Source organism: Pantoea sp. ABR1s, from assembly GCF_057812235.1.
The window spans coordinates 455039-684560 of record NZ_CM173823.1 but is presented as its reverse complement, the minus strand read 5'-3'; the positions used below and the strand labels follow the sequence as shown (position 1 = coordinate 684560).

Here is a 229522-nt window from a genome sequence, read left to right as displayed (position 1 = left end):
CATCATCGGCAACATCATCGCCAGCATCCCGATAAAGTGCATTGCCCAGACGCCAATCCCCATTGCGATGCCGCCCACCAACAGCCAGAACCGGGCGCTCCAGCCACGGGATACCGCCACTCGTCCGGCGGTATCCAGGGCTGTAAAAGAGGCAATGAACGCCACGATCAGCGAAACGCAGATCAGGACGCTATCCCAGGTGACAGGCAACATGTGCAACTCCTCACCACCCGCGGAGAAACGGGTGCTGTGTACAGTCTGATAAGTGATCTGAAAACACCCGATGGGTGAAAGTGATTAAATTTCGGTATTTTGTGGTCCTGAAGGCCAGGCAAAACGCGCCCGCCGACGCTGGCCATTTATAACCTGCATCTTATTAACCGCCCGCAGAGCAAGCTGGTAAACCGTTATTATGTCTGATTGGTACAGGAACATATCACCGAAGCAGAAAGCATGCCAGAGCCCGAAAAAACAAAGAATTTTGTTTTATCGCCTCGTCTTCGCGCCTTGCTGTTACTGGGTTATCGGCCGGAGTGACGTTTTGATTAATCAAAAATAAATAGCAAGGCTTCGCGTAACACTTTAACTGATCTATAGTAAGTAAAACTGATATAAATCAGCATTCTTAAGTCTAAGATTTTTCTTAAGATAGCGGCACTGCCTCCCTTGTTATTTTATTTCCTTTATTTTGGGTTGAATCGTTAATAAACACCGGGTGAAAAAGCACTGACTCTGGATAATCCGTAAGGAAATATTATGAAACTCAAGCTTTTTCTGTTTGCCGCTGCAGGATTAACTGTCGCTATTCCGTCATTAACCCAGGCGGCGACGACCTCGGGAACCATCAATGCCACGTTAACCCTGACCACCGGTTGTCTGGTGAACGGCCAGTCGGCTACGGCGGGCGTTAACTTCGGTACCCTGAACTTTGGTAGCAGCGCAGCCACGTTCGATACCCTGAACGCCACACTGGTCGGTGCGGCTGGTAACGGTATTTTTGTGCGCTGCACCACCGGTCAGGATTACAACGTGGTGGTCACCAGCAGCAATGCTGCGCCAGCGACCATCTACGGCACCGCCTCTGCATCGCCGCGTTATCTGGTACTGGGATCGGATAATGCGCAGGGCATCGCCTATACCCTCTACAGTGACGCCTCCTTTACCACGGCGATCGCCAACAATACGCCTATCGCCGCCAGCGGTACTACCGATCCGACGCTGGGGACCAACTACGCCATCTATGGCCGGGTGGTCGGCGGCGGCTTCAATCCCCTGATCCCTGCCGGAACCTATACCGACACGATTAACGTTGCCGTGAACTATTAACTGCTGTCGCAGGTAAATACGGGTGGTTCTCTGGCGATCCTGCCTGACGATCGCATGCGGTCTGCCCCTGCTGACAGGGAGTATCAGCGCCTGGAGTCTGCCAACCAGCACCTTCCAGGTTACCGCGTCGATTGTGGCAGGCTGCGTGATATCCGGTACCAATACCGGCGTCTTTGGCACGCTTAATTTCGGTACGCAGTCTGGCGTGGCGGCGAATACCGTCAACGCCAGCTATCTGCAGAGCACCTCGATTAATCTCGCCTGTACGCCGGGCACCACGCTGAGCATGAGCATTAATCAGGGCAACAATTTCACCACGACCCGTAACCTGAAGCTGCCCAATTTCAGCAACACCGTTCCCTATACGCTCTTTAGCAACGCCAGCCGCACCACGGTGATCCCCGTGAACCAGGCGGTGCCGCTGAGTTATAGCAATGCCAATAACATTACGCTGCCGATCTACGGTCAGCTACAACTGCCCGGCACTGCGCGCGCCGGCGTTTATACCGACACGCTGACCGTCACCCTGAGCTGGTGAGGTGATAGAAAACAAGGATATGATCATGAAGCCACTGCGCGCCCTGTTGCTGCTGCTAAGTTCCACCCTGCTCTCCCCGGCCTTCGCCGCGAATTCGGTCATGATCTGGCCCATCGATCCCGCCATTAATCCCGAAGAGAAAGCCAGTGAACTCTGGCTGGAGAATCGCGGTAACAGCACCACCATGATGCAGATCCGCGTCTTCAGCTGGCAGCAGAACAATGGCCAGGAGCAGTATCAGACTCAGCAGCAGGTGGTCGCCAGCCCGCCGATGGTGCGGATGGAGCCAGGCCAGAAACAGCTGGTCAGGCTGATTAAACAGACGCCGCCTGCGGCCGGTAAAGAGCTGGCCTATCGGGTGGTGCTGGATGAGATCCCAACCCCGCGAAATCCCGGCGAGAATCAGGCCGGGCTGACCTTCCAGATGCGCTATTCGGTGCCGCTGTTTGTTTACGGTACCGGGCTGAACACAGACAGCGCTCGCCCGGCTCTGCGCTGGCAACAGATCAGCGAGGGCGGCAGGCGCTGGCTCCAGTTAACCAACAGCGGCAGCGGTCACGCCCGGTTGAGCAATGTGGCGATTGGCGGTCGCAAACTGGGCGAAGGCTTATACGGCTATGTGCTGGCTGACAGCTATCACCGCTGGCCGCTCACCTCGCCGGTGAGCGGCGAACTCACCGCAGAGGTTAACAAGAGCCAGTGGCGTAGCGCTGCCCAGAAGTAAGCGCTGAATGAGACCGTTTTCCCTGCATCCCTGCGCGCTGGCCGTGGCCAGCGTTATTTACGCTTTTACGCCGGATCCTGTGCTGGCGGAGACTTACTCATCCCTGCCCCCGCCGCCCAGCCTGCAGACCAGCAGCAACGGTCAGCAATATATGCTGGAGCTGGTGATTAACCAGCAGGAGAACGGCAATATTGTGCCGGCAGAGCAGCGCGATGGTCATTTCTGGATTCGCAGTGGCGATCTGCAGCGTGCCGGCCTGCCAGCGGATAAGCTGGGCCAGCAGCCGCAGGTCGATGTCAGCAGCCTGCAACCCATCAAAGTAGAGTATGACGCTGCGCGACAGCGTCTGCTGCTGACCGTACCGCCTGAGTGGCTGCCCGGTCAGGTGATTGGCGAGGCGAAGAACGGACCGCGCTATCCGGGCCGTACCAGCAGCGGCGCGCTGATTAATTATGATCTTTACGCCAGCCGCACGGATAACAGTGGCTCCCGCCTGTCCGCCTGGAACGAACTAAGGCTGTTTGGTGATGCCGGTCATTTCTCCACTAACGGCGTCTGGCAACAGCAGCTGGAAGGCAGTACGACTTATCAGGATGATGGCTATATCCGCTACGACACCTGGTGGAGCAATGAAGATGAGAATGCGGCGGTAAGCTGGCGAGTCGGCGATCTGGTCACCGACTCGCTGGCCTGGAGCAGCAGCGTGCGGCTCGGTGGCATCCGCGTCGGTCGCGACTTCAGCGTCCGTCCCGATCTGGTGACCTATCCGCTGCCCGCCTTTTCCGGTCAGGCCGCCGTGCCTTCCACCGTCGATCTCTTTATCAACGGCTATCGCTCCAGCCAGGCGAACGTGCAGCCTGGCCCCTGGTCGATGACCAATGTGCCATTCGTTAACGGCGCAGGTGATGCCGTGATCACTACCACCGATGCGGTTGGCCGCCGTGTCACCACCACCATGCCGTTTTACGTCTCCAGTAACCTGCTGAAATCGGGGCTGTCGGACTACGCCTTCTCTGCCGGGGCAATCCGCGAAAACTATGGCATAAAGAACTTCGATTATGGTGAGGCAGCGGCCAGCGGCTCTTATCGTTACGGTATGACTGACTGGCTGACGCTGGAGAGCCACGCCGAAGGCAGCGAAACGCTGGCGATGGGCGGGCTGGGTGGTCAGCTGCGCGTCGGCAGCTGGGGCGTGGTCAACGGCGCGGTGGCGCAAAGTCAGCTCGATGGCGAGAGCGGCAGGCAATATAGCTGGGGATATCAGTACAACAACCGCTGGTTCAACATCGGCACTCAACAGACCCAGCGCAGCAGCGACTTCGGCAATCTGGCGCTGGTCGGCAGCCGTGCCGGTAGCCAGGCGGATAGCCGCTACGCACTCTCACGCCGCAGTGCTCAGTACAGCGCCAGCGTCTCGCTGAACCGCTTTGGCAGCGTCGGTGCCGCTTTCATCGACATCACTGACGGTCAGGGCGATCGCACCCGGCTGTGGAACCTCTCATGGAGTAAAAACCTGTGGGGTAACAGCAGTCTGTATGTCTCGGCCAGCCGCGATCAGCAGGAGAAAAGCTGGACCGGAGCGATTTCGCTGGTGATCCCGTTTGGCGAACAGGGCAGCGTGGCCCTCAGCAACGAACGCGACCAGCGTGGCCGCGACAGACAGCGCGTTTATGCCTCACGCGCCATGCCCAGCGACGGCGGGTTCGCCTGGGATGCCTCCTGGGCGAATCAGAGCGGAGACAGCGGCGATTATCGTCAGGGCAGTCTGCGCTATCGCAACAACCAGATTGACACCTCGGCGGGCTTCTATGGCGATGATGACAACCTCACCCAGTGGGCCGATCTCTCGGGTGCGCTGGTGTTAATGGACAACAGCGTCTTTGCCGCTAACGAGATCAACGACGCCTTTGTGCTGGTGAAGACCAACTATCCCGACGTTAACGTGCGCTACGAGAATCAGTCGATGGGACGCACCAATCAACAGGGCTATCTGCTGGTGCCTGCCATCAGCAGCTACTACCCGGCCAAATATGATATCGACACCCTCGACCTGCCGGCAGATATGACCACGCCACGGGTTGAGCAGCGCTTTGCGGTGAAACGCCAGAGCGGCTATCTGCTCAACTTCCCGGTGGAGAAACTGCGCTCAGCCAGCGTAATCCTGGTCGATGCGCAGGGCCAGCCGCTGCCGGTATCAAGCCTGGTGCAGCGTCCCGATCATCCCACCGGGTATGTCGGCTGGGATGGCATCGTCTGGATGGAAGATCTCACCGCCAGTAACCCGATGCAGGTGGTGACGCCCGATGGCCGCCAGTGCGAAACCGAACTGCGCATCGCCAGCGGTCAGCCGCAGGCGCTGAAAACTTACGGCCCCCTGACCTGTGCGCTGCCCGCCCCTGCCGCAGGCAGCGCCCCCTCTCCCGCTGAATCTTTTACGTCCGGAAACCGACCATGATGAAATCTGTGATACTGGCTGGCCTGCTGCTGTTACTGCCGTCGCTGGGCTACGCCGCCTGCGCCCTGCCCGCATCGACCGCCAGTTTCGGTTCAGTCACAACCTTTGTGGCTAACACCACCGTCAGTTCCACCACCACGAATGCCAACGTCAACTGTGGCGCGGGCGCCGGGCTGTCGCTGCTGGGCAATAACCAGATCACCTTTCAGCTGACGGGCGCGACCAATAGCAACGGCACGCGCGGTACGCTGAAACGCAGCGGTGATACCGGCAGCGATAATGTGCCGGTGCGGCTCTGCACCGACACGGCCTGCGCTACCGAACTGACGATTGGCGGCACGCCATTTGTCTATGGTTCGCAGACCCTGATCAACCTGGCGGGGTTGCTGGGCAGCCTTAACTTCGCCATCCCGGTCTATCTGCGCACCGTTCCTGGTCAGGTGGTCGCCGCCGGGACCTACCAGCTGACGCTGAATATGGCCGTGACTTATCGCATCTGCACCAGCGTTGCGATTGGCAATATCTGTTTAAGCGAGCAGAACGGCAGCGGTGTCATCCCGATTAATATCACCGCCATTCTTACCAATGACTGCACCACCATCACCGCGCCGAATATAAGCTTTGGCAGCGCGCCGCTGGTCGGCAGCTTCTCCGCCGTGTCACAGACCATCAATGTGTTGTGCAGCAAAGGCAGCACCTATACCGTCGGGCTGAGCAATGGCAGTTATCCGGTGGGCAGCGTCAGGAATATGGCGAGCGGCGCGAATCGGCTGAGCTATGAAATTTATAAAAGTACCACCAGCAATCGCTGGGGATCGGCAGGCACTGAACGCTGGAGCAGTACCACCTCGACGGCGGTATCCACGGATGGACTGACGCGCGGTTTTAACTACACCGCGCGCATCCTGACCACGCAGAACACGCCGCCAGCCGGAAACTACAGCGACAGCGTGGTGGTCGATTTGTCGTTTTAGAGTGAAGCACTGACCGGCGTGCCGCTGTGACGGGCCTGATACTGCTTCACCATCCGGCCAATCAGCAACGTGCCGATTAACCCACAGACTGCGGCAAAGGTCAGCCAGACGCCCGGCATTGCTTTGTCACCGGTGGCGTGAATCAGATAGCTGGAGATGGCAGGCGTAAAGCCGCCAAACAGCGCCGTCGCCAGGCTGTAAGCCATAGAGAAACCGGCGGCGCGCACTTCAGCAGGCATGATCTCCGCCAGATAGACCACCATCGCGCCGTTATAGCTGGCATAGAGAAACGACAGCCACAGTTCCGCTTCCAGCAGGTGAGCGAAGCTGGCCGATCCCACCAGCCAGTGCAGCACCGGCCAGGTGGTAACAATCATCAGCAGGGTAAAAATGATCAGCAGCGGACGGCGACCGACGCGGTCCGACAACGCCCCCATCAGCGGCAGCCAGATGAGGTTTGAGACACCGACACAGAGCGTCACCAGGAACGCCTGCTTGTCACTCATCATCAACACCGTTTTACCAAAGGTCGGGGTAAAGGCGGTGATCATGTAGAACATCACCGTGGTGGTGACCACCATCAGCATCCCCGCCAGCACCAGCGCCCAGTTGCTGGCGACAGACCGCATGATTTCCGTCATGCTCGGATGATGTTTACGTTTGCTGAACGCCTCGGTCTCTTCCAGCATCCGGCGGATATAGAACAGGAACGGCACAATCAGACAGCCGACCACAAACGGGATACGCCAGCCCCACTCCGTCACCGCCTCTTTCGCCAGCAGATGATTCAGCATCAGACCCAGCAGAGCAGCAAAGATCACCGCAATCTGCTGGCTGCCCGACTGCCAGCTGACGAAAAAGCCTTTGCGTCCTTTGGGCGCGACTTCGGCCAGATAGACCGACACGCCACCCAGCTCCACGCCCGCCGAGAAGCCCTGCAACAGCCGTCCCAGCAGGATCAGAATCGGCGCTGCCACGCCCAGGGTGGCATAGCCCGGCACCAGCGCGATGGTCAGGGTGCCCATCGCCATTAAGCCCAGCGTCAGCAACAGCCCTTTACGACGACCATGATGGTCGATGTAGGCACCGAGGATGATCGCCCCCAGCGGGCGCATCAGGAAGCCGGCACCGAAAGTCATCAGGGTCAGCATCAGGGAGGCAAACGGGTCATCGCCGGGAAAGAAGGTTTTTGAAATGGCAGTAGCGTAGTAGCCAAACACCATAAAATCGTACATCTCCAGGAAGTTACCACTGGTGACGGTGAAGATGGTTCGGGCGGCACTTTTCGGCGGCTTTTGTAAAGACGGGGTGTGACTCATAACGGCTTCCTGTTGTTTTTTAGCCGTTTTAGCCTGCCTGAGTCGGGATTAATGTGACCTGGCTCACCATTGCACTTTACAAATCTATGTACATAAGTAACAACTAATTAACAAGTCAGTTCGAGGAGCATAAGTGATTACCCTAGCCCTGATTTGCCTGATTTTATAGGGCTGGAGAGCAGCCATAAAAAAAGGCGACCTGAACAGTCGCCTTTTTTTTGAACCGGATAACCCGCTATTTCTTCACGGTTTCCATGCCCATCAGACCAATTTTCAGATAGCCCGCCGTGCGCAGCTTATCCATCACGCTCATCAGCGTTTCATAATCGACTGACTTGTCCGCCTGGAAGAAAATGGTGGTCTCTTTATTGCCCTGGGTCTGGTTAGTCAGCACGTTAACCAGCGACTCCGGCGTGACCTGATCGTTACCGACGTAAAGCTGCTTATCCGCTTTAATCGACAGGTAAACCGGCTTTTCCGGACGCGGCTGCGGCGCGCTGGTTGAGGCGGGCAGATTGACGCGTACGTCGACCGTGGCCAGCGGCGCGGCCACCATAAAGATGATCAGCAGAACCAGCATGACGTCGATAAACGGCGTCACGTTGATCTCATGCATTTCACCATCCGTTTCCAGATCGTCGTTTAATCGCATTGCCATAAGAACTTACCCTAAGCGCAGTTTCTGAGCCGTCGCAGGACGCGGAACATCAGTGGCGACCGTGCCCAGATCGATATCACGGCTCTGCAGCAGCATCACCTGAGCGGCGACATCACCCAGCGAGGCTTTGTAGTTGGCGATCATGCGGGCAAAGACGTTGTAGATCACCACCGCCGGAATCGCAGCGATCAGGCCAATCGCGGTTGCCAGCAGCGCTTCGGCGATACCCGGTGCAACAACCGCCAGGTTCGTTGTCTGGGTTTTAGCGATGCCGATAAAGCTGTTCATGATGCCCCATACGGTGCCGAACAGGCCGATAAACGGCGCAACCGAACCGATGGTGGCCAGGAAGCCATTGCCCCGGCCTGCATGGCGGCTGAACGCAGCGACGCGGCGCTCAAGGCGGAAACTGGTGCGATCTTTAATCCCGTTGGTATCTTCCACGCCAGCCGACAGTTCAAGCTCATTCTGCGCATCATTCAGCAGCACCACACTGTGGCTGTGACCGGTAAATGACTGGGCAATGCGGGCGGCGTCATTCAGATTGCGGGCTTCGCCCAGCGCCAGTTGCTCACGCTTCAGGCGGCGTTTAGCGGCGCTGAGTTCGGCATATTTACCGAAGAAGATCGCCCAGGTCACCACTGAGGCCAATAACAGGCCAATCATGACCACCTTTACCACGATATCGGCATGTTGATACATGCCCCAAACGGAGAGGTCCGTTTGCATCAAATCACTGGCTACCACGCTGCTTCTCCAACTTCTGATTCAGGGATGCGAGACAAGCGCGAATAATAGCAAAACGACGGCGAATTGATAGTAGTTCTCATTAGTATTTACAAAGCTGATCGCCGCCATTTACCCGCAATTGACCAGGTTTAAACACTTTTAAGAAGGATGTTTCGAAAATGTGAAGTTGCATGAAAATTTATTAAAACATCGTTTCAAAATGTGATGGCATTCATTCAATCAGCATTGCCGCATTTTACTGGCGCGCGTTTTCACTATGCTGGCTCCACACGGTTCTCTCCGGTTAGCCCCCGACGCCGGACGCCGTCCTACCTCAGCGGGAGACAAAATAATGAGAATGACGAAAACATGCCTGGCCAGTGCCCTGGCGGCGATGATGATGAGCGCCACCGCCACGGCACAGGTGATCAAAGTGGCTGAAGTCCAGCCTGCCGGTTATCCGACCGTGGTCGCCCTGCAGCACATGGGCGACAAACTCAAACAGGCCACCGATGGACGGCTGGAGATGAAGCTCTTCGCCGGTGGCGTGCTGGGGGACGAAGATCAGACGCTGCAACAGGTGCAGCTGGGCGCAATCGACATGATCCGTGTGTCGCTGGCGCCAGTCACCTCGATCGCCCCGGAAACCAGCGTGCTGACCCTGCCCTACATTTTCCGCGACATTGACCACATGCACAAAGTGCTGGATGGCGAGATAGGCCGCGAGATTGCCGACAAATTCGATAAAGATCCCAACGCCCGCATGGTGTTCCTGGGCTGGACCGATGCCGGTGAGCGCAACATGATCACCAAGAAGCCGCTGGCAAAACCGGAAGATCTGAAAGGCATGAAGATTCGGGTGCAGAACAGCGCCATCTCATTGGCGACCCTGAAAGCGATGGGCGCGAATCCGGTGGCGATGGGCGTCAGTGAAGTGTTCAGTGCGATGCAGACCGGCGTGGTCGATGGCACCGAGAACAACCCACCGACCTTTGTCGCCCATAACTATATGCCGGTGGCGAAGTACTACACCCTCAGCGGCCACTTTATCCAGCCAGAGATGATCCTGTTTTCAAAACGCGCCTGGGATCGCCTGAAACCTGAGGATCAGGCGCTACTGAAGAAGCTCGGCAAAGAGGCGCAGGATGAGGAGCGCCAGCTCTGGGCGACCTATACCGAAGAGTCGATCGCCAAAATGAAGGCGGGTGGCGTCACCTTCCAGCAGACCGACCGCGACTACTTCGTCAAAGCGACCCAGCCGGTGCGCGATCAGTTTGGCGGCAAATATCAGGATCTGATGACCCGGATCGCTGAGGTGAAATAACCCTTCCGCGCCACACTGCCGTGTGGCGTGCTTAATCAGGTATCAATTATGGCTGCTTATACACGTCTGATGGATGGGCTCTATCTGCTGTGCATGCTGATTGCCGCCGTGGCACTGATGATTATGGTGACGGTGATCCCGATCGGGATCTTCGCCCGCTACGTGATGAACGGCGCGCTCTCCTGGCCGGAACCGGTAGCCATTATCTGCATGATCATTTTTACGTTTATTGGCGCACCGGTCGGACTGCGGGCCGGAACGCATATCTGCGTTTCCATGGTCACCGATCGCCTGTCACCCGCCCGGCAACGCCTGATGCTGCGCGTCAGCGATCTGCTGATGATCATCACCTGTCTGGTGATCTTTCAGGCCAGTTACAGCCTGTGCGAAGCGATGTGGGTACAGACGCTCGCTTCATTACCGGCAGTGACTTACGGCGAGATGTATCTGCCGATTCCGATTGGCGCGATCTTCACCCTGCTGTTTGTTGTTGAGCGATTGCTGACCGGCGATCAGAGCCAGCGGCCGATTGTCACGCTGGGCGGCACCCACTAACGCGGAGCAGAAAAATGGATGCATTGATCTTGATAGGCAGTTTGCTGGTGTTGCTGATGGTGGGTTTTCCGGTCGCCTTTGCGGTGGGGCTGAGCGCCTTTATTGGCGCCTGGTGGATCGATCTGCCGCTGGAAGCGGTGGTGATTCAGGTGACCAACGGCATTAACAAATTTTCGCTGCTGACTATCCCGTTCTTTATTCTCGCGGGTGCGATTATGGCGGAGGGTGGGATTGCCCGGCGGCTGGTCAACTTCGCCTATATCTTTGTCGGCTTTATTCGCGGTGGCCTGTCGCTGGTGAACATTGTCGCCTCGACCTTCTTCGGCGCGATTTCCGGCTCATCGGTGGCGGATACCGCCTCGATTGGCTCGGTGATGATTCCGCAGATGGAGGAGAAAGGCTATCCGCGTGATTTCGCCGCCGCAGTAACCGCCAGCGGCTCAGTGCAGGCGGTGCTGACGCCACCCAGCCACAACTCGGTGATTTACTCGCTGGCGACCGGCGGCATGGTGACCATCTCCTCGCTGTTTGTTGCCGGTATCTTTCCCGGCCTGCTGCTGGGGGGCTGCCTGATGATAATGTGCCTGGGTTTTGCCCATAAACGCGGCTATCCCAAAGGAGAACGTATTCCGTTTCGTCAGGCGCTGAAAATCTTCTTCGACGCGTTCTGGGGCCTGTTTACCGTGGTGATCATTATGGGTGGCATTCTCTCCGGCATCTTTACCGCCTCGGAGTCCGCCGCGATCGCCTGTATCTGGGCCTTTTTCGTCACCATGTTTATCTACCGCGACTTTAAATGGAGCCAGCTGCATATCCTGCTGTTCCGCACCATTAAAACCGTCACCATCGTGATGGTGCTGATCGCCTTCGCGGCCGGGTTTGGCGCGGTGATGACCTTTATGCAACTGCCGACGATTATCACCGAGGCCTTTACCAGCCTCTCCGATAACAAATATGTGATCCTGATGTGTATCAACATCCTGCTACTGGTGGTGGGAACGCTGATGGATATGGCACCGCTGATCCTGATCCTGACGCCAGTGCTGTTGCCGGTCGCCACCGCGCTTGGCGTCGATCCGGTTCACTTCGGCATGATCATGCTGACCAACCTCGGGATCGGCCTGATCACCCCGCCGGTCGGTACGGTACTGTTTGTCGCCAGTGCGGTCAGTAAGCAGAAAATCGAGCAGGTGGTCAGAGCCATGCTGCCGTTTTACGGCATGCTGTTTATCGTGCTGATGCTGATTACCTATATTCCCGCCATCTCCCTCTGGTTACCGCGCCTGATGGGCGTGATGTAGCGTCGGCAAAATCGGGTCCGGTGGCGGACCCGATTTTCATCCTGCGAAGCACTCTGATAATCACCATTGAGTCTCAACCCTGCTGGTCGTTTCGTGGTAACGTGAGGGCTTAGTCAGAAGCGGCAAAGGCGACTCATGACCACCAGAAAAATTGATACCACGCTCGTCAGTGCAGGGCGCAGCAAGCGTTATACCCAGGGCTCGGTGAACAGTGTGATTCAACGGGCCTCCTCGCTGGTTTTTGATACGGTCGCGGAGAAGAAACGCGCCACCGCCGGTCGGGCAAAAGGCGAACTCTTTTATGGCCGTCGTGGCACTCTGACGCACTTTGCGCTGCAGGATGCGATGACGGAGCTGGAAGGCGGCGCAGGCTGTGTGCTCTACCCCTGCGGCGCGGCTGCCGTGGCGAACGCGATTCTGGCGTTTGTCGAGGCGGGCGACCACGTGCTGATGAGTGGCGCAGTCTATGAACCGACCCAGGATTTCTGTACTAAGATCCTGACTAAGCTGCAGGTTTCAACGGGCTGGTTCGATCACTGTATCGGCAGTGAAATCGGTGAGCTGGTGCAGCCCAATACCCGGGTCGTTTTCCTGGAATCACCGGCCTCTATCACGATGGAAGTTCAGGATATTCCGGCGATTGTGGCGGCGGTTCGCGCCAAAGCGCCCGAGGCGATCATTATGATCGACAACACCTGGGCGGCCGGTATTTTATTTGATGCGCTGGCGCACGGCATCGATATTTCGATTCAGGCGGGCACCAAATATCTGATTGGTCACAGCGATGCGATGATCGGCACGGCGGTCGCCAATGCGCGCTGTATCGATCAGCTGCGCGAGAACTCCTATCTGATGGGTCAGATGGTCGATGCCGACACAGCCTATATGGCGAGTCGGGGGCTGCGCACGCTGGGTACCCGTCTGCGTCAGCATGAAGAGAGCGCGATTCAGGTGGCAGAGTGGCTGGCAGCGCGTCCCGAAGTGGCGCGGGTTAATCACCCGGCGCTGGCGCAGAGCAAAGGTCATCAGTTCTGGCAGCGTGATTTTAACGGCAGCAGCGGCCTGTTCTCTTTTATCCTGCAGGAAAAACTCAGCGCGCCCCAGCTGGCGGAATATCTCGATCACTTCCATCATTTCAGCATGGCGTACTCCTGGGGCGGCTATGAATCGCTGATCCTGGCGAATCAGCCGGAAGAGCTGGCCGCGATTCGTCCGGCGGGTGGAGTCGACTTCACCGGTACGCTGGTGCGACTGCATATTGGTCTGGAGCACGTTGACGATCTGCTGGCTGACCTGGACGCCGGTTTTGCGCGCCTGACGCGTTAATAAACTCAGGCAAAAGATAAACAGACGCTAAACAGAAGATGAACCGGGTAGCGGCCACCCGCAGAGTTTGCCGGGCTGCTGCTCATTTATTGTTAAAATTTATCCCAGACCGTTCAGGTCATCAGTGAGGTCGCTGCATTTATTGCGCAGCGCCGCGACCGATTGCCTGAATGCAGACGGATAGTTCCTTGTGACGTGATGGAATAGCAAATGGGTGTTTTACACGAGATTGTCCACGCGCTCTGGCATCAGGATTTTGCCGCGCTGGCAAATCCGGATGTGGTGTGGGTGGTGTACGGCGTGATGTTCCTGACGCTGTTTCTGGAAAATGGGCTGTTACCCGCCTCTTTCCTGCCGGGCGACAGCCTGCTGCTGCTGGCGGGTGCGATGGTGGCAAAAGGGGTGATGGATTTTGTGCCGACGATGGTGATCCTCACCACCGCCGCCAGCCTGGGCTGCTGGCTGAGCTATCTGCAGGGTCGCTGGCTGGGGAATACCCGGCTGGTGAAGAGCTGGCTGATGCATCTGCCCGCGCAGTATCACCAGCGTGCCTGGAATATGTTTAACCGTCACGGCCTGATGGCGCTGCTGGTGGGCCGTTTTCTGGCTTTCATCCGGACGATCCTGCCGACCATGGCGGGCATTGCGGGCTTGCAGAATGGTCGCTTTCAACTGTTCAACTGGCTCAGCGGCGTGCTGTGGGTCGGCATCGTCGTGACGTTTGGCTATGGCATCAGCCAGGTGCCGTTCATCAAGCGTCATGAAGATCAGGTGATGGCGATCCTGATGATACTGCCGATGGTGTTGCTGTTTCTCGGGCTGTTTGGCAGCATTCTGGTTATCTGGAAAAAGCGTCGGCAGAAACAGGCCTGACGTCAGCGCGTAGCATCAGGATCCGCCGCCACTCAGGCGGACGGATCCGCTACCGTCTGCCGCACACGATTCACCTCTTCCCCTGGCGTCACGCCAAAATAGCGCTTAAATTCCCGCGAAAACTGTGAGGGACTTTCATAGCCAACCCGCACCGCCGCCGCACTCGCTTTCAGTCCATCGTGCAGCATCAGCAATCGCGCCTGATGCAGGCGATATCGCTTGAGATACTGCAGGGGCGACGTCTGCGTGACCGCTTTAAAGTTGTGATGAAAGGCTGAAACGCTCATGTTCACTTCCGCCGCCAGCGCATCGACGCTGAGGTTTTCCGCATAGTGATTCTCAATCCGTCGCAGGGCACGCGCGATCAGGCTGAATTGCGTCTGTCGGCTCACCAGTGAGAGCAGCGCACCACCAATCGGGCCAGTCAGCACGTAGTAGATAATCTCCCGCACGATGTGCGGCCCCAGCACCCGCGCATCGCGCGGCTGGGTCATCACATCAAGCAGCCGCTCAGCGGCACACAGCATCGGTTCCGTCAGCCACGCCGAGTGGATCCCCGAGGTCTGCGGCTGCGGCTGGAACTGATCGTCATCGCCGATTTCAATCAGCAGATCCTGCAGGCTGGCGGTATCGACATTAAGGCACAGCCCGGCAATCGGCACCTCTGGCGAGGCCCAGGTTTCGCACTCCACCGGCAGCGGCACAGTGAGCATCAGGTACTTGCTGGCGTCATACTGAAACACCGTGCTGCCGAGATAGCCGGTTTTGCTGCCCTGAAACAGGATCACAATGCCGGGCTGATACATCATCGGCGTACGGGGACGATATTGATTAGCGTAAATCAGCGACACATTTTCGACCGGACAAAGACGGTCGTGACCATGGGTCATTAATGTGACGACCTGCTGCGCCAGCCGGTGACACAGGGCATCGTGCGCCATAGCGACTCCTTTTACGGGCAAAAAACCAGTGTGCCGTGCGAATGCCTGAATCACCAGCAGCCTGGAGAATCAGGCAAGAAATTTACCGGATCGGGCATGGCGGCAGAACCGCTGTTGTTGCCTCAGCTAAGCAGGCTGAGAATTGTTGGCTAGACTTAAGCACAGTGAAATCTCACGGATTAACCGCAACGGAAAGGAGCAACTATGGCAGACCAACCCATTATCAAACTGCGCGATGGCAATATGATGCCGCAACTCGGACTCGGTGTGTGGCAGGCCAGCATTGAAGATGCACGTCATGCGGTGCTGAAAGCGCTGGAGGTCGGCTATCGCTCAATCGATACCGCCGCCGCCTATAAGAATGAAGAGGCGATTGGCCAGGCACTGCAGGAAACTGACGTGCCGCGAGAAGAGATTTTCGTGACCACCAAACTCTGGAACGACGATCAGCAGAACGTTCAGCAGGCGATGGAAACCAGCCTGGAGAAACTGAAACTGGAGCAGGTTGATCTCTATCTGATGCACTGGCCGTGCCCGGAAAAAGACAATTATGTCGATGCCTGGAAGAAGATGATTGAACTGCAGCAGCAGGGGCTGACTAAAAGTATCGGCGTCTGTAACTTCCATGAGGCGCATCTGAAGCGACTGCTGGATGAAACCGGTGTCACGCCGGTGGTGAACCAGATTGAGCTGCACCCGATGCTACAGCAGCGCACGCTGCATGCGTGGAACGCACTGCATCAGATCCAGACAGAATCCTGGAGTCCGCTGGCGCAGGGCGGCAAAGGGGTCTTCGATCAGGAGATCATCAAGTCGCTGGCTAAGAAATATGGCAAGACGCCGGCACAGATCGTGATCCGCTGGCATCTGGATAGCGGCCTGGTGGTGATTCCGAAGTCGGTGACACCAGCCCGCATTGAAGAGAACTTTAAGGTGTTCGACTTCCGTCTGGACAAGCATGAAGTGAGCGATATTGCGAAGCTGGACAGCGGCAATCGTCTGGGGCCGGATCCGGAAACCTTTAACTAAGGCTGGGCGTCACCAGGTGAGCTCACCTTATCTGCCCTGCGGCTGGGGCAGCTAACGATTAACGCGGTCAGGCGGGCTCTCCCTGCCTGACCGCGCTGTTATGCGCTGGGCTGCACCACCAGCTGACCGGCAGTACCGCGGTCGGCCAGTTCCAGCGTCTGACTGTAGTAGACGAACGGGAAGTGATCTGACGAACTTTGCGGGAAAGTGACCATCAGTTCCACGCTGCCATCCACCCACACCGTATCTTTCCAGCCACGATCTTCGCCCATCGGCTGTGCACCATTCACACTTTTAATCAGGAACATCACGCCCTGGATATGCAGCGACTGTGGCCGGTCAGCATGCAGGATCCAGCGCTCAAAGGTGCCCTGCTGTGCCGTGGTGTCAATGCGGCTCATATCCCAGATCGCGCCGTTAATGCCCGGCATGCTGTCACCGATGCGGAATTCACGGGTGCGAACCGCCACGCCATCCAGAATCTGATCGGCCAGCAGCCGCATCGGCAGATTATCCGTCACCAGCGGCAGCAAGCCGGTTGGCCGCAGCGTCAGGATCAGGGTTGACGTCAGAATGGAGGATGGCTCAAAGAAGCCGCGCAGCCGATCCATAATGCCCGCCGCCGTACCTGCGGTAATCGACACTTCATCGCCCTGCGACATATCCACCAGCACTTCGCGGCGTTCGCCCGGCGCCAGTGACAGGCGCTGCACCGCCACCGGCGCAGGCAGATAGCCCTGATCGCTGGCGATGACCATAAACGGGCGATTGTCGCTGAGCACCATCTCATAGCGGCGCGCATTCGAGGCGTTCAGCAGACGCAGACGCACCCAGCCGCGTGATACTTCCACAAACGGATTGCGTACGCCATTCACCAGCAGCGTGTCGCCCAGGAAACCACCATCCTGCGGCGGGTCATAGACCGGCGTGGCAAAGTTATCGAGCCGCTTGTCCTGAATGATAATCGGGAAGTCATCGACGCCGTAATGCTTCGGCAACGGCAGCTGCCTGCCAATATCATCTTCCACCAGCCACATCCCCGCCAGTCCGTTATAGATGTGCGGAGCCATGCGGTTCGGCGTGTTGGCGTGATACCAGCAGGTTGAGGCCGCCTGACGAATCGGCAGCACCGGCGACCAGTCGACACCGGCTGACATCATACGCGGCGCGCCACCCATCAGCGCGCCCGGCAACTGCAGGCCGCTGATAGTCATGGAGACCGGCTCGTTCAGACGGTTGCTGTAGATCAGCTTAACGTCATCGCCGCTGTAAACCCGGACGGTCGGGCCAAGATAGAGGCCATTAATGCCCCACACCGGCACTTTGTTGTTGTCGCCATTAAAAGACCAGTGGCTGCGCTGCATTGTCAGGAACAGCGGCTGGCCGCGACGGGATTCCAGCAACGGCGGAACCGGAAGTGGCGTGTCGCCATTAGCTGAAGAAGCGGCACGCGCCGCATGAGGTAGTACACTGGCGCTAAGCGCCGCTCCGGCAGAAAGCTGGATGAACTGACGTCTGCTGAAAGACATAAAACTTCTGACCCTTTACGCGTGGCGCTAAGCGCCGACCCTGTTTTTATTGATCTGTTTTTGCTGTGCTGCGTTCACGGCGGGCGGACGTGCCCCGCCGTGCGGCATCCCTGCAGGATAGTTCGGCGAATGGTTCGCCGGTCAGATATTTCCGTTTTTTTCGCGTTCTGCGACTTCGGCGTTCAGCTCTTCCAGCTTTGCCGCCATCAGTTCGCGACAGTGGGTCGCCAGCTTACGCACCGACGACGACTCGAAAGCCTTTACATCAATCGGTGGCAGCATCTCAACGATCACCAGCCCGTTTTTCCAGCGATTGAGGTTGATCTTGCCATGCGTGTTAGAGACCACAATCGGAATGATCGGCACACCCGCCGCCACTGCGGCGTGAAAGGCACCGGTTTTAAACGGCAGCAGGCCGCGGCCACGACTGCGCGTCCCTTCCGGGAACATCCAGATGGAGATGCGCTTACTGTTAAACTCATCCACCAGCTGACCGATCGTGCCGCGTGCTTTTGCACGGTCATCGCGATCGATCAACAAGTTCCCGGTCAGCCAGTAGAGCAGGCCAAAAAATGGCACCCACAACAGGCTCTTCTTGCCCACCGTCACCGTACAGGGCTGCACCATTTTAGCCGCGGTGACCATGTCGTAGTTGTTCTGATGGTTCGCGATGTAGATCGCATTACCATAATTCTCAGCACCTTCCGGTCTGCGCAGTTCTACTTTAAGGCCAAACACCGTCGACAGTTTGCCGAACAGATGGCCAAATGTGGCGACATGACGCGGATTGCGCGGTGAAAACAGACACCAGATACAGCCAGATATACAGACTAAGATCGAATAGATGACGACAATAATGGCACGCAGAATCAGTAACATAGTTCCCTCATTGAGCCACGGCTGACGCGGTGTCAGCCGGGTAGTTTACGCTTCGCTATCCGGGCTCGCCGGACGCGCAGGCGCATCCAGTTCAACACGATCAATTTTTTGCAGGCCGCGCGGTAACAGCGTGCCGCGACGTCCGCGATCGGCGCGGAATTTTTGTAGCTCTTCACTGCGCAGCAGCATTTTACGCTTGCCTACGTGCAGCGTGATAGCGCTGCCCGGCGGTAAAATCATCAGCCAGGCCAGTTTGTCCTGACCGGCGGCCGCTTCCGCGGATGGAATCGAGATGATTTTGTTGCCCTTGCCTTTCGACATCTGCGGCAGCTCCCCGACCGGGAACATCAGCATCCGTCCCGCCTGGGTGATCGCCAGCAGCATGTCATCTTCATGATGGACGGCCATCGGCGTCATCACACGGGCGTTTTCCGGCAGCGTCAGCAGCGCTTTACCGGCGCGGTTGCGCGACACCAGATCACTGAAGGTACAGATAAAGCCATAACCCGCATCAGAGGCCATCAGCAGGCGCTGGTCATCCGGCTCCATCAGCACCTGTTCAACTACCGCACCCGGCGGTGGCGTCAGCTTGCCGGTCAGCGGCTCGCCCTGCCCGCGCGCGGAAGGCAGCGACGTCGGATCCAGAGTGTAGCTGCGGCCGGTGGAGTCGATAAAGGCCACCGGCTGATTGCTCTTGCCGCGTGCCGCAGCCAGATAGCTGTCGCCGGCTTTGTAGCTGAGTCCGGCTGGATCGATATCGTGGCCTTTGGCGCTACGCACCCAGCCCATCTGCGACAGCACAATGGTCACCGGTTCAGACGGCACCAGCTCGGTTTCGCTCAGGGCTTTGGCTTCTTCACGCTCACGCAGCGGCGAGCGACGATCGTCGCCGTAACTGGCGCTGTCAGCCTGTAACTCTTTTTTCAGCAGGGTGTTCATCTTGCGTTCAGAGGCCAGCGTGGCTTGCAGCTGATCGCGCTCTTTTTCCAGCTCCGCCTGCTCGCCACGGATCTTCATCTCTTCCAGTTTTGCCAGGTGGCGCAACTTCAGTTCGAGGATCGATTCGGCCTGGGTTTCGCTGATGCCAAAGCGTGACATCAGGACCGGCTTAGGCTCATCCTCAGTACGGATGATCTCGATCACTTCATCGATGTTCAGGAACGCAACCAGCAAACCTTCAAGGATATGCAGGCGGCGCAGCACGCGATCCAGGCGGTGATTCAGACGACGTTTGACCGTATCGCGGCGGAACACCAGCCATTCGGTCAGGATCTCATGCAGATTTTTCACCGCCGGGCGGTTATCCAGCCCGATCATGTTGAGGTTAACGCGGTAGCTCTTTTCCAGATCGGTGGTGGCGAACAGATGGTTCATCACCTGATCGAGATCGACGCGGTTGGAGCGCGGAACGATCACCAAGCGGGTCGGGTTTTCGTGATCCGATTCATCACGCAGATCCTCCACCATCGGCAGTTTTTTATTGCGCATCTGGTTCGCAATCTGCTCCAGCACGCGCGCGCCCGACACCTGATGCGGCAGCGCGGTAATCACCGCCTCGCCCTCTTCCTTCTTCCAGACTGCACGCTGGCGAATCGAGCCGCGACCGGTCTGATAGATTTTGCGGATCTCGTCACGCGGCGTGATGATCTCCGCCTCTGTAGGATAATCAGGCCCCTGGACAATATCCAGCAGCTGTTCCAGCGTGGTTTTCGGCGAGTCGATCAGTGCGATGGCGGCCTGAGCCACTTCGCGCAGGTTGTGCGGCGGAATATCGGTCGCCATACCCACGGCAATCCCGGTGGTGCCGTTCAGCAGAATATTGGGCAGGCGCGCCGGTAACATCTTCGGCTCCTGCAGCGTGCCATCAAAGTTCGGCTGATAATCGACCGTCCCCTGACCCAGCTCACCCAGCAGCAGCTCGGCATATTTTGACAGGCGGGATTCGGTGTAACGCATCGCCGCGAACGACTTGGGATCATCCGGTGCACCCCAGTTACCCTGGCCATCGACCAGCGGATAACGGTAGGAGAACGGCTGCGCCATCAGCACCATCGCTTCATAACAGGCGCTGTCGCCGTGCGGATGGTATTTACCCAGCACGTCACCTACGGTACGCGCCGATTTTTTGAATTTTGCGCTGGCGCTAAGTCCCAGTTCGGACATGGCGTAGACGATACGTCGCTGAACCGGCTTTAATCCGTCGCCAATGTAAGGCAGGGCGCGGTCCATGATGACGTACATCGAATAGTTTAAGTACGCATTCTCGGTGAATGTGTGCAGGGCAAGACGCTCTGCACCATCCTGAGTCAGTTCACTCATTAATTTCTCATCCTCACATCGTGGCCCACAACGGCGGGACACCCGGCGGTGGTTTGGCGAGGATAGTACCTTATTCGCTGGTGTTAGTCACAGGGGAAGCGCGGGAGAGCAGGCGTCCCGCCGCGCGATTTTATGTGCCGGAGGCACGCCGGATTCAGACCGGCAAGTGTCTGACCTCTCTGTGGAAGTGGCTCAGGGCTTTGCGCCCATCCACTGGCGGGCAATGTCACGATATTCGCCGGTGGCTGTGCTGAGATGCAGCCACTGATCGACATAGAGCTTCCAGCTGATATCGTCGCGCGGAATCATGTAAGCCTTCTCGCCATACTGCAGCGGTTTGTCGGGATTGATCGCGCAGAGCGTCGGGTAATGTTGCTGCTGAAAACGCGCTTCAGAGGCATCGGTGATCATCACATCCGCATTGTTGTCCACCAGTTGCCGGAAGATGGTGACGTTATCGTGGAACAGCGTCAGTGAGGCCTTTGGCAGGTGGCTATGCACAAAGGCTTCGTTGGTGCCGCCTGCCGGTTCAATCAGCCGCACGTCAGGCCGGTTGAGCTGTTCGATGGTCTGGAAGCGATCTTTATCGCTGCAGCGCACCAGCGGGATTTTGCCATCCACATCCAGCGGCCGGGCGAACCAGGCGGTCTGCTGGCGTTTCAGCGTGACGGAGATGCCGCCGACGGCGATATCACACTGCTTTGCCAGAAAATCGGGCATCAGGTTTTTCCAGCTGGTTGGCACCCACTCCACTTTCGCGCCGAGCGAGGTAGCCAGCGCGTTCGCCATGCTGATATCCAGCCCTTCATACTGACCATCGGGTCGCAGGTAGCTGTAAGGCTTGTAATCCCCGGTGGTGCAGACCTTAAGCGTTTTAGAACTGAGGATGGTGTCGAGATGAGATTGTGCCTGGACAGCATTGCTGGCCAGCAGCAAAGCGAAGACTATTTTTTTCATTTTGCGTTTTTCTTTAATTGTTTTCATGGTGAGTTTGCCTGCCGATGGTGCCATAAACCGGCGCATTGTTGCTTCCACAGCAAAAGTGTTGTGATCAACCTCCCATTTTTCTGCGACCGTAGCGCGCGTAAGCTAAGCGCCATATTCAGGAAATGAGGCAAACTATTCATGAGCAAGATTTTAATTATCGATGGCGGCAAAACCTTTGCCCACTCTAAAGGCGAACTGAACCACACGCTGACCGACGTTGCGGCCAGCCAGTTGCGTGACATGGGGCATGAGGTGTCTGTGACCCTGGCTGACAGCGACTACGTGGTCGCAGATGAAGTGCAGAAATATGTCGACAGTGATGTGGTGATTTATCAGATGCCAGGCTGGTGGATGGGCGAGCCGTGGACCGTGAAGCGTTACATCGATGAAGTCTTTACCGAAGGCCACGGCTCGCTCTACGCCAGCGATGGCCGTACCCGTTCTGATGCGGCAAAGAAATATGGTTCCGGCGGTCTGCTGCAGGGCAAAAAATATATGCTGTCACTGACCTGGAACGCGCCGCTGCAGGCCTTTACCGACCCGGAGCAGTTCTTTGAAGGTGTCGGCGTTGACGGTCTTTATCTGCACTTCCACAAAGCCAACCAGTTCCTGGGCATGGAAGCGCTGCCGACCTTTATCTGCAACGATGTGATTAAAGCGCCGGACGTGCCACGCGATATTGCCGCTTATCGGACCCATCTTAGTCGCGTTTTTGCGTAAGATGGCTGGGGGATACCCCCTATTTTCCCATGAAAGAGGAATTCGCGAATGTTAACAGTCGTTGCTGAAATTTGTGTCAAACCCGGTCGTCGTCAGGCCGTGCTGGATGCGGTGAAAAAACTGATCCCGCTGGTTTTAGAAGAAGAAGGCTGCCATCAGTATGACGCGCTGCTGGACCATCAGGCGCAGGTGCCGTGGAAACAGAACTCGCCGGACTCCATTTTTATGCTGGAACAGTGGGAAACGCTGCGTCATCTGGAGCAGCATCAGCAGATGCCGCACATGGATGCGCATCGCGCCATCATTAAAGATGATGTGGTGGATGTGAAGATTCTGGTGCTGGAACCCAGCGCCTGATTCGTGCTGAAGGCTTAACCCCTTTTCGGTAAAAGGGGTCAGGCTGCTGACAACCTCAAACCTGAGTGCCTCTGGCAGCAATGAATTAGCTCAACGCGAAGGGAACACGGTCAGAAGAGGAAAGCGTCCCGCGCCAGGGATGGCGCGGGTAGAGCGACCAGGGACTGGCTTGAGCGTCTTTCCGATCTGACCGTGTTCCCTGTGCAAGCACAATCTCACAGCGAATCCGGCCAGACTTGCCAGCATCTCCAAACCCCTGCCCTATGACAGGGGTTTTTTATTATGCCAGGAGAGATCACAGCAGCTGACGCCGATCAATCTCGGTGCGGAGAAAATCCAGGAAGCAGCCGATGCGCGAAGAGAGCGTGGTGTTGCGGTAATAGACCGCATGCACCGGCAACCGCAGCTCGCGGGTTTCAGCGGGGAGAACCGGCACCAGCCGGCCTGCCGCGCAATCTTCCCGGCTGACAAAGTCGGAGAGGCGTGCGATCCCCTGTCCTGCCAGCGCCAGTTGCCGGATGGTTTCGCCGCTGGAGGCAGAGATTGTGGGCTTAATGCGCATGAAATCGCCATCAGGCTGCCAGATCGGCCAGACGTTGTGCGCCTCAAGATGGCTGAAGCCGATGATTTGATGCTGCGCGAGATCGGCCACGCTCTGCGGGGTGCCCGCTTTCGCCAGATAGGCCGGACTGGCCATCAGCCGGATCGCACTGCTGCCAAGCATCCGGGCGCGCAGCGTAGAGTCGCGCAGTTCGCCGATGCGAATAGCAATGTCCGTTTGCTGCTCCAGCAGATCGATCAGGATATCGTCGGTATTCAGTTCAAGCTGGATCAGGGGATAGCGGGCGCGGAAATCGTCCACCAGCGGCACAATCACATGCAGCATAAAAGGGGTGGCGGCGTTTACCCGCAGCCGCCCTGACGGCATCTCGCGCCGCAGGGCTATCTGCTCTTCGGCCTGCTCAACCGAGGCCAGGATCTGGCGCGCATGCTCCAGAAAAACCTGTCCCTCTTCGGTCAGCGCCAGCCGTCGGGTGGTGCGATGCAGCAGGGTGGTCTGCAGCTTGCTCTCCAGCCGGGACAACGCCCGGCTGATGCCCGAACTGGTCTGCGCCAGCTGGGATGCCGCCGAGGTAATGGAACCGCTGTCCACCACCGCCACCCAGGCGCGTAATTCTTCCAGGGTAATTTTCACAAGGATTACTGTCTCTGCTCTGAATCTGCCGGGTTCTCTGGGGATGTGCTGGCTGAAGCACAAAGAGAACAGGACGCTTTCGCGTCCTGTTTTTTTACACTTCGATATCGGCCTTGTCGCCTTTTTCCTGCAACCAGTTACGCCGGTCTTCGGAGCGTTTCTTCGCCAGCAGCATATCCATCATGCGCAGCGTCTGGTCGATATCCTCTTCACTGATGGTCAGCTGTACCAGACGGCGGGTATTCGGATCCAGCGTTGTTTCGCGCAGCTGCAAAGGGTTCATCTCACCCAGCCCTTTAAAGCGCTGAACGTTAGGTTTGCCCTTTTTGCGTTTCAGCTGCTCCAGCACGCCCTCTTTCTCATCTTCATCCAGCGCGTAGTAGACCTCTTTTCCGAGATCGATACGGTAGAGCGGCGGCATGGCAACGTAGACGTGTCCGTTTCTGACCAGTGAACGGAAATGTTTCACGAACAGGGCACACAGCAGCGTGGCGATGTGCAGACCATCCGAGTCCGCATCCGCCAGAATGCAGATCTTGCCGTAGCGCAGCTGTGAAAGATCTTCGCTGTCGGGATCGATGCCGATCGCCACGGAAATATCATGCACTTCCTGCGACGCCAGCACCTCATCGGAAGAGACTTCCCAGGTGTTAAGGATCTTGCCCTTAAGCGGCATGATCGCCTGATATTCACGATCGCGCGCCTGCTTGGCCGAGCCGCCTGCCGAGTCCCCTTCGACCAGGAACAGTTCTGTTTTATTCAGATCCTGCGCGGTGCAGTCCGCCAGTTTGCCCGGCAGAGCCGGACCGCTGGTGAGCTTTTTACGCACCACTTTTTTGGCTGCCCGCATACGTCGCTGGGCGCTGGAGATCGCCAGCTCAGCCAGCTGCTCTGCGATCTGGATATTCTGGTTCAGCCACAGGCTGAAGGCATCTTTTACCACGCCAGAGACAAAGGCTGCGCACTGACGTGAAGAGAGACGCTCTTTGGTCTGCCCGGCGAACTGCGGATCCTGCATTTTTACCGACAGCACATAGGCGCAGCGATCCCAGATATCTTCAGCGGAGAGCTTCACGCCACGCGGCAGAATGTTGCGGTATTCGCAGAACTCGCGCATCGCATCCAGCAGCCCCTGACGCAGGCCGTTGACGTGAGTCCCGCCTTGCATGGTCGGGATCAGGTTAACGTAGCTTTCAGTTAACAGCTCGCCGCCTTCCGGCAGCCACAACAGCGCCCAGTCAACCGCTTCCACATCGCCAGCAAAGCTGCCGACAAACGGTTTTTCCGGCAGCGTCGGTAAGCCATTCACCGCTTCGCACAGGTAGTCAGTCAGGCCATCTTCGTAGCACCAGGTCTGTTCGGTATTGTTCAGCTTGTCTTTAAAGACAATCTCAACGCCAGGGCAGAGCACCGCTTTGGCTTTCAGCAGATGTGATAAGCGTGACACCGAAAAACGTGGGCTGTCGAAAAAGCTTTCATCGGGCCAGAAATGGACGCGCGTGCCGGTGTTGCGTTTAGCCACCGTGCCGGTAACCGTGAGATCCTGGACTTTGTCGCCATTCTCAAACGCCATGTCATAGATTTCACCATTACGGCGCACCGTGACTTCGACGCGTTTTGACAGGGCGTTCACCACCGAGATGCCAACGCCGTGCAGGCCGCCCGAGAACTGATAGTTTTTATTGGAGAACTTGCCGCCCGCGTGCAGACGACACAGGATCAGCTCGACGGCAGGCACGCCCTCTTCCGGGTGAATATCCACCGGCATGCCGCGACCATCATCAATAACTTCCAGCGACTGGTCAGCGTGCAGAATCACTTCAACCCGCTTCGCGTGGCCGCCCAGCGCCTCATCGACGCTGTTATCAATCACTTCCTGACCCAAATGGTTGGGTCGCGTCGTATCGGTGTACATCCCCGGGCGACGGCGAACAGGCTCAAGGCCAGTCAGGACCTCAATGGCATCCGCGTTATAGTTAGATTGACTCATCGTAAATGTCTGATTAGAAGGGTGAAATGGGGTGCGATTTCCGCATTACTCAGGGATGATTCAGACCGAGAAAGTCCAGAATCTGCGGGAAATGGCGCTCGAATCCAGTAAATGCATGATTTCCGCCCTCTTCTACCGTGTGACGGCACGCGCTGTAATAGTCGAGCGCCTGACGGTAATCGAGAACTTCATCGCCGGTCTGTTGCAGCAGCCAGAGTAAATCGGGCGCTTCCAGCGGTTCAATCTGCATTACTTTCAGATCGTAAATGTGGCGTGACTCTAACACATATTGCTGGCCGGTGTAGGGATTCTGATTTTCACCCAGGAAATCCGCCAGCAGCTCAAAAGGCCGCACCGCAGGATTGACGACCACAGCAGGCAGCATAAAGCATTGCGACAGCCAGGTGGCGTAATAACCGCCCAGCGACGAGCCTACCAGCCCCAGCGTTTCGCCACTGCGGCTCAGTACCAGATCTTCCAGCATTGCGGCGGCATCGGCCGGAAACGTCGGCAGCTGGGGCACGATCATTTCGATCTCCGGATGCTGCGCCTCTAACCATTGCCGGAACTGCGTCGCCTTAGCCGACTGCGGCGAGCTGTTAAAACCGTGCAGATAGAGTAATGCCGCCACGCGTCAGTATCCTTCTGAGTCTAAATCGGGACGAAAAGCGTCGGTGTCGAGCCGGTTAACCTCGGTCTCAAGGCCGCCATCCGGATACAGCGTGAACCAGCGCCAGCCTGGTGCCACGGTGTCGATCGTAAAGCTGGTGCAGTGCGGTTTGAACTGAACGCAGGTTGAAGGGGTGGCCAGCACACGACGACCGTGCCACTCAAGATCCAGCTCCTGGTGAATATGACCACAGACCAGCGTCCGGGCTAACGGGTAATGCTGTAACACCGCATCGAGCTGATGTGAGTTGCGCAGGCTGTGCTGATCGAGCCAGGTGCAGCCAGAGGCCAGCGGATGGTGGTGCAGCAGCACCAGCGTGTGACGTTGCGGATAGCGGGCCAGCGCGTTATCGAGCCACTCCAGCTGATAATCGCTCAGCATCCCGTGCGGCACACCCGAGACCTGGCTGTCCAGCAACACAATCTGCCACTGTTCACCCACCAGCACCTGCTTGTGGGCATTGATATGAGCGGCTGCCAGCGTGTCGAACATCGCGGGCTGAAAATCGTGATTACCGGGCAGCCAGACGCAGGGCCGCGGCAAACGTGAGATGCCCTCAGCAAAATGCTGATAGGCTTCGATAGAGTGATCCTGGGCGAGATCGCCGGTGGCGATAATCAGGTCGTAGTCGCGATGTTGCGCAATAATCGCATCCAGCACCGCTTTATAGCTCGACCAGGTGTTCACCCCAAGCAGCGATTCATGTTTTCCCGCGAACAGGTGGGTATCCGTGATTTGCAAAATCCTGATTTCGGAACCGTTCGCTGCAGGAAGAGTTAGCAGGCTATCCAAAGCGTTTCCTTCGTCTCCACGCCATTTACTGCATTATACGCATCAGCAGACCGGAACTGCCATCGCACCATGTGCCAGGCAGTAGCGCAGCCAGTCTGCGAGAAACTGGTTTATCTGATGTTTTTCATCGCGCTGATGCAATTTTTTATTAGGATAATCATAGCGCGCTTTGAAACGATAGATCTGTTGAGTTGAACACACTTCGGCGACCATCGCATCGTGATAGAGCCTTACCGACATCGAGGGCAGACTCCAGTAACTCACGGCAGGCGCGACCTGGCGGATCTCCACCAGCGTGGTGTAGCGTGTGGACTCCTGGATCGTCAGCTGATAACGGGCGCCACTCACCTGATAGATCACCGATTCTCCCGCCTCATCGTTACGCGGCAGCAGGCGGCGTAACTGGGCGAAATTGGTTTCGCAGAGCCGCATCATTTCGGGAAAGTCAGGGGTATAGCGCTGTTTCATTTTTGTATCCACTCTTCGCGTAGTTTCTCATGGTGCAACGCCAGCCATTGCAGGGCGATGACAGACGCCGCATTGTCAATTATCCCCTCTTCCACCCAGCGGTAAGCCTGTTCGCGGCTCACCACATGGACAAGAATATCCTCATTCTCTTCCTCCAGACCATGGCATCCCTCTGCCTGGCTGGCATCCACTTCCCCAATCAGCACCGACAGACGTTCGCTGGTGCCGCCAGGGCTGGCCAGATAGTTAAGCATGGGCTTAATCCGGCCGACCTCTAATCCTGCTTCTTCAACGGCTTCACGGCGCACGACCTGCTCGACAGATTCACCGGGCTCAATAATGCCGGCGACCATCTCCAGCAGCCAGGGCGAAACACTGCTGTCATAAGCCGGGATGCGGATCTGTTCAATCAGCACCACTTCATCGCGTAAGGGATCATAAGGTAGCAGCACGGCGGCATGTCCGCGCTCAAAAACTTCGCGCTGTACTTCCCCACTCATTTCGCCGTTAAACTGGCGGTGGCGGAAGCGATAACGTACGACGGAAAAAAAACCATCATAGACGGTTTCGCGTGCAATAATTTCTACATCGTTTTTTGTGAAAGTCACAGGGGATTTTTTTTCTTCCGGCATCATCGGGTTCCTTATGCAGATTGAGGTGGAGCGAAAAAAGCCTGTAACCGTGCTCCATGTAAGTGGTTCTTTCTGAATTATTTACGTAAATTAGGGGGAGAAGGCACGTTCAGCCAACTTATCTCACAGTTGCCCTCTGCTAGAATCGGCGATAATTTTTTGGCTTACCCGGCAGCGCACCCACTGCAATTTGCTGCAACAAAAGGAATGCAAATGAAAAAACTGCTCCCATTTTTTATTGGGCTGAGCCTGGGCGGTTTCAGCTTCGCCAGCCAGGCCGAAGACCTGCTTCAGGTTTATCAACAAGCACGTCTGAGCAACCCGGATCTGCGCAGCGCCGCTGCCGATCGCGATTCTGCCTTTGAGAAAATCAACGAAGCGCGTAGCCCATTATTACCCCAGCTCGGCCTGGGTGCAGACTACACCTATAACAACGGCTATCGCGACAGTAGCGGTCTCCATTCCAACACGACCAGCGGCTCGCTGCAATTAACCCAGACTATTTTCGACATGTCGAAATGGCGCGCACTGACCTTGCAGGAAAAAGCTGCCGGTATTCAGGATGTGACCTATCAGGTGGCGCAGCAGGATCTGATTCTGAACACCGCGACCGCCTACTTTAACGTGCTGAAAGCGATTGATACCCTTTCTTACACCGAAGCGCAGAAACAGTCGATCTATCGCGAACTGGATCAAACTACCCAGCGCTTTAACGTTGGTCTGGTTGCCATTACTGACGTACAGAACGCCCGTGCGCAATATGACAGCGTGCTGGCTAACGAAGTGACCGCGCGTAATAACCTTGATAACAACGTGGAAACGCTGCGTCAGATCACCGGCATGGACTACATGTCGCTGGCGTCGCTGAGCATTGATCGCTTCAGAACCGATAAGCCCGAACCGGTCAGCGCGCTGCTTAAGCAGGCGGAAAGCCGTAACCTGTCGCTGCTCTCTGCGCGTCTGAACCAGGATTTAGCCCGTGAGCAGATCCGCTCCGCTGAAGCTGGTCACATGCCGACGCTGGGTCTGACAGCCTCTACCGGCATGTCGAACAGCAAATATGGCGGCAGCCGTGCGAACCAGAGCCAGGGGTCTACTGACTCCATTACCGGTTCTAACCAGGTGGGTCTGAGCTTCTCACTGCCACTCTATAGCGGCGGCAGCGTCACCTCTCAGGTGAAACAGGCGCAGTACAGCTTCGTCAGCGCCAGTGAATCACTGGAAAGCGCGCACCGCTCTGCGGTTCAGACAGTCCGCTCATCGTTTAACAACGTGAATGCTTCTATCAGCAGCATCAACGCTTATAAACAGGCCGTGGTCTCTGCGCAAAGCTCTCTGGATGCGTCAGAAGCGGGCTATCAGGTTGGTACGCGTACTATCGTTGATGTGCTGGATGCAACCACCGTGCTCTACAACGCTAAGCAGCAGCTCTCTGATGCGCGCTATAGCTATCTGATTAACCAGCTGAATATCAGCTATGCGCTGGGTACGCTCAATGAGCAGAGCCTGCAGAAACTGAACAGCCAGCTGGGTAAAGAGATCCCGACCTCACCGGAAACGGTAGCACCGGAAAATGCACAGCAGACCGCGCGCGTGGATAGCGGTCCGGCAGCAACCGGCTCTTCTGAGGCAGCACGTCCTGCGGCTCGCCACAGCAGCGGTAATCCTTTCGGTAATTAATGAGCGGACGGGCTGCTTTGCGGCCCGTCTCTCTGTTGAACGTATAACTAAGTAAAGATCCCTGTTGCATCAGGCCTCCAGCTTCAATTTTACCCCCCCATCCCCTATTCTATGCGCTACCTTTGGGCACAGGATAATCATAATGAAACGCACAAAATCTATTCGCTATGCCGCTTTTCGCAAAAGCTGGCAGGCACGCCATTTAACGCCCGTTGCTATCGCCGTTTCGGCGGTATTTATGCTGGCTGGCTGTGAACAGAACGACGAAACAGTTTCGATGTACCAGAATGCCGATGACTGTTCAAAAGCCAATCCGGGCCAGAGTGCGCAATGTACTACCGCATTCAATGAAGCGAAAAAAGAGGCGGAACGCACCGCGCCAAAATATGCCACGCGTGAAGATTGTGTCGCTGAATTTGGTGAAAACCAGTGTCAGCAGACACCGGCTCAGGCGGGCGTGGGCACCACTAATGCCGAATCGCAGCAGAGTGGCGGCAGCTTCTGGATGCCACTGATGGCAGGTTACATGATGGGTCGCATGATGGGCGGTGGTTCGGGCTTTGCACAGCAACCGCTCTTCTCACCGAAAAATGCCCGCAGCCCGGCCAATGGTCAGTTTGTTGATGCATCAGGCCGTAATTATGGTGCAGCAACATCCGGCAAAAGCATGACCGTGCCGAAAACGGCGCTGGCACCAAAACCGGCTACCACCTCCACCATTACCCGTGGTGGCTTTGGTGAAACCGTCGCGAAGCAGAACAGCATGCAGCGTAGCAGCGCCAGCGGCACTTCCAGCCGCTCAATGGGAGGCTAACGCCCCGATGGAACGCATTGCCATTTCAGAGCGCCCAGGCTGGCGCGAAAAAGCCACCGAGTTCGGTTTTCGTTTTCACACCATGCATGGTGAACCCTACTGGTGTGAAGATGCTTATTATCAGTTCACGCTAGCGCAAATCGAGCATCTGGAAGATGTGACCGCTGAATTACATCAAATGTGCCTGCAGGTGGTGGAAAAAGTGGTTAACAGCGAAGCGCTGCTGGCTAAATTCCGCATTCCTAAACACACCTGGGACTTTGTGCGCGATTCATGGCATCAGCGTCAGCCTTCGCTTTACTCTCGTCTGGATCTCGCCTGGGATGGCAAAGGCGATGTAAAGCTGCTGGAGAACAATGCCGATACGCCGACCTCGCTGTATGAAGCGGCATTTTTCCAGTGGCTATGGCTGGAGGACCAGCTTAACGCCGGTCAGCTCCCCGCAGGCAGCGATCAGTTTAATAGCCTGCAGGAAAAGCTGATTGAACGCTTCGCCGCGTTACATCAGCAGCACGGCTTCAACTGGCTGCACTTCGCCTGCTGCCGTGACACCGACGAAGATCGCGGCACCGTGCAATATCTTCAGGATTGCGCCACCGAAGCGGGACTGCCGAGTGAGTTTCTCTACATGGATGAAATTGGACTGGGCGAGAAAGGGGAATTTACCGACGCCCAGGATCAGGTGATTAGCAACCTGTTCAAGCTCTATCCGTGGGAATTCATGCTGCGTGAGATGTTCTCCACCAAGCTGGGCGATGCTGGCGTGCGCTGGCTGGAACCGGCCTGGAAAAGCATTATCTCGAATAAAGCCTTGCTGCCGTTGCTGTGGGAGATGTTTCCGAATCACCCTAACCTGCTGCCCGCCTGGTTCGCGGAAGATGACGTGCCGCACATGGACAAATATGTGGTGAAGCCGCTGTTTTCACGTGAAGGTGCCAACATCCGCATCGTGGAAAATGGTCAGGAGATCGCCCGCGTCGATGGGCCGTATGACGAAGAGGGAATGATCGTCCAGCAGTTCCATCCGCTGCCTAAGTTTGGCGACAGCTATACGCTGATCGGCAGCTGGCTGATTGACGATCAACCGGCCGGTATCGGCCTGCGGGAAGATCGCGACCTGATCACGCAGGATCTTTCCCGTTTCTATCCGCACGCTTTTATCGGTTAATGCAGCGCGATAATAACAGGCCAGCTTCTGGCCTGTTTTCTTCTGGCTTCCCTAACCTACCTGAACCGACAACATGCTGATCGCCCCCATCTCCATGCCATCAACCGGAATGCTGATGGCGTCATCCGGCTGACGTGCGCCAAGTACATAGAGCAGCGGCAGATAGTGCTCAGGTGTCGGATTAGAAAGTGCCGCACCAGGATGATCCATAAAGTTAACCAGCGGATGAGAAGCAGCATCGCTCTGCACCGCCAGGTTATCGCGGACAAACTGTTCAAAACTGCTGGCCCATGGATAAACTTCGCTGTTGCGATCCCAGCGCACTTTACGCAGGTTATGTACCACGTTGCCGCTGGCGACAATCATCACACCCTGATTGCGCAGTGCAGCCAGTTTCTGACCCATCTCAAAGTGCCATGCCGCAGGTTTGGTGCCATCAATGCTTAGCTGGACCACCGGAATATCGGCCTCCGGATACATCTTGATCAGCACACCCCAGGAACCATGATCCAGTCCCCACTCGTGATCCAGCGTCACCGCAACGGGCGCTAACTGCTCCACCAGCTGCTGCGCCAGTTCAGGCGATCCCGGTGCCGGATAGCGCGTATCAAACAGCGCCTGCGGAAAGCCCCCAAAATCATGAATGGTCTCAGGCTGTGCCATTGCCGTCACGGCGGTGCCGCGCGTATACCAGTGCGCCGAAACCGCAATAATCGCGCGTGGACGTGGCAGAGTATCGCCCAGGTGACGCCACGCGGCGGTATAGCGATTCTCTTCAAGGGCATTCATCGGGCTGCCGTGACCCAAAAACAGCGCTGGCATTCGTAACTGGCTCATTCGTGATCCCCGGGATCGAGTATTTGATAGCCATTACGATACGCGCATCTGCTGCTTTATCACGCGGATAACCATGATGGTGATCATCAGGAAATTTGAATGAAATTTAACGTGGCAGGTTTAACAGCGTTTCGACATGAAGGAAAGAGGAGTAGTCAGCGGTCAGGCCGCGCCATTCCGGGCGTCAGGAAGAAAAACAGGCCCAGGAGGGGCCTGTTTATCGCGGCAGCCAGATTAGCTGGCGTGGCGTGTTTCGTGCGCGCGACGCCAGGCGATCAGATCTTCGATGGTCACCACCGGCATGTTGTGCTTACGGGCGAACGCAATCGCTTCTGGCGCATGGGCCATGGTGCCATCGTCGTTGGTCAGTTCGCACAGCACACCTGCGGGCTTAAAGCCGGCCAGGGTGACTAAATCAATAGTCGCTTCGGTATGCCCGCCACGGGTTAATACGCCGCCTTCGCTGGCACGCAGCGGGAAGACATGACCAGGGCGATGCAGATCGGTGGGTTTGGCATTGTCGGCAATGGCGGCGCGGATGGTGGTAATACGATCCTGCGCGGAGACGCCCGTGGTGACGCCTTCTGCGGCCTCAATGGTCACGGTGAAGCCAGTGCCGAAAGAGCTGGTGTTGTTTTCCACCATCATTGGCAGATCGAGCTGCTGGCGACGCGCTTCGGTCAGGCAAAGGCAGACGATGCCGCTGCCGTGACGGATAGTCAGTGCCATCTGTTCAACGGTCATGGTTTCTGCGGCGAAGATCATGTCGCCTTCGTTTTCGCGATTTTCATCGTCAAGTACCATCACACCGCGTCCCTCACGCAGGGCGGCGATAGCACGTTCTACACGCTGTTCAGGCGTGCCAAATTCAGAAAGTAGCGTCTGATTCATGGTAATAAAAACCTTAAAATGTATGGGTTACCAGAATCAGGGCGTGCTTAGGAGTGACGTCAAAAAGACGTGGCAATAACGTGAAGCAGACACAATTGTCCGACAGATGTCGTTACCCTCTCCCATCCGGACTGTAACCGTCGGCCCCGGAATTACACCGGATCTGCTGACCTTTACCTCTCTTTTCATCAAGATAAAGCGCTCGCGGGCTTTCAGCCGAAGCTGATTTACCGCCGGTGGGGAATTGCGCCCCGCCCTGAGAATAAGCACTTTAACTATAACGCCGATCGTTTGAGGCGGCAATCATCAATAGCGCAATTGCTTTTGCATTTCCTGCGTTACCGATTTGAGGTTTATCCTTTTCATTTCTGGCATTACACTTAACACTTATTACGTTGGTAAACACGCTGACACAGCTCCCCGTAACCAGGAAATCATCATGATCGACACGAAAAAAATTGAACAACTTGCCCGTCAGGTTCACGAAGCGATGCCTAAAGGTGTTCGTGAGTTTGGTGATGATGTCGAAAAGAAAATTCGTCAGGTTCTTCAGGCGCAGCTGACCCGGATGGATCTGGTCAACCGTGAGGAGTTTGATGTGCAGACGCAGGTATTACTGCGTACACGTGAGAAGCTGGCGGCGCTGGAGCAGCGTCTGGCGCAGCTGGAAAGTCAGGGTTCATCAGCCGGTACGCCGCCGACAGCAACCGCACCGGTAACACCTGCTGCCGCGACCACACCATCAGCCGCCGTAGCGACCTCACCTGCAGCCTCGCCGTCACCGGTTGCGGACGTGGTGAAGCCTGTTGCGGACAACAAGCCAGAATAAGCCCTTAAGCGGGAGCCCGGCTCCCGCTTACGCTGCGCTTTAGCTGCCGCGGATGGTTTTGATAATGTTGGTAGTGGAGATACCATCTTCGAAGTTCAGCACCTGAACGTCGCCGCCATTTGCCCACACTTCTTTGCTGCCCGCGATATCTTCCGGCTTGTAATCTCCCCCTTTGACCAGCAAGTCAGGGAGAATGCCCGCAATCAGCCGCTGCGGCGTATCCTCTTCAAATACCACCACCCAGTCCACCGCTTCCAGCGCGCCCAGCACGATCATCCGGTTTTCCTGCGGATTCACCGGACGGCTTTCGCCTTTCAGACGTTTAGTTGACGCATCGCTGTTCACCGCGACAATCAGTCGATCGCCGAGCTTGCGGGCATTTGCCAGGTAGGAGACATGACCGGCATGCAGAATGTCGAACACGCCGTTGGTCATTACCACTTTTTCGCCTCGGCGACGGGCCATCTCAACGGCGGCTTTTAACTGCGCTTCGGTCATGATGCCGAAACCCTGTTCCGGGCGGGCATGAATCGCATTTTCCAGCTCAACGGTGCTGACGGTGGACGTACCCAGTTTACCCACCACCACACCCGCAGCCGCGTTGGCCAGGAAACAAGCTTCTTCCAGCGAATCACCGGCCGCTAATGCCGCCGCCAGCACGCCAATCACCGTATCGCCGGCACCGGTCACGTCATAGACTTCCTGTGCCTGGGTGGGCAGATGCAGAGGCGCTTTGCCTGGCTGCAGCAGTGTCATGCCATTTTCTGAACGGGTCACCAGCAGCGCGGAGAGGTCAAAATCGGCGATCAGCTGGGTGCCGCGCGCCACGATCTCCTCTTCGTTTTTACATTTGCCGACCACGGCTTCAAACTCAGAGAGGTTCGGCGTCAGCAGCGTCGCGCCACGGTAGCGCGCAAAATCGGTGCCTTTCGGATCGATTAATACCGGTACGCCCGCTTCGCGCGCCAGAGTAATCATGGTCTGCACGCTGGAGAGCGCGCCTTTGGCGTAATCGGACAGCACCAGCGCACCCGCGGCGGCCAGTGAATCACGCATTTTCTGGTGAATCGGCTCCGGATCGACCTGATCAAAGCCCTCTTCAAAATCGAGGCGGATCAGCTGCTGATTACGGGAAAGCACGCGCAGTTTGGTAATGGTCGGATGGCTTTTGACCGCCACGAAGTCACAATGCACGTTGACGTCTTTCAGCGTGTTACTCAACACACGCGCCGCATCATCTTCGCCAGTCAGGCCAATCAGGCGCGACGCGGCACCGAGTGCTGCAATGTTCATCGCCACGTTTGCCGCGCCGCCAGGGCGCTCTTCAACCGTGTCCACTTTCACCACCGGAACCGGCGCTTCAGGGGAGATACGGCTGGTTGGGCCATACCAGTAACGATCCAACATTACATCGCCAACAACCAGCACTGAGGCTTGGCCGAACGCGGGCAGAGTCACTTTCATTCCAGACACTCCAGACTGCATTAAAAATAGTGCGCGGATGATAGCACAGTTGCGATTTGTGCTATCAGCATCACGCCAGGATAGACGCAGGCGTTATCAGCCAGCGCTGCCAGCTGCTCAGAACCGTCTGCCGCTCCGCTGCATAGGCCTCTGGCTCAACGTGGCCGGGCTGTTCCTGCAGGGCGCGATGGTGCAATGCGTCGCGCAGCGTCACATAAGCCTGCGTCAGCGCCTGTGCTTCATCGGCGGGCATTTTATGGTACTTCGCCATCAGCTCGAAAATGCGCACATTGTCAGACCAGCGCGTCAGTTCAGGCTGCTCAGCGGCGTAGCGTAAGACAAGATATTGGGCGATGAATTCAATATCGGTGATGCCGCCCGCGTCGGCTTTGATATCCCAGCGACCTTTATGTTTGTTGCTGAGGTGTGTGCGCATCTTTTCACGCATCTCACGTACTTCCGTTTGCAGCGCTTCGGCGGCACGTGGCAGCGACAGAATAGCCTGACGAATCACGCTGAAACGTTCACCCAGTGCCGCCTCGCCAAAGACGACGCGTGCCCGGACCAGCGCCTGATGCTCCCAGGTCCAGGCTTCACTGCGCTGATACTCTTCAAAGGCCTCAAAGGTACTGACCAGCATGCCCGCCGCGCCCGAAGGACGCAGGCGCGCATCCACTTCGTAGAGAATGCCGGAGGAGGTGCGGGTACTGAAAAGATGCATGATGCGCTGGGCGAGGCGCAGATAGAACTGGCGGCCATCGATGCTGCGCTCCCCTTCTGTCACCGCGTCTGCCGGGCAGTCATGCAGGAACACCAAATCGAGGTCAGAACTGTAACCCAGCTCCCAGCCCCCCAGTTTGCCGTAGCCCAGCACGGCAAAACCGCGTTCATGTTCATTACTCAGATGCGAAGGACGGCCGTAACGCTGCACCATCATATTCCACGCCTGGCGCACCACAGATTCGATAATCGCTTCTGCCAGCCAGGTGAGATGATCGCTGACTTTCATCACCGGCAGAGTTCCGGCGATGTCGGCGGCAGCAATACGCAGATGCTGTGCCTGCTTAAACTGCCGCACCGCTTCCAGCTGCTGCTCTTCGTCCTCGGTAGGGATGCGCAGCAGATACTGACGCAGCTCATCGCGATAGGCATCGGTGGCGGTTGGCTGATAGAGCGTGGCGGGATCGAGCAGTTCATCCAGCAATAAGGGATGACGCGCCAGCTGGCTGGCCACCATCGGTGAGGCGGCGCACAGGCGAATTAAGTGGCGCAGCGCACCGTGATATTCGGTCAGCAGCTCCAGATAGGTGCTGCGGGTCAGCACGCCTAGCAGCAGCGGCGTCAGGCGGCCGAGCGTCACCGCCGCATCTTCACGCGGGCAGACTTCGCTCAGCAGACGCGGCATCAGCTGGTCCAGCGCCTGACGGCCACGCGGGCCGATGGTGCGCCGGTTGATATCCTGACGAAACGCCTCCAGCGTCTGGTGCAGCGTAAGCCGCTGCTCGTCACTGAGTTGCGGCACCAGCGGCGCCAGTTCGCTATCCTCCAGCTGGTCCTGCCACAGCACCTGAAACTCTGCCAGCTCACGCTGATCGCCAATCTCAGGGGTATCTTCGCCAATCAGCTCGTCGAAGATGGCGCGCACCGCCGCCATCTGGCCGTCGAGCCGGGTCATCAGAGCAGGCCAGTCGGCACAATCCATCGCCCACGCCAGCCGGGCGCGATGCAGTTCATCCTCTGGCAGGGTCTGGGTCTGCTCGTCGCCCAGGCTTTGCAGCAGATTCTCCAGCCGCCGCAGGAACAGGTAGGCAACACGCAACGCATCGACCTGTTCCGCGGGCAGCAGGGCCAGGGTTTTGATCGCCTCCAGCGTCGGCAGCAGTGAGCGCAGCTGCAACGAGCGCTCACGCCCGCCGCGAATCAGCTGGAATACCTGCACGATAAATTCGGTTTCACGGATGCCGCCGGCACCCAGTTTGATATTGTTTTTCAGCCCGCGTCGCCGCACTTCGCGGCTGATCATCCCTTTCATGTTACGCAGCGACTGGATCACGCTGAAGTCGATGTAGCGGCGGTAAACGAATGGCCGCAGCATCTGCTGCAGCTCCAGGCTCCAGCGATCGTGGTCATCACCCATCAGCCGCGCCTTGACCATGGCGTAACGCTCCCAGTCGCGTCCCTGCTCCTGGTAATAATCTTCCAGCGCGGCAAAGCTCATCACCAGCGGGCCGCTGTCGCCAAACGGGCGCAGCCGCATATCCACCCGATAGACAAAGCCATCCATGGTGGGTTGATCCAGCACTTTGATCAGCCGCTGTCCCATGCGGGTAAAGAACTGAGCGTTGTCGAGTTCACGCCGTCCGCCACGCGTTGTGCCGTTTTCCGGCCAGGCAAAGATCAGGTCAATATCAGAAGAAAAATTGAGTTCGCCGCCGCCCAGCTTGCCCATGCCCAGAATCAGCATCGGCTGCGCGTCGCCGTCCGCATTACAGGGCGTACCAAAATCACGACAGCAATCCTGATAAACCCAGTCACGCGCCCGGCTGATCAGCACTTCGGCTAATGCGCTGAGCTGTTGCAGGCTCTGTTCGGTTGTAGCGTGCTGCAGAGACTGCATCCAGGCGATGCGTACCAGCATACGGCGACGAAACAGCCGCAGTTCGCGCATCAGGCTCGCTTCACTGTCGATGCCGCTAAGCGCATGATTGAGCCACGCAGAGTAGTGTTGCCACTCATCAGGCTGCGGCGGCTGGTCGAGCATCGCCTGCCACCAATCGGGATGTTGTTGCAGGTTTTCCAGCACAAAATCGCTGAAAGCCAGTCCGGCAGCCTGCTCCGGGCTTAACGAAGCCAGCGGAACCCCAATCTGTCGGGCGGCCTCTTCGGCCTGGTCGCGTAGCAACGCGGGAAGTGCTGACAACATAACTCCCTCCTTGATGGCGTGACGGAATGCCCGTTAGCGGCCAGCGCCGCTGGTGAGCCAGAACGGAGGCTGTTTCAGCGCCTGCATCGCCAGCCAGGCTAACCCGGACGTCTGTTTTTCATGAATTGCCGACAGCAGCTGTTGCCACGGGTCGAGCCAGCTCACGACCGCCTCAGACGGATAGAATCCCGCCAGCAGGTGGACGGTAAGCAATTGACGCGCCAGACGGGTAGCTTTGTCCTGATACTCGTTGGGTTGTTTTACCGTGATGAACGTTTCTCTCAGATCGGCATTGACGCGGCTCAGCATAATGTCGCTGAAGCGTTTATAGGACCCCTGCAGCTTGGCTTCCCCTTTGGCATCGATCCACTGACGCCACTGAGATTCAGCCAGCCAGTGTGTCAGCGCCAGCTGCGTCTCAACCGAGAGGGAAGATAAGCAGAAAGTGGCAGCATCCTGCTCTTCATTCACCAGCGTCTCTTCCAGCGTGGTCAGCTGCTGACGCAGCGCACTGCTGGCTTTACGCGGCACCAGCGCACCAAACAGGCTGAACGCCTGACGCAGCAGATCCAGCGCTTCGCGCACCGCATCCTGGGCCGCCGCATTGCCGCGCAGCCAGACTTCTTCATGATATTGCCAGTGATGAAGTCCTGCCGACATCGCGGCCACCATGCCCTGCTCTACGGTGGCTTTGGCGCCCGCTTTCAGCAGCGGGAAAGGCTGTACCTGGCGCGGCGGATTACCCTGCGCCAGCTGATAGCCGCGGGCGGCTTTGCTCAGGCTGCCCATACGCAGACCACCCAGCGCCACCAGCTGCTGTGCGAAGGCCAGCAGATCCTGGCGTTCGCCACGTTTCAGCTCCAGCTCGATCTCGCACAGCGGTTCGCTGAGATCACCTGCCGTGACCTCGCCCTGATCAAACGCCACTTCAATTTCACTGTTGCCTGTGGTGATCAGCCAGATCTCGCGCTGGAAATGGGTGGTGAACAGGGGCTGCAAGCGCGGCTGCAACGCCGCGACATCGGTGCCCTGCGGCCAGATCTCTGCCGGCAGGCGTGCAATGTCCAGAACCGGTTCGCTGAGCTCAACGTTGTATTCCGGGCGCTGATGCAGTCCGCCGAGCGTCTGCCCCGCCGCTTTCAGCGTCATTTCATAACGCTGGTCAACGCCGCGGATACGCAATCCCATATTCCAGCGTCGTAGCTGGTTGTCGTCGGTTTCAAAGTAGATGTTGGTCAGCTCGCGAGCAGCCTGATGCTGATGCGGCAGAGTGGAGAGCAGTTCAGCCAGTTTCCCGGCCGCCTGTGGAGTTGCAATGAACTTTAGTTCGATTTCGATGGTCATAATTTTTTATTCACTACGCCGCTGGCACTTAAGAGGGTGTTTCCTGCATATTTCAGGCGATTATCAGCAGGTTACTCAAGCTGTCGCCTGGAGGGCAAGGGGTTATCAGGCGAAGATTAATGCACAGAAGCCGCGCTGTCTCTGCTTTCTTTGCTCTTTCGCAGACCTTTTCGCACTCTCATGAGACCAGGATAGTTCTCATTCAGATTTATGCGAGGCCTCTCCAGACTGTGCCGGTAAATTTTTAGTCAGACTAAGCCAAACGAAATCGAATGAAAAAAATTACTCTCGCTGGACTCACTTTGCTTGCCCTTAGCACCCTTGCACCTGCCCATGCCGAAGAAAAACGCTATGTTTCTGATGAACTTTCAACCTGGGTTCGCAGCGGACCGGGCGATCAGTTTCGCCTGCTCGGTAAGCTGAACGCCGGGGAAGAAGTGCAGCTGTTACAGACCAACAATGACACGCATTATGGCCAGATCCGAGATTCGGAAGGCCGCACCACCTGGATACCCCTGTCCCAGCTCAGTGCTAATCCGAGCCTGCGCACCCGGGTGCCTCAGCTTGAGCAGCAGGTGAAAGATCTGACTGCCAAACTGGATAACATCGACAACAGCTGGAACCAGCGCACGGCTGAGATGCAGAACAAAGTCGCCAGCAGCGACGGCGTTATCAACGGGCTGAAAGGCGAGAATCAGAAGCTGAAAAATGAGCTGATCGTCGCGCAGAAGAAAGTCAGCGCCGCTAACGTTCAGCTGGATGATAAGCAGCGCACCATCATCATGCAGTGGTTTATGTATGGCGGCGGCGTGCTGGGCGTCGGCCTGCTGCTGGGCCTGTTACTGCCGCACATGCTGCCACGCCGTAAGAAAAGCGATCGCTGGATGAACTGACACCATTTAGCCGGATTTGAGCAGGGGATCGCAGGATCCCCCTTTTGGCATGTCTGCAATCCGGGGAATCTGTGCAACAATAAAATGATATGCACCGCTGATTTCAGGCGCGGGACGCGCCCGGCGTGCAGGTCATTTCTTTTTCTCTGGAGTTTTGCGTGAAGACGTTTCTTGTTGGCGGTGCGGTGCGTGATGCGCTGCTGAATCTGCCGGTTACAGACAAAGATTGGGTGGTGACAGGTTCCACGCCCGAAGCCATGCTTGAGCAGGGCTATCACCAGGTCGGTCGCGATTTTCCCGTTTTCCTGCATCCCGTCAGTCGCGAAGAGTATGCGCTGGCACGTACCGAGCGGAAAAACGGGAAAGGCTACACCGGCTTTGTCACCTGGTCCGCGCCCGACGTGACGCTGGAGCAGGACTTACAGCGCCGCGATCTGACCATCAATGCGATTGCGCAGGATGAAAACGGCGTGCTGGTTGATCCTTATAATGGCCAGCGCGATATTGCCCTGCGCCTGCTGCGTCACGTCTCCGACGCCTTCAGTGAAGATCCGCTGCGGGTACTGCGCGTTGCGCGCTTTGCGGCGCGCTTTGCCCATCTCAACTTCCGTATTGCCCCCGAAACCCAGTTGCTGATGCAGCAGATGGCCGAAAGCGGCGAGCTGTCGAATCTCACTGCTGAGCGGGTGTGGAAAGAGACGGAAAAGGCGCTGAGTTCCCGTAATCCGCAGGTCTATTTTCAGGTCCTGCGCGACTGCGGTGCATTGCAGGTGCTGTTTCCTGAGCTGGATAATCTGTTTGGTATTCCTGCGCCGATTAAGTGGCACCCGGAAATCGATACCGGCGTCCATACGCTGATGACACTGGCGATGGCCGCCGCCCTTTCCAGTGAGATCGAGGTGCGCTTCGCCACGCTGTTCCATGACGTCGGCAAGGCGCTGACGCCGCCTGAGCTGTGGCCCAGCCACCACGGTCATGGCCTGGCGGGCGTTCCACTGGTCGAGGCGCTGTGCCAGCGACTGCGGGTGCCAAACGCGATTCGCGATCTGGCGCTGATTGTGACCGAATTTCACGACGTGGTGCACACCATTGAACGGCAATCCGCCGCGTCGCTGGTGGCACTGTTTGACCGAATCGATGCCTGGCGTAAGCCACAGCGCGTTGAGCAGATGGCGCTGACCAGCGAAGCGGATGCGCGCGGGCGAGCCGGACTTGAGAGCATGCCTTATCCGCAGGGTGACTATCTGCGTCGTGCTTTTGCGCTGGCGCAGGCGGTGCCGACCAAAGCGGTGGTCGAAGCGGGATTTAAAGGTGCAGAAGTGCGGGAAGAGTTGACGCGACGACGGATTGACGCCGTCGCGCAGGGTCTGGCGATTACGCAGCCTGACTAGCAGGCTGCGTGGGCTTTACATGAAGACTATGTAAACCGCGGCTGCCACAATAAAGCGGTAGATCGCGAACGAGACAAATGAGATGCGTTTGATCAGCTGAAGGAAGGCTTTAATCGCAATCAGCGCCACGATAAACGCCGTGACAAAGCCCACCGCGAACATCGGGAAATCCGCCATCGTCAGGAAGCCGATGCTCTTGTACAAATCCAGTACGGTTGCCCCCATCATCATTGGCACTGCCAGGATGAAGGAGAACTCCGACGCGGCATAGCGGCTCACGCCCATCAGCATGCCACCGGAAATGGTTGCACCGGAACGTGAGAAGCCCGGCCACAGCGCTAAGCACTGGAAACAGCCAATCATCAACGCCTGACGATAGGTAATATCATCGACGCCCACCGCTTTCGGCTGTTTTGGCTTAAGGTACTCAGCTGCCAGCAGCAGCACACCACCTACCACCAGGGCGTACATCACGTTGATCGGATTAAACAGCGTTTTGATCTGATCGTGCAGCACCAGACCCACGACCACCGCCGGTACCATACCCAGCAGGATATGGATCAGCGACAGACGGCCAGTGCCGACGCCTTCATGTTTGACTTCGCCAAAGTGGATGCCAATCAGGCCAAACAGACGGCGCCAGAACATCACTACCACAGCCAGAATCGATCCTAACTGGATCACAACTTCAAAGGTCTCGGCTTTTTCACCCTCAAAGCCCAGCAGGTGACCCACTATAATCATGTGCCCGGTGGAAGAGACCGGTAAAAATTCGGTCAGCCCTTCCACAACGCCCAGGATTGCAGCTACCCAAAGCTGATGAATATCTGCCATCAAATGTTTCCTCTATCCGTTTCAAAACCATTAAAAAGGCGGTAGCGCGTGGCTATCGCCTGAAATCATGCCGCTATCAGCCTGAATTAAACCTTAAGGTCTACACCATTTCGCCTGCTGTAACGAAACGGTACACGCTATGACAGACAGTAATTTGGTTTGGTTTCATTGTGATGGCAATCACATCGTATTTATTTAGGAATAGTCCCGCGCTCAATTCGCACGCCAACCTGTGCTGCCTGGGCTACAGCCCCCGGTTTGCTTACCTTTATGCGGACGCCAGGCGAATTGAAACGGTTCATCAACAGATCCGCGATTTCTTCAGCAACCCGTTCAACCAGCGCAAAACGACTGCCGGTAAGATGCGTCAGAATCGCCGAGGAGACATCCGCATAGCTGAGACAATCTTTCACATCGTCGCTGCTGGCCGCCAGACGGTTATCCCAGGCCATTTCGACATCGAGCACCAGCTTCTGCTGTATGCCCTGTTCCCAGTCGTAAACGCCAATAGTGGTGAAGACCGTGAGTTGTTCTATAAATACGATATCCATGATGAGAGTCTCTGTTTTTGGCTAAGCCGGATACCACTTCCGGCTGATTATGCGTATTATCCACGGTTAAAGAGATCAAAACGACCCTAAAGGGAACGGTACGGTGTTATGAGTGCTTTCGCGCTTGGTATGATTATTTTCGCGTATCTTTGCGGTTCGATTTCCAGTGCGATTCTGGTTTGCAAACTCGCTGGCCTGCCCGATCCGCGCACACACGGTTCCGGCAATCCGGGTGCCACCAACGTCCTGCGTCTGGGCGGTAAATCCGCAGCAGCCAGCGTATTAGTGTTTGATGTGCTGAAAGGGATGGTGCCGGTCTGGCTGGCCTATCTGATGCACGTGACTCCGCTCTATCTCGGCCTGACCGCCATTGCCGCCTGTCTGGGTCATATCTATCCGGTGTTCTTTCACTTTCGCGGTGGCAAGGGTGTGGCGACGGCATTTGGCGCGATTGCGCCGATTGGCTGGGACTTAACCGGGCTGGTCACCGGCACCTGGCTGTTAACGGTCTTACTCAGCGGCTATTCCTCGCTGGGTGCCATCGTCAGCGCGCTGATCGCGCCTTTTTATGTGTGGTGGTTCAAACCGCAGTTCACCTTCCCGGTTTCCATGCTCTCCTGTCTGATCCTGCTGCGTCATCACGATAATATTCAGCGGCTGTGGCGGGGTCAGGAAGGCAAGATCTGGAAGCGCAAAAAGAAATCTCAGCCATAAAAAAAGCTGGCCTGAAGGTGTCGACAAAGTCTGGCTTTATGTCCGCGACTGCGCAGGAAACAGGGTCAGATCGGAAAGACGCAAAAGCCGTCATCCCTGACCGCTCGGCCCGCGCCATCCATGGCGCGTGACGCTTTCCTCCTCTGACCCTGTTCCCTGCGCGTTGAGCTTATCCGTTACGGCCAGATTCCCCCAGATGCAGGCTTGTGAGCCGGCTTTTTTCACATCAGATGGCGGGCAGTTCCGCCAGCGGCCAGCGCGGTCGCACGCTGACGCTTAACTCTCCCCGCGTTCCGCCTTTTAACCGCACCATGCCCGCATACGCGATCATCGCACCGTTATCGGTACAGAACTCCGGGCGGGCGTAGAACACTTCACCGCCGCGCTTTTGCATCATGATCGCCATCTGCTCGCGCAGTGTGCGGTTAGCGCTGACGCCACCGGCGATCACCAGACGCTTAAAGCCGGTCTGATCCAGCGCACGCTTACATTTGATCGACAGCGTATCTACCACCGCATCTTCAAAAGCGCGGGCGATGTCAGCACGGGTCTGAGCATCATCATCATTGGCGCGGATGGTATTAGCGGCAAAGGTTTTCAGGCCGGAGAAGCTGAAATCCAGGCCCGGACGATCGGTCATCGGACGCGGGAAGGTAAAACGTCCCGCCGTGCCCTGCTGCGCCATCTTCGACAGCATTGGCCCGCCCGGATAATCCAGCCCAAGCAGCTTGGCCGTTTTGTCGAACGCTTCACCCGCGGCATCATCGATCGATTCACCCAGCAGCGCGTATTCACCAATGCCGGTGACGCTAATCAGCTGCGTATGTCCGCCCGACACCAGGAGTGCGACAAACGGAAATTCCGGCGGATTCTCTTCCAGCATCGGCGCCAGCAGGTGGCCTTCCATATGGTGGACCGGCACGGCGGGGACTTTCCAGGCAAACGCCAGGGCGCGGCCAATGGTGGCACCAACCAGCAGCGCACCGACCAGTCCAGGGCCTGCTGTGTAAGCCACCGCGTCGATCTGCTGCGGCTCCAGACCGGCCTCTTTCAGCGCAGCCTGAATCAACGGCACGGTTTTACGCACGTGATCACGTGAGGCCAGTTCCGGCACCACACCGCCATAATCGGCGTGCAGTTTTACCTGGCTGTAGAGTTGGTTAGCCAGTAATCCGGCCTCGTCATCATAGATTGCGATGCCGGTTTCATCGCACGACGTTTCAATACCCAGAATTCGCATTGCATCACCTCATTCTTGCGGCGCGCAGTTTATCACAGCAATTGGATGTGCAGCGCGGGCATCCACCGTAAAAAGTCATTTTCTGTCGGCTAAAGAGTGCGCTATACTCCCGCCCCTGGAAAAACCGGCAGCCGCACAGGCAAACGCTCCTGTTGGTTTCAAATTATCCATGGTGCTTTACAAACCAACTTGAGTTGGAGTAAAATGCTGCACCATTTTGAAATGTGCTGGCGCCGCAGTCAGCAGCAAAAACCGAATTTTATCGAGGTGAGAGTTACATGCCGGTAATTAAAGTACGTGAAAACGAGCCATTTGACGTAGCACTGCGTCGCTTCAAGCGTTCATGCGAGAAAGCAGGCGTTCTGGCTGAAGTTCGTCGTCGTGAGTTCTATGAAAAACCGACTACCGAACGTAAGCGCGCTAAAGCGTCAGCAGTTAAGCGTCATGCCAAGAAACTGGCTCGCGAAAACGCACGCCGCACTCGTCTGTACTAAGTCGTTCCGGAGGTCCGCCTCCACCGCGTGATTCACGCAGACAGAGTCAAGTAAAAGGCCGTGCTTTCCGAAAGGAAGCGCGGCTTGTTGCCGTTTATGAGCTGAAAATCTGGGGCGTATGGCTGGACGAATTCCACGCGTATTTATCAATGATTTACTTGCCCGCACGGATATCGTGGATCTTATCGATGCCCGCGTTAAGCTGAAAAAGCAGGGTAAGAATTTCCATGCGTGCTGTCCTTTCCATAATGAAAAAACGCCCTCTTTCACCGTAAACGGCGAAAAGCAGTTCTATCACTGTTTCGGCTGTGGTGCACACGGCAACGCTATCGACTTTTTAATGAACTTTGATCGTCTGGAGTTTGTGGAAAGTATTGAAGAGTTAGCCACTTCCCACGGTTTAGACGTGCCTTACGAAGCAGGCAGCGGGCCCAGCCAGATGGAACGCCATCAGCGCCAGAGCCTGTATCAGCTGATGGAGAACCTGAACGGTTTTTATCAGCAGGGTCTGCAGCAATCCAGTGCGCAGCCAGCACGCGACTATCTTGATCGTCGTGGTCTGAGCGCCGAAATCATCAATCACTTCGCCATAGGTTACGCGCCAGCCGGCTGGGATAACGTTCTCAAGCGTTTTGGTAAGCAATCGGAAGATCGCGAGTCATTGATGGAAGCGGGCATGCTGGTCAGCAATGACAAAGGCCGTACTTATGACCGGTTTCGCGACCGCGTCATGTTTCCGATCCGCGATAAGCGTGGACGCGTCATAGGTTTTGGCGGACGCGTGCTGGGTAACGATACGCCGAAGTATCTGAACTCGCCGGAAACACCTATTTTCCATAAAGGCCGCCAGCTCTATGGCCTTTATGAAGCCGTTAAGAACCATCCTGAACCCGCCCGCCTGTTAGTGGTTGAGGGATACATGGACGTGGTTGCGCTGGCGCAGTACGGGATAGATTATGCCGTCGCGTCATTAGGCACCTCCACCACTGCTGAACACATTCAGTTGCTGTTTCGCAGTACCGACACCGTGATCTGCTGTTACGACGGCGACAGGGCTGGTCGTGAAGCGGCATGGCGTGCACTTGAAACCGCATTGCCTTACATGAATGATGGTCGTCAGCTACGCTTTATGTTTTTACCCGATGGTGAAGACCCGGATACGCTGGTACGCAAAGAGGGTAAAGACGCCTTCGAAGCGAGGATGGAGCAGGCGATGCCGCTCTCTTCGTTTTTATTTGATAGCCTGCTGCCGCAGGTGGATCTGAGCTCACGCGACGGAAAGGCGCGCCTGAGCACGCTGGCTTTACCGCTGATTACGCAGATCCCTGGTGAGACCTTACGTATTTATATGCGTCAGGAACTGGGGAATAAACTGGGTATTCTTGACGACAATCAGCTTGAAAAGCTGATGCCGAAGCTGGCCGCAAGCGGAACGACGCCGGTAGCACCACCGCTGAAGCGTACCACTATGCGCGTGCTGATCGCGTTGCTGATTCAGAGTCCGCAGCTGGCCACCCTGGTGCCTTCGCTTGATGGGCTGTCTGAGTCAAAAATGCCGGGTTTACCGCTATTTATTGAATTAGTGGGCCGTTGTAATGAGAATCCTGGATTGACCACCGGTCAGCTACTAGAGTTATATCGCGGAACAAATTTTAGTCAGACGCTTGAAACACTGGCGATCTGGAACCACATGATAGTAGATGAGGAAGCCGAAGCGGTGTTTCAGGACTCGCTGGCCAGCATCTACGACTCTGCTCTTGAAGAGCGCCTGGAGTTTTTGATTGCGCGTGAACGCACCCAGGGACTGAGCGCCGATGAGCGCCGGGAACTCTGGACTCTCAGTCAGGCGTTTGCCAGAAAGTAACTGTTTTCAGCACGCTGCCCGTTCTGACAGATGAAAGGGCAGATTGCCTGTTTTAGTGCCGCGGACACCCGTTTCGCTACCGTGAGTGATGCCGGTACCGAAATAGTCCGCAGTACCAGGTTTAAAGGCCTCTGGCGTAGAGCCGGGTCCTTAGCACACATTTTAAAGGCCGCAGGCGTCGAAGCCAGTCTGGTCACCGCCAGCGCACAGCTTCCGGAGCGTACTGAAGTACGTGAGGAAAGCGAGCACTGCCGGGGAGCAGAATGGCGAGTAAGCCAGGCCATTAGCACAGAGTTTATACAAGCGGCTTAAGTGCCGATTACTGATGGGCAAAGCCCACGCCGCGACGAAGGCAGCGGCAAGAATTAAATGCCTTTACTGCTATTGTTGGCTCGCTGCCGACCGACACCAATCTAATTTAACAGAAGTGTGGATACCGTCTTATGGAGCAAAACCCGCAGTCACAGCTCAAGCTTCTTGTCACCCGTGGTAAGGAGCAAGGCTATCTGACCTATGCTGAGGTCAATGACCATCTGCCGGAAGATATCGTCGACTCAGATCAGATCGAAGACATCATCCAGATGATTAACGACATGGGTATTCAGGTGGTTGAAGAAGCCCCGGATGCCGACGATCTGATGCTGAACGAAAACAGCTCCGATACTGACGAAGATGCCGCGGAAGCTGCCGCTCAGGTGTTATCCAGCGTTGAATCTGAAATCGGGCGTACCACTGACCCGGTCCGCATGTATATGCGCGAAATGGGTACCGTTGAACTGCTGACGCGCGAAGGCGAAATTGACATCGCTAAGCGTATTGAAGACGGTATCAACCAGGTTCAGTGTTCTGTAGCCGAATACCCTGAAGCGATTACGTATCTTCTGGATCAGTACGACAAAGTTGAAGCAGGCGAATCACGCCTCTCCGATCTGATCACCGGTTTCGTCGATCCTAACGCAGAAGAAGATATCGCCCCAACGGCAACGCACGTGGGCTCTGAACTTTCTGAAGCCGATCGTAAGGACGATGAAGAAGAAGATGAGGAGGATGATGACAGCTCCGACGACGATAACTCAATCGATCCGGAACTGGCGCGTGAGAAGTTTTCTGACCTGCGTAAGCAGTATGAAACTACCCGCGCAGTGATTAAAAGCAAAGGTCGCAGTCATGCTGCCGCCGTTGCTGAAATCCAGAACCTCTCTGATGTCTTCAAGCAGTTCCGCCTGGTACCGAAGCAGTTCGATTACCTGGTAGGCAGCATGCGCACCATGATGGAACGCGTTCGTACGCAGGAACGTCTGATCATGAAGCTCTGTATTGAGCTGTGCAAAATGCCGAAGAAAAACTTTATCACGCTGTTTACCGGCAACGAAACCAATGAAACCTGGTTCAAAGCTGCTCTGGCCATGAACAAGCCGTGGTCTGAAAAACTGCTGGAAGTGCAGGACGACGTGACACGTTCCCTGCAGAAACTGGCGCAGGTTGAAGAAGAGACCGGTCTGACCATTGAACAGGTCAAAGACATTAACCGTCGCATGTCGATCGGTGAAGCCAAAGCACGTCGCGCCAAGAAAGAGATGGTGGAAGCTAACCTGCGTCTGGTTATTTCGATTGCCAAGAAATATACCAACCGCGGTCTGCAGTTCCTTGACCTGATTCAGGAAGGTAATATCGGCCTGATGAAAGCGGTAGATAAGTTTGAATATCGCCGTGGTTACAAGTTCTCAACCTATGCGACCTGGTGGATCCGTCAGGCTATCACCCGCTCTATCGCCGACCAGGCGCGTACCATCCGTATTCCGGTGCATATGATTGAGACCATCAACAAGCTCAACCGTATTTCACGCCAGATGCTGCAGGAGATGGGCCGCGAACCCACGCCGGAAGAGCTGGCTGAACGTATGCTGATGCCAGAAGATAAAATCCGCAAGGTGCTGAAAATCGCTAAAGAGCCGATCTCTATGGAGACGCCGATTGGTGATGATGAAGATTCACATCTGGGCGATTTTATCGAAGACACCACGCTGGAGCTGCCGCTGGATTCTGCTACCTCAGAGAGCCTGCGTTCTGCGACCCATGACGTGCTGGCTGGCCTGACCGCGCGCGAAGCAAAAGTGCTGCGCATGCGTTTCGGTATCGATATGAACACTGACCATACGCTGGAAGAAGTGGGCAAACAGTTCGACGTTACGCGTGAGCGTATTCGTCAGATTGAAGCCAAAGCTTTGCGTAAACTGCGCCATCCGAGCCGTTCGGAAGTGCTGCGTAGCTTCCTCGACGATTAAGTCAGACAAAAACCCCGGTTCGCCGGGGTTTTTTATGCCTGCCTGTTACTGCTTCTCCCCTGCCCTGCGCAGATTCATTCGTTTCCCGCATGCAGTTCCACATAGAGCTGACGATAAGCCTGGACCATCTCATCCAGAGATGCGCGATTAAGGCCGCTGGGATTCGGCAACACCCACACCTGAGTTTTCCCCATACATATCGGCTGTTTGCCCCATTCGACTTTACTCTGTTTAAAAGCACGACGGAACGCATCCTTACCCAGAATCGCCAGCGCTGCTGGCTGGTAATCAAGCACCTTCTCCATCAGCCGTTTACCGCCATCGCGCAGCTCATCAGGCGCTAACTCACTCGCCTGCACCGTGGGCCGCTCAACCAGCATGGTGATGCCGCAGCCGGTCTCCGTTAAGCGCTGCTCCTCTTCCGGCTTCAGCTGCTGCTGGGTGAATCCCGCCAGATGGATCACTTTCCAGAACCGGTTGCCGGGATGCGCAAAGTGAAACCCCTGATGCGCGGTTGACTGACCCGGGTTAATGCCACAGAACAGCACATCAAGACCGGAACTGATGATGTCGCGGATCGCGTGTTCACTCATGCCGCCACCTCCAGCGTACGCTGCTTCAGCGCATCGCGGCTGCGTTGCAGCATCTGACTGGCCTGCTCAGCATCCGGACAGGCTCGCGCCAGCGCCAGCGCACCAACCATCTCTGCCAGCATGCTGGAGGCCAGCGCTTCCGCATCCGGCAACTCCAACTCACGTAATATCTGCACCAGACCGGCATGCATCGCGTTAAAGCCCTGTGCGAAGATCTGCCGCGTTGGCTGTGGAAGATGAGCCACTTCACTCACCAGAGCGGCTAATGGACAGCCCTGTGCCGGCGCATTGCGATGCGCCTCGGAAAGATAGCTATCAATAAAATCTGCCAGCTGCTGCGCTGGCTGGGTCACGGACTCCGCGGGCTTTAAGGTATCGGCTTCAGCAAACATATGCTTCAGCACCTCCTCGACCAGCTCCTCGCGTGAGGTAAAATGCGCATAAAAACCGCCGTGTGTCAGACCGACCCGCTTCATCAGCGCCGCCACACCAATTCCTTCGGTGCCGGTTTCACGCATCACGCGCGCCGCCTCATCAAGGATACGGCGCCGCGTATGCGCTTTGCTGCTCTGCTTCTCCATCTCATCTCCTGCGGTGTCTGCTACGTAGCGTCTGGCTATTATAGTAATTATTACGGTCATCATATTCCAGCTTGACGACAGATATGATGATCGTCATATTGATGGCTATTATGACGACCATCATACGAGGAAAAAGAGATGTCACAATCAGGCACAGCTTTAATCACCGGCGCATCCAGCGGTATCGGTGCGACCTATGCAAAACGACTGGCAGCACGCGGTTATGATTTGATTCTGGTCGCGCGCGATCAGGGGCGGCTCACCACCCTGGCTGACGCACTGGCAAAGCAGCACGATATTCGGGTGACGGTTATGGCGGCTGACTTAACGCACGAGCAGGATCTGCAACGCGTGGAGTCGGAGATCGCGAACAACGCACAGATTACGCTGCTGCTGAACAACGCGGGCATGAACGTTGAGGGTGAGTTTCTTGAGGCGGACATCACACGCATTAACACCATGCTGGCGTTAAATATTCTGGCACCCACCCGTCTGGCACAGGCGGCTGGCCGGGCTTTCAAAGCGCGCGGAAATGGCATCATTATCAATATCGCGTCGGTGCTGTCGCTGGTGCACGAGATGTTCAACGGCGCTTATAACGCCACTAAATCTTACGTACTGACTCTGACGCGTGCGATGCAGCGTGAACTCGCAGAGAGCGGCGTACAGGTACAGGCGGTGTTGCCCGGTGCGACCCGTACGGAGATTTTCGACCGCGCAGGCCAGTCTATTAATGACATTCCGGCTGAAATGCTGATGGACGTTGATGAGATGGTGGACGCCGCGCTTGCCGGACTCGACAGCAAGGAGACGGTAACTATTCCGGCGCTGGAAGATCTGCAGATGTGGCACGACTACGATCAGGCTCGTGGCACAATGGTTCCCCACCTTTCACGGAATCAATCAGCATCCCGTTATCGTCAGAGCTGAGCCAGCCATCAGCCATAATGACTGAAGTCCGGTTTCACTAAAGGCACGGAGAAGCATTATCCGTGCCTGTTTGCGACTTCGGGATCGCGGTTCGACAGTTTTGTTATAGAAATCAGCAGGTAAATCACTGCTGCTTATTTCAGCAACCGGTGGCTGAGTGCTGGATTGCCCTGAAGAGATACTTTATAATCCCCGCTCCGCTGGCCCCTTAGCTCAGTGGTTAGAGCAGGCGACTCATAATCGCTTGGTCGCTGGTTCAAACCCAGCAGGGGCCACCAAATTTCAATATAAAAAACATATAGATAAGCCGCTCATTGAAGCGGTTTTTTTGTATCTGGCTTTTCGAGTGGCGGTAAAGTGGCGGTGCATTTTCCTCAACAGCCTTATCATGCCGCTGCTGATTGCTTTAAGCAGGTGGAACAAGACTACTAAACAAAGCAAAAAAGCTCAGAAGTATGTAAAGTAACTCGCTTATCAATAGGGAGAAGCTCTGATAGTTTTTTCCAGCCAAATAAAATTACCGTCTGTATCGTAAATCTGCCACAATCCCGGTGTTTGAAATGGTGAATAGTCGATACTCATACCTGTTCACCATCAACGATAGGCTTTATGCCATTTGTATAAATTGTTGGCAGCTTTCAAAGAATTAATCGTATGTTCATAATGGCTGATAAGTGTAGTAGCGATCCGATTCTTCACTTGCTACCAATCTTGTAACAGGGAGCACGTCACTGTAATTCAAGATAATGAATAATATTATCAGGCTAATATAGGTAGGATTCATAAACTGTATAAAATAGAGGGAAAAGTAAATGCATCACATTCTTGAAATACTCTCAAATTTGCTTACCAATTGGCCTGTAACAGCAGGGAGGCGAGAGAAAAAGCCAAGAAAAGACAGAAAGAAGATATCAACTCTTCACTACAAACCTATATGCAAGATCACGACTGATCAAAAAAGTAACGATATACCGCAGAAAGATGAGGCCAACTAAGAAAAACATTTATATTTACAAAATCAGTCTTATTACTTGTAAAAGATTTCAGTGGATATGATTAAGATCATAATAACAGCATCTGCTGCTGACCTCTGCCTGGAAATGACGAGACGTCTTTAGCATTACCAGGCAATGTGATAATTTTGACATCGCCTTATAGAATTTAAAAGTGTAGATATAAAAGGTTTAAAAATGAAAGTTCTGTGGAATACTCCTTCTCATTCAAGTACCTAATGAGACGCCGGATGAAGATATCAAGCCATTAATGAGTAGTAAGCCCCCAGCAATCCTGCACAAACTCAATGTCATAGCGAGCTATTAGTAGCGCTCATACCAATATCAACCTCTGTTATACTCAGTAGTTTTAACTACTTTCCTTTTGGCTATTTTAATTTCATATCCAATCTTTTAATTTTAAAAAAATGAACACTCTTTTCTACTGCATCACATTTTAGTAAAGCCACTCCCCCGCTTCAGCTGAATTAATCAGCATCTGAACAGTCAAAGGCTCAGGTTGATGATGATCGGTGCGCAAATATTTTGGCAAAATAGCGTTCGGCAAAAAAGGGATTCCTGTAGCCGGGAAATAGAGACGAAAATAGAATCGCTTCATATCAACATTAAATATGTTCAGCATATTCTTCAAAAAAATCAAAAGCCTCTTCAGGCAAAACGCAATTTTTACCTGTACTCAGGGATGCATCATCTGGCATTTCCCAAAAGTATTTCTTTATCAGACGATGAACATCTTCAACTTTACTCATAACCAGCCTTATCCTTTTTAACCTGTAATCTACTTATAGCGATGAACAACATTTCGGGTAATAATCGAAAGATCATATGCAGTTAACACAGCGCCAATCCAGGGCACCCAACGTCCAACATATGCCCCGACACTTGTTGTATATGCCCATTCACCGCGCAGCATGCTTTTCCATGTAATAGTACGGCGTTTTTTCTGAAAACGTTGGCGAATAAACATTCGGCTTGCGAGAGAAAGCGGTCTGGTTCAACGTGTATTTTTTTGGGGATCTAACTTACCATAGTCTCAGCTTTCCCGATCAAGCTTCTGCAGAGGATAATTTTATGTTTAACGCCTGTACGGCCTATACATACTTTCTCCATTACGTAAGCGATGCTTTTAATCGAAGCAGTAATGATCTACGTAGCCCATGCATAATTCGTTAATAAAAATCTAACTAATGATATGCATCACTCTGACTTTGTTAGTCAGCTTTATAGTTTCATTGCTTTTTTTACAACCACAAAAAAGGCCATAATCTGTGTCACGGCCTTGTTGTTTGATAGCTTAATTACGGATAAAAACACATACCGATCATGCTTCTCCTTTTAGCTTATCCAGCAGGTAAGCAACTAAATAGGCCAGCATGAAGAACCCGAAGAAACCAATAATTTTCCATAGCCAGCCATCAAGTAAAAACAAAGAGAAAAATGCGGCAAATGAGCAAATACCCGTAGAAATGGCTTCAACAACATTTGTGGTTTGTATACCAATGAACTTAACGAATTTAAGAAGAAATGATTTTGCAGAGTTCATTTTGTATCCTTTCACAAATTAATCTATGGCTGTTGATATAAATCAGATAGGGTTCGAGTGGCCTCTCTACGAGGAAATAGACCATATCCAGATTCATTCGTGAAACCTTTGAATAGGTCATTGGAAATCTATTTTGCATCCGTCTTGATGCGACTGAAGCCTCTTCAATCAATCCTTGCACCATGAGAATGTTCAACGAAAGCGACGAGCCAACTCTGACAAACCGCTTAAAGGCCTCAACTGTCAAGATACGAGTTAGTATTCTTTTAGCAATAAATTGGGCCAGGAAAAATTGTGAACCAATCCTTCCCCCCATTCTGCCAGCACCATAACCCAACTTACTATCGATAGCTTGTTTGCTTTCATTATCGAGCTTTGCGTAGAAATCGTTAATCACAATAGTAATCAGTTGCCGGATGGGTTCATGTCTGTCTGCAGTGGCTTTGATTAATCGCATAAACCGTTCAGTTTCTCTTTGATTTCGGTTCTTCAGATCGCTCCCGGCAAGACCGCTTCCCTCCCATGTTCTTACAACTCCCTGATACATGCCTGAAGGGATAGATGACATACCCTCCACGATTCCATAGGCAATTTGCTTTGCATCCATACTTATTCCTTGTAAGCAAATAATGTTTAAGGCTGAGAATATCTAATCTGAAGTAGTAATTCCATTAGCACTCTATTTAAGTTGTTTATGCGTCAGTCATTCTTTTGATCTACTGATTACTAGCGTTATTTATTGATTCAATTAATAAGTACATCAAATGTTCACGATCTATCCAAAAAATTCATGATTAAGGTTATTTTCAATAATAACAATAAGTTAGATTCTTTTTCAGACCATTCTTTAAGATTAAATCACTAAAACTCTTTTTAATTTTTTTAGTTTGGTTTTCCGATAAAAGCCCAATGGCGGTGCGGACTGTCGATGTAGTTTGTAGCAAAATGAAACTGAAAATTTTTATGTTCAGAATTGCACTGCCGGGAGCAGTGCCGCCGATTTTGTCTTCAGGACGATTATTTGCCGGTGTTGACGCGCAGTCAATGTCAGACTATGCGGATACTCTCTTTGTGGTTATCGTGCTCGTGGTGGCCACGCATTAGCGTGGTGCTGCTTACGTTTGGTGCGCTCTGGTGATGGATAATCAAAAACCTGCAGCAATAGCGAGTTATCAGTGTGGATTATTTGCCAATCACGGGCAAATGTCTGGCATTAATCACAGCGGCCTTCTGGCCAATCCACGCAATGTCGCTGCTATTAACTGGCTGGCCGCGATCAAAGGGCTCGTCTTGCTGGCCAGCAAACTGCTGCACAAGCTCCAGGATATCGTTCATCAACTGAGCCACGCTATTCTTTGCTAAGCCAATCCATTAGCGCACTTATCCTCTGCCACGTCCCGACAATGCTCTTACTAACCTGGCCGATTTTTCAGTCAGCGCATGCCAGACCGTAATCACCGCGCTGCCGTCACTCATCTTAAGCACCTGCACGCCTTGGTGAAAATCACTCAGCCGGTTACTCCGTGGTTAGTTCCACTCAGCCAGACGAGCGATCTTGTCATCAGCTGCAATGCTGATATCCACCGCATCCAGTAGCGGCGTGGTGGTCCGCTTTGCCTCATCGGTCGCGGCGGCGAGTCAGTTGATAGCCTTCAACACTGCATTTTCACCTTCCGGTACCTGGGTTACAGGTTCACCTCACCCTTTCCCTGATTAACCTCACACTCTCATACCCACTATTTTCCCCGTAAAAGACGCCACTCATGCTCACTCTGATAACCCGACTCATACCCCGGAGTCACTTTTAACTCTGCAGAGGGTGTATCAGATTACTTTCATAAACCCGCTATATTTACGGATATGAACAAATGCAGTCCAGACGGGCCAATTGAAATCTGCATAACGTGTGCGCTGAGGTCAGATTAACAATGCTGCAGATTAATTTATTGAACAGAAGAGTATGAATAGATTAGAGGTTTATCATGAAAAGTTCATCGAGTGCTGAACTCTGCTGCCGGGTAATTTGTGGAAGAACCATCATGCCGCTGAAGAAAGTTGCGTTGTATCAGGTCGAATTTGAAAATGGCAGATTTGCTGTGTTACGCATTAATAACCTCCTGACGTTTCAGGAAGGCGATATTATCTCAAGAGTTAATGAAGTGTGGTCTGCAGGACCAGATATTATTCAACTTTCACCATTCGAATTTCTCGACCAGGGTGAATCACAACGTTATTTCACCGAGTACGAAAGATAATGCAGAATTATCAGCACATTGAAATTAATGTTACGAAGATATTGCCTCAATGAGGGATAAGGTTAAACAGTATGACTTGCTGCTGCCTGGTGATCGCAACATAAAAAGACGACGGACTTTATATAACATACAATGACTTACAGTGAGGGCATAAGACTGCCTGTCCTTTATTCTTTTTAGCTACAGACTGTCTGGAAAACTTTTTACACACCGGACACTGTGTATTGGTTTCGCTGCTGTGTAGCGCGTCGAAGAGAAAGCTCAACCAGGTCATGTCGTTATCCTCTGAAATGTTGCCATCAGCGTAACACAGTGCAGGTAAATTAATTTTTTTATCTGTCGGCTCTGATGTTAAACAGGGCTAAGGTGAGGAGAAGGCAGCTTTTTATTTTTTTTAACTTTATTTTATCGCTATAAGAGAACGCCAGCCGGTTAATCAGGATAGCTACGAATAACGGAAACAGGACTATAATCAATATCATCTACACCTGTTTATCACCTCCAGCCCTTCTTTTGGCTCCTTTTTTGTCATCCTTTCTTTTTTTCCGGATCCAGCTGCTGCGTAAGCGCAAGGAAATGAGTGTGAAAATAAAACTGACGACGTGGTTCAGCCGGGAAAGTGAATTACCCGATGAGCATTTTCCTTTGTTCCCGACAGAAGGTATTTATCAGGCCCACCGGCCAGATATTTTTTCGGCTGAACAAATGGATAACTACGGCGAAAAATTAGCGAAAACGCATAATCTGTCGGGTGGAAAATGGTCCTACCGACTGTTGCAGCAGCTGGCAGATAATGAACTGTCATTGACGCGCAGCGCAGAGATCCTGAGTGAAGGCGATAAACGCAGCCAGACACCGGCGGCCGTCTGGATACTGGATAATTTTTACATTATTGAAGAGCAGATCCGCCTGGTCCGGCACCTGTTACCGGCAAAATTCGGTAAAGGGCTGCCCATGCTGGAGGAGTCGGCTCATTACCTGCGCATCCAGGCTATCGCCGAGGAGATGATTAAGCACAGTGATGGCCGACTGGAAACCAGCGTCCTGCATCCTTTTATCGCTGCCTACCAGCGCGTTACGCCCCTGCTGCTCGGCGAACTGTGGGCCCTGCCTGCCATGTTACGTTTTGCGCTTATCAACAATCTGTCCCGGATTGCGGCTGACGTGGCCAGGGTACATCAGGAACGTAATAAAGCGGAGCAGTGGATCAGCGATATCCTCTCCACTGCCGCCGAAGATGCGTCAAAAGTTATTCTGGTCATCGCTGATATGGCCCGCCAGAACCCGCAGGTTTCCGGCGCTTTCGTCGCTGAACTTGAACGGCGCTTAAGTGGCCAGAACAATACTCTGGCGTTAACCTGGGTCGAACAACAGCTGGAAAATACCGGCCGGAAAACCTCGGAAGTCATTGAGCAGTTCAACCGGCAGCTGGCCCTGAGTCAGCTCTCTGTCAGCAACAGTATTACCGGCCTGCGGCAACTCGGCGAAATTGACTGGCAGGCCTTTGTCGAATCCGTCAGCCTGGTTGAGAAAGTCCTGCAGCAGGATCCCACCGGGACATACCCGCTGATGCATTTTGACAGTCGCGATGACTACCGCCACGTGATTGAACGTCTGGCGCGGCACAGTCGGTTTGATGAACGTGAAGTCGCCCAGGCTGTGCTGACGCTGGCCAGCCAGCCTGATCTTCCCCTGCGTCAGCAGCATGTCGGCTATTACCTGCTGGATAAAGGATTTCAGCAACTGGAACAGCAGCTTGACGTTAAAGTAACGTGGCTGAACAGGAGCCGGCAGCACCTGAGCCAGACTCCTTTACTCTCCTGGTTAGGCAGCCTTTTACTGCTGACAACCGCGTTTACCGCCGAGATGCTCTACAGCACCCATCAGGCGGGCATGGCGTCATTACTCTGGTTGCTGGTGCTGCCCGCCATCATTGTCAGCAGCCAGTTAGCCTTACAGTTGCTGAGCGAGTTAACCACCCGCAGCCGCCATCCCCTTCCCCTGCCCCGACTCGATTATTCTCTGGCGGTACCGGAGCATGACCGCACACTGGTAGTTATCCCCTGTTTACTCAGCAGCAATGAGGGAACAGACGCCCTGCTGCGCTCTCTGGAAATCTGCTATCTCGGTAACGCCTTAACGAATATCAGTTTTGCGTTACTGACCGACTTTACCGATAGCGCCGAACAGGACCATCATCATGATGCCGCGCTTATCCGTTACGCCGTGCTGAAAACGGAAGCGCTGAATCGGCGCTACAGCGGGGGTAAATCGGACATTGCGCTCTTCTCCCTGTTACACCGTGACCGCACCCATAATATTTCTCAGGGCGTCTGGATGGGGTATGAACGCAAGCGCGGTAAGATCCATGCCCTGAATCGCTGGCTTCAGGGTGAAGAAAACGCCTTCAGCGTCACGGTAGGTGCCACGCAGACGCAGCTGCACAGCGTTAAATATGTGATTACTCTCGACAGCGACACAATACTGCCGCGTGAGACTGCGCATAAGCTGATTGGCGTCATGGCCCACCCGCTCAATGCGCCGGTATTCGACGATGTCAAAAATCGGGTAGTTGAAGGCTATGCCATCCTGCAGCCTCGTCTGGCTGAAGAGATACCGGTTAACGGTCAGAGCCGCTATGCCCGGCTGTGCAGCAGCATTCCGGGGAATGATGCTTACTCCTCACTCTCATCCGATATTTATCAGGATCTGTTTGGTGAAGGCTCATTTGTCGGCAAGGGTATTTACGATGTCGCTGCCTTTAGCCGGGCGATACGCAATACCTGTCCGGAAAATCTGGTGCTGAGCCATGACCTGCTTGAGGGGTGCTATGCCCGCTCCGGTGTGGTCAGTAACGTCGTCCTGTATGAACAATATCCGGATAGTTATCTGAGCGATGTTGCCCGACGATTTCGCTGGGTGCGGGGCGACTGGCAGCTCCTTAACTGGCTACGGTTGCAGGTGCGGCAGGAAGATTGCAGTCGTCAAAAGAACCCGCTCAGTGCGCTTTCCCGCTGGAAATTAACAGACAACCTGCGCCGCAGCCTGGTGGCGCCTGCCCTGCTGATGCTGGTGTTTATGCTGTGTACGATAGTACCGAATCCAATATTCTGGGTCGGGTGCATCATGCTATTTCTGCTGCTTCCAGGACTGCCAGCGTTGGTGATCGATGGGGTGACGAAAAGTAAAACGCGTGCCTGGCGACAGCATTTATCCATGCTGGTCACCGATGCCTTTAACCGCCTCTCCCGCGCTGGCCTGGCGCTGGCCATCCTGCCACACGAAAGTTACTGGTCGCTGAAGGCGATTATCGTGACCTTATGGCGCCTGACTATCAGCCATCGCTACCTGAACGAGTGGAAGAGCGCTTCATCACTGAAACCTGTCGAGCCTGATGTGCGCCATTTCTACCGCCGCATGTGGATTAATCCGGTAGCAGGCGCGGTTCTGGTATTCCTGACCAGCCTGAGCATGCCGTCGATGACGCATGTCGCACTGGCGCTCGCTTTATTGTGGGCGGTCGCCCCCGCGTTACTGAGCCGCATGAGCCAGCCCAAACGCGCTCAGCCAGGCAGCCTTTCAGCGGAACAGCGCATCTTTTTGCGTCGCACCGCGCGTAGAACCTGGGCCTGGTTTAACGAATTTGCCAGCAGTGATAACAACCATTTGCCGCCGGATAATCTGCAGGAGATTCCGGAGTCGCGGGTGGCCCACCGGACCTCACCGACCAACATTGGCCTGTCGCTGCTGGCAAACCTGACGGCCTGGGATTTTGGTTATATCAGCCAGAATCGGGTCATCAGCCGGACTCTCGACACCCTCGATACCCTTGATCGAATGGAGCATTTCAGAGGACATCTTTATAACTGGTATGACACCCAGACGTTAAAACCGCTGAACCCACGCTACGTCTCAACCGTAGACAGCGGTAATATGGCGGCTCACCTTGTGACCCTTCAGGCGGGCCTGGCGCAGTGGAAATACCAGCCGGTGATGTCTCTCCCCTGTATCCTGGAAGGTCTCTCCGATACCTTCTCACTGCTTAAAGACCAACTGAGCGACACCCGCAGCGACATTGTGGAACAAATCGCAGCTAAGCTAAGCCTGATGCAGCGCGCTTCACCCGCCGATTTTCACGCCGGGATGCAGGCTCTGCTGGCATTAAGCGTGGTGGCAGAACAGGCTTATCTTCCGACAACGCGGGTGAACTGGCCGGCGCTTTTCCATCAGCAACTGGTCGATTTTACTCAGGAGTGGGCCCTCCTTTTCAGCTGGGTTACCCCGGATGCGCCACTGCCTGCCGACATTCCGTCATTGCTGTGGCTCGCTGAGTTGAACCTGAACCGCCCCGGACTCCCGGAAAAACAGGCAGAGACTGCGATATGGGCCGCCCGCGAACGAATGGCTGCCCTGCTGGAGCTGGACAGCCGCCTCAGCGATCACGCCAGTATGGACTTCCGCTTTCTCTATTATCCGGCCACGTCTTTACTCAGCGTGGGCTATAACATGGACAGCGGTCTGCTGGACGCCAGCAAATATGACCTTTTCCCTTCAGAAGTCCGCCTGACGCACTACTTTGCTATCTCCACCAGCCAGCTTCCGGCCAAGAGCTGGTTTGTACTGGGTCGCTTATTTACTCAGCTGAATAACCAGCCCGCCGTGATGTCATGGAGCGGCTCAATGTTTGAATACCTGATGCCGCACCTGGTCATGCCGGTTTACCCCGACACGCTGCTGGAAAAGATGGCGTTATCGGCGGTCAGGCAACAAATTGTCTCGGGTAACAGCACCGATACGCCCTGGGGCGTTTCGGAATCGGGTTACGCTGCGTTTGACGTCAATCATAACTACCAGTATCGGGCATTTGGTACGCCAGAACTGGGTCTGAAACGCGGCCTGAATGACAATCATGTTGTTGCGCCCTATGCGACGCTGCTGGCGCTGATGGTGCTGCCGCAGGAGGCGACGGCTAATCTGATACGGCTTAAAAAAATGGGTGCCAGCGGTGACTACGGTTATTACGAAGCGCTGGATTTCACCGCGGACCGACTGGCTCCCGGTCAGCCATTTGCGATCGTCAAATCGTATATGGCCCATCACCAGGCGATGGGATTGCTAGCGCTCTCTCACCAGCTGCTGGATGCGCCCATGGTCGCGCGCTTTATGTCCAGCGCACTGTTTCAGTCGTCGCGTTTGCTGCTTCAGGAAAAAGTGCCTGATGATATTGAGCTCTATACCCCACGCCGCAGTTTTGTCGAAAATAGTGACCCTAAACAGCAGCGCAGCATTCCCGACCAGCGTGAATTCAGTGGTTCAGATCCGCGCCAGCCACAACTGCAGCTGCTTTCCAATGCAGATTATCATCTGATGGTGACGCACGCGGGGACAGGCTACAGCCAGTGGAAGGGGCTGGCACTCACCCGCTGGCGTGCGGATAGCACCAGCAACAACTACGGAACGTTCTGCTACGTTACCGATCAGCAATCCGCCGAAGTGATTGCTCACAGCTATCAGCCGACCTGCTGCGAGCGTCCGCATTATAAAACCCGTTTCAATGATGCCGGGATTGAGTTTGACGCTTCAGGCACCACCTTCAGCATTCACACGCATATCGTGGTCTCCCCGGAAGATGATGTGGAGATCAGACGCATCACGGTCACTAACCGTTCCCGTCAGACCCGCCCGTTCGATATCACCAGCTACACCGAAGTGGTACTGGCGCCAGCAGCCAGCGATATGGCCCACCCTGCGTTTAGTAATCTGTTCGTCCAGACTGAAATCGTTGACAGGCTGGAAGCAATTCTGGCTCACCGTCGGCCACGTGAAGAGAATGAAGTGACGGCATGGATGTTTCACGCGATGGCGATACATGGCAATACCGGCCGCCAGACCTCTTTTGAAACCGACCGGGCTCGTTTTCTCGGGCGCGGCAGGACACCAGCCGATGCTCAGGCACTGATGCCGGGCAGTGAATTAACGGGTCAGCAGGGGGCAGTGTTAGATCCCGTGTTATCAATTCGCCAGTCAGTGACGTTAAAAGCGGGAGAGGCCGTCACCATCGATATGCTTTACGGTGTGACACTTCAGCGTGACACCACTATTGCGCTGATTGAGAAGTACCGTAACCACATCAGCGCCGATCGGGTGTTTGAACTGGCGTGGTCCCACAGTCAGGTCGCCTTGCGTCAGTTGAATATTCGCACCGAAGATACCAGCCTGTTCAATCAGCTGGCCAGTGCCGTACTGTTTTCCAGCGCCGAAATGCGTGGCGAATCAGACGCGCTGATGCAGAACCGGCTGGGCCAGGAGTCATTGTGGCGCCATGCGATTTCGGGTGATCTGCCGATTCTTTTGGTTCGGATAGAAAACATTAATCAACTCGACCTGGTCACCACGCTCATTCAGGCGCACCAGTACTGGCGACAAAAAGGACTGACGGTCGATCTGCTTATCCTGAACAGCGACCAGGGCGGCTACCAGCAGAACCTGTTCAATCAGCTCACGACCCTGATCCCTGCCGGAGATGAACGGCAGCAGGCGGACAAACCTGGCGGCATATTTATCCGCAAAAGCGAAAGTTTTTCCGCTGACGATCTGCAACTGTTGCTGAGCGTCGCGGCGGTCGTGCTGGAAGGCCGGAACGGCAGCCTCGCCGATCAGCTCAGCACGCTGTTAAAACCGGTGCGCACCCCGCCGGCTTTTGCGTTTCCATCGGTCAGTAAGACGCCGCCGCCTGCAGCCGTCACCTTTTCGCCGGAGCGGCTGCAGTTTTTCAATGGCACCGGTGGTTTCAACGAGAACGGCAGCGAATATCACATCATTCTTTCCGGCCAGCAGCAGACACCTGCGCCGTGGTGCAATGTGCTGGCCAACAGCCAGTTGGGCACCGTCATTTCCGAGAGTGGCCAGGGCTATAGCTGGTATGAAAACGCGCATGAATATCGTCTGACGCCCTGGCACAATGACCCCGTCAGTGACAGCTCTGGCGAAGCGCTTTATCTGCGTGATGAAGAGACGGGTGATGTCTGGTCGCCCACGCCGCTTCCGGTTCGCGGCAAGGGGGATTATCTGACCCGTCATGGCTTCGGTTACAGCACGTTTGAACACACGGAGTATGGCATCAGCAGCACGTTAACGGTGTTCGTGGCAGAAGAGGCGCCGGTCAGACTTTCCCTGCTGACGCTGAGTAACCTCTCTGGCAAAACGCGTAATCTGTCGATTACCGGATACGTCGAATGGGTTCTGGGTGAGCTGGCGAGCCGCTCCGCAAGGCATGTGGTGACGTCCCCTGCCGCTATCGCGACAGGCAGCGCGGTTCTGGCCAGAAACTTTTATAACAGTACGGGCTCTGCAAGGACCGCTTTTTTTGCCGTCACAGGCACCCGGATTGCGTACAGCGGCAACCGGCTTGAGTGTCTGGGTCGTAACGGCACCACACGGCAGCCCGCGATGATGAATGTTCGTGGTCTGTCGGGTAACACCGGGGCAGGAATGGATCCCTGCGCCGCGCTGCAGACGCTGACAACACTGATTGACGGCGACAGCCGCAGCTTTGTTTTTGCCCTCGGCGTGGGGGAAGATGAGGATGCAGTGACAGCGCTGATGCAGCAGTTCCTCTCCACCGGGGAGGCTCAGAACGAGCTGACCAGGGTTAAACAGCACTGGCACCAGCTACTGACTAAAGTGCAAATCCAGACACCGGCAGCGGAGGTCGATTTACTGGCAAACGGCTGGCTGCTGTACCAGACGCTGGCCAGCCGTTTGCTGGCGCGCAGCGGATATTACCAATCCGGTGGTGCCTTTGGTTTCCGCGATCAGTTGCAGGATACGCTGGCGCTGACCCACGCTGCCCCGCAGCGGCTGCGCGATCAGCTGTTGTTGTGTGCATCCCGCCAGTTTATTGAGGGAGATGTACAGCACTGGTGGCATCCGCCTGCTGGCCGTGGCGTCAGAACCCGCTGCTCCGACGACTACCTGTGGCTGCCCTATGCGCTGTGCCGCTATGTGCAGGCAACCGATGATATTGCACTGCTGTCACAGCCCGTCAGCTACCTTGAAGGTCGCCTGCTGGCAGAGGACGAAGAGTCTGTCTATGAGCTTCCGGGCGTCAGTAAGATTAATGAACCGCTATGGCAGCACTGCGTTCGCGCGGTTAACCACGCCCTTACTTTCGGTCAGCACGGCCTCCCGCTGATGGGCTCAGGGGACTGGAACGATGGTATGAGTACCGTCGGGATTGCCGGCAAGGGTGAAAGCGTCTGGCTCGGCTTCTTCCTCTATACGGTTCTGGACCGCTTTGCCGCGCTGGCTGTGCGGTTCGGCGATACCGATACCGCCCGCCACTGTCAGGAGCACGCGCAGACGCTCAAAACCGCGCTTAACCATGCGGCCTGGGATGGCGAATGGTATCTGCGCGGCTTTTTTGACAGTGGCCAGACGCTCGGTTCACATGCTGACAGTGAGTGCCGGATAGACGCCATTGCCCAGAGCTGGTCGGTACTCTCTGGCGCAGGCGAGGACGCCAGATGCCGGTCAGCGATGGCGGCGCTTTATCAGCATCTGGTTGATAAGGATAACCGGCTGATTAAATTGCTCACTCCGCCTTTCGATGGCGCAGGGCCAAATCCGGGCTACATTCGCGGTTATTTACCGGGCGTCAGGGAAAATGGCGGTCAGTACACCCATGGGGCTCTGTGGGCGATTATGGCCTTTGCGGCGATGGGTGAAACAGAGCGCGCCTGGTCCCTGCTCTCTATGATTAATCCGGTTAATCATAGTGGCAATCAACAGGATATGGCGATCTACAAAGCGGAACCTTATGTGATGGCTGCGGATGTGTATGCGGCCGAAGGCCACAGCGGGCGGGGCGGCTGGACCTGGTATACCGGTTCGTCAGGCTGGACCTATCAGCTTATCAGTGAGAGTCTGCTTGGGATAACCCGGCGCGGCAACGCGCTGTCTGTCCGGCCACAGCTTCCCGCTGACTGGTCAGAGATAAAAATTGTCTACCGTGAGGGGGAAGGGATCTACAACATCCGGGTCACTCGCGGTGACAGCACCTATCAGCTGTGGCTGGATGGCAAACGGTGTGACGGTGACGAAATAGCGCTGGAAAGCCATCGCCAGGAACATCAGGTTGAAGTCAGGCTGGGCTCTGCATCAGGTTAAGTTAAACCTGACACCCCGCCTGCATCAGGTTAAAGAGGAGATTCAGTGACCTTTGCGAGCGGGCCGTTGAGCTGCCACCCGCGTCAGCACGGGCAGCTCAACGACAGCGATCTGGTGAGTGGCGAGGGTTAATCGCCTGCTCACAATTATCTGTCGCCCTGCCCTGTTTTCCCTCGCGAAGCCCATGCTATCTTGTGGTTTTGATTTTTTCAGTGGGCAAAATTGATGACAAAGTTGCGGGTAGGGATCGTGTTTGGCGGGAAATCGGCTGAGCATGAGGTGTCGTTACAGTCGGCCAAAAATATCCTTGAGGCGATCGACAAAACCAGGTTTGACGTGGTGTTGCTGGGCATTGATAAGCAGGGACACTGGCGTCTTAACGATGCTTCAAACTTCTTACTTAACGCTGAAAATCCGGCGCTGATCGCGCTGAATCACGCCGCTGAAGATGTGGCGCTGGTGCCCGGCACGACTCAGCAGCAGATCATCACCCGTCATAACGCCCATCCGCTGTCGCAGATCGACGTTATCTTCCCTATCGTGCACGGTACGCTGGGTGAAGATGGCTCCCTGCAGGGCCTGCTGCGTATGGCCTCGTTACCCTTCGTCGGTTCCGACGTGCTGGGCTCTGCGGTCAGCATGGATAAAGATTTTACCAAACGCCTGCTGCGCGACGCCGGCCTCAACGTCGCGCCGTGGGTGAGCGTCACCCAGGCCCAGCGTGCACATCTGGACGCCAGCGCAGTGATTGCCCGCTTTGGCCTGCCGCTGTTTATCAAACCCGCCAACCAGGGTTCATCCGTGGGCGTCAGCAAAGTGGACAGCATTGAAGAGTTTGATGCCGCGCTGGCGCTGGCCTTCTCCTTTGACCGCAAGGTGCTGATTGAGCAGGGTATCAAAGGTCGCGAGATCGAGTGTGCGGTGCTGGGCAACGATGCCCCTGAAGCCAGCCCCTGCGGTGAAGTGGTGGTGCATGACGCCTTCTATTCGTATGACACCAAATATATCTCTGAGAGCGGTGCGCAGACGGTGGTCCCGGCAGCCATTTCACCGGAAACCAGCGATGCGATTCGTGAGGTCGCCATCAAAGCCTTTACCGCGCTGGAGTGCTTTGGCATGGCGCGCGTCGATGTGTTTTTAACTGACGACGGCGAAATTATCGTCAACGAAGTGAATACCCTGCCCGGCTTCACCAATATCAGCATGTATCCGAAACTGTGGCAGGCAGCCGGACTCAGCTATCAGGATCTGATCAGTCGCCTGATTGACCTGGCGATTGAACGCCATCAGCAGGCCAGTACCCTGAAAAGCAGCGTCAGCTGACAGAACCCGGCGGCGTGGCGTTATGCCACGTCGCTGGTGATGGCACGGTAGTTAACCGGCGAGGTCTGATTGCGGCCATTGCGTTTCGACAGATAGAGATTTTTATCGGCTGCGGAAATCAGCCGGTTGATCACGCGGTGCCACTCCGTCGCCTCACCGGCACTGCCATGCGCCAGCCCCAGACTGACGGTGACCGTGGCCGTACTGCCCTGCAGCCAGAACTTTTCTTTCGCCATCTTCTGCCGGATGCTCTCAGCAAGAAAGTAGAGCTTTTCCGGATTCTGGTCGAACAGCACCACCGCAAACTCTTCGCCGCCAAAACGGCAGATGCGCCCCTCTTTACCCACAACGCGCTGCATACGGCGGGCGATCTCTTCCAGCACGCTGTCACCCGCATCATGACCAAAATTGTCGTTAATCGCTTTAAAGTAGTCGACATCCAGCAGGATCACGCCCGCCCGGCGGTCCGGGAAGATCGGCTCAGCACGCAGACTTTCATAGAGGCCGGAACGCGACAGCAGCCGGGTCAGGAAGTCATAGTTGGCGCGCAACGCCAGACGCTGGTTGAGCTGGCGAATCGCATCCATGCTCACCGCCACAATCAGCGGGCTGATCGCAATGGTCGCCACGCCCAGCCGTGCCGAAGTCAGATGGGTGATCGGCAGCATATTGTCATCGCCCTGGATATTCATCACACCGTGCGAAACCAGAATGATTTCGCTAATGCCGGTGAGCAAAATCACCAGGCTGGTGAGCGGCATCGGCAGCACGATGGCGCACCAGACCAGCGCCGGAACCGGGAACGTCAGGCTGCCTGCGCCGCCCATCATCGCGCCAATCATCAGCGAAAAAATCACGGCGACAACCGGTGCCAGCTTGCGCATCTGCATAAACTGCCGGGGCGACAGCGACGCCCAGTCGCGCGTCAGCAAAAAGGGCAGCAGCATCAGCCCGGTTGAGAACTGTTCGCTGAACCATTCGCCCCAGGCCGTCACCAGCCCGCTGTTAAAATCGGCCTGCTGCGCCAGCGCCCCCCAGCTGGCGCAGGCCAGTCCGGCCAGCAGACAGGCCGGAAAAATGCGCAGCACGCTGGTTATACGCTCGCTGCCGGAGTCGTGCTGAAGATGTTTTACCAGCAGCGTCACCGCCACCAGCACAAACAGAAGATTCGCCATGTTGAGGGTAAAAGCAGAGAGCGCCCAGCCTGAAAAAACGGTGTCGTTAAACACCATCGCAGCAAAGGTGGCCAGGTAATAGCGGGTCTGATGCAGAAAAGGATTCCGGACGATCACGCCAGTGACGATCGCATTGACCGGCCAGAACAGCGACAGCTCCTGTGGAAAGCGCAGGTGTCCGCCGATAAAGCAAAACAGCAACGTGATTAAAAAGAGTGAAAATGCGTTCTTCTTAACGTTGTGCTCTTCAAACAGCTGTATGCGCATACATCCGGACCTTGTCACAGAGAGGCTGGCTGTCCACGCCAGCCTGGACAGGCGCGTGGTGTCAGAATGATTAAATCCTGAATATCCTCAATGTCATCCGGCGATAAAACCTCGTTTCATAGGCTAACTCAGAAAAGTTACCGTTTTGAGGCTAAACCCATCAGATGACAGCAAAAACTGGGGCTCTATTATGCATCGCAAATAAAAAAATCGGATATCCGAGATATCCGATTTTTGCTGTTCTGACGACTTTACCGTTGCGCTAAACGCTATTTTACGGCAACCGGCCACTGACTCAGGCGAATGCCGCGTTTGTCGGCGTTATCGCCAAAATCTTTCAGCACCGCTTTGACGTCGGGATCGATATATTCCGCATTGTCGTTATCGACGATGACGACGCTGTTCTCCGGGATCTCATCCAGCAATCCCTGCAGCTTTGGATTGTGCATAAAGGTCAGGTTCTGCTGAAAGCGCAGCACGTAGTGGTCGTCATAGCGGGTGAGCTGCAGCGCGTTGCGATGGCTTTTATAGATGCTATAGAGGATCTGCGTGGCGATCCCGATACCAATCCCGACCAGCATGCCCAGCGTGATAATACCGACGATGGTGGCCAGAAACGGCACGTACTGCTGCGCGCCCATCCGGAACTGCTCAATAAACAGTTTGGGTGTCGCCAGCTTGTAGCCGGTATAGAGCAGCACGGCAGCGAGGCTGGCCAGCGGAATGGCGTTCAGCATCTCACTGAACCACATACCGCAAATCAGCAGCAGCACACCGTGAATGAAGATCGACAGTTTGGTCTGCGCGCCCGCACTGACGTTAACCGAACTGCGCACGATCACCGCCGTTATCGGCATCGCGCCAAGAAAACCGGCCGCCAGGTTACCGATACCCTGCGCGAACATCTCTTTGTTGGGCGACGGCGCGGGTGTCTGAGGACGCAGTTTTTTCAGCGCTTCCTGACTCAGCAGCGTTTCCAGACTGGCGACCAGGGCTAAGGTCACCGCAACGACCCAGACCTGCGGATTTTGCCAGGCCATCCAGTCGGGCGTTTCCAGCTCTGCCATCAGCGCGGAAATGCTGTCAAAAGCGGGCAATGAAATGCGCGCCAGACCGCTGGTCATCTCCGGGAACAGCCGTCCACCCACGACGGTAGCAAGGCAGCCTATCAGCACGGCAATCAGCGGCCCAGGGATCCAGGCCAGCGCTTTGATCCGCTTCACCGGTGCGGTAGTCCAGAGACATAAAATGGCCAGGCCGACACCCGCTACCGCTACCGCAGGCAGCGAGAAGGTCATCTCACCGGTCACCAGTGAAACCAGCTCCGCATCGCCCGCGGCTCCCAGCGCCACCGGGATCTGCTGCATGATCAGCAGCAAACCGATCGCTGCCAGCATCCCTTTGATGACGCTGCCCGGCACCAGCGAAATAAACCGTCCGGCACGCAGCAGGCCAAACAGACATTGCAGTGCTCCGGCGATAATCAGCGCGGTGAGAAAGGCGGAAAAACTGCCCAGAGACGCCATTGAGGCGACGACGATGGTGACAAGGCCTGCCGCCGGGCCGCTGACGGCAAACCGGGACGGACTCAGTGATGTGACCACCAGGCCGCCAATCACACCGGTCAGCAGACCGGCAAACGGCGGTAATCCGCTGGCCTGTGCGATGCCAAGACAGAGCGGTAAGGCGACCAGAAACACCACCAGACCCGCAGGAATGTCGCGACGCAGGGTATCGAGGTTCATAATGAAGGTTCCTCTGCAGATTGATGAATCAGCTCTTTAAGATGGCCGGAGCGCAGGTCATACACACAACCAAACACCTCCAGTTCCTGGCCCGATTGCCAGATTTGCCGGACCGGTTCAGATTTCACCAGTCTGGCGAATTGCGCCTTAACGTTGGCCTCAACCAGCCGATCGAGCTGTTCACCCGGCTCCGCGTCTGAAGGGGGGCTTTCCGCCAGGCCATGCTGAATGTCATGACGCAACGTCTGAATGCGTCTCGCCAGCGCGCTCTCCTGCCCGTCCAGCACGCTGCCCGGCAGATTCTGCGCGGCTTCCACCCCACCGCAGCCATAGTGGCCGCTTAATACAATGCGTTTTACACCGAGAAAGAAGAGCGCGTATTGCAGCACGCTCAGTAAATTGTCATCGTCCTCAATCACCATGTTGGCGATATTACGATGCACAAAGAGTTCGCCAGGATGGGAGCCGGTTAAGACTTCTGCCGGAACGCGACTATCAGAACAACCTATCCAGAGTGAGTGCGGCTTTTGCTGATGAAGGAATTTTTTAAAGTAGTCTGGATTACGCTGGCGGCGCTGTAATGCCCAACTGCGATTTTTCGCTAATAAGGGTTTAAGTGTCGTCACAATCATCTTCTCTCTACTACCGGGATGTCGCATCCTGGCTAACCACAAAGTGTATCGGCTCACAAATAAAGCGTGAGCCGCCAGGTAAATAAGAACTGAGTCACAGAAAAAGGTTATAGCCGCTAACCATTACCAATGCACGAGCAATATTTCACAGCACTTTAACATCATGCTATTTGTCAATCCGGCGTCAGTAAGAGTCAGGGTTAAGTAAATTTAATTAAGCAGCAGAGAAGTGAAATAATTAGCGGAAACCATTTTAAGATCAATAATATCAATAGATTAAAATATAAAAGATAATAAACTAAAGTTATTGCTGACAAAAAAATACAATCATTAACCAAGGGGATATTCACTGCCATACCAACCGGCCTGCTTTTTACCAGGAATACTCTTAATTAAAAAATTAACCATTAGCACGATCAACCGGCTTAATTGCTGATAGCCAGTCAGATATGCCTGATTTTAGATAAGAATGAAGCAAGAGATAATTAATTTAATTTGCAGCAAAATAGTGACGGGAGAAAGTAAATCAGGACCATGTTTTAACAGAGCCTGACCCGGTCAGGCTCTTTTTCTTGACGAATTATTTACCGTTCCAGCTTTGCAGCCGCGATTCCCGCACTGACAGCTGCTGTTCCGGTGTCAGTTTATTGTAGTTTTCCGCCATTCCGCTCTCCCAGTCGCCGTAGAGCGGATTCGGCAGCACGATGAACTGCGTTCCAAACTGCTGATGGTTAAGATTCACAAAATCACGACGCGTCTGATTACCCTGATGCCAAGTCGCGCCACCAAAATCGTTGAGGTTATCGCCAACGTAGAGCACCACGTTATAGCCGGCATTTTTAATGGCATCGAAACGCGCCTGCTTATTGGAGCTGTCAGTATTCAGACGTACCGTTTTATCGCTAACGTTGGGGAAGCCAAGCTGCTGCATGTTAGCGACCGTGGCCGCGTAATCTTTCTGATCCCGGTTCGACACATAGAACAGCGTGCCGCCATTCTGTGTGACATGACGCGCAAACTCTATCGCGCCCGGCACCGCTTTCGCCTGCCGCGCCTGTGTCCAGGCTGACCAGGTTTTGCTGCTGAACGGCTGGCCGTTCTTCGCCTGCCACGCGCTGTAGGCACTGTTATCCAGCATCGTCTCATCCAGATCGACAATCACCGCTTTGGGTTTGCCAGTCAGCGAGGGGGCCTGATCAAACGCCATACGCGCGGTATTAAATGCCTGCCAGGTCAGCGCCTGATATTCACCAGACTGCTGGAACCAGTTTACCGCCAGCACCGATTGCTGGCCGAGTTGCTGTTGCGCGGTCTGATGTGTCGACGAGGCGCAGCCGGTAAGCAGCAGCGCGACCAGTCCGGATGCAGCCAGTTTTGCGGAGGTTTTCATCATTTCATCCTTAAGGTGAGAAAGGTCTGAGGAGAAGCTTCAAAAATGTAGCAGTTAACGTAAGCTGTGGGCAGCCCAACGCACGCTGTTATAACAGGAGATTCCTATGGCCGTGATCCCGCGCTCGCCATTGCTCGATTCGCTGGAGTGGCTCGAATATGCGTTTCAGCCAGCCGGTGAGCCACCACCCGCTGATGCCGCCTATGGACATCAGCGCCACAGCGCGAACGTGGTCACCGATATCGAGAACATCCCACCCAAAAGCTGCGAGTCTGATGGCGTGATTAGCAGCGGGACGCGCCCGGTGGCGGTCTACACCGCCGACTGCCTGCCAGTGCTGTTCGCCGATCGCCAGCAGCGGATCGTGGCCGCGGTTCATGCCGGACTCAAAGGTACGCTGGCGGGTGTGCTGACCCGCGCGGTTGAAAAACTGTGCGAGCAGGGCTGCGAGCCGCAGAACCTGATGGTGGCGATCGGTCCGGCGATGGGCCCCTGCTGTTATGAACTGGCCGAACCGCAGCTGGCGGAGATTGCGCAGAACCCGGCATTGGCCAGCGGGCTGCGCTGGCACCAGAACCAGCCGGTTAATCCTCTGGCGCAACGTCCACAGGCCGCTGCCCGCCAGCAGGGTGTCTGGTTCGATCTGCCTGCGCTGGCAACGCATTTACTGGTGCAGGCGGGTGTGCCGGCTGCGCAGATCGATAACGTCAATGTCTGCACCTACTGCATGGCCGAAAGCGGTTCAAGCTACCGCTTCAATACCCACCACGGCAGCGGCTATCACTCCCGCTATTCGTGGATCCGTCGACGTTAATGGGTTTTCTGGCACCGCGCTGACAGCATGTAGCGGAACCTGAACAGCGACGGGCGCTGACGCCTGTCGCAAAGCTACGCGGGCTATGGATGGCGGTCTTCACCTCTTTGCGCAAGGCACGGGCTAGCTCCGCCCACTCTTTGTTACTCACCTCACTCCCCTGCCGTTGTTTATGATTTCACTCACACCCTGACATTCTTTCACTTTTTTTTAACGCAGAAGTGGCTAGAGTAAACTCATCCGACCACTTCACCGTGAGTGACTATCATGTCCGTCAATCCTGACTATCCTGCGCTGTTTACGCCGCTGAACCTTGGCTTTACCCGACTGAAAAACCGCTTTCTGATGGGGTCGATGCACACCGGACTGGAAGAACACCCGGATGGTGCAGCCCGGCTGGCGGCTTTTTACGGCGAGCGGGCGCGTGAAGGTGTCGCGCTGATCGTCACCGGCGGCATCGCCCCCAATGCCCAGGGTGTCACCACCGCGCATGGCGCGATGCTCACCGACGAGACGCAATGTGACTGGCACCGGCAGATCACGGAGGCGGTACATCAGCATCAGGGCAAAATCGCCCTGCAGATCCTGCATACCGGTCGTTACAGCTATCAGCCCGATCTGGTTGCGCCCTCGGCACGCCAGGCGCCGATTAACCCGTTTACGCCACAGGCGATGAGCGAGGCGACGATTGAACAGACCATTGATGACTTTGCCCGCTGCGCCCGACTGGCACAGCAGGCGGGCTACGATGGCGTGGAGATCATGGGTTCCGAAGGCTACCTGATTAATCAGTTTCTGGTGAAGCACACCAATCAGCGCACCGATCGCTGGGGTGGCGACTTCCGACAGCGGATGCAGTTCGCGCTGGCGATTACCCGCGCCGTTCGCGCCGCGACCGGTGACGCCTTTATCATCATCTTCCGGTTGTCGATGCTCGACCTGATCGAAGAGGGCAGTACGCTGGAGGAGACGCTGTTGCTGGCGGGCGAGCTGGAGCAGTGCGGCGTCACGCTGTTTAATACCGGTATTGGCTGGCATGAGGCGCGCATCCCGACCATCGCCACCTGCGTGCCGCGCGCGGCCTTTGCGTGGGTGACGCAGCGCCTGCGTGAACAGGTGAAGGTGCCGGTCATCGCAACCAATCGCATCAACCATCCCGCCGTCGCCGAGCAGCTGTTGCAGTCCGGCTGCGCCGATATGGTGTCGATGGCGCGCCCTTTTCTCGCCGATCCCGCCTTTGTCACTAAAGCACAGCGCGGTGAACCGGACAGCATCAACACCTGCATTGCCTGTAATCAGGCCTGCCTCGATCAGGTGTTCGCCGGTAAAATCACCTCCTGCCTGGTCAATCCGCGCGCCTGCCATGAGTCGCTGATGCCGGTCATCGCCAGCACCGCCCCGCGCAGGCTGGCCGTAGTGGGTGCCGGTCCGGCCGGCATGGCGTTTGCGCTGCAGGCGGCGCAGCGCGACCATCAGGTAACCCTCTATGAGGCCGCGCCGGAGATAGGCGGCCAGTTCAATCTTGCCCGGCTGATCCCTGGCAAATCGGAATTCAGCGAAACGCTGCGCTATTTCCGGCATGAGCTGGCGGCCGCAGGCGTGACGGTTCAGACGGGCTGTCGGGTGACGGCGGATCAGCTGAGTGACGCCGATGAAGTGGTGCTGGCGACCGGCATTCAGCCGCGTACGCCTGACATTCCGGGCATCGACCACCCCAGCGTGCTGAGCTATCTGGAGGTGCTGCGCGATAAGCGCCCGGTGGGGAAACGGGTGGCGATTATCGGCGCAGGCGGTATTGGCTTTGATGTGGCGGAGTATCTGTCACAGCCATCCCATGACGAGGATCTGGCGGCGTTTTATGCCGAATGGGGCATCGACCACAGCCTGACGCAGCGTGGCGGCGTGATGAAACCCGAGCCCCCTGCCGCGCTACGGCAAATCTGGCTGCTGCAACGCCGATCGGGAAAACCGGGTGCCGGGCTGGCAAAAACCACCGGCTGGATCCATCGCGCCAGTCTGCAGGCGCAGGGCGTTGAGATGTGGGGCGGCGTTGAGTATCTGGCGATTGATGACAGCGGCCTGCATCTGCGGCGCAACGGCGAAACGCTGTTGCTGGAGGTCGATAATGTGATTATCTGTGCCGGACAGGAGCCGCAGCGCGAACTGGAAGCCGCGCTGCGTGCAAAAGGACAGAGGGTGACAGTCATCGGCGGTGCAGATGTGGCGCAGGAGCTGGATGCGCGCCGTGCGATTGCGCAGGCGACGCAGCTGGCATTAACCGTCTGACTAGCGCATTTTCACCGCGCGCAGCACCACGAACTTCTGGTTAGAGGCGATCAGCGTACAGTTACCAAACAGCTTCTTCAGCTTGTGGTGATAATCGAGGTGGCGGTTGCCGACAATACGCAACTCGCCGCCATACTGAAGGCAGCGTTTGGCATCACGGAACATCTGCCATGCCAGGTGATCGGTCACCGCGTGCTGCTGATGGAACGGCGGGTTGCACAGCACCGCGTGCAGCCGATCTGACGGATAGCCGCTCAGCACGTTGTTCACCAGGAACTGACAGCGTGACAGATCCTCAGGACGGTTCACTTCCACATTAAGCTTGCTGGAAGCGACCGCCATGTAAGACTCATCAAGGAAATGCACCTCGGCCTGCGGGTTCTGCTCCAGCGCCACCAGTCCCACCACGCCGTTACCACAGCCGAGATCGACAATCTCGCCCTCAATGTTTTCCGGCAGATGCTGCACAAAGAGCCGTGCGCCAATATCCAGCGAAGCGCGCGAGAAGACGTTGGCGTAGTTGTGAATCTGATACGGGGTACCATCCAGCGGCCAGACCAGCGTCGGCGTGGCCTCACGCAGTTCAGGCTTGCTGAACTGGCTGTAGATCAGACGCGCTTTTTTCCACGCCAGTGAGGTTTTGGTTTCACCAATGATCTGTTCGAACAGCTGCAGCGTAGAGTTATGGATCTCTTTGGCGCGCGCCGCCGCCAGAATCACCGTATCAGGCGTGACGACTTCGCGAATGGCGCGCAGCTGGTGCTCCAGCAGCGCCAGGGTTTTAGGCACCTTGATCAGCACAGCCGCAGGTGAAGCAGGCAGTTCCGCCAGGCTATCAACAAAGTGAACGTCGCTGTCATCCAGCCCATTAAAGGTCAGGTTCTGACGGGCGGCCTGCTGGCTCAGCCACGAGTCGCTGACGTGCCAGACGGTACGCGAATTCAGGGCGCAGGTTAAGGCCCCGAAACTGTCGTTGAAGACCAGCACCGGCCCCTCTGGCAGCGCCTGCTGTAACAGATATTCATCAGCCGCATCCCAGGCTTGTAATGGACTTTCGTCACGCATCTGCGGGAAGCGATGCAGGATCAGTGTGCGATCGTTCAGTTCAAGTTGGCTCATGAATTCTCCGGCGTGGTACACTTTGGTTGATTTTCGCCCCAAAATCGGGGGCGCAGTATACTGTCTTTCGCCTGGAATCCCTAATGTCCTCACTGATCTACCTTCAGGGTTATCCTGCCCCCCTTCTTGAGCAGGTTCAGTCGCTGATCGCCCATCAGCGCTTAGGTGCGTTCCTGCAGGAACGTTATCCCGACACCCACGACGTGATGAGTGATAAAGCGCTGTATGACTACACGCAGGCGCTGAAAAATCGCTATATGCGCAATGCGCCGCCGATCAGCAAAGTGATGTGGGATAACAAGATTAAGGTGATGAAGCATGCACTCGGGCTGCACACTGCCATCTCGCGGATTCAGGGCGGTAAGCTTAAGGCGAAAGCGGAAATCCGTATCTCGACCTTTTTCCGCCTCGCGCCAGAGCCGTTTCTGCGGATGATCGTGGTGCATGAGCTGGCACACCTTAAAGAGAAAGATCACGATAAGGCGTTCTACCAGCTCTGCTGCCATATGGAGCCGGATTATCACCAGCTCGAATTTGATGCGCGACTGTGGATGACGGACCAGGCGATGCGCGGCAACGCGGCTTAAAGAAACTCCTGCGCTTTCTGAATCAGACTGGTTTTGGTCAGCGCCCCCAGAAAGCGCCGTTCCTGCGGATTGTTGAGCACCGGCAACCGCTCCAGCGTCACCGCCGCAAAGGCTTCCCATCCCTCACGCATACTCTGATTCTGATACACCACCGGGAAATCCTGATCCATCACGCACTGCACCGGTGAGTCGAGGGTGATCTCCTGTGCCAGCACCCGGCGCGAAATCTCATGAATCGAGACCACACCGAGGAAAGCGCCCGCGGCGTTGATCACATAAACATAGCGTTCACGCTTCAGGGAGCTGACCGCCAGCGCCTGCCCCACCGACTCCTCCGGCTGCAACGCCGCACCCGCAATAATCAGCTCGGCAATGCGCATGTTATCGAAATCATATTTCGCTTCTGAACGGCTGAAGTGATGACTCACGACCGGATAAGTACTGGCGGATTGCAGGCGATAGACCACCATCGACGCCAGCACCGTGGCGATCATCAGCGGAAACAGCAGGCTGCTGTTGAGCGTCATCTCCAGCACCATCAGCATCGCCATCAACGGCGCCTGACTGACTGCTGCCAGCACCGCCGCCATACCAATCGCGGCATAGAGCAGCACATTGCCGAGCGGCAGATGCAACGCCGCCCCCATCGTCGCGATGATCACCCCCAGCAGCGCGCCAATCAGCAGCGAAGGGGTAAAGAGTCCGCCGACGGCGTTCGACCCTACCGACAGGCTGGTAGCGAGGGTTTTCAGCACCAGCAACAGCAGCAGACCCGGCAGCAGGTAGTGCCCTGCCATCACTTTGACGATCACCTCGTAGCCGTTGCCGAGGATATCAGTGGAGATCAGCGCCAGTAAGCCGACCGCAAAGCCGCCCGCTCCGAGGCGCAGCGGCAGGGAGGCGACCCGGCTGAACAGCACTTTGCTGCGGGCGATGCATTTAATCACGATCCAGCCCGCCAGACCGGCGCACAGACCAATCACCACCGTCATCAGCAGGCTGCTGAGATCCATGGCGAAGTTCGCGTCTGCCAGCGGATAGAGCGCGCTGCGAAAACCCAGCGTCCACATGGTCATCACCGCCGTGGCGGCAGCGATGATCAGGGGGATCAGCCGCTGCAACGCAGAAATGCCGAAGGCGATTTCCGCCACAAAAATCGCCGACGCCAGCGGCGCATGGTAAACCGACGCGAGGCCCGCCGCCGCCGCCATCGCCACCACGTCACTGTTTTTCAGGTTAAGTGAGGCCGGTAACAGTCGACCAATCGCACTGCCGCATAGTGCCGAGAGCTGCACCATCGGCCCCTCTTTACCTATCGACGCGCCGCTGCCGATACTGGCAATCGACGATAAGGCACGGAACAGTGAGGTCCGGGTCGGCACCGCATCGAGCCGGGCGTTGATCACTTCAAGGTAATCCGTTTTCACCGTCTGCTGCTGCTCAATGGCAACGGCATAACGCAGAAAATAGCCCGCCAGAACGCCGCCCGCCCCCACCAGCAGCGGCCAGAAGATCCACGGCCAGAGATGCAGGGATTCGGTTATTTCGCCACTGCGGGCAAACAGCAGATGGTTGATCAGTTCAATCACGCCGCGGAAAGCCAGCGTCACCAGCGACGCCGCACACCCGACCGGAATGGCGATCAGAAGTGTGGTCCAGTTTAATGCGTGCTTACTTGCTTTCACCTGCGCTCCCTGGTTGGTACATAAACATCATCGCTTCCGCATATTATTGGAATGCGGATCGCAGGATCAATCCCTGCCCGCCCGGCACCATTGCACAGCGTGGGTGAGATGTTACTCTGCCGCTTTACAGCTGCCGGAGAGATGACGTGATTCGTTTTGCCATTGTGGGAACAAACTGGATTACACGCCAGTTTATTGATGCCGCTCATGAAACCGGAGCGATGAAGCTCTGTGCGGTCTATTCACGCAGTCAGCAGCAGGCTGAGGCCTTTATCGCCGATTATCCCTGCAAACAGACCTTTACCTCACTGGAAGCGCTGGCCGCCAGTCCGGAGATCGATGCGGTCTATCTGGCCAGCCCCAACGCACTGCACTGTCAGCAGGCGCTGCTGTTTATGTCGCACGGCAAGCATGTGATTTGCGAAAAACCGCTGGCCTCTAACCTGGCAGAAGTGGAGCAAATGATCGCCTGCGCCCGTGAGCATCAGGTGGTGCTGTTTGAGGCGTTTAAAACTGCCAGCCTGCCGAATTTTCTGCGGCTGCAGCAGGCACTGCCTGACGTGGGGAAACTGCGAAAAGCGCTGCTGAATTACTGCCAGTACTCCTCACGTTACCCACGCTATCTCAACGGTGAGAACCCCAATACCTTTGATCCGCGCTGGTCGAATGGCTCAATTATGGATATCGGTTATTACTGTCTGGCCTCGGCGGTGACGCTGTGGGGCGAGCCAGATCGCGTGCAGGCCAGGGCGACTTTGCTTGCGAGCGGCGTGGACGCGCACGGCGTGGTGGTGCTGAGTTACGGTGATTTCGATGTGACGATTCTGCATTCGAAGGTGAGTGATTCCAGCCTCCCCAGCGAGATTCAGGGTGAAGCGGGCGCGCTGGTGATAGAGAAGTTATCGGAGTGCCAGCAGCTGACTTTTGTGCCGCGGGGCGCGGAAAAGCAGACGCTGAGCCAGCCGCAGCATATCAACACCATGCTGTATGAAGCCGCCGCTTTTGCCCGGCTGGTTGAGCAGCGCCAGGTGGACCACCCTTCGCTTGAGGTTTCGCGGATTACTGCATCGCTGCTGACTGAGATACGCCGCCAGACCGGCGTGATCTTCCCGGCCGACCAGGCTGCTATGTAAATATTTCTAAATATGTCTGAGAGGTGTTGCTTCCTGTGCGGCTAAACCGTAACTTACCCTCCTGCAAAGGGGAGTAACTTGTAAGCTGATTGATCGTCATTACGATGCGAAAGCATCCGGTCATCAGGCAACCCGGAATCAATTTCTGTGTTGTAAGTGAGACCTTGCCGGAAGGCGAGGTTTGCTTACACAAAAATAAGCGGCTGACGTCTTCTGACTTCAGCCGTTTTTTTTTATTTTTCGGACAGGATACGAATATGCAAACTGTGGGTACGCCTTTACTGTGGGGCAGCTTTGCGGTTGTGGTGCTTATCATGCTGGCTATCGACCTGCTGTTGCAGGGACGCCGTGGCGCGCAGACCATGTCTTTCAAACAGGCGGCCGTCTGGTCGCTGATCTGGGTTTCAGTCTCACTGCTGTTCAGCGCCGCCTTCTGGTGGTATCTGGAGGGCAGCGCGGGACGTGAAGTCGCTAACACGCAGACGCTCGCCTTCCTGACCGGTTACGTGCTGGAAAAAGCGCTGGCGGTGGATAACGTCTTCGTCTGGCTGATGCTGTTCAGTTACTTCTCTATTCCGGCCAATCTGCAGCGCCGGGTGCTGATCTATGGGGTATTAGGCGCTATCGTGCTGCGTACCATCATGATCTTCGCCGGTAGCTGGCTGGTCACGCAGTTCAGCTGGATCCTCTATGTGTTCGGTGCCTTCCTGCTGTTCACCGGTGTGAAAATGGCGCTGGCGAAAGAGGATGACAGCGCGGTGGGCGAAAAACCTGTGGTGCGCTGGCTGCGTAAGCATCTGCGCATGACTGACGATCTCGACGGCGAGAAGTTCTTCACCCGCAAAAACGGCGTGCTGTTTGCGACGCCACTGCTGCTGGTGCTGATCATGGTAGAAATCAGCGACGTGATCTTTGCGGTCGACAGTATCCCGGCGATCTTCGCCGTGACCACTGACCCGTTTATCGTACTGACCTCAAACCTGTTCGCTATCCTGGGTTTGCGTGCCATGTACTTCCTGCTGGCAAACGTGGCGGAACGGTTCTCGATGCTGAAGTATGGCCTGGCGATTGTGCTGGTGTTCATCGGCTTTAAGATGCTGATTGTCGACATCTACCATATCCCGGTCGGTATCTCGCTGGGTGTGGTCGGTGCCATTCTGGCATCAACCCTGCTGATTAATGCCTGGGTTAACCGCAAAAGAGACCAGAAAAAGCTCGCACCATAATTACCTGCAGGGGCAGCCGATGCCCCTGTTTTATTTTGTGGCAGCCTGTCACGCCATTTCATCCCTCTGTCACACTTCCACTATCCAGCATAATAAAAATCTGACCTGCTCCACAGTGACAGAACTTTCTCTTTTCTCGTCCGATCTTTTCCTTATACTCCGCCGGGCAAACCGTTTTAGCCGATGCAAAACATCGCGTCTGAAACTACATCCGCGACAAAATATAGAAAATATTATGCAGAAAACTCTCTCCGCACGTCTGGGCACGCTGCTCGCCGGAAGCCTGGTGAAGCAAATCATGATTGGGCTGATCGCCGGTGTGGCGCTCGCCTGGATTTCACACGATGCCGCTATCGCGGTCGGTCTGCTGGGTGAACTGTTTGTCAGTGCGCTGAAAGCGGTCGCGCCGTTGCTGGTACTGATGCTGGTGATCGCCTCGATTGCCAACCACCAGCAGGGCCAGAAGAGCAATATCCGGCCGATTATTATGCTTTATCTGCTGAGCACCTTTTTCGCGGCGGTGGTCGCGGTGGTCTTCAGCCATCTGATCCCGCAGACGCTGACGCTGGCGGTGGGCACCACGGAAATCACACCACCATCCGGCATTACCGAAGTGCTACGTGGACTGCTGATGAGCATGGTGTCGAATCCAATCACGGCCCTGATGAACGCCAACTACATCGGCATTCTGGTGTGGGCAATTGGTCTCGGGCTGGCTTTCCGTCACAGCAGTGACACTACCCGCGCCTTTCTCAATGATGCCTCTCATGCGGTGACGTGGCTGGTACGCTGCGTGATTCGCTGCGCGCCGATTGGTATTTTCGGTCTGGTGGCCTCGGTCCTCGCGTCTACCGGCTTTGGCGCGCTGTGGCAATATGCGCATCTGCTGGCGCTGCTGCTGGGCTGTATGGTACTGATGGCGCTGGTGGTGAACCCGCTGCTGGTGTTCTATAAAATCCGTCGCAACCCCTATCCACTGGTCTTCACCTGCCTGCGCGAAAGCGGCGTGACCGCCTTCTTTACCCGCAGTTCTGCCGCCAACATTCCGGTGAATATGGCGCTGGCGAAACGTCTGGATCTGGATGAGGATACCTATTCGGTGTCGATTCCGCTGGGCGCAACCATCAGTATGGCGGGGGCATCGATTACCATTACCGTGCTGACGCTGGCGGCGGTGCATACGCTGGGGATCAGCATTGATGTGCCGACGGCGATTCTGCTGAGTCTGGTGGCGTCACTCTGTGCCTGTGGTGCATCTGGCGTGGCGGGCGGTTCGCTGCTGCTGATCCCGGTGGCCTGTAACATGTTCGGCATTCCGAATGATCTGGCAATGCAGGTGGTGGCGGTCGGCTTTATTATCGGCGTCCTGCAGGATTCGGCGGAAACCGCACTGAACTCTTCAACCGATATTCTGTTTACCGCCGCCGTCTGTCAGGCTGAAGCGGAGCGCGAAACCAGTCGGGCTTAACCTTTCAGATAGCTCAAAAGCTCAAAGAGTGGGTGGCAGAGTCCGAAGAGCAAAGCGTCCCGCGCCAGGGAAGGCGCGGGCCGAGCGAGCAGGGATGCTTTAAGCGACTTTGCGATCGGACTCTGCCACCCACGAAGGGCACAGGATTAACCGACGGTAATAACAACATCAGGATCGCCATTGTTTGCCTGACAAACTATAGCGTTACACCGCTTTTGAAAATCGCCAGCTCGCGGAAATCGTTCTTCTCGTTGTTGGTCGGCTGACCGCTGGCAATCGCCACAATGCTGTCGACAAAGTCTTCCAGCATCGCATCCATACTCATTCCCTCGATCAACCGTCCGGCATTAAAGTCGATCCAGTGCGGTTTCTTCTCCGCCAGCGGCGTATTGGTGGCCAGCTTCACCGTCGGCACAAAACCGCCATAAGGTGTGCCGCGTCCGGTACTGAACAGCACCATGTGGCAACCAGCTCCCGCTAGCGCACTGGTGGCGACCGCATCATTGCCAGGCGCACTCAGCAGATTCAGCCCCGGCGTTTTTAACCGTTCGCCATACTTCAGCACATCGACCACCTGGCTCTGCCCCGCTTTCTGGGTACAGCCCAGCGACTTCTCCTCCAGCGTGGTGATACCGCCCGCTTTGTTGCCTGGTGACGGGTTTTCGTAGATCGGCTGCTGGTGATCGATAAAATACTGTTTGAAATCGTTGATCATCGCCACCGTTTTGCTGAAGGTCTCCTCGTCGCGACAGCGACTCATCAGAATCCGTTCTGCGCCAAACATTTCCGGTACTTCGGTCAGTACGGTCGTGCCGCCATTGGCGATCATCTGGTCCGAGAAACGTCCCAGCAACGGATTGGCGGTGATGCCAGACAAACCATCTGAACCGCCGCACTCCAGACCAAACTTCAGCTCGCTGAGTTTGCCCGGCTCGCGCTGGTCGTGACGCATTTTTTCATACAATGCGTGCAGCCGCTCCAGCCCGGCTTCCACCTCATCGTCATGCTGCTGGCACACCATAAACTCGACCCGGTCGCTTTCAAACGCGCCGAGGGTGTCACGGAAGGCATCAACCTGATTGTTTTCGCAGCCGAGACCAATCACCAGCACCGCGCCAGCATTAGGATGGCGCACCATATTTTGCAGCATGGTGCGGGTGTTTTCGTGATCCTGCCCCAGCTGCGAACAACCGAAGGTATGGCTGAACAGGAATGCACCATCGATATCTTCTGCCTCCTGCGTCTCTTTCAGGAAACGCTGCAGGATCTGACGCGCAATGCCGTTGACGCAGCCAACGGTCGGCAGGATCCACAGCTCATTGCGGATGCCGACCTCGCCGTTAGCACGACGGTAGATCTGCACCTCACGGTCACCCGGCTGCGGCGGCAGCGTCACAAACTCGGGCTGATACGCATACTGATCCAGATCGCTGAGATTGGTGCGGGCGTTCTGCGAATGGATTAACTCACCGGCGGCCACAGGCTGCGTGGCATGGGCAATCGGCAGCCCATATTTGATCACCAGCTCATCCTGCGCGATAGGCTGCAGGGCAAATTTATGCCCGCGTCCGACCGCCTGTTGCACCGCCACACTCAGTGGCGGCAGCTCTATCATGGCGCCCGCGTCTAAATCACGTAACGCCACGGCGACATTGTCGCGGGGATCAATTTTAATTGCGTCTTGCATAGCGTTATCTCAGTTGGCTCAGCGCCTCACGCATTCCGTGGGCGATGATATTTTGCAGGTGTTGGGTGACAGCCGCAGCCAGTCCGGGCTGACGGGTTAAATCTTCACCCCAGTGTTGCGCGTCGCTGAGTACGCCGTTCACCAGCTGTTGCGGTGACAGCTGATCCGCATCAAGTGCTTTCCAGGCGTCGGCGTAGCGCTGTAACCACTGCGGCTCGTCCTGCAATGGCCAGCTTTTGCCGGCTGACTCGCCGCGATAAAAAGCGATCAGCGCGGCCAGCGCAAAGGTGATGTGTGTCGGCCACTCGCCGGTTTGCTGATGCGCGGCAAGGAGTGGGGTCAGCAGACGGGTGCGGAATTTGGTCATGCCATTAAGGGCAATCGACAGCAGCGCGTGGCGAATAAACGGATTGCGGAAACGACGCTGTACCGCATCGGCAAACGCGTGCAGTTCATCGGCAGGCAGATCCAGCGTCAGGATCACTTCGTGACGCAGCAGGTTATCCACAAATCCGGCGATAGCCGGATCGGCCATCGCCTCTCCCACACTCTCAATACCGGCCAGAAACGCGACCGGTACCATTGCAGTGTGCGCGCCATTGAGAATGGCCACTTTCTGCGCTTTATAGGGCGCAATGTCATCCACATGCCGAACCTGCGGCGACAGCGCCGCCAGCTTCAGTTCATTAAACAGCGCCGACGGCCCCTGAATCACAAACTGATAGTAGACTTCGCCCGCCACCAGATAGCGATCTTCATAACCCAGCTCGCGTTGCAGCTGCTCGCTTTCCGCCGGGAAGCCGGTGACGATGCGGTCGACCAGGGTGTTATAGAACGCGCAATGCTGATGAACCCAGGTTTTAAATTCGGAGGGCAGATGCCACTGATCGGCGTAGCGCAGCACCAGATCGCGCAGCGTGTCGCCGTTATGGTCAACCAGCTCGCACGGCACCACCAGCCAGCCCCGGTCGCTGGCGCCATTGAAGTGGGAATAGCGCGCCCACAGCAGCTGCGTCAGTTTGCCAGGGAAACTGCTGGCGGGCTGATCGGTAAGCTGATCCGTGCCGACAAAAGCGATGCCCGCTTCGGTGGTATTGGAGAAGACCATGCGCAGATCCGGATTACGGGCCAGCGCCATAAACTCGCCGAACTGCTGCCAGGGCTGGATTTCACGGTTGAGGCTGCGGATCAGCCGGGTTTCGCTGACCTGCTCGCCCTGATCGTTCAGCCCGCGGATCAGCGTGGTATAGAGACCATCCTGCTGATTCAGGCTGTCGCTGACTTCACGGTTGCGCGGCCGCACCACCACGATCCCGGCATCGGTGCCCTGATGTTCATTGAGCCAGTCGATCTGCCAGTCAATAAAGGCGCGCAGGAAGTTGCCTTCGCCGAACTGGATCACCCGGTCGCGATAGACTGCGCCCGGAAAGTCGTGACGGTTTAGCCTTTTCATTATCAGGCTCCCAGCTCGATGCCGAAGTAATCGCGGGCATTGTTGAAGCAGATGTTCTGTACCATCTGACCTAACAGCGCTTCATCGGCTGGCGCTTCACCCTGCTCCACCCAGCGGCCTATCATCTGGCACAGTAGCCGGCGGAAATATTCGTGGCGGGTGTAGGAGAGGAAGCTGCGGCTGTCGGTCAGCATGCCGACGAAACGGCTCAGCAGACCAATCTGCGCCAGCTGCGTCATCTGACGCTGCATACCATCCAGCTGATCGTTAAACCACCAGGCTGAACCAAACTGCATCTTGCCCGCCTGACCTTCGCCCTGGAAGTTGCCCGCCATGGTGGCCAGCACTTCGTTGTCGCGCGGGTTCAGGCAGTAGAGAATGGTTTTAGGCAGCGCATTATTGAGATTCTGCGCGCCCAGCAGGCGTGCCAGCGGTTCGGCCAGCGGCTGGTCGTTGATCGAATCGAAGCCGACATCAGGCCCCAGCAGCTGGTACTGGCGCGGATTGGTGTTGCGCAGTGCGCCAATGTGATACTGCTGCACCCAGCCACGGCGGGCATATTCGCTGCCCAGCCAGACCAGCACCGCCGTTTTAAACTGTGCCGTTTCCTGCGGGTTGGGCGCGGCACCGCTGCGACGACGCGCCAGAATCGCATCCAGCGTAGCGTCATCCGCCTCGGCGTAGCAGACCACATCCAGCGCGTGATCGGAGACTTTACAGCCGTGCGCCGCGAAGTGATCCAGCCGCTGATGCAGTGCGCTGCGCAGATCGTCAAAACGCTGCACGCTGATGTCCGTCAGCTGCTCCAGCGTCTCGATCCACGGCAGGAAGGTTTCCGCTTCGATATTAAACGCTTTGTCCGGACGCCAGCTCGGCAGCACTTTGACGCTGAAGCTGGCATCGTCTGCCAGCGCGCGGTGATGGCGCAGGTCATCCAGCGGATCGTCGGTAGTGCCCACCATCTTCACCTTCATCTGCTGCATGATGCCGCGCGTGGTAAAGCTATCCTGTGCCAGCAGTTCATTGCAGCGATGCCAGATGCTGTCAGCCGTTTTCTCAGAAAGCAGTGTATCGGTAATACCGAAAGGCCGGCGTAACTCCAGGTGGGTCCAGTGATAGAGCGGGTTGCCGATAGTGTGCGGCACGGTGCGCGCCCAGGCGTCAAATTTTTCACGATCGCTGGCGTTACCGGTACAGAACGCCTCAGCCACACCGTTGGCGCGCATGGCCCGCCACTTATAGTGATCGCCCTTCAGCCAGATGTCATAAAGGTTGGCGAAGCGATAATTTTCGGCAATCTGCTGCGGCGGCAAGTGGCAGTGATAGTCGAAAATCGGCTGATCCTTTGCATAGTCGTGATAGAGACGACGGGCGAATTCGGTATCCAGCAAAAAATCTTCGGTCATGAAACGTGACATACATGCTTCCTCATCGACTGAACCACTGATGGCCCAAAGTTATCATACCAATTTTAGTCCGTTACGGATTTATTTGCGATCCTGCTCACATAAACGGCGGTAGCTGGCTGCCGTTATGGACGTTTTTGTCGCCCGCATCGCGCTAAATGGCTGTCATTACGCAGGTTTCCAGTATCCCACAGTGCAGAAAGGGTTTTTGTGATGGCTCTCAACTTTTAAAGTTGTATAACAAGTTAGGCTCTCGCCCCATCGTGAGGTCGTTAGCGACTCACAAATGGCAAGGTCATAACAGGGTTGCTCATACAGAACCTGCGGGCGTGAGCAGAGCTGCATCACGTGCTGTCCCGCTCCAGATAACAACAGCGGCAAGACCGCATACAGAACTGGAAGAGGTAGAGGATGCGTAAGATCAAAGGGTTACGCTGGTACATGATTGGACTGGTGACGCTCGGTACGGTGTTAGGGTATCTGACCCGTAACACCATTGCCGTGGCGGCCCCGACATTAATGTCAGAGCTGCATATCACCACGCAGCAGTACTCCTACATAATTGCGGCCTATTCAGCCTGCTACACGCTGATGCAACCGGTGGCAGGTTATGTACTGGATCTGCTCGGCACCAAAGTCGGCTACGCGGTGTTTGCTATTATGTGGGCGATTTTCTGTGCCGCTACGGCGATGGCGGGCAGCTGGGGCGGACTGGCGCTGGCACGTGGCGCAGTCGGTGCGGCTGAAGCGGCGATGATCCCGGCCGGACTGAAAGCGAGCAGCGAATGGTTCCCGGCTAAAGAGCGTTCGGTCGCCGTGGGCTACTTTAACGTGGGTTCGTCTATCGGTGCGATGCTGGCTCCGCCGCTGGTGGTCTGGGCGATCGTGGCGCACAGCTGGCAGATGGCATTTATCATGACAGGTGTGCTGAGCATGGCCTGGGCACTCAGCTGGCTGGTGTTTTACAAGCACCCGAAACAGCAGAAGAAGCTGAGCGATGAAGAGCGCGACTACATTATCTCCGGCCAGGAAGCGCAGCATCAGACCGGCAACACCCGCAAAATGTCAGCACTGGAGATTATCCGTAACCGCCAGTTCTGGGGTATTGCCCTGCCGCGTTTTCTGGCAGAACCGGCGTGGGGAACGTTCAACGCCTGGATTCCGCTGTTTATGTTTAAGGTATACGGCTTCAATCTGAAAGAGATTGCGATGTTCGCCTGGATGCCGATGCTGTTCGCGGACTTCGGCTGCATCCTCGGTGGCTATCTGCCGCCGCTGTTTCAGCGCTGGTTCGGCGTTAACCTGATCGTCTCCCGCAAGATGGTCGTGACGATGGGTGCGGTATTAATGATTGCGCCGGGCACCATCGGCCTGTTCACCAGTCCCTACGTCGCCATTGGTCTGCTGTGCATCGGCGGGTTTGCGCATCAGGCCCTCTCTGGCGCGCTGATCACACTCTCCTCAGACGTTTTCGGCCGCAATGAAGTTGCCACGGCAAACGGCCTGACCGGCATGGCAGCCTGGACCGCCAGCACCATGTTTGCGCTGGTGGTAGGCGCACTGGCCGATACGCTGGGCTTCAGCCCGCTGTTTGCCGCGCTGGCGGTGTTTGATCTGCTGGGTGCCGTCGTTATCTGGACGGTTCTGAAAAATAAACCTATTTCAGAGCTGAATGCCGAAGCCGTTATTCCGCAGGCCAGCGCCGTTCGCAGTTAATCTGCCGGGCTGGCGCAGGCCAGCCCATTTCCTCGCACCTCCTGAAGTGGTATAACAACTTATCTGTCTGCTACCAGGATTGTGCTATGGACTTCACTGAATCCCGTCGACTTTATCAACAGCTGGCCAGCGAGCTGAAAAGCCGCATTGAAACAGGGATCTATCCGGTGGGTGACAAACTGCCTGCTGAGCGCCTGATTGCCGAAGAGATGGAAGTGAGTCGCACCGTCGTACGCGAAGCGATCATCATGCTGGAAGTTGAAGGCTATGTTGAGGTCCGCAAAGGCTCGGGCATCCACGTCATTGCCAGCCAGCAGCAGAACCGCATCGCCTCCACCAGCAGTCAGCTGGAGTTCGCCACGTTTGGCCCCTTCGAACTGCTCCAGGCTCGTCAGCTGATTGAGAGTAATGTGGCCGAGTTCGCTGCAACGCAGGTAACGCGCCAGGACATTATCGACCTGATGGCGATTCAGGAAAAAGCCCGACAGGAGGATCACTTCCGCGACTCCGAGTGGGATATGCAGTTTCATGTACGTATCGCGCAATCCACCCAGAACAGTGCCTTAGCCGCCATCGTTGAAAAAATGTGGCTGCATCGCCTGCACAATCCCTACTGGCTCAAACTTCACGAACACATCGACCAGCGCAGCATTCTCAGCTGGTGTGACGACCACGATCAGATTCTTAAAGCCCTGATGCGCAAAGATCCCGCCGCCAGCAAACTGGCGATGTGGCAACATCTGGAAAATACTAAACAGATGCTGTTTAACGCGACGGCGGATGATTTTGAATTTAACGTGGATCGATACATGTTTGGTGAGAATCCGGTCATCCTGCCTGATGGGTCCAATAACGCCCGCTAAAAGTGCCTGAAAATGCCCTGAGACGGTCAGTTAATCTGCAATAGTGTCAGGTCATGTAAAGCTCCTTTTTACACGCCGTTTCACAAGGTAAAACTCCTGTTCGCCAGAGAGTTTTCCTGTCTCAGACAGGCGATTTTTGTTACAGTTATCGCCCTTTTATTACCCTTTGCGACTGGGGGTTATAAAGTCGCTGATTTAACAATCAATTCTGGAAGGATCCGGAAAATCCCGCCCAGGCTGCGCTCCTAAAATTTATAACGAAATGCCGGTCTGCGTTTAAGTCCCTGTGGGACATGTTTAACAATGATGTTCAGGAATGAATTGATGGATATTTTGCAATCGTTGCTGCATGCCCTCTGGCAGCAGGACTACGAAACCCTCTCCGATCCCACGCTGGTATGGGCCATTTACGGCGTGCTGTTTATGATTTTGTTTTTGGAAAATGGCCTTCTTCCCGCTGCATTTCTGCCGGGTGACAGTCTGCTGATTCTGGTCGGCGTACTGATTGCCAAAGGCACCATGAGCTTCCCCCTGACGATTCTGGTGTTAACGACCGGTGCCAGTCTTGGCTGCTGGGTGAGCTACTTACAGGGCCGCTGGCTGGGTAACACGCCCACGGTACAGAAATGGCTCTCCCATCTTCCTGCCCAGTATCATCTGCGCGCGCACAGCATGTTCCATCGCCACGGCTTATCTGCCCTGCTGATTGGTCGCTTTATCGCGTTTGTGCGTACTCTGCTGCCTACCATCGCCGGATTGTCAGGCCTCAGTAATGCCCGCTTTCAGTTCTTTAACTGGGTAAGTGCGTTCCTGTGGGTGGTGATTCTGACCGTTATCGGCTTCGCGCTGGGTAAAACCCCGATTTTCCGTCGTTATGAAGATGAGATGATGTTCTTCCTGATGATGCTGCCGCTGGCGCTGCTGGTGTTTGGTCTGGTGGGATCGCTGGTGGTGATATGGCGTAAGCGTCAGGCGAATCAGAACGGGAAAGCCGAGTAATGAAACTGCTGCAGGCTATTCCTAAACGGTGGTTACCGTGGTTGATCGCTGGCGTCTTTGCGCTGGTCGCGCTTTGTGTGGTCCCCGGTCTGATGAAGCACGAGACGGTAGTGCAGATTCGGGTTTCCCATGCTGGCGCCACCCTGCCCGATGGTTTTTATCTCTACCAGCAATTAAGTGCGCAGGGTATTCGTATCAAAAGCATTACGCCTGCGGGTGATGCACTGATCATCCATTTTGATAGCGAAGAGCAGAGCCTGGCGGCCCAGAAGGTGTTACGCCGTCTGCTGCCACAGGGCTTTATTGTGGCGCAGCACGATCACTCTCAGCACCTCTCACTGGCGTAATCCCCCGACTCCCCTCTCCTTTTCAGACCGTCGCGCCATCGCTCGCCGGTCTGAAAGGCGCTCTATCTCCCGGTCTTCTTTGAACTTTTTACTATGGGTGTCTATGCTTAAGCGAGAGTCGATTCTTAGCACCCGCAGCCATATGATTACGCGGGTGATGACGGATCAGGTCGCAATGGAAGGGTCCAGGACCAATGAAATATCAAGTATTACTGGGAGTCGCGCTGTTTTCGCTGTCGGGTTCGCTGCTGGCGGCGGAATCGCTGTGTGAGCAGAAAGAGCAGGATATTCAGCGTGAAATCGGGATGGCGCAGAAGCATAACAACCAGCGCCGGGTTAACGGTCTGGAGCGCGCGCTGACCGAAGTCCGGGCCGATTGCAGCGACAAAAAGCTCGAGGCCGCCCATCTGGAAAGAATTAACGCTCAGAAGCAGAAAGTTGCTGAGCGTGAGCACGCACTCAGGGAAGAGCGTGAAGAGGGCCATGACAAGGAGAAGATTGCTAAGCGACAACAAAAACTGGATGAAGCGCGCCGGGAGCTGAAAAAGTTACAGGCGGAGCCCTATTAATCGGAACTAACCAACTGATGTTAAAGGAGTATTCTATGTCTAAAGACACATCATCGGAACATTTGCGTGCTGAACTGAAAAACCTGGCCGATACCCTGGAAGAGGTGCTGAGCAGCAGCACTGAAAAATCCAAAGGCGAGCTGGATAAACTTCGCAATAAAGCGCGTGTGGCGCTGGATAGCTCACGTGAACGTCTGGGCGAATCAAGCGAGCGCATTGCTGCGACCACCCGCGAAGCGGCGCAAAAAGCCGAAGGCTACGTGCGTGAAAATCCATGGCATGGTGTGGGTATCGGTGCAGCGATTGGCGTCGCACTGGGCATGCTCATTTCGCGTCGATAATTATGGCTTACTCACAGCATAACCACGGCCCGGCTAAAGGGGTCATTAACATCGGCCAGCGCATTGTTACCACGCTGGTTGGCATGGTCGAGACACGCGTTCGTCTGGCAGTGGTGGAACTGGAGCACGAGAAAGCTAACCTGATTCAGCTGCTGTTGATGGTTGGCCTGACAATGCTGTTCACTGCATTTGGTCTGATGAGCCTGATGGTTCTGATTATCTGGGCAGTGGATGCGCAGTACCGTCTGATGGCCATTGGCATCACGACCGGCACGCTGCTATTGCTGGCGGTTATTCTGGGGCTCTGGACGCTTCACAAATCACGTCAGTCCACGCTGTTGCGCCACACGCGCAAGGAGCTGGAAACAGACCGGGATTTACTTGAGGACCAGCGCTGATGAGCCGCCGCGAGCGTGAAGAACGCATCCATGAACTGCTTAAGCATGTGCAGCAGCAGCGGCTGGATTTAAGCGCTGCGCGGCGTGACTGGCTGGAAGGCACCGCCCATTACGATCGCGGCTGGTTCACCTTCCTCAGCTTACGCCGCTACCTGGCCATTGGCAGCAGTGCGCTGGCTATCTACTCCGTTCGCAGTCCCAACATGCTGTTACGCTGGGTAAAACGGGGATTCGGCGCCTGGAGTACCTGGCGCATGATCAAGTCCGCTCTGCCACCGCGTTAATTTTGCTAAAAGCCGGTCCTGAAAAGGCCGGCTTTTCTTCATCAGAATTTCTGAAAAACACTGACAGTATATCTCGCTTACAACCTTTCCACTCCGCGACTATCATCTCCAGCTATCAACCCAATGAACGCAATACTGCTTTCAGCGGGCATAAACCTTGCGGGCAGCTTGCCCTGCATCCCTGATAGCGCTGGAGTAAATGATGAAAAAATTCGAAGACGTTGGTTTGTTACTGGCTCGCATCCTGATGCCAATCCTGTTCATTACGGCTGGCTGGGGCAAAATCACCGGTTATGCAGGTACTCAGCAATATATGGAAGCAATGGGCGTCCCGGGCTTTATGCTGCCGCTGGTTATCCTGCTGGAGTTTGGCGGCGGTCTGGCTATCCTGTTTGGTTTCCTGACCCGTTTCACTGCCCTGTTTACTGCAGGCTTCACCATCCTGACCGCGTTTCTGTTCCACAGTAACTTTGCCGAAGGCGTGAACCAGCTGATGTTCATGAAGAACCTCTCTATCGCCGGTGGTTTCCTGGTGTTAGGTCTGGTGGGTCCTGGTGCATACAGCATTGATCGCCTGATCAGCAAAAGAAAAACACAGCCAGCGATTGCGCGCTAATCTCACATAAAGCGTAATGCCACATATACTTAGCAGGGCGGGGACATTTCCCCGCCCTGTTTGCATTGGAGCCATTATGGGACAGTTAATTGACGGTGTCTGGCATGACACCTGGTACGACACCAAATCTACCGGCGGACGCTTCAAGCGTTCAGAGTCGGCTTTCCGCAACTGGGTTACCGCGGATGGCAGTGCTGGCCCGGTGGGTAAAGCGGGATTTGTCGCCGAACGCGACCGCTATCATCTTTATGTCTCGCTGGCCTGCCCCTGGGCGCACCGCACGCTGCTGATGCGTCAGCTGAAGGGCCTTGATAGCATGATCGATGTCTCCGTAGTGCATCCGCTGATGCTGGAGAATGGCTGGACGTTCGATGATAGTTTTCAGGATGCGACCGGCGATAAGCTCTACCAGAATGAGTTCCTCTATCAGCTCTATCTGCACGCCGATCCGCAATACAGTGGCCGCGTAACCGTGCCGGTATTGTGGGACAAGCAGCAGAACACCATCGTCAGCAATGAGTCTGCCGATATCATCCGCATGTTCAACAGTGCGTTTGATGCTGTCGGTGCCCGTGCCGGGGATTATTATCCTGTTGCACTGCACGAAAAGATTGATGAACTGAATAGCTGGATCTACGACACCGTGAACAACGGCGTTTACAAAGCAGGCTTTGCCACTTCTCAGTCCGCTTACGACGAGGCAGTCACTGCGCTGTTCCATTCGCTGTCGCGGCTGGAGCAGATTTTAGGCCAGCATCGCTATCTCACCGGCGATCAACTGACCGAAGCGGATCTGCGGTTGTGGACCACACTGGTGCGATTTGATCCGGTCTATGTGACCCACTTTAAATGCGATCGCCATCGCATCAGTGACTACAGAAACCTGAGTGGTTTCCTGCGTGATATCTATCAGATACCTGGTATCGCAGAGACGGTTAATCTGCCGCATATTCGTCATCACTACTATTGCAGCCATAAGACCATCAACCCGAATGGCGTCATTTCGCTGGGCCCGGCGTTTGACTGGGATGAACCGCACGGCCGCGGTTAAGCTGCCTGCATATCGCGCTGGGAGCAGATACAATCTGACCGCAATGACAATCTAAACGCGAAGGGAACAGGGTCAGAAGAGGAAAGCGTCCCGCGCCAGGGATGGCGCGGGCCGAGCATGTCAGGGATGACGGATTTTGCGACTTTCCGATCTGACCCTGTTTCCTTTGCAGGCGCGATCTCACCGCTGACCTTCAAACCACCGCGCGTCACAAAGCAAAAACCCCGCCGAAGCGGGGTTTTTGATAAAAAGTCGACGCTGACCGTTCAGGCAGATTGCTTAAACCACACGTCGCGTATCTGGTTTTGGGGGGAAGAGTCGCTTGATTAGTGCTGGAGATTGGGTCACTGAAGATTGTCAGCGAAAATCTACCTTACTTAGCGTTAGCGAATGTGATTTGCTGTCATGAGATATATAGAAGTAAGGCGTAACATTACCTTCCTTTTCCCATTTTTCAGACCATCCATTATGCTCCACTGCCCTGTAACCTAAGGACGCCAGATAATTTTTAACCTCAACTAAAGGAGCACCCGTGCTGTAAACAATACTACTTTCCTGCGGTTGACTACCATCCTGCGCGGTAAACGTAAAATGATATGATTCAGATGCACGTGGGGCCCTCCTGATATCCCTGTCAGTGTATAGATAATATGCCCATAGATTTGACTGAGTGTAACCTTCATCCCGTTCAGCCACCTTCTGCATACTAAAATCAATCAGCAGGAAAATAATGATAATGACAGCGCCGATTGCAGCGATCCTTTTTAACATTTTCACTCTCTGTTTACTGAAATGCGTTAATGATTCCGGCTTTATCATTAGACCGTCGCACTATGTCATCATTCGGAGTAAATTTATATGGCATAACCTGTTTCATAAATCGCGGAAGCTGACCTTTATAAGGGCGTGGGCAGGTGAATTTTTCTATAGGATCAGGAAATAACAAGGGTAAAAAACCCGTGTTCTTATAACGACTAATCGGTCCATAATGGTCCCATCGGCGTAGGGCTGATTCTTTGCTGGCAATCTTAAGTTCTCCCCAATATACGCGGGGATAATTAACTTTATAGAAACCAAATAAGTCCGATACAAGATCCTCGCCACTGAAACCGCTATCAGTATACCAACTGAACCAGGGCATTGACTGCCAATTTTCAAAAGCGACAGCAGTACTCATCATCATCACCAATGCAATACTCTGCCTTTCTGTGAGAGTTCTCCCTTTTTTTATCTCCCAGACATTAAAGCGACCAGTAGCAAACCGGCTGATCCCCATAGTTTGTTCATAACGCACCCGGTAATAAGAATCGCTGCCAGCTTCACCAGTGGAGAACTGTGCCATAATTTTACGAACATCATCTCCGCGAGCGTGACCCATATCAAGCCAGCCAAGCACTCCTGAATAAAGAAGCCCATGCCTAATCCCGTTTTCTGAACCAAATCGGGATGAATCCAGGATTTCTCCACGATTGCTCAAATTGGGTACCTCACAAATCCACGAGTCATAATTCCCTCTATTTAATTTCCATTTACCCTGTGAGGAATATTACAAAATTTAACCTCAATAACAATAAGCACAAACCACAGGAAAAGCTCTATTTAGTGAATGCCAGGTGTACGGTAACCTGCGAAAAATGATGCACCGGTATTAGCTGTACCTGTACTCAGTATCGAATATTTTGCTATATAGGCAATGCTTCGACTTTGTGATGTATATGAAGCTGTAATTGCTGTTGATGTAAATGCAAAAAGTTTTTCATTCTCTGTAGTCGTCTGCCCAGGGACGCTGAGCATGATGCACCAAACTTCGACATTGACCGCTGCCTGCACATACCCCACAAAGCAAAAACCCCGCCGAAGCGGGGTTTTTGACTGATGACAAACTCATATCAGAGTGAATCTGGCTGATACGATACACTCAAGGCTCAGGGAGCTGGGTTAGTCTGACCGCAATGACAATCTAAACGCGAAGGGAACAGGGTCAGAAGAGGAAAGCGTCCCGCGCCAGGGATGGCGCGGGCCGAGCATGTCAGGGATGACGGATTTTGCGACTTTCCGATCTGACCCTGTTTCCTGCGCAGGCGCGATCTCCCAGCCAATCATTAACCGCACTCTTTCAGGAATAAGCGTCGTGGGCAGTCATTCATCCTGTCACCGCGCAACACAAAGCAAAAACCCCGCCGAAGCGGGGTTTTTGATAAAAAGTCGAAGCTGACCGTTAAGCCGGGTTCTGTCGTGGACAGTCATTCATCTAGGCCAGCAATCGCTCACTGGCTCAAGCAGCCTACCCGGGTTCAGTACGGGCCGTACCTTGTGAACCCCTATTTGGCCTTGCTCCGGGTGGAGTTTACCGTGCCACGAACTGTTGCCAGTCGCGCGGTGCGCTCTTACCGCACCCTTTCACCCTTACCTGATCCCATTTCTGGGCCATCGGCGGTTTGCTCTCTGTTGCACTGGTCGTAGGCTTGCGCCTCCCAGGCGTTACCTGGCACCCTGCCCTATGGAGCCCGGACTTTCCTCCCCTCTGCCCGTCTCCCCACAAGTGAGGACGACGACAAAGCGGCGACTGTCTGGTCAGCTTCGGCGCGGGATAATAGGACATTCGCTGGCATTTGTCACGCCTCTTGCTGCTCCAGCGCATACTTATAAAGCGCATTTTTCTTCACGCTATGGATCTCAGCGGTCAGCGCAGCCGCGCGTTTCAACGGCAGCTCTTTTTGCAGCAGCGCCAGCGTACGCAGCGCATCGGCCGGTAAGGCATCTTCATCATCGGTCTTGTACCCTTCAACAATCAGCACCATCTCGCCTTTGCGACGATTCTCATCTTCTTTTACCCACGCCAGCAGCTCGCCGACCGGTGCACCGTAGATCGACTCCCAGGTTTTAGTCAGCTCACGAGCCAGCACCACGTAGCGTTCGGCACCCAGCTCACTCACCATATCCTGCAGGCTGTCGATCAGACGGTGGGTCGACTCATAGAAAATCAGCGTGCGCGGCTCCTGCACCAGCGCCCGCAGGGCGTCGCAACGGCCTTTGGTTTTCGCGGGCAGAAACCCTTCGTAACAGAAACGATCGGATGGCAGTCCTGCGGCACTTAATGCAGCAATGGCAGCACAGGCGCCCGGCAGCGGCACCACACGAATGCCCGCTTCACGGCAGCGACGCACCAGATGGTAGCCCGGATCGTTGATCAGCGGCGTGCCAGCATCAGAAACTAAGGCTATGCTTTGACCCTCCTGCAGCTTCGTCAGCAGCAGTTCAGCCTTGTGCTGCTCGTTGTGGTCATGAAGTGAGAAGAGTCGCGCATTGATGGCGAAATGTTGTAGCAACAGTCCGGTATGACGTGTATCTTCCGCAGCGACCAGATCGACGCTCGAAAGCACCGTCAGCGCCCGCTGGGTGATATCACCCAAATTACCAATCGGGGTTGGAACGATGTAGAGCGTGCTGGCAGAAATCTCTGCCCGATCGAGTTGTTTCATTGTTTCATCCGAATTGCCGATTTAATATTGAGCATCTTGAAAAAAACATCACTGGATACAGTATGCTTCCTTCAAAAGTCGTTCGTCATAAAGCAGGACGCTTTCTGCCTGTCATTCTTGCTGGGCTGATTTTAGCCGCATGTAGCGGTCAGGGGCCGCAAACCTCAACCGTCAATATTCAGGGGCCCGTCACAGCCAGCTCCGCTTACTATCTGCAGCAAGCGCAGCAAAGCAGCGATGATAGCAAGACCGACTGGCAATTACTTGCAATCCGCGCCCTGTTGAAGGAAGGAAAGTATCCTGAGGCGACTCAGCAACTGAGCCAGTTGCCGCAGCAGCTCTCTGAGACGCAGCAACAGGAATCCCTGCTGCTGAAAGCGCAATTGCTGATTGCACAGCAGAAGATCAAAGACGCCGAACCGCTGTTAGCGGCAGTGAAAACCGGCGCACTGTCGCAGGATCAGCTGGCGCGTTACTACAGCCTGCAGATCGCCAGCGCACAGGGTCGCCCTTCACTCTCGCTGCTGCGCAACTATATTGCCCAGGAGCCGCTGCTGAAAGGCACCGATCATCAGGGCAATATCGACGCCACCTGGCAGACACTGACCCAGATGTCGCCGCAGGAAGTCAGCAACCTGGTCATCAATGCCGATGAAAATGTGCTGCAGGGCTGGCTGGATCTGCTCGCGGTCTGGCGCGCCAACACGCAGGATGCCGAGATGCTCAAGTCAGGCATCAAAGACTGGCAGACCCGCTATCCGCAGAACCCGGCGGCCAAAACGCTGCCGACGCAGCTGAGCCAGATGCAGAACTACACCAAAGCTTCAACCAGCATTATTGCGCTGCTGCTGCCGCTGAATGGCCAGGCTCAGGTGTTCGCCAACGCGATTCAGAAAGGCTTTAATGATGCGAAGAATGGCATCTCCGCGCCGGTCACTCAGCCTGCGGCAGCTCAGCCCGCCGCTGCTGATGCAACCGCCAGCACCCAACCCGCTGCCGCTGCTGGTTCTTCCACCGATCCCATCAGCGCGCCGCAGCAGCAACAGCCTGCCGACGCGACGCCACAGCCTCAATCACAGCCTGCTGCCGCAGAACCGGCCAGCAACGCACAGATCAAGGTCTATGACACCAGCAGCCAGCCGATTGAGCAGGTGATGCAGCAGGCACAGCAGGATGGCGCCACCATCGTGGTCGGTCCGCTGCTGAAGAGCAACGTTGAGAAGGTCGCCAACAGCCAGACGCCACTGAATGTGCTGGCGCTCAACGAGCCGGAAAAGATCCAGAACCATCCGAATATCTGCTACTTTGCGCTTTCTCCTGAAGACGAAGCGCGCGATGCGGCGCACCATATCTGGGATCAGGGCAAACGCCAGCCGCTGTTGCTGGTTCCGCGTAGTGGACTGGGCGATCGCGTCACCAATGCCTTTGCTCAGGAGTGGCAGACGCTGGGTGGCAGCACGGTGATGCAGCAGCGCTTTGGTTCGACCTCAGAGCTGAAACAGGGCATTAACAGCGGCGCGGGCATCAGCTTATCCGGTACGCCAGTGAACGCTGCACCTGCCGAGCCGCAGGGTGTTACGATTGCGGGCCTGACTATCCCGGCACCGCAGCAGAACACGCCAGATGTGGTCAGCACCAGCAGCGGCGGCGGCGTCGATGCGGTCTATATCGTTTCAACGCAGGACGAACTGCAGCTGATCAAACCGATGATCACCATGCGCACCGGCAGTCGCAGCAATATCTCGCTCTACGCCAGTTCGCGCAGCGCGCAAGCCGGTGCCGGCCCGGACTTCCGTCTGGAAATGGATGGCCTGCAGTTCAGCGATATTCCGCTGCTCTCCGGCAGCAATCCTGGCCTGATGCAGCAGACATCAAAGTCATTCAATAATGACTATTCGCTGGTGCGTCTCTATGCCATGGGAATGGATGCCTGGACGCTGGCGAATCACTTTAACCAGATGCGTCAGTCACCTGGCTTTACGCTGGACGGCAATACCGGCAAGCTCAGCGCCGACACGGATTGTGTGATCAACAGGAAGTTGACATGGAACCAGTATCGTCGGGGCGAAATCGCACCGGCCAACTAAATCGGCGTCAGACTGGCGCCAGGCATGAAGAAGATGCCCGGCGCTATCTGGAGCAGGCTGGCCTGATATGGGTCGCCAGTAATGTTCACTTTCGCAATGGTGAACTTGACCTGATAATGCGTGACGGGCACTGTTGGGTGTTTGTTGAAGTTCGCTACCGACGCGATGCGCGTTATGGTGGCGCGCTCGCCAGCGTAACCCGGAATAAACAACAAAAGCTGCTGCGCGCTGCCGCTCTCTGGCTGGCGCAACGCGGCGGCAGTTTTGAAACAGTGAATTGCCGTTTCGACATCATCGCCATTACCGGCACGGCGCTCGAGTGGCTGCCGAATGCCTTTAATGCAGACGTTTAGAACCAGGTGGTCGTGTGCAGGACAGAATTAAAGCGTGTTTTACCGAAAGTATTCAAACTCAGATTGCCGCAGCCGAAGCGTTGCCCGATGCCATCTCCCGCGCCGCTATGACGCTGGTGCAGTCGTTACTGAATGGCAATAAAATCCTGAGCTGTGGCAACGGTGCCTCATCCGCCAATGCACAGCACTTCGCCGCCAGCATGATCAACCGTTTCGAGACCGAACGCCCAAGCTTACCGGCGCTGGCGTTGAGCGCCGACAACGTGATGCTGACCGCTATTGGTAATGACCGCCTGCACGATGAGATCTATGCCAAGCAGGTGCGCGCTCTGGGACACGCAGGCGATGTGTTACTGGCTATCTCAACCCGTGGCAACACCCGTGACATCGTTAAGGCCGTGGAAGCGGCGGTAACACGCGATATGACTATCGTTGCGCTTACCGGGTATGATGGCGGAGAGCTCGCCGGACTGCTGGGTCCGCAGGATGTGGAGATCCGCATTCCGTCGCATCGCAGCGCCCGTATTCAGGAGATGCATATGCTCACCGTTAATTGCTTATGCGATCTGATCGATAACACTCTCTTTCCCCATCAGGAATGACCGAAGGAGCACGAATGAAAGCATTGAATGCTATAGCTATTCTGTTAACCGCCATGCTGCTGCAGGGCTGCGTTGCGGTTGTGGCGGGTGGCGCAGCGGTTGCCACTAAAACGGCCACCGATCCACGCTCGGTGGGTACGCAGGTTGATGACAGCACGCTGGAGCTACGCGTGACTAACGCGCTGGCTAAAGATCAGCAGATTAAAACCGATGCCCGCATTATTGCCACGGCCTATCAGGGCAAAGTGCTGCTGACCGGTCAGGCGCCTTCGCAGGAGATCGCCGGTCGTGCCAAACAGATCACCATGGGCGTTGATGGCGCAACCGAGGTCTATAACGAGATCCGTATCGGCCAGAAAGTGACGCTGGGCACCACGTCGTCAGACACCTGGATTACCACCAAAATCCGCTCGCAGCTGCTGGGCAGCGATCAGGTGAAATCCTCCAACGTGAAGGTGACGACGGAGAATGGCGAAGTGTTCCTGCTGGGTCTGGTGACACCGCAGGAAGCGCAGGCAGCGGCTGATGTCGCCAGCCGCGTCAGTGGCGTGAAGCACGTCACCACGGCCTTCACCATGCTGAAGTAATACGCAAAACGCAAAAAAGGCGGCCATGGCCGCCTTTTTTATTGCCCGATTTTCAGACCGGAATGTCGATGACCAGTGCGCGGGTCGCGGTTTTCGCCGTCAGTTGCAACAGCTTCTCTTCCTGCAAAAAGGCACCATCGCCACAGCCCAGCTTCTCCTGATGATCCGTGCCGGACATCGCTTCCAGCGAACCGTGAATCGACTGCAGATAGGCACGCGGCCCCTGTAACCGCAGCGAATGCTTTTCGCCTGGTGCCAGCTCGACCTGATGAATCCACACCTGCTGACGCAGTTGCAGACTGTCGTCCATGCCATCCGGCGAGGCGATCAGCTGGGACAACCGGCCATCCGTCAGGGCAATTTTCTGCATCCGTGGATTTTCGCGCTCCGGACAGGCAGCCAGCCAGAGCTGCATGCGTGTCAGCGGTCGATCTTTGCTCAGGTTCATTTCGGTGTAACTCACACCCGGCTGAGCAGAGAGCAGCAGCGCCTCCCCTTCCCGCACGCTGATGGTGTTGCCTTCGCTGTCGCGGTATTCAGCTTCACCCTGCAGCACGATGTTCAGGACATCAACCTGTGGATAGGTGCGCGGCTGAAAAGCGGCACCCGGCGCCAGCACTTCCTGGTTCAGTACGCGCAGCGACGCGTACCCCATCAGTTTGGGATCAAAATAGTGGCCAAAAGAGAAACTGTAGCGCGCCTGTAACCAGCCGAAATCGGCCTGACCACATGCGGACGCACTGCGTGTCGTTATCATTGTTTACCTCCAGCATCCGGTGACGAGGATCGGCCACGGACTATATGCTCCCATGGTAAAAGTCTGGACGCCGGATTGTTAGCCAGTTAATCTGCCGGGCATGTTCAAATTTCCTGACAGAGAACCGGGATGGCTAAAGAGCGTGCGTTAACCCTTGAATCTTTACGCGTTATGGATGCGATTGATCGGCGTGGCAGTTTTGCCGCGGCGGCGGATGAACTGGGGCGCGTTCCTTCCGCCCTCAGCTACACCATGCAAAAGCTGGAAGAGGAGCTGGATGTGGTGCTGTTTGACCGTTCCGGTCACCGTACCAAATTTACTAACGTGGGACGCATGCTGCTGGAGCGTGGCCGGGTGCTGCTGGAAGCAGCCGATAAGCTCACCACCGATGCGGAAGCGCTGGCACGTGGCTGGGAAACCCATCTGACCATCGTCACCGAAGCACTGGTACCTGTTGATGCGCTGTTTCCGCTGGTGACGCGGCTGGCCGACAAGGCCAACACACAATTTTCGCTGGTGACGGAAGTGCTGGCGGGCGCGTGGGAACGGCTGGAACAGGGCCGGGCCGATATCGTGATCGCCCCCGATATGCACTTCCGCGCCTCCACCGAGATCAATACGCGCAAGCTCTACACCATGATGAGCGTCTATGTCGCCAGTGCTGACCACCCGATTCATAACGAGCCTGAACCCCAGTCTGAAGTGACGCGGGTGAAATACCGTGGCATTGCGGTCGCAGATACCGCGCGTGAGCGTCCGGTGCTGACCGTGCAGTTACTGGATAAGCAGCAGCGCCTGACCGTGAGCAGCATGGACGATAAGCGCCGTGCGCTGCTGGCTGGCCTGGGCGTGGCGACCATGCCCTATTCGCTGGTGGAGCAGGATATTGCGGAAGGCCGTCTGCGGGTGGTGAGTCCGGAATATACCCGCGAGGTCGATATTATTATGGCGTGGCGGCGTGACAGCATGGGCGAAGCCAAATCCTGGTGCCTGCGTGAGATCCCGCGCCTGCTGGCGAAGAAAAACTAAAGCGCCGATTCAGGGCGAGGGCCAGGAGCGGCTCAGGCAATCCATCGCCACTGCCCTGAAGCGGGTGAAATCGGTGCTGTCCCGCAGGCGGGTCATCGCCCTTTCACGCAGGAACGTCACAAACAGATCGTATATCGCCATCGCCTCTTCATATTCACTTTTGCTGATCGCCAGCAGGAAAATGACATAGGCGGTATCGTCTCCCCAGGCGATTCCGTGCGGCGCCAGCACCGTGTAAACCACGGTTTTCTTTGCCAGTAGCCCCAGCGAGTGCGGCAGCGCAATGCCTTCGCCGAGCATGGTGCTGACAATCGCTTCGCGCTCTTCAACCGACGGATAGAACGCCGCATCCACAAATCCCTCCGCCTCCAGTTGATCGCACAGCTGGCGAAACAGTTCAGACTGGGTCATCGGCCTGTCGACGATATGAAAGTGCTGAGCATCAAAAAATTTCGCCAGCATATAGGGCCTGGTACGGTCCACCAGCACCAGCTTACCAATTTGTTCCAGCTGAAAACCGGTGGGAAACGGCGACATCACCACCACCGGCTTCTCTTTTTCGCTGAGCCGGATGGTAGAGATAACAAAATCTTCGTCGATGCGGCTGCGCGCCTCATACTCGCGCTGGGACAGGCGGGCCGTGACCTGCAACTGCGGATATTTGCGCAGCAGCATCGCCTCAATCATTCGCAGCGTAGAGTTACCGCTGTCGCAGACCAGCAGCACCTGCGGATGACGCTGATAACCGACGTCATAGTGGCGCTCCAGCCCGACACCGATATGCAATACCAGAAAGCCAATCTCATTCTCGGTGATGACGTAAGGGGTATATTTCCCCCAGCTGGTCACCGCCGCTAAGGTGACATCATAGGCCATGGGATAGTGCTGTTTGATGTTGCTGAGCAGCGGGTTGGGAATATGAATCTGATAGCGCACCCGCGTAATCATGGTTTTGATGTGGGTGAGCAGGTCAGCACGCAGCTGCTGATCGTTTTGCAGATTGAAGTTGTAATGCGTGTTGATAAAGCTGAGCAGATAATCCACCAGCGCGTCGGCGTCATCAGCATTGATGGCGCTGGGAGCAATCGCCTGAATGCGTCGCGCGGCGATATTGACCCGCAGCCAGTTCTCTTCCGCCGGTGAAATCGGTTTGCTGACCAGCGGACGCATCAGATTAATCAGGTGATGGGCCGCTTCACGCACCTCATCACCAATCTCCTCTGCACCCGGATCGTTAAGCGGATAGCCTTCACTGATGCGCCGCACCGCCACGGCGCAGTAAAGCCGCAGATAGCGTTCACCCTCATCGCTGAGCCGAATGTTGTGCTGAGCAAAACAGCTTTGCAGCAGCGGGCGCAGCGTCTCCAGCATGCCGCTGTTCAGCGCTTCGATTGTGAGCAGCGGGCTCTCGGGCTGCGCCTGATCAATTTGCCATAACAGGTCGGTCAGGCAGGTACGAATTGCCACTTCGCTGCCAAACAGCTTCATGCCGTAGTGGGGCTTGCTCTCAATGGTGAGGTGATAGCGCCCCAGCCATTCGCGCACCTCCGCCATATCATTCTGCAGGGTGGCGCGGCTGACAAACCACTCTTCTGCCAGCTCTTCAAGTTTCAGGGAATAGGCGGCGGTAAGAAAGCGGGTCAGCAGGTAGCGAACCCGATCCGGCGAGGTGCGCGGCACCCGCAGCGGCGACGCGGTATGCTGTTGCAGATGCTGAAAGCGCTGAGCATCCTCAATCTTCAGCTGATAGCCCGCGCCGCGATTGAGGACAAACTGCGCGCCATGTTCTGCCAGCAGCGCATTCAGCGCCGTGATATCGGTACGCACGGTGCGTGTCGAGACGGCGAAACGCCGCGCCAGCTCATCCTGAGGCAGCGTTTCGTTTTGCATGGCATCGAACAGTTGCGCAAGGCGCTGATTGGGAAATCTCACAAGCGTTACCTGTTTGCAGACAGAAATAGGGAACATCAGCCTACGGAGATCGTCTCGCAACGTCCATGTTGCGCGATCTGCCTGTTGCAGGCAGATCGTGTTGATCTCTAAGCCAGCAGCGTTTTACAGATGGCCAGCAACTGCTTCACATCTTCAACGCGGGTCTCTCCGCTGGCTTTGTCGATGATCGAACTGTAGACGTGCGGGATCACTTTGCTGACGCCCGACTCCAGCGCTATGCGCACGATCTCACCGAAATTTTCCAGATCGATGCCGCCGGTTGGCTCCAGCCAGAAATCTAGCTTTGCACAGGCTTCCGCCACAGCGCGATACTCATCCACCGCCTGCAGACCGCCCATCGGGAAATATTTTACCGAGCTGCCGCCCATATCCTGCAGCATCGCGATCGCCGTTTCGACGGGCACGATCCCGTCACGCTGTTTTGAGCTGCGCGGTCCGGTGGAGATTTTCACCTGGCCTGGCGTACCGGTGGGCGAGATCAGACCGTTCACTATCGTCTGCGACTGCCCCAGCAGCGCACGGCTTGTGGCGACGCCGGTAAAGACCTGATTCACATGCTGCGGTTGCAACACTGCCGCAATCTCACTCACCATCTGTGACTGGTTGGGATCGCCCGCACCCAGACCAATCGAGAGCGCATTATCGATCAGCGCGGCATACTCGTGCATATCGGCGATAGCGGCTTCATTGCTGGCGTAGTTTTTCGACAGCACGCCGACCAGCACATGCCCTTCTGCCGCCTGCCAGATGGCGCGCGCATTCTCTTTCGATCCCGCCAGTACGTTAAGGCAGAGACGATCCTGATAGAAATTGGGGGTCAGCGTCATGCGTTTTTCTCTCCGTTTAACAGTGCCTGAATGCGGGTGAAAATAGTGTGCAGTTGATCGGCGCTGACGCTGCGCACGTCCGCCTCAATGATCCCTTCGTTGGCTTTGTAGCCACGGAAGTAGATCGCCACCTCGCCGTTTTTCAGCGCCTGCACCAGATCGCCGGTGCGCTGCTGGATCGCGGCTTCGTCGAACTTGATCTCAGCACGGGCGATGTCGCGTCCGGCTGCGTCCCACACTACCCGGGCCGTCACGCCATTCAGACTGTTGAGCTGTTCAATAAACGGCGTCATTTTTTCTGCCATCTGCGCGCCGCTGATTTTTGGCTGCGTCAGATAGTTTTCAATCGCCTGGGTCAGCCCCAGGATCCCCTCTTTGCCCACTTTCATCGCGCGGCCAATGCCGTTGGTCTGGCGTTTGACCCACTCAACGTAGTGGTGTCGGCCAATCACCAGCCCGCTGGTCGGCCCTTCAATCGCTTTTGCTCCGCTGTAGATCACCAGATCGGCACCCGCCTGGTAGTAGCATTGCAGATCCTCTTCCGCTGCCGCATCGACGATCAGCGGGACGCCATGCTGGCGCGCAACGGCTGCGGCCTGCGCCACATCGAGATGGCTCTTCTGCACACAGTGGTGCGATTTTACATAAAGGATCGCCGCGGTCTGTGGGGTGATCGCCGCCGCAAGCTGGGCGGGTGAGCACTCGTTGCTGTAACCCGCTTCCACCAGTTGCCCGCCACCCAGTGCCACCATGCTGCCGACCGGTGCGCCATAGTTCACGTTGTGCCCTTTCGGCACCACAATCTGGTGCGGGACAGTCAGCGGCGCGGCATGCAGGTTATCCACCAGCCAGTCGTTGTCTTTCACAATCACCGCCGCCACGCTCTGGGCGATACCGGCCGAGGCGCAGGAGACCACCAGCGCGTTCTCCACCTTCAGCAGACCGGCGATATAAGCACCGGTCTTATCCACCAGATCTTTCATTTCGAAGTAGTGATCGAGGCCATATTTCACCGTATCGATCACCTCACTCGACGGCGTAGAGACGCCGAGGATCGTCATACGGCCAGAGGCGTTAATCACCGGCTTCAGGCCATACTTTTCATATACCGAGGTCATGCGCTATTCCTTCTTCAGTCGCGATCCACGTACCAGCAACGACGGCCGCCAGCGGGACCAGATGCTTCTCACCTGCGACCTGTTCACCTTCTGAATCGATGAATGGCCGGGTTTCCTCTTTGACGCTAAACACCGTCAGATCGGCGTCGTAGCCGACTTTCAGCTGGCCTTTGCGCTGCAGGCGCAGTCCTGCCGCCGCATTGACCGTTACGCAGTCAATCACCTGCGGCAGCGTCATACCGACACTGAAAAATTTCGACATCACATGCGCCAGGTTGTGAACCGGTCCGGCCAGACGATTGCGGCAGTAGATGTCAGAGCTGATGGTGTCGGGCAGAATGCCCTGCGCAATCGCCGCGCGGGCGACTTCAAAGCTGAAGCTGGCACTGCCGTGGCCGACATCAAGTTTGACGCCACGCGCGATAGCCTGTTTTACCGCCGCTTTGAGTTCGCCCTGCGGCGTCAGGATACGGTTGGGTTTGCCATTAAAGCAGTGCGTGATGATATCGCCCGTGGTGAGCAGATCCGCAATCTGGTCAAGATTGGGCGGATTATTGCCAATGTGAACCATCAGCGGCAGCCCGCCGGTTTCCTGCTGGATCGCCTTCGCTTTAATCAGCGGCTGCACACCATTCTCGCCCACCACGCTGCTGCTGATGCGCGCCTTGAGGCCGACAATAAAATCGGGCAGCCGCGCCACCGCCTGCTGCACCGCCTCGCCATCTATCTGCGTCATGTCAGCCAGCTCATTCTGGGTGACGATACCGGTGCGGGCGATATTGATCAGCGCATAAACCTGGGTCTGTGCCGCGCGTGTCAGCCGGTAAAAGTCATCAATGTGCTCTGCGCCGGTGCTGCCCGCATCGACAACCGTGGTGACGCCATGCGCTACGCCAATCGCATCCGCTTCATCATGATAAATTGGTGATTTGGGATAGCAGTGAACGTGGGAGTCGATCCAGCCTGCGCTGAGGTAGTAACGGCCAGCCAGATCGCGCTCGCGCTGTGCGTTGCCCTGCACCTTGCCTATGGCGGCGATGCGGCCATCCTGCAGCGCAATGTCGACCACCTGCTCATCGCTGAGACGCGCACCGCGAATAATCAAGTCGTACATGGTTTCTCCTTAACGGCAGCCCGCTGCCGGGCTGCCGGTAAGATCAGAGAGCAATCGGAAACAGTGCCCCGAGGATCATCGCGCCGAGGATGGCGCCGCCGGTAATGGGCTTGTTCCAGAGATAGAAGAGCAGCGCGCCCAGCAGCGAACCCAGGCCAATCGGAATGGATGCCGCCATGGCTGACAGGATGATCAGCGGCCCCAGAAAGCGCCCCGAGGCATTACCCGCACCCATCATCACGTCTGCGCCGTAGGTTGAGTCGCTCTGATTGATGGTGAATTTACGCGCCAGAATAATCAGGTAGCCAATCGCCACACCAATCACCAGGCCCGTCGCCAGCGAGGCAGCGAAGTTCGCCACCGGGAAGACAATGCCCGCACCCAGCAGCAGTGCCGGAACGCCCAGCCCGACGCCGGTCTGAATCGCCCCGCCGATATCCAGAATGCCCACCAGCGAGCCTTCGATGATACGGGCGAACAGGAAGCTGGCACCAAAGGCAGCGACCGCGCCGTAGACGCCGGTCTCCATGCCTGCGCGCAGCATCGACACAAACGCCACTTCGTTGAACGCGCCGATACCATAGAGGTAATACATGTGTGTCCCGGCAAAGACGCCAGAAGAGAGCAGGCCAACAAAGATCGGGAAAGACCAGTCGGCGTACCAGAAGCCTTTATTTTCGTTCATCGCATCGCCTCTTATTTGCCGCTGACTGAGTTATGGATCATGTCGAGCCAGCCGGGAATGCCGAGCTGGAAGGACTGCAGCAGCTTCATATCGAAACCACGGAAGAAGCCGCTCAGCACAAACAGCAGCACGATGGCGGTCATCATGACTTTGGTGACCCGGTTCCAGCCGCTCTCTTCCACGCCTTTACCGATCAGGATACCCAGCACCAGTCCCGGCACGGCGTTGCCCATGATCAGCTGCGCCAGACCGCCAAAAATGGTGGCCCAGAAACCTGACTTTCTGCCCGCGTCGATCGCCGCCAGCCAGAAGATCACCGGCATGACGGTGTTCACCAGCAGGTTAGCGGCGGGCACCAGCACTTTGACTGCCGTGACCTGCAGCGCAGCCGGAACAGCCGAGGCGGTGGAGTTGAGGAAGGCGACCACGATCATGCCGATGATGCCGCAGGCGATGGCCATTTTTTTCGGATCGTGCAACGTCTCCGCCACATTACGATTCTTCACCATCAAGGCGGCCGCACCCCAGTTTGGAATGATGCGATGATCCACATCCTGAGTGAATGAACCGGCTGCAACCGACGATGCCCAGGCATTGAAAAAGAAGCCAAGACCAAAGGAGAAGTGGGATGCCGGATCGCCCTCGCACGAGTTCAGTTCGCCCAGCGTACGGAAAGCGCCCATGCCCTGAGTGGTTGGCGCGTGGAACATGCGCGCCGCACCCGCACCGACGCCGACCCCTACCAGCCCGCCAATGATCAACGACTTAAACAAAATGATTAAAAACATGTTGTTGTACCTTGTTGTCGTTTTTACCTGCCCAATCGCACGCCGCCGCATCGCCCACGCCTGATCATCGCGATGTCGCGACAGCAGAGCATCGGGCAAACGGCTGGCTGGCGTTAACAGGCTCTGCTTTACGATGCCGCCGTGAACGCCACCTGTTCGGTGTCGAAAACGGTGACGCTGACGGTGATCTCCAGCGTGACGCTGAAGCTCCGCCGTTGGCGCGCCAGAAAGAAGAAGAGAAACTTCTCGGTTTTGACGCTCTCCTGCGCGCGCAGCACCCGGACATCCTGAGGTTCAATGCGCAGCAGAATTTTTTGCGTCGCGCGCAGAACCTGGTTCTGCACACGACTCAGGGCATCGGCAAAGGCTTTCGCTTTGGTGTCGCCTTTGCCCTCGACCGTCACCTGGGTAACGTATTGTTCTTTCATAATCAGCTGCCGTGCTTCTTGTTCCAGGCCTGCACCAGCCGCTCACCTAACTCTTCTTTATCCATAAAGCCGAAGCCCAGCACCGTGGCACCTTCATTAATGGCGGTGACGCCTTCGTCGACAGAACGCATGCCATGCTTTGCTTTATAGCCATATTTGTTCTGAGCGGTGATAGCACCGGCGCCGCCGCTGCCGCAGAACGAGATGCCGAAATCGGCGTTTTCCGCCTTCATCACGTCACCCAGTTTCATGTCAGCGGCGACACCTGGCACCACGACGGCACGGCCACCCGCTTTTTCGATGCCCGCCGCCACTTTCTGTCCTTTACCTAAACGATCACCAATCACTACTGTTACCATCTTATGTTCCTCTCTGGTTGTTTGATCGCGCGACTTCAATATGCACTGACAGCAGCCAGGCCTCTTCGCGGGGCAGATTGCCAAACAGATCGACGACCTGCTGCGCCAGCGCTAACGTTTCCGGCGGAATATCCTCAAACAGCTCCGCTTCCACTTCCGGCAGCGGCTCACCGCTCAGCGAGCGTGACGCCATGGCACCGACATGCGATTGCAGCATCTGCTGCTGAACCGCATTGGGCTGAATACCCTGCTGCTGATAGATCGCAGCAATCTGCGTCATCACGCTGTCAGCCAGCTGTTGCACTTTCTCAGGTGCCGCTTCATACACCGGGACGCCGTTATTACTCACCTTGCTACTCCTGTTAAACCGGATAATTCGCGTTAAAAACAAATTAGCGGTCATCGCCCCGGCTGTGGAGAGGCAACATTTCCAGCAGCAAGTGGAAATTGAAGTGAAGGTTGTGCGTCAGATCGCAGGCTGCATGCTTAGTGCGACACGCGTCGCAGAATGCATAATTTGATGGATTTAACCGAGAAAAGCGGTGATGTTGTGCGGCGACAAGCCGGACGCGCGGGGGTTCAGGGTGCGGTAATAAGCAGAAGTGATGGTAAAAAACCGCCGGCCTGGCTGGCCGGCGATCTGATTAACGGAATTTCTTATGGTTGGTATTGCGGATGTCGTCGAACTTCGCTGCTTCGCGTTTCGCTCCGTCCACATTGTTGGCTTTCGCCAGCGCGCTGACCACATCGATCTGCGCGATCAGTGAGTCGATACCGGCATGGAAATCTTTCACCTGTGGGCTGTCAGCCGGCTGGCCTTCCAGCTTATCCGGCGTGCCCTGTCGCGCATCCTGCGCTGCGGCACGCATTTTGGTTAACGCCTGCTGCATCTCCTGGGCATTGTCACTTTTTTTGACGATTTTCAGGTTCGCATTCAGTGTATCCATATCCTGCTCCAGATCCGCCGCATAGAGACTGACGCTGGAGAACAACAGAGAAGCCGACAACATTGCAATCACATGCTTACGCATCATTACTTCCTTTTTATTGTGATGAAAAAAAAGCAGCCAACCGGCTGCTTCAGGAATCCATCTTTATTGTCCCGCTATCTTCATCTCAGGCAGTAACACTGAACCGCACTGGATATTGCTGCGGGTTTCAATATCGTCACCGATGGTCACCATATTGCGCCACATCTCTTTGAGATTTCCGGCGATAGTCACTTCGCTGACCGGGTACTGAATAACGCCATTCTCGACCCAGAACCCGGCCGCACCGCGTGAGTAATCACCAGTAATGGCGCTGACGCCCTGTCCCATCAGTTCGGTCACCACTAACCCGGTGCCCATCTGCTTCAGCAGGTCGTCAAAGCTGTGGCCCTGGCCCGCAATGCGCCAGTTATGAATGCCGCCAGCGTGACCGGTGCTGGTCAGGCCCAGTTTGCGGGCTGAGTAGCTGGTTAACAGCCAGGTCTGCAGCACGCCATCTTTGATGATGTCGCGCGCCTGGGTACGCACCCCTTCGCTGTCGAATGGCGTGGAGGCGAGCCCTTTCAGCAGATGCGGCTGTTCATTGATGGTGAGCCACTCCGGCAGGATCTGCTGACCCATAGAATCCAGCAGGAAGGTCGATTTACGATAAACGTTGCCACCGCTGATCGCGCCAACCAGATGACCAAATAAGCCGGTTGCCACTTCTGAGGCGAAAATCACCGGGGCTTTCATGGTCGGAAGTTTACGCGGTGCCAGACGGGAGAGCGTGCGGCGCGCGCACTCTGCACCGACCCACTCCGGGCTCTTCAAATCTTCAAACGCGCGTCCAATGGTGTAGGCGTAGTCGCGCTCCATGTTGCCATCCTGCTCGGCAATCACGCTGCTGGAGAGCGAGTGACGGCTTGAGCAGTAGCTCTGTAACATACCGTGGCTGTTGCCAAAGACTTTGATGCCGACGTGGCTGTTGAAGCTGCCACCTTCAGTATTGGTAATACGCTTGTCGGCGCGCAGTGATGCCTGTTCCGCCTGCGCAGCCAGTTCAATGGCGCGGTCAGCATCAATCTCCCACGGATGGTAGAGATCCAGGTCTGGCGCATCATAGGCCAGCAGCTCTGCGTCGGCCGGACCGGCAAAGGGATCGGGCGAGGTATAGCGCGCAATATCAATCGCCGCCTGCACGGTGCGTTTGATCGCGTCCGGGCTGAGGTCGGTCGATGAGGCGCTGCCTTTACGATTCTGATGATAGACGGTGATGCCCAGCGCACCGTCGCTGTTGAATTCGACGTTTTCCACTTCGCCATAGCGGGTGCTGACCCCGATGCCGGTGGTTTTACTGACTGCCACTTCCGCGCTGTCAGTGCTTGCTTTAGCCAGTTCAAGTGCCTGCGCAATGGCCTGCTCCAGTACTTTTCGCTGTTCTGCAACCTGAGTAGATACGTTCATCGACCTGCCGTCTAATCTTATGTGTGAATGATTTGAGTCTATCAGAGTCAGAGAACAATTTCGCAGTCACCCGATAAACTGGTAGGATTAGCCTCTTTTTTTTGGGAGCCCGGAAATGACCAAACAGCCCGATGAGTGGCTCGACGATGTGCCAGATAATGACGAAGAAGAAGATGAAGAGATTATCTGGGTCAGTAAGAGTGAAATTAAACGCGATGCAGAAGAGTTAAAGCGCCTGGGTGCCGAACTGGTTGATCTGGGTAAAAACTCGCTGGATAAAATCCCGCTGGATGAGCGCCTGCGTACTGAAGTGGAACTGGCACAGCGCATCAAGAAAGAGGGTCGCCGCCGTCAGCTGCAGCTGATCGGTAAACTGCTGCGCAGTATTGATGTGGAGCCGATCCGCGTTGCGCTGGACAAGCTCAATAATCGCCATAACCAGCAGGTTGCGCTGTTCCATAAACTGGAAATGCTGCGCGATCGTCTGATTGAACAGGGTGATGAAGCGATGGGCGACGTGATTGCGCTTTATCCCGATGCCGATCGTCAGCAGTTACGCAGCATGATCCGTAACGCGCAGAAAGAGAAAGCGGGCAGCAAGCCGCCGAAGTCTGCCCGTCAGATTTTCCAGTATCTGCGCGAACTGGCCGAAGCGAAGTAACGCCATGGCGGGCAGCCTCGCCCGCCTCCCGGCAGCGCATTTATCGATAGATATAGAGAATACCGGTGCGCAGCCGCAGCTGGCGTTCGCTCGATGTCGCAGAACGTCCGATATCGCCAAAGGTGACGTAAGGCACCCAGACGCGATCGTTGCCAAGCGCATAATCGAACTGTAACTCCTGTTCGTAATCATCATGTTTATTGGCAAAAAGTTTCGCATCCGCGTGCTTATATACCAGCTTATAGGTAGTGGTCAGCCGATCGCTTTTATTTCGCAGATAGAGATCAAAACGGTTGGCAGTGCGATGCCGGTCAGTATCGCAATAATCAATACCGCCGGTTCGGCATTGATCGTCATGCGCATAATCGGTCAGCTCAAGACGATAAAGGCCACCGAGAGACCAGCGATCATTAAATTTATACCAGGGTGCCACACCAAATTTCCATTCAGTGCGCGAGGAGTTAAATTCTGGCTGAATAAAAGGCGACACTGTCCAGTTTCCCCAGTAATACGACTTCAGAAAGGTCACCTCCACTACGTTTAACACGGTGTCGTTATAATATTTGTCTTTTGGATCGGCGCCGCCGGTTTTGAATTTGGTTTCGACGCCGAGAAACATATTGTCCGGCAGCGTGGTGCTCAGACCCAGCTTGTCGTAGTGCGTGCGGTCGCGAAGGCGGTACTCATGCCGGTAATCAACGGTGGCCGTGGCCAGCGCCGCAGCAGAACTGCATAACAACGCGGCGCCCAGCAAAAACGACAATGAATTATTGTTTCCCATATGAACATCCTTATTAGTGGTAATCAGAGCAATGAATTATCCGAACTCATTCGTTTAACCCATAGTTAACTTATATTTAAAATCCTCATCAATATAAGATCGCGCATAAAGAGAATCTGTTATTTATTCCTTTAACTTTAACGCGTTAATTATTATTTCTCAGTCACTACAGGGATGATGCTAGAAATAACCGGCGAGAGCGGCCTTTCTGTTTCAGACACTAATAAGAAAAATATGGCAACGGCAGGAAGAGTGAGCAGATCGAATTCAAAAATATGCGGGATTTATTGAGGGAATAATATTTCCGGAGATAATGCTTTTAAAAAAGCGCCCGAAACGGGCGCTTGTGACATTATGCCAGCCTGTCCAGCAGCTTCTGGTGGATGCCACCAAACCCGCCGTTGCTCATGACCAGAATCGTGTCGCCTGGCTGAGCGGCTTTGGCCACCATTTCCACCAGGGTATCGATATCCGCGCTCCAGTGCGCAGGCGGAATGCACGCTTCTGCGACATCTGATACCTGCCACGGAATATGGTGCGGCTGGAACAGAAAGACCTCATCAGCACGCGCCAGCGACGGTGCCAGATCGTTCTTGCTGACGCCCATCTTCATGGTATTAGAGCGTGGCTCCAGCACAGCCAGGATACGCGCTCTGCCGCCAACTTTGCTGCGCAGGGCAGCCAGCGTCGCCAGAATCGCGGTCGGATGGTGGGCGAAGTCATCATAGACTTTGATGCTGTTCACTTCGCCGCGCAGCTCCAGCCGTCGACGCGCATTGATAAAGCTGTTCAGCGCCTGGCCTGCATCTTCCGGCTTCACACCCACATGGCGCGCGGCAGCGATCGCCATCAGCCCGTTGTGCATATTGTGTTCACCTACCAGCGCCCAGTTCACTTCCCCGACTTTTTCGCCGTCGAGCCAGATTTCCCAGTGAGACGCATCGTTAGTGAGCTTCTTCGCCTGCCAGCGCCCGTGCTCGCCGACGTTCTCCTGTTCGCTCCAGCAGCCCATCGCCATCACCTGTTTGAGGTTAGGATCATGTTCCGGCAGCAGGATCTTGCCCTGGCCCGGCACGATCCGCACCAGATGGTGGAACTGCTTCTGGATCGCCCGCAGATCGTCAAAGATATCGGCGTGATCAAACTCAAGATTATTGAGGATCAGCGTACGTGGGCAGTAATGGACAAACTTGGAACGCTTATCGAAAAACGCGCAGTCGTACTCATCCGCCTCAATCACGAAGAATGGACTTTTTCCTAATTTTGCCGAGACATCGAAGTTTCCGGGCACACCACCAATAATAAAGCCTGGCTCAAGGCCGCAGGCCTCGAGAATCCACGCTGCCATGCCGGCTGTGGTGGTTTTGCCGTGGGTTCCCGCGACCGCCAGCACCCAGCGATCGCGCAGCACGAAATCGTGCAGCCACTGCGGGCCAGAGAGGTAAGGAATGTTGCGTTCCAGCACTGCTTCCACGCAAGGATTACCCCGCGTCATCGCGTTGCCGATTATCACCAGGTCAGGCACCGGGTCAAGCTGACTGGCGTCATAACCTTCTGTTAATTCAATACCTTGCTGTTCAAGCAGAGTACTCATAGGTGGGTAAACGTTGGCGTCTGACCCGGTCACCTGATGACCAAGTGAACGGGCCAGCATCGCCAGACCGCCCATAAAAGTGCCACAAATCCCGAGGATGTGAATGCGCATTACGTGATCCATTACTCAAAAGTTCGGCGCACAGTGTAACGCCGCTCGCAGATGGAAGAAACGGATTAGGACTATGGTTTTTGAAGTTCAATCGGCTAAACTGCGTACGCATCCGTTGGCAGACTGTTACGCGTGCTGCCACTCCATCGAAGATTCAGGGAATGTGTTATGAAAACGTTGGGCGAATTTATCGTCGAGAAGCAGCATGACTTTCCGCACGCTACAGGTGAACTGACAGCGCTGATTTCCGCTATTAAGCTGGGTGCCAAAATCATCCACCGCGATATCAACAAAGCCGGTTTAGTGGATATTCTGGGTGCCAGCGGCGTCGAGAATATTCAGGGTGAGCAGCAGATGAAACTTGATCTGTTTGCCAACGAGAAACTGAAGGCAGCACTGAAAGCACGCGGCATCGTCGCCGGTATCGCTTCTGAGGAAGAAGACGAGTTTGTGATCTTTGAAGGTGAAGAAAACGGTAAGTACGTGGTGTTAATGGATCCACTGGATGGTTCTTCTAACATTGACGTTAACGTTTCCGTCGGCACCATTTTCTCTATCTACCGCCGCGTCAGCGAACCGGGTACGCCGGTTGTTGAAGCCGACTTCATGCAGCCAGGCAACAAGCAGGTCGCTGCCGGTTACGTGGTTTACGGCTCCTCCACCATGATGGTTTATACCACCGGTGCAGGCGTGCATGCGTTTACTTACGATCCGTCTCTGGGTGTGTTCTGCCTCAGTCACGAACGTATGACCTATCCACCAACGGGTTACACCTATTCCATTAACGAAGGTAACTACATTCGTTTCCCGCAGGGTGTGAAGAAATATCTGAAGTTCTGTCAGGAAGAGGATCTGCCAACGCACCGTCCTTATACCTCACGTTACATCGGATCGCTGGTCGCGGATTTCCATCGTAACCTGCTGAAAGGCGGCATCTACCTCTACCCAAGCACCGCCAGCCATCCTCAGGGTAAGCTGCGTCTGCTGTATGAGTGCAACCCGATGGCGTTCCTGGCAGAGCAGGCGGGCGGTAAAGCCAGCGACGGTCAGAAGCGTATTCTGGATATTCCACCGGTCACGCTGCACCAGCGCTGCCCGTTCTACTGCGGTAACGAGGCGATGGTGAACGACGTTGAGCGTTTCCTGGCCGAGTTCCCGGATTGCCGTCAGGGTTAATCCGGCAGGGGTATAAAAAGTCATATAAAAAGCAAGGGCGCGATTTTCGCGCCCTTGCTGTTTTTACGCCGTCTGCAACCTGAACTGCGCCATGGTTGCCTGAAGCTGATCGGACTGCGCTTCCAGCGACTGGGTCGCGGCGGTTGCCTGCTCCACCAGCGCCGCGTTCTGCTGCGCCGCCGCATCCATCTGTGTGACCGCCAGATTAACCTGCTCAATGCCACGGCTCTGTTCGTCAGAGGCCATCGAGATCTCTTTCATCAGTGCCGTTACGCGCATGACCTCACCAGAAATCTCATCCATGGTTTCCCCGGCCCGCGTCGCCATCTCGCTGCCCTCTTTCACCCTCGACTGTGAATCACTAATCAGCGTACGGATCTCTTTGGCCGCGTTAGCGCTGCGCTGTGCCAGCGTGCGCACTTCGTTTGCCACCACCGCAAAGCCACGGCCCTGCTCGCCTGCGCGCGCCGCTTCAACGGCGGCGTTGAGTGCCAGGATATTGGTCTGGAAGGCGATACCATCAATCACGCCAAGAATGTCGCCGATACGATTGGCACTGTCGGTAATCTCATGCATTTTTTCCATCACATAGCAGACCACCTCCGCGCCGCGATCGGCAGTATCAGAGACCGCGTTAGCCAGCTGGTGCGCCTGCTGGGCATTGCTGGCGTTAAGCCGCACGGTTGCCGTGAGCTGCTCCATGCTGGCGGCAGTCTGCTCCAGCGAGGCGGCGGACTCTTCGGTACGCTGCGACAGATTGACGTTGCCCGCGGCCAGTTCACGGCTGCCGATGTCGATCTGCATACTCGCTTCGCGCACCTGACTCACCGAGGTACGCAACGACTGCTGCATCCCGGCGAGCGCATGATTAAGCCGCCCCAGCTCATTGTTGCCCGACGGTGGCAGCGCCTGCGAGAGGTCGCCCGCCGCGACCTGCTCAAGATGGAGAATGGCCAGGTTCAGCGGCTGCAGCAGCATCCTACGCAGCAGTTGCCAGGCGAGCACCAGCAGCAGCAGTGTTAATACCACCGCCACGGCGATCAGGATTTTCATTTTGGTTTCGTTGTAGGCCGCCTGCGCCAGCTGGGCCTGCGTGATCTGATCGGCCAGCTGACTGAAGTCCGTGACGGCCTTGTTATAGCTGGCCGCCAGCGTCGCCAGGTTGCCTTCCAGCAATTGGTAATACTCGTCGGTATATTGCTTATCCAGGGCGTTCATCATTGGTTTGATGCCCTGATCGAGATAGGCTTTGTAACTGGCCGAAACCGCATCGGCCAGCTTTTTGCCGTGCGCCGTCACCGTTCCGGCGTCTACAAAGCGCTTCAGGCTTTGCTGTGATGAGACCACATCCGCCTGCGACAGTTTTGTTACTGCCGCCCCCTCTTCCAGTAAACCAATTTCAATTTTACGCACCGCCAGCGCGGCGTTAGCGCGGGCCCGCATCAGATCGGCATTGCTCTGGTAAAGACTGTTCAGCTCGATCCCCTGAATGCGGTTGATCACATCCAGCGAGCGATTCCCTTTGTTAATTGCCACGATACCCATAAAACTCACCGCCAACAGCAGCAGTGTCATAAATGCCAGCAATGCCAGCAACCCCGTGCGAAGTGATAACTGTTTCATCCAGATAGTTTCCGTGTATGTGAAAAGGCAAATTTTCCAGCGGCCCTAAAACGGATGAAGTATCGGCAGTAACGGCGCGAAACTTTAACCCTGATTAGTGTTAACAACTTGATCATCACGGGAACATCCATCAAGCTAATCGCCGCTTATCCGTTATCCGGAGAAAAGAATGAAACCAGGATTACTTCTGATGCTGCTGTGCCTCAGCACAGCGGTGCTGGCAGAGGATCTGCCGACAGACGCCTCGCCCGATCGCTGCCTCAATGACGCCTCGACTACCCTTGCCATGAACCAGTGCTACGCTGCGGCCAATCGGGCCTGGGATCAGGAGATGAATAAGCAGTACAACAAACTGATGAAAACCCTCTCCGGCGAACCTAAAAACAAACTGCGTGCCGCGCAACGCGCCTGGATGAGCTACCGCGACAGCTGGCTTGAGGCGAGCCGCAGCCAGCTCAGTTCACAAGGCACGCTGGGCAGCGTGGCGCTGAGCGCTCAGAGCCTGAGCCTGGTGCGCAATCAGGCACTGATGTTGCAGTCACTTGGTAAAGGCAGCTGTGCTAACCCCGATGACTGCTGATCGATAACCGGCTTTAGCGCTGGCTGAAGTCAGCGCGCTCATTAACCTTCAGGGAGAAACCATGGCTGCTTACGCCTCGACCATCATTCTGATTTGCCTTGCCGTGCTGAGTTATTTCGTTCACAACAACGCGGTCACAATTTCAATTCTGGTGCTGCTGGCGATTAAAATTACCCCGCTGGCTCAGTTCTTCCCCTACGTAGAAAAACAGGGCATTACCTTAGGCATCATTATTCTTACCGTGGCGGTGATGGCCCCGCTGGCAAGCGGCTCACTGCCCGCCTCTGCGCTGATCAAGTCGTTTGCTAACTGGAAGTCGATTGTGGCGATTCTGGTGGGGATCTTTGTCGCCTGGCTGGGCGGCCGTGGCGTGAACTTTATGAGCGTCCAGCCTTCGGTGATTGGTGGTCTGCTGATTGGTACAGTGATTGGCGTGGCGTTCTTCCGAGGGGTGCCGGTAGGACCACTGATTGCCGCAGGCATTGTTTCGCTGTTTGTGGCGGCTAAGTAGCGTTTGGGCGCATTCCGAAACGCCAAAAAGGGGGCATACTTTCAGAGTCAGTTGGCTATAATAGCCGACACTCAACATACGACTACTGAAGGAATGCCAGATGAGTTTGAACCAGGTGCCAGCAGGTAAAGACCTGCCAGAAGATATCTACGTTGTCATTGAGATCCCAGCGAATGCTGATCCGATCAAATATGAAGTTGATAAAGAGTCTGGTGCCCTGTTTGTAGACCGTTTCATGTCTACCGCCATGTTCTATCCGTGCAACTACGGCTACATCAACCATACCCTTTCTCTGGATGGTGATCCGGTTGACGTACTGGTTCCGACCCCGTATCCACTGGTTCCAGGCTCAGTGATCCGCTGCCGTCCGGTTGGCGTGCTGAAAATGACCGACGAGTCTGGCGAAGATGCCAAACTGGTTGCCGTTCCGCACACCAAACTCTCTAAAGAGTACGATCACATCAAAGATGTGAACGACCTGCCAGAACTGCTGCGTGCACAGATCACCCACTTCTTTGAGCACTACAAAGATCTGGAAAAAGGCAAATGGGTGAAAGTGGATGGCTGGGATAATGCCGAAGCCGCTAAAGCTGAAATCATCTCCTCTTACGAGCGCGCACAGAAGAAGTAATTCTGCTGCCGGTTTGTGAGTCGAAAAAAAAACACCGTCCGGATGGACGGTGTTTTTGTTCAGGCCTCTGGCTCCTCATCGCGCTTCAGCCAGTCACCACTCATGATGCGCTGGCGTCCTGCCACTGAGCGTTGATAGACATAAAGCCATGCACTGCCAAACGGCGTCTGAGTCAGATAACGTTTGTACTCTCCCCCTTTGGTGCGAAGCGCATCCAGCTCCGCAAGGGTTGAGGCATCAATGCGGTACACCTCACAATGTACCGCTCCATTGCCCTCAATCACGCCGGGATAATGGCCCAGACTGTAAAGCTCAAAGCCTTCAATCTGGTGATCACCCAGCCACTGCGCATTCGTCATCCAGTGACTGTTTCCCTGTTTGCGCCGTAAACTGCCGTAGACAATTATTCGCATTGCTAAAACTCAAACTGATAGAGCAAATCGAGAGCCTGATCCACACCGGACACGGCTTCCAGATAGAGTTTAGGCATCAGGCGGTAACGCAAGGTTAACGTCGCCAGTGAATCAAATATGCCAACACCGTATTTTACCTGCAGACCCGGTAGCACATAGCCGCTGACCTGCACCTGCTGGCTGTCGCCAACACCGGCAGTATCAACAGCGAGATTGCTGACACCGAATGTCTCCCCGATTTTACCCACAACCTGCCCACTTTGTGCAACCCCTAAGCCAACAAGTGCTGAAGTGAGGGCGTTACTGTCGCCGTCGCTGCCCAATCCCTGACCGCGCAGCAGATAGGAAAGCGCTTCCTGTTGCGACATCGCCGGATCGGAGAAGACTTCCGCTTTTGGCTCATCCGCCAGGCCAGTGACGCGCAGACCCGCGGTGACGCCATCCTCGGTAGCATCCGGGTTACGGATGGCTTCCAGGTTGACGTAAGGCTGATCCGGCGGACCGGCAAACTGCAGCTCGCCTTTACGCACGATCAGATCCTGACCATAAGCGTGGAAGCGACCGGACGGAATGTTGATCTGACCGTTCAGGCCGAGTCCTGACTTATCCTGCACCATTTTCAGATCGCCATTCAGCTTCGCTTTCAGGCCAAACGCAGAGAGTCGCACATCGTTGCCGACGTGGATCACCAGATTGCTGTTAATCGGAATCGCGGCGGTTTGCGGTGCAATCGGCTTCAGCTGTTTATCCAGCAACACCTCATCCGACGAGACGCCGGTGGCGCTTTCCGGCACTTCCTGCACCGTGATGCGCGCCCATGGAATATCGACCCGGCCATCAAGGTTAAAGGCCGCTGGCGTCGCTTCAAACACCAGATCCGGCGAGACATCCATGCGCACCATCGGCGGCACGGTCACGCGAACCCGGCTGCCCTGCGCCGCAATGCGCGCACGCCAGTTGTCGAGCTGGCTCCAGTCTGCGTTACCGCTGAGGTTGATATTGCCCTGCCCGGTCTGCACCAGCCCGTTCAGGGTGGAGCTCATGCCGTTAAACACCAGATTCAGGTTGGCACTGGTCAGGTCAACCGGCATAAAGTTGCCATCCACATCCACCCCCGTCAGGCCAAGCTGACCAAATACCTGCGGCTGCTGCACGCTGCCGCCCAGGCGCAGGCTGCTGTTCAGGCTGCCTTTGATCTTCTCGCCCTGCATCAGCGCCGGATTGAGCATCGCCAGCGAGACATTGCGGATGTTGACGTTACCGCCCAGCGTGCGGCGGTTTTGCGGATCGTCGATCTGCACATTGCCATCCAGCTGACCGTTATTGGCGATGCGGATCAGCCAGTCGAGCTGGGCGCGTCCGTTTCGCAGCGCGGCATTGAGGTTCAGCGTGTCAAAACCGATCGGCAGATTGTTGCCCTGCACATCCTGCACCACTTTCACGCCGTTGCCCTTCAGCGCCACGGTACCGGTCGGAAGGCTGCCATCGGCAGTCCAGTTGACGCGCACGTCGCCGCTGAACAGGCCGCTAAGCTGAGTCGCATCCGGCATAAACGGCTTCACCATCGCCAGGTCAAAGCGATTCAGCACCACATGCGCCTTGCCTGCCGGGCCCGCTTCAACCGGCTCCGGCACACAAATTTGCGCATTGGGGTTCTGCCAGCAGTGTGGGCCGATGGTTGCCGTCTGGCGGCTGTTCAGATAGTCGATGGCCATGGCGCGGGTCAGACGCCACTCACCGACTGGCGTATCAAAGTGGGTGTCGTTCAGCGACCCTTTCCAGCGCTCGGTCTGGCGATCAAAGCTGCCGTTCAGCGCCAGCTGGCCAGAGACCGGTTTGCCCTGCACATTGAGCTTCAGCTGATGCTGATGCTCATTGCCGTCCGCATTCAGCGTCAGCAGGCTGATGTTCAGCGCATCCTGCTTCAGCTGCTCGACGCGCAGTTGCAGTTTACCCGCCACCTGCTCGCCGGAACGGACGTCGCCATTCAGGGTGACGCGATTGATCTGCATCTGCTGCCAGCGCAGACCACGGGCATTAAGATCGGCCAGCAGCTGCGGTGCCTTCAGGGTACCCCGCGCTTTTATTGTGCCGTTGATGACGCCGCCCAGACCCGGCAGCGCATTGTCGAGCTGGGGTGCGTCGATACTGGCATCGAGATCCAGACTGTCGCCCAGCGCGCCTTTAACATCCAGATGGTTGCGTCCCAGCGCCAGCTTAATGCCCGGCACCGTCCACTGGTTGTAGCTGTTACCGGTCAGGGAGCCATCAGCGGTCACGGCGTTCTGTTTCACATTGCCTTTAAGCTGTAGCTGCGGCACGCTCAGTTGCCAGCTGCCACCATACAGACTGCCGCGGGTGGTGATTTTGCCATCCAGCCGTGCTGGCCAGTCGGGATACTGTTTAGCGGTATTAATTCCCGCCAGCGTCAGCTCACTGCGCCAGCTTATCGCCTTGCTCCAGTCCACCAGCGCGGTGAGATCGATATTGCCCTGCAGCGCAGCCACGCGCAGGCGGTCGAGGCTGAACTGCTCAACGTTGCCTTTACCCGTCAGCGAGATCGTCGCCGGTGGTACAGATTCACCCTTCACGGCGGTCTGTAGCGACATCACATAGTCGGTGGCTTTGCCTTTGAACTGATAGTCCAGGTTATCCGCCTGATACGCTACCGGACCGGTCAGCGGCCAGCGTAACTGCGGACTGGTCAGCTTCAGTGACAGCGGCAGTCCCGCCACCGCCAGCTGGGTCGTGGCGTCCAGCTGCGCATTCACCGGACCGGAGAGGTTCAGCCCCATCTTCAGCTCGTCGCGCATCGCGCCATTAAGTTTCAGCGCGAGCTTTTCGCCTTTAATCGGATCGGTATTCACTGTGCCGTTAAGGGAGAAATCGACAGGCCAGTTATCCGCCAGCGTCGCCTGACCGCTACCCTTCAGGTTGCCGAGGTTCGAGTCCACCTCCAGCGTGCTGAGCTGCATCTGACGATCGGCGGTTCTGGCTTTCAGCAGCAACCGGCTGACGGAAATATCGGTGTCGCCGGTAATGCGCAGCTGTTCACCCAGAATCTGCTGCACCTCAATATCCAGCGGCAGACGGAAATCAGGCATCTCAGGCAGCAGGGGTTGCGCAAACATCGCCTGCAGCGTTTCACCCAGCGGTTTTTCAGCGGGATGTGGCTGCTGGACTTTCGGCTCCACCACCTCGTCATTGACCACTTTCGCCGCTTTCGGCAGCGCAATCAGCAGGCTTTGGATATGGGTCGGGTTCAGCGTCAGCGCACGATCCTGCCACTGCAGGCCGGTGGTGAAGTCGAGCAGCGATATTGCGGTGTCATCAACTTTGACATTGATATTGTGCAGGCCAAAGTGACGCAGCGTGATGGGGTATGGCGTGCTGAGGTTAGTGTTGCCACTCTCCTCTTCCGGCGCTGGTGCCGCAGGCGTCATTTTCTTGCTGTCGACCACCACGCTGATATCGCGCAGGGAGACATCGTTAACGCACACGGAGGAGTGCAGCAGGCAGTTGAGATCCACCGCCAGATGAATTTGCCCGGCATCGACGCTGACCCCAGGCATTTCGTAACGCAGACCGTTAAGGGTCAGGTTACGCCAGCCCCCATCGACCTGCTTGATTGACAGGCCCGGCACCCAGCGCGACGCACCTTTCAGCACTAAATGCAGCCCAGGCGTGGTACCGATTAAAAATGCCACCCCACCCAACAGCACGACCAGAAAGATCAGAATGCCGATCAGGACCTTTTTCCACAGCTTCATAGTTCTGGCCCCAGCCCTACGTAAAATTGTAATCCATGCTCTTCGTCATCCCCGATGGGTCTGGCGATATCAAATTTGATTGGGCCAACCGGTGAAGACCAGCGCACGCCGACGCCCGCACCGGTTTTGACGTTACTTTGCTTGATGTCGTTAACCGCTTCGCCCGAGTCGACAAACACCGCGCCCCACCATTTCCCGGTGACGTTGTACTGATATTCCAGCGATCCGGTGGCGAGTTTTGACGCACCGGTGAGTTTGCCGTCATCATCGCGCGGTGAAATGTTTTTATATTTGTAGCCACGAATACTGCGGTCACCACCGGCAAAGAAGCGCAGATCCGGCGGCACTTTTTCGAAGTCGTTGGTTTCGATCCAGCCCAGATTGCCGCGCGCCACAAAGCGATGACTGTCGCCAAGGGTACGGATCCAGACGTTTTGCGCCTGCAGGATCAGGAAGTCGACGTCTGAACCCCATGTGGTATCAGAGACGTCTGCCGAATAGCGCTGTGAATCGCCCCATGTCGGCATCAGGCCGCCACGGGAACGGGTACGGTTTACGCTGACGCCGGGATAGAGCAGCATAGTGGTGTTGGTCACGCTGCCCTGAGTAAAGTGATCCAGGCTCCAGCGCAGGTTGACCGCCTTCTGCCAGCCGCTGCTGCTGTCCCAGTTGCGCGACATCGCAAGCGTCGTGGTATCCGCTTTGGTGTCGTTGAGGTCGGTGCGCTTCAGACCGCCGGAGAAGGTGTAGTACTGCTCAAGCGGGCTTTTCAGCAGCGGCACTTTGTAGCTGAGATCGACCTGCTGTTCCGGCGCGGAAACGTAGGCGCTGGCCGCCAGGCTGTGACCGCTGTCGTTGATCCACGGTTTTTTCCAGGTCCCTTTCAGGCGCGGACCGACGTCTGTGGAATAGCCGACGCCGGTTTCAATGGTGTTTTCGGTGCGGGGTGACATTACTGCGCTCAGCGGCAGCACTTTGGTCTGTCGTCCCTTGCTGAATTCCGGCGCGACCACCACCGAATTAAACCAGCCGGTGGCGGAGAGGCGGCGATTCAGCTCGGCTAAATCGCGGGAGCTGTAGTAGTCCCCCTCTTTAAACGGCACCAGGTTTTGCAGGTACTCTTCGCGAATTTGCGATCCCTGGAAAGTAACGTCGCCGAAGCGATAGCGTTCGCCACTGTCGTAGTCGATATCCCAGAACGCTTCACGCCGCTCAACCGAGACACCAAGCTGGCTTTTTTTAAACGTGCCGTCGAAATAGCCGTTACGCAGTGCGAGATTAGAGAAGCCGCTTTTGAATTTGTCATATTGCCCGTGGTTAAGCTGGCTGCCCACTTCAGGGCGTCCCTGCTTCACCCAGGCTTTGTAATCCGCGTCATTGCGCGCATCGCCTTCGACCACAATCGTGCTGCCGCCGATTTTTACCGGTTCACCAGGCGTTACGTGTGCCACTAATACCGGTCGTCCACCCTGCGCAGGCGCGGGGCGGGATTCGAAATCGATGGTGGGCTCGTAATAACCGAGCGCGCGCAGCCCCTCTTTTATCGCAACAGAAACGCGCGCGCGAAAGCGGCCATCATTAGAGACCTCATCGCTGCCGATGGTGGACAGACGCGCTCTGACATTCTTTTGCAGATCCCCGGATAAGCCGTCTACCTGTAATCGCACTGTCGCCGCCTCAAGGGCGGGCGCGGCAAGCAGCAGGCCAGCCATGCAATAAACATAAAATCGTGGCACCTGTACTCCTGTTAATCATGCCGGCCCCTTTTCCGCGGGGCGCTTATTAATCTTCTTTGCCCGCACTACCGCAACGGCAACATCCTCATCATAGCCGCACTTTATGGCAAACGGCGGAGCAACACTGACATCTAAGTCAAATAACGGGGCTATTGTCGGTAAATGGGGTGAGCGATACAACTCCTGCGGGTCGGAATGATCAGTCCGATATGACTCACTCAGATAAATCCGAGTCTGTAACCGGCCGCTCTGGCTGCTAATGCGCCCTTAAGCAGCGGTTTGCCCTCTGGCGGCGCAATGAGCGCTCCTGCTATAATCGGCCACCACAGGCATGCCGCCTGTTTTCATTTCTGCCCCGACATGTCGTTTGTTGTCGAACTGGCGCAGACATTTTTGGCACGGATAGCTTTGTTTCACGGATAAACCAACTCTGTTTGCGCTTACCCACGCTGCCCAGGCCAAAAATGACAAGTGGATAACCCTTTGGATCTCATATGTTAGATAGCTTACTTGTCATTCTGTTACTGATCGTAATCAGTGCCTTTTTCTCTCTGTCGGAGATCTCGCTGGCGGCCGCCCGTAAGATCAAACTGAAACTGCTGGCCGATGAAGGCAACGTAAATGCGCAGCGCGTGCTGAAAATGCAGGAAACGCCGGGCATGTTCTTCACCGTGGTGCAGATTGGCCTCAACGCCGTCGCCATCCTGGGGGGTATTGTTGGCGATGCGGCGTTTTCGCCGGTTTTCAGCGGCCTGTTTAACCGGTTTGTCTCGCCGGAACTGGCGGAGCAGCTCAGCTTTATCTGCTCCTTCACCATCGTCACCAGCCTGTTTATCCTGTTTGCTGACTTAACCCCAAAGCGGGTCGGCATGGTCGCACCGGAAACCATCGCGCTGCGCATCATCAACCCGATGCGTTTCTGCCTGCTGATAATGCGTCCGTTGGTGTTTCTGTTTAATGGCCTGGCTAACGTCTTCTTCCGTATTTTCAAGCTGCCGATGGTGCGTAAAGATGACATCACCTCCGACGATATCTACGCGGTGGTTGAAGCGGGTGCGCTGGCTGGCGTGCTGCGTAAGCAGGAGCACGAGCTGATTGAAAACGTGTTTGAGCTGGAGTCACGTACTGTTCCCTCCTCCATGACCTCACGTGAGAATATTGTCTGGTTTGATCTGCACGAAGATGAGACCAGCCTCAAAACCAAAATCGCCCAGCATCCTCACTCGAAGTTTCTGGTCTGCAGCGGCGATATCGACCATATCGTTGGCTATGTCGACTCCAAAGAGCTGCTGCTGCGCGTGCTGGGTAATCAGAGCATGGCGCTGAACAGCGGCCTGCAGATTCGCTCGGCGCTGATCGTGCCGGACACGCTGACCCTCTCTGAAGCACTGGAAAGTTTTAAAACCGCCGGAGAAGATTTCGCGGTGATCATGAACGAATATGCGCTGGTTGTGGGCATTATTACCCTGAATGATGTAATGACCACGCTGATGGGCGATCTGGTTGGCCAGGGTATGGAAGAGCAGATTGTGGCGCGCGATGAGAATTCATGGCTGGTTGAAGGCGGTACGCCGATTGATGACGTGATGCGCGTGCTGGACATTGATGATTTCCCGCAGTCAGGCAACTACGAAACCATCGGCGGCTTTATGATGTATATGTTGCGTAAGATTCCGAAGCGTACCGATTTTGTGAAGTTTGCTGGCTACAAGTTCGAGGTGGTGGATATTGATAGCTATCGCATCGATCAGCTGCTGGTCACCCGCATCGATGAACGACCGCCGGTGCTGAGCATGACGAAAAGCGAAGAAGAGTAGAATGACCAGCAGTCTGGACATGGACAGCGCGGAACAACCGGAATTAGACGTAGTCTGTGAGAATTGTTGGCACTGCTCAGGTTCAGAGTGACAAATAAAATGGCCTGACTGGCCAGACACTAAGGGCGCCATCGGCGCCCTTATGATTAGTTGAACTCAAGTTTGAGACGAACGACCTGGCGGTTAATTTCTGACATCACGCTCAGGTGCTGTTTGTCTTTGACGCGCGGGATTAATACTTTCCCTTTGTCGAACTCGAACGCGCCGACGTCCTTGATATACAACCTTCCTTTGAACAGCGTTTTTACATATTTCGCTATTTGTAGCGGATTATAGCGCTGGAAGATCTTCATACTGACTAACTCCTGTACATTTTTAAGCACGCTTCGCCGTTTCCAAATTTGGTTCCAGCCCATGAAGCGCGAATTCGCGATAACTATAGAACACTCAAACCTACTAATGTTCCTAAAAGTGATTTTTTTTACTGAATTGACACATCATTACAGAACACTCTGTTATCAGGCTCACACAACACAGTATAAACCTTCGTTGGTTAAGGAATTGTGGCGGCCATAACAAACCTGACACCTTTCCAGGACAGGCGCATCATCCCTGCTTACTATTGCAGTAAAATGACTAACTGGTCTGATCACTCAAGGAAATAGCAATGCGAATAATTCTGGCAGCTGTAGCGTTGTCTTTACTGATACCGGCAAGCGTGATGGCTCATGACCTCAGGCAGGATATGCGGGTACCGGCCGTTGGCGTGAACGACAAAGGCGAGCTGTTATTGCAGCAGGATAAGTTTAGCTACAAAAACTGGAATAGCGCGCAGCTCGGCGGAAAAGTTCGCGTGGTTCAGCACATCGCGGGTCGCTCATCCGCTAAAGAGATGAATGCCGCATTGATCGAGGCGATTAAGGCCGCGAAGCTGCCGCATGATCGCTATCAGACCACCACCATCGTGAATACAGATGATGCCATTCCCGGTACGGGCATGTTTGTGCGCAGCAGCGTCGAGACTAACAAGCAGCAATATCCGTGGTCGCAGTTTGTTGTCGACAGCAAGGGCAATGTGCAGCATGCCTGGCAGTTACAGCCGGGCGGTTCCGCCATTGTGGTGCTGGATAAGCAGGGTAAGGTGAAATTTGTGAAGGATGGATCGCTGACGCAGGATGAAGTGACAAAAGTGATTACACTGGTCACCTCCCTGCTGAAGGATTAATCGCTGAAGCCCCGGTGGGAAGAGCATCGCCCGCCGGGGTTTCAGCCTTCAGCAGGCTGAGCGCTCAGACAGCGTTAAAACAGTGAAACGCGGAAGCCAGGATTAAGGAAGGATTCGCGCGGCGCGTAGTCCAGAGTTTTACCCTGCCAGTCGTGCACATGCGCGCCCGCCGCCATCGCCACGGCATGGCCCGCGCCGGTATCCCAGATGTTGGTGGGTCCGAAACGGGGATAGAGCTGCGCTTTTCCTTCTGCCACCAGGCAGAATTTCAGTGAGGATCCGGTCGCGACGGTCTGATGTTCACCTAACTGCTTCAGGTACTCTTTCATCTCATCGTCGTCGCCATGTGAACGGCTCACCACCACCAGCGGAGGACGCGCATCACGGACATGAATCTGTTCACGCTGACCGCCCTCCTCTTTCCACGCTTTGCCGTCTGCAGCGGAATACATCACGCCCAGCACCGGCGCATAGACTACGCCCATTACCGGCTTGCCTGCTTCGATTAGCGCAATATTAACGGTAAATTCGCCGTTACGCTTGATGAACTCTTTGGTACCATCCAGCGGATCGACCAGCCAGTAGCGCTGCCAGTGCTGACGCACCTCCCAGGCTGGCGGATCTTCTTCTGACAGCACGGGGAGATCAGGCGTTAACTTTTTGAGGCCAGCGAGGATCACCTCGTGTGCAGCGATATCCGCGGCGGTCACCGGCGAATCATCCGATTTGTGAGAAACGTCAAGCGGCGCGGCACCGTTATAGACCTGCATAATCGCGTCGCCTGCTTCGCGTGCCAGTTGGCAGATTTGCTCTAACATTTTTCACCTCATTGTGTCTGTCTGCTGCCGGATCAGCTCATCGTCAGATAGTGACATTTTAGCAGTTCCGCCTGAAGTGCCCATTCACAGGCACTCCGGCGATTCAATTTATAGATATATCAATATCATAGTTACCCATTTATCGCCACGCCTGTGCCGCTACGCCTCCATCGTTTAAGAATCCGTCGCTGACCGATGCGTCAAAACGTTATACCCATCACGATTTAAAATGACTATCTGTCATGCTTTTACATTATTTTGAGATCCTTATTTATTTTGCAGCAGGAGCAAGCATGTTTAAGCCCGGAATGATGTTACTGGCACTGAGCGTTTCCGTCGCCACCCAGGCGGCGACGGTGGATTTGCGGATACTGGAAACCACCGATCTGCACAGCAATATGATGGATTTCGACTATTACAAAGACACGCCAACCGAGAAGTTTGGTCTGGTGCGAACCGCCACGCTGATCCATGCCGCACGCCAGGAGGTGAAAAACAGCCTGCTGGTCGATAACGGCGACATCATTCAGGGCAGCCCGCTGGGTGACTACATGGCGGCCAAAGGATTACGTGAGGGCGAGATCCATCCGGTCTACAAGGCGCTCAACACGCTGGATTACAGCGTCGGTAACCTCGGCAATCATGAATTCAATTATGGCCTGCCCTACCTGAAAAAAGCGCTGGCGGGCGCACGCTTTCCCTATGTGAACGCCAACGTGATTGATGTGAAGAGCGGCAAACCGCTGTTTACCCCATACCTCATCAAATCCACCACGGTGGTTGATCGCGAGGGCAAAACGCAGACCCTGAAGATAGGTTATATCGGCTTTGTGCCGCCGCAGATCATGGTGTGGGATAAAGCCAACCTGCAGGGCAAGGTACGCGTCGATGACATCACCGAAACGGCTCGCCGCTACGTGCCTGAGATGCGCGCGCAGGGCGCCGATCTGATTATCGCTATTCCCCACTCCGGCCTGAGCAGCGAGCCGTATCACACGATGGCGGAGAACTCGGTTTACTATCTCAGCCAGGTGGAAGGCATTAACGCCATCCTGTTTGGTCATGCGCATGCGGTCTTCCCCGGCAAGGAGTTTGCTGACATCAAGGGTGCAGATATCGCCAACGGCACCCTGAACGGTATTCCGGCGGTGATGCCAGGCATGTGGGGCGATCACCTTGGCGTGGTTGACCTGGTGCTGAACAATGAGGGCGGACGCTGGCAGGTGAGCAGCGGCAAAGCACAGGCGCGGCCAATTTACGATACCGCAGCGAAGAAATCGCTGGCGGCAGAGGATCCGGCGCTGGTGAAGGTACTGGCTGACGATCACCGCGCCACGCGAGAGTTTGTGGCGAAGCCCATCGGCAAGTCCGCCGATGTGATGTACAGCTACCTGTCGCTGGTACAGGACGATCCGACGGTACAGATCGTCAATAATGCCCAGCGCGCCTACGTGGAGCATTTCATTCAGGGCGATCCGGATCTGGGCCGCCTGCCGGTGCTCTCTGCTGCTGCGCCGTTTAAAGCGGGCGGACGTAAAAACGATCCGGCCAGCTATGTCGAAGTTGAGAAAGGCGCGCTGACCTTCCGTAACGCGGCCGATCTCTATCTTTATCCCAATACCCTGGTGGTCATGAAAGTCACCGGTGCGCAGGTAAAAGAGTGGCTGGAGTGCTCAGCGGGCCAGTTTAATCAGATCGATCCCCACAGCACGAAAACGCAGTCGCTGATCAACTGGGATTTCCGCACCTATAACTTTGATGTGATTGACGGGGTTAATTATCAGATTGATGTGACCCAGCCCGCACGCTACGACGCAGAGTGTCAGTTGATCCATCCTGAGGCCTCACGTATCCGTCAGCTTAGCTGGCAGGGTAAACCCGTCGATCCACAGGCGACCTTCCTGGTGGCGACCAATAACTATCGCGCTTACGGCGGCAAGTTTGCCGGCACCGGAGATAAATACATTGCCTTTGCCTCGCCGGATGAGAACCGTTCCGTGGTTGCAGCCTACATCAGCGCGGAAACCAAAGCGCACGGTGAAGTTCAGCCGAAGGCGGACAATAACTGGCGGCTGGCACCGATTACCTCATCCACCCCGCTCGACATTCAGTTTGAAACGGCACCGGGTGATAAAGCGACCGGATTTATTAAGCAGCATGCGCAATATCCGCTTCAGCCCAAAGGGACAGATGCGATCGGCTTTGCTCTGTGGCAGGTGAATTTACAGCAGAAATAAGGCGGAAGAAAACGCTGCAACCGGGGTGGTTGCAGCATCCGGATATTACAGAATTTCCAGCAGTTCGACTTCGAAGATCAGGGTGCTGAATGGTGGGATAGAGGCACCCGCACCGCGCTCGCCATACGCGAGGTTCTGTGGGATCACCAGTTCCCATTTTGAGCCAACCGGCATCAGGGTCAGCGCTTCAATCCAGCCTGGAATTACGCCGCTTACCGGGAATTCCGCCGGTTCGCCACGGGCAACAGAGCTGTCGAATACGCTGCCGTCGATCAGTTTACCGGTGTAGTGAACGCGTACGCGATCCTGACGTGATGGGATTGGACCCTCGCCCTGCGTAATCACGCTGAACTGCAGGCCTGATTCGGTGCTGCTCACGCCTTCACGCTGCGCATGTTCCTGCAGGAACGCCTGACCTTCTGCGGCCATGGCTTCAGTGCGCTCACGACGCACGCCTTCAGCGCGTTCATGCACTTCACGCAGTGCGCGATGAACCACATCAACCGGTACGGCCGGCGAGTTCCCTTCCAGCGCGTCGCGCAGACCCGCGAGCAGTGCTTCTGGTTGCAGACCCTGCAGACCAGATTCCAGCAACTGCTGGCCAACCTGTAAACCAATACCGTAACTTGCTTGTGCTTCGACGCTGTCGAAAGAAGGGGTAGTCATCTTCGTTCCTTTCACTCTCGGATAAATTCGAACCGGCAGCATAGCAGCGCAGGCCGCTGGCGTAAAATGCCCTGCATCGCAGATGACTTTTGCCGGGGAAAGAGAAACAATAGAGCCGTCAATTTTATCAATGCTGGCAGGCACTTCGCGCCGGTATTGCCCATACTATAACTATCGGGGGGGATCACCCCCTCTGTAGCACACGAATAAGAGAGCAAACATGGGCCAGATAGCCCCACGACGCCGCAGGATGCGTGCAAAATATCTTGTATCCCGGCTGCAGACCTGGCTGGCCGCACGCAGGCTAAAGCAGCCTGCCGGAGAGGAGGAACCCCGAATGGCTTCAGACACGTCATCCCGCCTGCCGACATGGCTTCAGCGTATCTGGCATTTTACCGACCACATTCGCTGGATGGACCCGCTGCCTGCGCCGCACCGCCGTGGCATTGTGGCCGCACTGCTGGTGATGCTGGTGGCGTTTCTCTGGCCCGCCAGCACGCTGCGCTATCCGGTCGAGCAGCCGGTCGCACCCCAGACGGAGAAAGAGGTGCCGATGCAGGCGGATATTTATGAGAACAACAGTAGCCGCCAGCCGTCATCCTCACCGTCTCAGCAGACGCCAAAAGCCGATTCTCAGGGTGGGTGGCGCAATCTGACCATCGCTTCCGGTCAGACGCTGGCGCAGCTGTTTCGTGATAATAGTCTGCCGGTCAATGATGTGTTTGCGATGGCGCGGGTGGAAGGCAGCGATCAGCCACTCAGCTCACTGAAAAGTGGTCAGCAGGTGAAAATCCGTCAGGATGCGCAGGGGGCTGTAACAGGTCTGACGGTGGAGGGCGCAAACGGTCCGGTGCTGTTTACACGTCAGCCAGACGGCAGCTTTATTCGCGCGCAGTAACGCGAACAGCGGCGATTGAAAGGCACAAAAACAAAAACGCCGGCACAGGGCCGGCGTTTGTGTCGTGCTCAGTTAATAAAGATTAACCAGCAACTACTTTCACGTTCAGTTTCGCGAATACTTCGCTGTGAACCTGGAAGCTTACTTCATGCTCACCGGTAGTGCGCAGAACGCCGTTCGGCAGACGAACTTCGCTCTTAGCCACTTCAACGCCAGCTGCAGTCACTGCATCAGCGATGTCGCGGGCACCGATTGAACCGAACAGTTTACCTTCATCGCCCGCTTTAGACGTGATGGTTACAGTGCCCAGTTCATTGATTTTCTCAGCGCGTGCAGTTGCTGCAGACTGAACGTCAGCCAGTTTGGCTTCCAGTTCAGCACGGCGTGCTTCGAAGAACTCAACGTTTTTCTTGGTAGCAGGAACAGCTTTGCCCTGTGGTACCAGGAAGTTACGAGCGTAGCCCGCTTTAACGTTAACCTGATCACCCAGGGTGCCAAGGTTTGCTACTTTATCAAGCAGAATAACTTGCATTACCTTATCCTCTTAAAGTCGTTAATGGACAGTTGCCGATTACTGATGACGATCAGTGTACGGCAGCAGAGACAGGTAACGCGCACGCTTGATGCAGCGAGCCAACTGACGCTGGTATTTTGCACGAGTACCGGTGATACGGCTCGGGACAATTTTACCGCTTTCGGTAATGTAGTTTTTCAACGTTGCGATGTCTTTGTAATCGATCTCAACAACGCCTTCCGCGGTGAAACGGCAGAACTTGCGACGACGGAAATAACGTGCCATTAGGCTAGTCTCCAGAATCTATCAATTCAATCTGCTCGGCATGGAACACCACTTTGCTCTGGCCATTTCGTGCCTGATGGCAACTAATGAAACCGTCGAGTGTGAGTTGCGTGCCGACCGTTATATGTTGAGTAATCACCTGATGGGCGCTGCCGCTGATAATAACCGGCATACGACACCAGGCTTGCCGGTGAAACCCGGCCTCCTCCTGCACTGAGCGGTGCTCAAGCACGAACTGACAGTGAGGAATTCCTGACGGGCTAACTCTTCGAACCGGTGTCTTGCACACAGTGCCAGACAGGCGAAGTCGATTAACCGTCACGATGGATTACTCTTCAGAATCCCCAGCATCTGACTCATCAGCGGATTCGTTAGCAAAATCTTCGCGACGATCACGACGCTCATCTTTCGCTTTAACCATCGGCGATGCTTCAGTTACCGCGTTTTTAACGCGCATAACCATGCTACGGATAACGGCGTCGTTGAAGCGGAAGTTCGTTTCCAGCTCATCGATCGCTTCCTGCGGCGCTTCAACGTTCATCAGAACGTAATGCGCTTTGTGCAGTTTATTGATCGGGTAAGCCAGCTGACGGCGGCCCCAGTCTTCCAGACGGTGAATCGTGCCTTCTGCACCAGTGATAGCACCAGTGTAACGCTCGATCATGCCAGGAACCTGTTCGCTCTGGTCAGGATGAACCATAAATACGATTTCGTAATGACGCATCGAAATTGCTCCTTACGGATTATTCAGCCTCCTGTCGGGGTCAACCGCGGCCCATGGAAGCAAGGAACGTTATAGGCTGTGTCCCACAAAGGTTCGTTGTGACGAGCGTTTGTGGGACACAGCCTGAGAATGCGGCTGAAAAATTGACGCGTAATCATACTGGCGGCGACGGCTAAACTCAAGCGCACATTTCAACAAATGCCATCCGGCGTGCCATATACGGTAGCTTTTCGTGCTAATCATGTGAATACAGCGCGTTAAGCGGGAAAGGTTCAAAAAAGCTGATAAAGAGCTTCAGGCGGACGATCTGGCGATAATGTGCACAGTCGCTAAACTTAATGCAGACGTTACGGTTTGGCTTATCGGCGTCTAACAGAGTGTGTTCCCTGAAGTGAGGAGTCGGGCATGAAAACGTTCGTCATCGCCACTTTACTGGGTCTCTTCCTGTCTCCACCCGCTCTTGCCAGCAATGCTGACTGTGCGCAGCAGATAAGAAGTCACAGCAGCGAAGCGGCATCGGGTTATATCTACGTTAATCGGCTGGATGCGCCACAAAAGAATCCGGTCAACGCGCCTGCCAGAGCAGCAGAAAAATCGTCTGCGCACTGGTAAGTGCCGGTAAATTTACGGGCGGCAGATCCACTCTCCGCCCGCTCATTTTTATAGCTGCTGTTTAAAAAAGCTGACCAGCGCCGTCAATGCTGATGGCGTGATCTTATGTCCAATCTGTTTTTCAGACAGCGAAGTCAGATGCTGCGCCAGCCCGTTGTCACGCAGCGCCCTCTCCAGCCGGACGCTCTCCGCCCAGGGCACCACCTCATCCGCCTCACCATGCCACAACAGCAGCGGACGGTTTGCCAGGGCCTCCAGCCGGTTGCAGGGATCGTAGTCGGCCAGCGGTGCCATGCGGGCAGCAAACTGCGCTTGCTGCTCAGGCGTGTCGGCCACCAGCGGCGGAAACAGCGACTGACTGAGCTGCATAAAATAGCCCGATCCCATCAGGCAGGCGACGCTTTGAATCTGCGGATAACGCGCCATCGCGCCCAGCGCCGTCATGCCGCCCATCGACGCGCCCGCCACCGCAAAGCGCTCGCCGGCGATCAGATCGTCAGCGCGCAGCGCCGATTCCAGCTGCGGCAGCTCATCAATGTTCTGTTTCAGAATCTCCCAGAAGCGGCCAAGGCGTGCATCGGCATCACCGTGATAGCGCGCGCCGTGCAGATCTGCATCCGGCATCACCGCCCGGAACCCCGCCTGTGCCAGCGCGACAGCGAAGTAGGCGTAGACCTCTTTTGAAGAGGTAAAGCCGTGATAAAACAGCACGGTGGGCAGTGGCTGATGCCGTTGTCCGGCAGGCGTGGCGTGCAGGCATTCGATACCGGCCAGCGTTTCTGTGGTGAGTTCAATCATGGTCTCTCCTGAGAAGGGGCAAGGCGTGCCGATTGAGTGTACGTCTGCGGGTTAATTTACGAAATCCCCTGCTGCGTTTAGTCGCCAGATTTCGGCCTAAACTTTTCCCGCGCTTTGCCGTTGATGTTGTGTCCCCCTAACTTGATCAAAGGTAATTTATGAAGCGTCTCTCTCTCAGCGGCCTGAGTCTTGGAGTTAAGCTGTCTGTACTGACGTCTCTCAGCGTAGCGTTATTGTTGCTGGTTCTGACGCTGACCCAGAGCCACACCGCTTCGCGGCAGCTGGAAAATCTCGCCATCGATGACATGCAAAACCAGGTGCAGGGCATCAGTGAAATGGCCACCATGTTCAACGCCACCCTCACCGAAGAGGTGGCTCACTACACCAGTCTGTTTACCAGCTTCCTGCCTAAGCGTTTTAGCCTGGATGAAGGCTCCCGGGTGCAGGTCGGTGCCTTTTCGACGCCGGTGCTGCGCGCCGGGTTAAAAACGCTGAACCTCGACCAGACCACGGTAGATGATTTCACCGAACGCACCGCCGCCGTGGCGACCATTTTTGTGCGTGACGGCAATGATTTTATCCGTATTTCCACCTCGCTGAAAAAGCAGGATGGCAGTCGCGCGATCGGTACGCAGCTTGACCGCAACGGAGCCGCCTGGAAAAGCGTCCGTCAGGGCGACGTCTATCAGGGGCTGGCGACGCTGTTCGGCCATCGCTACATCACACAATATCAGCCGGTAAAAGATGAGAGTGGCAAGGTTGTCGCCATCCTGTTTGTCGGCGTTGGCATTGATAAGCAGTATGCGCTGATGCGTGAAAAAATCCTGGCACGCAAGCTGGGTGATAGTGGTCATTTCTTTGTGCTCAACGGCACGCCCGGTAAGACGCAGGGAGAGTATCTGTTCGATCAGCACAACGAAGGAAAACGACCCGCCTGGGATGACGCGACACTCCAGCCGCTGCTGACTCAGCCGCAGGGCATGCTGCAGGCAGAGATCAACGGCGAGCACCAGATTCTGGCCTGGCAGCAGCTGCCGGGCTGGAACTGGGTGATCGCCGGCGAAGTTAACCGTGAAAGCCTGCTCGCCCCGATTACGCATAGCCGTAACCTGTTCCTGATAACCGGACTGATTCTGGTGGTGGTCTTTGCGCTGGGGTTTGTCTGGTACAGCCGTCGGGCGATTACCCGTCCGCTGCAGCAGGTGATCCATCTGGCAGAGCAGTATGCCGCCGGGAATCTGCAGGTCCATATGGATACCCAGCGTCGCGATGAAGTGGGCCAGTTGATCGTTGCGATCAACGGCATTGGCGATGGTCTGGAGAAAATCGTCAGCCAGGTACGCGGCGCGGCGCAGGAGATCAGCGACGGCACAGACACCATCGCGGCCAGCAGTCATAACATCAGCGAGCAGATCGGGCGTCAGGCCAGCAGCGTGGAGCAGACCTCTGCCAGCATGGAGCAGTTTGGCGCGACGGTTGAACACACCGCAGACAGCCTGCGTCAGGCGATGTCACTGGTGGCCGAAGCCAGCGATATCGTCAGTCACGGCAGCCAGACGGTGGTGCGCTCGGTCAACACCATGTCGGCGATTAAGGTTTCATCACAAAGCATTGCTGATATCACCCACGTGATTGAGTCGATCGCCTTCCAGACCAATATCCTGGCGCTGAATGCCGCCGTTGAAGCGGCACGTGCCGGGGAACAGGGCCGTGGCTTTGCCGTGGTGGCCGCAGAAGTGCGTGCGCTGGCACAGCGTTCTGCGCAGGCCGCTAAAGAGATTGATGGACTGATTGCGACTTCCATCAGCAACGTGGCGGAGGGCCATCAGTTATCTGAGCAGACGCGCGATGCGATGAGCGACATTGTGACCCACATCGAGCAGGTGCAGGCGCTGATGGGCGAGATCAACGTGGCGGCACAGCAGCAGGCGGCAGGCATCGGCCAGGTTAATCTGGCGATGAACCAGATCAGCCAGGCGACTCACCAGAACAGCGAACTGGTGACACAGGCGGAAAACAGCGCGCAGAACCTGAGTGATAAAGGGCACCACCTGACCCAGCTGGTCAGCGTATTCAGCCTTAAATCCTGACGTCATTCAGGGCGATGGCATACACTTAATGCTTCGTCCTGAAAGAGGGTTTTGCTATGCGTTTCGCTTGTTTACTGGTGATAAGCCTGCTGCTGGCAGGCTGTTCCGCGCTTGAGACCACGCCAAAAGCACCGCCCGCGCCGACGCAACAGGCGCAGGAGATTTCACGGGCGCAGAGTGGCGGTTTGCCAAAGCTGGGCAATATTACCGTTAACGTGCGCGGCTCACCGGATGATGCCGGGCGGGCCGTGGCCACCCGGGCTAACCAGGCCGGTGCGGCTTACTATCAGATCGTGGCGCTGAGTGAAACAGTGATGCCCGGTCTCTGGTACGCCAGCGCGATTCTTTACGGCGCATCACCTGCCACAGGCGCGGGCCAGTAAACGGTCTGTGATTGCTGTCTCAAGCGGGCGGGAGCCACGCCGATCGAGCCACTGCTGGCACCATGCATCCGCCAGCGGCGGTTCGCCATATTTCAGTAGCTGAGCGCCGGTCGCAAGCTGCAGCAGCGTGCGGGTCACCTCGCGCGCCTGCTCTTCGGGGACTTTGCTTATTCGCAGCCGTAACTGACGCCAGCGCGCATCGAAATGACGATTACTCCCTTTCACCGCTTCAAATTCCTGACTCAGCATCTCCGAAACCTCTGCCTGACGGGTGAGCACGCGCAGTACGTCAAGACACATCACGTTGCCCGACCCTTCCCAGATGCTGTTGACCGGTATGTCACGATAGAGGCGCGGCAGCTCGCTCGCTTCGCAGTAGCCGATGCCCCCCAGCACTTCCATCGACTCCGCGACGAACGGGGCACCCGCTTTGCAGATCTGATATTTTGCAGCCGGAGTGAATAAGCGGGCAAACGTGACCTCATGCGGTTTTGCCGGTTGTGACCAGGCGCGCGCCAGCCGCATCAGCAGCGCGGTTTGTCCCTCCAGCTGCAGCGCCTGCTGTGCCAGAACCTGACGCATCAGCGGCTGATCCACCAGGTTTTTCCCCATCACCTGGCGCTGATGTGCATGCCAGAGTGCCACCGAGAATGCACGCCGCATCTGACCATGACTGCCGAGTGCGCAGTCGAAGCGCGTCATACCGCCCATTTTAAGGATCAGCCGCACGCCTTCGCCCTCTTCTCCCAGCAGCCAGCCGGTCGCATCGCGAAACTCCACCTCACAACTGGCATTTGAGCGATTACCCAGCTTATCTTTAAGCTGCTCAAGCTGGATGGCGTTGCGTGACCCGTCAGGCAACAGGCGCGGCAGGAAGAAGCAGCTTAATCCGGCGGGCGTCTGCGCCAGCACCAGATGCGCATCGCTCTGCGGCACCGAGAAGAACCATTTGTGCCCGGTCAGCCGGTAGGCTTCACCCGGGCCGCGCGCGCCCAGCGGCTCGGCCCGGGTGGTGCTGGTGAGCAGATCGCTGCCGCCCTGTTTTTCCGTCATGCCCATACCGATCAGCAGACCCCGTTTCTGGTCGCCGGGCTGCGCATGGGTATCGTAACGATCGCTGAGCAGAGGATCGAGCCAGCCTTCGAACGCGGCAGGCAGATAAGTCTGCAGCAGTGGAATGGCCGCGTGCGTCATGGTCACCGGGCAAAGCGTGCCCGCTTCAACCTGCGCGTGCAGAATAAAGCGCGCAGCCCGCGCCACGCTGGCCTGTTCACGTACTGTGGGATGCCAGCTGAGATTATGCAGGCGGCTGGCGCAGACACCCTGCATCAGCAGGTGCCAGGCGGGGTGAAAACGGACTTCATCCATCCGTACGCCGCGGGCGTCGTAGCGCAGCAGTTCAGGTGGCTCCGCGTTGGCGAGCCGGCCCAGTTCCAGCGACTCGGCGCTGCCCAGCTGTCGGCCTACCGAAGCCAGCCACTCCCGATCCCATCCGGCGCCTTCGCGTGACAGTGCCTCGCCGAGCGGCGTATCAGACAGGAACAGGTTGCTGTTGCTCAGAGGATGGGGCTGATTAAAAACGGTGTGTGTTGTCCAGGTCATAACCACTCCTCGCGGATGTCACTCAGTAAGTATACCCGTCGTCTTTCAAGCTGCATTTTTGTTGGCTGCGTTCACTCACCCGAATCACTTACTCATGTAAGCTCATCGGGATTCGTTCTCTTGCCGCCTCAATGCAACCCGAAATCCTTTGGGTATATACGAATGACGCGCAGTTATGCCTGGTACAGAAACTAATTTGTGGCGAAGATCACATCGGGGATCAGGCGTTGCGCTGACGCACCGCTTCAAACAGGCAGACACCCGTAGCCACCGAGACATTCAGCGAAGAGACGCTGCCGGCCATCGGAATGCTGATCAGCTCATCGCAATGCTCACGGGTCAGACGACGCATGCCTTCCCCTTCCGCGCCCATCACCAGCGCCATCGGACCGGTCATTTTGCTCTGGAAGACAGTATGGTCAGCTTCACCTGCGGTACCGACAACCCAGATGTTGTACTCCTGCAGCAGACGCAGGGTACGTGCCAGGTTGGTGACGCGGATCAACGGCACATTTTCTGCCGCGCCGCTGGCCACTTTTTTGGCCGTTGCATTCAGGGGCGCAGAGCGATCTTTCGGCACGATAATCGCGTGCACACCGGCCGCATCGGCACTGCGCAGGCAGGCACCCAGATTGTGCGGATCGGTGACCCCGTCCAGCACCAGCAGGAAGGGTTTGTCCAGGCTCTGCAGCAGATCCGGCAGGTCGCCTTCCTGATACTGACGACCCGGTTTTACCCGCGCCACAATACCCTGATGTACACCGCCTTCAACCTGGCTGTCGAGCCACTTGCGCTCGGCCAGCTGAATCACGACCCCCTGAGCTTCCAGCGCGGCGACCACGGGTTGCAGGCGACGATCGTCGCGGCCTTTGAGGATAAAGACTTCCTGGAATCGTTGTGGATCACGTTCCAGTAGCGCCTGCACGGCATGGATACCAAAAATAATTTCGCTCATCGATCTGCTCAGTGTTTGGAAATGAATGAATGACCGCCCTTTCTCAGTGAGAAAGGGCGGGTGCGCGCATCAGTCAGGCTGCGCCTTTTTTCTGGCGCGCTTCGCCCGGGTGGCGGCGGCGATTTTACGGGTTTTTTCCGAGACGTTTTTACTTTTATTCTCGGTATTTGCAGCGGCGGGCTTGCCCTTGTCGCCCCGGAAAGCGGCGTCCGGCTCGAAGTTGGACTTCTTGCTCGCATCACGACGGCGTTTCGCTGGCGCTTTGTCGTCACGCTTCGCCCGGTCACGTGCGGTTTTGCCTTCACCACGTACCTGACGCTGGCTGGAGATCAGGGCAAAATCGATTTTACGCTCATCCATATGGACGGCTTCAACACGCACTTCAACCGTGTCACCCAGACGATAGGTGCGACCGCCCGATTCACCGATCAGACGCTGACCTACCGGGTCAAAACGGTAGTAATCGTTGTCGAGCGTCGAAACGTGGACCAGACCATCAATGAACAGATCGCTTAAGCGTACAAAGAAGCCAAATCCGGTCACGCTGGAAATGACGCCGTTGAAGACGTTGCCAACCTGGTCCTGCATGAAGTCACACTTGAGCCAGTCCGCGACGTCACGGGTCGCTTCATCGGCGCGGCGTTCGGTCAGGGAACAGTGCAGGCCCAGTTGCAGCATCTGCGGCATGTCGTAGTGATAGCCGCCGGTTGCTGTCGTCATATCTTTGGCGACGCTGCGATCTCTCGGCATCAGGTATTTAATGGCGCGCTGTACCAGGCCTTTACCTTCGTCCTGCTCTTTTGCCAGCAGATATTTGATGGCGCGATGCAGCGTCAGATCCGGATAACGACGGATTGGCGAGGTAAAGTGCGCATACGACGAGAGCGCCAGACCAAAGTGACCGCGGTTTTCCGGATCGTAAACGGCCTGCTTCATCGAACGCAGCAGCATGGTTTGCAGCATTTCCGCATCAGGACGATCGGCAACCTGCTTCAGCAGCGCCGCATAGTCGATTGGCTGCGGTTTGTTGCCGCCAGGCAGACTCAGTCCCAGCTCGTTGAGCACGGTACGGAAGCTCTTGATGCTTTCGTCGGTCGGACGATCGTGATCGCGGAACAGCGCCGGTTCCTGATTTTTCTCAACGAAGCGTGCCGAGGCGATGTTCGCCAGGATCATGCACTCTTCGATCAACTTATGGGCGTCATTACGTGACACGCGCTCAACACGCTCAATACGGCGCTCGGCGTTGAAGATAAACTTCGCCTCTTCCGTTTCAAACGAGATACCGCCGCGCTCTTCACGAGCGGCTTCCAGCGCATGATAGAGGTTGTTCAGCTCTTCAAGGTCTTTAACCAGTGGCGCATACTGCTGGCGCAGCTCTTTGTCGCCCTGCAGAATGTTCCAGACTTTGTTGTAGGTCAGACGCGCATGGGAGTTCATCACCGCTTCATAGTGCTTGAAGCCGGTCAGTTTACCTTTGGTCGAGATGGTCATCTCGCACACCATACAGAGGCGATCGACCTGCGGGTTAAGCGAACATAAGCCATTCGACAGCACTTCCGGCAGCATCGGCACAACCTGCGACGGGAAGTAGACCGAGGTTCCGCGCTGATGCGCTTCGTCATCCAGTGGGGTGCCCGGACGGACGTAATAGCTGACATCCGCGATAGCTACCCACAGACGCCATCCGCCACCGCGCTTCTTCTCACAGTAAACAGCATCATCAAAGTCACGGGCATCTTCACCATCGATGGTGACCAGCGGCAGCTTACGCAGATCGACGCGGCCTTTTTTGGCCTCTTCCGGGACTTCTTCTTTCAGTTTGCTGACCTGAGCTTCCACTTCCGGCGGCCAGGTGTGCGGGATTTCATGCGTACGCAGCGCCATATCCACGGCCAGGCTGGTACCCATATCATCGCCCAGAATCTCGGCGATTTTACCGATCGCTTTGCTGCGACGGTTCGGACGCTGGACCAGCTCAACCACCACCACGGAACCCATGCGGGCATTCATCGTCTCTTCAGGCGGGATGAGGATGTCAAAACTCAGGCGACTGTCGTCCGGTACCACGAAGCCAGCACCGGCATCGGTAAAGTAACGGCCAACGATCTGATTGTTGCGGGGTTCCTGCACCCGGACCACGCGCGCTTCGCGGCGGCCTTTGCGATCGGCACCCAGCGGCTGCGCCAGGATCACGTCACCGTGCATACAGAATTTCATCTGTTCTGCGGAAAGGTAGAGGTCATCTTTCTGACCTTCTGCCCGCAGGAAGCCGTAGCCATCGCGGTGGCCAATGACTTTACCGCGCAGGAGATCAAGACGTTCTGGCAGGGCATAACACTGACGGCGGGTGAACACCAGCTGACCATCACGCTCCATGGCGCGAAGGCGGCGACGCAGCGCCTCAAGGTGTTCTTCTTCCTGCAGATTCATCTCTTCAGCCAGCTCTTCGCGGCTGGCCGGTTTTTCACGTTTTTCTAACAGAGCCAGAATAAATTCACGGCTCGGAATAGGGTTTTCGTATTTTTCAGCTTCTCTATCCTGAAAAGGATCTTTTGACATAGCGGTTCCTCCGATGTCATTTAATATTTATTTCCACCGGCGATCTGGACAAGATGATCTCATAAAGTGGTGTATTTCCTTCGACCAGATCTGCCAACGTATAGCTATCCAGCTCCTGCAAAAATCGCTGCACCGCATCATGTAACGCCTGCTTCAGACGACAGGCTGGCGTGATGGAACAGGACGCACAATCCACTAATTGTAGTGGTTCCATCTTACGTACCACATCGCCAATGACAATCTGACGAGCTGGCATACCCAGACGAATGCCCCCGTTTTTACCACGCGTTGCGGCGACATAGCCCGCCCGGCTCAGCTGATTGATAATTTTGACCATATGATTACGGGACAAACCATAAGTGTTCGTCACTTCCGTAATATTGGTCTGCTGACCTTCCGGCAACGATGCCAGATAAATCAGTGCCCGTAAGCCATAATCAGTAAAACTCGTGAGCTGCACAGTAACCTCAGTGAACCTTCAGGCGCGGCATGACCTTATTCGCCCTGTGATTGATGCCAGGATTAAATCGGATCGCCATTCGATTAGCTACGATGATAAACCAGAGTCTGTCTGGCCGTGCGCTTTTTTAAGCCAGCAGAAGGTTTGACAAGCGAAGGGAGGTTAAGTGGCATCAAAGAATGGAAAAACAAGGGCCGGACAGCGTCCGGCCTGAATGATTACGCGTCGAACGGGTCGCGCAGAATCATTGTTTCACTACGATCAGGGCCGGTTGAGATGATATCAATCGGCACACCCGTTACCTCTTCCACACGCTTGATGTAGTCACGCGCAGCCTGAGGCAAACCTTCCAGCGTCTTGACGCCAAACGTTGTCTCGCTCCAGCCTGGCAGGGTTTCGTAGATCGGCTCAATGCCTTCCCAGTTCTCTGCCGCCAGTGGCGTGGTGGTCACTTCGCGGCCATCAGGCATACGATAAGCCACACAGATCTTCACCTCTTTCAGGCCATCCAGCACGTCCAGCTTGGTCATGCAGAAACCTGACAGGGAGTTGATCTGGACCGCGCGGCGAACCGCTACCGCATCCAGCCAGCCGGTACGACGACGACGACCGGTGGTCGCGCCAAACTCATTACCCTGCGCACAGAGGAATTCGCCGGTTTCATCGAACAGCTCGGTCGGGAACGGGCCTGCGCCAACGCGGGTTGAGTAAGCTTTCACAATACCCAGCACGTAGTCGACATAACGCGGGCCAATGCCTGAACCGGTCGCTACGCCACCTGCGGTGGTGTTGGATGAGGTCACGTACGGATAGGTACCGTGATCGATATCCAGCAGCGTACCCTGCGCCCCTTCAAACATAATCAGATCGCCACGCTTACGCGCGACGTCCAGCAGTTCAGAGACGTCAACGACCATGCCAGTGATGATGTCAGCGACTTCCATCACATCACTCAGCACTTTATCGAAGTCAACTGCCGGCTCTTTGTAGTACTCCACCAGCTGGAAGTTGTAGAAATCGACCACTTCTTTCAGCTTGGCAGCAAAGGTTTCTTTGTTAAACAGGTCGCTGACGCGCAGGGCACGGCGAGCGACTTTATCTTCGTAAGCCGGTCCGATGCCACGCCCCGTGGTACCAATCGCTTTGGCGCCACGAGCACGTTCACGCGCCATATCCATCGCAACATGATATTGCAGGATCAGCGGACAGGCTTCAGAAATTAGCAGACGTTCGCGTACCGGAATCCCGCGCGCTTCCAGGCCTTTCATCTCTTTCATTAAGGCTTCAGGAGAGAGCACTACGCCGTTACCAATGATGCTGGTGACGTTATCGCGCAGAATGCCAGAAGGGATCAGGTGGAGGACGGTTTTTTCACCGTTGATGACAAGCGTGTGGCCCGCATTGTGGCCGCCTTGATAACGCACAACGTAATTCGCGCGCTCAGTCAGAAGGTCTACAATCTTACCTTTACCTTCGTCACCCCATTGGGTGCCCAGTACGACGACGTTCTTACCCATTTCTCAAAATCACCGATTGCTTAAAAAAGGATTCTACCATCTGATCCCGTGGTTTTCAGCACTTTTAGCATACGATTGCGCGCTTTTTTGCCTGAGTTTTGATCACTACAACATGTTGGGGATAATAGCGTTGAAAGGCACAATTTAGCCGGTCTGAACGTCAGCCTCAGAGGTTGCCGTGCAGGCTGAGCATGCAGTAAATCACCATGCCAGCAACGACCAGTCCTCCACCAAAGCGGTGCAGCAGACGATCGGGCAACCGCGTCATCGTCAGGATCATGCGTCGCCAGGCGCGCGGCATAAACATCGGTCCCAACCCTTCCAGCACTAACACCAGCGCCAGCGCCATCCAGATGCTTGTTTTCATTCTGATACCCAAAAAAAAGGGCCGACAACATTGTCGGCCCACAGGTTATATCAGTTCTTAGCGTGTCGCGTTAGAGGGCGCCTTCATATATCGGAAGAAGTCGCTATCCGGGCTTAATACCATCACATCCTGATCGCTATTGAAGCTGTTTTCATAGGCACGCAGGCTACGAATAAAGGCGTAGAAGTCAGGATCTTTGCTGAACGAATCGGCAAACAACCGCGCCGTTTCCGCATCACCGTCACCGCGTGTAATCAGCGCTTCACGCTGGGCTTCAGCCAGAGTACGGGTGACCTGGTAATCGGCCTGGGCGCGCAGTTTTTCCGCCTCTTCCTGACCCTGTGAACGCTGGCTACGCGCTACCGCTTCACGCTCAGCACGCATACGGTTGAAGATCGCATCAGACACTTCAGTCGGCAGGTTGATCTGCTTGATGCGAACATCCACCACCTGAATACCTAACGCCGCCATACTGTTCGGGTTCGGAGCCGGTTCGCTGCTGTTGGTTTCACGCTCGACACGGGCCGCTGCACTGGCAATCGCGTCATCAGCCGCAGGGGTTGCGATTTCATCATCGTTGCCTGCAGAGCCGGTATTCAGCGCGTCACGCACATCGGTAGTCAGACGACCACGGGAGTCCGTTACGATATCTTTCACATCCAGACGACCCATCTCAGAACGCAAGCGGTCACTGAACTTACGTTTCAGCAGCACTTCCGCCTGAGAGACATCACCGCCACCGGTGGCCAGGTAGTAGCGACTGAAGTCGCTGATACGCCACTTGATGTAGGAGTCCACGATCAGATCTTTCTTCTCTTTGGTGACGAAGCGATCGGCCTGGTTATCCATGGTCTGGATACGCGCATCCAGCGTTTTAACCGTTTCCAGGAATGGAATCTTGAAATGCAGACCCGGCTCAAACACCTGCGGCTTGTTTTCGCCGTCGCGCAGGACTTTACCGAAGCGCAGAACAATGCCTCGCTGCCCTTCCTGCACCACAAACAGGGACGCATAGAGCGCCACCAGCACGACAATGATTAAAAATACTATTGGCTTACGCATCGATTACTCTCTCCCTTCGCGCTGGCTGTCGCTGCGCTGAGCATTTGCCCGACGCTGATCCATGATATTGTCCGGACTGTATGACGACGTTTCATTGCGGCTGGCACTGCTATCGGAGCGCGCAGGCAGCGAAGAACCATTCGCGCCTTTCTGACCATTCTGGCCCGATGAAGTCTGACCGCCACGCATCAGTTGATCCAGCGGCAGCACCATCAGGTTATTACTCCGATCGTTAACCAGTACTTTGCGGGTATGGCTCAGCACACGTTCCATGGTCTCGATATAGAGGCGCTCTTTGGTGATTTCGGGTGCAGCTTTATACTCAGGCAGGATCTTGGCGAAACGCGCCACCTCACCCTGCGCTTCCAGAACGGTACGCTCTTTGTAAGCGCGTGCCTCTTCCAGAATACGTTGCGCCTGGCCGTTAGCACGAGGCTGAACTTCGTTGGCGTAAGCTTCGGCTTCGCGAACATACTGCTCGCGGTTTTCGCGTGCGGCAATCGCGTCATCAAATGCAGACTTCACCTCTTCCGGCGGACGTGCAGCCTGGAAGTTGACGTCCAGCACCGCGATCCCCATGTTATAAGGGCGAATCGTCTCGTCGATTTCACGCTGTGTATCGCTACGCACCACAGTACGACCTTCGGTCAGGATGCGGTCCATGGTAGAGCGACCAATCACGCCGCGCAGTGCGCTGTCGGTAGCCTGACGCAGGCTGTCGTCCGCGCTGGTCACAGCATAAAGATAACGTTCCGGATCGGTCACGCGGTACTGCACGTTCATCTCCACGCGTACCACGTTCTCATCCGAAGTCAGCATGACGCCAGAAGCAGCCAGTTCGCGCACCGATTCAACGTTAACCGCACGCACCTGATCAACGAATGTCGGCTTCCAGTTCAGGCCGGGTTCGACCAGATGGCTGAATTTACCGAAGCGCGTCACCACGCCACGTTCCGCTTCTTTGATGGTGTAGAAACCGCTTGCAGCCCAGATGACTACAGCAGCAACAGCCACGATACCAACAATTTTGCCACCGCTGCCGGAGCCGCGCTGACCGTTGTCGTTCTGTTTGCCACCGCCCAGTCCACCAAGCTTCTTGCTCAGCTTACGGAAGATATCATCCAGATCAGGAGGCCCGGATTCCCGTCCTCCCTTATTCCCCCCAGAGTTGCCGCCTTGATTATTGCTGCTTCCCCACGGGTCGCGGTCCTGTCCGTTATTTCCGGGCTGATTCCACGCCATGTTTCTACTCCATTTATTGTAATTACGATTTTTACCCTTCAGCTTTCGGATTGCAGCGGTGTTGGCTGCCTTCGCTCACCCTGGTCACTTACCTGCGTAAGCTCCAGGGGTTTCACTCAGTTGCCGCCTTGCTGAAATCCAAAATACTCGGGTAACGCCAGCGTATTCGGGTCTGCAAAGAAAGTGCGACAATCTTCAATTTTTAAGGTAAATGCGTTTGGGCAATATCAAACAATGTAACTGGTCAGCGACGGTTCCTGCTTACATAAACGCATCCACTCAATAATGGGCATACGTATCTGCAATCCTACACTGCCGTCTTCTTCATTCCACTCTTTCTCAATCGCCTGCAGCTGATAGAAACGGCTGCGAAGTCGCCCCGCTTCCGGTGGCAGACGTAATGCGTGCTGGGCTATTTCACCCGCCAGACGCTCAGACAGCGCCTGCCATAGCAACGGAATGCCTGCGCCTGTCTGGGCGGAAAGCCAGACGCGGATTGGCAGGTTCTCTTCGTTACGATCGATACGCGGTTCGAATCCGTCGAGCATATCGATTTTATTCATCACCAGTAACGTCGGGATTTCGTCCGCTTCAATCTCTTCCAGTACGGCATCGACAGCAGCGATATTTTCCGTGACGCGAAGGTCAGCCCCATCAATCACGTGCATTAACAGCGTCGCCTGACGAGTCTCCTGCAGCGTGGCTTTAAAAGCGGCAACCAGATCGTGAGGAAGATGGCGAATAAAGCCTACCGTATCCGCCAGTACCACGTCCCCGACATCAGCAACATTCAGACGGCGCAGTGTGGGGTCGAGCGTCGCAAACAGCTGGTCTGCGGCAAAGACGTTGGCGGAGGTCATGGCGTTAAAGAGGGTCGACTTGCCGGCGTTGGTGTAACCCACCAGCGAAACCGTTGGCACATCCGCTTTGGCGCGTGACTGACGTCCCTGCTCACGCTGTTTTTCAACTCGCTCAAGACGAGACAAAATCTGACTGATACGGCCGCGCAACAGCCGGCGGTCCGTTTCTAACTGCGTTTCACCCGGGCCACGTAAACCAATCCCGCCTTTCTGGCGTTCAAGGTGGGTCCAGCCGCGCACCAGACGTGTCGCAAGATGGCGCAGCTGTGCCAGCTCAACCTGCAATTTACCTTCGTGGGTACGTGCGCGTTGGGCAAAGATATCCAGAATTAAACCGGTGCGATCAATGACCCGGCATTCGCACAGGCGCTCGAGGTTTCTTTCCTGAGCGGGCGTAAGGGCATGATCGAATAATACGACCGATGCTCCTGTTGTTTTTACCGCATCGGCAATTTCAACGGCCTTTCCTTCACCGACAAAATACTTGGGGTGTGGCGCTTTGCGGCTGCCAGTAACCACTTGCAGCGCCTCAACGCCAGCAGAAGAGACCAGGGTTTCAAACTCCTGCAAATCTTCTACTTCTTTGTCTTGGGAGAACCAGATGTGTACCAGTACGGCCTGCTCACCGGCTTCATAACGGTCAAACAAGCTATAACCTCGCTAAATAAAAGACCAGGACGGAAAACCGCTGTTCTCCGTTCCTGGCTGTACGGTGACGCGTTATTCTGCGTTATCACCGTCTTGTTGTGGCTGTGGCTGCGCAGTTGTGTTGCTGCCGCCATGATGGTAATTGTTGCTGCCGCCACCGGTATTATTGCTATGGTGAGAAACCGGGCGTGAAGGAACAACGGTAGAGATGGCGTGCTTATACACCATCTGACTCACCGTGTTTTTCAACAAAATGACGAACTGATCAAATGACTCAATCTGACCCTGCAACTTAATACCGTTAACCAGATAAATCGAAACCGGAACACGTTCACGACGCAGTGCGTTCAAAAACGGGTCTTGTAATGATTGCCCCTTAGCCATTCTATCTTTTCCTTATATGCTTGTTGTTTGTTGCAAGTAGAACCTATGGTTCTGAAAAAAACTGCGTAAAAATTTGCGCACGATAACCCATCAATTGTACACAATCACCCATGCTTCGCACTAAGAACCTGTAACACTGTATCACGCGCCAGCCGGGGCTCGTCACTGTCAAGCCAGTGAACATTTTCCCAACCGCGTAACCAGGTCATCTGTCGCTTAGCAAGCTGCCGGGTTGCGCAAATTCCCCGATAAACCATCTCGCTGTAATCGATTTCGCCCGATAAATAAGACCACATCTGACGATAGCCAACACAACGAATGGAAGGCATGTCCGTATGCAAATCACCTCGTGCAAAAAGGGCCCGAGACTCCGCTTCAAATCCTGACGCCAACATCTGCTCAAAACGCAACGCGATGCGCTGGTGCAGCAATTCACGGCTCGCGGGGGCGATGGCAAACTGTTGCACGTCGTAGGGTAACGCTTCACCGGATGTTTTTGTCAGTTCCGTTAAAGTTTTACCCGAAATAAAAAAAACTTCCAGTGCTCGCGAAAGTCTCTGCGGATCATTCGGATGAATACGACTGCCGGCAACCGGGTCGATTTCACACAGCTGGCGGTGTAAAGCTTCCCAGCCTTTTTCACGCGCCGTTTGCTCTATCCGCTGACGAACGTCGGGATCGGCCGAGGGCAACGGCGACAATCCTTCAAGTAACGCCTTGAAGTAGAGCATGGTTCCACCAACAAGCAACGGTATTCGTCCGGCTTCAACGATATCCGCCATTTCTGCTAAAGCATCCCGCCGGAACTCCGCTGCCGAATAGGCTTCAGCGGGATCGCGAATGTCGAGCAGACGATGGGGTGCCACTGCTAACTCCTCAGCCGACGGTTTCGCCGTACCAATATCCATCTGACGATAGATTAAGGCAGAGTCTACGCTGATTAGTTCCACTGGTAACCGCTTACGCAATTCAATTGCTAAAGCAGTCTTGCCAGAAGCCGTGGGTCCCATCAAAAAAATAGCCTTTGGCCGGCCAGCCTGGTTTAATTCACTCATGCTTCAACGCGTTGATCGCGCTCTCAATCTCTATGGGCTGTAATAAGCCTGAAGGCGGCGATTTCAGCAGCTGTGGGCAAAGCCGTTCAAGCTCTGCCAGCAGGTTGATCGCCTGTGAGTGATTCCAGTCGGAGGACTCTGTATCCTGACGCCGCGCCAGCCACTGGGCCAGTTGCGTCGCAGAGATCTCCTGCTGCCGGGCGAGATAGCCTAACAGCTCAGGAATCAAGATTTGTAAATTTTGTGTTCGTAACGGTAAAGGCACCGCGCGTAAGGTCACGTGGTCACCTTCGGGCTGAAGATCAATACCCATCTGATTGAGCAGGCTGCTCTTTTCTTTTGCGGCCTGCCGTTCATCCAGGGCGATTTTGAGCCGCACCGGAATCAGCAGGGGTTGCGGTTTAAGTCCCTCTTCACCCGGTTCAAGCTGCGCCTGTTTCAGCCAGCGCGCCGCGACCGGCAGCGCCATCAGCATTAACTTCTGATCCTGCTCCAGCAGCGCATAGTGGTTTTGCAACACGGTCAGTACCCGGCCAAAGCTCTGGGCATGCGCGGCCAGCGGCGAGGGTTTTTCGGCCGGACGCGGTGCCGGTTCACGGTTTTTTGGCGGCGGCGTGGCACTGACAGGCGTTTTCAGCAACTGCTGATAAACCGCGCCTTCACGCTGACGATACACGTTCTCTTTGTTTTGCCAGGCCGGCGCCGCTGCGGGCGGTGTTTGCCGCGTGGAGGCTGAAGATTGATTCTCGCTGGCGGGGGCTGAAGGCTGCGCAAAATGATTCCCTCCCGCCGCCTGACGGTTTTCCGGCTGCCAGCGCGGTGCGGCTTCTTCTGCCTGCAGCGCAGGCAAAATGGGTGACGCTATCGCCTGTAATGCGCTGACCACGCCCTGATAAATAAAATCATGCACCAGGCGTGACTGATGAAAACGCACTTCATGCTTGGCCGGGTGAACGTTGACATCCACCTGATGCGGATCGATCTCCAGATAGAGCACATAAGCTGGCTGCTGGTCATCCTGGAGCTGGGTCTGGAAAGCCTGGCGGATAGCGTGATTAATCAGCTTGTCGCGCATCATCCGGCCATTGACGTAGCAATATTGTAACTCGGTGACCTGGCGCGAACCGGCGGGATCGGCGACCCAACCGCGCAGCGAGAGATCATCATGCTGCCAGTCAATTCGCAGCGCATGCTGAATAAACGTGGTGCCGCAGATAGCTGCCAGTCGCCGTTCGCGCTGGCTCTCCTCGCTGACGGCCCGATACTGACGCATCATTTTGCCGTTGTGGCTCAGTGAAAGCGCGACATCAAAACGCGCCAGTGCAATACGACGGATCACTTCGTCGATATGACCGAACTCGGTTTTCTCTGTGCGCATAAATTTGCGGCGTGCCGGGGTGTTATAAAACAGATCCAGCACTTCGAGCGTGGTCCCACAGGGATGCGCAGCCGGTTTAACCGTTACCGTCATATCACGCCCTTCCGCATAGGCCTGCCAGGCTTCGGTTTGATCGGCGGTACGTGAGGTTAAGGTCAGGCGGGAGACAGAACTGATACTGGCGAGCGCTTCACCGCGAAAACCCAGGCTCATAATCGCTTCCAGGTCATCCAGTGAGGCGATTTTACTGGTGGCGTGTCGGGCCAGTGCCATCGACAGCTCGCTTTTCACGATGCCGCAGCCGTTGTCACGGATGCGGATAAGCTTTGCGCCCCCCTTTTCAATATCAACGTCAATGCGCGTTGCACCAGCATCCAGGCTGTTCTCCACCAGCTCTTTTACAACCGATGCAGGACGTTCAACCACTTCACCCGCCGCAATCTGGTTTGCCAGTTGGGGCGGTAAAATTTGTATCGGCATGGTTTTCCTTTTAGCTGGTCGCCCGGCGCAGCGGCCGGGCAAACAATCAGGATGCAGGGATTTTCAGGTTCTGCCCCAACATGACGTTGGTCGATTTCAGATTATTGGTCTGCATTATCGCTTTCGGGCTGACGCCATAATGTGCGGCAATGCCGGTCAGTGAATCCCCCACAACCACTTTATGACGCACAATGCCGCGTGGCGTGGCGCGCGTGGTGCGGCTGGCGGCCGCACTGGCCGGCACTTTCAACCGCTGTCCGACCCATACCACATCCCGCTTCAGGGTGTTCATTTCACGCAGTGTCGACATGCTGACGCCATACTTCGCGGCAATCCCGGAGAGTGTCTCACCGCGCGTAACCGTATGGCGCTGAGTTACGCCGGTATATTGCGTCACCCCGGTCGCCGGGTTGCTGGCGACGTTAACCGCTGGCGACGAGCCCAGCGGCCGGTTTTCCTCCTTTGGGATGGATTGCAGCGGGTGCGCCAGGAAATAAGTGCGCAGACCTTTATAGATCGACTGCGCAATCTTATCCTGGTGTGCGCTACTGCCAAGCAGTCGCTCCTCCGAGGAATTACTGATAAAGCCGGTTTCCACCAGCAAAGAAGGAATATCGGGTGAACGCAGCACGCCAAGACTGGCATGCTCAGGCAGACGTTTATGCAGCGACGTCACGCTGCGCATCTGCTGCAACACTTTCTGGGCGATGTCATAACCGACCCGCTGCGAGTGACCGAATTGCAGGTCAAGTACCGCCTGGCTGAGGTAGGGGTCGGCCTGACTGTTAGCCAGCAGGTCACCTGCGCCGCCCAGCAGCTCAGACTGTTTCTCTTTCTGCTCCAGCCAGTTAGCCATCTCGTTATTGGCCCGGCGGTTTGATAATACCCAGACCGATGCACCGGTCGCCGCATGGCTCGGCGCGGCGTCAGCATGAATTGAAACCAGCACGTTGGCGTTGGCTTTACGCGCCACGTCGGAGCGGCCCATAACCGAGATAAAATAGTCGCCATCACGCGTCAGGACGCCTTTGAACATCGGATCGTTATTCAGCAACACCCGCAGTTTACGTGCAATTGCGATCGTGACGTTCTTCTCTTTCAGTCCGCGCTGCCCGATAGCGCCGGGATCCTGACCGCCATGTCCGGCATCAATCGCCACAATCACGGTATCATTCTGGCTGACGGCCCGGCCAGGACTCACGGTGCTGGCTGTGCTGGTCACGGACGTCACCGGATTCGAATTAAAGGGGTTAGCCGCTGCGGCACTCTGGGTGGGCACGCGTGTCGGGGCCGTTACCGGCGCAGGCACACTGCGCGTAACAGCAGGTGGCTTACCGGTAATGGTGAAGACCACGCTGTAGCTGTTGCCATTGCGCTGGGTGACCGCCCGGGTTTTACCCGCCTGCGTCAGCTCAAACACCAGCCGCACGCTCTGTTTATCTTTCGGGGTGCTGGTGCGAATTCGCTTTACGATGTTTTCGCCGCTGAAATTTAACGGCAGCCCCTGAACCACGCCGCTCTGGCGCACATCAAGCACCACACGGTCAGGATTGCGCAGCGGGAAGAAGCCATAGACAGGTTGTCCGGCAAAGTTCAGGGTGATGGTTGCCTGGCTGTCGCCATTAGCGACTTTGATATCCGACAGGGTGGCGGCAAACAGGGGTGTACAGACCAGCAGCAACAGTGTCACCAGCGCTATTTTCATCCGTGACATCATGCCTGATCCCTGCCCTGACCAAATTGTTCAAGCCATTGCTGGCCCGACGAGGATTGTGCCGTCAGTTCCGCTTCACGCGCCTCACCCACGTAACGCAGCGTTAGCGTGAGATCGGGCGGCGGCAGAAAACCGGCGCCCTGCTGCGGCCATTCAACCAGGCAGATAGCATCGCCGCTGAAATAGTCGCGGATGCCCATGAATTCAAGCTCTTCAGGATCGGCAAGACGATAGAGGTCGAAGTGATAAAGTGTGCGGTCGTCCAGCGTGTAAGGCTCAACCAGGGTGTAAGTAGGGCTTTTGACGTTGCCCTGATGGCCCAGCGCCTGCAGAAAGCCGCGGCTGAAGGTGGTTTTACCCGCCCCCAGATCGCCATAGAGATAAATCACTGCCGCGCTGCCACAGGCGCGCGCCAGCTGAGCGCCCAAACTGAGCGTAGCCGCCTCATCGGGCAAAGAGATAACACAGGTCTTCATGCTTCTTTATTCATCTCAGGATTAACAAACTGCCACAGCAGATCCAGTAAATCAGTTGCCAGCATACCGCGCGTACCACGTTCCGCAGCGACCGCATCGGCCGCGGCACCATGTGCAACACAGCCGGCGCAGGCCGCATCAAACAGCGTCAGTTTCTGGCCCACCAGCGAGGCGATGATTCCACTCAGGAGATCGCCCATACCGCCGGAGGCCATACCAGCATTGCCCACGTCAGCAAAGGCCATTTCACCTTGCTCGCTGGCAATCAGCGTACCGGCACCTTTCAGTACCACTACACCACCATAACGCTGCGCCAATGTCTGCGCTGCATGTAAGCGGTCACTCTCAATTTCACTGGTCTCGGTATTCAGCAAACGCGCCGCTTCACCAGGATGCGGCGTAATAATGCGATTCTGACGTTTCTCCGCACTGATTGCCAGCAGGTTAAGTGCATCCGCGTCCCAAAGCATCGGCTTTTCACTGCTCGCGACCTGCTTCAGCGCACGCTTTCCCCAGTCGCGCTGACCCAGACCGGGCCCTATCGCAATGACATCGGCCCACTCCAGCGCCTCCGTCAGGCGCTCATCGGTCAGTTCATCGACCATAATTTCGGGCCGGGCGGTCAGGATCGGAATAATATTATCTTTGTGAGTAAGTACTCGCACTAACCCACTACCGCTGCGCAACGCCGCTTCTGCCGTCATCCGCACCGCGCCAGCGGTACCGGCATCGCCCCCCACTACCAGCAGCCGGCCGTGACTGCCCTTGTGCGAGGTTGGTTTGCGCGGCTTGAGCCAGCGGGTTAATGCGCTGGCATCATAACGCGCGATGGGAGCCCCTTCGCCCGCCAGAAAAGCGGCCATCCCGAGATCGGCATAGTAAAGCTCTCCAATGTAATCTCGCGCTTTGCCAGTGATCTGGCCCGGTTTAAGAGCAACCACACTCAGCGTATGGCTGGCATTAATTACCTCACCGGGCGCGGTGCCATTGCGGGCTGATAAGCCGGAAGGCATATCAATGGCAAGTTTCGGCGCCGCATGAGCGTTCGCCTGCTGGATCAGCGTGGCATAGGGTTCTTCGGGCGCACGATGACTGCCGGTTCCCAGCAGCGCATCCACAATCACATCGATCTGCTCTGGCCAGACCGCATCGGCCGCATGAATTTCACCGCCCGCATCCAGCCACGCGTCCCGTGCACGCTGCGCCTCTTCCGGCAACGCTTTTTCACTTTCGCACGCCAGCAGCGTAACGGTTTTGCCCGCCGCCTGTCCCAGTCGCGCCAGCACATAACCATCGCCACCGTTATTGCCGTGACCACACAGAATCAGCCAGTGGCTGGCCTCTGGCCAGTGCGCAGTCAGATGCTCGTAAGCGGCCTGTCCGGCACGCAGCATCAGCTCATACAGCGTAATGCCGAGCGCATCGGCCCCCTGTTGCTCAAGCTGGGCCACAGCCTGCGCAGGCCAGACAGAATATGGTAAACTGCGGCTGTTTTTCTTCGAATCCTGGTTACTCATGTCATACCCTCTCGATCTTCATCAATTCGCACAACAGATTAAACAGTGGGGATTGGATCTCGGCTTTCAGCAGGTCGGCATCACCGATACCGATCTCAGTGCGGAAGAGCCGCGCCTGCAGGCGTGGCTGGATAAGCAGTATCATGGCGAGATGGAGTGGATGGCGCGACACGGCATGATGCGGGCGCGTCCTCATGAACTGCTGCCCGGCACGCTGCGCGTTATCAGCGTTCGCATGAACTACCTTCCGGCCAAAGCCGCCTTTGCCAGCACGTTGAAAAATCCCCAGCTGGGCTATGTCAGCCGTTATGCATTAGGTCGTGATTACCACAAAGTATTGCGCAATCGACTGAAAAAGCTCGGAGAAATGATCCAGCAGCATTGTGGCGAGCTTAATTTTCGCCCGTTTGTGGATTCGGCCCCGCTGCTTGAGCGGCCGCTGGCCGCCAAAGCGGGACTCGGCTGGACCGGCAAACATTCGCTGATACTGAATCGGGAAGCAGGTTCATGGTTTTTCCTCGGGGAACTGCTGATCGATATTCCGCTGCCGATAGATACACCGCAGCAGGAGCAGTGTGGCCGCTGTGTCGCCTGCATGACTATCTGCCCCACCAGCGCGATCGTTGAGCCCTACGTCGTGGATGCCAGGCGCTGTATTTCCTATCTCACCATTGAGCTGGAAGGCGCGATCCCGGAAGAATTTCGCCCGCTGATGGGCAACCGGATATATGGCTGTGATGACTGCCAGCTGATCTGTCCGTGGAATCGCTATGGACAACTCAGTGACGAAAGCGATTTTTCACCGCGAGCGGCGCTACACGCCCCTGAGCTGATCGATCTGTTTCAATGGGATGAAGCGAAGTTTTTACGCATCACTGAAGGCTCAGCGATTCGCCGCATTGGTCATTTACGCTGGCTGCGTAATATTGCAGTGGCGCTGGGTAACGCGCCCTGGTCGCCCGAAATCGTTCAGGTACTGGAACAACGACTCGGTGAAAGTGACCTGCTGGATGAACATATTCTGTGGGCAATCACGCAGCAGCAGCAGAAACGCGAGCAACTCGTGGTTGAAGTGCAACCTGCCCAGCAGAAGCGCCTGGTTCGTGCAGTAGAGAAGGGTTTACCGCGTGATGCGTGATTGAACAGCTTGATCGCGAATTATCGTTTTCCACATGCTGTGAATAAAAATAAAAAGCTGTTGTCATTCAACTGCAACAACGCTGATTTTGCTGTTAAATAACAAATTGAAATATTTTCATAATGATAAATATCAACAACTTATATAAAAGTTGTGTTTATTTAATAATGAGGCTATCGCTTCGGTTAACCTGCAAGGTTGTGGATAACTCTGTTCAAAAGCCATTTACAGATCGCCGTAACAGGCGCAGATGATGGGGTGCAGTGCTGTGGATAACCTTCATGAAACAATCAAAATCACGCGACGTAAAACAGTCGGCTAACGGACTGAAATGAGGGTGATGTTAAATCTGGAGCGGGAAACGAGACTCGAACTCGCGACCCCGACCTTGGCAAGGTCGTGCTCTACCAACTGAGCTATTCCCGCATAGAAGGGCACTGCTAAATAAAACTGGAGCGGGAAACGAGACTCGAACTCGCGACCCCGACCTTGGCAAGGTCGTGCTCTACCAACTGAGCTATTCCCGCAAAGAGGGTACTGCTTACATTTTAAAACTGGAGCGGGAAACGAGACTCGAACTCGCGACCCCGACCTTGGCAAGGTCGTGCTCTACCAACTGAGCTATTCCCGCGCCTTGTACCGTTAATAAATTCTTCACCGGTACGGGGTGCGCATTATACGAGAAATCGTTGCTGCTGCAAGCGTCTGAAAGCAAAATTTTTCGCTTTCCGCGCGTTTGCTGATTAAATCAGCAACCTGGTGATTTCATGCGCACCCGTCGCCGATTAAAGCTGCAAAAAGTGTTCGCGGTAGTACGCCAGCTCCGCCACGGACTCACGGATATCATCCAGAGCCTGGTGCGTCCCCCCTTTTTTGAAGCCAGGAAGGATATCGGGTTTCCAGCGACGAGCCAGCTCTTTCAGGGTACTGACATCCAGATAACGATAGTGGAAATACGCTTCCAGCTCAGGCATATACTTAAACAGGAAACGACGATCCTGCCCGATGCTGTTGCCGCAGATAGGCGAGGTGTTCGCCGGAACCCACTGTTTCAGGAACTCAATGGTCGCCAGCTCTGCTGCGCGATCGTCAATCTGACTCTCCTTCACCCGCGCAACCAGACCGCTGTTGGTATGAGTGCGGACATTCCACTCATCCATCAGCGCCAGTTGCGCATCAGACTGATGAACGGCCATGACCGGCCCTTCCGCCAGAATGTTCAGGTTGGCATCAGTCACCAGGGTCGCAATTTCAATAATGCGATCGTGCGTCGGATCAAGTCCGGTCATCTCAAGATCAATCCAGATCAGATTCTGTTCATTTCCAGTAGCCATGCTGTTTCCTGCGGTTGCTGTAGTCGTCATTTACGATGAATAAGGTGTATCATAGACGTTTTGCCCAGCCGGGCGAAATCTGGCTAACGCTGTGAGGGTGAGTGAGTAAAAATAAACTGTCGAAGGGCCAACAACGCCGCGTAAGCGCTAACCACGATCGCCGTCTCAACCAACGCAGAGAGCGTCCGGAAGCGGATGACAACCTGTTTGGTGAAGCTGCAGATGGGGTCGTTGTCAGCCGTTTTGGCATGCACGCTGATGTTGAGGATAGCGCAGGCGTCGCCCACCGCTGCAATATCCGCCGAACCATTCGTTCGCTGGTTACCGGCGACCGGGTGCTGTGGCGTCCGGCAACCAGCGGCAACAAAGGTATTGTTGAAGCGGTGCATGAGCGCACCAGCGTATTAACCCGCCCCGATTTTTACGACGGCGTGAAGCCGATGGCGGCGAATATCGACCAGATCATCGTCGTCTCCGCAATCCTGCCTGAACTGTCGTTAAACATCATCGACCGCTATCTGGTTGCCAGCGAAACGCTGGATATTGAACCGTTGCTGGTACTGAACAAAACCGATCTGCTGGATGACAAGGCGCGCGCCTTTGTCGATAAGCAGATGGATATCTATCGCAATATTGGCTATCGCGTGGTGATGGTCTCCAGCCGGGCGAAAAACGGCATGGACGACCTGAAAGCGGCGCTGACCGACCGCATCAGTATCTTTGCCGGTCAGTCTGGCGTCGGCAAATCGAGTCTGCTGAATGCCCTGCTCGGCTTCGACAAAGAAGAGCAGGTCGCTATTCTGACTAACGAGGTTTCGGATGGCTCAGGCTTAGGCCAGCACACCACCACCGCATCGCGCCTTTATCACTTCCCGGACGGCGGCGATGTGATCGATTCACCTGGCGTGCGTGAGTTCGGTTTATGGCATCTTGAGCCGGAACAAATTACCCGCGGATTTGTCGAATTCCGCGCATTCCTTGGCGATTGCAAATTCCGCGATTGTAAACACGGCAGCGATCCCGGCTGTGCCATTCGCGAAGCGGTCGAACAGGGCAAAATCAACAGGTCCCGTTTTGATAACTACCACCGTATCCTGGAGAGCATGGCGCAGGTAAAAACGCGTAAAAATTTCCCTGATAGTGAAAGTTAATCGGTATAACCGCGTCTGAACGGATAAGCCGGGGCATTTTGCGAGGTGCATTCCAGTCGCGCGTCCAGACCGTGCAGCGTGCCGGAATTCGGGTATAGTCGCCATCTGAACGGGGCGCTGCTACAATCCGCCCCCTTTTTTACAACGTCATAAAATAGCCAGGAGGCTAAGGTGTTTGATCGTTTAAAACTCGGCTTGAATCATATTCTCCCGAAGAAATGGCTGACTGAACTTGCCGGTTGGGGCGCCAGTCGCCGCGGTGGTTGGTTGACCAAACTGGTCATTGACATCTTTGTCTGGTTTTACAAAGTCGACATGGCGGAAGCGCGTAAGCCCGATACCGCCAGCTATCGCACCTTTAATGACTTTTTCGTTCGTCCGCTGAAAGACGATGCGCGTCCGGTGGATGCCGATGCCAATCTCATCGCCCTGCCCGCGGATGGCGCTATCAGCCAGCTCGGCCACATTGATGGCGATCAGATTTTCCAGGCTAAAGGTCATCACTACACCATTGACGCCCTGCTGGCAGGTGATGAGCGGATGGCGGCACAATTTGTTGATGGCGAGTTCGTCACCACCTATCTGGCGCCCCGTGATTATCACCGCGTCCATATGCCGTGCAACGGCATCCTGCGTGAGATGATTTATGTGCCTGGCGACCTCTACTCCGTCAACCCGCTGACCGCGCGTAATATTCCCAACCTGTTCGCCCGTAACGAGCGCGTCATCTGCTACTTCGAAACCGATATCGGGCCGATGGTGCAGATCCTGGTGGGTGCCACCATTGTCGGCAGCATCGAAACCGTCTGGGCTGGCACCATCACGCCACCGCGTGAAGGCGTGATCAAGCGCTGGCACTATCCGGCAGCGGATGATGAAAGCGCCGTGGTGCTGTTGAAAGGCCAGGAAATGGGCCGCTTCAAGCTTGGCTCTACCGTCATCAATCTGTTCGCACCTGGCCGCGTCAAACTGGCTGAAAGCCTGGAAGCAGAAAGCAAAACCCGTCTGGGTCAACCGCTGGCGATTGCGCTGCCGGTCGCGACAGACATTTCCGACGTCATCGTCGATTAAATTGAGTGTCCTCTGTGCGTTCGATTCTCCTCCTGCTGCTGAGCCTGTGGCTCAGCAGCCCGGCCTTCGCGGCCAGCCTTCCTGATGCCAGCCAGCTCAAACAGCAGCTGGAAGAGATAAAATCGGCCAAAAGTTCACCCTCTCAGGCTGAACAGATCCAGACGATTGAAGCCGCCTTAAACTTTCTCTCTGAACGCGATGAATCGCTGGAGCGCGCGGCGCAATATCAGCAGGTTATTGATGATTTTCCGCGTCTGGCGCGCGAACTGCGTCAGCAGATCGCCGCGCTGAGTGACAGCGGGAAAACCGTGCGCAACAACATGAGCAGCGCCGAGCTGGATCAGGAGATCCTGCAGGTCAGCAGCCAGCTGCTGGAAGAGGGGCGTCAGGCACGGCAGGAGCAGGATCGGGCGCGGGAAATCAGTGATTCGCTGTCGCAACTGCCGCAGCAGCAGACGGAAGCACGCCGGGCGATGACGGAGAGTGAACGCCGTTTGCAGAGCGTCAGCAGCAGTTCGCCACAGGGGCAGCTGCAACTGGCGGCTCGCCAGGCGGAAAGCGCCGCGAATAAAGCGCTGGTCGATGAACTTGAGCTGGCACAGCTCTCTGCCAACAACCGTCAGGAACTGGCGCGGATGCGGGCTGAAGCCCACCAGCGCAAAGCGACTCAGCTCGATAACTATCTTCAGGCGCTGCGCAACCAGCTCAACGATCAGCGGCAACGTGAAGCCGAAGTCGCGCTGGCCCGCACCGAGCAACTGGCAGAAAACAGTGGCGATCTTCCGCCAGAGATCAGCGATCAGTTTCGGGTTAACCGCGAACTCTCGGTTGCCCTGAATCAGCAGGCGCAGCGCATGGATCTGGTGGCGTCGCAGCAGCGACTGGCCACCAACCAGATTATTCAGGTCCGTCAGGCGCTCTCTACCCTGCGTGAACAGTCGCAGTGGCTGGGTGCCTCTAATCTGCTGGGCGAAGCGCTACGGGCGCAGGTCGCGCGTCTGCCGGAGATGCCCAAGTCGCAGCAGATTGATAATGAGATGGCACAGCTTCGCGTGCAGCGTCTCAATTATGAAGATCTGCTGGAGCGCCAGGAGGCGCTGCGCAAGGGACGGCAGGCCGATGGTCAGCCCTTCACCGCAGACCAGAAGCGTATTCTTGATGCGCAGCTACGCACTCAGAGGGAACTGCTCAATTCGCTGATCTCCGGCTGTGACACGCTGATTCTGGAGATCACCAAGCTCAAGGTTGGCAACACGCAGTTGCAGGATGCGCTGACGGAAGTCAAAGAGGCGACGCACCGCTATCTGTTCTGGACCGCCGACGTTAACCCGATTGGTTTGAGTTATCCGCTGGATCTGGCCAAAGATCTTTCCCGTCTGCTGTCGCTGGATACGCTGGGTCAGCTCGGCAAAGCGATGGCGATGATGTTTACCAGCCGCAACTCGGTGCTGCCGATTATTGGTGCGTTGCTGCTGGTCGGCTTCAGCATCAGTTCGCGCCGCCACTTCAATGCTTTCCTTGACCGTTCCGCCAGCAAAGTCGGCAAGGTCACGCAGGATCGTTTCCGCCTGACTATCCGTACCCTGTTCTGGTCGATCCTGGTGGCGCTGCCGCTGCCGGTATTATGGGGTGCATTGGGTTATGGCCTGCAGAACGCCTGGCCCTACCCTATCGCCGTAGCGATTGGTGATGGCATTACCGCCACGCTGCCGCTGCTGTGGGCGTTTATGATCAGCGCTGCCTTTGCCCGTCCTAACGGCCTGTTCATTGTGCATTTCCGCTGGCCGCAAAATCGGGTGGCGCGCGCCATGCGCTACTACTCGCTGAGCATCGGATTAATTGTGCCGCTGATTATGTTGCTGATCGCCTTTGGTAATCTGGAAGATCGGCAGTTCTCCTCGTCGCTGGGTCGTCTCTGTTTCATCCTGATCTGCGGGGCAATCAGCATTGTGACCGTCAGCCTGAAGCGTTCCGGGATTCCGCTCTATCTCGATAAAGAGGGAAATGGCGAGAACATGGTGAACCGGATGCTGTGGAACCTGATGATCGCTATGCCGCTGATGGCTGCCCTCGCCTCCGCTGTGGGTTATCTGGCTACCGCGCAGGCGCTGCTGGCGCGACTGGAGACCTCTGTCGCCATCTGGTTCCTGTTGCTGGTTATCTATCACATTATCCGGCGCTGGATGCTGATTCAGCGTCGCCGTCTTGGCTTTGATCGCGCCCGTCAGCGCCGTGCCGATATGCTGGCTAACCGTGCGCGCAGTGAAGAGGAGAAGGAGCAAGGCTCTCTGAACACTGATGCGATTGAAATTGAAGAGCCGGTAATTGACCTGGATGCGATCAGTGCGCAGTCGCTGCGGCTGGTACGCTCTATCCTGATGCTTATCGCCCTGGTCTCCGTGATTGTGCTGTGGTCAGAAATCCATTCGGCCTTTGGCTTCCTGGAGAATATTCAGCTGTGGGACGTCAGTACCTCAGTACAGGGCGTAGAGTCGATTCAGCCCATCACCCTGGGGTCAGTGCTGATCGCCATTCTGGTGTTTATTATCACCACCCAGCTGGTGCGCAATATGCCCGCGCTGCTTGAGCTGGCGCTGTTGCAGCATCTTAATCTGACGCCAGGTACGGGTTACGCCATCACCACACTGACCAAATATCTGCTGCTGTTGATTGGCGGGCTGATTGGTTTCTCAATGATTGGTATTGAGTGGTCGAAGCTGCAGTGGCTGGTTGCCGCGCTGGGTGTGGGACTGGGGTTTGGTTTGCAGGAGATTTTTGCCAACTTTATCTCAGGTCTGATTATCCTGTTCGAAAAGCCGATTCGTATCGGCGATACCGTGACGATCCGCGACCTGACCGGCAGTATCACGCGAATTAATACCCGCGCGACCACCATTACCGACTGGGACCGCAAAGAGATTATCGTGCCGAACAAGGCCTTTATCACTGAGCAGTTTATTAACTGGTCGCTGTCCGATTCCGTGACGCGCGTGGTGCTCACCATTCCGGCTCCGGCGAAAGTCAGCAGTGAACAGGTGACCACCATTCTGATCCAGGCGGCTGAACGCTGCAGCTATGTCCTGGACACGCCGCAACCGGAAGCCTTCCTGGTCGATCTGCAGCAGGGCATTCAGTTATTTGAACTTCGTGTGCATGCTGCTGAGATGGGACACCGTATGCCGCTGCGTCACGAACTGCATCAGTTGATTCTGAGCGGATTTGATCAGCACGGTATTGAGATGCCGTTCCCGCCGTTCCAGATGCGTATGGAAACCCTGGGTAAGAAGCTGCCTGCCAGCAACGGCACACCCGCTGCCCGCGCCTATAAGTCTGGCGGACTGTAATGCAAAACGCCCGGCTGAGCCGGGCGTTATTACAAGTCTGAGCCGTCAGTTACTGCTTAACGAACTCTTCGCCCTGGGCGATATCTTTCTTCAGCGTATCCAGCATGCCTGACAGCGCCTGCTGTTCGTAAGCGCTGAGGGTACCAATCGGCCTGCGTTCAGCCACACCGTTTTTACCCAGCAGCAGCGGCTGGGAGAAGAAGCGCGCATGTTCACCCTCGCCTTCTACGTAAGCACACTCCACCACATTAGCTTCACCCTTCAGCGCGCGTACCAGTGACAAACCGAAACGTGCGGCTGCCTGGCCCATCGATAGCGTGGCAGATCCGCCACCCGCTTTGGCTTCCACCACTTCGGTGCCGGCGTTCTGGATGCGTTTGGTCAGATCAGCCACTTCCTGATCGCTGAAGCTGACGCCTTTAACCTGCGACAGCAGCGGCAGAATGGTTACGCCAGAGTGGCCACCAATGACCGGGACTTCCACCTGGTCAGGCTGCTTGCCTTTCAATGCAGCCACAAAAGTATTGGCGCGAATGATATCCAGCGTGGTCACGCCGAACAGCCGATTTTTGTCGTAAACACCGTGCTTTTTCAGCACTTCTGCCGCAATGGCCACGGTGGTATTGACCGGATTGGTGATGACACCAATCAACGCTTTAGGTGCCGTTGTGGCAACCTGTTCGATCAGATTACGGACGATACCTGCGTTAACGTTAAACAGGTCGGCGCGATCCATACCGGGCTTACGTGCGACACCCGCGGAAATCAGTACCACATCGGCACCCTGTAAGGCAGGCGTGGCGTCTTCTCCACTGAATCCCTGAATAGTCACTGCGGTAGGAATATGGCTGAGATCAACGGCAACACCCGGCGTAACCGGCGCGATGTCATACAGCGAGAGTTCTGAACCTGCGGGAAGCTGGGTTTTGAGCAGAAGTGCGAGCGCCTGGCCTATGCCGCCAGCGGCACCGAGAACGGCAACTTTCATTCTTAACTCCTTATTAAGGTGGGGCAGAGATGGGCCGAAATTCTATCTGTGTCAGACCTTAATCAACTGCTCAGGCGATGATAAATATCCGTTGTTAATTCTACGTGTTTTCACACTTAATCTCCGGATTCAAAAGTTACTTATCATTGCACCTGAATGACCGACAACTTTGCCGTCGTCAGACAGAGAACGGCTACGTGCGTTTTCTGTTACTACACCACCAATAATATAACAACTTTGCAACCTTCGCCTTCCGGGGCTGTGACGCGTGTTTTGGTCTGAGCGGATTTATTTGCTATTATCGCCGCCCGCTAGCCGCCCGGACGCTGCTCATCAATCGAACGATTGCATAAAAATGCATATAAATGCATAATCACCACTCTGCCGCGGGCGGATGCGCGGTTATTCTCTCTATTTATTGGTAACCTATGCGAAACCCATCGAAACAAGACGATCTGGTTAAGGCTTTCAAAGCCTTATTAAAAGAAGAAAAATTCAGTTCCCAGGGCGAAATTGTTCAGGCGCTTCAGGACGAGGGCTTTGAAAATATCAATCAGTCCAAAGTCTCTCGGATGCTGACCAAGTTTGGCGCAGTGCGCACCCGGAATGCCAGGATGGAGATGGTCTATTGCCTGCCCGCTGAGCTGGGTGTGCCGACCACCACCAGCCCGTTAAAAAACCTGGTACTGGATATCGACTACAACGATGCCCTGGTAGTGATTCATACCAGTCCCGGCGCAGCACAGCTGATTGCACGTATGCTGGATTCACTGGGTAAGTCGCACGGGATTCTGGGTACCATCGCTGGCGATGACACAATCTTTATTACCCGCGCGCGTGACTTCACCGTTAAGCAGCTGCACGGTGCCATCCTCACCCTGTTTGAACAGGAACTCTGATCGCGGACTGACGACCGGCCATCATGCGCCAGATCGTCAGTTCGTTCTCTCTGCTCACCCCTTTCCACGACAGTTACCCGCTCTGGATAAGTAATAAGCCTGCTTTAACACGCCCGGCTGTTGGTCAGATCGATAACTCTGCTTCACTTTATGCGCTATTTTACACTGCTTTACATCACTGAACCGGCATCATTGCCCGGATCCAGATCAAACTCCAGCCCGATACACCCCCGACTTTCGCACTAAAAGTTAAAGCGATCTATCTCACTGTTTTTGCAATTAAAAGCGGCTTAAAGGTTACTTTTTGCCCTTTTTTTATAACGTTAAGTTATTAAAAGTAGCCATAAGGATAAAGAATCACAAAAAAACATTATTAGCGGGGTATTAATTTCTTACGTTATTAGTTCTATACTTCTTTTCGTGATGCAAATCACACTAAATAAAAAGATAAAAATAGACGACGAGGAAAAATCTATGAACGTAAAAACTACCATTGCTACCCTGAGCATTCTCTCCGCCCTCTCATTTGGTGCTGTTGCAGCAGAATCTATTGATGCGTCACAGGCACAAAATCTGCAGGCTGTCGGCACCATCAGTGTCAGCGGCGTGGCGGGTTCACCGATGGATATCAAACAGAAACTCAGCGACAAAGCCGATCAGCAGGGCGCAAAAGCCTATCGCGTGATTGAGGCATACAACAACGGCAACTATCACGCTACCGCCGCACTGTATAACTAAGGCGTAACCGATAATGCCATCTGCTCTCTGTCTGACGCGCCCTTTTGCGCTCCGGAGAGCTGAAGCAGAAATTTCAGGAGAGTTGACCATGAAAATGAAATTAGCTATCGCTGCACTGAGTCTGGCATCCCTGTTCTCAGTGGGTGCTAACGCCGCCAGCCTGGTGTCCAATGAACAGGCACAGGGTCTGCAGCCAATGAATCAGACCATCAGCATTGGTGGACGAAATGGCGACCAGACGCATATCCGTCAGGTGCTGTCAGAGAAAGCGGATGCCCAGGGCGCAAGCCACTATCGCATCATCGAAAACAACCAGGATAACACCTGGCATGTCACCGCTGAGCTTTATAAATAATTAACCGTGATGACGCCTGAAGGGCGTCAGAAGATATCGACGACCCGCCTTTACGACTAACCGCAGGTTGTTGAAAGTATTGAGGAGATAATCATGAATATCAAAACAACCATCGCTACAGTCAGTCTGCTTTCCGTTATGGCGTTCGGCGCATCAGCCGCACAGCTGGTCACCGGCGATCAGACGCAGAACCTGCAGCCTGCGGGCACCGTAACCATCAGTGGAACCGCGGGATCGCCAATGGATTACCGCGCTGAGCTTTCTCAGAAAGCGGATGAACAGGGTGCCACCGCCTATAAAGTTATTGAGGCGCGCACCGGCGATAACTATCACATCACCGCACAGCTTTATAAATAATTCCTCGTCAGATGTATGACGAACCCTTTGGCCCCGCTCGCCGGGGCCTTTTTTTATCTGACGTTTTATCTGACATTAAAGTGAAGCTGACCTTCCAGCTCCTCTTCCGCTTCATCAAATAACAGAATCAGCGCGCCATAACGCCGTCGCTGTCCCCTGCCCAGATTAACAAACTCAATCTCCAGCGGCAGCGGTAACAGATCGCCCGTCACCACATCCCATAATCCATCCAGATCGCAGATGCGGCGCTCCTCCAGCGCAAATCGCTCGCTGAACTGGCGGAAGAAATGGGCCTGATCGACAATTTCATTAAAATCAAAACGCTCGATTTTCATGCTGACGGCTCCCATGCTCCGTCTGCGGGCGACCTTCGCCGCCCGTTACTGTCCGCTAGCTCAAACCGCCCAGGTGCAGCGCTTTGACCTCCAGATACTCTTCCATGCCGAGTACCGAACCTTCGCGGCCCAGCCCCGACTCTTTCACACCACCAAACGGCGCCAGCTCGGTTGATACGGCACATTCATTAATGCCGATCATGCCGCTTTCCAGCGCGGCTGAAACACGGAACACCCGCTGCAGATTCTGGGTGTAAAAGTATGCGGCAAGGCCGAACGGCGTATCGTTAGCGCGGCGGATGACGTCATCTTCATCATCAAAGCGGAAACAGGCAGCCACCGGACCAAAGGTCTCCTCCTGCGCGAGCTGCATCCCTTCGTGCGCCTCAGTAATCACAGTGGGCTGCCAGAAGTTGCCACCCAGCGCATGTCGCTCGCCACCCGCCAGTAATTTGCCACCTTTTGCTACCGCATCATTGACGTGCTGCTCAACCTTTTCCACCGCCGATGCCTCAATCAATGGCCCGACAATCACCCCCTCTTCCATGCCGTTGCCCACCTTCAGCTTGTTCACTTCGGCAGCCAGCTGCTGAGTAAAACGATCATAGATTGCATTGTGAATGTAGAAGCGGTTTACGCTGACGCACACCTGGCCCGCATTACGGAATTTGTTGGCAATGGCGCCCTGTACGGCGGCATCAATATCGGCATCGTCAAACACGATATAGGGGGCATTACCCCCCAGCTCCATCGACACTTTTTTCATGGTTTCGGCAGCATTGCGCATCAGCAGCTTGCCCACCTGGGTGGAGCCGGTGAACGAGATTTTACGCACCGCTTTGCTGGCCATGATGGCATCGCTGATAGCATGGGTATCACCGGCTACCGCATTCAGTACACCATCAGGCACACCTGCCTCCTTCGCCAGCGCCAGCAGGGCAAAGGCGGAGAGTGGCGTGTTATTGGCAGGTTTGATAATGCCGGTGCAGCCGGCAGCCAGAGCTGGCCCCAGTTTGCGGGTCAGCATCGCCATCGGGAAATTCCACGGCGTAATGGCAGCCACAACGCCAATCGGTTCGCGGGTTGCCAGAATACGGGAGCCGGGTTTAGCTGGCGGAATAATCTCACCATTGGTCCGTTTCGCCTGCTCGGCGAACCACTGAATAAAACTGGCGGCGTATTCTACTTCCCCTTCCGCCTCTTTCAGGGGCTTGCCCTGTTCGGTCGTCATCAGCAGTCCCAGCCAGCGCTTGTTCTCAATGATCAGCTGGTACCAGCGAGTGAGAATTTCAGCGCGCGCTTTTGCAGTCTGCGCCCGCCAGGCGGGAAATGCGCGCTCCGCTGCAGCGATAGCCTGTTCCGTTTCAGCTTTACCCGCTTTCGCCACCTGTGCAATCACCTCACCGGTCGCCGGATTGGTCACGTCAAAGGTAGAGGCCGCCTGATGCCACTGGCCGTCCGCTAAATAGCCGGTCCGGAACAGTTCGCTCTCTTGCAGTGATTTCATTGATTCGCTCCTGTCAGTTTTGCTCTTCCGTCTGGAGAGTATAGTTGGCAAAAGCGACAGATTTTGTGATGGGTGGGGATTGCGCAGGCCGCTGCAGGTCACAGCGGCCAGATTCAGATTTGGATGAGCGTGTTCTGGTACTTATCCAGCATCATAGCCAGTCGTTTTACCGGTTCCGTTACGCTGGCGGGAGCCTCGTAATGGGCCAGTTTTTCCTGATAGACATCCAGCTCTTTCAGCAGACGTTCAAAGTAGTAACGCCGCTTGTCATCGCTGCTGGCGGAGATCACCCGGTCAGCGGTGTAACGCAACTGCCGGTGATAAGCAGAGAGGTCGGCATTCACCGGCACTTCTGCGTCGCGTAACCGCTGATGACCGATGATCAGCGTCAGGGCGATGCGATATTTGTTGATATCGCCCGGAAACAGGTTCAGCAGCAGAAACAGTTGCTGATAGAGCGCTGGCAGATGGTTTTCACGCCGGCGCGCCTGATTGGTCGTCATGGCAGAGACAGCCGCATACATAAAGCGGTTCAGCAACTTGCGGCCGGTGCGCGCTTTTGATTTATCACGAATCAGCAGGATCACCATCATCGCCACGAAGCAGCCGATGACCTGGCCCAGAACGTTATCGAGAAAGACGTTAATGTGGAATTTCATCGGATTATCCAGCACCAGAACGTTAAGGGTGCCAATCAACGCCCCCAGCGTGCCGAGCTGACGCCGCTGAATAAAGATACCACCGATAAAACCGAGCAGGCCGATTGCGATGCAGAGCAGCAGTGCGCTCTGCTGCGTCGCCGGGAGAACATACATAAAGTAGAGCGCGCCCAGCGGAACCGCGACCGTCATGCCGTAGAGAAAGTCCTTTGCCATCATCAGCGGGTTGGGCATACGCATCGCCAGTGCGGTGATGACAGCCAGCATGACCATGCAGCCACTGCCAGAGGTCCAGCCGGTATAGAGCCAGAACAGCGAACCCAGCGCGGTCGCCACAAAGGTACGGATACCATTAATCATCGCATGATGCGTTTCAGCGGAACGCGCCTGGATCACCACCTCGCGCTGCAGAATCTCCTCTTCCAGCGAGGTGATCCGGCTATTACTTTTGATCCCTTTCAGTAGCAGCAGATATTCGGTAGCAGTGCCTACCCAGCTGGCCAGCGTGACCGGCGTTGATTTGCCGCTGGCACCAATCACCCGCCGCATCACTTTCATCCGCTTATGCACCTCTTCAACGGTCGAGGCTGGTTTTTCAACCATCAGACGATACTGGGGCGGAATGTAATCAGGACGGGAATTCTGGATCAGAAAGGTTTCGGCTGCCTGTGTAATCAGCGTCAGTGACAGCGTATTGAGCATCTGCAAACGGCGGTTGCTGTTCTTCCAGCGTGAGGACTCCATCATCAGCTGGCTGCGCATGCTGTTCAATGCCGTGGTGCGCCTTACCAGTGCGCTCCAGGCCTTGTCGACCTCTTCTTTATCACCGTGAGCGACGCAGAGTTGCAGCAGGTTATAGTGTGCTACCAGCAGCGAATCGACCTCAGCGTCGATCACTTTTTTAATCGAACGGGGTGAGAAAATCATGTCGGCCAGAATGGCGCACAGGATGCCGAGTACGATTTCACTGCAGCGCTCTACCGCATATTGTGGCACCAGCGTCAGACCGCCGCTGGCATTAGCCGTCACCACAATAATCAGCGCGGTGTAGCCCGCCAGTCCGAGCGCGTAAGAGTTTTCTACCTTGATCAGCGAAGAGAGCCAGACGCAGAGTCCTGCCCAGATGCAGCACAGCAGCAGCATCACGACCGGTGCACGCACGGTGGCAATCATGATGGTCAGCGCGGCGATACAGCCAATAAATGTCCCGATAATACGCAAAACGCCGCGATAGCGCAGCGCCCCTGAATAGGGGTCACCCCCGGCCGCAAACGCGGTGCCGCCGGCCACGATACCGGCGGTCATCACCGCCCAGCGCGGCGTTTCAAGGTTAAAGTGAAAACCCACCATCAGCGCTAATACCAGCGCAAAGGTGAGCTTTACCGGGAACCGCAGGAACTCGATCATATCGCCCTCTTAACCAAACTCACGCAGGCGATTAAACAGTCGGACCATCGGGGAAACCTGTTCAGGCTGACGATCGGCCTGACCGGTGATCACCACTGTCGCTGTCGTGCCCGCCGGGAAGCGATTGCCGGGCTGCTGATCAAGCCGGATGCGCACCGGCACACGCTGCGCCAGACGGACCCACTCCAGATTGGAATCTACTGTGGCCATGCCTTTGCTGTCGACCGAGCTGCTGCTATTGGTGACGCCAGCCGCCACACTGTCTACGGTGCCACGCAACACGATGTTGCTGCCAAGTGGGGTGACTTCCGCGCGGAAGCCCTTCTCCACGCCGTGCAGTTTGGTCTCTTCCAGGTAAGCCAGCACATAGAAAGAGTGCTGCTGAACCAGCGCCACGGCAACCGAACCACGGGTAATAAACTCACCCTGGTAGACATTCAGGTTGGTGACCCAGCCATCGGATGGCGCTTTCACCGTGGTGCGCTCAAGGTCAATCTTCGCCAGATCGCGTGTCGCCACCGATTTCGCCAGCTGGTGCTCGCTGGTTTGCAGATCGTTATTGGATTGCTCGATAGCCTCGCGCGACATGGCGGAGGTGCCCAGCTGGTTACGGCGCCCGGCTTCGCGACGTTTCTCACTGACCAGTGCCTGATAATATTCAACATCCGCCTGCGCCTGATCGAGCGCTTTTTGATAGCGCGGCCGGTCAACCACAAACAGCGTATCGCCCTTCTTCACCAGCTGGTTGTCGTGTACCGGAACCTCGGTAATCAGGCCGGTGACGTCAGGGGAGATCGCCACCACGTCAGCGGCGAAACGCGCATCACGGGTCCAGGGCGATTCGGTATAGAAGACCCAGGCACGGAAAATAATGACCACTGCGATGATGACCAGCAGGATAGTAATCGCGTAGCGCGCGATTTTTCTTATGAGTGCTTTCACTTAAACCTCAGACTAATAAACGGGAGACAAGGTAAAACACACAGCAGTAAAGCGCTGTATTAAAAAGTGCCGGATGCCAGACAAGATCGTAGATACCGCTCGGCGTAAGCACGCGTTTCACTAACCAGAACAGCATCAGTGAAATAATAAGTTCGATGAAAATGGGCGGAAAAGAGAGCCCAAACATGACAAATACCGGAAGCACACTCATCACAAATCCTTAGTTCGACCTTGCCGGGATACTCATGCCTCTTCAGATGTCGCAGGAAACCCCTCTGGAAGCGTTATCCGAACCGCAGCTGGCTTAATAATAGCGTATCATCGAAGGGTATCAGGCAATGAAGAATCACCGGGAAATACCCCGGCGCGCTTATAATAACGCGCCTGACTATAAGTTTTCTACAGAATGTGATCTAAATCACTTTTAAGCCAGAGTAAATAATGGAACGACTTAAAGGCATGTCTGTCTTCGCTAAAGTGGTCGAACTGGGTTCGTTTACCGCTGCGGCGCGTCAGCTTCATCTGAGCGTCTCATCAATCAGCCAGATCGTCGCGAAACTGGAAGATGCATTGCAGGTGAAACTGCTGAATCGCAGTACCCGCAGTATCGGGCTGACCGAAGCGGGCAAAATCTATTATCAGGGCTGCCGCCGTATGCTGGCCGAAGCGACGCAGGTGCATGAACAGCTTTACGCTTTTAACAATACGCCCATTGGCGTACTGCGAATTGGCAGCTCCTCTACCATGGCGCAGAACGTGTTAGCCGGCATGACCAGCGATATGCTGCGCGAATATCCGGGGCTGAGTGTGAATCTGGTCACCGGCGTTCCGGCCCCGGATCTGATCGCGGATGGTCTGGATCTGGTGATTCGGGTGGGAGCGTTAAAAGATTCCAGCTTATTTTCGCGTCGCCTGGGTGCGATGCCGATGGTGGTGTGCGCCGCAAAAAGCTATCTGGCGCAGCATGGTACGCCGGAGAAGCCGGGTGATATCGATAATTTTTCCTGGCTGGAATATAGCGTACGGCCCGACAACAATTTCGAACTGATTGCGCCGGAAGGATTAGTGACACGCCTGGCACCGCAGGGACGTTTTGTGACCAATGATTCCCTGACGCTGATTCGCTGGCTGAAGTCGGGCAATGGCATCGCCTATGTGCCGATGATGTGGGTGATTGATGAGATCACCGCAGGCGAGATCGATATTCTGTTTCCGCAGTATCAGTCCGATCCGCGCCCGGTCTACGCGCTCTATACCGAGAAGGATAAGTTACCGCTTAAGGTGCAGGTCTGTATCGATTATCTGACCGGCTATTTTGAACAGGTGGCTGAGCAGTATCAGCAGCACCGTAAAAGCTAACAATAAATTGTTGACAACATCTGTCCCGACCAGCTGTAAGACCCAGCCAGCGAAGGAAACACGGTCAGATCGGAAAGACGCAAAATCCGTCATCCCTGACACGCTCGTCCCGCGCCATCCGTGGCGCGGGACGCTTTCCTCCTCTGCCCGTGTTCCCTGCGCTTTCAGCTATTGCATTGCTGCCAGGTTCATCCGGCTATGGATTTGTCAGCATTCTGACAACCCGCCGGGCGGCGGGTTGTTAGGGTCACATCAGGCGGTGCCGCCGATGGTCAGTTTATCCAGCTTCAGGGTCGGCTGACCGACACCGACCGGCAGGCTCTGCCCCTCTTTACCACAGACGCCGACGCCTTTATCCAGCGCCAGGTCATTACCCACCATCGAGATCTGCTGCATCGCTTCGATGCCGGAACCAATCAGCGTTGCGCCTTTAACCGGTTTGGTGATTTTGCCGTTCTCAATCAGATAAGCCTCTGAGGTTGAGAAGACAAATTTGCCGGAGGTGATATCCACCTGACCGCCACCAAAGTTCGGCGCATAGAGGCCATACTCAACGCTTTCAATAATATCCTGCGGTGATGACTTGCCAGCCAGCATATAGGTGTTGGTCATGCGCGGCATCGGCAGATGCGCGTAGGATTCACGACGTCCGTTACCGGTAGGGCTAACCCCCATCAGTCGCGCATTCAGCTTGTCCTGCATGTAGCCTTTCAGCACACCATTCTCAATCAGCATGTTGTACTGACCGGGAACGCCCTCATCATCTACTGCCAGTGAACCGCGCAGCCCTTCAAGGGTGCCGTCATCCACCACGGTACAGAGGTCAGACGCAACCTGCTGACCAATTTTACCGCTGAACACCGAGGTGCCACGGCGATTGAAGTCGCCTTCCAGACCGTGACCGACCGCTTCATGCAGCAGCACGCCCGGCCAGCCCGCACCCAGTACCACCGGCAACGCACCAGCGGGTGCGGCCACGGCGGAGAGATTCACCAGCGCCATACGCACCGCTTCACGCGCCCAGGCGTCAGCGCGGACTTCGCCATCTTCATCTGCCAGGAAAAACGCATAACCGGTACGCGCACCGCCGCCGCTTGCGCCGCGTTCACGTTTGCCCTGATCTTCCACCTGGACACTAATAGAGAGGCGAACCAGCGGACGGACATCTGCCGCCAGCGTGCCGTCAGTCGCGGCTACCAATACCTGCTCGTAAACGCCGGTTAGGCTGGCATTGACTTCCTGCACGCGCGGATCAGCCGCACGAGCCACTTTATCAACGCGATGCAGCAGGGCAATTTTGTCTTCACGTGTCAGGCTGCTCAGCGGATCGATAGCCTGATAGAGCGAACGGTTCATCACAGCAGAAAGCGTGTGTGCCTTGCCATTTCCCTGTTCGCGTACGATGCTGCGTGCGGCTTCAGAGGAGAGACGCAGTGCATTCAGCGTGATCTGGTCTGCATAGGCGAAGCCGGTTTTCTCTCCGCTGACCGCACGCACGCCCACACCCTGATCGATATGGTAGGAGCCATCTTTAATGATTTTGTCTTCCAGCACCCAGGATTCGTGAAAGCTGGACTGAAAATAGAGATCGGCATAATCCAGACGACGTTCTGAAAGCTGCCCTAACAGGGAAAATAGGTCCTGCTGATTAATGCCGTTAGCAGTCAGTAACTGCTCACTTACCAGGTTCAGAGTCATCGTTTCTCACTCATTATGTGCTCAGATAATCATAGCCTGCGGTAATTCCGGTACGGCGTCAAATTCACTTGTTGTCAGTTTCACGCGGTTTACGCAGCACTTCATTGATTTCCGGTTTATCCAGCGGGCCACTGATGTGATAACGCAGCAGCGATATCTTGTTCCACAGGGGTCCCAGAACTTTACTGGCGGCAAACACCGCCGCGCCAATTACCGGATTGATGGCAAAAGCTGTCGCCACACCGACCGAGGCGGATATTTCCGGCGCAACCACCGCTTCCATGTCGATCTGACGCTTCACCAGGTCGAGATTACCCTGCATCGCAATGTCCGCTTCCAGGCCATCCACCAGCAGATTATCGGTGCGCATCATGCCGTTTTCGATCCAGGCGGTGCCGTTAATCGAGTCGAAGTAGAAAGAATTGGTGAAGGTGTCGCTGAAGTCGAAGCGCAGCTTGCGCAGTAGCGCATCAAAGCTCACCAGCCGCAGAATTTTCCCGGCGGCACCGGTATTCACATCGGCGATCTGGCCTTTGCCAAAGTGGGTCTTCAGGGTACCGCTCAGCGTCTCTGCCGAGGGCTGCCAGGGCGCAGAGCGCCAGTGCAGGTCATACGCAATATCAAATGGCGCATCGCGCAGCGGCGTGTTGACCCCAAACCAGTTGGTCGCGTTATTAATATTCGGGCCTTTCAGCGTGCCCTTCAGCGAAGTGCGCTGGTCGTCCGGGCGGTTAACCCATTCCCCGTTGATTTTCAGCTGTGAACTGCCAGTATCCACTTTTCCGTTAGTAAGCGCTAACGTATCTCCGCGGGGTTGCAGCATCGCGGAGACCTGACCATATTTCTGACCCAGCACCCAGCACTCTTTACAGCGCAACTGTAAAGCGGGCCACTGGCTGAAGTTAATGTTCGTGGCTTTTTGAGGTGGCGCTTTGCCGCCTTTGCCTTCACCGTTATCCCACTGCGGATTGTAGTAAAGGTAATCCAGGTTCACCTGCCACGGTGCTTTCGGGGCCATTGCCAGCGCACCACGCAGCTCTTTAGCCCTGACGCCGACCTGGCCCTTGCCGCCCGCACTCTGAGCCAGTGTCGCTTCAACCTCATGCCATTGCTGCCCGGCCAGGGTGACGGCCGGGCTACGAAGCGTGATATTGCCGGGCAGCGTGACGCCACCCGTTTTGAGGCCGCCGTCTGACTCGCTGCCCCCGGATGCTCCCCCTGCGGTCATCATCGCCACCCAGGCCTCGCCATCCAGCGCGGGCAGGTTCAGTACCATGCCGGGATGATCGGGCAGAGCAGGTGTTTTCTGCGCATCATTCAGCCAGATGCCACGATCGACGCGCAGCGTCGGCTCCAGCAACCAGCGGCTGTTAAAGCGATGGTTTGCATCGACGCTGCCACTGAGATCGAAATGGTGCAGGTCGCCACTGGCCTTGATTGCGACTGGCATCGCCTCACCGGCTTTCTTATCGAGCGGTGCAGGTAAGTGACTACTTACTTCTTTTGCATTACCGTTCAGCGTCACGTCATAACGCGCCCCGCCATGATGGGGCAGCGTAATATTGACGTCGCCCTGCCATGGCAGATTTCCGCCCAGCTGCTTGCTGACGGCTGCAGGAAGCTGGCTGATTTTAGCGGGCTGCCAGTCGCCCTGAAGTTTGACGTTCACGCCAAAGTCGTCCGGATTCTCTTTGGTGCTGAAACGCACGCCCATTGGCTGACCAAACCAGTTCGCACGCAGATCCTCACTGGCCAGATTGCCGTTGTCATAACGGAATCGCCCGGAGAGATTGTTAATGGTGGTTTTTAACGGTTTGATAAACAGCGAATTATTGTTCAGGTCCACATTGCCACGGGCGTGAACCTGCTCACCATCCAGCGGGATATCAAGATTCAGGTGGCCGCCGACGCGGCCTTTGATTTCCAGCTGCTCCAGCGCGGCACCCAGTGAAGGTTTCAGCGGAGTCTGCCCGAAATAGTCCGCGATCTGCTGGCCTTCACCACTGATATCACCCTCAATGATCAGTTTTTCTTTCAGGTAGTCGGGGATGACCGCAGTGACGTTGCGCGCGTCCACCTCGCCCAGTTTCGCCACCGGCGCTTTCATCCAGAGACCGTCATTCAGGAAGTTAAGGTCGATATCGAGATTGCTTAACGCTGGCCATTTGGGCTGAAACGCATAAGTTGCCTGGCGAAGTGGCACCCAGACCTGGAACATGCCATCATTATGCTTGAACGGGAACAGCGCCGGATTACCGGCAAACAGCAGTGTGGCGTTGTCCACCTTGCCCCCCTTCACTGCCCCACTCAGATAGTGCGTCAGGCTGTTACCCAACAGCGGCACCGGGAAGTAGCGCCAGGCATCGCCCGCATCGGTAAGCCGGATACCGGCCAGAATATCCAGACGAGGCTCACCGCCGCTATTCTGCTGGTAGCTGAAGTCGCCGCGCGCCCAGAGCGAGCGTGCTTCCAGGTCAAGATTTTCGCCCGCCAGCGTGAGGCCATGATCATCATTCAGCCAGCGCAGCGCACCGGTCACCCGCTTAATCTCTAACGGAGCCTGGAACATGTCGCCATAGGGAACGGTCGCCGCCCCCATATCCACACTGACCTGACCATTGCTCAGGCTGCCGCGCGCTTCCCCGCTTAAATGGCTGATGCCCGGCAACAGTTTCCAGTGCTGCCAGCTGAAATCACGCCACTTCACCTGTACGCGGGTTTTTTCAGGCTGCTGTAACGGAATATCCAGCGCCAGGCCATCGATGGTGCCCTGTGGCTGCAGCGTCTGCCAGTTTTCAAACAGCGCCGGAGAGAGCGGCGCAAACAGCGGAACGATCGGCGCAATATGACTCAGCACCAGCTGTGTGGCGCGAACGCGCACTTCCGGCTGACCATCCGGTCCCAGCATCTGCTTATCTTCAGGGCGCCATAACAGAGAGAAGTGGCCAGCGGGCCAGGCGTGGCCGTCGGTGCTGAGCCGGGTTTGTGGCACATTGACCACCCAGCCATTCTGGAAACGTGACAGATGCGCGGTCAGCCCATCGACCTCAATGCGGTGTCGTCCAGTCTCGCCCTGCCAGCTGGCTCCGCCTTTGCGCAGCAGCAGATCACCGGCGTAGATGTCGCCATCGCGCAGGTTAACCCAGGCCGCCAGGCTAAATCGTGCGCTATCCAGCCGGGTATTGTCACGCACCCAACGGCCCAGCCACGGGCGCATATCGACGTCGTCGGCCTGCATCCAGATGCGGCCATCATTGAGTAAACCGTTGCTGTCGTTAAGATCAAGCCGCACCTGGACCACGCCGTGCTGGCCGGTGAAGCTCGACAGGCTGACTTCGCCTTCGGCCCGGTGGCGGTTATCTTCATTGACCCAGGTGAGTCGCGGGATCGCCAGCTCAGCATGCTGACCGGAAGGGGTGCGGAAACGGATGGTGCTGTCACGCAGGTCAAAGTGGTCAAACTGACGCAGGAAGAGTTCGTTTATCTGCGCCGGACGGAAGCTGTTTTTCTCTTTGTCGTTATCCAGCAGCGGGCGATTAGTATCGAGGTGCAACTGCCAGAAGGTCAGATCGCGAAACTGCCACCGCCAGTGCAGCAGGGACTGCCAGACGTCGAGAGCCAGATTGATGCGTTTGATAGTGAGTTTGCCGTTCTCATGCAGATCGACGCTAAGATCGCGAACCTGCAGGGTTGGGCCAAAATTCTCCCATTTACCCTGTAACTGGCTGGCGTTGACCGGCACGCCGCTGCTGTCGGAGATGTATTGCAGAAGGTTGCTGCGATAGCTGTCGAGATGCGGCATCACCAGACGCAATCCGCTGACCAGCAGCGCGACAATCACGATGATTGCCGCGACCAGCAGTAACAAAATCCTCGGCAACTGCCTCACTCACGCCTCTCCTTGTGTTCCGTAAACGACGGATAGTTGGTTCTCATACCCGACCGTCTCCCGATAAAAGCGTTAAAACGCGCATTTTATCTCAAACAAGGGCGATTTTTCAGCCCGATATCCGAAGAAACCGGTGACCGGGCTGGCGTTACATCATCACCACGTCGAACTGCTCCTGGGTGTAGAGCGCTTCGACATGAACTTTAACCTGCTTGCCGACAAAGATTTCGACTTCAGCCAGTGCATGAGACTCGTCGGTTTTTAACGCCTCACCCACCGTCGGTGAAACATAGACCAGAAAGCGGTCAGAATCATAAGCGTGATGAACCCGGACAATCTCACGCATGATTTCATAGCAGACCGTTTCAACGGTTTTCAGCGTGCCGCGCCCTTTGCAGACCGGGCAGTCCTGGCACAAAACGTGCTCAATGCTTTCGCGGGTACGCTTACGCGTCATCTCCACCAGACCCAGCGCCGAGAAACCATTAATACCGGTTTTAACCCGATCTTTACTGAGCGCGCTTTCCAGCGAATGCAATACCCGGCGGCGATGGTCTTCGTTGCTCATATCGATGAAGTCGATAATGATGATGCCACCAAGATTACGCAGTCGCAGCTGACGTGCGATCGCCTGAGTGGCTTCAACATTGGTATTAAAGATCGTCTCATCAAGGTTACGATGGCCGACAAACGCACCGGTGTTGATATCGATGGTGGTCATCGCTTCGGTCTGATCGATGATCAGATATCCGCCTGACTTTAGTTCAACTTTGCGATCCAGCGAGCGCTGAATCTCATTTTCGACGTCAAACAGGTCGAAAATAGGCTGTTTACCGTTGTAGAGCTCCAGCTTACCGGCCATTTCCGGGATATATTCACCGGTAAATTCCACCAGCATATCGCAGGTCAGTCGGGAGTCGACCCGGATGCGATCCAGCGCCGCGCCCGCAAAATCACGCAGAATGCGCTGGGCCAGAGCCAGCTCACCGTAGAGCAGGCAGCGGGTCTGATTGCGCTTTTTACGCTCGCTGACTTTGGTCCAGAGTCGTTTGAGAAAAGCCGCGTCCTGCGCCAGCTCCTCTTCCCCGATGCCTTCTGCGGCGGTACGGATAATAAAGCCGCCCAGATCGTCGCAGTAGTCAGCCACGACCGCTTTAAGCCGATCGCGCTCTTTCTCGCTCTCAATACGCTGAGAGACACCCACATGCGATGCGCCTGGCATAAAGACCAGGTATCGTGAAGGCAGCGTGATGTCAGTGGTCAGCCGGGCACCTTTGGTGCCAAGCGGATCTTTGACGACCTGAACCACCAGATCCTGTCCCTGCCGCACCAGCTCGGCGATATCCCGCACGATAAAGTTTTTCTTTTCGTCGCCCGCCACACATTCAGTATGCGGCATGATATCTGAGGCATGCAGAAAGGCCGCTTTCTCCAGACCGATATCAACAAAAGCGGCCTGCATGCCGGGCAGAACACGGCTTACACGGCCTTTATAAATATTGCCAACGATGCCGCGCCGCGCCTCACGCTCAATGTGAATTTCCTGCAGTATGCCGCCGTCAATATAGGCAACACGTGTTTCAGAAGGCGTGACGTTTACCAGTAATTCAGCCGTCATGTTGACCCCTTACGGCACGCAGTGACTCGAAATGGCTGATCAACTCCCCTGTCTCAACCAAGGGTAATCCGACCACTGCATGGTAGCTTCCATTAATTTTGCGGACAAAGTTTCCTCCCCTGCCCTGAATACCGTATGCACCCGCTTTATCCATTGGCTCGCCGGTCGCGATATAGTCGTCGATGTCGGTGGCGGTTAAGGTGCGGAATGTCACATCAGTGATTACGACGCAATCCAGCGCCTGCTGACTGTCGGCCAGCGCTACCGCCGTCATCACCTGATGCGTATGACCAGAGAGTTTGCACAGCATCGCGCGGGCATCAGCGGCATCGCGCGGCTTTTCCAGCACTTCGCCATTCAGCACCACAATCGTATCCGCGCCCAGCACCGGCAGATCCTGCGCGGCCAGTTTGACACCCGCCTGCGCTTTATCATTGGCCAGACGGCGGACATAGATCTCCGCCGCTTCGTTCGGCTGACGCTGCTCTTCAACGTCAGTCACGATGCGCTCGAATGTCAGCCCAAGTTGAGTTAACAGCTCACGACGACGCGGTGAACCGGAAGCAAGATAGAGGGTTACCATAAATTTCCTTATTGAACAGCGAACTGACGACGAATTTTTCTCATTAATAAGAATAGCCAGGGCCAGAGAATACCGTCGACGACACTGCTCCAGAAAATTTCAGGTCGGAATGAAACGTTGATTACCAGGAATTCAGCCCAGAAGACAATCACATCCATCGCCAGCGACAGCACCATAACCATTAACGCTTGCTGCCACAACGCTAAGTTGCGGAATAACTGGAACTTAAAGGCAATCAGGTAGGCGATGATACTGAGCGCCAGCGCACGCACGCCGAGTGTGGAACCCGCAATCAGATCCATGATGGCACCCAGCACAAATCCGCTACCGACATTGACCCGATGCGGCAGTGCGAGCACCCAATAGATAAGGATCAACAGTAGCCATGAGGGCCGGAACATATAAATTTCATCCGGCCAGGGCATGATCTGCAGGACAAGCGCAACCAGGAAGGAGAGCCAGATGACCCAACGTCCCTGGCTGCGATATCGACTCAAGGCTGCCCCCCGCGTGAACGCGAGGAGTTGCTTTGTCCACTGCTGCTGGTAGCTGACGGTGCAGGCGGTCCCATCTGTACGGCAGGCGCAGGCGGGCCCATTTCTCCCGCAGGCGGTAAGACCTGCGGCATCATCTGCATCAGACGCTCGTTCGCAACGCGATGAACTTCATCCTGCGGCAGCGGCATATCACCATTGCGATCGGCACCCCACAGCAGCAGCAGGTAACGCAGACGCTGCAGACCCGCGGTCGGATGCGCCTGAATCACCGTATAGGCGCGTTGGGTATCCACTTTTACCGAGGAAACCACACCCACCGGATAGCCTTCAGGGAATCGGCCACCGATACCTGAAGTCACCAGTACATCGCCGACCCGAATGTCCGTATTACCCGGCAGATGCTCAAGCTGAAGATCTTCAGTACAACCGTTACCTGCGGCAATGACACGAATATCATTACGCAGCACCTGAATCGGCAGGGCATGTGACGCATCGCAGATGAGCAGAACACGGCTGGTGAGTTGTCCGACAGCGATGACCTGACCGACTACCCCTTTATCACTGATGACCGGCTGACCTTCATAGACGCCGTTAACGCTGCCTTTGTCGATTACCACCTGGTCGGTGTAAGGATCGGTGCCGGTGGAGATGACCTGTGTCACCATCTTTTGCTCATCCTGACGCAGCGGTGAACCCAGCAGTTCACGCAGGCGTGCGTTTTCCTGCTTATATTGCCCCAGCATTAGCAGGTTACTGTTTTTCAGGAAGAGCTCACGACGTAACGCTTTGTTTTCCTGCTCGAGTTGCTGACGCGACGCCAGCGACTCTGACACGCCATCCAGCAACTGACGTGGCCCATTGGCCAGGAAGTAAAACGGACTGACCGACGTATCCAGATAGTTGCGTATTTGGGTAAAAGAACCCACACGGCTGTCGGCAATGATAATGGCAATCGCCACGATAACCGCCAGGAATAGACGCAACTGCAGGGAAGGTCCCCTGCTAAAAATCGGCTTCATATAATATGCGTGATCCTCGACAACAGGAGAGGAAGCGACGGCATAACACCGTGCTTCCCTGGGCTGAACGCACTGCACCGGCACAGATTGCGCCGGTTCACATGCCACTCCCTCGCATGATCATTGCGTTCTTAGCCGGTTGAGGCAATTATTCTTCGCTGAACAAATCGCCGCCATGCATGTCGATCATTTCCAGCGCTTTGCCGCCACCGCGAGCCACACAGGTCAGTGGATCCTCAGCAACCACAACCGGAATGCCCGTCTCTTCCATCAGCAGACGATCCAGGTTGCGCAGTAACGCACCACCGCCGGTCAGCACCATGCCGCGCTCCGAAATATCTGAAGCCAGCTCAGGCGGACACTGCTCAAGGGCAACCATCACCGCGCTAACGATGCCGGTTAATGGCTCCTGCAGCGCTTCCAGAATTTCATTAGAGTTCAGTGTAAAGCCGCGCGGTACACCTTCTGCCAGGTTACGACCACGCACTTCGATCTCACGGACTTCATCACCCGGATAGGCTGAACCGATCTCATGCTTAATACGTTCTGCGGTCGCTTCGCCGATCAGTGAACCGTAGTTACGACGCACATAATTAATAATAGCTTCATCGAAACGATCGCCACCAATACGCACTGACGAGGAGTAGACCACACCGTTCAGCGAGATCACCGCCACTTCTGTGGTACCGCCACCAATATCCACCACCATTGAGCCGGTCGCTTCTGAAACGGGCAGACCCGCACCAATTGCTGCAGCCATCGGCTCTTCAATCAGAAATACTTCACGCGCGCCTGCGCCCTGAGCGGATTCACGAATCGCGCGGCGTTCAACCTGTGTTGCCCCGACGGGTACGCAGACCAGCACACGCGGGCTGGGACGCATAAAACTGTTGCTGTGAACCTGCTTGATGAAGTGTTGCAGCATCTTTTCGGTCACGAAGAAGTCAGCGATAACGCCATCTTTCATCGGACGAATCGCTGCGATATTGCCTGGCGTACGGCCAAGCATCTGTTTGGCCTCATGACCTACGGCCGCAACACTTTTCGGTGAACCGGCACGATCCTGTCGAATAGCGACGACGGAGGGCTCGTTCAGTACGATGCCCTGTCCTTTCACGTAAATCAGGGTATTCGCGGTACCCAGGTCAATGGACAAGTCGTTGGAAAACATGCCACGAAATTTTTTAAACATACTAAGGGGTAATCCTGCAAGCTGGGGGCGGAAAATAAAATCCGCTTACTTTACCAACCACACGAAGCTGCCACAAGGCGCAAAAACGTTCTGCTTCGGTGAAAAAAGACGCCTGATTGCGTTTAAGTCATCTGAACTGGCGATCCACAACAGCAGAATGGCGACCAGACGCCATCAGCACTGCATTTCACGCTATTTACCCTCGCCCTGTCCGACATAAAATCTAACATTTCCGGCAGTAAGTTCAGAGGTTCAGACGCGGATAAACATTAAAAAAAACCGTAAATTTCCGTCAGTACGACCGCAATTCATTAAATACGGTAACGTTGTGAATACTTCTTCACGTTACTGTTAACCGGTAGCGAGGGAGCAAAAAAGTCGCCTTGCCCACCTGCTACGCCCAACGCGACTAAAGTTTGCCACTCCGCTTTAGTGCGGACACCGGTAGCAAACACCTGAATGCCCGTACATTTACAGACTTCCAGCAAACTCTGCACAAACAGCTGATTTTCAGTCCGTCGCTCAATATTGCGTACCAGACCGGCATCAAGCTTGATCAGTTCCAGCGGCAGCTCTCGTATGTAGGCGCTGCTTACCACGGTTAAACCCGCCTGATTTACCGCAACCCGACAGCCAAAAGCCTTAAGTGCGCGGAAAACTGGCGTTAAACGGTTGATGTGTTGACAAACATCTGCCTCGGCAAGTTCAAATAAAAATCGTTTTCTTTGCGCTTTCGGGCACTGCAGCAGCATGTTCTGCAGCCAGAGGACAAAAGAGCGCTGCAGAAGCGAGGTAATCGTCACCGGGATCACCAGCGTCTCTTCTGGCCAGAGTTCAGAGAGTGCCGCAATGCGAGTCATTAACTGGCGATCCCAGCCATCAGCCATGCCGAGCTGCTGTACCAGGGGCATATATTCTGCGGCCAGCACTTCTTTATCGCCGTCGAAGATGCGGGTCAGCATCACCCGGTGCTGTACCTTACCCTCAATATTGACGGTGGGTTTATGATAGAGCCGCGGGCCGCCACGGCTAAGCGTGTTCTCCAGCAGGGTTCGCCAGCGCACACTACCCCGCCCGGCGTCCTGCGGATTTCCGGCACCATTGGTCCAGTTGTTGCCGCCCAGCAGTGCCGCACGTCGGGTAGCCATTTCGGCATTTTCCATCACCTGCGGCACAGTCTGCCCGCTGTGCCAGGCGCTGATACCGATATGGATGAGATCATCACGATTAACCAGCCGCATCGGCGGCAGGGAATCAACGGCATTGATCAGCTGATCCGCAATACTGTTTGCCTCTTTGAGACTGCGATGCGGCAGTAGCACGGCAAAATCACTGCGGAAATAGCGTGCCAGCAGGGCGCCAGGATAGCGCAGCACAAAGGTGGAAAGCATGTTGACGAAATTGAAGAGGTACTCCTCAACCAGCCCCGGCTCCAGCGAATCCTTCAGCGTGTCCAGATCGGGCAGGCGCACCATCATCACCACACCATGGGTGCCGACAGCTTCCTGATCCTCCAGCAGGGTGGCGAGCTGGTTATCAAAGAACAGCCGGTTGTTGAGACCGGTGCGTCCATCCTGCGCAGCAAAGGTGCGGATCAGCGTGTCGATACGCAGACGCTGCTCGCCCGCTTCCTGCAGATCCGCCAGCAACACATCCAGTGCGCGGCTCGCTCTCGGTGGCCACTCATCCGCACCGCGTTTCGGCATTACGCCGCGCTCACCGCTGATAATCGCCTCTGCCCGCACTTCAAGATGCTCCATACCGCGCCACTGACGACTGAGCCAGCGATGCATCAGCAGCAGCACCAGACTCATCACCAGCATGACGGTAAACAGGATGCCCAGCGTAGAGGTGCCGGTAATGGAGCGCAGCCAGGTTTTGGCAGGATCAAGGGTGACGACCCGCAGCTCTAACCCCGTCTGGTGCATCAAAGGCACATCGACCTGGATAAAACGATTAGGCTCGTCTTCCAGCATCTGGTTTTCGTGTCGGGAGAGGGTAAGGAAAGTCTGCCTGCCGTTGTGAAGGGAAATCTGCTCGGCATTCATTATCGGCATCATACGCGTGAGCCAGACATGCAGCTCTGCCGGCGTCTGGGTGAACATCGCCTGATCCACTTCGGTCGCCAGTATCTGCGCCCGATGTTCAACCCGCTGATGACTGAACCAGAAAACACTGAATGCACAGCCTGCCAGCATCAACGACATGGCCAGCAGGCTTAAAAAGGTAATAAACGCAGATAATTTTGTGGTTAATCGCATCCCTGTGCCTGTATTACTGCGGTGATAACCGGATCACCCAACCTTGTACCGTCAGCCTGACGAAAACGCGAGCAAAAATAGCATAATTTGCCGTTGCCGACAGCGCCGGGACGTATGAAGCCGAAGTATATCGTCGGGATATCATCGCTGACGTTGATCCTGGCACTTTTCGGTGCATTCTCATCGTACCGGCCAGCCAGGAAATTTCACATTTTCAGGGCGAAACTGGCTGATATCAGTAATAGTCATCATGCTGGTTAATGACATCCTGTCTGGAGAAGGCACCATGAAACGCACACCCCGTCTGACCGAAGCCGACGTAACGCCGGAAAGCATTTTTAACATGAAGCGCCGCCAGGTGCTGAAAACGCTGGGACTGAGCGCAGCGGCGATGGGTATGCCGGGCGTGGCGCAAGCCGATATTCTCAGCTGGTTCAAAGGCAACGATCGCCCACCCGCGCCAGCAGGCCGGCCGCTGGACTTTACCAAACCAGCGCAATATCAGGCCGATCTGACCTTAACGCCTGCGGATAAAGTTTCCGGCTATAACAACTTCTATGAGTTCGGGCTGGATAAGGCCGATCCGGCCGCCAATGCCGGTACGCTGAAAACAGAACCCTGGAAACTGACCATTGATGGCGAAGTGGCTAAACCCGTGACCCTGGATATGGATGACATCTTTAAACGGTTTGCCATGGAGCAGCGAATCTATCGCATGCGCTGCGTGGAGGCCTGGTCGATGGTGGTGCCCTGGATAGGCTTTGAGCTGAATAAGCTTATCTCTCTGGCGGAACCCACCAGCAAAGCGCGTTTTGTCGCCTTCCAGACGCTGTACGATCCTGAGCAGATGCCAGGTCAGAAAGATCGCTTTATTGGCGGCGGACTCAATTATCCCTATGTCGAAGGTTTACGTCTGGATGAAGCCATGCATCCGCTGACCATTCTGACCACCGGCGTCTATGGCAAAGCGCTGCCGCCGCAGAATGGCGCGCCGATTCGCCTGACGGTGCCGTGGAAATATGGTTTTAAGGGCATTAAGTCGATTGTCAAAATCACCCTGACCGCAAATCAGCCACCAACGACCTGGAACCAGATCGCCGCAGATGAATATGGTTTTTATGCCAATGTGAATCCGCATGTTAATCATCCACGCTGGTCGCAGGCCACTGAGCGATTTATTGGCCCGGGCGGCAGTCTGAAGGTCGAACGTCAGCCAACGCTGCTGTTTAACGGCTATGCCGAACAGGTTGCGTCGCTCTATCGTGGCCTGGATTTACGGGAGAATTACTAGGTGGTACGCCTGTCGATAAAACAGATCACCTGGCTTAAGGTGATTCTGCATCTGGCGGCCCTGTTGCCGCTGGTTTATCTGGTTCTTGCCGCGATGCAGGGCGGCCTGAGTGCGGATCCGGCAAAAGATATTCAGCATTTTACCGGCCGCATGGCGCTGAAACTGCTGCTGGGTACGCTGCTGGTCTCACCGCTGGCACGTTATGGCAGGCAACCGCTGTTAATCCGCACCCGGCGTCTGCTTGGCATCTGGACGTTTGTCTGGGCTTCTCTCCATCTGCTGAGCTATTACCTGCTGGAGCTGGGCGCTGACAATCTGCGTCTGCTGGGCAGCGAGCTGATTTCCCGTCCCTATCTGACACTGGGGATTATCAGCTGGCTGATATTACTGGCCCTGGCGCTGACGTCGTTTCAGCGCGCTCAGCGCAAGCTCGGTAAGCGCTGGCAAACCCTGCACAACGCGGTCTATCTGGTGGCCATTCTGGTGCCGATTCACTATATCTGGTCAGTGAAAACCGTGTCACCCCAGCCACTTATCTACGCACTACTTGCTGCAATACTGTTAGCCTGGCGTTACAAAAAATTTCTCAAATGGTGGCCTCGCTAGCGCTTCACCCGTTGTTTTCCTCTGCACTTTTCTGATAAAAGATGTGGCCCGCAGGCCACATCCGATCATCTTCGCAGATAAGACCAGTATTTTGCTGCGAAATGACACGAAACGGATATAATGCCCGGCTTTATTGCTCGTCGGGTCTTCTTTTTCATTCTCAAAGGTGACAAATGAAGATTCGCAAGGTATTTTACGCGATGCCTCAATGATTGCGGGAGATGGCAGCACGATGGCGCATAAATTACATATTCTGCTTTTAAACGGGCCCAACCTGAACCTGTTGGGAACGCGTGAACCTGAGAAGTATGGTCATACCACGCTGCGTCAGATCGTTGACGATTTGACACGTCAGGCAGGCCAGTTGAATGTGGAATTGAGCCACCTGCAAACCAATGCTGAATTTCAGCTGATTGATCGCATTCATGAGGCCAAAGGCAATGTGGATTACATCATTATTAATCCTGCCGCGTTTACCCATACCAGTGTCGCACTACGTGATGCCCTGCTGGCGGTAGAAATACCGTTTATCGAGGTTCATCTCTCCAACGTGCATGCCCGCGAGCCCTTCCGCCATCACTCCTATCTTTCTGATGTCTCTGCTGGCGTGATCTGTGGGCTTGGCGCTGACGGCTACACATGGGCTTTACAAACGGCAGTAAAACGCCTGTCTCAAACTAATTAATCAAACTGAGTACGGAACCCCACTCATGGATATTCGTAAAATTAAAAAACTGATCGAACTGGTTGAAGAGTCTGGCATTTCAGAGCTGGAAATTTCTGAAGGTGAAGAGTCCGTTCGCATCAGCCGTGCACCTGCAAACGTGGGTTACCCGATGATGCAGCAGACTTACGCTGCGCCGGTTCAACAGCCTGCTCTGGCAACAGCTGTTGCTCCTGTTGCAGCGGTTGCAGAAGCGGCACCGGCTGAAATCAGCGGTCACATCGTGCGTTCACCAATGGTAGGGACCTTCTACCGTACGCCGAGCCCGGATGCGAAAGCCTTTGTGGAAGTCGGCCAGAAAGTGAATGCCGGCGATACCTTGTGCATCGTCGAAGCCATGAAAATGATGAACCAGATCGAAGCTGACAAATCAGGTGTAGTGAAAGCTATCCTGGTTGAAAGCGGTCAGCCGGTCGAATTTGACGAGCCACTGGTTATCATCGAGTAACGGGGCAGATCATGCTGGATAAAATTGTTATTGCTAACCGTGGTGAGATTGCGCTGCGCATTCTGCGTGCCTGTAAAGAACTGGGCATCAAGACTGTTGCGGTACACTCAAGCGCGGATCGTGACCTGAAGCACGTGCTGCTGGCAGACGAAACCGTCTGCATCGGCCCGGCGCAGTCAGTTAAAAGTTACCTCAACATCCCGGCGCTGATCTCTGCTGCAGAGATCACCGGCGCGGTGGCGATTCACCCTGGCTACGGCTTCCTCTCTGAGAATGCCGATTTTGCTGAGCAGGTTGAGCGCTCCGGCTTTATCTTTATCGGTCCGAAAGCAGACACCATTCGCCTGATGGGCGACAAAGTCTCTGCGATTAATGCGATGAAGAAAGCAGGCGTCCCAACCGTACCCGGTTCTGACGGTTCGCTGACCGATGATATGGAAAAAAACCGTGCCTTTGCGAAGCGCATCGGTTATCCGGTCATCATCAAAGCCTCTGGCGGCGGCGGCGGTCGTGGTATGCGCGTTGTACGCAGCGACAAAGATCTGGAACAATCCATCAACATGACGAAAGCGGAAGCCAAAGCGGCTTTCAGCAACGACATGGTTTACATGGAGAAGTATCTGGAGAATCCGCGCCACATTGAGATTCAGGTTCTGGCTGACGGCCAGGGCAACGCGATCTATCTGGGCGAACGTGACTGCTCTATGCAGCGTCGTCACCAGAAAGTGGTTGAAGAAGCGCCAGGCCCAGGTATTACTGAAGAACAGCGCAGCTTTATCGGCAATCGTTGTGCCAAAGCCTGTATTGAGATTGGCTATCGTGGCGCAGGTACCTTCGAGTTTCTGTACGAAAACGGTGAGTTCTACTTCATTGAGATGAACACCCGTATTCAGGTGGAACATCCGGTGACCGAGATGATCACCGGTGTGGATCTGATCAAAGAGCAGCTGCGCATTGCTGCGGGTCAGCCACTGTCGATCAAACAGGACGAAGTGGTTATTCGCGGACATGCGGTCGAGTGCCGTATTAACGCTGAAGATCCGGTCACCTTCCTGCCAAGTCCGGGTAAAATCACCCGCTTCCATGCGCCAGGCGGTTTTGGCGTGCGCTGGGAGTCGCATATTTACTCAGGCTACACCGTACCGCCGTATTACGACTCCATGATCGGTAAGCTGATCACCTATGGCGAAACGCGCGACGTGGCTATCGCCCGCATGAAGAATGCGCTGGCGGAACTGATCATCGACGGTATCAAAACCAACGTTGAACTGCAGATGAAAATCATGTCCGACGAAAACTTCCAGCACGGTGGAACCAATATCCACTATCTGGAGAAAAAACTCGGCTTGCACGAGAAGTAAACGCAACGCTGAGTCAGTCAGAGGCCGGTTAATCCGGCCTTTTTCTTTTGCCGCTGGCGTTAAGGTTGAATCATGGATGCTCGTTTTATACAGGCACATAAAGAGGCGCGCTGGTCGCTCTACCTCACCCTGCTCTGGCTCGCTGCCTGGGGGCTTTCTGCCTGGCTGGGTGGCAGTGAAATTGGTATCACCGGCCTGCCGCGCTGGTTTGAACTCTCCTGCCTGTTTGCTCCCCTGTTGTTCATATTCCTGTGCTGGATGATGGTGCGGTTAATTTTCCGCGACATGCCGCTGGAGGACACAAATGAACAGTGAAATTATCCTGCCGTTACTGATTTATCTGGTGTTGATTGCCGCGCTGTCGGTGTTTGCCGTGCGCAAAAGGCGCGAGGGTAGCTTCCTCACTGAATATTTCCTTGGCAGCCGCTCCATGGGCGGATTTGTGCTGGCGATGACGCTCACCACCACCTATATCAGCGCCAGCTCGTTTATTGGTGGTCCCGGTGCCGCCTACAAATATGGGCTGGGATGGGTATTGCTGGCGATGGTGCAGGTGCCCGCCGTCTGGCTCTCGCTGGGTGTACTGGGGAAAAAGTTTGCCATCCTGGCGCGTAAGCATAATGCGGTGACGCTGAATGACATGCTCTACGCCCGCTATCAGAGCCCGCTGCTGATCTGGCTGGCGAGTCTGAGCCTGCTGGTTGCCTTTATCGGTGCCATGACGGTGCAGTTTATTGGCGGCGCGCGGCTGCTCGAAACCGCCGCAGGCATCCCGTATGACACGGGTCTGCTGATTTTTGGCGGCACTATTGCGCTCTACACCGCTTTTGGCGGGTTCCGTGCCAGCGTTCTCAATGACGCCATGCAGGGCATCGTGATGCTGATTGGCACATTTCTGCTGCTGTTCGCGGTGATTCATCAGGCTGGCGGCCTGAGCACGGCCGTGCAGAAACTACATGACATTGATCCCGCTCTGCTGTCGCCGCAGGGACCGGGTGAGATTATAACGCCGACCTTCCTCAGTTCATTTGTCGTGCTGGTCTGCTTTGGGGTGATTGGCTTGCCGCATACTGCGGTGCGCTGCATCTCTTATAAAGACAGCAAGGCAGTCCATCGGGCCATTATTCTGGGTACCATTGTGGTGGTGATCCTGATGCTGGGAATGCATCTGGCCGGTGCGCTGGGCCGGGCGATACTGCCGAATCTGACCGTGCCGGATAGTGTTATACCCACCCTGATGATCACTGTGCTGCCACCGTTAGCTGCCGGACTGTTTCTGGCAGCCCCCATGGCCGCCATTATGTCGACCATTAATGCCCAGCTGTTACAGGCTTCGGCTACGCTGATCAAAGATCTCTATCTGCGTGTTGCCCCACAGCAGATGGAAAATGAGACGCGGCTGCGGCTGTTATCTGGCACCATTACGTTCGCACTGGGTCTCCTGCTGCTGATTGCGGCCTGGAATCCACCCGATATGATTATCTGGCTCAACCTGCTGGCCTTTGGCGGCCTTGAGGCGGTTTTCCTCTGGCCGCTGGTACTGGGTCTCTACTGGGAACGCGCTAATGCCGCAGGCGCCATCACCGGCATGGTGGTGGGTGGAGGCTGCTACGCTTTCCTGGCGAGCCTGAACCTGCAGATTCTGGGTTTTCATCCCATTGTGCCCTCACTGCTTTTAAGCCTGCTGGCATTTTTAGTGGGCAACCTGTTTGGACGCGCGCCGCAAACGGTCGACGCGCCGCAACATTGACGGAAAGAGAGACGTTATGCCGTGGATTCAAATCAAAATTAATAGCTCAGGTGAACACGCGGAAACGCTGAGCGATGCGCTGATGGACATCGGTGCGGTTTCAGTGACCTTTCAGGATACCAACGACACGCCGGTGTATGAGCCGCTGCCAGGTGAAACCCGCCTGTGGGGCGATACCGATGTTATCGGCCTGTTCGATGCAGAAACTGATATGGCCGCGATTACCGCCGAACTGGCGCAGCATCCGCTGCTGGGTGCAGGTTTTCGTCACCGGATCGAGCAGATCGAAGATAAAGACTGGGAGCGCGAATGGATGGAAAACTTCCATCCGATGCGCTTCGGTGAGCGGCTCTGGATCTGTCCGAGCTGGCGTGATGTGCCGGATCCCGATGCCGTCAACGTGATGCTCGATCCCGGCCTGGCGTTTGGGACCGGCACGCATCCGACCACCTCACTCTGCCTTACCTGGCTTGACGGGCTGGATCTGGTGGGCAAAACGGTGATCGATTTCGGCTGTGGTTCGGGGATCCTGGCGATCGCCGCACTGAAGCTGGGCGCGGCTCAGGCGATCGGGATTGATATCGATCCGCAGGCTATTCAGGCCAGCCGGGATAATGCTGAGCGCAACGGCGTCTCTGATCGCCTGTCGCTCTATCTGCCCCACCAGCAACCCGAAAATCTGCAGGCTGATGTGGTGGTGGCCAATATCCTGGCCGGCCCGCTACGTGAACTGGCCCCGCTGATCAGCGTTCTGCCGAAGTCTGGCGGTCATCTGGGCCTCTCGGGCGTGTTAGAGAGCCAGGCAGAGAGCGTCTGCGAAGCGTATGTCAGCGAGTTCACGCTCGACCCGGTTGCGGTTAAAGAGGAGTGGTGCCGGATTACCGGGATTAAATCCTGAATATAGCGCCTGTCTGCCCCCTCTGATATCGCGCTGCCCGTAACAAAGTGCCTTAACAGAACATTCAGCCAGCCCGTAGCGTAAGTTGCGGGCTTTCCCGATTTGAAATGGATGCTTGTATCGTTAATCACGGCATGTGACGTTTTTTATCTGGCGAATTGACGTACTTTTCTGGAAAAACTTTTGCTCACAATTTCAGCATAAATTGTTAAGTAATTGATATTTAAGCTTAATAAATATGCACATCGATCATGACCCGGATTTCATTGATCTTTCTTGCTGATTGTTCAAAGTTTGGCCTTTCATCTTCCTGCAAAAATGCGTAATATACGCCGCCTTGCAGACACAGTATGGCCATTCTGACTTCATGCGTATTGGAAACCTCCAGCTGAGAAATCGACTGATTGCAGCACCGATGGCCGGTATTACCGACAGGCCGTTCAGGGCGCTGTGTCACGAAATGGGTGCAGGCATGGCAGTTTCTGAGATGTTGTCTTCAAACCCGGAAGTCTGGGCTAGCGACAAATCTCGATTACGTATGGTTCACAGCGATGAGCCAGGCATTCGCGCCGTGCAAATTGCCGGTTGCGATCCCAGTGAAATGGCGCAAGCTGCACGCATTAATGTTGAGGCTGGTGCACAGGTCATCGACATTAATATGGGATGCCCTGCCAAGAAGGTTAACCGCAAAATGGCGGGTTCAGCCTTGCTGCAATATCCCACCGTGGTTGAGTCAATTCTCTCCGCAGTGGTTAATGCAGTGAATGTGCCGGTTACGCTGAAAATTCGTACTGGCTGGGATCCTGAAAACAGGAACTGTGTCGCGATTGCCCAATTGGCTGAACGCTGCGGTATACAGGCTCTGACGATACATGGTCGCACTCGTGCCTGCCTGTTCAACGGAGAAGCTGAATATGACAGCATTCGGACAGTTAAGCAGAGTGTCTCCATTCCGATTATCGCGAATGGAGACATAACTGACCCGCATAAAGCCAGAGCGGTGCTCGACTATACAGGGGCCGATGCTCTGATGATAGGACGTGCTGCTCAGGGAAGACCGTGGATCTTCCGGGAAATCCAGCATTATCTGGACACTGGGGAGTTGCTTGCCCCGCTGCCGATGGCAGAGGTCAAGCGCTTGCTTGTTTCGCATATACGTGAGCTGCACGACTTTTACGGTTCAGGCAAGGGATACCGTATAGCGCGAAAGCACGTCTCCTGGTACCTGCAGGAGCACGCCCCGAATGACCAGTTTCGGCGCACATTCAACGCCATTGAGGATGCCAGCGAACAGCTGGAGGCGTTGGAGGCATACTTCGAAAATCTTGCGTAACGAAATAAAGAGCTGAAAGAACTATGTTCGAACAACGCGTAAATTCTGACGTACTGACCGTTTCAACCGTTAACTCACAGGATCAGGTAACTCAAAAACCTTTGCGTGATTCGGTTAAACAGGCACTGAAGAACTATTTTGCTCAACTGAATGGTCAGGATGTGAGCGACCTGTATGAGCTGGTTTTGGCTGAAGTCGAGCAGCCTCTGTTGGACATGGTGATGCAGTATACCCGTGGCAATCAGACCCGTGCTGCCCTGATGATGGGTATCAACCGCGGTACGCTGCGTAAGAAATTGAAAAAATACGGCATGAACTGATTTTTAGTTCTGTCTGTAAATCACGCCAGCCTTCGGGCTGGCGTTTTTATTTGTGCGTCGACGCACAAAGCCACGGTAATGACAGTGAAACAGTTTCCGGTAATATGGTAACTGTAGTTGCAATCGCTGGCGTGATATTTCACCCTCTCGCTTTCGCCCGCTGTGATTTGACTTAGTGCCTGCCTGGCCCTCACCTCGCTTCACATCCCCGCCACTGCTGGGTATGTGACTTTCTGCGCATTAAAAAGCAACGCAATCTCTTCATACATTTCTGCCTGAGTGAATGCTCACACTGCTCCCACATAGTGAAACTATTTGCACTAAATGTGATCGGGTCGACTCGCATTGCTTCCTTTTGGTGCGCCATATTAGCGGAACTTTCTAAGTGCTTCCGATTATTAACCGTTCTTTCATACGAATTCAGGAACCTGCAAACCTGGCATCAGCTTTGCAGAGTCGTGGATGGCTGACCGCCACAGACAGGAAAAACGCACACTAAAGTGCGCAAACATAACAACATGATCCCGCCACACAGGATGCTTTATGAAAAAGATGATGCTCTCTACGCTGATCGCTGCTGCCTCGCTGGTTGCCGTTGCTCAGCAAGCACACGCAGGCACCACACTGGATGCGATAAAGAAAAAAGGTTTTGTTCAATGTGGTATCAGTGACGGCTTGCCGGGCTTCTCCTATGCAGATGCTGGCGGCAAGTTTACCGGTATCGATGTGGATGTGTGTCGTGCGACGGCTGCCGCTGTGTTTGGTGATGCGACCAAAGTGAAATATACCCCGCTGACCGCGAAAGAGCGTTTTACCGCCCTGCAGTCCGGCGAGGTGGATGTGCTTTCACGTAATACCACCTGGACCTCATCGCGCGATGGCGGCATGGGCTTCCTGTTTGCGGGCGTGAACTATTACGACGGTATCGGCTTCCTGACTCACCAGAAGGCCGGCCTGAAAAGTGCGAAAGAGCTGGATGGTGCCACCGTCTGTATTCAGGCGGGAACCGACACCGAGCTGAACGTAGCGGACTTCTTTAAAGCCAACAAAATGCAATATACGCCTGTAACCTTCGACCGCTCTGATGAATCGGCTAAAGCGCTGGATAGCGGACGTTGCGATACGCTGGCATCTGACCAGTCTCAGCTTTACGCATTACGCATTAAGCTGGGCAAACCGGACGAATTTATTGTTCTGCCCGAAGTGATCTCCAAAGAGCCGCTGGGGCCGTTGGTGCGTCGTGGTGATGATGACTGGTTCACCATCGTGAAGTGGTCGCTCTACGCCATGCTGAATGCGGAGGAGATGGGCATCTCCTCGAAGAACGTTGATCAGATGACGGCCAAGCCAACCACACCAGACATGGCACACTTCCTGGGCGCCGAAGGTGATTTTGGTAAGGATCTGAAGCTGGATAACAAGTGGGCCTACAACATCGTCAAGCAGGTGGGTAACTATCAGGAAAGCTTTGACCGTAACGTCGGTAAAGACAGCGCACTGAAGATTGCACGTGGTCAGAATGCGTTGTGGAACCAGGGCGGTATTCAGTACGCACCACCGGTACGTTAACAGACCTCACTAATCGGGCACCCTATTCTGTGGTGCCCTACCCCAGCTTTCGTTACTGAGGTTTCAACATGTCACAACGCCCAACCGTGAAAAGGGATTTTTCATTTGGTAATCCCACGGTTCGCGCCTGGATTTATCAGCTCATCGCCGTCGTCGCGGTGCTTGGTGTGGTGGGTTATCTGGTGCATAACACCATTATTAACCTTGCCAATCGCGGCATTACATCGGGGTTTGGATTTCTTGAGCGCACTGCCGGTTTCGGCATCGTTCAGCATCTGATTGAGTACACTGAGGGAGATACCTACGCGCGCGTGTTTCTGGTTGGATTAACCAACACGCTGCTGGTCTCTGCACTCTGTATTGTTTTCGCTTCGGTTCTCGGATTCGCGGTCGGTCTTGCCCGCCTTTCTGACAACTGGCTGCTGCGGAAACTCTCGAATATCTATATCGAAACCTTCCGTAATATCCCACCCCTGCTGCAAATCTTCTTCTGGTACTTTGCAGTCTTACGCAATCTGCCGGGCCCACGTCAGGCGCTGAATGCTTTTGACCTGGCGTATGTCAGTAATCGCGGACTCTACGTTCCGTGGCCGACCTATGCAGCAGGCAGCTGGCCGTTTGTGATCGCACTGCTTCTGGCCGCGGCTGTGAGCTATGGCCTGTACCGCTTTAACCGTAAACATCAGCTGAAAACCGGTCAGTTACGTCGCACATGGCCCGCTGCCGTTGTGATGCTGATTCTCTTTCCTTTGCTTGCACACATTGGGTTTGGCCCAGCCACGCACTGGGATATGCCACAACTGCGCGGTTTCAATTTCCGTGGCGGCTCGGTGATGATACCGGAGCTGGCAGCCCTGACGCTGGCACTGTCGATTTATACGTCGTCATTTATTGCTGAGGTGATCCGCTCCGGGATTCAGTCAGTACCCTATGGTCAGCATGAAGCGGCGCGATCGCTGGGGCTGCCTAATCCGGTTACGCTGCGCCAGGTGATTATTCCGCAGGCCATGCGCGTCATTATTCCGCCACTGACCAGCCAGTATCTGAACATCGTGAAGAACTCCTCACTCGCCGCCGCTATCGGTTATCCCGATATGGTGTCGCTGTTTGCCGGATCGGTACTGAATCAGACCGGTCAGGCCATTGAGACGATTGCTATCACGATGGGCGTTTACCTGATTATCAGCCTGCTGATATCAATTCTTATGAACTTCTACAACCGCAAAATTGCGCTGGTTGAGCGTTAAGAGAACGGGATAACTATGTCTGTGACTACGCATGAAACGCCCCCCGTCCCGACGACTCTGGTCAGTCGCGCCTGGTTTTGGGCTCGTAAAAACCTGTTTTCCAGCTGGTTTAATACGCTACTGACGCTGTTTTGCATCTGGGTTATCTGGCACGTCATTCCACCCGCGCTGAACTGGCTGGTCTTTCAGGCAAACTGGATCGGCACCACGCGCGCCGATTGCACCAAAGAGGGTGCCTGTTGGGTCTTTATCCATGCTCGTTTCGGCCAGTTCATGTATGGGCTTTACCCGCATGAGTTGCGCTGGCGTATTAACCTGGCGCTGGTGATCGGCCTGCTGTCGATTGTGCCGATGTTCCTGAAGAGCCTGCCGTATCGTGGACGCTACATTGCTGCCTGGGCTGTCATCTATCCGGTGATTGTCTGGTTTCTGCTGTATGGCGGCTATCTGGGGCTGGAACGTGTCGAAACACGTCAATGGGGCGGATTAACGCTGACGCTGATTATTGCGTCAGTGGGTATTGCCGGTGCGCTGCCGCTGGGTATTTTGCTGGCGCTGGGCCGTCGCTCACGCATGCCGGTCGTGCGCACGCTGTCGATTATCTTTATTGAGTTCTGGCGCGGCGTGCCGCTGATTACCGTGCTATTTATGTCATCCGTGATGCTGCCGCTGTTTATGTCTGAAGGCACTAACATCGACAAGCTGGTGCGCGCGCTGGTCGGCGTCATTCTGTTCCAGTCCGCCTATGTGGCAGAGGTGGTTCGCGGTGGCCTGCAGGCACTGCCGAAAGGTCAGTACGAAGCAGCCGAATCTCTGGCGCTGGGCTACTGGAAGACGCAGATGCTGGTTATTCTGCCCCAGGCGCTGAAGCTCACTATTCCCGGCCTGGTCAATACCATCATCGCACTGTTTAAAGATACCAGCCTGGTCATCATCATTGGTCTTTTCGATCTGTTCAGCAGCGTCCAGCAGGCAACGGTCGATCCGACCTGGCTGGGGATGTCGACCGAAGGTTATGTCTTTGCTGCACTGGTCTATTGGATCTTCTGTTTTAGCATGTCGCGCTACAGCCAGTATCTGGAAAAGCGCTTTCACACCGGGCGTACATCGCACTGAGGTTTTACATGACTGACTCTATGACACACTCTTCCGACGCGTTGATGATCTCGCTTGAGAACGTGAATAAATGGTACGGGCAATTCCATGTACTGAAAGACATCAACCTGCAGGTTAAACCCCGTGAACGCATCGTACTGTGCGGACCTTCCGGCTCCGGCAAATCGACGACGATCCGCTGTATCAACCATCTGGAAGAGCATCAGCAGGGCCGCATTGTTGTTGACGGTATCCATCTTAATGATGACGTTCGTAACATTGAGCGCGTGCGCACCGAAGTCGGTATGGTCTTCCAGCACTTCAATCTCTTTCCACATCTGACCGTACTGCAAAACTGCACGCTGGCACCTTCCTGGGTAAGAAAGATTCCAAAGAAGGAAGCTGATGAGCTGGCCATGCACTATCTGCAACGCGTGCGTATTGCCGAGCATGCACATAAGTTTCCGGGCCAGCTCTCTGGCGGACAGCAGCAGCGTGTCGCCATCGCCCGCTCACTCTGTATGAAGCCCAAAATTATGCTGTTTGATGAGCCCACGTCAGCGCTGGATCCTGAGATGGTTAAAGAGGTGCTGGATACGATGATTGGTCTGGCTGAGGATGGGATGACTATGCTATGCGTCACCCATGAGATGGGCTTTGCCAGAACGGTGGCTGACCGGGTGATCTTTATGGATCGGGGAGAGATCGTCGAAGTCGCGCCACCGCAAGAGTTCTTTGCGAATCCAAAATCGGAGCGTACCCGGGCGTTTTTATCGCAGGTTATTCACTGATCAGACGTTCAGTTATCTCACTACCCGGTCTGGTGCCGGGTTTTTTTATGGCCTGAACAGCCGCTTTAATATGCTTACTGACCTGTTGCTGTTATGAATAGACAGACAGATACGCTGTGAAGAGGGAGTTTTATTGCGGTTTGCTACAACGAAAAAAGCCCTTCGCATACGCAAAGGGCTCTCTCTTATTTGATGCCTGGCAGTTCCCTACTCTCGCATGGGGAGACCCCACACTACCATCGGCGCTACGGCGTTTCACTTCTGAGTTCGGCATGGGGTCAGGTGGGACCACCGCGCTACAGCCGCCAGGCAAATTCTTTTATTTACCGAACTCGTGTCTTAACTGGTGCTGATACCCAGAGTCGAACTGGGGACCTCACCCTTACCAAGGGTGCGCTCTACCAACTGAGCCATATCAGCACACTAAATTTGATGCCTGGCAGTTCCCTACTCTCGCATGGGGAGACCCCACACTACCATCGGCGCTACGGCGTTTCACTTCTGAGTTCGGCATGGGGTCAGGTGGGACCACCGCGCTAAAGCCGCCAGGCAAATCTTGGTGCACGAAACGAATCTTTTACGCCATGACCGCGTTGCCATCGCTCAGCCACACCGGTCACATACTTCAGTATGCTCCCGCTGACGTCCTCGCTCTGCGCCTTGTCACGCCGCAAAATCTTTCGTTTCCGCTAATTTTTATCCGGTACAGGCTGAAAATTGTGTCTCTCAAAAACGCCTCTGGCGTTGTAAGGTTAAGCCTCACGGGTCATTAGTACCGGTTAGCTCAACGCATCGCTGCGCTTACACACCCGGCCTATCAACGTCGTAGTCTTCAACGTCCCTTCAGGACTCTCAAGGAGTCAGGGAGAACTCATCTCGGGGCAAGTTTCGTGCTTAGATGCTTTCAGCACTTATCTTTTCCGCACTTAGCTACCGGGCAATGCCATTGGCATGACAACCCGAACACCAGTGGTGCGTTCACTCCGGTCCTCTCGTACTAGGAGCAACCCCCCTCAATTCTCCAGCGCCCACGGCAGATAGGGACCGAACTGTCTCACGACGTTCTAAACCCAGCTCGCGTACCACTTTAAACGGCGAACAGCCGTACCCTTGGGACCTACTTCAGCCCCAGGATGTGATGAGCCGACATCGAGGTGCCAAACACCGCCGTCGATATGAACTCTTGGGCGGTATCAGCCTGTTATCCCCGGAGTACCTTTTATCCGTTGAGCGATGGCCCTTCCATTCAGAACCACCGGATCACTATGACCTGCTTTCGCACCTGCTCGAGCCGTCACTCTCGCAGTCAAGCCAGCTTATGCCATTGCACTAACCTCACGATGTCCGACCGTGATTAGCTGACCTTCGTGCTCCTCCGTTACTCTTTAGGAGGAGACCGCCCCAGTCAAACTACCCACCAGACACTGTCCGCAGCCCGGATTACGGGCCTACGTTAGAACATCAAACATTAAAGGGTGGTATTTCAAGGTTGGCTCCACGCAGACTGGCGTCCGCGCTTCAAAGCCTCCCACCTATCCTACACATCAAGGCTCAATGTTCAGTGTCAAGCTGTAGTAAAGGTTCACGGGGTCTTTCCGTCTTGCCGCGGGTACACTGCATCTTCACAGCGAGTTCAATTTCACTGAGTCTCGGGTGGAGACAGCCTGGCCATCATTACGCCATTCGTGCAGGTCGGAACTTACCCGACAAGGAATTTCGCTACCTTAGGACCGTTATAGTTACGGCCGCCGTTTACCGGGGCTTCGATCAAGAGCTTCTCCTTGCGGATAACCCCATCAATTAACCTTCCGGCACCGGGCAGGCGTCACACCGTATACGTCCACTTTCGTGTTTGCACAGTGCTGTGTTTTTAATAAACAGTTGCAGCCAGCTGGTATCTTCGACTGGCTTCGGCTCGGGGAGCTAGTCCCTCCACCTACGCGCCAGCGTGCCTTCTCCCGAAGTTACGGCACCATTTTGCCTAGTTCCTTCACCCGAGTTCTCTCAAGCGCCTCGGTATTCTCTACCTGACCACCTGTGTCGGTTTGGGGTACGATTCTGTGTTACCTGATGCTTAGAGGCTTTTCCTGGAAGCTGGGCATTTATCACTTCAGCACCGTAGTGCCTCGTCGTCACGCCTCAGCGTTAACAAGCGTCCGGATTTACCTGGACGCTCCGCCTACACGCTTAAACCGGGACAACCGTCGCCCGGCTGATATAGCCTTCTCCGTCCCCCCTTCGCAGTAACACCGAGTACAGGAATATTAACCTGTTTCCCATCGACTACGCCTTTCGGCCTCGCCTTAGGGGTCGACTCACCCTGCTCCGATTAACGTTGAACAGGAACCCTTGGTCTTCCGGCGAGCGGGCTTTTCACCCGCTTTATCGTTACTTATGTCAGCATTCGCACTTCTGATACCTCCAGCATGCCTCACAGCACACCTTCGACGGCTTACAGAACGCTCCCCTACCCAACAACACATAGTGTCGCTGCCGCAGCTTCGGTGCATGGTTTAGCCCCGTTACATCTTCCGCGCAGGCCGACTCGACCAGTGAGCTATTACGCTTTCTTTAAATGATGGCTGCTTCTAAGCCAACATCCTGGCTGTCTGTGCCTTCCCACATCGTTTCCCACTTAACCATGACTTTGGGACCTTAGCTGGCGGTCTGGGTTGTTTCCCTCTTCACGACGGACGTTAGCACCCGCCGTGTGTCTCCCGTGATAACATTCTTCGGTATTCGCAGTTTGCATCGGGTTGGTAAGCCGGGATGGCCCCCTAGCCGAAACAGTGCTCTACCCCCGAAGATGAGTTCACGAGGCGCTACCTAAATAGCTTTCGGGGAGAACCAGCTATCTCCCGGTTTGATTGGCCTTTCACCCCCAGCCACAGGTCATCCGCTAATTTTTCAACATTAGTCGGTTCGGTCCTCCAGTTAGTGTTACCCAACCTTCAACCTGCCCATGGCTAGATCACCGGGTTTCGGGTCTATACCCTGCAACTTAACGCCCAGTTAAGACTCGGTTTCCCTGCGGCTCCCCTATACGGTTAACCTTGCTACAGAATATAAGTCGCTGACCCATTATACAAAAGGTACGCAGTCACCCTGATAAATCAAGGCTCCCACTGCTTGTACGTACACGGTTTCAGGTTCTGTTTCACTCCCCTCGCCGGGGTTCTTTTCGCCTTTCCCTCACGGTACTGGTTCACTATCGGTCAGTCAGGAGTATTTAGCCTTGGAGGATGGTCCCCCCATATTCAGACAGGATACCACGTGTCCCGCCTTACTCATCGAGCTCACAGCTTGTGTGCTTTTGTGTACGGGAGTATCACCCTGTACCCTGCGACTTTCCAGACGCTTCCACTAACACACAAACTGATTCAGGCTCTGGGCTGCTCCCCGTTCGCTCGCCGCTACTGGGGGAATCTCGGTTGATTTCTTTTCCTCGGGGTACTTAGATGTTTCAGTTCCCCCGGTTCGCCTTGCAGCACTATGTATTCATGCTGCAATGATGCACAGAGTGCACCGGGTTTCCCCATTCGGACATCGACGGCTGTAGCGGTTCATATCACCTTACCGTCGCTTTACGCAGATTAGCACGTCCTTCATCGCCTCTGACTGCCTGGGCATCCACCGTGTACGCTTAGTCGCTTAACCTCACAACCCACAGGCGTTTTACAACGCTGCGAATTGCAAGCATTTGAGAGACTCGAACGCATCGCCTTGTCATTCCTTATTACGGAGGAATGACGCGCTGCGTCGTTTCAATTTTCAGCTTGTTCCGGATTGTTAAAGAGCAAATATCTCAAACGCGGCCCGGCTGCTTACGCAACCAAATCGGTTTTGAGATACTGTATGGAGACACCTTTCACCTGTCACCAAGCAGGTGGCGTCCCCTAGGGGATTCGAACCCCTGTTGCCGCCGTGAAAGGGCGGAGTCCTAACCGCTAGACGAAGGGGACACAAAAGTGTCACGACTTCGCAGCCGTCCTGCTCATTACTTTTTATCAGACAATCTGTGTGGACACTGCGCGGGAAGGTATCTTCAGGTAAGGAGGTGATCCAACCGCAGGTTCCCCTACGGTTACCTTGTTACGACTTCACCCCAGTCATGAATCACAAAGTGGTAAGCGCCCTCCCGAAGGTTAAGCTACCTACTTCTTTTGCAACCCACTCCCATGGTGTGACGGGCGGTGTGTACAAGGCCCGGGAACGTATTCACCGTGGCATTCTGATCCACGATTACTAGCGATTCCGACTTCACGGAGTCGAGTTGCAGACTCCGATCCGGACTACGACGCACTTTGTGAGGTCCGCTTGCTCTCGCGAGGTCGCTTCTCTTTGTATGCGCCATTGTAGCACGTGTGTAGCCCTACTCGTAAGGGCCATGATGACTTGACGTCATCCCCACCTTCCTCCGGTTTATCACCGGCAGTCTCCTTTGAGTTCCCGACCGAATCGCTGGCAACAAAGGATAAGGGTTGCGCTCGTTGCGGGACTTAACCCAACATTTCACAACACGAGCTGACGACAGCCATGCAGCACCTGTCTCAGCGTTCCCGAAGGCACCAAAGCATCTCTGCTAAGTTCGCTGGATGTCAAGAGTAGGTAAGGTTCTTCGCGTTGCATCGAATTAAACCACATGCTCCACCGCTTGTGCGGGCCCCCGTCAATTCATTTGAGTTTTAACCTTGCGGCCGTACTCCCCAGGCGGTCGACTTAACGCGTTAGCTCCGGAAGCCACTCCTCAAGGGAACAACCTCCAAGTCGACATCGTTTACGGCGTGGACTACCAGGGTATCTAATCCTGTTTGCTCCCCACGCTTTCGCACCTGAGCGTCAGTCTTTGTCCAGGGGGCCGCCTTCGCCACCGGTATTCCTCCAGATCTCTACGCATTTCACCGCTACACCTGGAATTCTACCCCCCTCTACAAGACTCAAGCCTGCCAGTTTCAAATGCAGTTCCCAGGTTAAGCCCGGGGATTTCACATCTGACTTAACAGACCGCCTGCGTGCGCTTTACGCCCAGTAATTCCGATTAACGCTTGCACCCTCCGTATTACCGCGGCTGCTGGCACGGAGTTAGCCGGTGCTTCTTCTGCGGGTAACGTCAATCGATAAGGTTATTAACCCCATCGCCTTCCTCCCCGCTGAAAGTACTTTACAACCCGAAGGCCTTCTTCATACACGCGGCATGGCTGCATCAGGCTTGCGCCCATTGTGCAATATTCCCCACTGCTGCCTCCCGTAGGAGTCTGGACCGTGTCTCAGTTCCAGTGTGGCTGGTCATCCTCTCAGACCAGCTAGGGATCGTCGCCTAGGTGGGCCATTACCCCGCCTACTAGCTAATCCCATCTGGGTTCATCCGATAGTGAGAGGCCCGAAGGTCCCCCTCTTTGGTCTTGCGACGTTATGCGGTATTAGCCACCGTTTCCAGTGGTTATCCCCCTCTATCGGGCAGATCCCCAGACATTACTCACCCGTCCGCCACTCGTCACCCAAGAGCAAGCTCTCTGTGCTACCGTCCGACTTGCATGTGTTAGGCCTGCCGCCAGCGTTCAATCTGAGCCATGATCAAACTCTTCAATTTAAGTTTGATTTGCTTAAACAAGTTAAGCGGTGCTCATCTGTAAAACGTCATAATGAATTTCATTATGTGTTCACTCGTGAGGCTTGATATTTTTTACGTCCGGAGACGCTGATATCAATCCTGCGAGTGCCCACACAGATTGTCTGATAAATTGTTAAAGAGCAGTGCGAACAGTGCGTTAGCGTCCTGTCGCGAGGTGGCGTATATTACGCTTTCCTCCTGCAGAGTCAACCTCTATTTCAGAAGTTTTTCTCCGGCGGCGCAGTCTCCTGTGCCTCTCAACCTGTCATCCCGTTGCCGGTGTTCCGTGTCGATGGAGGCGCATTATAGGGATCCCGTTTCAGAGCACAACCCTTTTTTTGGATCTTTTATCTGAACGGTTATAAATGATCCAGATTGATGAGATCGCCAGCGATCCAGGCCAGAATTGGCTTGTCAGCTGCCTGAAATCGCATCAGGCTGCATTGAAAACAGAACAAAGGAGAACATGATGACTTCCGCCCTACGTCCATATAAAGACCTTTTCCCGCAAACCGGCCAGCGCGTTATGGTCGATCCAAGCAGTGTTGTGGTCGGTGATGTCATAATGGAGGACGACGTGAGCATCTGGCCGCTGGTTGCGATTAGGGGGGATGTGAATCAGGTGCGCATTGGTGCCCGTACTAATGTACAGGACGGCAGCGTTCTGCACGTTACGCATAAATCAGCGTCTAACCCGCAAGGCTTCCCTCTTATTATTGGCGAGGATGTCACGATCGGGCATAAAGCGATGTTGCACGGCTGTACCATTAGCGATCGCGTGCTGGTCGGAATGGGATCGATTCTGCTTGATGGCGTAATAGTAGAAGAAGAGGTGATGATTGGTGCCGGAAGTCTGGTGCCGCCAGGTAAAAGACTGGAGAGCGGCTATCTCTATCTGGGTAGTCCGGTCAGGCAGATCAGGCCGCTGAATGACAATGAGAAGGAAGGTTTACGCTATTCCGCTAATAATTATGTCGCCTGGAAAGAGGATTACCTGGCGGGAGATAACCAGATCCAGCCCTGAGCATCAATATTATCCTGACGGATAGCCGCTTCGGCCTCATCTTCCAGATCCCAGCGATGGTGCTGAAACAGCGCCATCGCCTCCCCTTCACCAAAACGTGAAGCCAGCGACTTCCCGCTGATTGCACAGGTCAGCCGCATGCCGTTGACCAGCACCGGGAAACAGACCGCGTTCAGTTCAGCATTATAGGTTTCATCATCAGGAAACTGTATCGCCTGATTCATGGCTGCATGGCCTGTTTAAGCTGGGTAATCACCGGCGCGATTTCCGGCATCACACCGTGCCACAGATAGAAGGCATGAGCAGCCTGCCCCACCAGCATGCCCAAACCATCTGCCAGATGAGCCGTGCCCTGCGCCTGACACCAGCGCAGGAAAGGCGTCAGCCCGCTTTGATAAAACATGTCATAACAGCGCACATCAGCATGAATGACTGCTGCAGGTAAAGGAGGGGTTTCGCCATTCACGCCGCTTGAGGTCGCATTAATGATCAGATCAAAGTGCTGATCTGCCAGCTGCTCAAAACCACATGCGCGGATAGTGCCGCTCGCTGCAAACAGGCCAGCCAGCTCTTCCGCCCGCGCGGCGGTACGGTTAACAACAGTGAGTGTCACGCCTGCTGAGAGAAGCGGCAGAATGACCCCACGTGCAGCACCGCCCGCCCCCACCAGCAATACCTTGTCACCAGAGTTGATCATCTTCAGCCGTTCAAGATCGCTTAACAGCCCGATACCATCCGTGTTGTCACCCAGGATCTGCCCATCGCTGAGTTTTTTCACCGTGTTTACCGCGCCGGACAGGGCTGCACGTTCGCTGAGCTGATCGGCAAATTCCCATGCCTGCTGTTTAAAAGGTAACGTCACGTTGGCGCCACGGCCTCCCTGTTCGAAAAAGGCAGAGAGCGCCTGAGGAAAACCATCTATCGGGGCACAAATCCGACCATAGCGATGTTCAATGCCCGTCTGTTCAGCGAAAGCCTGATGGATCAGCGGAGATTTACTGTGGTTGATCGGATTACCGAAAACGGCGAATTGATCCATGAATTAGCCCTGACGTATAAGTTCGCCGCTGATGACATCGCGGATTTCAGAGGGATTGAGCCGCCCACCCGTTTTTCCCGACAGAACCGGGAACTGCTCACCAAACTGCTGCTTCACTTCTTCAGCCGTTCGGCAGGGAGGCAGGCCTGACAGATTTGCACTGGTTGAGACCAGCGGTTTACCAAATGCGCGGCAAAGGGCCTGCACATCAGGATGGTCACTGACGCGAATGGCCAGTGAATCAAACTGTCCGGTAAGCCAGCGAGGCGTTTGTGGCGGAACGGGTACGACAAAGGTCACCGGGCCGGGCCAGCATGCAAACATCCGCTCACGCTGGATCACAGACAGTTCCCGAGCGGAGATGTAAGGTTCCAGCTGGGTGTAATCAGCCGCAATCAGGATAAGCCCCTTTTCTACCGGACGCTGTTTCAGCGCCAGTAAAGCCATGACGGCAGATTCACTGTCAGGGTCACAGCCCAGACCAAATACGGCTTCAGTAGGATAGGCGATGACCGCCTGTCGATTCAGCTGCTCTAAGCAGGTTTCAAGTGAATCGGCGAGGTGTTGATTTTCCATGGTCTATGAATTCTCTTCAGCAATGGCTTTGCCACAACTTTTACTGGCGCAAAAGCGTTTGATCCCTTGGGCCGTCTTTTTTTCAACTAATAGCGGATACTGGCAATAAGGACAGATTCCGGCAACGGGTGTCAGATTCACAACAAACTGGCAGGCTGGATAGCGATCGCAGGAGTGAAACGTTTTGCCGTAACGGGAGCGCCGCTGAACTAACCGGCCTTCATGGCACTGTGGACAGGCCAGCGAGGTTTCATCTGGTTTGTCGATGGTTTCGGTGTATCCGCATTCCGGATAGAGGCTACAGCCAATGAACATGCCAAATCGCCCCTGCCGCAACACTTTATCCGCACCGCATTCGGGACAGGCGTGGCCTTCCAGCACTTTGACCACATGACCATCGGCCTGACCCTTTAAGGGTCGAATGTAGTCGCATGCCGGGTAGTTCGCGCAGCCCAGAAAAGGACCGTGTTTACCGGAGCGGATAACCAGTTCTGCCCCGCAAGCGGGGCAGGGATCCTGTTTACGCACGGTGAAGAGTGCAGCTTTACTCATAGCGATCAATGCATGAAAGGAAATTTAATGCAGCATACCTTCATTGGCGTCGAATAGCAGTTCTTCCATCTGCTGATAGGCATTTTCACATCCGGGAATGTTGAACAACACCATCAGTACCACCCATTTGAGATCCTCCAGGTCAAACTCAGAGGTATCCAGCGCCATAATGCGTTCGATGACCATTTCACGCGTTTCCAGGTTCAGCACCTGAATCTGCTCCAGGAACAGCAGGAAACCACGGCTGTCAGCATCTAAACGTTTGCTCTCTTCATCGGTATAAATACGCATGGAGAGCGGATCATTTGTCAGTAAAATTGGCGCAACCAGTCCTTCCTGATAGTCAGCCAATCTTTCTAACCAGTTCAGCGCACTGTAAATATCTTCACGATGGAACCCGGCATCCGTCAGGTCGTCTGTCAATCTGTCCTGATCAACACCCATTTCTGCTTCGTTGTGGATATATGTCTCAAACAAATACATCAGTACGTCGAACATGGCATGCCCTCCTCAATCGGACATAGCCGCCGGGTACAGCTGCGATCCATCCTGCTAACTCCAGTTCCAGCAACTGAGCTGAGATAACTGGCACAGATTGGCCGGCACGTTCAGCGACAACGTCAACAGGTGTAACATCATCACCTACGTTAGCCAACACATCAGCAAATGGCAATGGAGCATCGTCACTCACCTCAGAATAAATTTCACCGGCCGGTGTCATCGGCAGCCAGTTAAGTGCACTTGCCAGATCTTCCACGATGTTATGGGGATGGGCCACCAGCAGCGCCCCCTGCTGAATCAGCCAGTTTACGCCTTCGCTTAACGGGTTACCGAGCGCGCCAGGTAAGGCATAGACATTACGATTTTGCTCCAGCCCATACCGCGCCGTTACCAGGGAACCACTCTTCAGCGAGGCTTCTACCACCAGCACCCCATGGCTCAGGCCGCTGATAATACGATTACGGCGCGGAAAATTAAGCGGATGCGGCAGGGTCGTCAGCGGAAACTCAGAAACCACCGCTCCACCCTGTTCAACGATCTCTGCGGCAAGATGGGCATGATTGCTGGGATAGAGCCGCTGCAAACCACTACCTAACACGGCCACCGTTTTACCGCCTACGTTGAGTGCTGCCTGATGCGCAACACCATCAATACCCCTTGCCAGTCCGCTGGTAATGGTCAGACCGCTGAGGCTTAAGTGCTGGGTAAACCAGTCGCACCAGTAGCGGCCATAGTGTGAACAGTTTCGGCTGCCCACCACCGCTAACTGTGGTGTGCTGATAAGCGCAGGATCGCCATCAATATAGAGCAGCGGCGGAAAGCGGTTGGTTTCTTTAAGACGGGCAGGATAGGCCGCGTCCAGAGCAGTTACCAGATGATGAGCCGGACTCTGAGCCAGCCAGGAATAGACTTCTGTAAGATTTTTTTCATTAAAATCATCATATTGCTGGCACTGGCTCTCATCTAAGCCAAGCCGGATAAGCTGCTCCCTGTCTGCCTGTCCGGCACCTATTTGCTGCGCCACATCAACCCAGCGTTTCCCTGTCATTCCAGTGACGGCGGCCAGCCGTACAGACTGCGCTATTTTGTCCATCTTCAGCTCCCTGATCGCCCTTGCTTCCTGCCGCAGAATGCTGTCAATCAGGCCTCGAAAAGTCTACAATATAAGGTAGTAATCTTTTCTTAACCGAATACAGATCTGGATATTTATGTCAGTTTTGCAGGTATTACATTTCCCTGACGAGCGTCTTCGCAAAGTTGCTGCGCCCGTTAAAGAAGTTAACGCAGACATTCAGCGTATCGTTGATGATATGTTCGAGACGATGTATGCCGAAGAAGGTATCGGTCTTGCGGCTACGCAGGTCGATATTCATCAGCGCATTATCGTGATTGACGTCTCTGAAAGTCGTGAAGAGCGTTTAGTGCTGATTAACCCTGAGCTGCTGGAAAAAAGTGGTGAAACCGGCATTGAAGAGGGTTGCCTCTCTATTCCGGAACAGCGCGCATTTGTTCCGCGTGCCGAGCGGGTAAAGGTCCGTGCACTGGATCGCGAGGGTAAAAGTTTCGAACTGGAAGCCAGCGAGTTACTGGCCATCTGTATCCAGCATGAGATCGATCATCTGGAAGGCAAACTGTTTATCGATTATCTGTCGCCTTTAAAGCGGCAACGGATCAAAAATAAATTAGAGAAACTGGCGCGTCAGAACGCGCAGGCTTCCTGAGATCTTAATAAGGGATAAACGTGTCTGCCCCGCTAAAAATCATCTTTGCCGGCACACCTGACTTTGCAGCGCGTCATCTTGACGCGCTGCTTGCTTCTGAACATCAGGTTATCGGCGTATTCACCCAACCCGACCGTCCTGCTGGTCGCGGTAACAAATTAACGCCAGGCCCGGTCAAAACGCTGGCGATGGCACATGACATTCCGGTTTATCAGCCTAAGTCACTGCGACCTGAAGAAAATCAGCAACTGGTTGCTGACCTCAAGGCCGATGTGATGGTGGTTGTGGCCTACGGATTAATTCTGCCCAAGGCCGTGCTTGATATGCCACGTCTGGGATGCATCAATGTCCATGGCTCACTGCTGCCACGCTGGCGTGGAGCTGCGCCTATTCAACGTGCGCTCTGGGCTGGCGACAGCGAAACCGGCGTGACCATCATGCAGATGGACGTGGGACTGGATACCGGCGATATGCTGCATAAGCTGGCCTGTCCGATTACTGCCCAGGATACCAGTGCCACGCTGTATGACAAGCTGGCACAGCTTGGCCCACAGGGGCTGCTGGATACGCTGACATTACTGACCACTCAGCAGGCTTCACCTGAAAAACAGGATGAAACGCTGGCCAACTATGCTGAGAAACTCAGTAAAGAGGAGGCACGTCTTGACTGGACACTCTCTGCAGAACAGCTTGAGCGTTGTATTCGCGCTTTTAACCCGTGGCCGATGAGCTTTTTCACCATTGAAGATCAGCCGGTTAAAGTCTGGCAGGCAAGCGTTCTGCCCCACAGCGATCGTGCGCCTGGTGAAATTATCCATGCTGACAAGCATGGCATCCAGGTGGCGACGGCTCAGGGCGTACTGAACCTGCTCCAGTTGCAGCCCGCCGGTAAAAAACCGATGTCGGCTCAGGATCTTCTCAACTCGCGCCGGGAATGGTTTGAACCTGGAACCCTTCTGGACTGACTCTCAGGCCCGGTCCCTCACCGGGCCTTTTGTTTGATGACAAAACCCTATGACTAAATCTATCAACCTGCGTAGCCTCTCGGCTCAACTTATTGAGCGTGTGGTCGACAAGGGCGAATCCCTGAATACGGCACTGCCAGCCGCCCAGAAAAAGCTCTCTGACAAAGATAGCGCGTTAGTGCAGGAGATCTGTTTTGGCGTATTGCGCACATTACCGCAGCTGGAAGCGCTCATTGGCAAACTGATGGAGCGTCCACTTACCGGCAAACAGCGGGTTCTGCACTATCTGATCATGGTCGGGCTTTATCAGCTGGAATATACCCGAGTGCCCGCCCATGCCGCACTGGCAGAAACCGTCGCGGGCGCCGAAGTACTGAAGCGCACCAGTATGAAAGGCTTATTAAATGGCGTATTACGCCAGTTTCAGCGGCAGCGGGAAGAGCTGCTCGCCACTGTTCAGGATGGCCCGCAGCGCTATCTGCATCCGGGATGGCTGCTAAAGCGTTTGCAGCATGCCTGGCCGGAACAATGGCAACAGATTGTCGAAGCAAATAATCTGCGTCCGCCGATGTGGCTGCGGGTTAATCGCCAGCACCACGATCGTGACACGTGGCTGGCAATGCTGGCCGAAAGCGGCAGGAATGCACAGCCTGCTGTCGATGTGCCGGATGCGCTGCGGCTTGACGCCCCTGCCCCGGTCAGCCAGCTACCAGGCTTTGATCAGGGTTGGGTTACCGTGCAGGATTTATCTGCTCAGCGCTGTGCCTTGCTGCTTGAGCCCCAAAACGGCGAACAGATTCTGGATTTATGCGCTGCGCCCGGCGGTAAAACGACCCATATCCTTGAAATCGCGCCTCAGGCCGAAGTTATGGCCGTCGACGTGGATGCGCAGCGTCTTAAACGCGTAAATGAGAATCTGCAACGACTGGGTATGAAAGCAGACGTGAAACAGGGTGATGGACGAACGCCGCAACAGTGGTGCGGCGATCGTCAGTTTGACCGTATTCTGCTGGATGCGCCCTGCTCTGCTACCGGTGTGATCCGACGCCATCCCGATATTAAGTGGCTGCGTCGCGATCGGGATATCGCCGAGCTGGCAAAGCTTCAGGGTGAAATTCTTGATGCTATCTGGCTGCACCTGAAACCTGGCGGTACACTGATTTATGCCACCTGTTCCATCCTGCCTGAAGAGAATCATCAACAGATAGATGCTTTCCTGCAGCGCCAGCATGATGCGCAGGCAGAGCCCCTCAGAGATGCGCCCGCGAACGGCTTACAGGTATTCCCGGAAGCCGAGGGCGGAGATGGTTTCTTCTACGCTAAGCTGATAAAAAAATCGGGTACAAACTGAAATGAGTATTGATAAGCGATGAAAATAATCATTCTGGGCGCAGGACAGGTTGGCGGAACCCTGGCAGAAAATCTGGTGGGTGAAAACAACGATATCACGGTGGTTGATACCGACTCTTCACGCCTGCGTCACCTGCAGGATAAGTTCGATCTTCGCGTCGTGCAGGGTCATGGTTCTCATCCACGAATTTTACGTGAGGCGGGTGCGGAAGATGCCGACATGCTGGTTGCCGTAACCAACTCCGATGAAACCAACATGATTGCCTGTCAGATTGCTTATTCGCTTTTCAATACGCCGAATCGTATCGCCCGTATTCGCGCGGCCGATTATCTGCGTGATGCGGACAAATTATTTATTCCTGAAGCGGTGCCTATCGATCACCTAATCTCGCCTGAACAGCTGGTGATCGACAATATCTATCGTTTAATCCAGTACCCTGGCGCATTGCAGGTCGTTAACTTTGCTGAAGGCAAAGTCAGCCTCGCCGTGGTGAAAGCTTATTATGGCGGGCCACTGGTAGGAAATCCGCTGTCGATCATGCGTGAGCATATGCCACACATTGATACTCGCGTAGCCGCTATATTTCGTCAGGATCGCCCCATTCGCCCGCAGGGTTCAACCATCGTAGAAGCGGGTGATGAAGTCTTTTTCATTGCAGCCAGTCAGAACATTCGTGCGGTAATGAGTGAAATGCAGCGGCTGGAGAAACCTTATAAACGGATTATGCTGGTAGGTGGTGGTAATATCGGTTTCGGCCTGGCACAAAAACTTGAGAAAAATTACAGCGTGAAGCTGATTGAACGTAACCCTCAGCGCGCAGCAGAACTGGCAGAGCATCTTCACGACACAGTCGTCTTTTATGGCGATGCGTCAGATCAGGAACTTCTCGCTGAAGAACATGTTGATCAGGTTGATCTCTTTATCGCCGTCACCAACGATGATGAAGCCAATATTATGTCAGCCATGCTGGCAAAAAAGATGGGGGCGAAGAAGGTTATGGTGCTGATTCAGCGCCGCGCCTACGTCGATCTGGTACAAGGCAGCGTTATCGATATCGCTATTTCACCTCAGCAGGCCACGATCTCTGCCCTGCTTGGTCATGTGCGCAAAGCGGATATCGTGGGCGTTTCATCGCTACGACGCGGTATTGCAGAAGCGATCGAAGCGATAGCGCACGGAGACGAATCAACTTCACGCGTGGTCGGCCGCTCCATTGATGATATCAAACTACCGCCAGGCACCATTATTGGCGCAGTGGTTCGTGGAGACGATGTGATGATTGCCAATGATAACCTGCGAATTGAACAAGGTGATCATGTCATCATGTTCCTGACCGACAAGAAGTTTGTATCAGATGTGGAACGTCTCTTCCAGCCGAGTCCATTTTTCCTGTAAATGCCGCGTTTATAGACGAACTGAACACAAGGAACGCAAAACTGCCGCTTAATTCGCTGTGTTGATGGCAAAACCAGTAGGGTTTGTTAGACTTTATGGCATTGGCTTGGGCAAGGAGATAAGTATGAGTTTAATCAAAGAGTTTCGCGATTTCGCAATGCGCGGCAATGTGATGGATTTAGCCGTCGGTGTCATCATCGGTGCTGCATTCGGTAAAATTGTTTCATCGTTAGTCGCCAACATCATTATGCCGCCTTTAGGCTTACTGATTGGTGGTGTGGATTTTAAATCATTCGCCTGGGTACTTAAGCCTGCAGTTGGTGATGCTCCAGCCGTTGTTATGCAGTACGGTATCTTCCTTCAGACCATCTTCGATTTCGTCATCATCGCTTTCGCAATCTTTATGGCGATCAAGTTAATGAATCGTCTGTACAAGAAAAAAGAAGTAGAGAAGCCAGTGGCTAAACCGTCAAACGAAGAAGTTCTGCTGACTGAAATCCGCGATCTGCTGAAACAGCAGAATACCCGGGTCTAGTTAATAAGCCGCCGCACAGGCGGTTTTTTTAACCGTAAAAGCAGAAGGGCAGTGATAAGACGCTTTCTTATCACTGCCCTCCCATCCAGTCCCCTTGCCATGTTTCTCTTTCCGCTTAAAACTACCTTTACCCTTTTGCTTCTGCTCGATGCGTTGCCGAAATAGCGGGTCGTGTAACAGAGCCTGAATCGCGTTATCGCGGATTTGCCCTTTGGTGTGCTGATATTTACTCATGACGCCTCCTGTTGAAATGGTCTGATACTCTATTCCTTTGCAGCAAAATAACAATATGCTTATTTGCTCGAAGCCTCTCCCCGCTCCAGCGCCTCAAGAATTGAGCACGAAATGCTACTGTGACTGTCACCACAACAGGCATCGGAAAGGTGTCGCAGAGAACGCTGCATCGTTTCTAATTCTGCGATCATCTGAGCAACTTCGCTCAGCCGTTTTTCAACGATCGCTTTTGATTCCTGACAGGTGTGGTGCGCAGGATCAACCCGGATCGAAAGTAGCTCTCTGATCGCTTCAAGGCTGAAACCCAGTTTGCGGCCATAGCGAATAAATTTCAGACGCTGAAGATCGCCCTCGCTGTAAAGGCGAAAGCCACCTTCCGTACGACCATCATGATCCATCATCTGCTGCTTTTCATAAAAACGGATAGTGTCTGGCGTCACCTCCGCAAGCTTAGCTAACTGACCGATGCGAAACATTTACTCCTCCTCGCGGAAACGATTCTGAATAGCAGTGGAATAACTACCATGAAGAAAATCGGTACTGATACCCGCCTGGCGTAATCTCAGCTCCAGCACCTGAAGCCGATGGCAATGATCCTGATAATTTTGATCCGCAGGATCGAGGTTACGAAGAAGATCGTTAACTTCCATGGCTTCCCGTCTGAGCTCAAGCTCCGGCGGCAGAAAGCCCGCATTTTTCAGTAAACGGTAGCCCGCTCTTAACTCAGGCGGAACATGACTGTCATCATCCAGCTGCAGCGGCTTACCAGAGCCGGGAAGATTACTCAGCTCGCCTTTTTCCAGCGCCGCTTTAATGTGCTGTTCAGCAAGTTCATCAACCAGCCACATAGTTGGCTCCTTTGAACATGAAAAGAGTAAGTTCTAAGGTAGTAAATTTCAGGCAATAAAAAACCCGCCGAAGCGGGTTTTTTACGTTGCTACAGATTACTCTGCGGCTGCTTCTGCTTGAGCTTCTGGACGATCAACCAGCTCGATGTAAGCCATCGGAGCGTTGTCACCAGCACGGAAGCCACACTTCAGAATACGAGTGTAACCACCGGCACGGCTCGCGAAACGCGGGCCCAGCTCATTAAACAGTTTTGCCACGATCTCGTTATCACGAGTACGGGCGAATGCCAGACGACGATTAGCTACGCTGTCGGTCTTGGCAAGAGTAATCAGCGGCTCAACTACGCGACGCAGTTCTTTGGCTTTCGGCAGAGTCGTTTTGATGATCTCATGACGAACCAGAGAACCGGCCATGTTGCGGAACATAGCCTGACGATGGCTGCTGTTGCGGTTCAGTTGACGACCACTCTTACGATGGCGCATGACCTTATCCTTCTCAGTGAAACCTTAACCTGTGATCTGATTATTCATCAGCAATGCTTGCTGGCGGCCAGTTCTCGAGGCGCATGCCCAGAGAAAGACCACGCGAAGCCAGCACATCTTTAATCTCGGTAAGAGATTTTTTACCAAGGTTAGGCGTTTTAAGCAGCTCAACCTCGGTACGCTGTACCAGATCACCGATGTAGTGGATAGCTTCTGCCTTAAGGCAGTTAGCAGAGCGGACAGTCAATTCCAGATCGTCAACAGGGCGCAGCAGGATCGGATCGAATTCTGGTTTCTCTTCTTTAACTTCCGGCTGACGTACATCACGTAAGTCAACGAAAGCTTCAAGTTGTTCTGCCAGAATGGTTGCCGCACGACGAATCGCCTCTTCAGGATCGATTGTGCCGTTGGTTTCCATTTCGATGACCAGCTTGTCCAGGTCGGTGCGCTGCTCTACACGCGCTGCTTCAACATTGTAGGCGATACGGTCTACAGGGCTGTAGCAAGCGTCAACTAACAGGCGGCCGATTGGGCGCTCATCTTCTTCCGAATGAATTCGGGCAGAAGCCGGCACATAGCCACGACCACGCTGAACTTTGATACGCATGCTGATAGCAGCGTTCTCATCGGTCAGATGGCAAATGACATGCTGAGGCTTGACGATTTCGACATCACCATCATGGGTAATGTCGGCTGCAGTCACAGGGCCAATGCCAGATTTATTCAAGGTCAGAATAACTTCATCTTTCCCCTGAACTCTTACCGCCAGCCCTTTCAGGTTGAGCAGGATTTCCAGGATATCTTCCTGTACTCCCTCTTTGGTGCTGTACTCATGAAGTACACCATCAATTTCAACCTCGGTCACCGCGCAACCCGGCATGGATGAAAGCAGAATACGGCGCAGTGCGTTACCAAGAGTATGGCCAAAGCCACGCTCTAAAGGCTCAAGGGTCACCTTGGCGTGCGTCGAACTCACTTGCTCGATATCTACCAGGCGCGGTTTTAGAAACTCTGTCACAGAACCCTGCATTGTGTCCTCTCTTTGGTACTAAGCCTTACTTGGAGTAAAGCTCGACGATCAGGTGTTCGTTAATGTCCGCAGACAGATCAGTACGTTCAGGAATACGCTTGAACACACCTTCCATCTTAGTCGCATCAACTTCCAGCCAGGTTGGCTTTTCACGCTGCTCAGCCAGCTCCAGAGCGGCCTTCACGCGAGATTGCTTTTTGGCTTTCTCACGGATGCTAACGACATCATTCGGAGATACCTGATAAGAAGCGATGTTAACAACGCGGCCATTTACCAGAACAGACTTATGGCTAACCAGCTGACGTGCTTCTGCACGAGTGGCACCAAAGCCCATACGATAAACTACGTTGTCCAGACGACCTTCCAGCAGAGCCAACAGGTTTTCACCGGTGTTGCCTTTCAGACGAGCTGCTTCTTTATAATAGTTACGGAACTGACGCTCCAGCACGCCGTAGATACGACGAACTTTTTGCTTTTCACGTAACTGACCGCCGTAATCAGACAGACGCGGTTTACGCGCACCATGCTGACCAGGGGCTTGTTCAATCTTACACTTGGAATCAATCGCGCGAACGCCAGACTTAAGGAATAAGTCAGTGCCCTCACGACGGCTCAGCTTGAGCTTAGGACCCAAATATCTTGCCATTTTCTTTCTCCAACTATCCTAAAAAAACGGGCGTTATACGCGACGTTTTTTCGGCGGACGACAACCGTTATGAGGGATCGGAGTCACATCAGTAATATTAGTGATGCGGAAACCAGCGGCGTTCAAAGCACGAATCGTAGATTCGCGACCTGGACCCGGACCCTTTACCATAACTTCCAGGTTCTTAATTCCGTAATCTTTTACCGCTTCTGCACAGCGCTCTGCAGCGACCTGAGCAGCAAACGGAGTGGATTTACGTGAACCGCGGAAACCGGAACCACCGGCGGTTGCCCAACCCAGTGCGTTACCCTGACGATCAGTAATGGTAACGATGGTGTTGTTAAAAGAAGCATGGACATGAGCCACGCCATCTGAGACTTGTTTTCTTACACGCTTACGTGCACGAACTGGTGCCTTTGCCATTATTTACTCACCCCGATTATTTCTTGATCGGTTTACGCGGACCCTTACGGGTACGTGCGTTGGTCTTAGTACGCTGACCGCGAACCGGAAGACCACGACGATGGCGCAAACCACGGTAGCAACCAAGGTCCATAAGACGCTTGATGCTCAGGGTGATTTCACGGCGCAGATCACCTTCTACAACGAATTTCGCAACTGCATCACGCAGCTGATCAATTTGTTCTTCAGACAGCTCACTGATCTTAACATTTTCAGCAATACCCGTTGAAGCGCAGATGGCTTTAGAACGAGTTTTACCGATACCGAAGATCGAAGTTAATGCGATAACGGTATGTTTTTGATCAGGAATGTTAATGCCTGCTATACGGGCCACTATGCACTCCTATAATTAAACAAGCACGTCCCATGCTGAAAAGCCCGTTTTCAGGATACTCAAATGGAAACGCACTGACATACAAAAGATTGGCTGGCTAATCTAGCCAGCTCAACCCGACTTTGCAAGAAAAATATGTGACAAAATCAGCCTTGGCGCTGTTTATGCTTTGGCTCGGCGCTGCAGATCACACGGACGACACCGTCGCGACGAATGATTTTGCAGTTACGACATAATCTCTTGACGGAAGCACGAACTTTCATTTTTACTCTCCGTAACTTCTCAACCAACTGAATTAACGGCCGTAGCCTTTCAGGTTAGCTTTCTTCAGTGCCGACTCGTACTGACTTGACATCATCAGAGTTTGCACTTGAGCCATAAAGTCCATGATGACGACAACTACGATAAGCAGTGAAGTACCGCCAAAGTAGAAGGGGACCTTCATCGCATCACGCATGAACTCCGGGATAAGGCAGATAAACGTAATGTAGAGAGCGCCGATTAAGGTCAATCGCGTCATTACTTTATCAATATACTTCGCCGTTTGCTCTCCCGGACGAATTCCCGGTACGAATGCACCAGACTTCTTCAGGTTATCTGCTGTTTCACGTGGGTTGAAAACCAACGCCGTATAGAAGAAACAGAAGAAGATGATTGCAGTCGCATAGAGTAGCACATAAAGCGGCTGTCCTGGCTGCAAATACAGCGAAATTGTTGTCAGCCAGTTCCAACCGGTACCGCCCCCAAACCACGATGCAATCGTTGCCGGGAACAGAATAATGCTGGAAGCAAAAATGGCTGGAATGACGCCTGCCATGTTCACTTTCAACGGTAAATGTGTGCTCTGTGCAGCGTAAACGCGACGACCTTGCTGACGTTTTGCGTAGTTCACCACAATGCGGCGTTGACCACGTTCAACAAAGATAACAAAGAAGGTCACTGCGAATACGAGTACTGCAACCAACAGCAACAGAAGGAAGTGCAGGTCGCCTTGCCGCGCTTGCTCGATGGTATGGCCAATGGCCGGCGGGAGACCCGCAACGATACCTGCGAAGATAATGATCGAAATACCGTTACCGATACCACGTTCAGTAATCTGTTCGCCCAGCCACATCAGGAACATCGTTCCTGAGACCAGACTCACAACAGCGGTAAAATAGAAAGCAAAGCCTGGATTCATTACCAGGCCTTGCATCCCTGGCATATTCGGCAGACCGGTAGCAATACCGATCGACTGAAATATGGCCAATACCAACGTACCGTATCGGGTGTACTGGCTAATCTTACGACGGCCAGCCTCCCCTTCTTTCTTAATTTCCGCTAACGCTGGATGAACCACCGTTAATAACTGGATGATAATCGATGCCGAAATATACGGCATGATGCCCAGTGCGAAAATAGAAGCACGGCTCAGAGCACCACCAGAGAACATGTTAAACATTTCAATGATGGTGCCACGCTGTTGCTCAAGCAGTTTGGCAAGTACAGTGGCATCAATACCAGGGATTGGAATAAAAGAGCCAATACGGAAGACAATGAGTGCGCCGATTACAAACAGCAGTCTGCGTTTCAGCTCACCAAAGCCACCCTTGGCACTTTGAAAATCTAATCCCGGTTGTTTAGCCATCTGCTACTTATTCCTCGATTTTACCGCCAGCAGCTTCGATTGCAGCACGTGCACCTTTGGTGACACGCAGACCGCGAACCGTTACCGGTGTAGAAACTTCACCAGACAGAATTACTTTAACGAATTCAATCTGAACACCGACAATGTTGGCTGCTTTCAGCGCGTTCAGGTCGACGGTACCGCCTTCAACTTTCGCCAGATCAGACAGACGAATCTCTGTGGTGATCATTGCTTTGCGAGAGGTGAAACCGAACTTCGGCAGACGACGGTACAGAGGCATCTGACCACCTTCGAAACCGCGACGTACGCCACCGCCAGAACGTGAGTTCTGACCTTTGTGACCACGACCACCGGTTTTTCCGAGGCCAGAACCGATACCACGACCCAGACGCTTGGTAGCGTGCTTAGACCCTTCGGCCGGAGACAGAGTATTTAAACGCATCTCTTACTCCTCCACTTTAACCATATAGGAAACCGCGTTAACCATACCGCGTACTGCAGGCGTGTCTTCACGCTCAACGGTGTGGCCAATACGACGCAGACCCAGGCCAACCAGAGTGGCTTTATGCTTAGGCAAGCGGCCGATTGAACTACGGGTTTGAGTGATTTTAATAGTCTTAGCCATCGTGATTACCCCAGAATTTCTTCAACGGATTTACCACGCTTAGCAGCGACCATTTCCGGAGATTTCATATTGCCCAGGCCGTCGATAGTTGCACGAACCACGTTAATCGGGTTAGTAGAACCATAGGCTTTTGCCAGTACGTTATGAACTCCAGCGACTTCCAGAACGGCGCGCATTGCACCACCGGCAATAATACCGGTACCTTCTGAAGCCGGCTGCATGAACACGCGGGAACCCGTGTGTGCACCTTTAACTGGGTGCTGCAGGGTGCCGTTGGTCAGCGCGACGTTAACCATGTTGCGACGGGCTTTCTCCATCGCTTTCTGGATCGCTGCTGGAACTTCACGCGCTTTACCGTAACCAAAACCTACGCGACCATTACCATCGCCTACCACAGTCAGTGCTGTGAAGGAGAAGATACGACCACCTTTAACAGTTTTAGAAACACGGTTTACCGCGATCAGTTTTTCCTGCAGTTCGCCAGCTTGTTTCTCGATGTGTGCCATCTTAGACCTCTACCTTAGAACTGAAGGCCAGCTTCACGGGCAGCATCTGCCAGTGCCTGGACGCGACCATGATATTGGAAACCGGAACGGTCGAAAGAAACACCAGTGATGCCTTTTTCGATTGCGCGTTCTGCGATAGCTTTACCTACTGCAGCTGCGGCTTCTTTATTACCGGTATACTTCAGTTGTTCAGTGATAGCTTTTTCTACAGTAGAAGCAGCGACCAGAACTTCGGAACCGTTCGGGGCGATTACCTGTGCGTAAATATGACGCGGGGTACGATGTACCACCAGGCGAGTAGCACCCAGCTCTTTGAGCTTGCGACGTGCACGGGTCGCACGACGGATACGAGCAGATTTCTTATCCATAGTGTTACCTTACTTCTTCTTAGCCTCTTTGGTACGCACGACTTCGTCGGCGTAACGGACACCCTTGCCTTTATAAGGCTCAGGACGACGGTAGGCGCGCAAGTCCGCTGCAACCTGACCAATCAGCTGTTTATCAGCGCCTTTCAGCACGATCTCAGTCTGAGTTGGACATTCTGCAGTGATACCCGCGGGCAGCTGGTGATCGACTGGATGAGAAAAGCCCAGAGACAGGTTAACCACGTCGCCTTTAACGGCTGCACGATAACCTACACCAACCAGCTGCAGCTTCTTAGTGAAGCCTTCGGTAACACCGATTACCATTGCGTTCAGCAGCGCGCGAGAAGTACCCGCCTGCGCCCAGCCGTCAACGAAACCTTCGCGCGGAGCGAAAGTCAGAGCGTTGTCAGCATGCTTAACTTCAACAGCATCATTGATAGTACGAGTCAGCTCGCCGTTTTTACCTTTAATCGAAATTACCTGACCGTTGAGTTTTACCTCTACGCCGGCAGGAACAACGACAGGTGCTTTAGCAACACGAGACATATGTATCCTCCGATTACGCTACGTAGCAGATAATTTCGCCACCAAGACCTGCCTGGCGCGCTGCACGATCAGTCATGACACCTTTAGATGTAGAAACTACAGCGATGCCCATACCAGCCATTACCTTTGGCAGCTCATCTTTTTTCTTATAGATGCGCAGACCAGGACGGCTTACTCGCTGAATGCTTTCTACAACAGCTTTGCCCTGGAAATACTTGAGAGTAAGTTCCAGTTCCAGCTTGATGTCGCCTTCGATTTTGAAATCTTCAATATATCCTTCTTCCTTCAGAACGTTGGCAATTGCCAATTTCAGCTTGGAGGAAGGCATGGTGACCGCAACTTTGTTTGCGGCCTGACCGTTACGGATACGGGTCAGCATATCCGCGATCGGATCTTGCATGCTCATCTGTGTTACTCCCGTGATTCAATTGGTGACAATTACCAGCTAGCCTTTTTCAGGCCCGGGATTTCACCGCGCATGGCGGCTTCGCGGACCTTGATACGGCTCAACCCAAACTTCCGCAGGAAACCGTGCGGACGACCTGTTTGACGGCAGCGGTTACGCTGACGCGAAGGGCTGGAATCACGCGGCAGACTCTGCAGCTTCAGAACAGCATCCCAACGATCTTCGTCGGAAGCGTTCACATCAGAGATGATCGCTTTCAGTTCAGCGCGTTTAGCGAAGAATTTGTCTGCTAATTTTGCACGCTTAACTTCGCGTGCTTTCATAGATTGCTTAGCCATTAAGTAACCCTACCTTACTTACGGAACGGGAAGTCAAAGGCAGCCAGCAGAGCACGGCCTTCATCATCAGATTTCGCAGTAGTGGTAATGGTGATATCCAAACCACGAACGCGATCGACTTTGTCGTAGTCGATTTCTGGGAAGATGATCTGCTCACGTACACCCATGCTGTAGTTGCCACGACCATCGAATGACTTAGCGGACAAGCCACGGAAGTCACGGATACGTGGAACAGCAATGGTGACCAGACGCTCAAAGAACTCCCACATGCGCTCGCCACGCAGAGTTACTTTACAGCCGATCGGATAGCCCTGACGGATTTTGAAGCCTGCAACTGATTTGCGTGCTTTGGTGACCAGCGGTTTTTGACCGGAGATTGCTGCCAGGTCAGCTGCTGCGTTATCCAGCAGTTTCTTGTCAGCGATCGCTTCACCAACACCCATGTTCAGGGTGATCTTCTCGACCCGAGGGACTTGCATGACAGAATTGTAGCCAAACTCTGTCATGAGTTTCTGGACTACTTCGTCTTTGTAGTAATCATGCAGTTTCGCCATCGTACTACTCCAAATTACTTGATAGTTTCGCTGTTAGACTTGAAGAAACGGACTTTTTTGCCGTCTTCGAATCTAAAGCCTACACGGTCAGCCTTACCAGTTGCCGCGTTGAACAGTGCAACGTTAGAAACCTGAATAGCAGCTTCTTTTTCAACGATGCCACCTGGTTGGTTCAGAGCCGGAACCGGCTTCTGATGTTTCTTCACCAGGTTGATACCTTCAACGATGACCTTACCAGAAGACAGGACATTCTTAACTTTACCGCGCTTACCTTTATCTTTACCGGTTAACACGATAACTTCGTCGTTACGACGGATTTTAGCTGCCATTGTTCGCTCCTTAGAGTACTTCTGGTGCCAGAGAGATAATTTTCATGAACTTTTCAGTACGAAGTTCACGAGTTACCGGCCCAAAAATACGCGTACCGATAGGCTGCTCACTGTTATTGTTCAGAATAACGCATGCATTACCATCGAAGCGAATGACAGAACCGTCCGGGCGACGAACACCCTTCCTGGTGCGCACCACTACCGCCTTCAGGACATCACCTTTTTTGACTTTACCACGCGGAATTGCTTCCTTGATGGTAACTTTGATGATGTCACCGACGCCTGCGTAGCGACGGTGCGAGCCACCCAGAACCTTGATACACATTACGCGACGTGCACCGGAGTTGTCGGCGACGTTCAGCATAGTCTGTTCTTGGATCATTTTAGTGCTCCGCTAATGTCAACTACTACTTCGGGACCTAAACCTCAGGTCGTTAGAAAGCCCCATAATTGAGGGCGCGGCATTGTAACACCGGTTCTCACAGATGGGTAGAAAAAATAAACGGCTCTCAATCGAGCCGCTGATTTCCCCTGATGACAGGGAGGGCGTATTCTAGGGAATAGTGCGAACAGTAGCAAATGTAATCTGCCTTATTTTTCGTCGCCTCCCAAATAAAGTGCCCTTCTGACTCAACCAGCCAGTTTCCTGGCCAGTTGGTTATGCTGACGCAACACGGCTGGCAGTTCAATTCCGGCCACTTGTCCGTCCCGTACCCGGACTTTTCCGTTAATGATGCTATAGGCAACCTGTCCCGGATTACAGAACACCAGGGCGGCGACAGGATCGTGCCCTGCCCCGGCAAGTCCAATTCGATTCAGGTCAAAAATGGCCAGATCGGCCATCATGCCCGGCGCAATGGTGCCCACATCATCGCGGTTTAGCACCTTTGCTCCACCCAGCGTCGCCAGTTCCAGTGCCTGACGTGCCGTCATCGCATCCGGGCCGAAGCCAACGCGTTGCAGCAGCATCGCCTGACGAACCTCGGCCATCATGTCTGAGCTGTCATTGGAGGCTGAGCCATCCACACCCATACCCACGTGTACGCCGGCATCACACATATGGCGTATCGGCGCAATACCGGAACCGAGACGCATGTTCGAGCAGGGACAGTGCGCGACGCCGGTACCGGTACGTGCAAAGAGTTCTATGCCATGCTGATCCAGTTTGACGCAGTGTGCATGCCAGACATCCGGTCCTACCCAGCCGAGGTCTTCAACATACTGTGCTGGCGTCATATTGAATTTTTCACGGCTATAACGAATATCGCTGTCGTTCTCCGCCAGATGGGTATGCATAGAGACATTGAAGCTGCGTGCCATCGCTGCGGATTGCTTCATCAGCTCACGGCTGACTGAAAACGGCGAACATGGCGCAACCACGATGCGTAACATCGAACCGTGGCTGTCATCATGGTAGCGCTCAATCACACGCTGCGTATCTTTAAGAATGGCGGCTTCATCCTCTACCAGCGCATCGGGTGGTAAGCCACCCAGGGACTTACCGACGCTCATGCTGCCCCGGCTCGCATGGAAACGCATGCCCATTAAGGCTGCAGCCTCAATACTGTCGTCAAGCTTACAGCCATTCGGGTAGACGTAGAGATGGTCACTGGTAGTGGTGCAGCCGGAGAGCATTAACTCGGCCATGGAGATCTGTGTTGAGATATGAATCATCTCAGGCGTCAGATTCTGCCACAGTGGATAGAGGTGGGTCAGCCAGTTAAAGAGCTCGCCGTTTTGCACTGCAGGAATAGCGCGGGTCAGGCTCTGAAACATGTGGTGATGCGTATTGATCAGGCCAGGGATGACAATATGTCCTCGCAGATCGATGATCTCATCCGCGCTATCAGGTAACGAGCGTGCTTCCCCGACTGCAAGGATCTTATTTCCTTTTATCAGAATAGAGGCGTTACCTATTTCCCGACGATCAGCATCCATGCAGACCACACATTCAGCATTCTTCAGTAACAGAGTTCGTTCCATGCTATTGCCTGTGGGTAGTGGTTGTGTGTTACCCGATAATAGCGGCAAGCTTTTGGCAGAGCTAATCGCAGGTAACGCAGCTAACAGTGGCAATTTTAACAGTGACCGGCGTAAGCGGTCATGACTCTCCATTTTC

At 55.2% G+C, this 229522-nt stretch carries 214 protein-coding genes, 6 tRNA genes, 4 rRNA genes, 1 other RNA gene, 2 pseudogenes and 1 riboswitch (1 of these 228 only partly in view); of the genes and pseudogenes, 92 read left to right on the top strand and 135 right to left on the bottom strand.

All coding sequences use genetic code 11. The annotated features are described in order from the left end of the window. Positions 1-213 carry the 5' end (the start) of a putative bifunctional diguanylate cyclase/phosphodiesterase gene (locus ACXKZD_RS03295; RefSeq protein ID WP_488981859.1) on the bottom strand. 1869 nt of this gene lie to the left of the window's left edge, so the window shows 213 of its 2082 coding nt (coding positions 1-213); the start codon lies at positions 211-213; its stop codon lies beyond the left edge, outside the window. 543 nt (positions 214-756) lie between these two features. Between ACXKZD_RS03295 and ACXKZD_RS03290 the strand changes: the two genes are divergently transcribed. From ACXKZD_RS03290 to ACXKZD_RS03270, 5 genes are read left to right on the top strand one after another with little or no spacing between them, the layout of a single operon-like run. Then, positions 757-1326 (top strand): spore coat protein U domain-containing protein, encoded by a 570-nt coding sequence (locus ACXKZD_RS03290; protein WP_033758818.1) that lies wholly within the window; start codon positions 757-759, stop codon positions 1324-1326. A gap of 43 nt (positions 1327-1369) precedes the next feature. Continuing rightward, positions 1370-1864, top strand: coding sequence for a Csu type fimbrial protein (locus ACXKZD_RS03285; RefSeq protein ID WP_154210535.1), 495 nt, complete (start codon positions 1370-1372; stop codon positions 1862-1864). 25 nt (positions 1865-1889) lie between these two features. Further along, positions 1890-2588: a fimbrial biogenesis chaperone gene (locus ACXKZD_RS03280; protein WP_010249009.1), complete on the top strand. Its 699-nt coding sequence runs from the start codon at positions 1890-1892 to the stop codon at positions 2586-2588. Positions 2589-2595: 7 nt separating this feature from the next. Then, positions 2596-5043, top strand: a complete 2448-nt coding sequence (locus ACXKZD_RS03275; RefSeq protein ID WP_488981858.1) for a fimbria/pilus outer membrane usher protein — start codon at positions 2596-2598, stop codon at positions 5041-5043. Next, positions 5040-6017 (top strand): Csu type fimbrial protein, encoded by a 978-nt coding sequence (locus ACXKZD_RS03270; RefSeq protein WP_010249011.1) that lies wholly within the window; start codon positions 5040-5042, stop codon positions 6015-6017. The genes ACXKZD_RS03275 and ACXKZD_RS03270 overlap by 4 nt, the downstream gene beginning before the upstream one ends. Here ACXKZD_RS03270 and ACXKZD_RS03265 read toward each other — a convergent pair. The 3 genes from ACXKZD_RS03265 to exbB all read right to left on the bottom strand — a co-directional run bounded on the left by ACXKZD_RS03265 (position 6014) and on the right by exbB (position 8723). Beyond that, positions 6014-7336, bottom strand: coding sequence for an MFS transporter (locus ACXKZD_RS03265; protein ID WP_010249012.1), 1323 nt, complete (start codon positions 7334-7336; stop codon positions 6014-6016). The two genes, ACXKZD_RS03270 and ACXKZD_RS03265, sit on opposite strands and share 4 nt — an antisense overlap. A 235-nt stretch (positions 7337-7571) precedes the next feature. Beyond that, entirely contained in the window at positions 7572-7994 is a 423-nt protein-coding gene (exbD, locus tag ACXKZD_RS03260) for a TonB system transport protein ExbD (RefSeq protein ID WP_010249013.1), read from the bottom strand. A gap of 6 nt (positions 7995-8000) precedes the next feature. Then, positions 8001-8723, bottom strand: a complete 723-nt coding sequence (gene exbB, locus ACXKZD_RS03255) for a tol-pal system-associated acyl-CoA thioesterase (RefSeq protein WP_192033504.1) — start codon at positions 8721-8723, stop codon at positions 8001-8003. 352 nt (positions 8724-9075) lie between these two features. Here exbB and ACXKZD_RS03250 point away from each other — a divergent pair, with 352 nt between their 5' ends. The 5 genes from ACXKZD_RS03250 (at position 9076) to ACXKZD_RS03230 (ending at position 14102) form a co-directional block, all read left to right on the top strand. Beyond that, positions 9076-10047: a TRAP transporter substrate-binding protein gene (locus ACXKZD_RS03250; protein ID WP_010249015.1), complete on the top strand. Its 972-nt coding sequence runs from the start codon at positions 9076-9078 to the stop codon at positions 10045-10047. A 48-nt stretch (positions 10048-10095) separates the two neighbouring features. Continuing rightward, entirely contained in the window at positions 10096-10602 is a 507-nt protein-coding gene (locus tag ACXKZD_RS03245) for a TRAP transporter small permease (RefSeq protein WP_010671117.1), read from the top strand. A gap of 14 nt (positions 10603-10616) precedes the next feature. Continuing rightward, entirely contained in the window at positions 10617-11903 is a 1287-nt protein-coding gene (locus ACXKZD_RS03240) for a TRAP transporter large permease (protein WP_022623879.1), read from the top strand. A gap of 135 nt (positions 11904-12038) precedes the next feature. After that, positions 12039-13229 carry a cystathionine beta-lyase gene (gene metC / locus ACXKZD_RS03235; protein ID WP_010671119.1) on the top strand — a complete coding sequence of 397 codons (1191 nt, stop codon included), beginning with the start codon at positions 12039-12041 and terminating at the stop codon, positions 13227-13229. Positions 13230-13439: 210 nt separating this feature from the next. Continuing rightward, positions 13440-14102 carry a DedA family protein gene (locus ACXKZD_RS03230; protein ID WP_010249020.1) on the top strand — a complete coding sequence of 221 codons (663 nt, stop codon included), beginning with the start codon at positions 13440-13442 and terminating at the stop codon, positions 14100-14102. A gap of 32 nt (positions 14103-14134) precedes the next feature. Here the strand turns inward: ACXKZD_RS03230 and ACXKZD_RS03225 are convergent, their stop codons facing one another. Then, entirely contained in the window at positions 14135-15043 is a 909-nt protein-coding gene (locus tag ACXKZD_RS03225) for an AraC family transcriptional regulator (protein WP_010249021.1), read from the bottom strand. Between the two features lie 204 nt (positions 15044-15247). Here ACXKZD_RS03225 and dkgA point away from each other — a divergent pair, with 204 nt between their 5' ends. Continuing rightward, a complete protein-coding gene (gene dkgA, locus ACXKZD_RS03220; protein WP_010249022.1) occupies positions 15248-16072 on the top strand; it encodes a 2,5-didehydrogluconate reductase DkgA in 825 nt (274 codons plus the stop codon). Between the two features lie 98 nt (positions 16073-16170). Here dkgA and ftsP read toward each other — a convergent pair whose 3' ends face one another. From ftsP to ACXKZD_RS03200, 4 genes are all read right to left on the bottom strand, one after another. Continuing rightward, entirely contained in the window at positions 16171-17601 is a 1431-nt protein-coding gene (gene ftsP, locus ACXKZD_RS03215; protein ID WP_010249023.1) for a cell division protein FtsP, read from the bottom strand. Positions 17602-17742: 141 nt separating this feature from the next. Then, complete coding sequence (locus tag ACXKZD_RS03210; protein WP_010671121.1) at positions 17743-18480, bottom strand: 1-acylglycerol-3-phosphate O-acyltransferase; 738 nt, start codon at positions 18478-18480, stop codon at positions 17743-17745. Positions 18481-18525: 45 nt separating this feature from the next. After that, on the bottom strand, positions 18526-20799 hold the full coding sequence (gene parC, locus ACXKZD_RS03205) for a DNA topoisomerase IV subunit A (RefSeq protein ID WP_010671122.1): 2274 nt from the start codon (positions 20797-20799) through the stop codon (positions 18526-18528). Between the two features lie 192 nt (positions 20800-20991). After that, positions 20992-21810 (bottom strand): transporter substrate-binding domain-containing protein, encoded by an 819-nt coding sequence (locus ACXKZD_RS03200; protein WP_033785661.1) that lies wholly within the window; start codon positions 21808-21810, stop codon positions 20992-20994. A 114-nt stretch (positions 21811-21924) separates the two neighbouring features. Between ACXKZD_RS03200 and ACXKZD_RS03195 the strand changes: the two genes are divergently transcribed. Further along, positions 21925-22506 (top strand): NAD(P)H-dependent oxidoreductase, encoded by a 582-nt coding sequence (locus ACXKZD_RS03195; protein ID WP_010249028.1) that lies wholly within the window; start codon positions 21925-21927, stop codon positions 22504-22506. Between the two features lie 48 nt (positions 22507-22554). Continuing rightward, positions 22555-22863 carry a putative quinol monooxygenase gene (locus ACXKZD_RS03190; RefSeq protein WP_010249029.1) on the top strand — a complete coding sequence of 103 codons (309 nt, stop codon included), beginning with the start codon at positions 22555-22557 and terminating at the stop codon, positions 22861-22863. A 295-nt stretch (positions 22864-23158) separates the two neighbouring features. Here the strand turns inward: ACXKZD_RS03190 and ACXKZD_RS03185 are convergent, their stop codons facing one another. From ACXKZD_RS03185 to nudF, 6 genes are all read right to left on the bottom strand, one after another. Next, positions 23159-24058 (bottom strand): LysR substrate-binding domain-containing protein, encoded by a 900-nt coding sequence (locus ACXKZD_RS03185; RefSeq protein ID WP_033758830.1) that lies wholly within the window; start codon positions 24056-24058, stop codon positions 23159-23161. 94 nt (positions 24059-24152) lie between these two features. Beyond that, on the bottom strand, positions 24153-26048 hold the full coding sequence (parE, locus tag ACXKZD_RS03180) for a DNA topoisomerase IV subunit B (protein ID WP_010249031.1): 1896 nt from the start codon (positions 26046-26048) through the stop codon (positions 24153-24155). A gap of 49 nt (positions 26049-26097) precedes the next feature. Continuing rightward, positions 26098-26679: an esterase YqiA gene (yqiA, locus tag ACXKZD_RS03175; RefSeq protein ID WP_010249032.1), complete on the bottom strand. Its 582-nt coding sequence runs from the start codon at positions 26677-26679 to the stop codon at positions 26098-26100. A 3-nt stretch (positions 26680-26682) separates the two neighbouring features. Then, positions 26683-27510, bottom strand: a complete 828-nt coding sequence (cpdA, locus tag ACXKZD_RS03170) for a 3',5'-cyclic-AMP phosphodiesterase (protein WP_022623882.1) — start codon at positions 27508-27510, stop codon at positions 26683-26685. A 42-nt stretch (positions 27511-27552) separates the two neighbouring features. Continuing rightward, entirely contained in the window at positions 27553-27978 is a 426-nt protein-coding gene (locus ACXKZD_RS03165; RefSeq protein ID WP_008925735.1) for a DUF1249 family protein, read from the bottom strand. After that, positions 27975-28610, bottom strand: coding sequence for an ADP-ribose diphosphatase (gene nudF, locus ACXKZD_RS03160; RefSeq protein WP_033758832.1), 636 nt, complete (start codon positions 28608-28610; stop codon positions 27975-27977). Before nudF ends, ACXKZD_RS03165 begins: the two co-directional genes overlap by 4 nt. Positions 28611-28823: 213 nt before the next feature. Here nudF and tolC point away from each other — a divergent pair, with 213 nt between their 5' ends. The 3 genes from tolC to ACXKZD_RS03145 all read left to right on the top strand — a co-directional run bounded on the left by tolC (position 28824) and on the right by ACXKZD_RS03145 (position 32272). After that, positions 28824-30290, top strand: coding sequence for an outer membrane channel protein TolC (gene tolC, locus ACXKZD_RS03155; protein ID WP_010249035.1), 1467 nt, complete (start codon positions 28824-28826; stop codon positions 30288-30290). A gap of 142 nt (positions 30291-30432) precedes the next feature. Beyond that, entirely contained in the window at positions 30433-31104 is a 672-nt protein-coding gene (locus ACXKZD_RS03150; RefSeq protein ID WP_010249037.1) for a DUF1190 family protein, read from the top strand. 7 nt (positions 31105-31111) lie between these two features. After that, positions 31112-32272 (top strand): glutathionylspermidine synthase family protein, encoded by a 1161-nt coding sequence (locus ACXKZD_RS03145; protein WP_488981857.1) that lies wholly within the window; start codon positions 31112-31114, stop codon positions 32270-32272. A 51-nt stretch (positions 32273-32323) separates the two neighbouring features. On the opposite strand, the gene ygiD is transcribed toward ACXKZD_RS03145, so the two are convergent. Both ygiD and ribB read right to left on the bottom strand, forming a co-directional pair. Then, positions 32324-33109 carry a 4,5-DOPA-extradiol-dioxygenase gene (gene ygiD, locus ACXKZD_RS03140; RefSeq protein ID WP_340279271.1) on the bottom strand — a complete coding sequence of 262 codons (786 nt, stop codon included), beginning with the start codon at positions 33107-33109 and terminating at the stop codon, positions 32324-32326. A 234-nt stretch (positions 33110-33343) separates the two neighbouring features. Continuing rightward, positions 33344-34000 (bottom strand): 3,4-dihydroxy-2-butanone-4-phosphate synthase, encoded by a 657-nt coding sequence (gene ribB, locus ACXKZD_RS03135; RefSeq protein WP_010671129.1) that lies wholly within the window; start codon positions 33998-34000, stop codon positions 33344-33346. 110 nt (positions 34001-34110) lie between these two features. Beyond that, a riboswitch (FMN riboswitch) is annotated at positions 34111-34268 on the bottom strand. A gap of 171 nt (positions 34269-34439) precedes the next feature. On the opposite strand from ribB, the gene ubiK reads away from it, so the two are divergent. Then, positions 34440-34829: a ubiquinone biosynthesis accessory factor UbiK gene (ubiK, locus tag ACXKZD_RS03130; RefSeq protein ID WP_010249045.1), complete on the top strand. Its 390-nt coding sequence runs from the start codon at positions 34440-34442 to the stop codon at positions 34827-34829. Positions 34830-34868: 39 nt separating this feature from the next. On the opposite strand, the gene hldE is transcribed toward ubiK, so the two are convergent. From hldE to ACXKZD_RS03115, 3 genes are all read right to left on the bottom strand, one after another. Beyond that, a complete protein-coding gene (gene hldE / locus ACXKZD_RS03125; RefSeq protein WP_010249049.1) occupies positions 34869-36293 on the bottom strand; it encodes a bifunctional D-glycero-beta-D-manno-heptose-7-phosphate kinase/D-glycero-beta-D-manno-heptose 1-phosphate adenylyltransferase HldE in 1425 nt (474 codons plus the stop codon). Between the two features lie 70 nt (positions 36294-36363). Then, complete coding sequence (gene glnE, locus ACXKZD_RS03120) at positions 36364-39216, bottom strand: bifunctional [glutamate--ammonia ligase]-adenylyl-L-tyrosine phosphorylase/[glutamate--ammonia-ligase] adenylyltransferase (protein WP_488981856.1); 2853 nt, start codon at positions 39214-39216, stop codon at positions 36364-36366. Between the two features lie 33 nt (positions 39217-39249). Beyond that, positions 39250-40560, bottom strand: coding sequence for a CYTH domain-containing protein (locus ACXKZD_RS03115; protein ID WP_192033500.1), 1311 nt, complete (start codon positions 40558-40560; stop codon positions 39250-39252). Positions 40561-40832: 272 nt separating this feature from the next. Between ACXKZD_RS03115 and ACXKZD_RS03110 the strand changes: the two genes are divergently transcribed. Then, positions 40833-41453, top strand: coding sequence for a TIGR04211 family SH3 domain-containing protein (locus ACXKZD_RS03110; protein ID WP_010671133.1), 621 nt, complete (start codon positions 40833-40835; stop codon positions 41451-41453). A 158-nt stretch (positions 41454-41611) separates the two neighbouring features. After that, positions 41612-42844 carry a multifunctional CCA addition/repair protein gene (locus tag ACXKZD_RS03105; RefSeq protein ID WP_045139609.1) on the top strand — a complete coding sequence of 411 codons (1233 nt, stop codon included), beginning with the start codon at positions 41612-41614 and terminating at the stop codon, positions 42842-42844. A gap of 15 nt (positions 42845-42859) precedes the next feature. Here the strand turns inward: ACXKZD_RS03105 and bacA are convergent, their stop codons facing one another. Beyond that, a complete protein-coding gene (bacA, locus tag ACXKZD_RS03100) occupies positions 42860-43678 on the bottom strand; it encodes an undecaprenyl-diphosphate phosphatase (protein WP_488981855.1) in 819 nt (272 codons plus the stop codon). Between the two features lie 191 nt (positions 43679-43869). Continuing rightward, positions 43870-44229 carry a bifunctional dihydroneopterin aldolase/7,8-dihydroneopterin epimerase gene (gene folB, locus ACXKZD_RS03095; RefSeq protein ID WP_010249061.1) on the bottom strand — a complete coding sequence of 120 codons (360 nt, stop codon included), beginning with the start codon at positions 44227-44229 and terminating at the stop codon, positions 43870-43872. 108 nt (positions 44230-44337) lie between these two features. Here folB and plsY point away from each other — a divergent pair, with 108 nt between their 5' ends. Beyond that, positions 44338-44943, top strand: coding sequence for a glycerol-3-phosphate 1-O-acyltransferase PlsY (plsY, locus tag ACXKZD_RS03090; protein WP_089414901.1), 606 nt, complete (start codon positions 44338-44340; stop codon positions 44941-44943). Positions 44944-45169: 226 nt separating this feature from the next. On the opposite strand, the gene tsaD is transcribed toward plsY, so the two are convergent. Next, complete coding sequence (gene tsaD, locus ACXKZD_RS03085; protein ID WP_010249066.1) at positions 45170-46183, bottom strand: tRNA (adenosine(37)-N6)-threonylcarbamoyltransferase complex transferase subunit TsaD; 1014 nt, start codon at positions 46181-46183, stop codon at positions 45170-45172. Between the two features lie 278 nt (positions 46184-46461). Between tsaD and rpsU the strand changes: the two genes are divergently transcribed. The 3 genes from rpsU (at position 46462) to rpoD (ending at position 50826) form a co-directional block, all read left to right on the top strand. Continuing rightward, on the top strand, positions 46462-46677 hold the full coding sequence (gene rpsU, locus ACXKZD_RS03080) for a 30S ribosomal protein S21 (protein WP_001144069.1): 216 nt from the start codon (positions 46462-46464) through the stop codon (positions 46675-46677). Positions 46678-46795: 118 nt separating this feature from the next. Continuing rightward, a complete protein-coding gene (gene dnaG, locus ACXKZD_RS03075) occupies positions 46796-48541 on the top strand; it encodes a DNA primase (protein ID WP_010699748.1) in 1746 nt (581 codons plus the stop codon). A 443-nt stretch (positions 48542-48984) separates the two neighbouring features. After that, positions 48985-50826, top strand: coding sequence for an RNA polymerase sigma factor RpoD (gene rpoD / locus ACXKZD_RS03070; protein WP_010699749.1), 1842 nt, complete (start codon positions 48985-48987; stop codon positions 50824-50826). 74 nt (positions 50827-50900) lie between these two features. On the opposite strand, the gene mug is transcribed toward rpoD, so the two are convergent. Together mug and ACXKZD_RS03060 are read right to left on the bottom strand one after the other, a co-directional pair. Further along, entirely contained in the window at positions 50901-51419 is a 519-nt protein-coding gene (gene mug / locus ACXKZD_RS03065) for a G/U mismatch-specific DNA glycosylase (protein ID WP_192033498.1), read from the bottom strand. Then, positions 51416-52000 carry a TetR/AcrR family transcriptional regulator gene (locus ACXKZD_RS03060; RefSeq protein ID WP_192033497.1) on the bottom strand — a complete coding sequence of 195 codons (585 nt, stop codon included), beginning with the start codon at positions 51998-52000 and terminating at the stop codon, positions 51416-51418. The genes mug and ACXKZD_RS03060 overlap by 4 nt, the downstream gene beginning before the upstream one ends. Before the next feature lie 138 nt (positions 52001-52138). Here ACXKZD_RS03060 and ACXKZD_RS03055 point away from each other — a divergent pair, with 138 nt between their 5' ends. Together ACXKZD_RS03055 and ACXKZD_RS03050 are read left to right on the top strand one after the other, a co-directional pair. Next, positions 52139-52930, top strand: a complete 792-nt coding sequence (locus ACXKZD_RS03055) for an SDR family NAD(P)-dependent oxidoreductase (protein ID WP_346527808.1) — start codon at positions 52139-52141, stop codon at positions 52928-52930. A 202-nt stretch (positions 52931-53132) separates the two neighbouring features. Further along, positions 53133-53208, top strand: a tRNA-Ile gene (locus ACXKZD_RS03050). A 1171-nt stretch (positions 53209-54379) separates the two neighbouring features. On the opposite strand, the pseudogene ACXKZD_RS03045 reads toward ACXKZD_RS03050, so the two are convergent. The 4 genes and pseudogenes from ACXKZD_RS03045 to ACXKZD_RS03030 all read right to left on the bottom strand — a co-directional run bounded on the left by ACXKZD_RS03045 (position 54380) and on the right by ACXKZD_RS03030 (position 56093). Beyond that, a pseudogene (locus ACXKZD_RS03045) lies at positions 54380-54692 on the bottom strand (DUF1493 family protein). Positions 54693-54721: 29 nt separating this feature from the next. After that, a pseudogene (locus tag ACXKZD_RS03040) lies at positions 54722-54937 on the bottom strand (STM2901 family protein); the annotation flags it as partial. Positions 54938-55264: 327 nt separating this feature from the next. Beyond that, positions 55265-55486 carry a hypothetical protein gene (locus ACXKZD_RS03035; RefSeq protein ID WP_050541948.1) on the bottom strand — a complete coding sequence of 74 codons (222 nt, stop codon included), beginning with the start codon at positions 55484-55486 and terminating at the stop codon, positions 55265-55267. Continuing rightward, entirely contained in the window at positions 55458-56093 is a 636-nt protein-coding gene (locus tag ACXKZD_RS03030) for a hypothetical protein (protein WP_207254068.1), read from the bottom strand. The genes ACXKZD_RS03035 and ACXKZD_RS03030 overlap by 29 nt, the downstream gene beginning before the upstream one ends. Positions 56094-56431: 338 nt before the next feature. On the opposite strand from ACXKZD_RS03030, the gene ACXKZD_RS03025 reads away from it, so the two are divergent. The 3 genes from ACXKZD_RS03025 (at position 56432) to ACXKZD_RS03015 (ending at position 57741) form a co-directional block, all read left to right on the top strand. Continuing rightward, positions 56432-56590 (top strand): hypothetical protein, encoded by a 159-nt coding sequence (locus ACXKZD_RS03025; protein WP_488981854.1) that lies wholly within the window; start codon positions 56432-56434, stop codon positions 56588-56590. 30 nt (positions 56591-56620) lie between these two features. Further along, positions 56621-56848, top strand: coding sequence for a hypothetical protein (locus ACXKZD_RS03020; RefSeq protein WP_192033495.1), 228 nt, complete (start codon positions 56621-56623; stop codon positions 56846-56848). A gap of 620 nt (positions 56849-57468) precedes the next feature. Continuing rightward, positions 57469-57741, top strand: a complete 273-nt coding sequence (locus ACXKZD_RS03015; RefSeq protein WP_488981853.1) for a hypothetical protein — start codon at positions 57469-57471, stop codon at positions 57739-57741. A gap of 118 nt (positions 57742-57859) precedes the next feature. Here ACXKZD_RS03015 and ACXKZD_RS03010 read toward each other — a convergent pair whose 3' ends face one another. After that, positions 57860-58015, bottom strand: coding sequence for a YnfU family zinc-binding protein (locus tag ACXKZD_RS03010; RefSeq protein WP_216844881.1), 156 nt, complete (start codon positions 58013-58015; stop codon positions 57860-57862). A gap of 308 nt (positions 58016-58323) precedes the next feature. Here ACXKZD_RS03010 and ACXKZD_RS03005 point away from each other — a divergent pair, with 308 nt between their 5' ends. Next, a complete protein-coding gene (locus ACXKZD_RS03005; RefSeq protein WP_488981852.1) occupies positions 58324-66909 on the top strand; it encodes a GH36-type glycosyl hydrolase domain-containing protein in 8586 nt (2861 codons plus the stop codon). 225 nt (positions 66910-67134) lie between these two features. Then, positions 67135-68232 carry a D-alanine--D-alanine ligase gene (gene ddlA, locus ACXKZD_RS03000; RefSeq protein ID WP_488981851.1) on the top strand — a complete coding sequence of 366 codons (1098 nt, stop codon included), beginning with the start codon at positions 67135-67137 and terminating at the stop codon, positions 68230-68232. Between the two features lie 20 nt (positions 68233-68252). Here the strand turns inward: ddlA and ACXKZD_RS02995 are convergent, their stop codons facing one another. The 4 genes from ACXKZD_RS02995 to ACXKZD_RS02980 all read right to left on the bottom strand — a co-directional run bounded on the left by ACXKZD_RS02995 (position 68253) and on the right by ACXKZD_RS02980 (position 73441). Then, positions 68253-69674 (bottom strand): GGDEF domain-containing protein, encoded by a 1422-nt coding sequence (locus tag ACXKZD_RS02995; protein WP_060681123.1) that lies wholly within the window; start codon positions 69672-69674, stop codon positions 68253-68255. Between the two features lie 269 nt (positions 69675-69943). Continuing rightward, entirely contained in the window at positions 69944-71419 is a 1476-nt protein-coding gene (locus ACXKZD_RS02990; RefSeq protein WP_089414893.1) for a SulP family inorganic anion transporter, read from the bottom strand. Continuing rightward, positions 71416-72051 carry a carbonic anhydrase gene (locus ACXKZD_RS02985; protein WP_029519418.1) on the bottom strand — a complete coding sequence of 212 codons (636 nt, stop codon included), beginning with the start codon at positions 72049-72051 and terminating at the stop codon, positions 71416-71418. Before ACXKZD_RS02985 ends, ACXKZD_RS02990 begins: the two co-directional genes overlap by 4 nt. Before the next feature lie 580 nt (positions 72052-72631). Continuing rightward, the gene (locus ACXKZD_RS02980) at positions 72632-73441 is read right to left on the bottom strand and encodes a 5'-nucleotidase, lipoprotein e(P4) family (protein ID WP_010699771.1); all 810 of its coding nucleotides are present in this window, start codon (positions 73439-73441) and stop codon (positions 72632-72634) included. A gap of 106 nt (positions 73442-73547) precedes the next feature. Between ACXKZD_RS02980 and ACXKZD_RS02975 the strand changes: the two genes are divergently transcribed. Beyond that, the gene (locus ACXKZD_RS02975) at positions 73548-74255 is read left to right on the top strand and encodes a purine nucleoside phosphorylase YfiH/LACC1 family protein (protein WP_488981850.1); all 708 of its coding nucleotides are present in this window, start codon (positions 73548-73550) and stop codon (positions 74253-74255) included. A 267-nt stretch (positions 74256-74522) separates the two neighbouring features. After that, positions 74523-76541, top strand: a complete 2019-nt coding sequence (locus tag ACXKZD_RS02970) for an oxidoreductase (RefSeq protein ID WP_488981849.1) — start codon at positions 74523-74525, stop codon at positions 76539-76541. Here the strand turns inward: ACXKZD_RS02970 and rlmG are convergent, their stop codons facing one another. After that, entirely contained in the window at positions 76542-77660 is a 1119-nt protein-coding gene (gene rlmG, locus ACXKZD_RS02965) for a 23S rRNA (guanine(1835)-N(2))-methyltransferase RlmG (RefSeq protein WP_061902014.1), read from the bottom strand. Between the two features lie 83 nt (positions 77661-77743). Here rlmG and ACXKZD_RS02960 point away from each other — a divergent pair, with 83 nt between their 5' ends. Further along, positions 77744-78247, top strand: a complete 504-nt coding sequence (locus ACXKZD_RS02960; protein ID WP_010256568.1) for a M48 metallopeptidase family protein — start codon at positions 77744-77746, stop codon at positions 78245-78247. Here the strand turns inward: ACXKZD_RS02960 and ACXKZD_RS02955 are convergent. Beyond that, positions 78244-79932 (bottom strand): chloride channel protein, encoded by a 1689-nt coding sequence (locus ACXKZD_RS02955; RefSeq protein WP_122889570.1) that lies wholly within the window; start codon positions 79930-79932, stop codon positions 78244-78246. The two genes, ACXKZD_RS02960 and ACXKZD_RS02955, sit on opposite strands and share 4 nt — an antisense overlap. Positions 79933-80078: 146 nt before the next feature. On the opposite strand from ACXKZD_RS02955, the gene ACXKZD_RS02950 reads away from it, so the two are divergent. The 3 genes from ACXKZD_RS02950 (at position 80079) to sstT (ending at position 83759) form a co-directional block, all read left to right on the top strand. Beyond that, complete coding sequence (locus tag ACXKZD_RS02950; RefSeq protein ID WP_089414889.1) at positions 80079-81065, top strand: Gfo/Idh/MocA family protein; 987 nt, start codon at positions 80079-80081, stop codon at positions 81063-81065. Between the two features lie 257 nt (positions 81066-81322). After that, positions 81323-82291: a TerC family protein gene (locus ACXKZD_RS02945; protein WP_010256559.1), complete on the top strand. Its 969-nt coding sequence runs from the start codon at positions 81323-81325 to the stop codon at positions 82289-82291. A gap of 235 nt (positions 82292-82526) precedes the next feature. Further along, a complete protein-coding gene (gene sstT / locus ACXKZD_RS02940; RefSeq protein WP_443485308.1) occupies positions 82527-83759 on the top strand; it encodes a serine/threonine transporter SstT in 1233 nt (410 codons plus the stop codon). 196 nt (positions 83760-83955) lie between these two features. Here sstT and ACXKZD_RS02935 read toward each other — a convergent pair whose 3' ends face one another. Genes ACXKZD_RS02935 through uxaC form a run of 3 tightly spaced genes read right to left on the bottom strand, consistent with a single transcriptional unit; the run spans position 83956 to position 88317 of the window. Continuing rightward, the gene (locus tag ACXKZD_RS02935; protein WP_010256556.1) at positions 83956-85446 is read right to left on the bottom strand and encodes a UxaA family hydrolase; all 1491 of its coding nucleotides are present in this window, start codon (positions 85444-85446) and stop codon (positions 83956-83958) included. A 4-nt stretch (positions 85447-85450) separates the two neighbouring features. Next, a complete protein-coding gene (locus ACXKZD_RS02930) occupies positions 85451-86899 on the bottom strand; it encodes a tagaturonate reductase (protein ID WP_488981848.1) in 1449 nt (482 codons plus the stop codon). A gap of 2 nt (positions 86900-86901) precedes the next feature. After that, positions 86902-88317: a glucuronate isomerase gene (uxaC, locus tag ACXKZD_RS02925; RefSeq protein ID WP_010256553.1), complete on the bottom strand. Its 1416-nt coding sequence runs from the start codon at positions 88315-88317 to the stop codon at positions 86902-86904. 399 nt (positions 88318-88716) lie between these two features. Here uxaC and ACXKZD_RS02920 point away from each other — a divergent pair, with 399 nt between their 5' ends. The 10 genes from ACXKZD_RS02920 to ACXKZD_RS02875 all read left to right on the top strand — a co-directional run bounded on the left by ACXKZD_RS02920 (position 88717) and on the right by ACXKZD_RS02875 (position 95489). Next, the gene (locus ACXKZD_RS02920; protein ID WP_010699779.1) at positions 88717-90021 is read left to right on the top strand and encodes an MFS transporter; all 1305 of its coding nucleotides are present in this window, start codon (positions 88717-88719) and stop codon (positions 90019-90021) included. An 86-nt stretch (positions 90022-90107) separates the two neighbouring features. Beyond that, a complete protein-coding gene (gene exuR / locus ACXKZD_RS02915) occupies positions 90108-90884 on the top strand; it encodes a transcriptional regulator ExuR (protein WP_022623920.1) in 777 nt (258 codons plus the stop codon). A 324-nt stretch (positions 90885-91208) separates the two neighbouring features. Continuing rightward, positions 91209-91883, top strand: a complete 675-nt coding sequence (locus ACXKZD_RS02910) for a DedA family protein (RefSeq protein ID WP_010699781.1) — start codon at positions 91209-91211, stop codon at positions 91881-91883. Next, positions 91883-92230 (top strand): EnvZ/OmpR regulon moderator MzrA, encoded by a 348-nt coding sequence (gene mzrA / locus ACXKZD_RS02905; protein ID WP_010256540.1) that lies wholly within the window; start codon positions 91883-91885, stop codon positions 92228-92230. The genes ACXKZD_RS02910 and mzrA overlap by 1 nt, the downstream gene beginning before the upstream one ends. Before the next feature lie 194 nt (positions 92231-92424). Further along, a complete protein-coding gene (locus tag ACXKZD_RS02900) occupies positions 92425-92799 on the top strand; it encodes a DUF1090 domain-containing protein (RefSeq protein ID WP_010256536.1) in 375 nt (124 codons plus the stop codon). 35 nt (positions 92800-92834) lie between these two features. After that, complete coding sequence (locus tag ACXKZD_RS02895; RefSeq protein WP_010256532.1) at positions 92835-93140, top strand: ElaB/YgaM/YqjD family protein; 306 nt, start codon at positions 92835-92837, stop codon at positions 93138-93140. Positions 93141-93142: 2 nt separating this feature from the next. Then, positions 93143-93538, top strand: coding sequence for a phage holin family protein (locus ACXKZD_RS02890; RefSeq protein WP_488981847.1), 396 nt, complete (start codon positions 93143-93145; stop codon positions 93536-93538). Next, positions 93538-93822: a YqjK-like family protein gene (locus tag ACXKZD_RS02885; protein WP_010256526.1), complete on the top strand. Its 285-nt coding sequence runs from the start codon at positions 93538-93540 to the stop codon at positions 93820-93822. The genes ACXKZD_RS02890 and ACXKZD_RS02885 overlap by 1 nt, the downstream gene beginning before the upstream one ends. A 202-nt stretch (positions 93823-94024) precedes the next feature. After that, the gene (locus ACXKZD_RS02880; RefSeq protein ID WP_010256522.1) at positions 94025-94438 is read left to right on the top strand and encodes a DoxX family protein; all 414 of its coding nucleotides are present in this window, start codon (positions 94025-94027) and stop codon (positions 94436-94438) included. Positions 94439-94514: 76 nt separating this feature from the next. Next, positions 94515-95489, top strand: coding sequence for a glutathione S-transferase family protein (locus ACXKZD_RS02875; RefSeq protein ID WP_022623921.1), 975 nt, complete (start codon positions 94515-94517; stop codon positions 95487-95489). Between the two features lie 357 nt (positions 95490-95846). Here ACXKZD_RS02875 and ACXKZD_RS02870 read toward each other — a convergent pair whose 3' ends face one another. From ACXKZD_RS02870 to rsmI, 4 genes are all read right to left on the bottom strand, one after another. Next, complete coding sequence (locus ACXKZD_RS02870; RefSeq protein WP_488981846.1) at positions 95847-96260, bottom strand: hypothetical protein; 414 nt, start codon at positions 96258-96260, stop codon at positions 95847-95849. A 13-nt stretch (positions 96261-96273) separates the two neighbouring features. Continuing rightward, positions 96274-96966 carry a hypothetical protein gene (locus ACXKZD_RS02865; RefSeq protein WP_427052977.1) on the bottom strand — a complete coding sequence of 231 codons (693 nt, stop codon included), beginning with the start codon at positions 96964-96966 and terminating at the stop codon, positions 96274-96276. A gap of 726 nt (positions 96967-97692) precedes the next feature. Continuing rightward, positions 97693-98071, bottom strand: an RNA gene (rnpB, locus tag ACXKZD_RS02860) — RNase P RNA component class A. A 33-nt stretch (positions 98072-98104) separates the two neighbouring features. Continuing rightward, positions 98105-98971, bottom strand: a complete 867-nt coding sequence (rsmI, locus tag ACXKZD_RS02855; protein WP_010256516.1) for a 16S rRNA (cytidine(1402)-2'-O)-methyltransferase — start codon at positions 98969-98971, stop codon at positions 98105-98107. Between the two features lie 62 nt (positions 98972-99033). On the opposite strand from rsmI, the gene ACXKZD_RS02850 reads away from it, so the two are divergent. Genes ACXKZD_RS02850 through dolP form a run of 4 tightly spaced genes read left to right on the top strand, consistent with a single transcriptional unit; the run spans position 99034 to position 102600 of the window. Further along, a complete protein-coding gene (locus ACXKZD_RS02850; RefSeq protein WP_010256513.1) occupies positions 99034-101058 on the top strand; it encodes a penicillin-binding protein activator in 2025 nt (674 codons plus the stop codon). Further along, positions 101016-101411, top strand: a complete 396-nt coding sequence (locus ACXKZD_RS02845) for a YraN family protein (protein WP_010256511.1) — start codon at positions 101016-101018, stop codon at positions 101409-101411. Before ACXKZD_RS02850 ends, ACXKZD_RS02845 begins: the two co-directional genes overlap by 43 nt. A 14-nt stretch (positions 101412-101425) precedes the next feature. Beyond that, entirely contained in the window at positions 101426-102013 is a 588-nt protein-coding gene (gene diaA / locus ACXKZD_RS02840; RefSeq protein ID WP_010256507.1) for a DnaA initiator-associating protein DiaA, read from the top strand. 14 nt (positions 102014-102027) lie between these two features. Next, on the top strand, positions 102028-102600 hold the full coding sequence (dolP, locus tag ACXKZD_RS02835) for a division/outer membrane stress-associated lipid-binding lipoprotein (protein ID WP_010256504.1): 573 nt from the start codon (positions 102028-102030) through the stop codon (positions 102598-102600). A 52-nt stretch (positions 102601-102652) separates the two neighbouring features. Here dolP and ACXKZD_RS02830 read toward each other — a convergent pair whose 3' ends face one another. Further along, positions 102653-103357 (bottom strand): pirin family protein, encoded by a 705-nt coding sequence (locus ACXKZD_RS02830; protein WP_010256500.1) that lies wholly within the window; start codon positions 103355-103357, stop codon positions 102653-102655. A gap of 129 nt (positions 103358-103486) precedes the next feature. Here ACXKZD_RS02830 and ACXKZD_RS02825 point away from each other — a divergent pair, with 129 nt between their 5' ends. Then, positions 103487-104386 carry a LysR family transcriptional regulator gene (locus ACXKZD_RS02825; protein WP_010256496.1) on the top strand — a complete coding sequence of 300 codons (900 nt, stop codon included), beginning with the start codon at positions 103487-103489 and terminating at the stop codon, positions 104384-104386. 9 nt (positions 104387-104395) lie between these two features. Here ACXKZD_RS02825 and ACXKZD_RS02820 read toward each other — a convergent pair whose 3' ends face one another. The 11 genes from ACXKZD_RS02820 to pmbA form a co-directional block, all read right to left on the bottom strand. Then, on the bottom strand, positions 104396-106318 hold the full coding sequence (locus ACXKZD_RS02820; RefSeq protein WP_031594357.1) for a BglG family transcription antiterminator: 1923 nt from the start codon (positions 106316-106318) through the stop codon (positions 104396-104398). A gap of 107 nt (positions 106319-106425) precedes the next feature. Further along, entirely contained in the window at positions 106426-107166 is a 741-nt protein-coding gene (dagF, locus tag ACXKZD_RS02815; RefSeq protein WP_061703133.1) for a 2-dehydro-3-deoxy-phosphogluconate aldolase, read from the bottom strand. Further along, complete coding sequence (locus tag ACXKZD_RS02810) at positions 107163-108284, bottom strand: DgaE family pyridoxal phosphate-dependent ammonia lyase (RefSeq protein WP_191920366.1); 1122 nt, start codon at positions 108282-108284, stop codon at positions 107163-107165. Before ACXKZD_RS02810 ends, dagF begins: the two co-directional genes overlap by 4 nt. Continuing rightward, positions 108268-109398 carry an amidohydrolase/deacetylase family metallohydrolase gene (locus ACXKZD_RS02805; RefSeq protein WP_172608923.1) on the bottom strand — a complete coding sequence of 377 codons (1131 nt, stop codon included), beginning with the start codon at positions 109396-109398 and terminating at the stop codon, positions 108268-108270. The genes ACXKZD_RS02810 and ACXKZD_RS02805 overlap by 17 nt, the downstream gene beginning before the upstream one ends. A 43-nt stretch (positions 109399-109441) precedes the next feature. After that, positions 109442-110083 carry a DUF4310 family protein gene (locus tag ACXKZD_RS02800; protein WP_010256482.1) on the bottom strand — a complete coding sequence of 214 codons (642 nt, stop codon included), beginning with the start codon at positions 110081-110083 and terminating at the stop codon, positions 109442-109444. An 11-nt stretch (positions 110084-110094) separates the two neighbouring features. After that, positions 110095-110871: a DUF4311 domain-containing protein gene (locus ACXKZD_RS02795; protein WP_010256480.1), complete on the bottom strand. Its 777-nt coding sequence runs from the start codon at positions 110869-110871 to the stop codon at positions 110095-110097. 128 nt (positions 110872-110999) lie between these two features. Continuing rightward, positions 111000-111299, bottom strand: a complete 300-nt coding sequence (locus tag ACXKZD_RS02790; protein WP_010256479.1) for a DUF4312 family protein — start codon at positions 111297-111299, stop codon at positions 111000-111002. Between the two features lie 2 nt (positions 111300-111301). Further along, positions 111302-111658, bottom strand: coding sequence for an SFCGS family glycine-rich protein (locus tag ACXKZD_RS02785; RefSeq protein ID WP_010256477.1), 357 nt, complete (start codon positions 111656-111658; stop codon positions 111302-111304). Position 111659: 1 nt separating this feature from the next. Further along, positions 111660-112007: a glycine dehydrogenase gene (locus tag ACXKZD_RS02780; RefSeq protein ID WP_022623928.1), complete on the bottom strand. Its 348-nt coding sequence runs from the start codon at positions 112005-112007 to the stop codon at positions 111660-111662. A gap of 295 nt (positions 112008-112302) precedes the next feature. Beyond that, entirely contained in the window at positions 112303-112689 is a 387-nt protein-coding gene (cybC, locus tag ACXKZD_RS02775) for a cytochrome b562 (protein ID WP_010256473.1), read from the bottom strand. Positions 112690-112752: 63 nt separating this feature from the next. Next, positions 112753-114093, bottom strand: a complete 1341-nt coding sequence (pmbA, locus tag ACXKZD_RS02770; RefSeq protein ID WP_010256470.1) for a metalloprotease PmbA — start codon at positions 114091-114093, stop codon at positions 112753-112755. A 115-nt stretch (positions 114094-114208) separates the two neighbouring features. Between pmbA and yjgA the strand changes: the two genes are divergently transcribed. Next, positions 114209-114754 carry a ribosome biogenesis factor YjgA gene (gene yjgA, locus ACXKZD_RS02765; protein ID WP_010256467.1) on the top strand — a complete coding sequence of 182 codons (546 nt, stop codon included), beginning with the start codon at positions 114209-114211 and terminating at the stop codon, positions 114752-114754. Positions 114755-114794: 40 nt separating this feature from the next. Here yjgA and ACXKZD_RS02760 read toward each other — a convergent pair whose 3' ends face one another. Together ACXKZD_RS02760 and mpl are read right to left on the bottom strand one after the other, a co-directional pair. Continuing rightward, on the bottom strand, positions 114795-115535 hold the full coding sequence (locus ACXKZD_RS02760) for an oligogalacturonate-specific porin KdgM family protein (RefSeq protein WP_010256466.1): 741 nt from the start codon (positions 115533-115535) through the stop codon (positions 114795-114797). Between the two features lie 352 nt (positions 115536-115887). Then, positions 115888-117240, bottom strand: a complete 1353-nt coding sequence (gene mpl, locus ACXKZD_RS02755) for a UDP-N-acetylmuramate:L-alanyl-gamma-D-glutamyl-meso-diaminopimelate ligase (protein ID WP_010256463.1) — start codon at positions 117238-117240, stop codon at positions 115888-115890. A 168-nt stretch (positions 117241-117408) separates the two neighbouring features. Here mpl and fbp point away from each other — a divergent pair, with 168 nt between their 5' ends. Further along, a complete protein-coding gene (gene fbp / locus ACXKZD_RS02750; protein WP_010256459.1) occupies positions 117409-118416 on the top strand; it encodes a class 1 fructose-bisphosphatase in 1008 nt (335 codons plus the stop codon). 63 nt (positions 118417-118479) lie between these two features. Here fbp and ACXKZD_RS02745 read toward each other — a convergent pair whose 3' ends face one another. Beyond that, positions 118480-120039, bottom strand: a complete 1560-nt coding sequence (locus tag ACXKZD_RS02745) for a methyl-accepting chemotaxis protein (RefSeq protein WP_010256457.1) — start codon at positions 120037-120039, stop codon at positions 118480-118482. 169 nt (positions 120040-120208) lie between these two features. On the opposite strand from ACXKZD_RS02745, the gene ACXKZD_RS02740 reads away from it, so the two are divergent. The 3 genes from ACXKZD_RS02740 (at position 120209) to ppa (ending at position 121761) form a co-directional block, all read left to right on the top strand. Continuing rightward, a complete protein-coding gene (locus ACXKZD_RS02740) occupies positions 120209-120619 on the top strand; it encodes a lysozyme inhibitor LprI family protein (RefSeq protein WP_182505014.1) in 411 nt (136 codons plus the stop codon). A gap of 61 nt (positions 120620-120680) precedes the next feature. Continuing rightward, a complete protein-coding gene (locus tag ACXKZD_RS02735) occupies positions 120681-121130 on the top strand; it encodes a DUF441 domain-containing protein (RefSeq protein WP_003855520.1) in 450 nt (149 codons plus the stop codon). A gap of 100 nt (positions 121131-121230) precedes the next feature. Continuing rightward, complete coding sequence (ppa, locus tag ACXKZD_RS02730; protein ID WP_003855519.1) at positions 121231-121761, top strand: inorganic diphosphatase; 531 nt, start codon at positions 121231-121233, stop codon at positions 121759-121761. Between the two features lie 59 nt (positions 121762-121820). Here the strand turns inward: ppa and ACXKZD_RS02725 are convergent, their stop codons facing one another. From ACXKZD_RS02725 to tamA, 3 genes are read right to left on the bottom strand one after another with little or no spacing between them, the layout of a single operon-like run. Further along, complete coding sequence (locus tag ACXKZD_RS02725; RefSeq protein WP_010256451.1) at positions 121821-122174, bottom strand: gamma-glutamylcyclotransferase family protein; 354 nt, start codon at positions 122172-122174, stop codon at positions 121821-121823. A 2-nt stretch (positions 122175-122176) separates the two neighbouring features. Continuing rightward, positions 122177-125944 (bottom strand): autotransporter assembly complex protein TamB, encoded by a 3768-nt coding sequence (gene tamB / locus ACXKZD_RS02720; RefSeq protein ID WP_488981845.1) that lies wholly within the window; start codon positions 125942-125944, stop codon positions 122177-122179. Then, entirely contained in the window at positions 125941-127656 is a 1716-nt protein-coding gene (tamA, locus tag ACXKZD_RS02715; protein ID WP_154210861.1) for an autotransporter assembly complex protein TamA, read from the bottom strand. Before tamA ends, tamB begins: the two co-directional genes overlap by 4 nt. A gap of 518 nt (positions 127657-128174) precedes the next feature. On the opposite strand from tamA, the gene paeA reads away from it, so the two are divergent. Continuing rightward, positions 128175-129497 carry a polyamine export protein PaeA gene (paeA, locus tag ACXKZD_RS02710; protein WP_010256442.1) on the top strand — a complete coding sequence of 441 codons (1323 nt, stop codon included), beginning with the start codon at positions 128175-128177 and terminating at the stop codon, positions 129495-129497. A 146-nt stretch (positions 129498-129643) separates the two neighbouring features. Here the strand turns inward: paeA and ACXKZD_RS02705 are convergent, their stop codons facing one another. Then, positions 129644-129850, bottom strand: a complete 207-nt coding sequence (locus tag ACXKZD_RS02705; protein WP_003855513.1) for a DUF1107 domain-containing protein — start codon at positions 129848-129850, stop codon at positions 129644-129646. Positions 129851-130164: 314 nt separating this feature from the next. Between ACXKZD_RS02705 and ACXKZD_RS02700 the strand changes: the two genes are divergently transcribed. Continuing rightward, entirely contained in the window at positions 130165-130722 is a 558-nt protein-coding gene (locus ACXKZD_RS02700; RefSeq protein WP_022623931.1) for a YtfJ family protein, read from the top strand. Positions 130723-130796: 74 nt separating this feature from the next. Here the strand turns inward: ACXKZD_RS02700 and cysQ are convergent, their stop codons facing one another. Next, positions 130797-131540 (bottom strand): 3'(2'),5'-bisphosphate nucleotidase CysQ, encoded by a 744-nt coding sequence (cysQ, locus tag ACXKZD_RS02695; RefSeq protein WP_010256437.1) that lies wholly within the window; start codon positions 131538-131540, stop codon positions 130797-130799. Positions 131541-131833: 293 nt separating this feature from the next. Between cysQ and ACXKZD_RS02690 the strand changes: the two genes are divergently transcribed. Continuing rightward, positions 131834-133777 carry a bifunctional 2',3'-cyclic-nucleotide 2'-phosphodiesterase/3'-nucleotidase gene (locus ACXKZD_RS02690; RefSeq protein ID WP_050680379.1) on the top strand — a complete coding sequence of 648 codons (1944 nt, stop codon included), beginning with the start codon at positions 131834-131836 and terminating at the stop codon, positions 133775-133777. A gap of 45 nt (positions 133778-133822) precedes the next feature. On the opposite strand, the gene bamJ is transcribed toward ACXKZD_RS02690, so the two are convergent. After that, positions 133823-134443 (bottom strand): BamJ family beta-barrel-assembly machinery protein, encoded by a 621-nt coding sequence (bamJ, locus tag ACXKZD_RS02685; protein ID WP_010256433.1) that lies wholly within the window; start codon positions 134441-134443, stop codon positions 133823-133825. A 220-nt stretch (positions 134444-134663) separates the two neighbouring features. Here bamJ and ACXKZD_RS02680 point away from each other — a divergent pair, with 220 nt between their 5' ends. Then, positions 134664-135341, top strand: coding sequence for a LysM-like peptidoglycan-binding domain-containing protein (locus ACXKZD_RS02680; RefSeq protein ID WP_425020676.1), 678 nt, complete (start codon positions 134664-134666; stop codon positions 135339-135341). Positions 135342-135423: 82 nt separating this feature from the next. Here the strand turns inward: ACXKZD_RS02680 and rplI are convergent, their stop codons facing one another. The 4 genes from rplI to rpsF are packed head-to-tail and all read right to left on the bottom strand — an operon-like array spanning position 135424 to position 136864. Then, positions 135424-135873: a 50S ribosomal protein L9 gene (gene rplI / locus ACXKZD_RS02675; protein ID WP_010256429.1), complete on the bottom strand. Its 450-nt coding sequence runs from the start codon at positions 135871-135873 to the stop codon at positions 135424-135426. Positions 135874-135912: 39 nt separating this feature from the next. Then, the gene (gene rpsR, locus ACXKZD_RS02670; RefSeq protein ID WP_002210155.1) at positions 135913-136140 is read right to left on the bottom strand and encodes a 30S ribosomal protein S18; all 228 of its coding nucleotides are present in this window, start codon (positions 136138-136140) and stop codon (positions 135913-135915) included. 4 nt (positions 136141-136144) lie between these two features. Then, positions 136145-136462 (bottom strand): primosomal replication protein N, encoded by a 318-nt coding sequence (gene priB, locus ACXKZD_RS02665; protein ID WP_010256154.1) that lies wholly within the window; start codon positions 136460-136462, stop codon positions 136145-136147. 6 nt (positions 136463-136468) lie between these two features. Beyond that, a complete protein-coding gene (rpsF, locus tag ACXKZD_RS02660; RefSeq protein ID WP_003855334.1) occupies positions 136469-136864 on the bottom strand; it encodes a 30S ribosomal protein S6 in 396 nt (131 codons plus the stop codon). A gap of 405 nt (positions 136865-137269) precedes the next feature. Here rpsF and ACXKZD_RS02655 point away from each other — a divergent pair, with 405 nt between their 5' ends. Beyond that, on the top strand, positions 137270-137476 hold the full coding sequence (locus ACXKZD_RS02655) for a hypothetical protein (RefSeq protein WP_010256150.1): 207 nt from the start codon (positions 137270-137272) through the stop codon (positions 137474-137476). 48 nt (positions 137477-137524) lie between these two features. Here ACXKZD_RS02655 and yjfP read toward each other — a convergent pair whose 3' ends face one another. After that, entirely contained in the window at positions 137525-138274 is a 750-nt protein-coding gene (gene yjfP, locus ACXKZD_RS02650) for an esterase (protein ID WP_033758907.1), read from the bottom strand. 158 nt (positions 138275-138432) lie between these two features. On the opposite strand from yjfP, the gene ACXKZD_RS02645 reads away from it, so the two are divergent. Beyond that, the gene (locus tag ACXKZD_RS02645; RefSeq protein ID WP_488981844.1) at positions 138433-140364 is read left to right on the top strand and encodes a methyl-accepting chemotaxis protein; all 1932 of its coding nucleotides are present in this window, start codon (positions 138433-138435) and stop codon (positions 140362-140364) included. Positions 140365-140420: 56 nt separating this feature from the next. Then, entirely contained in the window at positions 140421-140747 is a 327-nt protein-coding gene (bsmA, locus tag ACXKZD_RS02640; protein WP_064690024.1) for a biofilm peroxide resistance protein BsmA, read from the top strand. On the opposite strand, the gene ACXKZD_RS02635 is transcribed toward bsmA, so the two are convergent. The 15 genes from ACXKZD_RS02635 to nnr form a co-directional block, all read right to left on the bottom strand. After that, positions 140721-142349 carry an isovaleryl-CoA dehydrogenase gene (locus ACXKZD_RS02635; protein ID WP_172608929.1) on the bottom strand — a complete coding sequence of 543 codons (1629 nt, stop codon included), beginning with the start codon at positions 142347-142349 and terminating at the stop codon, positions 140721-140723. The two genes, bsmA and ACXKZD_RS02635, sit on opposite strands and share 27 nt — an antisense overlap. Before the next feature lie 220 nt (positions 142350-142569). Further along, the gene (gene rlmB, locus ACXKZD_RS02630) at positions 142570-143304 is read right to left on the bottom strand and encodes a 23S rRNA (guanosine(2251)-2'-O)-methyltransferase RlmB (protein WP_010699804.1); all 735 of its coding nucleotides are present in this window, start codon (positions 143302-143304) and stop codon (positions 142570-142572) included. 69 nt (positions 143305-143373) lie between these two features. Further along, on the bottom strand, positions 143374-145866 hold the full coding sequence (rnr, locus tag ACXKZD_RS02625) for a ribonuclease R (protein WP_010256132.1): 2493 nt from the start codon (positions 145864-145866) through the stop codon (positions 143374-143376). Positions 145867-145882: 16 nt separating this feature from the next. Further along, positions 145883-146326 carry a nitric oxide-sensing transcriptional repressor NsrR gene (gene nsrR / locus ACXKZD_RS02620; RefSeq protein ID WP_010256130.1) on the bottom strand — a complete coding sequence of 148 codons (444 nt, stop codon included), beginning with the start codon at positions 146324-146326 and terminating at the stop codon, positions 145883-145885. 218 nt (positions 146327-146544) lie between these two features. Further along, positions 146545-147843: an adenylosuccinate synthase gene (locus tag ACXKZD_RS02615; protein ID WP_010256129.1), complete on the bottom strand. Its 1299-nt coding sequence runs from the start codon at positions 147841-147843 to the stop codon at positions 146545-146547. A gap of 166 nt (positions 147844-148009) precedes the next feature. Then, the gene (locus ACXKZD_RS02610; RefSeq protein WP_010256126.1) at positions 148010-148210 is read right to left on the bottom strand and encodes a DUF2065 domain-containing protein; all 201 of its coding nucleotides are present in this window, start codon (positions 148208-148210) and stop codon (positions 148010-148012) included. Positions 148211-148267: 57 nt separating this feature from the next. Further along, a complete protein-coding gene (gene hflC / locus ACXKZD_RS02605; protein WP_010256123.1) occupies positions 148268-149272 on the bottom strand; it encodes a protease modulator HflC in 1005 nt (334 codons plus the stop codon). 3 nt (positions 149273-149275) lie between these two features. Beyond that, complete coding sequence (hflK, locus tag ACXKZD_RS02600) at positions 149276-150514, bottom strand: FtsH protease activity modulator HflK (RefSeq protein WP_033769798.1); 1239 nt, start codon at positions 150512-150514, stop codon at positions 149276-149278. Positions 150515-150741: 227 nt separating this feature from the next. Then, complete coding sequence (gene hflX, locus ACXKZD_RS02595) at positions 150742-152022, bottom strand: ribosome rescue GTPase HflX (protein ID WP_010256119.1); 1281 nt, start codon at positions 152020-152022, stop codon at positions 150742-150744. 72 nt (positions 152023-152094) lie between these two features. Next, entirely contained in the window at positions 152095-152406 is a 312-nt protein-coding gene (hfq, locus tag ACXKZD_RS02590; RefSeq protein WP_010256116.1) for an RNA chaperone Hfq, read from the bottom strand. Between the two features lie 104 nt (positions 152407-152510). Continuing rightward, on the bottom strand, positions 152511-153461 hold the full coding sequence (gene miaA, locus ACXKZD_RS02585) for a tRNA (adenosine(37)-N6)-dimethylallyltransferase MiaA (RefSeq protein WP_010256112.1): 951 nt from the start codon (positions 153459-153461) through the stop codon (positions 152511-152513). Next, positions 153454-155319 (bottom strand): DNA mismatch repair endonuclease MutL, encoded by a 1866-nt coding sequence (gene mutL, locus ACXKZD_RS02580; RefSeq protein ID WP_033785557.1) that lies wholly within the window; start codon positions 155317-155319, stop codon positions 153454-153456. The genes miaA and mutL overlap by 8 nt, the downstream gene beginning before the upstream one ends. A 46-nt stretch (positions 155320-155365) precedes the next feature. Then, positions 155366-157036, bottom strand: a complete 1671-nt coding sequence (amiB, locus tag ACXKZD_RS02575) for an N-acetylmuramoyl-L-alanine amidase AmiB (RefSeq protein ID WP_022623938.1) — start codon at positions 157034-157036, stop codon at positions 155366-155368. Then, positions 157033-157509 (bottom strand): tRNA (adenosine(37)-N6)-threonylcarbamoyltransferase complex ATPase subunit type 1 TsaE, encoded by a 477-nt coding sequence (tsaE, locus tag ACXKZD_RS02570; RefSeq protein ID WP_010256103.1) that lies wholly within the window; start codon positions 157507-157509, stop codon positions 157033-157035. The genes amiB and tsaE overlap by 4 nt, the downstream gene beginning before the upstream one ends. Beyond that, positions 157506-159026: a bifunctional ADP-dependent NAD(P)H-hydrate dehydratase/NAD(P)H-hydrate epimerase gene (nnr, locus tag ACXKZD_RS02565; protein WP_073970598.1), complete on the bottom strand. Its 1521-nt coding sequence runs from the start codon at positions 159024-159026 to the stop codon at positions 157506-157508. The genes tsaE and nnr overlap by 4 nt, the downstream gene beginning before the upstream one ends. Here nnr and queG point away from each other — a divergent pair. Continuing rightward, positions 159025-160164 (top strand): tRNA epoxyqueuosine(34) reductase QueG, encoded by a 1140-nt coding sequence (gene queG, locus ACXKZD_RS02560; protein WP_010256097.1) that lies wholly within the window; start codon positions 159025-159027, stop codon positions 160162-160164. The genes nnr and queG overlap by 2 nt on opposite strands. A gap of 350 nt (positions 160165-160514) precedes the next feature. Here queG and ACXKZD_RS02555 read toward each other — a convergent pair. From ACXKZD_RS02555 to orn, 4 genes are all read right to left on the bottom strand, one after another. Continuing rightward, a tRNA-Gly gene (locus ACXKZD_RS02555) sits at positions 160515-160590 on the bottom strand. A 25-nt stretch (positions 160591-160615) separates the two neighbouring features. Next, positions 160616-160691, bottom strand: a tRNA-Gly gene (locus ACXKZD_RS02550). A 28-nt stretch (positions 160692-160719) separates the two neighbouring features. Next, positions 160720-160795, bottom strand: a tRNA-Gly gene (locus tag ACXKZD_RS02545). A 154-nt stretch (positions 160796-160949) separates the two neighbouring features. Further along, entirely contained in the window at positions 160950-161498 is a 549-nt protein-coding gene (orn, locus tag ACXKZD_RS02540) for an oligoribonuclease (RefSeq protein WP_010256094.1), read from the bottom strand. A gap of 101 nt (positions 161499-161599) precedes the next feature. Here orn and rsgA point away from each other — a divergent pair, with 101 nt between their 5' ends. The 3 genes from rsgA to mscM all read left to right on the top strand — a co-directional run bounded on the left by rsgA (position 161600) and on the right by mscM (position 167064). Beyond that, positions 161600-162649 (top strand): small ribosomal subunit biogenesis GTPase RsgA, encoded by a 1050-nt coding sequence (rsgA, locus tag ACXKZD_RS02535; RefSeq protein WP_050680383.1) that lies wholly within the window; start codon positions 161600-161602, stop codon positions 162647-162649. Between the two features lie 171 nt (positions 162650-162820). Continuing rightward, positions 162821-163720, top strand: a complete 900-nt coding sequence (gene asd, locus ACXKZD_RS02530; protein WP_010256089.1) for an archaetidylserine decarboxylase — start codon at positions 162821-162823, stop codon at positions 163718-163720. A gap of 14 nt (positions 163721-163734) precedes the next feature. After that, the gene (mscM, locus tag ACXKZD_RS02525) at positions 163735-167064 is read left to right on the top strand and encodes a miniconductance mechanosensitive channel MscM (protein ID WP_010256086.1); all 3330 of its coding nucleotides are present in this window, start codon (positions 163735-163737) and stop codon (positions 167062-167064) included. 49 nt (positions 167065-167113) lie between these two features. Here mscM and mdh read toward each other — a convergent pair whose 3' ends face one another. Continuing rightward, positions 167114-168052 carry a malate dehydrogenase gene (gene mdh, locus ACXKZD_RS02520; protein WP_407162605.1) on the bottom strand — a complete coding sequence of 313 codons (939 nt, stop codon included), beginning with the start codon at positions 168050-168052 and terminating at the stop codon, positions 167114-167116. A gap of 428 nt (positions 168053-168480) precedes the next feature. Here mdh and argR point away from each other — a divergent pair, with 428 nt between their 5' ends. The 4 genes from argR (at position 168481) to yhcN (ACXKZD_RS02500) (ending at position 170401) form a co-directional block, all read left to right on the top strand. Next, positions 168481-168951: a transcriptional regulator ArgR gene (gene argR / locus ACXKZD_RS02515; protein WP_010256080.1), complete on the top strand. Its 471-nt coding sequence runs from the start codon at positions 168481-168483 to the stop codon at positions 168949-168951. 474 nt (positions 168952-169425) lie between these two features. After that, a complete protein-coding gene (yhcN, locus tag ACXKZD_RS02510) occupies positions 169426-169689 on the top strand; it encodes a peroxide/acid stress response protein YhcN (RefSeq protein ID WP_022623941.1) in 264 nt (87 codons plus the stop codon). A gap of 88 nt (positions 169690-169777) precedes the next feature. Continuing rightward, on the top strand, positions 169778-170044 hold the full coding sequence (locus tag ACXKZD_RS02505; RefSeq protein ID WP_010256074.1) for a YdgH/BhsA/McbA-like domain containing protein: 267 nt from the start codon (positions 169778-169780) through the stop codon (positions 170042-170044). A gap of 93 nt (positions 170045-170137) precedes the next feature. Further along, positions 170138-170401: a peroxide/acid stress response protein YhcN gene (gene yhcN, locus ACXKZD_RS02500; protein ID WP_050680385.1), complete on the top strand. Its 264-nt coding sequence runs from the start codon at positions 170138-170140 to the stop codon at positions 170399-170401. Between the two features lie 65 nt (positions 170402-170466). On the opposite strand, the gene ACXKZD_RS02495 is transcribed toward yhcN (ACXKZD_RS02500), so the two are convergent. From ACXKZD_RS02495 to aaeX, 5 genes are all read right to left on the bottom strand, one after another. After that, positions 170467-170736 (bottom strand): barstar family protein, encoded by a 270-nt coding sequence (locus ACXKZD_RS02495; protein ID WP_010256069.1) that lies wholly within the window; start codon positions 170734-170736, stop codon positions 170467-170469. A gap of 55 nt (positions 170737-170791) precedes the next feature. After that, on the bottom strand, positions 170792-172243 hold the full coding sequence (locus tag ACXKZD_RS02490) for an NAD-dependent succinate-semialdehyde dehydrogenase (protein WP_163762536.1): 1452 nt from the start codon (positions 172241-172243) through the stop codon (positions 170792-170794). Positions 172244-172356: 113 nt separating this feature from the next. After that, positions 172357-174309 carry a p-hydroxybenzoic acid efflux pump subunit AaeB gene (aaeB, locus tag ACXKZD_RS02485; RefSeq protein ID WP_488981843.1) on the bottom strand — a complete coding sequence of 651 codons (1953 nt, stop codon included), beginning with the start codon at positions 174307-174309 and terminating at the stop codon, positions 172357-172359. A 9-nt stretch (positions 174310-174318) separates the two neighbouring features. Then, positions 174319-175251 carry a p-hydroxybenzoic acid efflux pump subunit AaeA gene (gene aaeA / locus ACXKZD_RS02480; protein WP_010256061.1) on the bottom strand — a complete coding sequence of 311 codons (933 nt, stop codon included), beginning with the start codon at positions 175249-175251 and terminating at the stop codon, positions 174319-174321. Between the two features lie 7 nt (positions 175252-175258). Next, positions 175259-175462: a p-hydroxybenzoic acid efflux pump operon protein AaeX gene (gene aaeX, locus ACXKZD_RS02475; protein WP_010256058.1), complete on the bottom strand. Its 204-nt coding sequence runs from the start codon at positions 175460-175462 to the stop codon at positions 175259-175261. Between the two features lie 230 nt (positions 175463-175692). On the opposite strand from aaeX, the gene aaeR reads away from it, so the two are divergent. Continuing rightward, complete coding sequence (aaeR, locus tag ACXKZD_RS02470; RefSeq protein ID WP_010256055.1) at positions 175693-176610, top strand: HTH-type transcriptional activator AaeR; 918 nt, start codon at positions 175693-175695, stop codon at positions 176608-176610. Positions 176611-176862: 252 nt separating this feature from the next. Here the strand turns inward: aaeR and tldD are convergent, their stop codons facing one another. The 8 genes from tldD to csrD all read right to left on the bottom strand — a co-directional run bounded on the left by tldD (position 176863) and on the right by csrD (position 189367). Beyond that, positions 176863-178308 (bottom strand): metalloprotease TldD, encoded by a 1446-nt coding sequence (tldD, locus tag ACXKZD_RS02465; RefSeq protein WP_010699816.1) that lies wholly within the window; start codon positions 178306-178308, stop codon positions 176863-176865. Positions 178309-178372: 64 nt separating this feature from the next. Beyond that, on the bottom strand, positions 178373-182197 hold the full coding sequence (gene yhdP, locus ACXKZD_RS02460; RefSeq protein ID WP_050680387.1) for an AsmA2 domain-containing protein YhdP: 3825 nt from the start codon (positions 182195-182197) through the stop codon (positions 178373-178375). 148 nt (positions 182198-182345) lie between these two features. Beyond that, complete coding sequence (rng, locus tag ACXKZD_RS02455) at positions 182346-183815, bottom strand: ribonuclease G (protein ID WP_003855268.1); 1470 nt, start codon at positions 183813-183815, stop codon at positions 182346-182348. After that, a complete protein-coding gene (locus ACXKZD_RS02450) occupies positions 183805-184398 on the bottom strand; it encodes a Maf family protein (protein WP_010699818.1) in 594 nt (197 codons plus the stop codon). Before ACXKZD_RS02450 ends, rng begins: the two co-directional genes overlap by 11 nt. An 8-nt stretch (positions 184399-184406) precedes the next feature. Continuing rightward, complete coding sequence (gene mreD / locus ACXKZD_RS02445) at positions 184407-184895, bottom strand: rod shape-determining protein MreD (RefSeq protein WP_010256045.1); 489 nt, start codon at positions 184893-184895, stop codon at positions 184407-184409. Continuing rightward, entirely contained in the window at positions 184892-185914 is a 1023-nt protein-coding gene (gene mreC, locus ACXKZD_RS02440) for a rod shape-determining protein MreC (RefSeq protein WP_010256043.1), read from the bottom strand. Before mreC ends, mreD begins: the two co-directional genes overlap by 4 nt. Positions 185915-186062: 148 nt before the next feature. Then, positions 186063-187106 carry a rod shape-determining protein MreB gene (gene mreB / locus ACXKZD_RS02435; RefSeq protein WP_004385136.1) on the bottom strand — a complete coding sequence of 348 codons (1044 nt, stop codon included), beginning with the start codon at positions 187104-187106 and terminating at the stop codon, positions 186063-186065. A 311-nt stretch (positions 187107-187417) separates the two neighbouring features. Then, positions 187418-189367, bottom strand: coding sequence for an RNase E specificity factor CsrD (gene csrD, locus ACXKZD_RS02430; protein WP_488981842.1), 1950 nt, complete (start codon positions 189365-189367; stop codon positions 187418-187420). A gap of 286 nt (positions 189368-189653) precedes the next feature. Here csrD and msrP point away from each other — a divergent pair, with 286 nt between their 5' ends. The 14 genes from msrP (at position 189654) to ACXKZD_RS02360 (ending at position 202800) form a co-directional block, all read left to right on the top strand. Next, complete coding sequence (gene msrP / locus ACXKZD_RS02425; protein ID WP_010256016.1) at positions 189654-190658, top strand: protein-methionine-sulfoxide reductase catalytic subunit MsrP; 1005 nt, start codon at positions 189654-189656, stop codon at positions 190656-190658. Further along, positions 190659-191264, top strand: coding sequence for a protein-methionine-sulfoxide reductase heme-binding subunit MsrQ (gene msrQ, locus ACXKZD_RS02420; RefSeq protein ID WP_033787987.1), 606 nt, complete (start codon positions 190659-190661; stop codon positions 191262-191264). Positions 191265-191496: 232 nt separating this feature from the next. Beyond that, positions 191497-191949 (top strand): type II 3-dehydroquinate dehydratase, encoded by a 453-nt coding sequence (aroQ, locus tag ACXKZD_RS02415; protein ID WP_191920358.1) that lies wholly within the window; start codon positions 191497-191499, stop codon positions 191947-191949. Between the two features lie 25 nt (positions 191950-191974). Then, complete coding sequence (gene accB, locus ACXKZD_RS02410) at positions 191975-192436, top strand: acetyl-CoA carboxylase biotin carboxyl carrier protein (protein WP_010256009.1); 462 nt, start codon at positions 191975-191977, stop codon at positions 192434-192436. 11 nt (positions 192437-192447) lie between these two features. Next, positions 192448-193797 carry an acetyl-CoA carboxylase biotin carboxylase subunit gene (accC, locus tag ACXKZD_RS02405; RefSeq protein WP_010256007.1) on the top strand — a complete coding sequence of 450 codons (1350 nt, stop codon included), beginning with the start codon at positions 192448-192450 and terminating at the stop codon, positions 193795-193797. A gap of 72 nt (positions 193798-193869) precedes the next feature. After that, positions 193870-194112: a YhdT family protein gene (locus tag ACXKZD_RS02400; RefSeq protein WP_010256005.1), complete on the top strand. Its 243-nt coding sequence runs from the start codon at positions 193870-193872 to the stop codon at positions 194110-194112. Beyond that, the gene (gene panF, locus ACXKZD_RS02395; protein WP_010256003.1) at positions 194102-195547 is read left to right on the top strand and encodes a sodium/pantothenate symporter; all 1446 of its coding nucleotides are present in this window, start codon (positions 194102-194104) and stop codon (positions 195545-195547) included. Before ACXKZD_RS02400 ends, panF begins: the two co-directional genes overlap by 11 nt. A 16-nt stretch (positions 195548-195563) precedes the next feature. Next, positions 195564-196445 carry a 50S ribosomal protein L11 methyltransferase gene (gene prmA / locus ACXKZD_RS02390; protein WP_010699821.1) on the top strand — a complete coding sequence of 294 codons (882 nt, stop codon included), beginning with the start codon at positions 195564-195566 and terminating at the stop codon, positions 196443-196445. A gap of 367 nt (positions 196446-196812) precedes the next feature. Then, complete coding sequence (dusB, locus tag ACXKZD_RS02385; protein ID WP_008925814.1) at positions 196813-197778, top strand: tRNA dihydrouridine synthase DusB; 966 nt, start codon at positions 196813-196815, stop codon at positions 197776-197778. A 23-nt stretch (positions 197779-197801) separates the two neighbouring features. Then, entirely contained in the window at positions 197802-198098 is a 297-nt protein-coding gene (gene fis, locus ACXKZD_RS02380; protein ID WP_003855228.1) for a DNA-binding transcriptional regulator Fis, read from the top strand. A 543-nt stretch (positions 198099-198641) separates the two neighbouring features. Next, the gene (locus ACXKZD_RS02375) at positions 198642-199667 is read left to right on the top strand and encodes an amino acid ABC transporter substrate-binding protein (RefSeq protein WP_010255984.1); all 1026 of its coding nucleotides are present in this window, start codon (positions 198642-198644) and stop codon (positions 199665-199667) included. Positions 199668-199735: 68 nt separating this feature from the next. Beyond that, a complete protein-coding gene (locus tag ACXKZD_RS02370) occupies positions 199736-200914 on the top strand; it encodes an amino acid ABC transporter permease (protein ID WP_488981841.1) in 1179 nt (392 codons plus the stop codon). 15 nt (positions 200915-200929) lie between these two features. Beyond that, complete coding sequence (locus tag ACXKZD_RS02365) at positions 200930-202030, top strand: amino acid ABC transporter permease (protein ID WP_010255980.1); 1101 nt, start codon at positions 200930-200932, stop codon at positions 202028-202030. Between the two features lie 8 nt (positions 202031-202038). Further along, the gene (locus tag ACXKZD_RS02360) at positions 202039-202800 is read left to right on the top strand and encodes an amino acid ABC transporter ATP-binding protein (RefSeq protein ID WP_010699823.1); all 762 of its coding nucleotides are present in this window, start codon (positions 202039-202041) and stop codon (positions 202798-202800) included. 194 nt (positions 202801-202994) lie between these two features. Here the strand turns inward: ACXKZD_RS02360 and rrf (ACXKZD_RS02355) are convergent. The 6 genes from rrf (ACXKZD_RS02355) to ACXKZD_RS02330 all read right to left on the bottom strand — a co-directional run bounded on the left by rrf (ACXKZD_RS02355) (position 202995) and on the right by ACXKZD_RS02330 (position 208390). Beyond that, positions 202995-203110, bottom strand: a 5S ribosomal RNA gene (rrf, locus tag ACXKZD_RS02355). A 34-nt stretch (positions 203111-203144) separates the two neighbouring features. Then, positions 203145-203220 (bottom strand) — tRNA-Thr (locus ACXKZD_RS02350). A gap of 14 nt (positions 203221-203234) precedes the next feature. Then, positions 203235-203350 (bottom strand): 5S ribosomal RNA (gene rrf, locus ACXKZD_RS02345). A gap of 198 nt (positions 203351-203548) precedes the next feature. Further along, positions 203549-206457: ribosomal RNA gene (locus tag ACXKZD_RS02340) — 23S ribosomal RNA — on the bottom strand. 230 nt (positions 206458-206687) lie between these two features. Beyond that, a tRNA-Glu gene (locus tag ACXKZD_RS02335) sits at positions 206688-206762 on the bottom strand. Positions 206763-206850: 88 nt separating this feature from the next. Continuing rightward, positions 206851-208390: ribosomal RNA gene (locus ACXKZD_RS02330) — 16S ribosomal RNA — on the bottom strand. The 16S, 23S and 5S rRNA genes sit together here with 2 tRNA genes alongside, the layout of an rRNA operon. Before the next feature lie 490 nt (positions 208391-208880). Between ACXKZD_RS02330 and ACXKZD_RS02325 the strand changes: the two genes are divergently transcribed. Beyond that, complete coding sequence (locus ACXKZD_RS02325) at positions 208881-209435, top strand: gamma carbonic anhydrase family protein (RefSeq protein WP_488982076.1); 555 nt, start codon at positions 208881-208883, stop codon at positions 209433-209435. On the opposite strand, the gene ACXKZD_RS02320 is transcribed toward ACXKZD_RS02325, so the two are convergent. From ACXKZD_RS02320 to dprA, 6 genes are read right to left on the bottom strand one after another with little or no spacing between them, the layout of a single operon-like run. Further along, positions 209402-209659, bottom strand: a complete 258-nt coding sequence (locus ACXKZD_RS02320) for a DUF1488 family protein (RefSeq protein ID WP_033772956.1) — start codon at positions 209657-209659, stop codon at positions 209402-209404. The two genes, ACXKZD_RS02325 and ACXKZD_RS02320, sit on opposite strands and share 34 nt — an antisense overlap. Further along, positions 209656-210474, bottom strand: a complete 819-nt coding sequence (aroE, locus tag ACXKZD_RS02315) for a shikimate dehydrogenase (protein ID WP_337037867.1) — start codon at positions 210472-210474, stop codon at positions 209656-209658. Before aroE ends, ACXKZD_RS02320 begins: the two co-directional genes overlap by 4 nt. 3 nt (positions 210475-210477) lie before the next feature. Further along, a complete protein-coding gene (gene tsaC / locus ACXKZD_RS02310; protein WP_010252735.1) occupies positions 210478-211050 on the bottom strand; it encodes an L-threonylcarbamoyladenylate synthase type 1 TsaC in 573 nt (190 codons plus the stop codon). Positions 211051-211053: 3 nt separating this feature from the next. Further along, a complete protein-coding gene (locus ACXKZD_RS02305) occupies positions 211054-211602 on the bottom strand; it encodes a DNA topoisomerase family protein (RefSeq protein WP_010252738.1) in 549 nt (182 codons plus the stop codon). 24 nt (positions 211603-211626) lie between these two features. Further along, the gene (gene smg / locus ACXKZD_RS02300) at positions 211627-212100 is read right to left on the bottom strand and encodes a DUF494 family protein Smg (RefSeq protein ID WP_010252741.1); all 474 of its coding nucleotides are present in this window, start codon (positions 212098-212100) and stop codon (positions 211627-211629) included. Beyond that, positions 212072-213196, bottom strand: a complete 1125-nt coding sequence (dprA, locus tag ACXKZD_RS02295) for a DNA-protecting protein DprA (RefSeq protein WP_050680332.1) — start codon at positions 213194-213196, stop codon at positions 212072-212074. Before dprA ends, smg begins: the two co-directional genes overlap by 29 nt. Positions 213197-213311: 115 nt before the next feature. On the opposite strand from dprA, the gene def reads away from it, so the two are divergent. From def to mscL, 5 genes are all read left to right on the top strand, one after another. After that, positions 213312-213824, top strand: coding sequence for a peptide deformylase (gene def, locus ACXKZD_RS02290; RefSeq protein ID WP_010252747.1), 513 nt, complete (start codon positions 213312-213314; stop codon positions 213822-213824). Between the two features lie 20 nt (positions 213825-213844). Then, on the top strand, positions 213845-214789 hold the full coding sequence (gene fmt, locus ACXKZD_RS02285) for a methionyl-tRNA formyltransferase (protein WP_158131344.1): 945 nt from the start codon (positions 213845-213847) through the stop codon (positions 214787-214789). A gap of 49 nt (positions 214790-214838) precedes the next feature. Continuing rightward, entirely contained in the window at positions 214839-216140 is a 1302-nt protein-coding gene (rsmB, locus tag ACXKZD_RS02280; RefSeq protein WP_022625143.1) for a 16S rRNA (cytosine(967)-C(5))-methyltransferase RsmB, read from the top strand. Between the two features lie 18 nt (positions 216141-216158). Continuing rightward, positions 216159-217535, top strand: a complete 1377-nt coding sequence (gene trkA / locus ACXKZD_RS02275) for a Trk system potassium transporter TrkA (RefSeq protein WP_010252756.1) — start codon at positions 216159-216161, stop codon at positions 217533-217535. Between the two features lie 124 nt (positions 217536-217659). Further along, positions 217660-218070, top strand: a complete 411-nt coding sequence (mscL, locus tag ACXKZD_RS02270) for a large-conductance mechanosensitive channel protein MscL (protein WP_022625142.1) — start codon at positions 217660-217662, stop codon at positions 218068-218070. Here mscL and ACXKZD_RS02265 read toward each other — a convergent pair whose 3' ends face one another. The 21 genes from ACXKZD_RS02265 to ACXKZD_RS02165 form a co-directional block, all read right to left on the bottom strand. Further along, positions 218071-218304, bottom strand: a complete 234-nt coding sequence (locus ACXKZD_RS02265; protein WP_010252762.1) for an alternative ribosome-rescue factor A — start codon at positions 218302-218304, stop codon at positions 218071-218073. A gap of 59 nt (positions 218305-218363) precedes the next feature. Beyond that, on the bottom strand, positions 218364-218780 hold the full coding sequence (zntR, locus tag ACXKZD_RS02260; RefSeq protein ID WP_010252765.1) for a Zn(2+)-responsive transcriptional regulator: 417 nt from the start codon (positions 218778-218780) through the stop codon (positions 218364-218366). After that, the gene (locus tag ACXKZD_RS02255) at positions 218781-219152 is read right to left on the bottom strand and encodes a DnaJ family domain-containing protein (protein WP_429323665.1); all 372 of its coding nucleotides are present in this window, start codon (positions 219150-219152) and stop codon (positions 218781-218783) included. A 96-nt stretch (positions 219153-219248) separates the two neighbouring features. Then, positions 219249-219635, bottom strand: a complete 387-nt coding sequence (rplQ, locus tag ACXKZD_RS02250) for a 50S ribosomal protein L17 (RefSeq protein WP_003850180.1) — start codon at positions 219633-219635, stop codon at positions 219249-219251. 40 nt (positions 219636-219675) lie between these two features. Beyond that, entirely contained in the window at positions 219676-220665 is a 990-nt protein-coding gene (locus ACXKZD_RS02245; RefSeq protein WP_003850179.1) for a DNA-directed RNA polymerase subunit alpha, read from the bottom strand. A gap of 25 nt (positions 220666-220690) precedes the next feature. Continuing rightward, positions 220691-221311 (bottom strand): 30S ribosomal protein S4, encoded by a 621-nt coding sequence (gene rpsD, locus ACXKZD_RS02240; RefSeq protein WP_008927131.1) that lies wholly within the window; start codon positions 221309-221311, stop codon positions 220691-220693. Between the two features lie 33 nt (positions 221312-221344). Continuing rightward, positions 221345-221734: a 30S ribosomal protein S11 gene (gene rpsK, locus ACXKZD_RS02235; protein ID WP_004160563.1), complete on the bottom strand. Its 390-nt coding sequence runs from the start codon at positions 221732-221734 to the stop codon at positions 221345-221347. A gap of 16 nt (positions 221735-221750) precedes the next feature. After that, complete coding sequence (gene rpsM, locus ACXKZD_RS02230) at positions 221751-222107, bottom strand: 30S ribosomal protein S13 (RefSeq protein ID WP_003850176.1); 357 nt, start codon at positions 222105-222107, stop codon at positions 221751-221753. A gap of 146 nt (positions 222108-222253) precedes the next feature. After that, positions 222254-222370: a 50S ribosomal protein L36 gene (gene rpmJ / locus ACXKZD_RS02225; RefSeq protein ID WP_010252805.1), complete on the bottom strand. Its 117-nt coding sequence runs from the start codon at positions 222368-222370 to the stop codon at positions 222254-222256. Positions 222371-222402: 32 nt separating this feature from the next. Beyond that, positions 222403-223734, bottom strand: a complete 1332-nt coding sequence (secY, locus tag ACXKZD_RS02220; RefSeq protein ID WP_003850175.1) for a preprotein translocase subunit SecY — start codon at positions 223732-223734, stop codon at positions 222403-222405. Between the two features lie 7 nt (positions 223735-223741). Further along, positions 223742-224176 carry a 50S ribosomal protein L15 gene (rplO, locus tag ACXKZD_RS02215; protein ID WP_488981840.1) on the bottom strand — a complete coding sequence of 145 codons (435 nt, stop codon included), beginning with the start codon at positions 224174-224176 and terminating at the stop codon, positions 223742-223744. 3 nt (positions 224177-224179) lie between these two features. Then, positions 224180-224359 (bottom strand): 50S ribosomal protein L30, encoded by a 180-nt coding sequence (gene rpmD / locus ACXKZD_RS02210; protein WP_003850166.1) that lies wholly within the window; start codon positions 224357-224359, stop codon positions 224180-224182. Between the two features lie 5 nt (positions 224360-224364). Then, positions 224365-224865 carry a 30S ribosomal protein S5 gene (gene rpsE, locus ACXKZD_RS02205; protein WP_003850164.1) on the bottom strand — a complete coding sequence of 167 codons (501 nt, stop codon included), beginning with the start codon at positions 224863-224865 and terminating at the stop codon, positions 224365-224367. A 14-nt stretch (positions 224866-224879) separates the two neighbouring features. Next, positions 224880-225233 carry a 50S ribosomal protein L18 gene (gene rplR / locus ACXKZD_RS02200; RefSeq protein ID WP_003850163.1) on the bottom strand — a complete coding sequence of 118 codons (354 nt, stop codon included), beginning with the start codon at positions 225231-225233 and terminating at the stop codon, positions 224880-224882. A 9-nt stretch (positions 225234-225242) separates the two neighbouring features. Beyond that, a complete protein-coding gene (gene rplF, locus ACXKZD_RS02195) occupies positions 225243-225776 on the bottom strand; it encodes a 50S ribosomal protein L6 (protein ID WP_003850161.1) in 534 nt (177 codons plus the stop codon). A 13-nt stretch (positions 225777-225789) separates the two neighbouring features. Next, complete coding sequence (rpsH, locus tag ACXKZD_RS02190; RefSeq protein ID WP_003850158.1) at positions 225790-226182, bottom strand: 30S ribosomal protein S8; 393 nt, start codon at positions 226180-226182, stop codon at positions 225790-225792. Between the two features lie 32 nt (positions 226183-226214). Further along, the gene (rpsN, locus tag ACXKZD_RS02185; RefSeq protein ID WP_008927132.1) at positions 226215-226520 is read right to left on the bottom strand and encodes a 30S ribosomal protein S14; all 306 of its coding nucleotides are present in this window, start codon (positions 226518-226520) and stop codon (positions 226215-226217) included. Between the two features lie 14 nt (positions 226521-226534). Next, positions 226535-227074 carry a 50S ribosomal protein L5 gene (gene rplE / locus ACXKZD_RS02180; protein ID WP_003850155.1) on the bottom strand — a complete coding sequence of 180 codons (540 nt, stop codon included), beginning with the start codon at positions 227072-227074 and terminating at the stop codon, positions 226535-226537. A 14-nt stretch (positions 227075-227088) separates the two neighbouring features. After that, positions 227089-227403, bottom strand: coding sequence for a 50S ribosomal protein L24 (gene rplX / locus ACXKZD_RS02175; RefSeq protein WP_003850150.1), 315 nt, complete (start codon positions 227401-227403; stop codon positions 227089-227091). A gap of 10 nt (positions 227404-227413) precedes the next feature. Continuing rightward, positions 227414-227785: a 50S ribosomal protein L14 gene (gene rplN, locus ACXKZD_RS02170; protein ID WP_006120590.1), complete on the bottom strand. Its 372-nt coding sequence runs from the start codon at positions 227783-227785 to the stop codon at positions 227414-227416. A 248-nt stretch (positions 227786-228033) separates the two neighbouring features. Next, positions 228034-229386 carry an 8-oxoguanine deaminase gene (locus tag ACXKZD_RS02165; RefSeq protein WP_050680333.1) on the bottom strand — a complete coding sequence of 451 codons (1353 nt, stop codon included), beginning with the start codon at positions 229384-229386 and terminating at the stop codon, positions 228034-228036. Positions 229387-229522: the final 136 nt, after the last annotated feature.

What these genes read in the sequence shown, in the direction of transcription:
- ACXKZD_RS03290 (WP_033758818.1), top strand. Translation starts at nt 757, where the DNA reads ATGAAACTCAAGCTTTTTCTGTTTGCCGCTGCAGGATTAACTGTCGCT.
- ACXKZD_RS03280 (WP_010249009.1), top strand. Translation starts at nt 1,890, where the DNA reads ATGAAGCCACTGCGCGCCCTGTTGCTGCTGCTAAGTTCCACCCTGCTC.
- ACXKZD_RS03275 (WP_488981858.1), top strand. Translation starts at nt 2,596, where the DNA reads ATGAGACCGTTTTCCCTGCATCCCTGCGCGCTGGCCGTGGCCAGCGTT.
- ACXKZD_RS03270 (WP_010249011.1), top strand. Translation starts at nt 5,040, where the DNA reads ATGATGAAATCTGTGATACTGGCTGGCCTGCTGCTGTTACTGCCGTCG.
- ACXKZD_RS03265 (WP_010249012.1), bottom strand. Translation starts at nt 7,336, where the DNA reads ATGAGTCACACCCCGTCTTTACAAAAGCCGCCGAAAAGTGCCGCCCGA.
- exbD (WP_010249013.1), bottom strand. Translation starts at nt 7,994, where the DNA reads ATGGCAATGCGATTAAACGACGATCTGGAAACGGATGGTGAAATGCAT.
- exbB (WP_192033504.1), bottom strand. Translation starts at nt 8,723, where the DNA reads ATGCAAACGGACCTCTCCGTTTGGGGCATGTATCAACATGCCGATATC.
- ACXKZD_RS03250 (WP_010249015.1), top strand. Translation starts at nt 9,076, where the DNA reads ATGAGAATGACGAAAACATGCCTGGCCAGTGCCCTGGCGGCGATGATG.
- ACXKZD_RS03245 (WP_010671117.1), top strand. Translation starts at nt 10,096, where the DNA reads ATGGCTGCTTATACACGTCTGATGGATGGGCTCTATCTGCTGTGCATG.
- ACXKZD_RS03240 (WP_022623879.1), top strand. Translation starts at nt 10,617, where the DNA reads ATGGATGCATTGATCTTGATAGGCAGTTTGCTGGTGTTGCTGATGGTG.
- metC (WP_010671119.1), top strand. Translation starts at nt 12,039, where the DNA reads ATGACCACCAGAAAAATTGATACCACGCTCGTCAGTGCAGGGCGCAGC.
- ACXKZD_RS03230 (WP_010249020.1), top strand. Translation starts at nt 13,440, where the DNA reads ATGGGTGTTTTACACGAGATTGTCCACGCGCTCTGGCATCAGGATTTT.
- ACXKZD_RS03225 (WP_010249021.1), bottom strand. Translation starts at nt 15,043, where the DNA reads ATGGCGCACGATGCCCTGTGTCACCGGCTGGCGCAGCAGGTCGTCACA.
- dkgA (WP_010249022.1), top strand. Translation starts at nt 15,248, where the DNA reads ATGGCAGACCAACCCATTATCAAACTGCGCGATGGCAATATGATGCCG.
- ftsP (WP_010249023.1), bottom strand. Translation starts at nt 17,601, where the DNA reads ATGTCTTTCAGCAGACGTCAGTTCATCCAGCTTTCTGCCGGAGCGGCG.
- ACXKZD_RS03210 (WP_010671121.1), bottom strand. Translation starts at nt 18,480, where the DNA reads ATGTTACTGATTCTGCGTGCCATTATTGTCGTCATCTATTCGATCTTA.
- parC (WP_010671122.1), bottom strand. Translation starts at nt 20,799, where the DNA reads ATGAGTGAACTGACTCAGGATGGTGCAGAGCGTCTTGCCCTGCACACA.
- ACXKZD_RS03200 (WP_033785661.1), bottom strand. Translation starts at nt 21,810, where the DNA reads ATGGCACCATCGGCAGGCAAACTCACCATGAAAACAATTAAAGAAAAA.
- ACXKZD_RS03195 (WP_010249028.1), top strand. Translation starts at nt 21,925, where the DNA reads ATGAGCAAGATTTTAATTATCGATGGCGGCAAAACCTTTGCCCACTCT.
- ACXKZD_RS03190 (WP_010249029.1), top strand. Translation starts at nt 22,555, where the DNA reads ATGTTAACAGTCGTTGCTGAAATTTGTGTCAAACCCGGTCGTCGTCAG.
- parE (WP_010249031.1), bottom strand. Translation starts at nt 26,048, where the DNA reads ATGAGTCAATCTAACTATAACGCGGATGCCATTGAGGTCCTGACTGGC.
- ACXKZD_RS03165 (WP_008925735.1), bottom strand. Translation starts at nt 27,978, where the DNA reads ATGAAACAGCGCTATACCCCTGACTTTCCCGAAATGATGCGGCTCTGC.
- nudF (WP_033758832.1), bottom strand. Translation starts at nt 28,610, where the DNA reads ATGCCGGAAGAAAAAAAATCCCCTGTGACTTTCACAAAAAACGATGTA.
- tolC (WP_010249035.1), top strand. Translation starts at nt 28,824, where the DNA reads ATGAAAAAACTGCTCCCATTTTTTATTGGGCTGAGCCTGGGCGGTTTC.
- ACXKZD_RS03150 (WP_010249037.1), top strand. Translation starts at nt 30,433, where the DNA reads ATGAAACGCACAAAATCTATTCGCTATGCCGCTTTTCGCAAAAGCTGG.
- ACXKZD_RS03145 (WP_488981857.1), top strand. Translation starts at nt 31,112, where the DNA reads ATGGAACGCATTGCCATTTCAGAGCGCCCAGGCTGGCGCGAAAAAGCC.
- ygiD (WP_340279271.1), bottom strand. Translation starts at nt 33,109, where the DNA reads ATGAGCCAGTTACGAATGCCAGCGCTGTTTTTGGGTCACGGCAGCCCG.
- ribB (WP_010671129.1), bottom strand. Translation starts at nt 34,000, where the DNA reads ATGAATCAGACGCTACTTTCTGAATTTGGCACGCCTGAACAGCGTGTA.
- ubiK (WP_010249045.1), top strand. Translation starts at nt 34,440, where the DNA reads ATGATCGACACGAAAAAAATTGAACAACTTGCCCGTCAGGTTCACGAA.
- hldE (WP_010249049.1), bottom strand. Translation starts at nt 36,293, where the DNA reads ATGAAAGTGACTCTGCCCGCGTTCGGCCAAGCCTCAGTGCTGGTTGTT.
- glnE (WP_488981856.1), bottom strand. Translation starts at nt 39,216, where the DNA reads ATGTTGTCAGCACTTCCCGCGTTGCTACGCGACCAGGCCGAAGAGGCC.
- ACXKZD_RS03115 (WP_192033500.1), bottom strand. Translation starts at nt 40,560, where the DNA reads ATGACCATCGAAATCGAACTAAAGTTCATTGCAACTCCACAGGCGGCC.
- ACXKZD_RS03110 (WP_010671133.1), top strand. Translation starts at nt 40,833, where the DNA reads ATGAAAAAAATTACTCTCGCTGGACTCACTTTGCTTGCCCTTAGCACC.
- bacA (WP_488981855.1), bottom strand. Translation starts at nt 43,678, where the DNA reads ATGGCAGATATTCATCAGCTTTGGGTAGCTGCAATCCTGGGCGTTGTG.
- folB (WP_010249061.1), bottom strand. Translation starts at nt 44,229, where the DNA reads ATGGATATCGTATTTATAGAACAACTCACGGTCTTCACCACTATTGGC.
- plsY (WP_089414901.1), top strand. Translation starts at nt 44,338, where the DNA reads ATGAGTGCTTTCGCGCTTGGTATGATTATTTTCGCGTATCTTTGCGGT.
- tsaD (WP_010249066.1), bottom strand. Translation starts at nt 46,183, where the DNA reads ATGCGAATTCTGGGTATTGAAACGTCGTGCGATGAAACCGGCATCGCA.
- rpsU (WP_001144069.1), top strand. Translation starts at nt 46,462, where the DNA reads ATGCCGGTAATTAAAGTACGTGAAAACGAGCCATTTGACGTAGCACTG.
- dnaG (WP_010699748.1), top strand. Translation starts at nt 46,796, where the DNA reads ATGGCTGGACGAATTCCACGCGTATTTATCAATGATTTACTTGCCCGC.
- rpoD (WP_010699749.1), top strand. Translation starts at nt 48,985, where the DNA reads ATGGAGCAAAACCCGCAGTCACAGCTCAAGCTTCTTGTCACCCGTGGT.
- mug (WP_192033498.1), bottom strand. Translation starts at nt 51,419, where the DNA reads ATGAGTGAACACGCGATCCGCGACATCATCAGTTCCGGTCTTGATGTG.
- ACXKZD_RS03060 (WP_192033497.1), bottom strand. Translation starts at nt 52,000, where the DNA reads ATGGAGAAGCAGAGCAGCAAAGCGCATACGCGGCGCCGTATCCTTGAT.
- ACXKZD_RS03055 (WP_346527808.1), top strand. Translation starts at nt 52,139, where the DNA reads ATGTCACAATCAGGCACAGCTTTAATCACCGGCGCATCCAGCGGTATC.
- ACXKZD_RS03035 (WP_050541948.1), bottom strand. Translation starts at nt 55,486, where the DNA reads ATGAACTCTGCAAAATCATTTCTTCTTAAATTCGTTAAGTTCATTGGT.
- ACXKZD_RS03030 (WP_207254068.1), bottom strand. Translation starts at nt 56,093, where the DNA reads ATGGATGCAAAGCAAATTGCCTATGGAATCGTGGAGGGTATGTCATCT.
- ACXKZD_RS03025 (WP_488981854.1), top strand. Translation starts at nt 56,432, where the DNA reads ATGAAACTGAAAATTTTTATGTTCAGAATTGCACTGCCGGGAGCAGTG.
- ACXKZD_RS03015 (WP_488981853.1), top strand. Translation starts at nt 57,469, where the DNA reads ATGAAAAGTTCATCGAGTGCTGAACTCTGCTGCCGGGTAATTTGTGGA.
- ACXKZD_RS03010 (WP_216844881.1), bottom strand. Translation starts at nt 58,015, where the DNA reads ATGACCTGGTTGAGCTTTCTCTTCGACGCGCTACACAGCAGCGAAACC.
- ddlA (WP_488981851.1), top strand. Translation starts at nt 67,135, where the DNA reads ATGACAAAGTTGCGGGTAGGGATCGTGTTTGGCGGGAAATCGGCTGAG.
- ACXKZD_RS02995 (WP_060681123.1), bottom strand. Translation starts at nt 69,674, where the DNA reads ATGCGCATACAGCTGTTTGAAGAGCACAACGTTAAGAAGAACGCATTT.
- ACXKZD_RS02990 (WP_089414893.1), bottom strand. Translation starts at nt 71,419, where the DNA reads ATGAACCTCGATACCCTGCGTCGCGACATTCCTGCGGGTCTGGTGGTG.
- ACXKZD_RS02985 (WP_029519418.1), bottom strand. Translation starts at nt 72,051, where the DNA reads ATGATTGTGACGACACTTAAACCCTTATTAGCGAAAAATCGCAGTTGG.
- ACXKZD_RS02980 (WP_010699771.1), bottom strand. Translation starts at nt 73,441, where the DNA reads ATGAAAACCTCCGCAAAACTGGCTGCATCCGGACTGGTCGCGCTGCTG.
- ACXKZD_RS02975 (WP_488981850.1), top strand. Translation starts at nt 73,548, where the DNA reads ATGGCCGTGATCCCGCGCTCGCCATTGCTCGATTCGCTGGAGTGGCTC.
- ACXKZD_RS02970 (WP_488981849.1), top strand. Translation starts at nt 74,523, where the DNA reads ATGTCCGTCAATCCTGACTATCCTGCGCTGTTTACGCCGCTGAACCTT.
- rlmG (WP_061902014.1), bottom strand. Translation starts at nt 77,660, where the DNA reads ATGAGCCAACTTGAACTGAACGATCGCACACTGATCCTGCATCGCTTC.
- ACXKZD_RS02960 (WP_010256568.1), top strand. Translation starts at nt 77,744, where the DNA reads ATGTCCTCACTGATCTACCTTCAGGGTTATCCTGCCCCCCTTCTTGAG.
- ACXKZD_RS02945 (WP_010256559.1), top strand. Translation starts at nt 81,323, where the DNA reads ATGCAAACTGTGGGTACGCCTTTACTGTGGGGCAGCTTTGCGGTTGTG.
- sstT (WP_443485308.1), top strand. Translation starts at nt 82,527, where the DNA reads ATGCAGAAAACTCTCTCCGCACGTCTGGGCACGCTGCTCGCCGGAAGC.
- ACXKZD_RS02935 (WP_010256556.1), bottom strand. Translation starts at nt 85,446, where the DNA reads ATGCAAGACGCAATTAAAATTGATCCCCGCGACAATGTCGCCGTGGCG.
- ACXKZD_RS02930 (WP_488981848.1), bottom strand. Translation starts at nt 86,899, where the DNA reads ATGAAAAGGCTAAACCGTCACGACTTTCCGGGCGCAGTCTATCGCGAC.
- uxaC (WP_010256553.1), bottom strand. Translation starts at nt 88,317, where the DNA reads ATGTCACGTTTCATGACCGAAGATTTTTTGCTGGATACCGAATTCGCC.
- ACXKZD_RS02920 (WP_010699779.1), top strand. Translation starts at nt 88,717, where the DNA reads ATGCGTAAGATCAAAGGGTTACGCTGGTACATGATTGGACTGGTGACG.
- exuR (WP_022623920.1), top strand. Translation starts at nt 90,108, where the DNA reads ATGGACTTCACTGAATCCCGTCGACTTTATCAACAGCTGGCCAGCGAG.
- ACXKZD_RS02910 (WP_010699781.1), top strand. Translation starts at nt 91,209, where the DNA reads ATGGATATTTTGCAATCGTTGCTGCATGCCCTCTGGCAGCAGGACTAC.
- mzrA (WP_010256540.1), top strand. Translation starts at nt 91,883, where the DNA reads ATGAAACTGCTGCAGGCTATTCCTAAACGGTGGTTACCGTGGTTGATC.
- ACXKZD_RS02900 (WP_010256536.1), top strand. Translation starts at nt 92,425, where the DNA reads ATGAAATATCAAGTATTACTGGGAGTCGCGCTGTTTTCGCTGTCGGGT.
- ACXKZD_RS02895 (WP_010256532.1), top strand. Translation starts at nt 92,835, where the DNA reads ATGTCTAAAGACACATCATCGGAACATTTGCGTGCTGAACTGAAAAAC.
- ACXKZD_RS02890 (WP_488981847.1), top strand. Translation starts at nt 93,143, where the DNA reads ATGGCTTACTCACAGCATAACCACGGCCCGGCTAAAGGGGTCATTAAC.
- ACXKZD_RS02885 (WP_010256526.1), top strand. Translation starts at nt 93,538, where the DNA reads ATGAGCCGCCGCGAGCGTGAAGAACGCATCCATGAACTGCTTAAGCAT.
- ACXKZD_RS02880 (WP_010256522.1), top strand. Translation starts at nt 94,025, where the DNA reads ATGAAAAAATTCGAAGACGTTGGTTTGTTACTGGCTCGCATCCTGATG.
- ACXKZD_RS02875 (WP_022623921.1), top strand. Translation starts at nt 94,515, where the DNA reads ATGGGACAGTTAATTGACGGTGTCTGGCATGACACCTGGTACGACACC.
- ACXKZD_RS02870 (WP_488981846.1), bottom strand. Translation starts at nt 96,260, where the DNA reads ATGTTAAAAAGGATCGCTGCAATCGGCGCTGTCATTATCATTATTTTC.
- rsmI (WP_010256516.1), bottom strand. Translation starts at nt 98,971, where the DNA reads ATGAAACAACTCGATCGGGCAGAGATTTCTGCCAGCACGCTCTACATC.
- ACXKZD_RS02850 (WP_010256513.1), top strand. Translation starts at nt 99,034, where the DNA reads ATGCTTCCTTCAAAAGTCGTTCGTCATAAAGCAGGACGCTTTCTGCCT.
- ACXKZD_RS02845 (WP_010256511.1), top strand. Translation starts at nt 101,016, where the DNA reads ATGGAACCAGTATCGTCGGGGCGAAATCGCACCGGCCAACTAAATCGG.
- dolP (WP_010256504.1), top strand. Translation starts at nt 102,028, where the DNA reads ATGAAAGCATTGAATGCTATAGCTATTCTGTTAACCGCCATGCTGCTG.
- ACXKZD_RS02830 (WP_010256500.1), bottom strand. Translation starts at nt 103,357, where the DNA reads ATGATAACGACACGCAGTGCGTCCGCATGTGGTCAGGCCGATTTCGGC.
- ACXKZD_RS02825 (WP_010256496.1), top strand. Translation starts at nt 103,487, where the DNA reads ATGGCTAAAGAGCGTGCGTTAACCCTTGAATCTTTACGCGTTATGGAT.
- dagF (WP_061703133.1), bottom strand. Translation starts at nt 107,166, where the DNA reads ATGACGCTGACCCCCAATTTCTATCAGGATCGTCTCTGCCTTAACGTA.
- ACXKZD_RS02810 (WP_191920366.1), bottom strand. Translation starts at nt 108,284, where the DNA reads ATGACCTCGGTATATGAAAAGTATGGCCTGAAGCCGGTGATTAACGCC.
- ACXKZD_RS02805 (WP_172608923.1), bottom strand. Translation starts at nt 109,398, where the DNA reads ATGTACGACTTGATTATTCGCGGTGCGCGTCTCAGCGATGAGCAGGTG.
- ACXKZD_RS02800 (WP_010256482.1), bottom strand. Translation starts at nt 110,083, where the DNA reads ATGAACGAAAATAAAGGCTTCTGGTACGCCGACTGGTCTTTCCCGATC.
- ACXKZD_RS02795 (WP_010256480.1), bottom strand. Translation starts at nt 110,871, where the DNA reads ATGTTTTTAATCATTTTGTTTAAGTCGTTGATCATTGGCGGGCTGGTA.
- ACXKZD_RS02790 (WP_010256479.1), bottom strand. Translation starts at nt 111,299, where the DNA reads ATGAAAGAACAATACGTTACCCAGGTGACGGTCGAGGGCAAAGGCGAC.
- ACXKZD_RS02785 (WP_010256477.1), bottom strand. Translation starts at nt 111,658, where the DNA reads ATGGTAACAGTAGTGATTGGTGATCGTTTAGGTAAAGGACAGAAAGTG.
- cybC (WP_010256473.1), bottom strand. Translation starts at nt 112,689, where the DNA reads ATGCGTAAGCATGTGATTGCAATGTTGTCGGCTTCTCTGTTGTTCTCC.
- pmbA (WP_010256470.1), bottom strand. Translation starts at nt 114,093, where the DNA reads ATGAACGTATCTACTCAGGTTGCAGAACAGCGAAAAGTACTGGAGCAG.
- yjgA (WP_010256467.1), top strand. Translation starts at nt 114,209, where the DNA reads ATGACCAAACAGCCCGATGAGTGGCTCGACGATGTGCCAGATAATGAC.
- ACXKZD_RS02760 (WP_010256466.1), bottom strand. Translation starts at nt 115,535, where the DNA reads ATGGGAAACAATAATTCATTGTCGTTTTTGCTGGGCGCCGCGTTGTTA.
- mpl (WP_010256463.1), bottom strand. Translation starts at nt 117,240, where the DNA reads ATGCGCATTCACATCCTCGGGATTTGTGGCACTTTTATGGGCGGTCTG.
- fbp (WP_010256459.1), top strand. Translation starts at nt 117,409, where the DNA reads ATGAAAACGTTGGGCGAATTTATCGTCGAGAAGCAGCATGACTTTCCG.
- ACXKZD_RS02745 (WP_010256457.1), bottom strand. Translation starts at nt 120,039, where the DNA reads ATGAAACAGTTATCACTTCGCACGGGGTTGCTGGCATTGCTGGCATTT.
- ACXKZD_RS02740 (WP_182505014.1), top strand. Translation starts at nt 120,209, where the DNA reads ATGAAACCAGGATTACTTCTGATGCTGCTGTGCCTCAGCACAGCGGTG.
- ACXKZD_RS02735 (WP_003855520.1), top strand. Translation starts at nt 120,681, where the DNA reads ATGGCTGCTTACGCCTCGACCATCATTCTGATTTGCCTTGCCGTGCTG.
- ppa (WP_003855519.1), top strand. Translation starts at nt 121,231, where the DNA reads ATGAGTTTGAACCAGGTGCCAGCAGGTAAAGACCTGCCAGAAGATATC.
- ACXKZD_RS02725 (WP_010256451.1), bottom strand. Translation starts at nt 122,174, where the DNA reads ATGCGAATAATTGTCTACGGCAGTTTACGGCGCAAACAGGGAAACAGT.
- tamB (WP_488981845.1), bottom strand. Translation starts at nt 125,944, where the DNA reads ATGAAGCTGTGGAAAAAGGTCCTGATCGGCATTCTGATCTTTCTGGTC.
- tamA (WP_154210861.1), bottom strand. Translation starts at nt 127,656, where the DNA reads ATGGCTGGCCTGCTGCTTGCCGCGCCCGCCCTTGAGGCGGCGACAGTG.
- paeA (WP_010256442.1), top strand. Translation starts at nt 128,175, where the DNA reads ATGTTAGATAGCTTACTTGTCATTCTGTTACTGATCGTAATCAGTGCC.
- ACXKZD_RS02705 (WP_003855513.1), bottom strand. Translation starts at nt 129,850, where the DNA reads ATGAAGATCTTCCAGCGCTATAATCCGCTACAAATAGCGAAATATGTA.
- ACXKZD_RS02700 (WP_022623931.1), top strand. Translation starts at nt 130,165, where the DNA reads ATGCGAATAATTCTGGCAGCTGTAGCGTTGTCTTTACTGATACCGGCA.
- cysQ (WP_010256437.1), bottom strand. Translation starts at nt 131,540, where the DNA reads ATGTTAGAGCAAATCTGCCAACTGGCACGCGAAGCAGGCGACGCGATT.
- ACXKZD_RS02690 (WP_050680379.1), top strand. Translation starts at nt 131,834, where the DNA reads ATGTTTAAGCCCGGAATGATGTTACTGGCACTGAGCGTTTCCGTCGCC.
- bamJ (WP_010256433.1), bottom strand. Translation starts at nt 134,443, where the DNA reads ATGACTACCCCTTCTTTCGACAGCGTCGAAGCACAAGCAAGTTACGGT.
- ACXKZD_RS02680 (WP_425020676.1), top strand. Translation starts at nt 134,664, where the DNA reads ATGGGCCAGATAGCCCCACGACGCCGCAGGATGCGTGCAAAATATCTT.
- rplI (WP_010256429.1), bottom strand. Translation starts at nt 135,873, where the DNA reads ATGCAAGTTATTCTGCTTGATAAAGTAGCAAACCTTGGCACCCTGGGT.
- rpsR (WP_002210155.1), bottom strand. Translation starts at nt 136,140, where the DNA reads ATGGCACGTTATTTCCGTCGTCGCAAGTTCTGCCGTTTCACCGCGGAA.
- rpsF (WP_003855334.1), bottom strand. Translation starts at nt 136,864, where the DNA reads ATGCGTCATTACGAAATCGTATTTATGGTTCATCCTGACCAGAGCGAA.
- ACXKZD_RS02655 (WP_010256150.1), top strand. Translation starts at nt 137,270, where the DNA reads ATGAAAACGTTCGTCATCGCCACTTTACTGGGTCTCTTCCTGTCTCCA.
- yjfP (WP_033758907.1), bottom strand. Translation starts at nt 138,274, where the DNA reads ATGATTGAACTCACCACAGAAACGCTGGCCGGTATCGAATGCCTGCAC.
- ACXKZD_RS02645 (WP_488981844.1), top strand. Translation starts at nt 138,433, where the DNA reads ATGAAGCGTCTCTCTCTCAGCGGCCTGAGTCTTGGAGTTAAGCTGTCT.
- bsmA (WP_064690024.1), top strand. Translation starts at nt 140,421, where the DNA reads ATGCGTTTCGCTTGTTTACTGGTGATAAGCCTGCTGCTGGCAGGCTGT.
- ACXKZD_RS02635 (WP_172608929.1), bottom strand. Translation starts at nt 142,349, where the DNA reads ATGACCTGGACAACACACACCGTTTTTAATCAGCCCCATCCTCTGAGC.
- rlmB (WP_010699804.1), bottom strand. Translation starts at nt 143,304, where the DNA reads ATGAGCGAAATTATTTTTGGTATCCATGCCGTGCAGGCGCTACTGGAA.
- rnr (WP_010256132.1), bottom strand. Translation starts at nt 145,866, where the DNA reads ATGTCAAAAGATCCTTTTCAGGATAGAGAAGCTGAAAAATACGAAAAC.
- ACXKZD_RS02615 (WP_010256129.1), bottom strand. Translation starts at nt 147,843, where the DNA reads ATGGGTAAGAACGTCGTCGTACTGGGCACCCAATGGGGTGACGAAGGT.
- ACXKZD_RS02610 (WP_010256126.1), bottom strand. Translation starts at nt 148,210, where the DNA reads ATGAAAACAAGCATCTGGATGGCGCTGGCGCTGGTGTTAGTGCTGGAA.
- hflC (WP_010256123.1), bottom strand. Translation starts at nt 149,272, where the DNA reads ATGCGTAAGCCAATAGTATTTTTAATCATTGTCGTGCTGGTGGCGCTC.
- hflK (WP_033769798.1), bottom strand. Translation starts at nt 150,514, where the DNA reads ATGGCGTGGAATCAGCCCGGAAATAACGGACAGGACCGCGACCCGTGG.
- hfq (WP_010256116.1), bottom strand. Translation starts at nt 152,406, where the DNA reads ATGGCTAAGGGGCAATCATTACAAGACCCGTTTTTGAACGCACTGCGT.
- miaA (WP_010256112.1), bottom strand. Translation starts at nt 153,461, where the DNA reads ATGAGTGAATTAAACCAGGCTGGCCGGCCAAAGGCTATTTTTTTGATG.
- mutL (WP_033785557.1), bottom strand. Translation starts at nt 155,319, where the DNA reads ATGCCGATACAAATTTTACCGCCCCAACTGGCAAACCAGATTGCGGCG.
- amiB (WP_022623938.1), bottom strand. Translation starts at nt 157,036, where the DNA reads ATGATGTCACGGATGAAAATAGCGCTGGTGACACTGTTGCTGCTGGTC.
- tsaE (WP_010256103.1), bottom strand. Translation starts at nt 157,509, where the DNA reads ATGAAGACCTGTGTTATCTCTTTGCCCGATGAGGCGGCTACGCTCAGT.
- queG (WP_010256097.1), top strand. Translation starts at nt 159,025, where the DNA reads ATGTCATACCCTCTCGATCTTCATCAATTCGCACAACAGATTAAACAG.
- nnr (WP_073970598.1), bottom strand. Translation starts at nt 159,026, where the DNA reads ATGAGTAACCAGGATTCGAAGAAAAACAGCCGCAGTTTACCATATTCT.
- orn (WP_010256094.1), bottom strand. Translation starts at nt 161,498, where the DNA reads ATGGCTACTGGAAATGAACAGAATCTGATCTGGATTGATCTTGAGATG.
- mdh (WP_407162605.1), bottom strand. Translation starts at nt 168,052, where the DNA reads ATGAAAGTTGCCGTTCTCGGTGCCGCTGGCGGCATAGGCCAGGCGCTC.
- argR (WP_010256080.1), top strand. Translation starts at nt 168,481, where the DNA reads ATGCGAAACCCATCGAAACAAGACGATCTGGTTAAGGCTTTCAAAGCC.
- yhcN (WP_022623941.1), top strand. Translation starts at nt 169,426, where the DNA reads ATGAACGTAAAAACTACCATTGCTACCCTGAGCATTCTCTCCGCCCTC.
- ACXKZD_RS02505 (WP_010256074.1), top strand. Translation starts at nt 169,778, where the DNA reads ATGAAAATGAAATTAGCTATCGCTGCACTGAGTCTGGCATCCCTGTTC.
- yhcN (WP_050680385.1), top strand. Translation starts at nt 170,138, where the DNA reads ATGAATATCAAAACAACCATCGCTACAGTCAGTCTGCTTTCCGTTATG.
- ACXKZD_RS02495 (WP_010256069.1), bottom strand. Translation starts at nt 170,736, where the DNA reads ATGAAAATCGAGCGTTTTGATTTTAATGAAATTGTCGATCAGGCCCAT.
- ACXKZD_RS02490 (WP_163762536.1), bottom strand. Translation starts at nt 172,243, where the DNA reads ATGAAATCACTGCAAGAGAGCGAACTGTTCCGGACCGGCTATTTAGCG.
- aaeB (WP_488981843.1), bottom strand. Translation starts at nt 174,309, where the DNA reads ATGATCGAGTTCCTGCGGTTCCCGGTAAAGCTCACCTTTGCGCTGGTA.
- aaeX (WP_010256058.1), bottom strand. Translation starts at nt 175,462, where the DNA reads ATGAGTGTGCTTCCGGTATTTGTCATGTTTGGGCTCTCTTTTCCGCCC.
- aaeR (WP_010256055.1), top strand. Translation starts at nt 175,693, where the DNA reads ATGGAACGACTTAAAGGCATGTCTGTCTTCGCTAAAGTGGTCGAACTG.
- tldD (WP_010699816.1), bottom strand. Translation starts at nt 178,308, where the DNA reads ATGACTCTGAACCTGGTAAGTGAGCAGTTACTGACTGCTAACGGCATT.
- rng (WP_003855268.1), bottom strand. Translation starts at nt 183,815, where the DNA reads ATGACGGCTGAATTACTGGTAAACGTCACGCCTTCTGAAACACGTGTT.
- ACXKZD_RS02450 (WP_010699818.1), bottom strand. Translation starts at nt 184,398, where the DNA reads ATGGTAACCCTCTATCTTGCTTCCGGTTCACCGCGTCGTCGTGAGCTG.
- mreC (WP_010256043.1), bottom strand. Translation starts at nt 185,914, where the DNA reads ATGAAGCCGATTTTTAGCAGGGGACCTTCCCTGCAGTTGCGTCTATTC.
- mreB (WP_004385136.1), bottom strand. Translation starts at nt 187,106, where the DNA reads ATGTTTAAAAAATTTCGTGGCATGTTTTCCAACGACTTGTCCATTGAC.
- csrD (WP_488981842.1), bottom strand. Translation starts at nt 189,367, where the DNA reads ATGCGATTAACCACAAAATTATCTGCGTTTATTACCTTTTTAAGCCTG.
- msrP (WP_010256016.1), top strand. Translation starts at nt 189,654, where the DNA reads ATGAAACGCACACCCCGTCTGACCGAAGCCGACGTAACGCCGGAAAGC.
- aroQ (WP_191920358.1), top strand. Translation starts at nt 191,497, where the DNA reads ATGGCGCATAAATTACATATTCTGCTTTTAAACGGGCCCAACCTGAAC.
- accB (WP_010256009.1), top strand. Translation starts at nt 191,975, where the DNA reads ATGGATATTCGTAAAATTAAAAAACTGATCGAACTGGTTGAAGAGTCT.
- accC (WP_010256007.1), top strand. Translation starts at nt 192,448, where the DNA reads ATGCTGGATAAAATTGTTATTGCTAACCGTGGTGAGATTGCGCTGCGC.
- ACXKZD_RS02400 (WP_010256005.1), top strand. Translation starts at nt 193,870, where the DNA reads ATGGATGCTCGTTTTATACAGGCACATAAAGAGGCGCGCTGGTCGCTC.
- panF (WP_010256003.1), top strand. Translation starts at nt 194,102, where the DNA reads ATGAACAGTGAAATTATCCTGCCGTTACTGATTTATCTGGTGTTGATT.
- prmA (WP_010699821.1), top strand. Translation starts at nt 195,564, where the DNA reads ATGCCGTGGATTCAAATCAAAATTAATAGCTCAGGTGAACACGCGGAA.
- dusB (WP_008925814.1), top strand. Translation starts at nt 196,813, where the DNA reads ATGCGTATTGGAAACCTCCAGCTGAGAAATCGACTGATTGCAGCACCG.
- fis (WP_003855228.1), top strand. Translation starts at nt 197,802, where the DNA reads ATGTTCGAACAACGCGTAAATTCTGACGTACTGACCGTTTCAACCGTT.
- ACXKZD_RS02375 (WP_010255984.1), top strand. Translation starts at nt 198,642, where the DNA reads ATGAAAAAGATGATGCTCTCTACGCTGATCGCTGCTGCCTCGCTGGTT.
- ACXKZD_RS02370 (WP_488981841.1), top strand. Translation starts at nt 199,736, where the DNA reads ATGTCACAACGCCCAACCGTGAAAAGGGATTTTTCATTTGGTAATCCC.
- ACXKZD_RS02365 (WP_010255980.1), top strand. Translation starts at nt 200,930, where the DNA reads ATGTCTGTGACTACGCATGAAACGCCCCCCGTCCCGACGACTCTGGTC.
- ACXKZD_RS02360 (WP_010699823.1), top strand. Translation starts at nt 202,039, where the DNA reads ATGACTGACTCTATGACACACTCTTCCGACGCGTTGATGATCTCGCTT.
- ACXKZD_RS02325 (WP_488982076.1), top strand. Translation starts at nt 208,881, where the DNA reads ATGACTTCCGCCCTACGTCCATATAAAGACCTTTTCCCGCAAACCGGC.
- ACXKZD_RS02320 (WP_033772956.1), bottom strand. Translation starts at nt 209,659, where the DNA reads ATGAATCAGGCGATACAGTTTCCTGATGATGAAACCTATAATGCTGAA.
- aroE (WP_337037867.1), bottom strand. Translation starts at nt 210,474, where the DNA reads ATGGATCAATTCGCCGTTTTCGGTAATCCGATCAACCACAGTAAATCT.
- tsaC (WP_010252735.1), bottom strand. Translation starts at nt 211,050, where the DNA reads ATGGAAAATCAACACCTCGCCGATTCACTTGAAACCTGCTTAGAGCAG.
- ACXKZD_RS02305 (WP_010252738.1), bottom strand. Translation starts at nt 211,602, where the DNA reads ATGAGTAAAGCTGCACTCTTCACCGTGCGTAAACAGGATCCCTGCCCC.
- smg (WP_010252741.1), bottom strand. Translation starts at nt 212,100, where the DNA reads ATGTTCGACGTACTGATGTATTTGTTTGAGACATATATCCACAACGAA.
- dprA (WP_050680332.1), bottom strand. Translation starts at nt 213,196, where the DNA reads ATGGACAAAATAGCGCAGTCTGTACGGCTGGCCGCCGTCACTGGAATG.
- def (WP_010252747.1), top strand. Translation starts at nt 213,312, where the DNA reads ATGTCAGTTTTGCAGGTATTACATTTCCCTGACGAGCGTCTTCGCAAA.
- rsmB (WP_022625143.1), top strand. Translation starts at nt 214,839, where the DNA reads ATGACTAAATCTATCAACCTGCGTAGCCTCTCGGCTCAACTTATTGAG.
- trkA (WP_010252756.1), top strand. Translation starts at nt 216,159, where the DNA reads ATGAAAATAATCATTCTGGGCGCAGGACAGGTTGGCGGAACCCTGGCA.
- mscL (WP_022625142.1), top strand. Translation starts at nt 217,660, where the DNA reads ATGAGTTTAATCAAAGAGTTTCGCGATTTCGCAATGCGCGGCAATGTG.
- ACXKZD_RS02265 (WP_010252762.1), bottom strand. Translation starts at nt 218,304, where the DNA reads ATGAGTAAATATCAGCACACCAAAGGGCAAATCCGCGATAACGCGATT.
- zntR (WP_010252765.1), bottom strand. Translation starts at nt 218,780, where the DNA reads ATGTTTCGCATCGGTCAGTTAGCTAAGCTTGCGGAGGTGACGCCAGAC.
- ACXKZD_RS02255 (WP_429323665.1), bottom strand. Translation starts at nt 219,152, where the DNA reads ATGTGGCTGGTTGATGAACTTGCTGAACAGCACATTAAAGCGGCGCTG.
- rplQ (WP_003850180.1), bottom strand. Translation starts at nt 219,635, where the DNA reads ATGCGCCATCGTAAGAGTGGTCGTCAACTGAACCGCAACAGCAGCCAT.
- ACXKZD_RS02245 (WP_003850179.1), bottom strand. Translation starts at nt 220,665, where the DNA reads ATGCAGGGTTCTGTGACAGAGTTTCTAAAACCGCGCCTGGTAGATATC.
- rpsD (WP_008927131.1), bottom strand. Translation starts at nt 221,311, where the DNA reads ATGGCAAGATATTTGGGTCCTAAGCTCAAGCTGAGCCGTCGTGAGGGC.
- rpsK (WP_004160563.1), bottom strand. Translation starts at nt 221,734, where the DNA reads ATGGCAAAGGCACCAGTTCGTGCACGTAAGCGTGTAAGAAAACAAGTC.
- rpmJ (WP_010252805.1), bottom strand. Translation starts at nt 222,370, where the DNA reads ATGAAAGTTCGTGCTTCCGTCAAGAGATTATGTCGTAACTGCAAAATC.
- secY (WP_003850175.1), bottom strand. Translation starts at nt 223,734, where the DNA reads ATGGCTAAACAACCGGGATTAGATTTTCAAAGTGCCAAGGGTGGCTTT.
- rplO (WP_488981840.1), bottom strand. Translation starts at nt 224,176, where the DNA reads ATGCGTTTAAATACTCTGTCTCCGGCCGAAGGGTCTAAGCACGCTACC.
- rpmD (WP_003850166.1), bottom strand. Translation starts at nt 224,359, where the DNA reads ATGGCTAAGACTATTAAAATCACTCAAACCCGTAGTTCAATCGGCCGC.
- rpsE (WP_003850164.1), bottom strand. Translation starts at nt 224,865, where the DNA reads ATGGCACACATCGAGAAACAAGCTGGCGAACTGCAGGAAAAACTGATC.
- rplR (WP_003850163.1), bottom strand. Translation starts at nt 225,233, where the DNA reads ATGGATAAGAAATCTGCTCGTATCCGTCGTGCGACCCGTGCACGTCGC.
- rplF (WP_003850161.1), bottom strand. Translation starts at nt 225,776, where the DNA reads ATGTCTCGTGTTGCTAAAGCACCTGTCGTTGTTCCTGCCGGCGTAGAG.
- rpsH (WP_003850158.1), bottom strand. Translation starts at nt 226,182, where the DNA reads ATGAGCATGCAAGATCCGATCGCGGATATGCTGACCCGTATCCGTAAC.
- rpsN (WP_008927132.1), bottom strand. Translation starts at nt 226,520, where the DNA reads ATGGCTAAGCAATCTATGAAAGCACGCGAAGTTAAGCGTGCAAAATTA.
- rplE (WP_003850155.1), bottom strand. Translation starts at nt 227,074, where the DNA reads ATGGCGAAACTGCATGATTACTACAAAGACGAAGTAGTCCAGAAACTC.
- rplX (WP_003850150.1), bottom strand. Translation starts at nt 227,403, where the DNA reads ATGGCAGCTAAAATCCGTCGTAACGACGAAGTTATCGTGTTAACCGGT.
- rplN (WP_006120590.1), bottom strand. Translation starts at nt 227,785, where the DNA reads ATGATCCAAGAACAGACTATGCTGAACGTCGCCGACAACTCCGGTGCA.
- ACXKZD_RS02165 (WP_050680333.1), bottom strand. Translation starts at nt 229,386, where the DNA reads ATGGAACGAACTCTGTTACTGAAGAATGCTGAATGTGTGGTCTGCATG.